Source organism: Curtobacterium sp. WHRI 8282 (assembly GCF_040223925.2).
Taxonomy (GTDB): Bacteria; Actinomycetota; Actinomycetes; order Actinomycetales; family Microbacteriaceae; genus Curtobacterium; species Curtobacterium flaccumfaciens.
On sequence record NZ_JBEHCD020000005.1, the window covers coordinates 1 to 189,729 of the forward strand.

At 71.2% G+C, this 189,729-nt stretch carries 179 protein-coding genes; 85 read left to right on the forward strand and 94 right to left on the reverse strand.

The features are described from left to right. Positions 1–18: 18 nt before the first annotated feature. The 4 genes from ABRP24_RS15890 to ABRP24_RS15905 all read right to left on the reverse strand — a co-directional run bounded on the left by ABRP24_RS15890 (position 19) and on the right by ABRP24_RS15905 (position 5,352). Positions 19–972: a carbohydrate ABC transporter permease gene (locus tag ABRP24_RS15890; protein WP_349849965.1), complete on the reverse strand. Its 954-nt coding sequence runs from the start codon at positions 970–972 to the stop codon at positions 19–21. 4 nt (positions 973–976) lie between these two features. Further along, positions 977–1,945, reverse strand: coding sequence for a carbohydrate ABC transporter permease (locus ABRP24_RS15895; RefSeq protein WP_027466165.1), 969 nt, complete (start codon positions 1,943–1,945; stop codon positions 977–979). A gap of 78 nt (positions 1,946–2,023) precedes the next feature. Further along, on the reverse strand, positions 2,024–3,340 hold the full coding sequence (locus ABRP24_RS15900) for a sugar ABC transporter substrate-binding protein (protein ID WP_258373745.1): 1,317 nt from the start codon (positions 3,338–3,340) through the stop codon (positions 2,024–2,026). Continuing rightward, on the reverse strand, positions 3,337–5,352 hold the full coding sequence (locus tag ABRP24_RS15905) for a beta-L-arabinofuranosidase domain-containing protein (RefSeq protein WP_349849962.1): 2,016 nt from the start codon (positions 5,350–5,352) through the stop codon (positions 3,337–3,339). Before ABRP24_RS15905 ends, ABRP24_RS15900 begins: the two co-directional genes overlap by 4 nt. 165 nt (positions 5,353–5,517) lie before the next feature. On the opposite strand from ABRP24_RS15905, the gene ABRP24_RS15910 reads away from it, so the two are divergent. From ABRP24_RS15910 to ABRP24_RS15955, 10 genes are all read left to right on the forward strand, one after another. Then, on the forward strand, positions 5,518–6,516 hold the full coding sequence (locus ABRP24_RS15910) for a LacI family DNA-binding transcriptional regulator (protein ID WP_027466168.1): 999 nt from the start codon (positions 5,518–5,520) through the stop codon (positions 6,514–6,516). A gap of 654 nt (positions 6,517–7,170) precedes the next feature. Continuing rightward, positions 7,171–8,874 (forward strand): FGGY-family carbohydrate kinase, encoded by a 1,704-nt coding sequence (locus tag ABRP24_RS15915; protein ID WP_349849960.1) that lies wholly within the window; start codon positions 7,171–7,173, stop codon positions 8,872–8,874. Continuing rightward, the gene (locus tag ABRP24_RS15920; protein WP_110862339.1) at positions 8,871–9,581 is read left to right on the forward strand and encodes an L-ribulose-5-phosphate 4-epimerase; all 711 of its coding nucleotides are present in this window, start codon (positions 8,871–8,873) and stop codon (positions 9,579–9,581) included. Before ABRP24_RS15915 ends, ABRP24_RS15920 begins: the two co-directional genes overlap by 4 nt. After that, entirely contained in the window at positions 9,578–11,113 is a 1,536-nt protein-coding gene (gene araA, locus ABRP24_RS15925; RefSeq protein ID WP_349849958.1) for an L-arabinose isomerase, read from the forward strand. Before ABRP24_RS15920 ends, araA begins: the two co-directional genes overlap by 4 nt. Before the next feature lie 17 nt (positions 11,114–11,130). Then, positions 11,131–12,405, forward strand: a complete 1,275-nt coding sequence (locus ABRP24_RS15930) for a D-arabinono-1,4-lactone oxidase (protein WP_349849956.1) — start codon at positions 11,131–11,133, stop codon at positions 12,403–12,405. A gap of 94 nt (positions 12,406–12,499) precedes the next feature. Then, positions 12,500–13,390 (forward strand): hypothetical protein, encoded by an 891-nt coding sequence (locus tag ABRP24_RS15935; protein ID WP_349849954.1) that lies wholly within the window; start codon positions 12,500–12,502, stop codon positions 13,388–13,390. A gap of 203 nt (positions 13,391–13,593) precedes the next feature. Continuing rightward, positions 13,594–15,261 (forward strand): ABC transporter substrate-binding protein, encoded by a 1,668-nt coding sequence (locus tag ABRP24_RS15940; protein WP_349849952.1) that lies wholly within the window; start codon positions 13,594–13,596, stop codon positions 15,259–15,261. After that, positions 15,258–17,018 carry an ABC transporter ATP-binding protein gene (locus tag ABRP24_RS15945; protein WP_349849950.1) on the forward strand — a complete coding sequence of 587 codons (1,761 nt, stop codon included), beginning with the start codon at positions 15,258–15,260 and terminating at the stop codon, positions 17,016–17,018. Before ABRP24_RS15940 ends, ABRP24_RS15945 begins: the two co-directional genes overlap by 4 nt. Continuing rightward, positions 17,015–17,950, forward strand: a complete 936-nt coding sequence (locus tag ABRP24_RS15950) for an ABC transporter permease (protein WP_301600935.1) — start codon at positions 17,015–17,017, stop codon at positions 17,948–17,950. The genes ABRP24_RS15945 and ABRP24_RS15950 overlap by 4 nt, the downstream gene beginning before the upstream one ends. Then, positions 17,947–18,951 (forward strand): ABC transporter permease, encoded by a 1,005-nt coding sequence (locus ABRP24_RS15955; protein WP_027466175.1) that lies wholly within the window; start codon positions 17,947–17,949, stop codon positions 18,949–18,951. Before ABRP24_RS15950 ends, ABRP24_RS15955 begins: the two co-directional genes overlap by 4 nt. A gap of 152 nt (positions 18,952–19,103) precedes the next feature. Here the strand turns inward: ABRP24_RS15955 and ABRP24_RS15960 are convergent, their stop codons facing one another. The 7 genes from ABRP24_RS15960 to ABRP24_RS15990 form a co-directional block, all read right to left on the reverse strand. Beyond that, positions 19,104–19,571 (reverse strand): DUF2087 domain-containing protein, encoded by a 468-nt coding sequence (locus ABRP24_RS15960; protein WP_349849947.1) that lies wholly within the window; start codon positions 19,569–19,571, stop codon positions 19,104–19,106. After that, complete coding sequence (locus tag ABRP24_RS15965) at positions 19,571–20,890, reverse strand: GNAT family N-acetyltransferase (RefSeq protein WP_349849945.1); 1,320 nt, start codon at positions 20,888–20,890, stop codon at positions 19,571–19,573. The genes ABRP24_RS15960 and ABRP24_RS15965 overlap by 1 nt, the downstream gene beginning before the upstream one ends. Before the next feature lie 136 nt (positions 20,891–21,026). Next, positions 21,027–21,458 carry a hypothetical protein gene (locus ABRP24_RS15970; protein ID WP_349849943.1) on the reverse strand — a complete coding sequence of 144 codons (432 nt, stop codon included), beginning with the start codon at positions 21,456–21,458 and terminating at the stop codon, positions 21,027–21,029. Further along, on the reverse strand, positions 21,424–22,239 hold the full coding sequence (locus ABRP24_RS15975) for a signal peptidase I (RefSeq protein ID WP_349849941.1): 816 nt from the start codon (positions 22,237–22,239) through the stop codon (positions 21,424–21,426). The genes ABRP24_RS15970 and ABRP24_RS15975 overlap by 35 nt, the downstream gene beginning before the upstream one ends. Further along, the gene (locus ABRP24_RS15980; protein WP_301565738.1) at positions 22,236–23,132 is read right to left on the reverse strand and encodes a hypothetical protein; all 897 of its coding nucleotides are present in this window, start codon (positions 23,130–23,132) and stop codon (positions 22,236–22,238) included. Before ABRP24_RS15980 ends, ABRP24_RS15975 begins: the two co-directional genes overlap by 4 nt. Further along, positions 23,129–23,707, reverse strand: coding sequence for a TasA family protein (locus ABRP24_RS15985; protein WP_071247820.1), 579 nt, complete (start codon positions 23,705–23,707; stop codon positions 23,129–23,131). Before ABRP24_RS15985 ends, ABRP24_RS15980 begins: the two co-directional genes overlap by 4 nt. Before the next feature lie 45 nt (positions 23,708–23,752). Beyond that, positions 23,753–24,307: an alternate-type signal peptide domain-containing protein gene (locus tag ABRP24_RS15990; protein WP_071404262.1), complete on the reverse strand. Its 555-nt coding sequence runs from the start codon at positions 24,305–24,307 to the stop codon at positions 23,753–23,755. A 393-nt stretch (positions 24,308–24,700) separates the two neighbouring features. On the opposite strand from ABRP24_RS15990, the gene pnuC reads away from it, so the two are divergent. Further along, entirely contained in the window at positions 24,701–25,366 is a 666-nt protein-coding gene (gene pnuC, locus ABRP24_RS15995) for a nicotinamide riboside transporter PnuC (protein WP_111022074.1), read from the forward strand. 90 nt (positions 25,367–25,456) lie between these two features. Continuing rightward, positions 25,457–26,089 (forward strand): TetR family transcriptional regulator C-terminal domain-containing protein, encoded by a 633-nt coding sequence (locus tag ABRP24_RS16000; RefSeq protein ID WP_349849937.1) that lies wholly within the window; start codon positions 25,457–25,459, stop codon positions 26,087–26,089. Between the two features lie 25 nt (positions 26,090–26,114). Here the strand turns inward: ABRP24_RS16000 and ABRP24_RS16005 are convergent, their stop codons facing one another. The 6 genes from ABRP24_RS16005 to ABRP24_RS16030 all read right to left on the reverse strand — a co-directional run bounded on the left by ABRP24_RS16005 (position 26,115) and on the right by ABRP24_RS16030 (position 33,434). Next, entirely contained in the window at positions 26,115–27,335 is a 1,221-nt protein-coding gene (locus ABRP24_RS16005; protein ID WP_111029939.1) for an ABC transporter permease, read from the reverse strand. Then, positions 27,332–28,267 (reverse strand): ATP-binding cassette domain-containing protein, encoded by a 936-nt coding sequence (locus ABRP24_RS16010; protein WP_349849935.1) that lies wholly within the window; start codon positions 28,265–28,267, stop codon positions 27,332–27,334. The genes ABRP24_RS16005 and ABRP24_RS16010 overlap by 4 nt, the downstream gene beginning before the upstream one ends. A 234-nt stretch (positions 28,268–28,501) precedes the next feature. Further along, a complete protein-coding gene (locus ABRP24_RS16015) occupies positions 28,502–30,160 on the reverse strand; it encodes a glycoside hydrolase family 13 protein (protein WP_349849933.1) in 1,659 nt (552 codons plus the stop codon). A 92-nt stretch (positions 30,161–30,252) separates the two neighbouring features. After that, complete coding sequence (locus tag ABRP24_RS16020; protein WP_027466185.1) at positions 30,253–31,167, reverse strand: carbohydrate ABC transporter permease; 915 nt, start codon at positions 31,165–31,167, stop codon at positions 30,253–30,255. Then, positions 31,167–32,123 carry a carbohydrate ABC transporter permease gene (locus ABRP24_RS16025; RefSeq protein WP_111057796.1) on the reverse strand — a complete coding sequence of 319 codons (957 nt, stop codon included), beginning with the start codon at positions 32,121–32,123 and terminating at the stop codon, positions 31,167–31,169. Before ABRP24_RS16025 ends, ABRP24_RS16020 begins: the two co-directional genes overlap by 1 nt. 12 nt (positions 32,124–32,135) lie before the next feature. Next, entirely contained in the window at positions 32,136–33,434 is a 1,299-nt protein-coding gene (locus tag ABRP24_RS16030) for an extracellular solute-binding protein (RefSeq protein WP_301625871.1), read from the reverse strand. A gap of 132 nt (positions 33,435–33,566) precedes the next feature. Here ABRP24_RS16030 and ABRP24_RS16035 point away from each other — a divergent pair, with 132 nt between their 5' ends. Further along, positions 33,567–34,796, forward strand: coding sequence for an ROK family protein (locus tag ABRP24_RS16035; protein ID WP_349849930.1), 1,230 nt, complete (start codon positions 33,567–33,569; stop codon positions 34,794–34,796). Here ABRP24_RS16035 and ABRP24_RS16040 read toward each other — a convergent pair. Continuing rightward, positions 34,708–35,400, reverse strand: a complete 693-nt coding sequence (locus tag ABRP24_RS16040; RefSeq protein WP_349849928.1) for a CoA pyrophosphatase — start codon at positions 35,398–35,400, stop codon at positions 34,708–34,710. The two genes, ABRP24_RS16035 and ABRP24_RS16040, sit on opposite strands and share 89 nt — an antisense overlap. 183 nt (positions 35,401–35,583) lie before the next feature. Between ABRP24_RS16040 and ABRP24_RS16045 the strand changes: the two genes are divergently transcribed. Genes ABRP24_RS16045 through ABRP24_RS16055 form a run of 3 tightly spaced genes read left to right on the forward strand, consistent with a single transcriptional unit; the run spans position 35,584 to position 39,991 of the window. After that, positions 35,584–36,915 (forward strand): alpha/beta hydrolase-fold protein, encoded by a 1,332-nt coding sequence (locus tag ABRP24_RS16045; RefSeq protein ID WP_349849926.1) that lies wholly within the window; start codon positions 35,584–35,586, stop codon positions 36,913–36,915. Continuing rightward, positions 36,912–39,419 carry a DUF2156 domain-containing protein gene (locus ABRP24_RS16050; protein ID WP_349849924.1) on the forward strand — a complete coding sequence of 836 codons (2,508 nt, stop codon included), beginning with the start codon at positions 36,912–36,914 and terminating at the stop codon, positions 39,417–39,419. The genes ABRP24_RS16045 and ABRP24_RS16050 overlap by 4 nt, the downstream gene beginning before the upstream one ends. 38 nt (positions 39,420–39,457) lie before the next feature. Beyond that, a complete protein-coding gene (locus ABRP24_RS16055; RefSeq protein WP_349849922.1) occupies positions 39,458–39,991 on the forward strand; it encodes a hypothetical protein in 534 nt (177 codons plus the stop codon). A gap of 117 nt (positions 39,992–40,108) precedes the next feature. On the opposite strand, the gene ABRP24_RS16060 is transcribed toward ABRP24_RS16055, so the two are convergent. Beyond that, positions 40,109–41,092 carry an aldo/keto reductase gene (locus ABRP24_RS16060; protein ID WP_349849920.1) on the reverse strand — a complete coding sequence of 328 codons (984 nt, stop codon included), beginning with the start codon at positions 41,090–41,092 and terminating at the stop codon, positions 40,109–40,111. Between the two features lie 89 nt (positions 41,093–41,181). Here ABRP24_RS16060 and ABRP24_RS16065 point away from each other — a divergent pair, with 89 nt between their 5' ends. After that, the gene (locus tag ABRP24_RS16065; protein ID WP_214560716.1) at positions 41,182–41,589 is read left to right on the forward strand and encodes a MerR family transcriptional regulator; all 408 of its coding nucleotides are present in this window, start codon (positions 41,182–41,184) and stop codon (positions 41,587–41,589) included. 171 nt (positions 41,590–41,760) lie between these two features. Beyond that, positions 41,761–42,225, forward strand: coding sequence for a hypothetical protein (locus tag ABRP24_RS16070; RefSeq protein WP_349849918.1), 465 nt, complete (start codon positions 41,761–41,763; stop codon positions 42,223–42,225). Positions 42,226–42,513: 288 nt separating this feature from the next. On the opposite strand, the gene ABRP24_RS16075 is transcribed toward ABRP24_RS16070, so the two are convergent. Further along, positions 42,514–43,641: an FAD-dependent monooxygenase gene (locus tag ABRP24_RS16075; protein ID WP_349849916.1), complete on the reverse strand. Its 1,128-nt coding sequence runs from the start codon at positions 43,639–43,641 to the stop codon at positions 42,514–42,516. Between the two features lie 104 nt (positions 43,642–43,745). Here ABRP24_RS16075 and ABRP24_RS16080 point away from each other — a divergent pair, with 104 nt between their 5' ends. From ABRP24_RS16080 to ABRP24_RS16095, 4 genes are all read left to right on the forward strand, one after another. Further along, on the forward strand, positions 43,746–44,378 hold the full coding sequence (locus tag ABRP24_RS16080; protein WP_349849914.1) for a TetR/AcrR family transcriptional regulator: 633 nt from the start codon (positions 43,746–43,748) through the stop codon (positions 44,376–44,378). Between the two features lie 142 nt (positions 44,379–44,520). Next, positions 44,521–45,627, forward strand: a complete 1,107-nt coding sequence (locus ABRP24_RS16085; RefSeq protein ID WP_349849912.1) for an SGNH/GDSL hydrolase family protein — start codon at positions 44,521–44,523, stop codon at positions 45,625–45,627. A gap of 240 nt (positions 45,628–45,867) precedes the next feature. Continuing rightward, the gene (locus tag ABRP24_RS16090; protein WP_349849910.1) at positions 45,868–46,293 is read left to right on the forward strand and encodes a hypothetical protein; all 426 of its coding nucleotides are present in this window, start codon (positions 45,868–45,870) and stop codon (positions 46,291–46,293) included. 76 nt (positions 46,294–46,369) lie between these two features. Next, positions 46,370–47,197 carry a hypothetical protein gene (locus ABRP24_RS16095; protein WP_349849908.1) on the forward strand — a complete coding sequence of 276 codons (828 nt, stop codon included), beginning with the start codon at positions 46,370–46,372 and terminating at the stop codon, positions 47,195–47,197. Positions 47,198–47,271: 74 nt separating this feature from the next. Here ABRP24_RS16095 and ABRP24_RS16100 read toward each other — a convergent pair whose 3' ends face one another. Genes ABRP24_RS16100 through ABRP24_RS16110 form a run of 3 tightly spaced genes read right to left on the reverse strand, consistent with a single transcriptional unit; the run spans position 47,272 to position 49,832 of the window. After that, entirely contained in the window at positions 47,272–47,628 is a 357-nt protein-coding gene (locus ABRP24_RS16100) for a hypothetical protein (protein WP_349849906.1), read from the reverse strand. 3 nt (positions 47,629–47,631) lie between these two features. Continuing rightward, positions 47,632–49,188: an FAD-dependent monooxygenase gene (locus ABRP24_RS16105; RefSeq protein ID WP_349849548.1), complete on the reverse strand. Its 1,557-nt coding sequence runs from the start codon at positions 49,186–49,188 to the stop codon at positions 47,632–47,634. Positions 49,189–49,226: 38 nt separating this feature from the next. Further along, the gene (locus ABRP24_RS16110) at positions 49,227–49,832 is read right to left on the reverse strand and encodes a TetR/AcrR family transcriptional regulator (RefSeq protein ID WP_349849546.1); all 606 of its coding nucleotides are present in this window, start codon (positions 49,830–49,832) and stop codon (positions 49,227–49,229) included. A gap of 96 nt (positions 49,833–49,928) precedes the next feature. On the opposite strand from ABRP24_RS16110, the gene ABRP24_RS16115 reads away from it, so the two are divergent. Both ABRP24_RS16115 and ABRP24_RS16120 read left to right on the forward strand, forming a co-directional pair. After that, positions 49,929–50,396, forward strand: coding sequence for a hypothetical protein (locus ABRP24_RS16115; protein ID WP_349849544.1), 468 nt, complete (start codon positions 49,929–49,931; stop codon positions 50,394–50,396). 168 nt (positions 50,397–50,564) lie between these two features. Beyond that, the gene (locus ABRP24_RS16120) at positions 50,565–51,194 is read left to right on the forward strand and encodes a hypothetical protein (RefSeq protein WP_232749861.1); all 630 of its coding nucleotides are present in this window, start codon (positions 50,565–50,567) and stop codon (positions 51,192–51,194) included. A 65-nt stretch (positions 51,195–51,259) separates the two neighbouring features. Here the strand turns inward: ABRP24_RS16120 and ABRP24_RS16125 are convergent, their stop codons facing one another. Both ABRP24_RS16125 and ABRP24_RS16130 read right to left on the reverse strand, forming a co-directional pair. Further along, the gene (locus ABRP24_RS16125; RefSeq protein ID WP_349849542.1) at positions 51,260–52,240 is read right to left on the reverse strand and encodes an alpha/beta hydrolase; all 981 of its coding nucleotides are present in this window, start codon (positions 52,238–52,240) and stop codon (positions 51,260–51,262) included. Beyond that, a complete protein-coding gene (locus ABRP24_RS16130) occupies positions 52,233–53,660 on the reverse strand; it encodes an MFS transporter (RefSeq protein ID WP_232750045.1) in 1,428 nt (475 codons plus the stop codon). The genes ABRP24_RS16125 and ABRP24_RS16130 overlap by 8 nt, the downstream gene beginning before the upstream one ends. A gap of 307 nt (positions 53,661–53,967) precedes the next feature. Between ABRP24_RS16130 and ABRP24_RS16135 the strand changes: the two genes are divergently transcribed. Together ABRP24_RS16135 and ABRP24_RS16140 are read left to right on the forward strand one after the other, a co-directional pair. Next, positions 53,968–54,330 carry a hypothetical protein gene (locus tag ABRP24_RS16135; RefSeq protein WP_111022117.1) on the forward strand — a complete coding sequence of 121 codons (363 nt, stop codon included), beginning with the start codon at positions 53,968–53,970 and terminating at the stop codon, positions 54,328–54,330. 114 nt (positions 54,331–54,444) lie between these two features. Next, positions 54,445–55,251 (forward strand): isocitrate lyase/phosphoenolpyruvate mutase family protein, encoded by an 807-nt coding sequence (locus ABRP24_RS16140; protein ID WP_232749863.1) that lies wholly within the window; start codon positions 54,445–54,447, stop codon positions 55,249–55,251. A gap of 102 nt (positions 55,252–55,353) precedes the next feature. Here ABRP24_RS16140 and ABRP24_RS16145 read toward each other — a convergent pair whose 3' ends face one another. The 11 genes from ABRP24_RS16145 to ABRP24_RS16195 all read right to left on the reverse strand — a co-directional run bounded on the left by ABRP24_RS16145 (position 55,354) and on the right by ABRP24_RS16195 (position 71,040). Then, complete coding sequence (locus ABRP24_RS16145) at positions 55,354–56,274, reverse strand: glycoside hydrolase family 16 protein (protein WP_349849538.1); 921 nt, start codon at positions 56,272–56,274, stop codon at positions 55,354–55,356. A gap of 291 nt (positions 56,275–56,565) precedes the next feature. Continuing rightward, positions 56,566–57,759, reverse strand: coding sequence for an alpha-hydroxy acid oxidase (locus tag ABRP24_RS16150; protein WP_110862347.1), 1,194 nt, complete (start codon positions 57,757–57,759; stop codon positions 56,566–56,568). 128 nt (positions 57,760–57,887) lie between these two features. Beyond that, a complete protein-coding gene (locus ABRP24_RS16155; protein ID WP_349849536.1) occupies positions 57,888–59,375 on the reverse strand; it encodes a rhamnulokinase family protein in 1,488 nt (495 codons plus the stop codon). Positions 59,376–59,408: 33 nt separating this feature from the next. Then, a complete protein-coding gene (locus ABRP24_RS16160; protein WP_349849557.1) occupies positions 59,409–61,457 on the reverse strand; it encodes a bifunctional aldolase/short-chain dehydrogenase in 2,049 nt (682 codons plus the stop codon). Between the two features lie 40 nt (positions 61,458–61,497). Continuing rightward, a complete protein-coding gene (gene rhaI, locus ABRP24_RS16165) occupies positions 61,498–62,670 on the reverse strand; it encodes an L-rhamnose isomerase (RefSeq protein WP_349849534.1) in 1,173 nt (390 codons plus the stop codon). A 176-nt stretch (positions 62,671–62,846) separates the two neighbouring features. Then, complete coding sequence (locus tag ABRP24_RS16170; RefSeq protein WP_349849532.1) at positions 62,847–65,165, reverse strand: family 78 glycoside hydrolase catalytic domain; 2,319 nt, start codon at positions 65,163–65,165, stop codon at positions 62,847–62,849. Between the two features lie 119 nt (positions 65,166–65,284). Continuing rightward, positions 65,285–66,160, reverse strand: a complete 876-nt coding sequence (locus ABRP24_RS16175; protein ID WP_349849555.1) for a carbohydrate ABC transporter permease — start codon at positions 66,158–66,160, stop codon at positions 65,285–65,287. Between the two features lie 5 nt (positions 66,161–66,165). Further along, the gene (locus tag ABRP24_RS16180; protein ID WP_035809020.1) at positions 66,166–67,098 is read right to left on the reverse strand and encodes a carbohydrate ABC transporter permease; all 933 of its coding nucleotides are present in this window, start codon (positions 67,096–67,098) and stop codon (positions 66,166–66,168) included. Between the two features lie 5 nt (positions 67,099–67,103). Further along, the gene (locus ABRP24_RS16185; protein ID WP_349849530.1) at positions 67,104–68,423 is read right to left on the reverse strand and encodes an ABC transporter substrate-binding protein; all 1,320 of its coding nucleotides are present in this window, start codon (positions 68,421–68,423) and stop codon (positions 67,104–67,106) included. 456 nt (positions 68,424–68,879) lie between these two features. Then, positions 68,880–69,986, reverse strand: coding sequence for a LacI family DNA-binding transcriptional regulator (locus ABRP24_RS16190; RefSeq protein ID WP_051596868.1), 1,107 nt, complete (start codon positions 69,984–69,986; stop codon positions 68,880–68,882). A 43-nt stretch (positions 69,987–70,029) separates the two neighbouring features. Then, positions 70,030–71,040, reverse strand: coding sequence for a LacI family DNA-binding transcriptional regulator (locus ABRP24_RS16195; protein WP_349849527.1), 1,011 nt, complete (start codon positions 71,038–71,040; stop codon positions 70,030–70,032). A 494-nt stretch (positions 71,041–71,534) separates the two neighbouring features. Between ABRP24_RS16195 and ABRP24_RS16200 the strand changes: the two genes are divergently transcribed. The 4 genes from ABRP24_RS16200 (at position 71,535) to ABRP24_RS16215 (ending at position 75,518) form a co-directional block, all read left to right on the forward strand. After that, the gene (locus ABRP24_RS16200; protein WP_349849525.1) at positions 71,535–72,890 is read left to right on the forward strand and encodes an MFS transporter; all 1,356 of its coding nucleotides are present in this window, start codon (positions 71,535–71,537) and stop codon (positions 72,888–72,890) included. Further along, positions 72,887–73,228 (forward strand): L-rhamnose mutarotase, encoded by a 342-nt coding sequence (locus tag ABRP24_RS16205; protein ID WP_071247715.1) that lies wholly within the window; start codon positions 72,887–72,889, stop codon positions 73,226–73,228. The genes ABRP24_RS16200 and ABRP24_RS16205 overlap by 4 nt, the downstream gene beginning before the upstream one ends. Positions 73,229–73,346: 118 nt before the next feature. Beyond that, on the forward strand, positions 73,347–74,279 hold the full coding sequence (locus tag ABRP24_RS16210; protein ID WP_349849522.1) for a metallophosphoesterase: 933 nt from the start codon (positions 73,347–73,349) through the stop codon (positions 74,277–74,279). A 177-nt stretch (positions 74,280–74,456) separates the two neighbouring features. Continuing rightward, positions 74,457–75,518 (forward strand): NADP-dependent oxidoreductase, encoded by a 1,062-nt coding sequence (locus tag ABRP24_RS16215; RefSeq protein WP_051596869.1) that lies wholly within the window; start codon positions 74,457–74,459, stop codon positions 75,516–75,518. A gap of 52 nt (positions 75,519–75,570) precedes the next feature. On the opposite strand, the gene ABRP24_RS16220 is transcribed toward ABRP24_RS16215, so the two are convergent. From ABRP24_RS16220 to ABRP24_RS16230, 3 genes are read right to left on the reverse strand one after another with little or no spacing between them, the layout of a single operon-like run. Beyond that, positions 75,571–76,431 (reverse strand): ABC transporter permease, encoded by an 861-nt coding sequence (locus ABRP24_RS16220; protein ID WP_027466217.1) that lies wholly within the window; start codon positions 76,429–76,431, stop codon positions 75,571–75,573. Continuing rightward, positions 76,418–77,395 carry an ATP-binding cassette domain-containing protein gene (locus tag ABRP24_RS16225; protein ID WP_349849552.1) on the reverse strand — a complete coding sequence of 326 codons (978 nt, stop codon included), beginning with the start codon at positions 77,393–77,395 and terminating at the stop codon, positions 76,418–76,420. The genes ABRP24_RS16220 and ABRP24_RS16225 overlap by 14 nt, the downstream gene beginning before the upstream one ends. Before the next feature lie 38 nt (positions 77,396–77,433). Further along, on the reverse strand, positions 77,434–78,510 hold the full coding sequence (locus ABRP24_RS16230) for an outer membrane lipoprotein carrier protein LolA (RefSeq protein ID WP_349849519.1): 1,077 nt from the start codon (positions 78,508–78,510) through the stop codon (positions 77,434–77,436). 125 nt (positions 78,511–78,635) lie between these two features. On the opposite strand from ABRP24_RS16230, the gene ABRP24_RS16235 reads away from it, so the two are divergent. Beyond that, positions 78,636–80,117 carry an FGGY family carbohydrate kinase gene (locus tag ABRP24_RS16235; protein WP_349849517.1) on the forward strand — a complete coding sequence of 494 codons (1,482 nt, stop codon included), beginning with the start codon at positions 78,636–78,638 and terminating at the stop codon, positions 80,115–80,117. A gap of 101 nt (positions 80,118–80,218) precedes the next feature. Here ABRP24_RS16235 and ABRP24_RS16240 read toward each other — a convergent pair whose 3' ends face one another. The 4 genes from ABRP24_RS16240 to ABRP24_RS16255 form a co-directional block, all read right to left on the reverse strand. After that, positions 80,219–80,701: a ribose-5-phosphate isomerase gene (locus ABRP24_RS16240; RefSeq protein ID WP_138803953.1), complete on the reverse strand. Its 483-nt coding sequence runs from the start codon at positions 80,699–80,701 to the stop codon at positions 80,219–80,221. After that, complete coding sequence (locus tag ABRP24_RS16245; protein ID WP_349849514.1) at positions 80,698–82,437, reverse strand: dihydroxyacetone kinase family protein; 1,740 nt, start codon at positions 82,435–82,437, stop codon at positions 80,698–80,700. The genes ABRP24_RS16240 and ABRP24_RS16245 overlap by 4 nt, the downstream gene beginning before the upstream one ends. A 72-nt stretch (positions 82,438–82,509) precedes the next feature. Then, positions 82,510–83,826, reverse strand: a complete 1,317-nt coding sequence (locus ABRP24_RS16250) for an MFS transporter (protein ID WP_232536509.1) — start codon at positions 83,824–83,826, stop codon at positions 82,510–82,512. A gap of 29 nt (positions 83,827–83,855) precedes the next feature. Continuing rightward, complete coding sequence (locus tag ABRP24_RS16255; protein WP_349849512.1) at positions 83,856–85,034, reverse strand: zinc-binding dehydrogenase; 1,179 nt, start codon at positions 85,032–85,034, stop codon at positions 83,856–83,858. A gap of 107 nt (positions 85,035–85,141) precedes the next feature. Between ABRP24_RS16255 and ABRP24_RS16260 the strand changes: the two genes are divergently transcribed. Both ABRP24_RS16260 and ABRP24_RS16265 read left to right on the forward strand, forming a co-directional pair. After that, positions 85,142–85,999, forward strand: coding sequence for a GolD/DthD family dehydrogenase (locus ABRP24_RS16260; protein ID WP_349849510.1), 858 nt, complete (start codon positions 85,142–85,144; stop codon positions 85,997–85,999). 53 nt (positions 86,000–86,052) lie between these two features. After that, positions 86,053–87,042 carry a sugar-binding domain-containing protein gene (locus ABRP24_RS16265; RefSeq protein WP_349849508.1) on the forward strand — a complete coding sequence of 330 codons (990 nt, stop codon included), beginning with the start codon at positions 86,053–86,055 and terminating at the stop codon, positions 87,040–87,042. A 196-nt stretch (positions 87,043–87,238) separates the two neighbouring features. On the opposite strand, the gene ABRP24_RS16270 is transcribed toward ABRP24_RS16265, so the two are convergent. Next, positions 87,239–87,763, reverse strand: a complete 525-nt coding sequence (locus ABRP24_RS16270; RefSeq protein ID WP_349849506.1) for a DinB family protein — start codon at positions 87,761–87,763, stop codon at positions 87,239–87,241. A gap of 191 nt (positions 87,764–87,954) precedes the next feature. On the opposite strand from ABRP24_RS16270, the gene ABRP24_RS16275 reads away from it, so the two are divergent. After that, the gene (locus tag ABRP24_RS16275) at positions 87,955–89,478 is read left to right on the forward strand and encodes an MFS transporter (RefSeq protein ID WP_349849504.1); all 1,524 of its coding nucleotides are present in this window, start codon (positions 87,955–87,957) and stop codon (positions 89,476–89,478) included. 246 nt (positions 89,479–89,724) lie between these two features. Here the strand turns inward: ABRP24_RS16275 and ABRP24_RS16280 are convergent, their stop codons facing one another. Continuing rightward, positions 89,725–90,753: a GTP-binding protein gene (locus tag ABRP24_RS16280; protein ID WP_071405048.1), complete on the reverse strand. Its 1,029-nt coding sequence runs from the start codon at positions 90,751–90,753 to the stop codon at positions 89,725–89,727. A gap of 45 nt (positions 90,754–90,798) precedes the next feature. Between ABRP24_RS16280 and ykgO the strand changes: the two genes are divergently transcribed. After that, positions 90,799–90,921 (forward strand): type B 50S ribosomal protein L36, encoded by a 123-nt coding sequence (gene ykgO, locus ABRP24_RS16285; protein ID WP_349849502.1) that lies wholly within the window; start codon positions 90,799–90,801, stop codon positions 90,919–90,921. 28 nt (positions 90,922–90,949) lie between these two features. Continuing rightward, positions 90,950–91,606, forward strand: a complete 657-nt coding sequence (locus tag ABRP24_RS16290) for a histidine phosphatase family protein (RefSeq protein WP_176709180.1) — start codon at positions 90,950–90,952, stop codon at positions 91,604–91,606. A gap of 73 nt (positions 91,607–91,679) precedes the next feature. On the opposite strand, the gene ABRP24_RS16295 is transcribed toward ABRP24_RS16290, so the two are convergent. Next, positions 91,680–93,428 (reverse strand): glycerol-3-phosphate dehydrogenase/oxidase, encoded by a 1,749-nt coding sequence (locus ABRP24_RS16295; RefSeq protein ID WP_259410013.1) that lies wholly within the window; start codon positions 93,426–93,428, stop codon positions 91,680–91,682. A 192-nt stretch (positions 93,429–93,620) separates the two neighbouring features. On the opposite strand from ABRP24_RS16295, the gene ABRP24_RS16300 reads away from it, so the two are divergent. From ABRP24_RS16300 to ald, 3 genes are all read left to right on the forward strand, one after another. Beyond that, positions 93,621–94,583: a sugar-binding transcriptional regulator gene (locus tag ABRP24_RS16300; protein WP_027466231.1), complete on the forward strand. Its 963-nt coding sequence runs from the start codon at positions 93,621–93,623 to the stop codon at positions 94,581–94,583. A 48-nt stretch (positions 94,584–94,631) separates the two neighbouring features. Then, positions 94,632–95,591, forward strand: a complete 960-nt coding sequence (locus tag ABRP24_RS16305) for an AraC family transcriptional regulator (RefSeq protein ID WP_349849499.1) — start codon at positions 94,632–94,634, stop codon at positions 95,589–95,591. 141 nt (positions 95,592–95,732) lie between these two features. Then, positions 95,733–96,833 (forward strand): alanine dehydrogenase, encoded by a 1,101-nt coding sequence (gene ald, locus ABRP24_RS16310; protein ID WP_349849497.1) that lies wholly within the window; start codon positions 95,733–95,735, stop codon positions 96,831–96,833. 93 nt (positions 96,834–96,926) lie between these two features. Here the strand turns inward: ald and ABRP24_RS16315 are convergent, their stop codons facing one another. Then, the gene (locus ABRP24_RS16315; RefSeq protein ID WP_027466234.1) at positions 96,927–97,736 is read right to left on the reverse strand and encodes a tryptophan-rich sensory protein; all 810 of its coding nucleotides are present in this window, start codon (positions 97,734–97,736) and stop codon (positions 96,927–96,929) included. Between the two features lie 153 nt (positions 97,737–97,889). On the opposite strand from ABRP24_RS16315, the gene ABRP24_RS16320 reads away from it, so the two are divergent. The 6 genes from ABRP24_RS16320 to sufU all read left to right on the forward strand — a co-directional run bounded on the left by ABRP24_RS16320 (position 97,890) and on the right by sufU (position 104,671). Continuing rightward, entirely contained in the window at positions 97,890–98,873 is a 984-nt protein-coding gene (locus ABRP24_RS16320) for a magnesium and cobalt transport protein CorA (protein ID WP_349849495.1), read from the forward strand. A 121-nt stretch (positions 98,874–98,994) separates the two neighbouring features. After that, on the forward strand, positions 98,995–101,106 hold the full coding sequence (locus ABRP24_RS16325) for an alpha-galactosidase (RefSeq protein ID WP_349849493.1): 2,112 nt from the start codon (positions 98,995–98,997) through the stop codon (positions 101,104–101,106). 100 nt (positions 101,107–101,206) lie between these two features. Further along, positions 101,207–102,490, forward strand: coding sequence for a chloride channel protein (locus tag ABRP24_RS16330; RefSeq protein ID WP_027466237.1), 1,284 nt, complete (start codon positions 101,207–101,209; stop codon positions 102,488–102,490). A 95-nt stretch (positions 102,491–102,585) separates the two neighbouring features. Beyond that, on the forward strand, positions 102,586–102,798 hold the full coding sequence (locus ABRP24_RS16335) for an Rv0909 family putative TA system antitoxin (RefSeq protein WP_349849491.1): 213 nt from the start codon (positions 102,586–102,588) through the stop codon (positions 102,796–102,798). Positions 102,799–102,932: 134 nt separating this feature from the next. Further along, on the forward strand, positions 102,933–104,225 hold the full coding sequence (locus ABRP24_RS16340; protein WP_027466239.1) for an aminotransferase class V-fold PLP-dependent enzyme: 1,293 nt from the start codon (positions 102,933–102,935) through the stop codon (positions 104,223–104,225). Then, a complete protein-coding gene (sufU, locus tag ABRP24_RS16345; protein WP_071405057.1) occupies positions 104,222–104,671 on the forward strand; it encodes a Fe-S cluster assembly sulfur transfer protein SufU in 450 nt (149 codons plus the stop codon). The genes ABRP24_RS16340 and sufU overlap by 4 nt, the downstream gene beginning before the upstream one ends. Before the next feature lie 84 nt (positions 104,672–104,755). Here sufU and ABRP24_RS16350 read toward each other — a convergent pair whose 3' ends face one another. Beyond that, positions 104,756–105,463, reverse strand: a complete 708-nt coding sequence (locus ABRP24_RS16350; protein WP_349849488.1) for a hypothetical protein — start codon at positions 105,461–105,463, stop codon at positions 104,756–104,758. A 99-nt stretch (positions 105,464–105,562) separates the two neighbouring features. Between ABRP24_RS16350 and ABRP24_RS16355 the strand changes: the two genes are divergently transcribed. Beyond that, complete coding sequence (locus ABRP24_RS16355) at positions 105,563–106,039, forward strand: GNAT family N-acetyltransferase (protein ID WP_349849486.1); 477 nt, start codon at positions 105,563–105,565, stop codon at positions 106,037–106,039. Positions 106,040–106,042: 3 nt separating this feature from the next. Here the strand turns inward: ABRP24_RS16355 and ABRP24_RS16360 are convergent, their stop codons facing one another. Together ABRP24_RS16360 and ABRP24_RS16365 are read right to left on the reverse strand one after the other, a co-directional pair. Beyond that, on the reverse strand, positions 106,043–106,855 hold the full coding sequence (locus ABRP24_RS16360) for a hypothetical protein (RefSeq protein WP_349849484.1): 813 nt from the start codon (positions 106,853–106,855) through the stop codon (positions 106,043–106,045). Between the two features lie 18 nt (positions 106,856–106,873). After that, positions 106,874–107,926, reverse strand: a complete 1,053-nt coding sequence (locus ABRP24_RS16365) for a zinc-binding alcohol dehydrogenase family protein (protein WP_349849482.1) — start codon at positions 107,924–107,926, stop codon at positions 106,874–106,876. A gap of 95 nt (positions 107,927–108,021) precedes the next feature. Between ABRP24_RS16365 and ABRP24_RS16370 the strand changes: the two genes are divergently transcribed. Further along, positions 108,022–108,597, forward strand: coding sequence for a TetR family transcriptional regulator (locus ABRP24_RS16370; protein ID WP_349849480.1), 576 nt, complete (start codon positions 108,022–108,024; stop codon positions 108,595–108,597). On the opposite strand, the gene ABRP24_RS16375 is transcribed toward ABRP24_RS16370, so the two are convergent. Then, entirely contained in the window at positions 108,551–109,006 is a 456-nt protein-coding gene (locus ABRP24_RS16375; RefSeq protein WP_349849478.1) for a GNAT family N-acetyltransferase, read from the reverse strand. The two genes, ABRP24_RS16370 and ABRP24_RS16375, sit on opposite strands and share 47 nt — an antisense overlap. A gap of 53 nt (positions 109,007–109,059) precedes the next feature. Between ABRP24_RS16375 and ABRP24_RS16380 the strand changes: the two genes are divergently transcribed. After that, positions 109,060–109,629, forward strand: a complete 570-nt coding sequence (locus ABRP24_RS16380) for a phosphoglycerate transporter (protein ID WP_349849476.1) — start codon at positions 109,060–109,062, stop codon at positions 109,627–109,629. Here the strand turns inward: ABRP24_RS16380 and ABRP24_RS16385 are convergent. Continuing rightward, the gene (locus tag ABRP24_RS16385) at positions 109,617–110,069 is read right to left on the reverse strand and encodes a MarR family transcriptional regulator (RefSeq protein ID WP_349849474.1); all 453 of its coding nucleotides are present in this window, start codon (positions 110,067–110,069) and stop codon (positions 109,617–109,619) included. The genes ABRP24_RS16380 and ABRP24_RS16385 overlap by 13 nt on opposite strands. A gap of 62 nt (positions 110,070–110,131) precedes the next feature. On the opposite strand from ABRP24_RS16385, the gene ABRP24_RS16390 reads away from it, so the two are divergent. The 3 genes from ABRP24_RS16390 to ABRP24_RS16400 all read left to right on the forward strand — a co-directional run bounded on the left by ABRP24_RS16390 (position 110,132) and on the right by ABRP24_RS16400 (position 112,536). Then, entirely contained in the window at positions 110,132–110,500 is a 369-nt protein-coding gene (locus ABRP24_RS16390; protein WP_349849472.1) for a VOC family protein, read from the forward strand. A 136-nt stretch (positions 110,501–110,636) separates the two neighbouring features. Continuing rightward, positions 110,637–112,040: an LLM class flavin-dependent oxidoreductase gene (locus ABRP24_RS16395; protein ID WP_301628121.1), complete on the forward strand. Its 1,404-nt coding sequence runs from the start codon at positions 110,637–110,639 to the stop codon at positions 112,038–112,040. A 4-nt stretch (positions 112,041–112,044) separates the two neighbouring features. Further along, entirely contained in the window at positions 112,045–112,536 is a 492-nt protein-coding gene (locus ABRP24_RS16400) for a GNAT family N-acetyltransferase (RefSeq protein ID WP_173034795.1), read from the forward strand. 53 nt (positions 112,537–112,589) lie between these two features. Here the strand turns inward: ABRP24_RS16400 and ABRP24_RS16405 are convergent, their stop codons facing one another. The 4 genes from ABRP24_RS16405 to ABRP24_RS16420 all read right to left on the reverse strand — a co-directional run bounded on the left by ABRP24_RS16405 (position 112,590) and on the right by ABRP24_RS16420 (position 116,860). Continuing rightward, the gene (locus ABRP24_RS16405) at positions 112,590–113,357 is read right to left on the reverse strand and encodes an SGNH/GDSL hydrolase family protein (RefSeq protein WP_349849469.1); all 768 of its coding nucleotides are present in this window, start codon (positions 113,355–113,357) and stop codon (positions 112,590–112,592) included. 75 nt (positions 113,358–113,432) lie between these two features. After that, positions 113,433–114,362: an acetamidase/formamidase family protein gene (locus ABRP24_RS16410; protein WP_349849467.1), complete on the reverse strand. Its 930-nt coding sequence runs from the start codon at positions 114,360–114,362 to the stop codon at positions 113,433–113,435. After that, positions 114,359–115,765 (reverse strand): APC family permease, encoded by a 1,407-nt coding sequence (locus tag ABRP24_RS16415; RefSeq protein WP_349849465.1) that lies wholly within the window; start codon positions 115,763–115,765, stop codon positions 114,359–114,361. The genes ABRP24_RS16410 and ABRP24_RS16415 overlap by 4 nt, the downstream gene beginning before the upstream one ends. Positions 115,766–115,942: 177 nt before the next feature. Continuing rightward, entirely contained in the window at positions 115,943–116,860 is a 918-nt protein-coding gene (locus ABRP24_RS16420; protein WP_214522229.1) for a proline iminopeptidase-family hydrolase, read from the reverse strand. 74 nt (positions 116,861–116,934) lie between these two features. On the opposite strand from ABRP24_RS16420, the gene ABRP24_RS16425 reads away from it, so the two are divergent. Continuing rightward, positions 116,935–117,666 (forward strand): FadR/GntR family transcriptional regulator, encoded by a 732-nt coding sequence (locus tag ABRP24_RS16425; RefSeq protein ID WP_176709163.1) that lies wholly within the window; start codon positions 116,935–116,937, stop codon positions 117,664–117,666. Between the two features lie 58 nt (positions 117,667–117,724). Here ABRP24_RS16425 and ABRP24_RS16430 read toward each other — a convergent pair whose 3' ends face one another. After that, on the reverse strand, positions 117,725–118,288 hold the full coding sequence (locus tag ABRP24_RS16430; protein ID WP_301600998.1) for a VOC family protein: 564 nt from the start codon (positions 118,286–118,288) through the stop codon (positions 117,725–117,727). A gap of 261 nt (positions 118,289–118,549) precedes the next feature. Here ABRP24_RS16430 and ABRP24_RS16435 point away from each other — a divergent pair, with 261 nt between their 5' ends. The 6 genes from ABRP24_RS16435 (at position 118,550) to ABRP24_RS16460 (ending at position 125,795) form a co-directional block, all read left to right on the forward strand. Next, complete coding sequence (locus ABRP24_RS16435; protein WP_214522230.1) at positions 118,550–120,115, forward strand: NCS1 family nucleobase:cation symporter-1; 1,566 nt, start codon at positions 118,550–118,552, stop codon at positions 120,113–120,115. A 159-nt stretch (positions 120,116–120,274) separates the two neighbouring features. Next, on the forward strand, positions 120,275–121,039 hold the full coding sequence (locus ABRP24_RS16440; RefSeq protein ID WP_214522231.1) for an aspartate/glutamate racemase family protein: 765 nt from the start codon (positions 120,275–120,277) through the stop codon (positions 121,037–121,039). After that, positions 121,036–122,412 carry an allantoinase AllB gene (gene allB / locus ABRP24_RS16445; protein ID WP_349849461.1) on the forward strand — a complete coding sequence of 459 codons (1,377 nt, stop codon included), beginning with the start codon at positions 121,036–121,038 and terminating at the stop codon, positions 122,410–122,412. Before ABRP24_RS16440 ends, allB begins: the two co-directional genes overlap by 4 nt. 43 nt (positions 122,413–122,455) lie before the next feature. Further along, a complete protein-coding gene (locus tag ABRP24_RS16450) occupies positions 122,456–123,709 on the forward strand; it encodes an alanine--glyoxylate aminotransferase family protein (RefSeq protein ID WP_301581113.1) in 1,254 nt (417 codons plus the stop codon). Further along, a complete protein-coding gene (locus ABRP24_RS16455; RefSeq protein WP_301601003.1) occupies positions 123,706–124,965 on the forward strand; it encodes an allantoate amidohydrolase in 1,260 nt (419 codons plus the stop codon). The genes ABRP24_RS16450 and ABRP24_RS16455 overlap by 4 nt, the downstream gene beginning before the upstream one ends. Continuing rightward, positions 124,962–125,795 carry a MurR/RpiR family transcriptional regulator gene (locus tag ABRP24_RS16460; RefSeq protein WP_027466258.1) on the forward strand — a complete coding sequence of 278 codons (834 nt, stop codon included), beginning with the start codon at positions 124,962–124,964 and terminating at the stop codon, positions 125,793–125,795. Before ABRP24_RS16455 ends, ABRP24_RS16460 begins: the two co-directional genes overlap by 4 nt. Here ABRP24_RS16460 and ABRP24_RS16465 read toward each other — a convergent pair. Together ABRP24_RS16465 and ABRP24_RS16470 are read right to left on the reverse strand one after the other, a co-directional pair. After that, positions 125,762–126,271 (reverse strand): SRPBCC family protein, encoded by a 510-nt coding sequence (locus ABRP24_RS16465; RefSeq protein WP_301601005.1) that lies wholly within the window; start codon positions 126,269–126,271, stop codon positions 125,762–125,764. The genes ABRP24_RS16460 and ABRP24_RS16465 overlap by 34 nt on opposite strands. Continuing rightward, positions 126,268–126,843 (reverse strand): GNAT family N-acetyltransferase, encoded by a 576-nt coding sequence (locus ABRP24_RS16470; RefSeq protein WP_301601006.1) that lies wholly within the window; start codon positions 126,841–126,843, stop codon positions 126,268–126,270. Before ABRP24_RS16470 ends, ABRP24_RS16465 begins: the two co-directional genes overlap by 4 nt. Before the next feature lie 43 nt (positions 126,844–126,886). Between ABRP24_RS16470 and ABRP24_RS16475 the strand changes: the two genes are divergently transcribed. The 3 genes from ABRP24_RS16475 (at position 126,887) to epsC (ending at position 129,626) form a co-directional block, all read left to right on the forward strand. Then, positions 126,887–127,924, forward strand: a complete 1,038-nt coding sequence (locus tag ABRP24_RS16475) for a dipeptidase (protein WP_349849457.1) — start codon at positions 126,887–126,889, stop codon at positions 127,922–127,924. Between the two features lie 182 nt (positions 127,925–128,106). Beyond that, complete coding sequence (gene cysK / locus ABRP24_RS16480) at positions 128,107–129,045, forward strand: cysteine synthase A (RefSeq protein ID WP_027466262.1); 939 nt, start codon at positions 128,107–128,109, stop codon at positions 129,043–129,045. 20 nt (positions 129,046–129,065) lie between these two features. Next, entirely contained in the window at positions 129,066–129,626 is a 561-nt protein-coding gene (epsC, locus tag ABRP24_RS16485; RefSeq protein WP_349849455.1) for a serine O-acetyltransferase EpsC, read from the forward strand. 151 nt (positions 129,627–129,777) lie between these two features. On the opposite strand, the gene ABRP24_RS16490 is transcribed toward epsC, so the two are convergent. Next, on the reverse strand, positions 129,778–130,071 hold the full coding sequence (locus tag ABRP24_RS16490; protein ID WP_371836762.1) for an excalibur calcium-binding domain-containing protein: 294 nt from the start codon (positions 130,069–130,071) through the stop codon (positions 129,778–129,780). 149 nt (positions 130,072–130,220) lie between these two features. Here ABRP24_RS16490 and ABRP24_RS16495 point away from each other — a divergent pair, with 149 nt between their 5' ends. Next, a complete protein-coding gene (locus ABRP24_RS16495; protein WP_111056255.1) occupies positions 130,221–130,604 on the forward strand; it encodes an MmcQ/YjbR family DNA-binding protein in 384 nt (127 codons plus the stop codon). 42 nt (positions 130,605–130,646) lie between these two features. Here ABRP24_RS16495 and ABRP24_RS16500 read toward each other — a convergent pair whose 3' ends face one another. After that, complete coding sequence (locus ABRP24_RS16500; RefSeq protein ID WP_349849453.1) at positions 130,647–131,276, reverse strand: MOSC domain-containing protein; 630 nt, start codon at positions 131,274–131,276, stop codon at positions 130,647–130,649. Between the two features lie 180 nt (positions 131,277–131,456). Between ABRP24_RS16500 and ABRP24_RS16505 the strand changes: the two genes are divergently transcribed. From ABRP24_RS16505 to ABRP24_RS16525, 5 genes are all read left to right on the forward strand, one after another. Then, a complete protein-coding gene (locus ABRP24_RS16505) occupies positions 131,457–132,293 on the forward strand; it encodes an alpha/beta hydrolase (RefSeq protein WP_301601010.1) in 837 nt (278 codons plus the stop codon). 124 nt (positions 132,294–132,417) lie between these two features. Continuing rightward, positions 132,418–132,567, forward strand: coding sequence for a hypothetical protein (locus ABRP24_RS16510; RefSeq protein ID WP_349849450.1), 150 nt, complete (start codon positions 132,418–132,420; stop codon positions 132,565–132,567). Between the two features lie 9 nt (positions 132,568–132,576). Then, positions 132,577–133,131: an RNA polymerase sigma factor gene (locus tag ABRP24_RS16515; protein ID WP_110892414.1), complete on the forward strand. Its 555-nt coding sequence runs from the start codon at positions 132,577–132,579 to the stop codon at positions 133,129–133,131. Then, complete coding sequence (locus tag ABRP24_RS16520; RefSeq protein WP_301601011.1) at positions 133,128–133,778, forward strand: hypothetical protein; 651 nt, start codon at positions 133,128–133,130, stop codon at positions 133,776–133,778. The genes ABRP24_RS16515 and ABRP24_RS16520 overlap by 4 nt, the downstream gene beginning before the upstream one ends. Then, entirely contained in the window at positions 133,775–134,083 is a 309-nt protein-coding gene (locus tag ABRP24_RS16525) for a hypothetical protein (RefSeq protein ID WP_138803911.1), read from the forward strand. Before ABRP24_RS16520 ends, ABRP24_RS16525 begins: the two co-directional genes overlap by 4 nt. A gap of 89 nt (positions 134,084–134,172) precedes the next feature. On the opposite strand, the gene ABRP24_RS16530 is transcribed toward ABRP24_RS16525, so the two are convergent. The 7 genes from ABRP24_RS16530 to ABRP24_RS16560 all read right to left on the reverse strand — a co-directional run bounded on the left by ABRP24_RS16530 (position 134,173) and on the right by ABRP24_RS16560 (position 139,775). Further along, entirely contained in the window at positions 134,173–135,045 is an 873-nt protein-coding gene (locus ABRP24_RS16530; protein WP_349849447.1) for a phospholipase, read from the reverse strand. 298 nt (positions 135,046–135,343) lie between these two features. Continuing rightward, positions 135,344–135,799, reverse strand: coding sequence for a MarR family winged helix-turn-helix transcriptional regulator (locus ABRP24_RS16535; RefSeq protein ID WP_301565678.1), 456 nt, complete (start codon positions 135,797–135,799; stop codon positions 135,344–135,346). Positions 135,800–135,975: 176 nt separating this feature from the next. Beyond that, the gene (locus ABRP24_RS16540; RefSeq protein WP_349849445.1) at positions 135,976–136,626 is read right to left on the reverse strand and encodes a GntR family transcriptional regulator; all 651 of its coding nucleotides are present in this window, start codon (positions 136,624–136,626) and stop codon (positions 135,976–135,978) included. Positions 136,627–136,796: 170 nt separating this feature from the next. Then, positions 136,797–137,264 (reverse strand): DUF1810 domain-containing protein, encoded by a 468-nt coding sequence (locus ABRP24_RS16545; RefSeq protein ID WP_349849443.1) that lies wholly within the window; start codon positions 137,262–137,264, stop codon positions 136,797–136,799. After that, positions 137,261–138,052 (reverse strand): YqjF family protein, encoded by a 792-nt coding sequence (locus ABRP24_RS16550; protein ID WP_051596878.1) that lies wholly within the window; start codon positions 138,050–138,052, stop codon positions 137,261–137,263. Before ABRP24_RS16550 ends, ABRP24_RS16545 begins: the two co-directional genes overlap by 4 nt. Next, positions 138,049–138,447: a hypothetical protein gene (locus tag ABRP24_RS16555; protein WP_349849441.1), complete on the reverse strand. Its 399-nt coding sequence runs from the start codon at positions 138,445–138,447 to the stop codon at positions 138,049–138,051. The genes ABRP24_RS16550 and ABRP24_RS16555 overlap by 4 nt, the downstream gene beginning before the upstream one ends. A 62-nt stretch (positions 138,448–138,509) precedes the next feature. After that, the gene (locus ABRP24_RS16560; protein WP_349849550.1) at positions 138,510–139,775 is read right to left on the reverse strand and encodes a bifunctional phosphopantothenoylcysteine decarboxylase/phosphopantothenate synthase; all 1,266 of its coding nucleotides are present in this window, start codon (positions 139,773–139,775) and stop codon (positions 138,510–138,512) included. A 64-nt stretch (positions 139,776–139,839) separates the two neighbouring features. Here ABRP24_RS16560 and ABRP24_RS16565 point away from each other — a divergent pair, with 64 nt between their 5' ends. Further along, on the forward strand, positions 139,840–140,631 hold the full coding sequence (locus tag ABRP24_RS16565) for an NRDE family protein (RefSeq protein ID WP_181438974.1): 792 nt from the start codon (positions 139,840–139,842) through the stop codon (positions 140,629–140,631). A gap of 211 nt (positions 140,632–140,842) precedes the next feature. Here ABRP24_RS16565 and ABRP24_RS16570 read toward each other — a convergent pair whose 3' ends face one another. Further along, on the reverse strand, positions 140,843–141,781 hold the full coding sequence (locus tag ABRP24_RS16570) for an SDR family oxidoreductase (protein WP_301581129.1): 939 nt from the start codon (positions 141,779–141,781) through the stop codon (positions 140,843–140,845). A gap of 145 nt (positions 141,782–141,926) precedes the next feature. Between ABRP24_RS16570 and ABRP24_RS16575 the strand changes: the two genes are divergently transcribed. From ABRP24_RS16575 to ABRP24_RS16585, 3 genes are all read left to right on the forward strand, one after another. Further along, complete coding sequence (locus ABRP24_RS16575) at positions 141,927–143,036, forward strand: LLM class flavin-dependent oxidoreductase (protein ID WP_111233255.1); 1,110 nt, start codon at positions 141,927–141,929, stop codon at positions 143,034–143,036. Positions 143,037–143,229: 193 nt separating this feature from the next. After that, on the forward strand, positions 143,230–143,892 hold the full coding sequence (locus ABRP24_RS16580; RefSeq protein WP_214522251.1) for a hypothetical protein: 663 nt from the start codon (positions 143,230–143,232) through the stop codon (positions 143,890–143,892). A gap of 300 nt (positions 143,893–144,192) precedes the next feature. After that, entirely contained in the window at positions 144,193–144,684 is a 492-nt protein-coding gene (locus tag ABRP24_RS16585) for a pyridoxamine 5'-phosphate oxidase family protein (protein WP_027466283.1), read from the forward strand. Between the two features lie 155 nt (positions 144,685–144,839). Here the strand turns inward: ABRP24_RS16585 and ABRP24_RS16590 are convergent, their stop codons facing one another. Beyond that, complete coding sequence (locus ABRP24_RS16590) at positions 144,840–146,087, reverse strand: hypothetical protein (protein ID WP_051596880.1); 1,248 nt, start codon at positions 146,085–146,087, stop codon at positions 144,840–144,842. A 204-nt stretch (positions 146,088–146,291) separates the two neighbouring features. Here ABRP24_RS16590 and ABRP24_RS16595 point away from each other — a divergent pair, with 204 nt between their 5' ends. Next, positions 146,292–147,701, forward strand: coding sequence for an MFS transporter (locus ABRP24_RS16595; RefSeq protein WP_071247565.1), 1,410 nt, complete (start codon positions 146,292–146,294; stop codon positions 147,699–147,701). 133 nt (positions 147,702–147,834) lie between these two features. Continuing rightward, the gene (locus ABRP24_RS16600; RefSeq protein WP_349849434.1) at positions 147,835–148,611 is read left to right on the forward strand and encodes an endonuclease/exonuclease/phosphatase family protein; all 777 of its coding nucleotides are present in this window, start codon (positions 147,835–147,837) and stop codon (positions 148,609–148,611) included. Positions 148,612–149,198: 587 nt separating this feature from the next. Here the strand turns inward: ABRP24_RS16600 and ABRP24_RS16605 are convergent. Together ABRP24_RS16605 and ABRP24_RS16610 are read right to left on the reverse strand one after the other, a co-directional pair. Beyond that, positions 149,199–151,850: an MMPL family transporter gene (locus tag ABRP24_RS16605; RefSeq protein WP_027466130.1), complete on the reverse strand. Its 2,652-nt coding sequence runs from the start codon at positions 151,848–151,850 to the stop codon at positions 149,199–149,201. Positions 151,851–151,937: 87 nt separating this feature from the next. Next, positions 151,938–152,576, reverse strand: a complete 639-nt coding sequence (locus tag ABRP24_RS16610) for a TetR/AcrR family transcriptional regulator (protein ID WP_027466131.1) — start codon at positions 152,574–152,576, stop codon at positions 151,938–151,940. 185 nt (positions 152,577–152,761) lie between these two features. On the opposite strand from ABRP24_RS16610, the gene ABRP24_RS16615 reads away from it, so the two are divergent. Then, entirely contained in the window at positions 152,762–154,243 is a 1,482-nt protein-coding gene (locus tag ABRP24_RS16615) for a mannitol dehydrogenase family protein (RefSeq protein ID WP_301600910.1), read from the forward strand. 77 nt (positions 154,244–154,320) lie between these two features. Here ABRP24_RS16615 and ABRP24_RS16620 read toward each other — a convergent pair whose 3' ends face one another. Further along, positions 154,321–154,878: a GNAT family N-acetyltransferase gene (locus ABRP24_RS16620; protein ID WP_301565768.1), complete on the reverse strand. Its 558-nt coding sequence runs from the start codon at positions 154,876–154,878 to the stop codon at positions 154,321–154,323. A gap of 42 nt (positions 154,879–154,920) precedes the next feature. On the opposite strand from ABRP24_RS16620, the gene bla reads away from it, so the two are divergent. Beyond that, the gene (gene bla, locus ABRP24_RS16625) at positions 154,921–155,889 is read left to right on the forward strand and encodes a class A beta-lactamase (protein WP_349849835.1); all 969 of its coding nucleotides are present in this window, start codon (positions 154,921–154,923) and stop codon (positions 155,887–155,889) included. Positions 155,890–155,935: 46 nt separating this feature from the next. On the opposite strand, the gene ABRP24_RS16630 is transcribed toward bla, so the two are convergent. Together ABRP24_RS16630 and ABRP24_RS16635 are read right to left on the reverse strand one after the other, a co-directional pair. Further along, positions 155,936–156,925, reverse strand: coding sequence for an alpha/beta hydrolase (locus tag ABRP24_RS16630; RefSeq protein WP_071246856.1), 990 nt, complete (start codon positions 156,923–156,925; stop codon positions 155,936–155,938). Between the two features lie 59 nt (positions 156,926–156,984). After that, the gene (locus ABRP24_RS16635) at positions 156,985–157,917 is read right to left on the reverse strand and encodes an NADP-dependent oxidoreductase (RefSeq protein WP_349849833.1); all 933 of its coding nucleotides are present in this window, start codon (positions 157,915–157,917) and stop codon (positions 156,985–156,987) included. A gap of 104 nt (positions 157,918–158,021) precedes the next feature. Here ABRP24_RS16635 and ABRP24_RS16640 point away from each other — a divergent pair, with 104 nt between their 5' ends. After that, the gene (locus ABRP24_RS16640) at positions 158,022–158,516 is read left to right on the forward strand and encodes a MarR family transcriptional regulator (protein ID WP_349849831.1); all 495 of its coding nucleotides are present in this window, start codon (positions 158,022–158,024) and stop codon (positions 158,514–158,516) included. Between the two features lie 104 nt (positions 158,517–158,620). Here ABRP24_RS16640 and ABRP24_RS16645 read toward each other — a convergent pair whose 3' ends face one another. From ABRP24_RS16645 to ABRP24_RS16680, 8 genes are all read right to left on the reverse strand, one after another. After that, positions 158,621–160,387, reverse strand: a complete 1,767-nt coding sequence (locus ABRP24_RS16645) for a hypothetical protein (protein ID WP_349849829.1) — start codon at positions 160,385–160,387, stop codon at positions 158,621–158,623. A 121-nt stretch (positions 160,388–160,508) separates the two neighbouring features. Then, positions 160,509–160,700 carry a hypothetical protein gene (locus ABRP24_RS16650; RefSeq protein ID WP_027466139.1) on the reverse strand — a complete coding sequence of 64 codons (192 nt, stop codon included), beginning with the start codon at positions 160,698–160,700 and terminating at the stop codon, positions 160,509–160,511. A 55-nt stretch (positions 160,701–160,755) separates the two neighbouring features. Beyond that, positions 160,756–161,325 carry a GNAT family N-acetyltransferase gene (locus ABRP24_RS16655; protein ID WP_301600916.1) on the reverse strand — a complete coding sequence of 190 codons (570 nt, stop codon included), beginning with the start codon at positions 161,323–161,325 and terminating at the stop codon, positions 160,756–160,758. Positions 161,326–161,401: 76 nt separating this feature from the next. Next, complete coding sequence (locus tag ABRP24_RS16660; protein ID WP_035808783.1) at positions 161,402–161,638, reverse strand: hypothetical protein; 237 nt, start codon at positions 161,636–161,638, stop codon at positions 161,402–161,404. A 121-nt stretch (positions 161,639–161,759) separates the two neighbouring features. Continuing rightward, on the reverse strand, positions 161,760–162,779 hold the full coding sequence (locus ABRP24_RS16665; RefSeq protein ID WP_138804110.1) for an ABC transporter substrate-binding protein: 1,020 nt from the start codon (positions 162,777–162,779) through the stop codon (positions 161,760–161,762). 11 nt (positions 162,780–162,790) lie between these two features. Then, positions 162,791–163,747 carry an ABC transporter ATP-binding protein gene (locus ABRP24_RS16670; RefSeq protein ID WP_301565761.1) on the reverse strand — a complete coding sequence of 319 codons (957 nt, stop codon included), beginning with the start codon at positions 163,745–163,747 and terminating at the stop codon, positions 162,791–162,793. Further along, positions 163,744–164,838 carry an iron chelate uptake ABC transporter family permease subunit gene (locus tag ABRP24_RS16675; RefSeq protein WP_301565760.1) on the reverse strand — a complete coding sequence of 365 codons (1,095 nt, stop codon included), beginning with the start codon at positions 164,836–164,838 and terminating at the stop codon, positions 163,744–163,746. Before ABRP24_RS16675 ends, ABRP24_RS16670 begins: the two co-directional genes overlap by 4 nt. An 11-nt stretch (positions 164,839–164,849) precedes the next feature. After that, complete coding sequence (locus tag ABRP24_RS16680; RefSeq protein ID WP_349849978.1) at positions 164,850–165,953, reverse strand: iron ABC transporter permease; 1,104 nt, start codon at positions 165,951–165,953, stop codon at positions 164,850–164,852. A gap of 28 nt (positions 165,954–165,981) precedes the next feature. On the opposite strand from ABRP24_RS16680, the gene ABRP24_RS16685 reads away from it, so the two are divergent. After that, positions 165,982–166,812 carry a siderophore-interacting protein gene (locus ABRP24_RS16685; RefSeq protein WP_349849975.1) on the forward strand — a complete coding sequence of 277 codons (831 nt, stop codon included), beginning with the start codon at positions 165,982–165,984 and terminating at the stop codon, positions 166,810–166,812. 515 nt (positions 166,813–167,327) lie between these two features. Here the strand turns inward: ABRP24_RS16685 and ABRP24_RS16690 are convergent. The 3 genes from ABRP24_RS16690 to ABRP24_RS16700 form a co-directional block, all read right to left on the reverse strand. Then, the gene (locus ABRP24_RS16690; protein ID WP_027466145.1) at positions 167,328–168,239 is read right to left on the reverse strand and encodes a carbohydrate ABC transporter permease; all 912 of its coding nucleotides are present in this window, start codon (positions 168,237–168,239) and stop codon (positions 167,328–167,330) included. Position 168,240: 1 nt separating this feature from the next. Next, on the reverse strand, positions 168,241–169,212 hold the full coding sequence (locus ABRP24_RS16695) for a carbohydrate ABC transporter permease (RefSeq protein WP_027466146.1): 972 nt from the start codon (positions 169,210–169,212) through the stop codon (positions 168,241–168,243). Positions 169,213–169,296: 84 nt separating this feature from the next. Next, positions 169,297–170,652, reverse strand: a complete 1,356-nt coding sequence (locus ABRP24_RS16700) for an extracellular solute-binding protein (RefSeq protein WP_027466147.1) — start codon at positions 170,650–170,652, stop codon at positions 169,297–169,299. 295 nt (positions 170,653–170,947) lie between these two features. Between ABRP24_RS16700 and ABRP24_RS16705 the strand changes: the two genes are divergently transcribed. Further along, positions 170,948–172,453 carry an alpha-N-arabinofuranosidase gene (locus ABRP24_RS16705; protein WP_301625826.1) on the forward strand — a complete coding sequence of 502 codons (1,506 nt, stop codon included), beginning with the start codon at positions 170,948–170,950 and terminating at the stop codon, positions 172,451–172,453. Between the two features lie 335 nt (positions 172,454–172,788). Here the strand turns inward: ABRP24_RS16705 and ABRP24_RS16710 are convergent, their stop codons facing one another. Beyond that, positions 172,789–173,814: a LacI family DNA-binding transcriptional regulator gene (locus ABRP24_RS16710; protein WP_035808788.1), complete on the reverse strand. Its 1,026-nt coding sequence runs from the start codon at positions 173,812–173,814 to the stop codon at positions 172,789–172,791. A 196-nt stretch (positions 173,815–174,010) separates the two neighbouring features. Between ABRP24_RS16710 and ABRP24_RS16715 the strand changes: the two genes are divergently transcribed. The 4 genes from ABRP24_RS16715 (at position 174,011) to ABRP24_RS16730 (ending at position 179,356) form a co-directional block, all read left to right on the forward strand. Then, on the forward strand, positions 174,011–174,955 hold the full coding sequence (locus ABRP24_RS16715) for a carbohydrate ABC transporter permease (protein ID WP_027466150.1): 945 nt from the start codon (positions 174,011–174,013) through the stop codon (positions 174,953–174,955). Next, on the forward strand, positions 174,952–175,923 hold the full coding sequence (locus tag ABRP24_RS16720) for a carbohydrate ABC transporter permease (protein ID WP_027466151.1): 972 nt from the start codon (positions 174,952–174,954) through the stop codon (positions 175,921–175,923). The genes ABRP24_RS16715 and ABRP24_RS16720 overlap by 4 nt, the downstream gene beginning before the upstream one ends. A 97-nt stretch (positions 175,924–176,020) precedes the next feature. After that, entirely contained in the window at positions 176,021–177,355 is a 1,335-nt protein-coding gene (locus ABRP24_RS16725) for a sugar ABC transporter substrate-binding protein (RefSeq protein ID WP_173034953.1), read from the forward strand. Positions 177,356–177,526: 171 nt separating this feature from the next. Further along, positions 177,527–179,356 carry a beta-galactosidase gene (locus ABRP24_RS16730; protein ID WP_301600921.1) on the forward strand — a complete coding sequence of 610 codons (1,830 nt, stop codon included), beginning with the start codon at positions 177,527–177,529 and terminating at the stop codon, positions 179,354–179,356. A gap of 99 nt (positions 179,357–179,455) precedes the next feature. On the opposite strand, the gene ABRP24_RS16735 is transcribed toward ABRP24_RS16730, so the two are convergent. Together ABRP24_RS16735 and ABRP24_RS16740 are read right to left on the reverse strand one after the other, a co-directional pair. Further along, complete coding sequence (locus ABRP24_RS16735) at positions 179,456–179,896, reverse strand: hypothetical protein (protein ID WP_301600922.1); 441 nt, start codon at positions 179,894–179,896, stop codon at positions 179,456–179,458. Positions 179,897–179,916: 20 nt separating this feature from the next. Further along, entirely contained in the window at positions 179,917–180,216 is a 300-nt protein-coding gene (locus ABRP24_RS16740) for a biopolymer transporter Tol (RefSeq protein WP_301600923.1), read from the reverse strand. Positions 180,217–180,260: 44 nt separating this feature from the next. Here ABRP24_RS16740 and ABRP24_RS16745 point away from each other — a divergent pair, with 44 nt between their 5' ends. Beyond that, the gene (locus ABRP24_RS16745; RefSeq protein ID WP_301600924.1) at positions 180,261–181,334 is read left to right on the forward strand and encodes a spore photoproduct lyase family protein; all 1,074 of its coding nucleotides are present in this window, start codon (positions 180,261–180,263) and stop codon (positions 181,332–181,334) included. A gap of 16 nt (positions 181,335–181,350) precedes the next feature. Here the strand turns inward: ABRP24_RS16745 and ABRP24_RS16750 are convergent, their stop codons facing one another. Then, positions 181,351–182,451: an SDR family oxidoreductase gene (locus tag ABRP24_RS16750; RefSeq protein WP_301565754.1), complete on the reverse strand. Its 1,101-nt coding sequence runs from the start codon at positions 182,449–182,451 to the stop codon at positions 181,351–181,353. Between the two features lie 37 nt (positions 182,452–182,488). Then, positions 182,489–182,887 carry a DUF3253 domain-containing protein gene (locus ABRP24_RS16755; protein WP_301600925.1) on the reverse strand — a complete coding sequence of 133 codons (399 nt, stop codon included), beginning with the start codon at positions 182,885–182,887 and terminating at the stop codon, positions 182,489–182,491. 138 nt (positions 182,888–183,025) lie between these two features. Here ABRP24_RS16755 and ABRP24_RS16760 point away from each other — a divergent pair, with 138 nt between their 5' ends. Beyond that, entirely contained in the window at positions 183,026–184,309 is a 1,284-nt protein-coding gene (locus ABRP24_RS16760; protein ID WP_371836763.1) for an alpha-amylase family glycosyl hydrolase, read from the forward strand. Positions 184,310–184,366: 57 nt separating this feature from the next. Here ABRP24_RS16760 and mmsB read toward each other — a convergent pair whose 3' ends face one another. From mmsB to chvE, 3 genes are all read right to left on the reverse strand, one after another. After that, positions 184,367–185,548 (reverse strand): multiple monosaccharide ABC transporter permease, encoded by a 1,182-nt coding sequence (gene mmsB, locus ABRP24_RS16765; RefSeq protein ID WP_027466160.1) that lies wholly within the window; start codon positions 185,546–185,548, stop codon positions 184,367–184,369. Next, positions 185,535–187,088 (reverse strand): multiple monosaccharide ABC transporter ATP-binding protein, encoded by a 1,554-nt coding sequence (mmsA, locus tag ABRP24_RS16770; RefSeq protein ID WP_027466161.1) that lies wholly within the window; start codon positions 187,086–187,088, stop codon positions 185,535–185,537. Before mmsA ends, mmsB begins: the two co-directional genes overlap by 14 nt. A gap of 102 nt (positions 187,089–187,190) precedes the next feature. Then, positions 187,191–188,318 (reverse strand): multiple monosaccharide ABC transporter substrate-binding protein, encoded by a 1,128-nt coding sequence (gene chvE / locus ABRP24_RS16775; protein ID WP_027466162.1) that lies wholly within the window; start codon positions 188,316–188,318, stop codon positions 187,191–187,193. A gap of 180 nt (positions 188,319–188,498) precedes the next feature. Between chvE and ABRP24_RS16780 the strand changes: the two genes are divergently transcribed. Beyond that, positions 188,499–189,548, forward strand: coding sequence for a substrate-binding domain-containing protein (locus ABRP24_RS16780; RefSeq protein WP_081827356.1), 1,050 nt, complete (start codon positions 188,499–188,501; stop codon positions 189,546–189,548). Positions 189,549–189,729 lie beyond the last annotated feature (181 nt).

Below are 189,729 nucleotides of genomic sequence, written 5' to 3' on the forward strand. Positions count from 1 at the left end.
GGCGAGCTGACCCGACCGTCAGCCCTTCAACGCCCCGGACGACAGCCCGGCGACGTAGAACCGTTGCAACCCGACGTACAGCGCGATGCACGGGATCATCGCCACCACCGACCCGGCGACGAGGTTGCCGTACGACACCTGCCCGTACGCCCCGGTCTGCAGGTTGAGCAGCGCGACCGGCAGCGTGTACAGCGAGTCCTTCGTCAGGAACGTCAGGGCTCCGAGGAACTCCGTCCACGACGCCAGGAACGCGTAGAGCGCCGCGGTCGCCGCCCCCGGCAGGAGCAGCGGGCGGAGCACCGACACGACGACCCGGAAGCGCGAGGCGCCGTCGACGAAGGCCGAGTCCTCGAGCTCGGTGGGGATCGACTCGAACGCGTTTCGCATCACGAACACCCCGAACGGCAGGTTCACGGTCGTGTAGAACAGCACGAGCCCGAGCAGCGAGTTCGTCAGCCCCATGGCGTTCATCTCGAGGTACAGCGGCGTGAGGATGGCCTGGAACGGCACCATCATCGTCAGCAGCACCAGGCCGAACACGAGCCCGGCGCCCCGGAACCGGAAGCGGGCGAACCCGTAGCCGGCCATCGTCGCGATCACCGCGGTCAGCACCGCCGTGGCGATCGACACGATGAGCGAGTTCACGACGCCGGTGAGCAGGTGCGAGGACGAGGCGAACACGGCGGCGAAGTTCTGCCACCCGAGTTGGAAGAACGTCGCCGGGTCAGGGGCCTGCGTGATGACGGCCTCGGACTGGAACGCCCGCAGGATCGACCAGATGAGCGGGACGCCGAACACGAGGGCGGAACCGATGCCGGCGATCGCGTACAGGGTGCGCTTCACGGTGGTGTCGCGGGGGTGCTGGACGCTGCCCTGCTGGTGGCGCCGATGTCGGCCGTCACCCGTGGTGGTCAGGGTCCTGGTGGACAGGTCCGGCGCCGCGAGGGCCGCACGGGAGGTCGTGGTGCTCATGGCGTCAGTCCTTCTCTCGCAGTGCCCAGAACTGGAACACCGTCACGGCGGCGATCACCACGACGAGGGCGATCGACTGGGCGGTCGCGGCCCCGAGCTGCAGGTTCACGAACCCGCGGTTGTAGATCGCGTTCACGATCGTGGTGGTCTCGGTGCCCGGCCCGCCCTGGGTCAGGATGTAGAACTGGTTGAAGGCGAGCAGCGACCCGATCACCGAGATGATGACGCTCAGGGCGACGGTCGAGCGGATCATCGGGAACGTGATGAGGCGTTCGGTCTGCCACCAGGAGGCCCCCTCGAGCTGCGCCGACTCGTAGACCTCGTCGGGGACGCCCTGCATCGCCGACATGAGCAGCACCATGGTCAGCCCGGACACCGCCCACACCACGAGCACGCAGATGAGCAGCGTCGCCAGCGGACCGTTCACGAGCCACGCGGTGCTGCCGTCGGTGATCCCGAGCCAGCGGAGCACCATGTTGACGGCCCCGGAGTTCGGCTGCGCCTCGAGCACGAGCATGAACGAGAGCGTCGTCAGCCCGACCACGTACGGCAGGAAGAACACCGTCCGCAGGATCGTGCTGCCACGGCGGCGTGCGCGGACGAGCACGGCGAGGAAGTACCCGAGCGCCAGGATCGGCAGGGTCACGATCGCCGTGTACAGCAGCGTGTAGCCGATGGCGTGCACGAACGTCGGGTCCTGGAACAGCGTCAGGTAGTTCTGCAGCCCGATGAACCGGTACGGGCCGATCAGGGGCCAGTTCGTGAACGAGATGTAGAGCGCGAACACGAGCGGGACGAGCACGAAGACGGCGACGAACAGGATCGCCGGGGCGACGAGGACGGCGCCGGTGCGCGGCGGGTGGGTGAGCGAGTTGCGGGTCCGGACGGAGCCGCCACGCCCCGGGCGGCGGCCCACGGTGGGACGGCCCGGGCCGGTCCGGCCGGCGGGGCGCCGGGTGGAGATGGTCGACATGCGTGCACCTCTCTGTGCATCAACAAGAGCGAGACGAGCGAGACGAGCGGGACGAGCGGAGAAGACAGGCAGGCAGGCTCAGGCCTGCACCTGGTCGAGGATCCGCTGGTAGTCGGACTGCGCCGTCCGCATGGCGGCAGCGCTCCCCGACCCGAACACGGCCTCGCGGAACATCGCGAAGTACGGCGACGACGGCTGGTTGTTGAGCAGGTTGTACGCCAGCGTCTGCGGTGCGTAGCCCTTGTCGATGGCGTCGAGTGGCCCGTACGCCAGCGGGAACCGCTTGCGGTACTCCGGGGTGGCGGCGTCCGACCGCGTCGGGAAGTACCCGCCGTCCGGCAGTGCCTGCTGCTGCTGGAGGCCGTTCGCGTACTGCATGAACGCCCACCCACCGGACGGGTTCGCCGCCCCGTTCGGGATGCACATGTTGTCGCCGCCGTCGAAGAACGACCGCTGGCCGTCCCACGACGGGATGAGCACCGTCTGCATCTTCGCCCGCATCGCCTTGGTGGCCGCGGGCACGGTCGCCCCGTACGAGGTCGGGAAGATCCCCACCTTGCCGGCCCGGAAGTCGGCACCCCACGTGGTGCCGGCGTCGGAGTACGTCGCCTTCGACAGCACGCCGTCCTTCCACAGCTGCCGGTAGAACTCGAGCATGCGTTCGAGGGCCTCGTTGCCGGTGATGTTCGCCCGCTGGGATCCCACCTCGCCGGTCATCATGTCGACCCCGGTCGCCCAGACGTGCGGCTGCGTGACGAAGCCGATGATGCCCGCGGCGTTGCCGGAGATCGACCAGCCGTACACGTCGTCGTCGAGCTTCCGGATGGCCTTCGCCGCGTCGAGCAGCGTGGACAGGTCCTTCGTCGACTCCTCGACGTCGAGGCCAGCACGCTCGAACAGCTCGGTGTTCACGAACAGCTGCGAGTTGTCGGCCAGGTAGGGCAGGCCGTAGTACCGGTCGCGGTACTCGAGCAGGCGCAGGTGCCCCGGTGAGATCGCGTCGAAGTAGTCCAGGCTCTTGACCACGTCGGTCAGGTCGGCGAACGCCTCGCGGAAGATGAACAGCTGCGAGTTGATGTCGTCGATGTCCACGACGTCCGGTGGCTCACCCCCGCGGATCGCGGTCGCGAGCTTGGTCACGTACTGCGCGTCCGGCACGGGCGTCAGCTGGACCTGCAGCGCCGGGTTCGCCTTGTTGAACCCGGCGACGGCCGACGTCAGGCCGGCCTGGGTCGCCGACCGGCACCACACCTGCACGGTGCCGGTCGCGTTCTTCCCGAAGCTCGCGGGCTTCGCGACGACCTTCGGCAGGGTGCCGGAGCACCCGGCCAGGGCGAGGGCGGCCCCGCCGGCGACGCCGCCGACGAGGAACGCTCGGCGGTCCACGCCGGTCACCGCGCCAGTGGGAGCCAGACGCGCATCGGCGCGGCTCCCCGGTTGGCCCACGCGTAGTACGGGACGGCGGTCGCGGTGACGTCGCGGCCGTTGTGACCAGCCTGGAGGCCCGTGGTGACGCCCTGCGGACCGGCCACGTCGTCGACGTCGGTCGCGTCTCCGGCGTGATTCGCGCCTCCCGACCGGGTCGCGCCCAGACGCTGGTACGGCCAGGCCGGCTGCACGTGCTCGGCCGGGGCGTGCCCCGGGATCCGCAGCGTGACGACGCCGTCGAGCAGGTCGTCGCGGCGCTCCTCGGTGATCGGCGCGTCCGCGTCGACCGTCAGGTCGTCGACCGTGAAGCCCTGCTGGTCCGCCTGCTCGACCGCGTACACGAGCGGGCCGCGCTCGATCGCGACCTGCCCGCGGGCGGCGTCGATGCGGGTGTCGGCGACGTAGCGGTGCGGCGTCGTGTCGAAGACGAGCTCGACCGTGTCGCCCGCCGACCACTCGCGGTCGACGACGTGCAGCGTGCCCGCTGTCGGACTCGCGGACCCGTCCGGACCCGTGATGGTCGTGGTGTCCGACCAGGCCGGGATCCGCAGGCCCAGGGCGAGCGGGCCGTCCTCGGTGACCGTGACACGGACGCGGCCGTCGTGCGGGTAGTCGGTCTCGACCCGCACCGGACCGAGGTCGGCGGTGGCGTACTGGTGGATCTGCAGCCCGCCGTCGGTCGCAGTGGCCAGGTAGCCGTCGAGGCTCGCGAAGGTGCGCATGATGTTCGGCGGGCAGCAGGCGCAGTCGAACCATCCGCGTCGCCCGTGGGCGGGGGAACGGTTTTCGTCCTGGTGGGCGTGGTCGCGCTGCTGCAGTGGGTTCACGTAGAAGTACTCCGTGCCGGCCAGGCTCACCCCGGCGAGGAACGCGTTGTAGAGCAGGCGCTCGATCGCGTCGGCGTAGACCGGCTTGCCGGTCGCGAGCAGCAGCCGCCAGGCCCACTGCACGCCGCCGATGGCCGCGCACGTCTCGGCGTAGCCGCGGTCGGTCGGCAGCTCGTACGGGTCGCCGAACGCCTCCCAGTCCCAGCGTGCCCCGAGGCCGCCGGTGATGAAGGCCTTCGTCGCCATCATGTCCGCGAACTGCGTCTCGCTCGCGGCGAGGAGCTCGGTGTCCCCGGTCTCGATCGCGACGTCCACGGCACCCGCAGCCAGGTACACGGCGCGGACGGCGTGCCCCTCGACGGTCGTGGCCTGACGGCTCGGCACCCGGTCGGAGAAGTACGTCGGCTCGCCGCCGGCGCGCTCGATGATGCCGTGCCCGCGGGCGTCGACGAACCAGTGCGCCAGGTCGAGGTAGTCACGGTTGCCGGTCTCGCGGTACAGCTCGACCAGGCCCATCTCGACGACGGGGTGGCCGTCGACGTCGCGGGTCTTCGGTGTGCCGTCGGGTGCGGTGCCGTCGCCGAACGTGCGGACCAGGTGGTCGGCGTTCTTGATCGCGACGTCGAGCAGACCGGTGTCGCCCGTCGCACGGTGCTGCGCCACGGCCGCCTGGTACAGGTGCCCGGCGCAGTACATCTCGTGGCTCCACTTGAGGTCCGTGTACCGCTCACCCTTCCCGCGCACCTGCTGCACGGAGTCCAGGTACCCGTCGTCGGCCTGTGCCCGGGCGTACAGGGCGGTGACCTCGCGCTGCAGGTCGAGCAGGTCCTCGGCGGGGGCGCGCCCGCACTCCCACGCCACGGCCTCGAGCCACTTCGTCACGTCGGAGTCCATGAAGATCGGGCCGACGGCCTCGCCCTCCTCGAGCCCGGCGGCGATGCGGAGGTTGCGGAAGTTGCCGGCCGTCTCCAGCTGCTGGTAGCCGCTGCGGACGGCGTCGCGGCCGTTGCGCTCCTGGCGGAGCGCCCAGAAGCCGCTGGTGATCCGGGCGTCGCCGGTCGGCAGCGGCCGGAGCGTGAGGTGCGCGTCGGCGGTCGGGAGGACCGGGGTCGCGGTGTGCGCGCCGCGATCGGTCGCGAGCGTGGTGGTCATGTCGCCTCCTTGCGATGTGACTCGGTGCCGTTCGGATGGGGCTGGCCATCCGGAAAACGGTTTCTGCGGTGGACGTTACGACACGGGGTGCACGCCGCGCAAGGGCGTCCCGGCGGTTTTGTGTAAGGTCATCGGCACGTCCTGAACGTCGGAAAGGTGGTTGCCGTGACGCTCGAACGCACCGGTCAGCCGATCCGGATCACCGACGTGGCGGCGCTCGCCGGGGTGTCGATCGGCACCGCGTCGAAGGCGCTGAACGGCACCGGGCAGCTGCGGGACGCCACCCGGCTGCGGGTGAAGGAAGCCGCCGAGAAGCTCGGGTTCGTCGGCGATGCCCGGGCCCGTGCGCTGTCGTCGGGGCGGACCTACACCGTCGGCATGATCACCACCGACTCGTTCGGCCGGTTCTCCATCCCGGTGCTGCTCGGCGCCGAGGACGCCCTGTCCGCCGGGCGGATGGCCGTCCTGCTCTGCGACACCCGCGACGACCACGTGCGCGAGGCCCACTACCTGCGCTCCCTGGCGGCCCGCGGCGTCGACGGCATCATCGTGACCGGCCGTTCCGCCGACGCCAGGCCCCCGATCGACGTGTCCATCCCCGTCGTCTACGCCTTCACGCCCTCGACCGATGACTCCGACGTGTCGATCACCCTCGACGACGCCGCCGGGTCGGCGCTCGTCGCCTCGCACGTGCGCTCGCTCGGGCGGCAGCGGGTCGCGATCGTGACGGGACCGGCACGACACCGGTCCGCGGCACGACGGGTTGCCGGCGCTTCGTCGGTCCTCGGGTCGCACCTGGTCACCGACCCGCTGTACGGCGAGTGGTCGGAGCGCTGGGGGCGGCAGGCGGTGGACGTGCTCGCGCGGGAGTCGCCCGACGTCGACGCGATCGTCTGCGGCAGCGACCAGATCGCCCGGGGCGTGTGCGACCGGCTGCGGGAGCTCGGGCGTTCGGTGCCCGGAGACGTCGCGGTCACCGGGTTCGACGACTGGGACGTGATGGCGCTCGCCTCGAGGCCGCCGCTGACCACGGTGGACCTGCGGCTCGAGGAGCTCGGACGCGTCGCGGGGCAGGCGCTCCTTGCCCTGATCGACGGCGGGACGGCGTCGTCCGCGGCCGTGACCCCGTCGCTCGTCATCCGCGAGAGCACCGTCGGCGCCTAGGGCGGTCACGACACCCCGGCGGCCGTGGTCGGGCGGTCACGACTCGTCGCTCGGAGCACCTCCAGCCGACAGTTCGTGACCGCGCGGTGACGACACCTCGTCCGCCGTGGTCGGGCGGTCACGACACCCCGTCCGCCGTGGCCGAGCGGTCACGACTCGTCGCTCGGTGCACCTCCAGCCGACAGTTCGTGACCGCGCGGTGGGGAGGCAGCGGGGTGTCGTGACCGTCCCCGGCGCCGCCGTTCGGGGTGTCGTGGGGTCGGCGGGCCGGTGGTCGGGGACTCGCGCGGGTGGAGGGTGGCCGGTGGGTGGGACTTGCGCGGGTGTGGGGTGGCCGGTGGGCGGTACTTGCGCGGGTGTGGGGCTGCCGTGGTCGCACGTCGTCGTCGCCCCCTCGTTCGTCGCGCGGTCACGACCCGTCGTGCGTTGGGCGTCGAGTGGTCAGGAACGGCCGTCTGCCGATGCGCTGGACGACGGGTCGTGACCGGTCGGGGGAACTGAACGGGGTGTTTCGACCGATGGGGCTGGCGGGCAGGCAGCGGGCAGGAGGGAGGGGCGGGCGGGGCGGGCGGCGCGCCGCGGCGTTGCGTGAGTGAGCGCTCACGTGCCAGGATGTGAGCGCTCACTGGGGACGACGAGGTTCTGGAGGAACGCATGGGTGACGACCGCCGACAGCGGATCGTGGACGGCCGCACCACACTGGGGATCGAGCTCGGCTCCACCCGCATCAAGGCCTGCCTGGTGGACGAGGACCTCGTGCCCATCGCCGCCGGTTCCCACGAGTGGGAGAACGAGTACGTCGACGGCCGCTGGACCTACTCGCTCGAGGCCGTCGAGACCGGACTCCGGGCCGCGTACGCCGCCCTGGTGGCCGACGTCGAGACGCAGTACGGCGTCACCCCGACCACGTACCGAGCCGTGGGCGTGAGCGCGATGATGCACGGCTACCTGGCGTTCGACGCCGCGGGCGACCTGCTCGTGCCGTTCCGCACCTGGCGCAACACCTCGACCGGCCCCGCGGCCGAACGGCTCAGCGAGGCCCTCGGGTTCAACATCCCGCTGCGGTGGTCGATCGCCCACCTGTACCAGGCGGTCCTCGACGACGAGCCGCACGTGGCCGAGATCGCCGGTGTCACGACCCTGGCGGGCTACGTGCACCGACGCCTGACCGGGCGGAACGTCCTGGGCGTCGGCGACGCGAGCGGCATGTTCCCGATCGAGGGCGGCCCCGTGGACAGCGGCCCCGGAGACCCGGGCTCGAAGGACTTCGACCACGCCATGCTCGTCACCGCGCAGGACCTGATCGGCGTGCCGGACCTGCGGTCCCTGCTGCCCGAGGTCCTCGTCGCCGGCGCGGAAGCCGGTGAGCTGACCCCCGAGGGCGCGGCCTGGCTCGACCCGACCGGCACACTCGAACCCGGCGCACCGCTCTGCCCGCCCGAGGGCGATGCCGGAACCGGCATGGTCGCGACGAACGCCGTCGCCCCGCGCACCGGCAACGTCAGCGTCGGCACGAGCATCTTCGCGATGGTCGTGCTCGAGCAGCCGTTGACCACCGCGCACGAGGAACTCGACGTCGTCACCACCCCGGCAGGCGACGCCGTGGCGATGGTGCACTGCAACAACGGCGCGAGCGAGATCGCGAGCTGGGCCCGGGTGTTCGGACGCTTCGCCGAGGCCTCGAGCGAGCGGACCGGCGCGACGCCGATCGGCATCGACGACGTCTACGCCACCCTGCTCGCCGAGGCCGTCGCGGACGACACCGACCCCGACGCCGGCGGCCTGCTCTCCTTCAACTACCTGGCCGGCGAACCCGTCACCCACGTCGAGGACGGCCGGCCCCTGCTGCTCCGCACCCCCGGCGCACGCTTCACGCTCGGCAACCTGGTGCGCTCCGAGGTGCACGGCGCGTTCGCGACCCTGGCCATCGGCATGGACGTCCTGCACGGTGAACAGGTGCAGGTCGACCGGATGACCGCGCACGGCGGGCTCTTCCGCACGCCCGGCAGCCCGCAGCGGCTCCTCGCGGCGGCGTTGCGGGTGCCGATCGCGCTCGAGGAGACCGCGGGCGAAGGCGGCGCGTGGGGGATCGCGGTGCTGGCCGCCTACCTCGAGCACACCGACCAGCAGCTCGCCGACTACCTGTCCGACACCGTGTTCGGCGGGGACGCCGTGCACGTGGCCGAACCCGAGCCGGCGGACGTCGCCGGGTTCCAGACGTACCTGGAGCGCTACCGGGCCGCACTGCCCGTGCAGGACGTCGCCGCGGCGGCGACCCGCCCCAGCGCGACCACAGGACCGACCGAGCACACCGACGGCGCCGACCCGCGCCTCCAGACAGAGGAAGTGACCCGATGACGGACGCGATCGACGAGACCACACGCCAGGCGGTGGCGACGACGCGGGAGCGCGTCGCGCGCCTGCACGGCGAACTCGTCCGCTACGGCCTCGTGATCTGGACCGGCGGCAACGTCTCCGAGCGCGTGCCCGGCACGGACCTGTTCGTCATCAAGCCGAGCGGGGTGTCGAGCGACGACCTGACGCCCGAGAACCAGGTCGTCTGCACCCTCGACGGCGTGCCGGCCGAGGGCTGGGGCAACGAGCACGGCCCGTCCAGCGACACCGCCGCGCACGCCTACGTGTACCGGAACATGCCCGAGGTCGGCGGTGTCGTGCACACCCACTCGACGTACGCGACCGCCTGGGCCGCCCGCGCCGAGGCGATCCCGTGCGTGATCACGGCGATGGCGGACGAGTTCGGCGGACCCATCCCGGTCGGCCCGTTCGCGATCATCGGCGACGACTCGATCGGTCACGGGATCGTCGACACCCTGAGCGGCCACCGCAGCCGCGCGGTCCTGATGCAGAACCACGGCGTCTTCACGATCGGCAAGGACGCGAAGGACGCCGTCAAGGCGGCCGTGATGTGCGAGGACGTGGCACGGACCGTCCACATCTCGCGGCAGCTCGGCGATGCGGTGCCGATCCCCGAAGCAGACATCGATCGACTCTTCGATCGCTACCAGAACGTCTACGGACAGAACCCCGAAGGAGCCATGCGATGACGCAGGACACCACCGTCGACCCCCAGGCCACGCTGGACAGCTACGAGGTCTGGTTCCTCACCGGCTCCCAGGGGCTCTACGGCGAGGAGACCCTGCGCCAGGTCGAGGAGCAGAGCAGGGCCGTCCACGCGGAACTCGCCGGGCACCTGCCGGTGAAGCTCGTCTGGAAGCCCGTGCTCAAGGACGCCGACGGCATCCGCCGGGCGCTCATCGAGGCGAGCGCCGACGACAAGGTCATCGGCATCACCACGTGGATGCACACGTTCAGCCCGGCCAAGATGTGGATCGGCGGCCTGCAGGCGCTGACCAAGCCGCTGCTGCACCTGCACACGCAGGCGAACGTCACGCTGCCCTGGGCGGACATCGACTTCGACTTCATGAACCTCAACCAGGCCGCGCACGGCGACCGTGAGTTCGGCTACGCACTGGCCCGCCTCGGCGTCCGGCACGCCACGGCCGTCGGTCACGTCTCGGACCCCCGCGTCCAGCAGCGGGTCGCGAACTGGACCCGTGCCGCCGCCGGAGCCGCGGCCGTCCGTGAGCTGAAGCTGACCCGCTTCGGCGACAACATGCGCTACGTCGCCGTCACCGAGGGCGACAAGACCGAGGCCGAGATCGAGCTCGGCGTGCAGGTCAACACATGGGCCGTCAACGAGCTCGCGGCAGCGGTGGACGCCGCAGCAGCGGACACGGCAGCGGTCGACGCGCTCGTGGCGACGTACGAGCGCGACTACGACGTGGACCCGTCACTCCGCAGCGCCGGCGGTGAACGGCACGCCGCGCTCCGCGACGGCGCCGCCATCGAGATCGGCCTCCGCACCCTGCTCGCGCAGAACGGCAGCGCCGCGTTCACCACGAACTTCGAGGACCTCGGCTCGCTCAAGCAGCTGCCGGGCCTGGCCGTGCAGCGCCTGATGGCCGACGGCTACGGCTTCGGTGCCGAGGGCGACTGGAAGACGGCGGTCCTGGTCCGCGCGATGAACGTCGCCGGTGCCGGCCTGCCCGGTGGTGCCTCCCTGATGGAGGACTACACCTACGACCTCACCCCGGGTGCCGAGAAGATCCTCGGGGCGCACATGCTCGAGGTCTCGCCGACGCTCACCACCACGAAGCCGACGCTCGAGATCCACCCCCTCGGCATCGGCGGCAAGGACGACCCGGTGCGCCTGGTCTTCACCGCCGACTCCGGCGAGGCCGTCGTCGTCGCGCTGTCCGACACCCGCGACGGCTTCCGCCTCACCGCCAACGTCGTCGATGTCGTGCCCCCGACCGAGGCCCTGCCGAAGCTGCCCGTGGGCCGCGCGGTCTGGGAGCCCCGGCCGTCGTTCCCCGTCGCCGCCGAGGCCTGGCTCACCGCCGGCGCCGCCCACCACACCGTGATGACGACGGCGGTCGGCCTGCAGGTCGTCGAGGACTTCGCGACCATGGTCGGCACCGAGTTCCTGGTCATCGACGAGCACACCACCGCACGCGGGTTCCGCGACGAGCTGCGTCTCCAGCAGACGTGGCACCGTCTCGACCGCGGCTTCTAGAGGAGTCAGGACCCACGATGGACGACGTGATCGCGGCCGAGCGCACCCGCACCAACTGGGCGGGCAACGTCACCTACCGCGCCTCGGCGCTGGCCCGGCCGACGTCGGTGGCCGAGCTCCAGCAGCTGGTCGCCTCGACGCCGCGCCTGACGGCGCTCGGCTCGCGACACTCGTTCAACACCATCGCCGACACCGATGCCGTCCAGGTCGCGTTGTCGGACCTGCCGCCCGTGCTCGACATCGACACGTCGCGTCGCGTCGTGCGGGTCGCGGCCGGCATGACGCACAGCCAGGTCGCGGCCGGTCTGGAGGCCCGTGGCTGGGCACTCGGGAACCTCGCGTCCCTGCCGCACATCTCCACGGCCGGGGCCGTCGCCACGGGCACGCACGGCTCCGGTGTGCGGAACCCGTCGCTCGCGCAGGCGGTGGTCGGCCTCGACGTCGTCCGCGCCTCCGGTGCGCTCGCGCACGTCGACGCCTCGTCGCCCGACGGGCTGCTCGACGCCCACCGGGTGGGGATCGGCGCGCTCGGGGTCGTCACCGCGGTGGAGCTCGCGATCGAGCCGACGTTCCAGGTCGCCACGACGGTGCACCTCGACCTGCCGTGGGACGCCGTCGCCGCGCAGTTCGACCAGGTGATGTCCGACGCGTACTCGGTGTCGATGTTCACGTCGTTCGACGACCGCGGTGCCCGGCAGGTCTGGGTCAAGCACCGCGTCGACGAGGCCGCACCGGCTGTCGACCTCGTCGCCCTGGGAGCCCGAGCTGCCTCGGGCCCGGTGCACCCGGGCGAGAACGACCCTGCCGGGGTCACCGAGCAGGGCGGCGTGCCGGGGCCGTGGTCGGAGCGGCTGCCGCACTTCCGGTCCTCGTTCACCCCGTCGACCGGGGCCGAGATCCAGGCGGAGTACCTGATCCCCGCAGCCTCGGCGGTGTCGGCGCTCGAGGCGCTCCGACCGCTGGCGTCGCTGTTCGCCCCGATCCTCATCGCCGCCGAGGTCCGCACCATCGCGGCCGACACCGCCTGGCTCGCGCCGTCGTCCGGTCGGCAGTCGGTGGGCCTGCACTTCACGTTCCGTCGTGACGCCGCCGCCGTGGCCGCGGCGGTGGCCCGGATCGAGGACGTGCTCGAGCCCTTCGACCCTCGGCCGCACTGGGGCAAGGTCTTCGCCGCGAGTGCCGAGCGGCTGCACGAGGCGTACCCGCGGCTGTCCGACTTCGCCGCACTCGCCCGGGACCTCGACCCCACGGGGCGGTTCCGGAACGCGTTCCTCGCGCGCATCCTGTCCTGAGCCGCGCCGGTTCCCAGGGGATCGGGATGCGTTGCGCGGGTGTCGCACCGGAGCAGCGCCGGGCCTTCACATGTGAGGACGCAAAGGTCGGGGCATGGCGAACCTCAACCGCATCCTCGGCATGGCCTCCAAGGCCATCGACAAGCAGCTCCAGAAGCGTGGGCAGGGGGGAACCGCGCCCGGCGCCGGATCGCAGCAGGGCGGGACCGACTGGCGCGGCATCGTGCGCAGCGCCGCGGACAAGCTGACCGGCGACGACCGGAACCAGCAGCAGCCGCCGCAGTACGGCCAGCAGCCGGCGCAGTACGGCCAGCCGCAGCAGCACGCCGGCACGCCGCAGCACGGGGCCGACGCCGACAAGGTCGCCCTGGCGAAGTACGACTACCTGCTCCGCACCTCGTCGCCGGAGCAGCTCGAACAGGTCCACCACGACGCCTTCGCGCGGCTCACCCCCGCGCAGCGCCAGCAGGTCCGCGACCGCCTGAACTCCGAGCTCCCGCCCCACGAACACCTGCGCGACGACTCGGCGGGCGGCATGGCCCGTGCGATGACCCGCGGTGAGATGTCGCGTCCGGGTCTGGTCCGACGAGTCCTCGGTGGTTCCGGCCGTAACGGCAACGGCAACGGCAACGGCCGTGGCCGCGCCGGGGCCTTCGCCGGCGGTGCAGCGGTCGGCGCCGGCGCGATGGCGTTCGGTGGCCTCGCCGCGGCGGTGGCCGGGGGAGCCGTGCTGAGTGCCGCCGCAGGGCCGGTCCTGGCAGGGGCCGCCGACCTCGGCGTGGACTTCGAGGGCATCGCCTCGGGCATGGGCGACCTCGGGCTCGGTGACCTCGGCGGTGGCGTCGAGGGGCTCTTCGGTCAGGGCGAGCAGCTCCTCGGCGGGTTCGGCGAGCAGGCCGCGGGCCTCGGGGAGCAGGCATCGGGCCTCGGCGAGCAGGCGTCCAACCTCGGCAACGACTTCCTCGGTGGGCTCTTCGACCGCTGACGCACCGCTGTGCGAACGCATCGGGAATAGCGGGACGGCGTCCGGCGCTTGCAATGTTTCGTCGTGCGTCGTCCGACGCACGCGAGATTCGGACGGGCCACCGTCGCGGTGTCAGGATGGACGCCGCCCGGCGGGTGAACCGTTCCGCCGCGCAGCGACCGCCACCGCGATCGCGACCCCCTTCCCCGAGGAGCAGCACCGTCATGAGACGCCCCAACCGCCTGACGATCACCGCGGCCGTCGCCGCAGCAGCAGCCCTGGTCCTGACCGGCTGCTCGGGTGGGGGTTCGTCCGACGACGGCGCCGAGGGCACGGCGAAGGGCGGCACGCTCAACATCCTGACGCCGCAGACCTCGTTCCACCTCGACCCCGCGACCAGCCAGAGCCTCGGCATCACGTCGATGGGGCTCGTCGCCCGACGGCTCACCACGTGGGACGTCGAGCCGGGCAAGACGGCGAAGGTCGTCCCCGACCTGGCGACCAACACCGGGGTCTCGAGCGACGACGGCAAGACCTGGACCTACACGCTGAAGGACGGCGTCGAGTTCCAGGACGGCACGCCGATCACCACGAAGGACATCAAGTGGGGCATCGAGCGCTCGTTCGCGCCGACCCTGAGCGGTGGCCTGAGCTACCACAAGTCGCTCCTGGTCGGTGGTGACTCCTACAAGGGCCCGTTCGACGGCAAGTCGCTCGACAGCATCGAGACCCCGAACGACAAGACCATCGTCTTCAAGCTGAACGACGCGTACGGCGACTGGCCGTGGCTCGCGTCGATGCCCGCGTTCACCCCGGTGCCCGAGGGCGACGGCAAGGACACCGGCGCCTACGACCTGAAGCCGGTCGCGTCCGGTCCGTACCAGGTGCAGTCGAACACGCAGGGCTCGCAGGTCACGCTCGTCCGCAACAAGAACTGGAGCGCGAAGACCGACGAGGTCCGCACCGCCGGCCCGTCGAAGATCGTCTTCAAGGAGAGCCAGGACCAGTCCACGGTGACGCAGACGCTCATCGCGGACAACGGGGACGCCAAGAACTCGTTCGGCGCCATCTACCTGGGTGCCGCCGAGCTCAACCAGGTTCGTAGCAACCCGGCCGCCCAGGACCGCCTCGCCACCTCGAAGGCCGGCCCGATCAGCTACATGGCGATCAACACGCAGCGCGGCGAGCTCAAGGACCTCAAGGTCCGCCAGGCGCTGCAGTACGCGGTCGACCGCAAGTCCTTCCGGATCGCCGCCGGCGGCGCGATCGCCGGCTCGTACGCCTCGACGCTCATCACCCCGGGCATCGCCGGGCGCCAGGACTACGACCTGTACAAGACGAAGGCCACCGGCGACGTCGACAAGGCGAAGGAGCTGCTCAAGGAGGCCGGCGTCAGCAACCTGAAGCTGACCCTGGTCACCCAGAACGACCCCACCTACCTCGCCCAGGCGCAGGCGCTGCAGTCCGGCCTGAAGCGTGCCGGCATCGCCGTGACGCTCAAGCCGCTCGACTACGACTCCTTCACCCAGGCGACCACCAACGGCACCGACTTCGACCTGTCGCTGTCGAGCTGGCAGCCGGACTTCCCGAGCGCGAACGCCAACCTGCAGCCCCTCTACGACTCGTCGCAGATCGGTGGCGGTGGTTACAACGTCTCGAAGTACAGCAACCCCGAGGTGGACGCCCTCATCGCGAAGGCGAGCTCCACGGTCGACCAGGACGACGCGCAGAACCTCTGGGCCCAGGCGGACAAGAAGATCATGGCTGACGCTCCGGTCGTGCCGCTGATCTACGCGAAGCAGTCCTTCCTCGCCGGTTCGAACGTGCAGAACTTCCAGATCGCGGACTTCCCCGCGTACCCGAACTACCTCAAGGTCTCGCTCAAGCAGTGACCGAACCGATCCTGCAGGTCGAGGGGCTCCGCGTCGCGTTCGGCGACGCGGAGCCCGTCGTCCGTGACGTCTCCTTCGACCTGACGCCCGGCCGGGTCCTCGCCCTGGTGGGGGAGTCCGGCTCGGGCAAGTCCGTCAGCGCCATGAGCGTGCTCGGGCTCCTGCCGCCGCAGGCCTCGGTGTCGGGCAGCGCCCGGTTCCGTGGCGAGGAACTCATCGGTGCCCCCGTCGAGACGGTCCGCGCCGTCCGGGGGGCTGGCATCGGCGTGGTGTTCCAGGAGCCGATGAACTCGTTCACGCCGGTCCTCTCGATCGGCACGCAGATCGCCGAGGCCGTCCGGGCCCACCCGACCGGGCTCGACCGAGCCGAGGTCCGGGCACGCGTCGACGAGCTGCTCCGTGACGCCGGGCTCACCGACCCGGAGCGCATCCGGAAGGCCTACCCGCACGAACTGTCCGGCGGCCAGCTCCAGCGCGCGATGATCGCGATGGCGCTGGCCGGCGACCCGGTCGCACTCTTCGCCGACGAGCCCACGACGGCGCTCGACGTCACCGTGCAGGCCGGCATCCTCGACCTGCTGCGGCGGCTCGGCCGCGAGCGTTCCCTCGCCGTGCTGCTCATCACCCACGACATGGGCGTGGTCGCGGACGTCGCGGACGACCTGCTGGTGTTGCGCCGCGGCGACCCGGTCGAGCACGGCACCGTCGCCGAGGTCTTCGCCCACCCGACCGCCGACTACACGCGCGAGCTCCTCGCGGCCGTCCCCAGCTTGGAGGCCCGTGGCGGCTCCGCAACGCCGGCTGCGGACCCGGACGCCCAGGTCGGCGAGCCCGGCTCACGCGCCCAGCGAGAGCTCACGGCTCCGGGCGCGCGTGAGGTGTCGCCCAGCGCGAAGACCGCTGCGGTGAGCGACGAGGCGGACGCGAGTCGCGCCTCCCGGCCGCCCGTGGCGCGCCTGCGCGACGTGGCCGTGCGGTACTCGCGCCGAGGCGGACCGACCGTGTCCGGCATCGACCTCGACCTGCACGCCGGCGAGACCGTCGGCCTGGTGGGCGAATCCGGTTCCGGCAAGTCCACGATCGGGCGCGCGCTCGCGGGCCTGGTGCCCGTCGTCGCCGGCTCGGTCGAGGTGGACGGCAGCGACCTGCGCACCGCTCGCGGACGACGACTGCGCGAGCTGCGCAGCCGGGTCGGCATCGTGTTCCAGGACCCGGCGTCGTCGCTCAACCCGCGACAGACCATCGGCTGGAGCATCGCGGAACCGCTGCTCGTGCACGGCACCGACTCCGCCGCCGAGCGAGCCGAACGGGTCCGTGAACTCCTGACCGCCGTGCAGCTCGACCCGACGTGGGCCGAGCGGTTCCCGCATCAGCTGTCGGGCGGCCAGCGGCAGCGCGTCGCCGTCGCGCGTGCGCTCGCACTGCGGCCGGCACTCGTCATCGCCGACGAACCGACCTCGGCACTCGACGTGACGGTGCAGGCCGCCGTGCTCGACCTGCTCGCCGGGCTGCAGCGGGAGTTCGGCTTCGGCATGTTGCTCATCAGCCACGACCTCGCCGTCGTCCGCCAGCTCGCCGACCAGGTGATCGTGCTGCGCGACGGCCGGGTCGTAGAGCGGGGGAGCACCGACGCCGTGCTCGACGACCCGCACCAGGACTACACGCGCATGCTCCTCGCCGCAGCGCCCGTCGCCGATCCCGTGCGACAAGCCGCTCGCCGCGAGGCGTGGCGTGCGTGGGAAGGAGTGGCCTCGTGACGGCCAACGTCGTCGACCGACCGGTCGCACCGTCCGGCCGCACGACCGGCTTCCGGGCCGTGGTGCGACGTGTCCGGCAGGACCGTTGGGCGGTGGCCTCGGCCGTCGTCATCGCGGTGTTCCTGGTGGTCGCCGTGGCGGCCCCGCTCATCGCGAAGCTGTCCGGGCAGGACCCGTACTCGTACGACATCGACGCCCTCAACTCGTTCGGTGCGCCCCGGGGTGCCGGCGGCGGCATCAGCGGCGACCACTGGTTCGGTGTCGAGCCCCTGACCGGGCGTGACCTGTTCTCGATCGTCACGTACGGTGCGCGGACCTCGCTCGGCATCGGACTCGCCGCGACCCTGGTGTCGATCGTCATCGGCGTACTCGTCGGCGTCACCACCGGGTTCTTCGGCGGCTGGTACGACCGGGTGCTCTCGCGGGTCGTCGACGTGATCTTCGGGTTCCCGTCGCTCGTGTTCATGATCGCCCTCACCGCGATCGTGCCGTCGACGTTCCCGAAGCCCGTGCTCGTCGTGCTCGTCATCGGGTTCTTCGGCTGGCCGGCCGTGGCCCGTGTCGTGCGGGGGCAGACGCTGTCGCTCGTCAGCCGCAACTACGTCGTCGCCTCCACGGCGATGGGCGCCGGGCGCTGGCACGTCATCCGCGCGCAGCTGCTGCCGAACCTCGCCGCGACGATCACCGTCTACGCCACCATCTCGATCCCGTCGATGATCGGTGCCGAGGCCGCGCTCTCGTTCCTGGCCGTCGGCGTCAACCCGCCGACGCCGTCGTGGGGTCGCAGCATCGGCGACGCCATCGGCTGGGTGCAGACCGATCCCATGTACCTCGTGTTCCCCGGAGCCGCACTGTTCCTCATCACCCTCGCCTTCAACGTGCTCGGTGACGCCCTGCGCGACGCCCTCGACCCGCGAGGGGGCACCGCGTGAACGCCGCCACCCTGCGGTTCCTCGCGATCCGCGTACTCGGGGCCGCCGTCGTGCTGCTCGTCGTCGCGGCCATCACGTACGCGCTCTTCATGCTCCTGCCGACCAACCCGGCCCGGGCGATCTGCGACAAGCCCTGCACGCCCGACCGGCTGCGAGAGGTCCAGGCGTTCCTCGGTACCGACAAGCCCTGGCTCGCACAGTTCGGGGCCTACCTGGCCGGCATCTTCACCGGCCGGACCTTCGGCAGCGGCAACAGCGTCATCGAGTGCGCGGCGCCGTGCTTCGGGTACTCGTTCCAGCTGCACGAGAGCGTCACCGAGCTGATCCTGGCGCGCCTGCCCGTCACGGCCTCGATCGCCGTGGGCGCCGCCGTGCTGTGGCTCGTCGCCGGGGTGTTCGGCGGCACCGTCTCGGCCCTGCGCCGCGGCACCTTCGTCGACCGGGCCGTGATGACGGTCGCGGTCGCGGGCGTCTCGTCCCCGGCGTACCTGGTCGGGCTGCTCGGCATCCTGCTGTTCGGGTTCGTGCTCGGGATCCTGCCGACGAGCGGGTACGTGGCCTTCGGTGACGACCCGGTCGGCTGGTTCACCCACCTGATCCTGCCGTGGTGCGTGCTGGCCTTCATCAGCGCTGCGATCTACGCCCGGTTGACCCGTGGTGAGATGCTCGAGTCGATGTCGCAGGACTTCGTGCGGACCGCTCGGGCCAAGGGGCTGCGGGAGCGCCAGGTCGTGGTGCGGCACGGGCTCCGGACGGCGATCCTGCCCGTGGTGACGCTGTTCGGGCTCGACCTCGGGTCGCTGCTCGGTGGCGCGGTCATCACCGAGAAGGTGTTCTCGATGCAGGGCCTCGGTGCGCTGCTCATCGACGCGGTGCACACGCTCGACCTGCAGGTGGTCGTCGGCTTCACGCTGTTCTCGGCGCTGCTGATCGTCACCGCGAACGTGATCGTCGACGTGGTCTACGCGTTCGTTGACCCGCGGGTGCGGCGCCGGGCGTAGGGGCGCGGCCCCGCCGCTGTTGTGGTGCGAGGTTCCGTACTCCGTGCGAGCGCGTCCGCCTGCCACGGAATCGGGAACCTCGCACCAGAGCGCTCGCCCCTCGCACCGTGCGAGGTTGTTCACCTCGCACGAGGCGGAACGGGCCAGCAGCTTCAGGCCGGGCGGTCGACCCTCAACCGGTAGACCGAACCGTCGTCGGTGCGCGTCAGGACGCCGAGGTCCACGGCATCCCGGCGCACGACGGAGACATCGGTCGCGAACATGCCGACGGCCGCGTTCAGGACGGCCTCCGGCACGGCTCGGTCCGGTCCGAGTCGCTCGAACACGAGCTCGACGATCCGGACGGACAGCGCATGTCGATCGACGTCCTTCACCGGCATCCGCTCGATCCGGTCGAACTCGAGCACCGCGGCCGGCGACTGCAGTCGCTGGAGTTCGCGTGACGTCCGGCCGAGCACCGACGCGTCGGGACCCTCGTCGGTGAGCCAGTCGAACGAGTCGATCGCAGCCTGGGTGCGGTCATCGACGGGACTCCCACCGAGCGCGGCCGCACGCAGGGCAGGTGACGCCAGGACGGAGACGACCTGACGCGCGCGCCCCACCACGCGGCCGACGTCCATCAGAAGTACGTGATGCCGTGCGGCGTCCGCGGCGGCAGCAGCATCGCGCGGAGCAGCTCCACCGACGCCGGGTCCGCGGCGCGGACGAGCCCCGCGGCGGCCAACGTGACGGGGGAGACCGAGCCGATCAGCAGCGCACCGAGCTCCGCGACGTCGAGCTGGACGTCAGACCCGGCCACGTCGACGTCGTCGGCGATGCGCGTGACGGTGCCACGGGCCTCCTGGACGTCGAGGCGGTACGTGCCGGTGGTGAAGCCGAGCGCGTCGGTGACCCCGAGTGTCAGCGACCCGTCGACGGCGAACGGCCGCGAGGCCAGCACCGCGGGCACGTCGAGCACGCGCAGCCAGACGTGGTCCTCTTCGTGGTCGACGTCGTACGCACGGTTGTCGCCGAGCGCCGCGACGATGGGGTCGTCGAGGCGGGAACGGTTGTACTTCACGACGTCGTTGAGGTCGACCGAGAGCAGGAACTCCCACAGGGCGGTGTAGGCCTGGTCGTCCGCGTACACCAGGTCGACGATCTCGAGTGCGGTGTCGGAACCGCGGTCCTCCTTGACGCGCCAGGTGACGTAGCCGTCGATCTCGTCGGAGCCCTCGGGACGGTGCACCGCCGCACGGACGTCCTTCGCCTTCTGCCCGTCGTGGCCGAGCAGGCCGAACACGATCGGCCAGGTGCCGGTGTTGCGGACCATCGAGCCGGGGGTGCGCACGTGGAACCGGTCGAAGACCGCCTTGCCCGGGCCGTCGGCGAGCCACTGCGGCGTCACGACCGACACCGTGCCGGAGGTCGGGGCGAGCAGGGGGAGCGCGCGCTCGCGGCGGACGTGCACGGCACGCTCGCGGATGGCGCAGCCGAAGCCGAAGCGGCGGTAGATGGTGCCCTCGGACGCGGTCAGCGACGCGACGGCGTAGCCCTCGGCGACCCCGCGCTCGAGCGCGTGCGTCATCATCCGGCGCAGGATGCCGCGGCGACGCTCGGTCGGGCGGACGGTGACCGCGGAGATCGCCTGGGTGTCGACGGAGGAGCCGTCGCCCCAGCTCAGCGCCTTGCGGAACCACGTGAAGGTGCCGGCCGGCCACGTCTCGTCGACGGACCCCGGGAACGGCTCGCGCACGTAGACCCCGAGGAACGTCTCTTCGTCGGCGATGAAGTGCGACGCCATGCGGGCTGCGCCCTCGGCGTCGGGGTCGGCTTCGTGGAAGCCCATCCCGACGGCCTGCATCCACGCTGCCGTCTCGGCGTTCGGTGCCCCCTTGTCGTCCGTCCCGGGCGCGAACTCGCGCAGCTCGTAGCGGTCGTCGAATGCCTCGTTGCTCACGTTCCGACACTATCGGGACCGGGTGACGTCGCGACAGGCGCGTGGTCGGTCCGGTCAGCCTGGAGGCCCGGATCGCGTCCGGCGGACGGGCTGCGGTGTGGGGTCGGCCGGTTCAGGGCCCGTGCCCGGTGCCGCGTCAGTCGGTCGCGCCCCGCGGGGGATCGACGAGCAGCCCGACGCGGTCGTCCAGGTAGTCGGCGAGGGGGACTGCGGTGCCGGCGGTCGGGGACCACCGGACCGACGGCACGTCGTCGATGACGACGAGCACGCCCTCGGCGCCGACCAGGGAGTCGTCGACGGGGATCGGGACGGCGCCGTGGTTCACCGTGTCACCGGCGCCGAAGTGCCCCTTCGCGGCGGCGGCTCGGTAGGCGCGACGGACCTCGGCGGAGACCGACTGGTACTGCGACCGACCGGGTTCGGTGACGCGGGTGATCGACCCGGTCGCCCAGACACGGCCTGCGGTCTCGGGGGACGACCCGATCAGGAGCGCTCCGACCCGCCACACCCGGCCGAGGGGCCGCATCGTCGGGTCACGACGGATCCCGAGGACGGCCTTCGGCTGCACGTACTCGCCGAGTGCTTCGTCCGGGACGCCCGCGGCGCGGAGCCGTCGGGCCGCCGCGTCGAGGAGCTCCCGCGCCCGCTGCACTCCGTCCGTCACGTCCACCGAGCCTAGACCGGGTGGTGGTCGTCGTCTCGGCCCTGTTCTCGGTGGTGGTCCGCTCGACGTGGTGCGCCGCGCTGCGTCGTCCGTGGCTGGTGCCGAGGCGGCTGGTGCGGGCGCGGCTGGTGCCGGCTCGGCGGCGACGTGCGGCGCTCACGAAGCCCGCGGTCATCATGACCGCACCGTACGTCAGGAGCACGCCGGCGACCGTGGGGATGAGCCAGCTCCGCGACCCGTTGACGACCTGGTTGACGTTGCCGATCTCCGGCACGGAGTACCAGACGACGCCGCGGATCTGCACGGCGGTGACCGGTGCCGGGTCGGCCTCGGCGTTGTTGTCGCCCTTGAGCACGAAGGTCCGCTCGCCGTTCGACGACGACGACACCGAGACCACGCGGTGGCTGACGACCGCGGGCTGGCCGGAGACGATCTGGTAGGTGACGACGTCGCCGACCCGGATGTCGTCGATCGGGGTCGGACGGACCACGAGCAGCGTCCCCGGCGGCAGGGTCGGCTCCATCGACTGCGTCAGGACGGTGAGCGGCATCGAGCCAGTGGCCTTCGGCACGACGATCAGCACGACCGCCAGGGCGGCGACGAGCAGCAGGAGCCCGGTGCTGAGACCGAGCACGACGGCGTGGACGACGGCGCGCCAGCCGGTGCGCGGGGTGGGGGTGCTCATGCGCCGCATCGGATCGCCGCCCCGTTGTCCTGCGTGAAGAGCGTGACCTTGCCGGTACCCGCGACGGTCGACGTGGGGTTGCCGGCGCTGTCGAGCACCTTGACGGTGACGGTCAGCGTGCCCGCGGTGCCGGCGCTCGCGGGGACGTCCGGCGGCGCGATCGTGATGAACGCGGAGTAGTCCTGCGCCTTCTGCCCGACCGGGGTCGAGCCGACGAAGGCCCCGTACCAGGTGTCCACCGGGCGGTTCGCGGCGTCCCACCGGATCTCGACGTACCAACCGCCGTGGTCGGTGCAGACCAGCGAGGGGGTGGTGTCGACGACCGCAGCCGGGGTGGTCAGGGTGAAGCCGCCCGCCACGACGCCCGAGGTCCAGGTGCCGCTCGTGACGGTGAGGTTGACGTTCACCTTGGCGGTCGAGCCGGCCGGGGCCGACGACTGCAGGGTGCTGCGGGTGCACCAGACGGCTGAGGCGCCGGCAGCGAGCTTCGCGCTCATGCTCGGCAGCGAGGCCCAGGTGCCGGTGACGGACCCGGTGCCCACGGCCGTGCTCGTGGTGCAGCCCGCGGTCGAGGCGACCGGCCAGGCGATGACGGTGACGGCCTTGGCGAGCGCGGTCGAGCTGCCGGACACGACGGAGACCGTGGTGGTGGCGGTACCGGCGAGGGTGCCCGAGTCGGTCAGGGTGATCGGCTTCGTCGTCGAGGTGACGCTCGACGAGAACGCCGTGGTGAGGGCGCTCGTGCCGCTGATCGACGCCGCGACCGTGCCGACCGTGGTGCTCGCCGCGGTGGTGCCCGACGCGCTCCACAGTGCCCACGCGGCGCTCGAGGTACCGCCGACGAACACGGCGGTGAGGAGCACGGCGACGAGGAGCCGGAGGCGGCGGTTCATGCGGAGACCTGCGTTCCGGTGACGGTGAGGGTGAAGTCGGTGGTGGCGCCGGCGACGGTCTGCGGGGCGTCGGCGTCGAGGGCCATCTCGAGGCACGCGGTGCCGCTGACCCCGGCCGGCAGGGTGAAGGACCCGGTACCGGTGTCGAAGGTGGCGAGCCGCCCGCTCGTGCCAGTGAGCCCGGGCACGCACTTCGCGGTCGAGGACACCATCACGAGGTGGAGCGTCAGCTCACCGGTCGCCGCCGCGACGGACGACTTCGAAGCCGTCGTCGTGACGCGCATCGACAGCGGGACCGACCCGGTGTTCCGCACCGTGAAGGTGCCGGTGGTGCTCGTGCCCGGCCCGAGGACCGCGGTGTTCATCGCCGTGGTGCTGCTGACGCTGACGGTCGCCGTGGCGGAGCGCACCGTGGTGGCCGCCGTGCTGGCGGTCCCGTTCCAGAGCGCGTACGTGCCGCCGGTGCCGAGGAGTGCTGTTCCGACCGCGACGACCAGGGCGAGCGCGACCGGCCACACCCAGCGGTGCCGTCGGGCCGCGCGGTGGCGTCCCGTCGTCCGCGGTGTGGCGGTCATGTGCCTGCTCCTGGTCGTCGTGGTCGGTGGGGTGCGATCGGTGGATCAGGAACCGATCGCGGTCTGGGTGAGCGTGAAGGCCAGCGCGCTGAGGTTGATCGAGCCGCCCTGACCGGTGGTCGCCGACGCGGGGAGCGTCACCGTGAAGACGACCTTGACGGTCGACGTGGACGAGGACGGCGAGACGACGAAGGTGTTCGTGTTCGACGAGGACTGCACCACCGAGGCGCTCGTCGAGGTGACGGCCAGCGTCTTCGTCGTGGCGGCGAGCAGCGCGGCGTCACCGGTGATGCTCTGGTTGGCGTAGGTCAGGTTCGCCTTGAGGTCCTGGCCGGTCGCGCCGATGTTCAGCGTCTGGGTGAACTGGAACGTGTTGCCCGGGACCATCAGGGCCTTCGTCGGGTCGATCGCGGTGGAACGACCGTTCGTGATGTCGGTCCAGGCGCCGTCGTTGTTGGCGCTCAGCGTCAGGGTGCCGGCGCTCACGGCGGACGCGGCGCTCGAGGCGCTGGCGTTCCAGAGCGCGAACGTGCCCGCGCCGCCGAGGAGGAGTGCGACGCCTGCTGCGCCGGCGATGGCACCGGTGACGATCTTGTGCATGGGGTGGGTCCGTTCCTGCGTGCTCTGGGCACGCTGAAGCCCACCGGGGACATTCGGGCGTCGTGTCCGGTGGGGAGGTTGTCATCGACCCAGTGGTTGGAGGGGGTCGCGGCTGACCGGTGCCGAGAGCGGTCGCCGGGCCTCGGAGCGCAGGTACTGCTGCTCGGGCGGGCTGGACTCGCTCTGGTGTCGACGTTAGCTGTCCCCCAAAGTGCGGACAAGCGAGAACGCTCGTTCACCCGGACCCCAGAACGGGGGTCATTTTTGTCCCCGCTAGGGAGGACATGATTTGTACCCCGATTTCTGGGTGTGCGCTTCGCGTCGGCAGAGCGATCACAGAAGGAATGCCGGTAGGCAGGGCGTCGTTGCACCGTCCGGAAACGAGGAGGGCCCATGGACATCGTGCGCTGGTTGTTCGACGCGCAGATCGTCATCGGTGACCAGGCAGTGCTCTGGCGCGAGGTGATCGGCAACGTCTTCGGGCTGCTCAGCGCCCTCGGGGGCATGCGCCGGAAGGTCTGGGCCTGGCCGGTCGGACTGGTCGGCAACGCCCTGCTCTTCACCGTCTTCATGGGGGCGCTCTTCGACACCCCGAACCCTGTCAACCTGCTCGGGCAGGCCGGCCGTCAGGTCATGTTCATCATCGTGAGCATCTACGGCTGGTACCGGTGGACGCACCGCCCCGAGGACGCGACGACCGTGATCGACCCCCGCTGGGCCTCCTGGCGGACCCGTCTGCTGCTCGTCGTCGGCATGGTCGGCGGCACCGCCTTGCTGACCCCCGTCTTCCGCGCGCTCGGGTCCTACGAGCCGGTGTGGAGCGACGCGTGGATCTTCGTCGGATCGCTGCTCGCCACCTACGGCATGGCGAAGGGGTGGGTCGAGTTCTGGCTCATCTGGGTGGCGGTCGACCTGGTCGGCGTGCCGCTGCTGTTCTCCGCCGGGTACTACGCCTCCGGGTTGATGTACGTCTTCTACGGCGTCTTCACCCTGACCGGGTTCTTCGTGTGGATGCGCCAGCGGGTGCGGCCTCCGGCGGCACCCGTCACCGTCGGCTGACCGCCGTGGTCGCGGCGCGCTGACGCCGCCGGGAGCACGGCCCCCGCTCTGGGACGAGACAAACGGCCCGGAATGCGCTGCAATGGTCGGATGGAACCCCTGCACGGCGAACGCGTCGAGGACGACGAGTCCCTCGCAGAGCGCACGGTGCGCGCGGCCATCCGCGCCTACCGGCTGCACCCGTTCGACGCGGTCGACGCGGTCGTCGTCGCCGAGGTGGCCGGCATCCCGCTCGAGACCGTCGAGCGGCTGTTCCCGACCTGGCACGCCCTGCTCCTGGTCACCTACGACCGGTGGGCGCAGCTGCGGGGGACCCGCCGGAAGAACCCGCCCACGTGCACGATCGAGCACGTCCGTCTGACCCTGGCCGAGGACGTCGCCGACCCCGGACTCGTCCGGGTGCTCGCGGGGCTGATCACCGTGGCCAGCTCGGAGTCGGGGTTCGCCGAACTGTTCCGCAAGCGGTTCGAGGAGTACGCCGAGCAGCTGACCGTCGGGCTGCAGCGCGACTTCGACAAGGGCTCGGAAGAGGCCGGCATCCCCGCGTACCAGGCTGCGACCCAGCTGCTCGCCGTCTACGAGGGGCTGCAGATCCAGATGCTGGTCCGCCCGCACATCGACGTCCTGGTGGAGTTCGACCGCGCGGTGAACACCCTGCGCCAGGGGTGGAAGCGGCACGCCGTCCCGTCGTGGGACCTCGACGAGGCACCTGTCCGCGTCTGACGTTGTGCGGCGCCGACCGGCGAGGTCAGCCCCGCCGGCCCCGCCGCCACGACAGCATCTGCCGCACCGTCACCTTCGACCCGTACTGCGCGACCGAGTGCCGGAACAGGTACTCCGCGAACCACAGCAGCAGCCCGGCGACGACGAACACCTCGACGATGCAGACCACCGACTCCGTCACGGTCAGGGCCCCGACGGCGTTCCGCACCATCGCGGTGATCGGCGTGAAGGTCGGGAAGTACGTGAAGAACTGCGCAACGGGCGACGTCGGCGTCGTCATCACGAAGAACGCCGCGTACAGGGGGATGATCAGCGCGAAGATCGCTGCCGACTGCAGGGCCGAGGCGTCCTTGATCGACGGCACGGCAGCCCCGACGGCGACGAACAGCCCGGACGCCAGCAGCACCCCGCCGACGAGCAGAAGCGCCCCGGTCACCATCCGCCACGGGTCGACCGTCAGCCCGCCGAGCTGCGAGGACACCAACGGCAGGGCGACGAGCAGCCCGACCAGGCCGGGCACGACGAACACGCTGACCTGCACGAAGCCGACGAGCAGCATCGCGATGACCTTGCCGCGGATCAGGTCGCCCGCGGTCACCGTGGTCAGGATCATCTCGGAGATCCGGTTCTCCTTCTCCTCGACCACGACGGTGACCATCCGGGCGGCGAGCAGGATGACGAGTCCGAAGAACGCGGCGACGAACAGGAACGGCGGCACGACGGACAACCAGCCCGGCGCGACCCGGCCGTCGGCGTAGGTGGTGACGTCGGTGGCGGGTGGACTGCGGAGCAGCTGCACGGTCTCGGGGTCGTCGACTGACGCGGCGACGCTCTGCTCGAGCACCCGCTCGGCCAGCGACGAGTACACGCCGTTGGCGAAGAGCCCCCGGTCGGCGGCGTCGACCCGGATGGCCGTCGTGGACGGCGACGACGGGAACGCGATGAAGGCGTCGAGGTCACCGGACCGGACGGCGGCACGGTCGGCGGCGGCATCGGTGGACGGCGTCCCACCCCACTTCGCCGCCACGGACTCCGACACCAGGCCGGACTCGTCGACGTAGTGGAACGGGGTCTTCGTGGCGGACGACCCGGACACCACGGAGTTCGTGCCGGCGGCCTGCCCGATGCCGACGAGCAGTGACACCACCACGATGACGACCGGCAGCGCGAGGGTGCCGATCCAGAACGCGGGCTTCTTGACCGCGCGGACGAACTCGAACCGGACGACCGTGCCGAGGTTGCTCATGCCGCCGCTCCGTCCGACGACGCAGCGGCGAGGGCGTCGTGCCCGTAGACCTGCACGAAGATCTCGTCGAGCGGGATCCGGCGCATCTCGAACGCGGTGACGTGCACCCCGGCCGCGACCAGTTCCGCCAGGACGTCCGCACCGTCCGGAGCGGCGGCCTGGGTCGGGACCAGGTAGGCGACGTGCCCCTCGTGGCGGGCGAGCCGGTACAGCGACGACTTCGGTACGGGGCCGTCGAGCCCCACGCGGGCGACAGCGCCACCGAAGGCGTCCTGCACGTCGGGCACGGATCCGTACGCGGCGGCCCTCCCGTCCTTGAGGAGCAGGATGCGGTCGCAGAGCCGCTCGACCTCGTCCATGTGGTGCGTCACGAGGACCACGGTCGCGCCGTCGGCCTTCCGTTCGTCGACCAGGTCGAGCAGGAGCCGCCGGTTCACCGGGTCGAGCCCCTTGGTCGGCTCGTCGAGGATGAGCAGCCGCGGCCGGTCCATGATCGTGATGCCGAGCTGCACCTTCTGCTGCTGCCCGCCGGACAGCTTGTCGACGCGCAGCTTCGCGCGGTCGGCGAGCCCCACCCGGGCCAGGTAGTCCATGCTCCACGCGGTCGCCTCGGCTCCGCGGAGCCCGCGCAGGCGCCCGAAGTAGGTCATCACGTCGATGACGGACTCCTTGCGGTACAGCCCGCGCTCCTCGGGCAGGTAGCCGATGCCGCCGGTGGCCGGCCGGTAGGGGTGGCCGTCGATCATCAGCGTGCCCGCCGTCGCGGTGGTGATGCCGAGCAGGGCCCGGATCGTCGTGGTCTTGCCGGAGCCGTTGCTGCCGAGCAGCCCGAACGTCTCACCGGGGGCGACGTCGAACGACAGTCCGTCGACCACGTTGCGGTCGCCGAACCGCGTCACGAAGTCCTGCACGCTGATGCTCGCCCCGCTCATGCGGTGACCCTACCGGGACTTCCTTCCCAGAACGGCCGCGATGGTATGCGAGAACGGGCGTACCCGGTCGGAACTTTCGACCCGGTACGCCCGTTTCCGGCAGGTACGCCGGTTTCCGTCGGGTAGCGCGGGTTCCGCGGGTAGACGCGGGCGACGACGGACGGGAGGCGCGCTGCCAGCTGGCACCGCGCCTCCCGTCCGTCATCCGGTCGCGCCCAGGGCGCGAGCGTCGCGTCAGGAACGCAACCAGGCCGTCCCCACGCCCGACAGGGCACCGTCGATGACGGGGGCCGAGGCGAGCAGCAGCTCGCCGGCCGGCAGCGCGAAGGGCTCGTCGCCGAAGACCGTCACGCTGGTCCAGCCGTTCGGCCGACGGAACGCGAGCACGTCGTCGCGGCCGGTCTCGATCCACTCGAGCTGTTCCTCGGACTGCAGCTGGCCACGCAGGCCGAGCGCCTTCCGGTACAGGTTGAGGGTGGAGTCGGGGCCGGCGTCCTCGGCCTCGACGCTGGAGTCCGCGAACCACGCCGGCTGCGGCAGGTGCGAACCGTCCGGACCGAAGCCGAACGACGAGCCGGTGCGCGTCCACGGGATCGGCACGCGGCAGCCGTCACGACCGACGTCGACGCCCGGGTTGCGGAAGAACGCCGGGTCCTGGCGGTCGGCGTCCGGGATGTCGCCGACCTCGTGCAGGCCGAGCTCCTCGCCCTGGTACAGGTAGGCCGAGCCGGGCAGGGCGAGCTCGAGCAGCGTGGCGGCCTGTGCGCGGCGCAGGCCGAGCGACCGGTCGAGCGCGTCCTGCGAGCCGCCGGCGAGCAGCCACGCGCTGCCCTGCTTGTCGGTGCCACCGGCGCGGGGCGGCAGGGCGTAGCGGGTGGCGTGCCGGACGACGTCGTGGTTCGAGAACACCCACGTGGTCGACGAGCCGGACTGCTCGGCGAGGCCGAGGTTGAACTCGATGATGGTGCGGAACTGGCCGGCGTCGAAGTCGGCCTCGAGCAGGTCGAAGTTGAACGCCTGACCGAGTCCCTCGGCGCTGGCGTAGCGGGCACGGCGGTGGGCGGGGACCCAGGCCTCGGCGACCGCGGTGCGGGCCGGCGTGTACTCGTTGAAGACCGTCCGCCACTCGGCGTAGATCTCGTGCACGTCGTCGCGGTCCCAGAGCGGGTGCGTGCCGTCCTTCGGCATCTCGGCGAGCTCGGCCCAGGTGGGGAGGGTCTCGCCCAGGTCCTTCGCCAGGCCGTGGGCCACGTCGATGCGGAACCCGTCGACGCCGCGGTCGGACCAGAAGCGCAGGGTGTGCAGGAAGTCGTCGCGGACCTCGCGGTTCGCCCAGTTCAGGTCGGGCTGCTCCTTCGCGAAGCTGTGCAGGTACCACTGGCCGTCGCCGACGGCGGTCCAGGCCGGGCCGCCGAAGATCGAGATCCAGTCGGCGGGGGCGTCCTCGCCGGACGGTCCGCTGCCGTCGCGGAACACGTAGCGGTCGCGGGCGGGGGAGCCCTTGGGTGCTGCGAGGGCCTCGCGGAACCACTCGTGCCGGTCGCTCGTGTGGTTCGGGACGACGTCGACGATCACCCGGATGCCGGCGGCGTGCAGCGCGTCGACCATCCGGTCGAAGTCGTCGAGGGTACCGAGGCGCGGGTCGACGTCGCGGTAGTCGTCGACGTCGTAGCCGCCGTCGGCCAGGGCGGACGGGTAGAAGGGGCTGAGCCAGACGGCCTCGATGCCGAGCGAGGCCAGGTACGGCACCCGCTCGGTGATGCCGGGCAGGTCGCCGATGCCGTCGCCGTTCGCGTCGGCGAACGAGCGGGGGTAGATCTGGTAGACGCTGGCCTGGCGCCACCAGGTCTCGTCGTGCGAGGTGGTGGCGGGCTGGGCGAGGGTGTCGGTCACGTCGGGCCTTTCGTGGGTCGAGGGGGTCGAGGGGTGTGTGTCGGTCGGGTCCGCACCGTCGATCGCGGTCAGGCCCGCACCGGCGGTGTCGGTCACTTGATGGCGCCCTGGGTCACGCCGGCCATCACCCACCGCTGGGTGACGAGGTAGACGATGATCGCGGGGGCCATCGCCATCAGGTACGAGGCGAAGGACACGTTGTAGTTGTTGCTGAACTGCGTCTGGAACATCTGCTGCAGCACCGGCAGGGTCTGCAGCGCCGGGTCGGAGGTGATCAGCGACGGCATCACGAAGTCGTTCCAGGACGCGAGGAACGCGAAGATGCCGACGGTGGCGCTCATCGGTGCCAGCAGCGGGAACACGAGTCGCCAGAACACCTGCCCCGTGCTCGCACCGTCGATGCGAGCACTCTCCTCCAGCTCCGCCGGGATCGACCGCAGGAAGGCCGTGAAGAGCAGCACGCTGAAGGAGAGCTGGAACATGACGTGCAGGATCGCGACGCCGAGCGGGTTGTCCAGGTGCGCGAGCCCGGTGAGCTTCACCTGCGACAGTGCGAGCACGGGGAACGGCAGGAACATCGCCGCGAGCAGGTAGAAGAACGACCAGCGGAACAGTCGTCGGTCCCAGTTCCGGGCGATCGCGTAGGCCGTGAACGATGCGAGCAGGATCGTGCCGACGACGGTGATCGCGGCGACGAACACCGAGACCGCGAAGGCCCGCGGGAAGTCGGTCAGCTGCCACGCCTGCACGAAGCCGTCGACACTGAACGGTGCCGGCAGCGAGAACGCGTTGCCGTCGACGGCCTGGCCGGTGGTCTTGAACGCCATCGTCAGCGTGACGTACAGCGGCACGAGCACCGACAGCGCGCAGAGCACGAGGACGACGGTGACGGGCCAGTTCGAACGACCGCGGCCGGCCTTGCCCGAGCCGGAGGACCGGTCGGCGTCGACGGAACGGATGCTGCCGGTCGCGGTGGTCCCCGGTCGCAGGGGTGCTTGCAGGGACATCAGAGCGCTGCCTTCCCGCGGGTCGCCCGCAGCTGGATCACGGCGATGACGACCGCGATGACGAAGAAGATCGTGGCGTTCGCCATCTGGTAGGCGTAGTCGCCGCCGTTGAAGCCCTTGAAGATCGACATCGCGACACTGGTGGTCGAGGTGCCGGGGCCGCCGTCGGTCAGGCCGACGATGATGTCGTACGAGTTCAGGAAGTTCTTGAACCCGATGACCAGGTTGATCAGGATGTAGCCCGCGGTCAGCGGTGCGGTGATCGAGACGAGCTGCCGCCAGGCGCTGGCACCGTCGAGGGCGGCTGCCTCGTACACCTCGCCGGGGATCGAGAGGACGCCGGCGATGTAGATGAGGAGCGTCGACGGGATCGCCTGCCAGGCGGTGACGACCACGATCGCCAGCCAGGCCAGGTCGGGGTTCGCCAGGATGCTCTGCTCGAGCGGCCCGAAGCCGATCGCGGTGGCGAAGGCCGGCAGGCTGTTCGCGAACAGGAACGAGAACACGTAGGCGATGACGATCCCCGAGATCACCATCGGCAGCACGAACACCGCACGCAGCGCGATCTTGCCGCGGATCTTCGACGTCAGCGCGATGGCCAGCAGGAACGCGATCGCGTTCACGACGATCACGGTGACGAGCGAGAACCCGAGCGTGAACAGGTACGCCTGCAGGATCGCGGGGTCGGAGAACACCGCGATGTAGTTGGTGAGCCCGGTGAAGCGGAACTCGCCGAAGCCGACGGAGTTCGTGAAGCTCAGCACGATGCCCATCACCGCCGGCAGCGTGATGGCGAGCGTGAAGAGCACCAGGGTGGGCAGCAGGAACGCCAGGAAGAGCGGGTCGACGCGGGGCTTGCGTCGTCCGTCCCGTCGTCCGGCCTGGAGGCCCGTGGCGGCTCCGCCACGGCGGCGGCGGTCCGCCGTCGTGATGGATTCGGTGGTCGTGGTTGCCATTCGGACGTCTCCTTACGCGGCCGTGCGGAGCGCGAGACGCGCCCAGTCGGCGTCGAGGGTGCGGAGCTGGCGCTGCGGGTCGCCGCCGAAGGCGATCGACTGCGCGTAGTTCGCGACCGGGATCTCGGCGGGGATGAGCTGCGAGGCGCCGAGGTAGAAGGCTGCGTCGTCGTAGTACGACTGCATGCCGCGGAGGGCGGGGTTCGACGCCGGGGGAGCGTCCTTGCGCACCCCGAAGCCGTTGTTGTCCGCGTTGTACTCGTCGTTGACCCGCTTGGACATCAGGAACGACAGGAACTCGCGGGCGGCCTCCTGCTTGCGGGACGCCTCCGGGATCCAGAGCGCCAGGTCGACGTTCACGCGGACCTTGCGGTCGGCCGGGTCGTCGGTGACGGGCAGCGGGAACGTGCCGAGGTCCATGTCCTTCGTGGTCTTGGCGATCTCGCCGAGGGCCCACGGTCCCTGCAGGTACATGCCCGCCTTGCCCTGGGCGAAGGCGAGGTTGCCGTCGCCGTACCCGCGGCTCGCGGCGCCGTCCTGGTGCCAGGAGCGGAGCTGCACCATGCGCTCCATCGGCTTCCGCAGGTCGCGCTCGAACGAGACGGCGGATCCCTTGCCGACGTTCGTGCCCTCGCGGCGGAGTGCCTCGAAGGTCGCCGGGGTGTCGATCATGCCGCCGATCGAGTAGTCGAACATGCCCTGGGCGATCGTCCAGTTGTCCTTGAACGTGCCGTAGATCGGCGCGATGCCGGCCTTGGTCAGGCGTTCGCACACGTCGGCGAACTCGCTCCACGTCGTCGGGACGTCGAGCCCCTGCTGCGCGAAGAGGGCCTTGTTGTAGATCACCGACGCCGCCGTCACCGAGTACGGCAGGGCGCTCTTCCGGCCGGGGTAGTCGGCGGTCTGCTCCATGAGCGGCCACAGGTCGGGGTTGATGGTGTCGGCCTGCGGCAGGTCGGACAGGTCGGTCAGCGCGCCGTGCTCGACGAACGGGACGACCGAGAAGTTGTAGTTCCAGCAGCCGAGGTCCGGCGGCCGGTTCCGCACGAAGTTCGCGGACATGCTCGAGGTCGAGTCGCGCACGACCCGGACCTTCGACTGGCTCTGGTGGAACTGCGCGATGACGTCGTCGAAGTAGCCGATGACCTCGGGCTTCGACACGTAGAACGTGATGGTCTCCGGCTTGGCGCTCGAGGACCCGATCGGGGCGCATCCGGCGAGCGCGAGGCCCGCTCCGATGCCGCCCGCTCCCAGCAGGAACCCGCGTCGGCTGACCGATGCTGCGCTCCTGGCGGTGGCGTGTGCTTGCACGTCGTCTCCGTCCGTCCGGACCCGGCGTCCCTGCCGTTCCGTCCCGCGAGCGGCTCCGATGCTGCCCGCGGAACTAAATGTAGCGAGAAAATCTAATTCCGCAAGGAACTCGTCGCGCGATAGGGTCACGACATGCCGCCACCCCGTGGAACGAGCGCAGAGACGCTGCTCGCGTACGCCTTCGACTCGTCGGCGTTCACCGCGACCGAGGCGATCGACGCCACCGGCCTGACCCGGTCGACCGTGCTCGGGGCGGCCGAGGAGCTCGTGCGGCTCGGCTGGCTCCGGGAGCTCGACGACGCCCGCGCCGCGGGGGAGTACCGGATGGGACGCCCCGCCCGTCGCTACGCGCTCGACACGGTCGCCGGGGTCGTCGTCGGTGTGGACGCCGGCCAGCACCGGGTCACGGCCTTCGTCGCCGACCTGCGCGGCACGGTGCTCGGTCGTGCCGAGGGGGCGCTCGGAGAATCGGGCCTCGAGGTGCCCGTGCGACTCGGGGTCCTCGCCGACACCGTGGCCGCCGCCCTCGCCGCGGCCGACGTCGACCGCACCCGGGTCCTGGTCACCGTCGTGGGCATCCCGGCGCCGGTCGACGCCGCCGGGGCCTCGCCCGACGACGGCGGCTTCTGGGTCCGGATGAACCCGGGGTTCGCCGACGCCGTGCCGGACGGCCGGGTGCTCGTCGAGAACGACGCGAACCTCGCCGCGCTCGCCGAGCGGCCGTCCTCGGGTGACGCCTCGTTCGCGGCGCTGCTGTCCGGCGAACGCTTCGGCGCAGGCCTCGTCGTCGACGGGGTCCTGCTGCGCGGTGCCCACGGCGGTGCCGGGGAGATGCGGGTGCTCGAACTCGTCGAGGGTGTCGGCTCGTCCGACGGCATCGGCGCCGTCGCCCGCACCTTCGTGGCGGACGCCGTCGCCGACGGGCAGATCCCCGCGGACGCCGCGCTCGCCGCCGACGCCGCCCTGGTGTTCGCGGCCGCGCGGAGCGGTGATCCGGTCGCGCGCACCATCGTCGACCGCCTGGGTGACCGCTTGGCCCGGGTCTGCATCCTGCTCGCGAGCCTGCTCGACATCGACCGCGTCGTGGTCGCCGGCGCGATCGCCCAGCCGGCGGTCGCGGTCATCGACCGTGCGCGCGACCTGCTCGCGAAGGGGCACTTCGACCCGGTGCCGGAACTCGTCGCGTCGTCGCTCGGGGCCGACGTCGTCGTCATCGGGGCCGTGGCCCACGCGGTCGACGCGGTGCGGGCCGACCCGCTGTCGTTCCCGCTGCTCAGTCGGGCAGCGGCACCTCGAGGCTCCGGTCCCACGGTTCCGTCCAGCCGAGTCGGTCGAACAGCGCATCCAGCAGCATCGCGGTGAAGCCCCACACCAGGTGCTCGTCCCCGTCGGCCTCGATCGTGAACGCCGGTCCGCGCCACTCCTGACCACTGCGGCGGATCACGGTCACGCCGCGGTTCTCCGGGTCGAGCAGGTCGGCCACGGGGACCCGGAACACCGCCGCCGACTCGTGCTCGTCGACGACGCGGATCGGTGAGGGGTCGCGCCACCAGCCGATGACGGGCCGCACCAGGTGGTTCGAGAACGCCAGGGGCACGGCCGGCAGTGTGCCGAGCACCTCGACGCCGGCGGGGTCGAGCCCCGTCTCCTCCTGTGCCTCGCGGAGTGCGGCGGCGACGGCGTCCGCGTCACCGGGGTCGATGCGTCCGCCGGGGAACGCGACCTCACCCGCGTGCGCGCGCAGGGTCGTGGCCCGGGCGAGGAGCAGGACGTCGAGGTCGCGCGGGACCCCGGGTGCTGCCGCCGGTCGGTCGCTCGGGGTGTGGTCGAGCGCACCGAAGAGCATCAGGACCGCGGCCCGACGTGGCGAGGCCGTGCTGCCGGGTTCGACGAGCGGCCCGCCGTCGCCCCAGCCGTCCGCTGCGACCGCCGCGAGGGCAGCCCGTACCGATCCGTCGTGCGTCACCCGTTCACCCTAGGTGTGCGCCACCGAGAGGTCCGGCGGGCCCGTCGCTCCGGACGGTTCGCTGGGGGATTCTTGAGCACTGCCTGGGAGCCGCACAGGTGGGAACTGTGCGAACCGGAAGCGCCTCGGTGCCCTGTTCGCAGCGGGCCGACGCCACGATTGCACCGTCCGCCGGGAGGCCCCATGTTCAACGATCTGCTCCGACCCCTGTTCCACGTCGCCGTCGTCGCACCGTCCGTGCTCGTCCCGGTGGACGTCGCCGCGGGGCTCCTCGCCGTCGCCGCGCTGCTGCCGGTGTTCGGTCGTCGCTCCCGGCATCCGGTCCGGGGCCTGCTCTGGCGGCTCGGCGGCGTGGCCGTCGGTGCCGTGATCGGCCTGGTCGCGGTGTGGTGGTTCGGGGACGTCCAGGACCTGTACGGGGTGTCGTTCACCCCGATCACCCGGATGTGGGTGGCCCTGGCCTTCGGCGCCGTCGGCCTGCTCGTCGCGACGGTCGTGCAGGGCGGCTGGGTCCGCCGCGTGCTCGGCGTGCTCGCGGCGGTGGCGGTGGCCCTGGCCGCCGTCCTCGGCGTCAACGTCGACTTCGGGGCGTACCGCACGATCGAGCAGGCCGTCACGACCGATCCGTACCCGTCCGGTCCGCTGGGACACGAGACGGGGGTGGGGCGCGCCTCCAGTCCGGTGGTCGACCCGGCCACCTGGCGGGCGCCCGCCGACATGCCGCGGCGCGGGAAGGTGCTCTCCGTCGCCATCCCGTCGACCGTCTCCCACTTCCACGGGCGGCCGGCGGACGTGTACCTGCCGCCCGCTGCCCTGACCGAGCGACCGCCGACCCTGCCGTTCCTGATCAGCCTGGCCGGACAACCCGGCCAGCCGAGCGACATGTTCCAGGCCGGTCGGCTCGGGGCGGTGATGGACGCGTTCGCCGAGGCCCACCACGGACTGGCCCCGATCGTCGTCGCGCCGGACCAACTCGGGGCACCGGGCCGGAACCCGATGTGCGTCGACTCGCCCCTCGGCCGTTCCGCGACGTACATCATGACCGACACCGCGAACTGGATCCGACAGCACCTGCGCGTCGGGGCAGCGCCCTCCGCCTGGGGCATCGTCGGGTTCTCGCAGGGCGCGACGTGCGCCATGCAGTTCTCCGCCGCGCACCCCGACGTGTTCGGCACGACCTTCGCGATCTCGAGCGAGCTCGCACCCCTGAGCGGCTCCGTCCAGCACAGCATCCAGGTGGGGTTCGGCGGCTCCGCCAGCCGCTACGCCGCAGCGGCACCGCGGGCGATCATGCGGGCGCACGGGCCGTACCCGGGGCACCTGACCGTCTTCGCCTACGGCAGCGAGGACGACCCCTACGTCGCCTCGACCACGGCGCTCCGCGCAGCTGCGGACGCCGCGGGGATGCAGACCCGACTGTTGGTGTCCGAGGGCTCCGCCCACGACTGGAACACCGTGCGCTACGCCCTGCGCGTGGGGATGCCCGGCGTGATCGCGCACATGGGCCTCCGGTGAGCGCGGTGGCCGCGGCCCTCGCGTGGGCGACCCCGGGGCGACTCGTGCCGGTGGCCCGTCGGTACCCGCTGACGAGTGTCGTCTCGGCCCTGACCGTCGTCGCCGGCATCGCCGCCGTGGTGCTCCGCTGCGTCGGCGCGCTCGACGGACGGACGCCCGACACCCTGGGCGGGACGATGGGTCCGCTCGGCGTGGTCGCGGTGACGTCCAGCGTCGTCGGGTTCCTCGTCACCTTCGTCGCCGTCGTGGTGTGCACCGGCGCGTCCGAACGGCTGCTCGGCTGGCGGCGCACCCTGCTCGCGATGGTCGTCACGACCGTCGTGGGGACCGGCCTCGGTGCCGTGCTCCAGCTGTTCGACGGAGCCCCGGCCAACCCCGGCTTCCTCGTGCACCTGGGACACGTCGGCCCCTGGACCTGGATCGTCGGGACCATCGTCACCGCGAGCGCGTTCGCCGGCGCCCTGTGGCGACGCCGGATCCGGGTCGTGTCGATCGCCGTCGTCGCCGCGCTGCTGCTCTACGCCGGACACGCGTCCGACCTGCACGCGGCGCTCGCCCTGGTCGTCGGCCTGGTGCTCGGCCGCGTGCTGCGACGGTCACCGGTACGGAGCGGCTGGACCCGGAGCTCCTCACGCGAGACCCGCGTGCTGCTGGTGGCCGCGGTCACCGTGTCGGCGGTCGGCCCCGTCCTCGCGCTCGTCACCGGTGCTCAACTCGGGCTGCTCGCCCCGCTCGCCGTGGTGCTCGACACCGGGCCGACCGGACGGATGCCGCACTGCTCGGTGACCGGGGTGACCGCAAGCTGCGTCCGAGCGCTCGCCGCGGTGCACCCGCACGGCCTGTTCCAGTCGCTGCTGGCCGTGATGCCGCTCGTGGTCCTGGCGGTCGGTGCGGTGGGCCTCCGGCGTGGCAGTCGGTTCGCGCTGTGGCTCGTCGTGACCGTCGACCTGGTCACCGGCCTCGCGACCGCCGTCTCGTACGGGGTGCTGCCCGACCGGCACCATGCCGTTGTGCAGCGTCTGGCGTCTGACCACCTCGAGGTCTCGCTCTCGCTCGTCGCGTCGGTGCTGGTGCCGATCGCCACCGCCGTGGTGCTCGTCCTGCGCCGCGCGGACTTCCCGGTCCGGACCGACCGGCGACGACTGCTGACCTTCGCCGTGACGGTCGCGGGCGCGGCCCTGGTGCTCGCGGTCGTCGTCGTCGGCGTCGCCGTGGCTTCGGGCGACAGCGTGCGGGAGCCCCTCCACCTGGCGCTCGCCGTGCTCGGTCCGATCGCCCCCGTGACCCTGCCCACGCACCTCGGACAAGCCGAGCCGGCGCTGCGGTTCGTCGTCGGCATCTCGGGGCCGCTCCTGTGGCTCGCGGTGGCGATCGCCGCGGTCCGGCCGACCGGTGCCGGACGCTCGGACAGTGACCTCGACGGGCAGGACGCCGCGCGGGCGGCTGCTCGGGCGCTCCTGGTCGCCGGCGGCGGCGACACCTTCGGGTGGATGACGACCTGGCCCGGCAACGAGTACTGGTTCACCGAGGACGGGCGCGCCGGCGTCGCCTACCACCGCACCGGCAGCGTCGCTGTGACGACCGGCGGTCCCTTCGGACACGAGGACGCACGGCTCGCGGCGCTCGAGGGCTTCGCACGGGCCGCGGACGACCACGGCTGGACGCCCGTCTTCTACGGCATCGACGCCACCCTCGGTGCTGCACTCGCACGACTCGGTTGGACGACGCTCCCCGTGGCCGAGGACGCCGACCTCGACCCGCGCACCTGGACCACGACGGGCAAGCGCAAGCAGGACGTCCGCACGGCCGTCAACAAGGCTGCACGGTCCGGCACCACCGCGCTCTGGTCGGACTGGGCCTCGCTGCCCGGATCGGTCACCCGCCAGGTCGAGGCGATCTCGGAGGAGTGGGTCGCCGAGCGCGAACTGCCGGAGATGGGGTTCACCCTCGGCGGCATCGACGAGATGCGCGACCCCGCCGTCCGGACGCTCGTCGCCCTGAGCGAGGACGGCACCGTCCTTGCCGTCACCAGCTGGCTCCCCGCGTACCGTGCCGGGCAGGTGGTCGGGTGGACGCTCGACGTGATGCGCCGCGCGCCGGACGCCCCGAACGGTGTGATGGAGTTCCTGGTCGCGAGTGCGGTCGACCGGATGCGGGCCGACGGTGCCGAGCGCCTCAGCCTGTCCGCGGCCCCGCTCGCGTCCTCGGCGGAACCACAGGGCGCCGGCCGGAGCGGCGTCGAGTCGGTCCTCGACGTCGTCGGCGGTGCGCTCGAACCCGTCTACGGGTTCCGCTCCCTGCTGCGCTTCAAGGCGAAGTTCGGGCCCGACCTGCACCCCCTGGTGATGGCGTACCCGGACCCGGTGGCGCTGCCCACCATCGGCGTCGCGATCGTCCGCACCTACCTGCCGGGGCTGTCGCTGCGCCAGGCGGTGGCGATCGTGCGGGAGCGGCGTCCAGCACGCGGCGTCCGGGCCGAGCCCCCGGCGGAACGAGTGGGCTGACCCGGACGGGTCCCGACCGCCGTCGGTACGTTCGGAGCATGGTAACCGAACGGGCCGACGGACCGGCCGTGGACGAGCACGATCCGTACGAACGCCGCCCTGGGTACGTCACGAGTGGCGACGGCCGGACCGACCGGATGACCACGGACATGTTCGTGGGCATCGCGGTCGGGTTCGTCCTGGTGATCGTCTTCGGCTCCTTCCACATCGTCGAGTGGCTCGCGATCGGAGCGGCCGTCGTCATCGGCGCCGCGGTGTGGTTGCTCCTGCGCAGCCGGCGACGGCGTGCAGATCGCCGCGCGGGTCGATCGCCGGACGCCGTCCCTCGTGCTCGGGACCGCGCGATCGCCGAAGCGAACGGCGGTCGCCGGTTCTTCGTCGCCCAGAACCCGGTCGTCGTCATCGTGATGGGCGCGATCTTCATCGGGGTCGCGGTCGCCCCGCTGCTGTTCGGTGGGGTCTCCATCGGCCGGATCGTGACCGGGGTCATCGTCGTCGCGAGCGGTGTCGTCTGCATCGTGCAGGGCATCGGCACCCTGCGGGTGCGTCGTCGGGAGCACAGCGGCGGCTGAACCTCGGTCGTCACGCATCTGGCGGCCCGGTCGAGGTCTGGGGCTCGACGAAGGGGGTTGGCGGACGCGATGGACGCCCCGCGGTACCTGCTGGTGTTGGGGGGCGTTCCGTTCGGCTCAGCCGCGGTCGCGTGCCATTCCTGCTTCGGTGTTGCGGGTACCGACGGCGACGCCGTGCGGGGAGGCAGCTTCGATCCGGGCGAGATCGTTCGTGGTGAGCACGACGTCGGCAGCGGCGACGTTCTCCTCGACACGGGAGGCCTTCGTGGTGCCGGGGATCGGGACGGTGCCGGCCTGCATCAGCCACGCGAGCGCGAGTTGCGCGGTCGTGACGCCCTTCTCGTCGGCGATGACCTTCAGCGCCTCGACGACGTGCAAGTTCGCGTCGATCGCCTCGTCGGAGAACCGGGGGAGGTTCCGCCGTGCGTCGCCCTCGGGGAGGTCGTCCTTGCGGGTGACAGTGCCGGAGAGGAACCCGCGGCCGAGCGGCGAGAACGGCACGAACCCGATGCCGAGCTCCGACGCGGTGTCGAGGACGCCGTTGTGTTCGGCGTCGCGCTCGAAGAGGCTGTACTCGGACTGGATCGCCGTGATGGGGAACGTCGCGTGCGCACGTCGCAGGGTCTCGGCCGAGGTCTCGGAGACCCCGATGTAGCGGGCCTTGCCGGCCGTGACGGCTTCAGCCATCGCGCCGATCGTGTCTTCGATCGGCACGTTCGGGTCTGCCCGGTGGAGGTACCAGAGGTCGATGTGGTCGGTGCCGAGGTGGCTCAGGGACCGGTCGATCGCGCGGCGTGCATGCTCCGGGGACCCGTCGAGTCCGATGGGCTGGCCGTCCTCGGTGAAGTCGGTGGCGAACTTCGAAGCGACGACGACGCGGTCCCGATCCGAACCGAGGACATGGCCGAGGAGCTTCTCGTTCTCGAACGGTCCGTACGCCTCCGCGGTGTCGAACAGGGTGATCCCGAGGTCGAGGGCGCGTCGGATGGTCTCGGCGGAGCCGGTCTCAGTGGCGCCGCCGTAGAAGGCGCTCATGCCCATGCATCCGAGTCCGAGTGCGGACGTGACGAGCCCCTGGGAGCCGAGAGGGATCTGCTGCATGCGTGTTCTCCGTTCGTCGCCGGGATCACCCGGACGATGACGACCCTCCACCCTGGTGTGCACACCATGTCAAGTGGGAGACTCGGCTCATGCTGCTTCCCGAGGTCCACGTCGACGGACCGGTCACGATCAGCGCTGCGGCGGAGCTGCTCGGCATCACGGTCGACACGATCCGCTACTACGAGAAGGAAGGGATCGCGCCGGCTCCTGATCGCGGTCCGGATGGGTGGCGGCGGTACGACACGGCGGCACTGAGCTGGCTCGCCGGGACGGTGATGCTCCGCGGGACCGGGATGAACGTGCAGGAGATGCGTGACTACGCGGCCGCGTACAGAGATGGTGCCGACGATGTCGCACGGCTCGCGCTCCTCGAGCAGCACCATGCGACCGTCCTCGCTCGGCAGGCGGAGGTGCAGCGGCACCTCACTGCGCTGGAACGGAAGATCGAGGCGTACCGGGAGACCATCGCCGCGACCGGCGCCCCATCGGCGGCATGATCTTTCTGGCCGGTCGGCAATCACCTACAGGACGCGAAAACGGCGCGGCGCGGCGCGAGAACCGCGACACCGATCGAAGCTGCTCACGGGCCTCGTGACCGTGTCAGGATCGGCCATCACACGACATCTCTCAGTGAGCGACTCCCGCTCCGATCGAGGAAGAGACCGCCGATGAACACCCGAACCCGCCTCAGCGTCACCGCGGTTGCTGCCTGCGTCATGGTCGCCGCCCTCACCGGTTGCGCAGCGAGCGCACCGACTCCGTCACCGTCCGCCACCTCGGCGACGACCGGGGACGAGACCCCGGCCCCGTCCCCGTCTGCGACCGCGACGGACGCCGTGACTCCGTCGACCCCGTCGACCCCGTCGTCCTCCCCGTCGCAGGGGCCCGCAACGTCGGCGCTCGCGCAGCACGTCTACGACGAGTGCAGCAAGGGCGCCGCGGACGCCGGGGTCACCCTGACGTTCACGGACGACCCGTCGGGGTACCCGGGCAGCGACGGGACCTACCAGCTCGTCTACCCCTTCACCTTCGACGACGGGCACACCGACCCGTACGCCATGTACAACTGCACGCTCACCGACGACACGGTGGGGTCCTCGTACGTCAGCAGCGGGATGACCGACAGTCACTGAGCACGGTCGGTGACGGTGCGGGCGTCGGTGACAGCTCCACCCGCCGGTCAGGGTGGGAGTTCGCGCGACCAGTAGTCCGCTCGGATCACGAGGAGCTCTCCCTGGACCTCCGAAGTCAGGTTGACGACGCGGGGATCCCACAGCGTCCCGGGCAGTCTCGCGCGGCGCGCAGACCGATGAACACGACGGCCGCGGCACCCACGATCAGAACGGTCGCGACGATCGCTCGTCGGGTGTTCGTCCGGTGCCTGGTCACCTCCGCAGCCGAGGCGGCGGCTCGGGCGGTGGTCAGCGGCCGAGCAGCATCCTGTTGCGCGCATCGATCTGGTCGGCGGTCGCGGGGAAGTAGCTGCTGACTCCGATGTGCTCGGCGTCGTGCTGTACCGCGTCGACGACCGGCCTGAGCGCGCGCTCGTAGCCGGCGAAGGCCTGCTCGACGTCGCCGTCCGCGTCCCGGAGGGCGTCGTGGAGTGCGGTGGCGCCGATGATGGCGAGCGAGCCGCCCATCCCGGCGGCCGGGGAGGGGCAGTAACCGGCGTCGCCGACGAGTGCGACGCGGCCGGACGTCCACGCTGACATCTTGATCTGGCTGAGCTTGTCGAAGTAGAACGTCTCGGCGCCGACGGCCTCGTCGACGTGGTCCGCGAACGGCGAACCGGCCTGGAGCATGTGCTCGCGGAGGATGCGCTTCTGTGCCGCTTCGTCGTGGTGGTCGAAGGGGATCTCCTGCTCGGAGCGGAATCCGAGGACGAGGTCGGTGGTGGTGTCGTACGAGTTGACCAGCATCGTGACGCCCGGTGCGTTGGTGATCCGGGTCGTCTGCGGTTCGATGACGAGGCCGTCGAGGGTGGCGACGGAGAAGTACGTCCGCAGGAAGTGGCTGTACAGCGCTTCCTGCCCGAAGTGCAGTCGACGCAGTGTGGAGTGGTTGCCGTCGCAGCCGAACACCATGGAGAAGTCCCGTTCGGTTCCGTCGCGGAAGGTGACGTGCACGCGCTCCTCGTCGGTCTCGTGCAGGGATGTGATCGAGTTGTTCCACAGCATCTCCACTTCGCCCTCGGTCGCGGCGACGAGGATGTCGAGCAGGTCGTCGCGGTGGACCTCGTAGCCGTCGCCCGTCGATCCGGCCGAGGGAGGCACGGGATCCATCCGCGCGATGCGGTCTCCCTCCGGCGTCGTGAACTCCGTCACCCGCGGCGCGAGCGCCTTCGCTGAGATCTGCTCGAGCAGGCCCATCCGATCCACCATCGCGATGGTGTCGTTGCGGATGTCGACCGGGGTGCCGCCTCGCTTCAACCCGGGAGCGACCTCGACGATCGAGACGTCGTACCCGAGCCGACGCATCCACAGCGCGGTCGTGAGCCCAGCGAAACTCGCTCCTGCAATGAGTACCTGTTCCTGCTTCTGCGTGGTCATCGATCGTCCTCGTTCCTCGGCATCCACCGAACTTGTAGTGACTCTAAGTTCGGCCAACGTACCAGAACTTTGGGTCACTCAACGTTTCGTGTCAGACTCGGGGGATGGTGGAGTCGAGCGAGGGTGTTCCGTCGGGGCTGCGAGAGCGCAAGAAACGGGAGACCCGCGAGCGCCTGGGTGACGTTGCTGCACGCCTGTTCGCTGAGCACGGGTACGACGAGGTGTCGATGTCAGACGTGGCCCGAGCTGCAGGCGTCTCGGATCAGACCGTCTACAACTACTTCCCGACCAAACCCGATCTGGTGTTCGACCGAGCCGACGAGGTGCTCGAGAAGATCCGAGCTGCGGTTGCTGACCGAGGTGCGCACCAGTCGCCGGCGGAAGCGATGCGCACCATCGTCCTCGAGGACGTCGATCGGTACGTCGCAGAGGATCCGGCTTTGGCGCGGGGTGAGTTCCCTGCGCAGTGCCGGCTCAGCGCGGTGCTCCGTCGACGGGCGCTGGAGTTCTACGACGAGGTCACGTCCGCGGTGGCAGAGGAACTGGCGGACACGGGTTTCGACTCGATGACCCGGCGTGCTCAGGCTGCCGCCCTCGTGGCCGTCGTGCAGCAGGTCACCGAGGCCATCGGCGACGCGGTCCTCGCGGATGCCGACCGGGAATCGACCCGCAAGCGCTTGGTGAACACGGCCGGAGCGGCGCTGGACCACCTGTCCACCTGGTGCGCGCCGACCTGATCCACGTCGAGGGACAGGGCGGGTGCGCGGAATGCATCCCATGCACCTTGTGGCCCTCTCATGGCGCGGGACGTCCCGCCGACCTACCGTCTACTTGTCAGACGATCGTCTGTCGAATGGCCCTCTGGAAGGAACCTGCTCCATGCGTCACGCTCCTCGCCTCCGCCGCACCAATGCGCTGCTGATCACCAGTGGCGTCCTGACGGCGGCAGCGCTCGCTGTCGGGGCAGCCGGGCCCGTCTCCGCGGCCAACGCCGACGGCGCGGCGCCCGCCCAACCCGTGGCCGCCGTGTCCTCGCCGTCCCGCGGTGACAGCTACGTGGCCCTCGGCGACTCGTACGCGGGCGGCTTCGGCGTCGCCCCCTACGGCTCGGGTCCGGCGGCCGGTTGCTTCCAGTCCACCACCGACTACCCGCACCAGGTCGCGGCATCCCTGGGTCTCCGGCTCGACGACCGTGCCTGCGCCGGTGCCACCACCGGCAACATCACCCGGGTCCCGCAGGCGACCGGTGTCGGCAGTGCCACCGCGCCCGTCCAGGCCGACGCGCTGTCCAAGGACACGGACGTCGTCACGGTGTCGATCGGCGGGAACGACCTGGGGTTCACCGACGTCATCTCGAACTGCGTCGCGCTGGACAAGGACGGTCCGGTGTTCTCGGAGATCCACGGCAAGACCTACGACCACTGCAAGGACTACTACGCACCAGTCGTGCACGGCGTCGAGCGGGACCGTCTCGCAGCGCGCATCCACAACACGGTCGCGCCACGGCTCGCGCAGACGTTCCGTGTGATCGCGCAGCGTGCGCCGCGGGCGAAGGTGTTCGTCGTCGGCTACCCGATGATCGCGCCGGGCTCGGCGCAGTCCCCGAAGGGGTGCTTCTCGAGCCTCCTCGGTGACTCCGGACTCGAGCCGCCGTTCCCGCAGAACGCGTTCCCCTTCACCGCGACCGACACCGCCTACTTCCACCGCACCCAGAACGCGCTCGACGCAGCGGTGAAGGCTGCGGCGCAGGCTCGTGGCTTCACCTACGTCTCGACGCTCCAGGGCTCTGCCGCGCACACGCCCTGTGCTGCGTCGGCTTCCGCCTGGATGGCGGGACTCACCCTGACCGATCGCGGCACCGCCGCGAACAGCACGCCGCTGGCCGGGACGAAGTACAGCATCCTCTTCGGCGCACTCCACCCGAACGCCGCCGGCATCGCGTACCTGCGTGACCAGACCAAGGCCGCGATCGTCCGATCGCGCTGACGCACCAGCGCCTGTTCGTCGCGTCGTCGACGCGACCAGCAGGCGGACGGGAGGCCCGGTGCCAGCTGGCACCGTCCCTCCAGGCTCGGCCGTCACCCCGCTGGCGCGGTGCGCCGGTACCGGCTGGTGGGGCCCACCTCCCGTCCGTCTCGTGTGGACCACCGGGCGTCAGGTCGCCAGCGCTCGACATGTTGTCGGACCGTGACCCGGCAGGGCGGCTCGTTGAGCCATGCTCGTCCTGTGCAGAAGCCACTGGTCCTCGCCGCCGCCGGACTCGCGCTGGTCGCGCTGCCGCTCCTGTCGGCGTGCAGCGAGCAGCCAGCTGACCCCATCGCATCCGCCCGCACACTCGCCGATGCGCCCGAGTGGGTCAGCAACCCGAGCGGTACCGACTGCGGTGACGTGGAGCTCGAGGCCGACGGTGCGCTCCCCGCCGAGAGCCTGCGGTGTCTGCGGGACGCGAGCGAAGCGGGCGAGGTGGCCTCGCTCCAGTGGGTCCGGTGGACGACCGAGGGTGATCCGACCCCGTCCTTCGTCCGGACGGCTGGTGCAGGGGCCACGGTGGCGTCGACTGCGGCGTACGACACTTATGGCCAGGGTGGGTGGAGCGAGTACCGGTGCACGGACATCGCGGCGTTGCCTGGCTGCTCGGACGTGGGGGAGTAGGGGCGGTTCCGGTTGCGGATGGTCTTCGGAGACTGCTCCTCCTGAGTGAAGGCGTTCACCGTGGGATGCTGATGCGGTGCTCCTGCTGACCGAAGCCCTGCGAGGCGATTGGCTCGTGAAGCGAGCCGGTCGAGGGGCGACCGTCGGCGGTGTCGCTGGCACGGGCTTCGAGGCGTACGCGCGGCTGCTGCACCCGGTGGATGCGCACCGTACTGACCCGAACACGGTCGACGAGTGGGGCAATCCCGTCGATGTTGAGCACACGCGTTGGCGGTGGGCTGAGGTTGCGCGCCGTAACGGCCGGGTGATGCATCCCCTGGTGCAGTGGTTCCGCATCAGCGATGACGAGCACACGAGGGACTGGTCGGATGGGTGGAGTGTCGGTCAGTCCGACGATGGGTGGTTCAACCCGGAGGACCTCGCGGTCCTGACCACGCATCTGCGGGCCGCGACGCGGAACCCGGACGACCTGGTCATCGGAGCATGGGAAGGCACCGGCAACCCGCCATGGGCCGAAGGAGGCCGGAACACGCGCGCGCGGGCTCGCATGCAGATGCCATGGCCCGGTCGGGACATGTGGTTGTTCAGCTCGAGCCTGCGCGAGCTTGCTGACCCACCGTGGGCGCAGCGCTCCGTCCCCGGATGGGGATGCAGTCGCCCCCAGCAGGAAGGGCCGTACACGTCGCTGATCTGGCCCGAGGATCACACCTGGGTCGTCGCTTCCGAGGAAGACTGGGACTCGACGATCGTCGCCGGCTCACGCGCACTCGTCGACAGCATCCTCGCGGACGATCACTTCGAGGCCTTCGAGGTGCACGAAGATGACGACCTGAGCTGGGACGGCGATCTTCTCAACCCCGCCAACAGCCGACGTCAGAGCTCTGAGACGACCAGACCCCGGTGAGGAATCGGCTACGGGACGGACGGTCACGGGCTCGCTTGCTCGCTCACTTTCGCGCGCTTGTGACTGTTCAGCGGTTAGGTGAGCAGCCCGATGGTGAGCACGACGATCCCGCCCGCCGTGAGCAGGGCCGGTCCCGCGACCCGGCCGGGAGCGGGCCGTTCCGTCGTACGTGCGAAGAAGGCGGCGACGAGCATCGACGTCGAGCCTCCGTAGACGAGCACGAAGGCTTCGGGGAAGAAGCCGATGATGTGGACCACGAGCCCGGCGAGGACCGTCAATGCCGACGTGAACAGGTGGGCTCTGGAAGCTGCTGGGAGCTCAGGCTTTGCTCGTGTTCTGAGGCCAAGGCCGATCAGACACCAGATCGAAGCTGTCGCGAAGAGCGCGCCGCTGATCGAGACGATCGCGGCTCCGATCACGTCGAAATTCACGCGTTACACCGTTCCGGTAGAGCCGTGTTCGGGTGTTCCGAACCAGGCGGCGAGTGCCTCTGTGAGGGAGGCGGGGTCGCTGTGGGACCAGGCGACGAATCCGTCGGGCCGAATCAGCATCGAGGTCTGTTCGTACGTTGCGGCAAGCGGCACGTAGTCGACGCGGTCGTTCCATGGGGCGATGGTGTCGCGGTACGTGCCGGTCGCGTCGACCAAGATGGGGTGGGCGGTGCGGAGCAGTTCCGGGATTCTGCTGATGGTCCCGTCGGCGAGTTCGACCCGTTGTGACGGTGCAAACCATCCGGTGGGGCCGTCTGGGTTCGCGGGACTCGTGTCGTAGCGGACGTCCGAGCCGGCGAGGAGATCTGCGATGCGCTGCACGGTGGTCGTGTCTGCGAGCATCTCGGCGAAGAGGTTCCGGAGGGCGGTGACATCCGAGCCGGGCGCCATGAGCGCGGTCTGCGCTTGGGTCTGCATGAAGACGCGTTGTCCGAGCGGGCGCCGCTCAGTCTCGTAGGTGTCGAGCAAGCTCGCGGGGGCCCAGCCGTGGAGGCTGGCGGCGAGTTTCCAGGCGAGGTTCGCCGCGTCCTGGAGCGCGAGGTTCAGGCCGGGTCCGCCTGCGGCAGAGTGCACGTGTGCGGCATCGCCGAGGAGGAAGATCCGCCGGTCGCGATAGCGGTCAGCGACGCGTGTGTTCCGACCGGTCAGACGGCGCAGCAACGTCGGCTCACCGTCGGCCGGCGCGTTGAGGTCGAGACGGACGCCGAGGACGCGCTCGAGGCTGTCCTCCATCTCGTGCAATGTCATGGCTGCTCCCTCACCGGGGAAGCTGCGGTCAGGCTGGTCCTCCCATTCCGCGGTGTAGACCAGCGGGTGCTCCGGGTCACGGAGGGCGATGGTGACGACGCCGGTTTCAGTGCGGTGGAAGCTCTCCGCGATCTCTCCCAGACCCGCGACGTGCACTTTCCCGGGGCCGGCGGGCGTCAGCTGCTCAGTTGGCGAGATCAGGGCTGTGCGGTCCACGATGTGGTGGTCGGTGTTGCCAGGGAAGCCGATACCGGAGAGCTTCCGAACAGTGCTTCGCGCCCCGTCACTACCCACGAGGTACTGCGCCGACACGGTGCTCTCTGCTCCGCTCGCGACGTCGACAACGTCGACGGTGACGGAGTCGTCGTGTTGGGTGAAGGAGCGCATCTCGACGCCGCGACGGATCTCGACACCGAGTTCTGCTGCGCGGTCGTTGAGCACGCGCTCGAGGTCGCGCTGGTTGATGTGGAGCAGGTACATCGGGTTGCGGTCGCCGAGCGTGTGGAGCGGCAATGGCAGCGCTCCGAAGAAGAAGCCCGGAGCCGGCTCCGGGACGGCCCTCCCAGCACACCGCTCGAACAAGCCGCGGTGGTCCAGTAGTCGGACGACCTGCCCGGTCAAGCCGTGCGCCTTGTCCCATTGGTTGATCTCGGGGAGGCGTTCGAGGACGAGGGGGTTCACACCCGCGAGCTTCAGCTCGCAGGCGACGAAGATGCCCACGGGGCCGCCTCCGACGATGACGACGTCGTACATGATGGTCTTCCTTCTGACGAAGAGTGTGGGATCAGTGGTCAGCGGAGGTGGTCGAAACCGTCGCCGAGGAGTTGGAACGCAGCTCGGAGGAACGGCTGGAGGGGTTGTGGCTCCGCGCGCGCCGCCCAGGACTCCAGCGTTGTCAACAAGGTCGAAAGCGCAGCGGCGGACACCAGACCAGGAATGGGATCCTCCGGTGCTGCGTCTGAGCGCGCCGCGACGGCGGCCGCGAACACTGCGTTCGCTGCGCGAGCACCTCGATCGACGGCTGACTGCATGCCCGGCGTCGACAGCACTGCAAGCAGCCCGCTCTGCTCCTCCCGGGACGGGGTCGTCGTCTCTTCTGCCTCGTACGGCGCGAGCAGCGCCTCCGTGATGGCAGTCCACAACGGCTCCTCGAGTGGCCGCTGGAGCAGATCGTCGGCTGCCCTGCGCACGCGTTGCACGTGGCGGTCCGCGATCGCGTCTTCCTTGCTCGAGAAGTAGTTCCCGAACGTCCGCCTCGACACTCCGACCCGACCGACGATGTCCTCGACACGGATGTTGTCGAGCCCCCGCTCCCGAGCGAGCAGCACAGTCGTCACGCTCAACGCGTCACGGATCGCTGCCTTCTTCTGGTCACGGAACGAGACCTCGTCTGTCATGACACCAAACTAGAACATATTTGCCCATTGGGCAAATTTACTCAATGGGCAACCTGGACCTCGGGGCATCGCTTCACAGACGGTTCGCGGTTCGGGGTGGTCGTGCTCGGAGTCGCGAGCGCGGTCGCCGGAGTTCTCGCCGTCATCGGATGGCCACTGCCCGTCATCTCGTCGACGCACGGCCGAGGTCAGCACGCGTGGGCGCGCACCGTCCGTGAAGTCCAAGACTGGTTCGCGCACGACGGCTGGCGGATGTCCGGCGCATCGTGGATCTACGGTGCTCTGGCGGTCGTCGCCGTGGCCGCCGCTGTCATCCTGCTGCATCCCGCCTGGAGCGGCCGCCGCGCGTTGCTGATCATCGTCGTTCCGGCCGGGGTGCTCCTCGTGTTGGGCCCCGCGCTCCAGTGGGGTCTCGGGCTGCCATGGTCGAACTACGGAAGCGGATCGGCCGGCGGGACGGCCATCGGCATCGTCGTCACGGTCGTGTGCGGCGCCGTGCTCACGGGGGTCCGTCAGGTCCTGCGGCGAAGAGCACGCCGCGACGAAGAGGCGCCCGCCCGCTGAGGAGGCCGAGGTCGGAGCCAATGGCGACTGCGCCGGCGCGAACTCCGAATCGGCCTTGCTGGTTACCGCAAGATCGGTGAGGAACCGTCGTGTGGGCCGACGGTCCGGCAGTACGGTCCGGGAACAGCCTGACCCGAGGCTGCGAGAAGCCGACCCGAAGGCGACCCGATGGACAACTGCGACGAGCGACGGCCTGGCGCCCTTGCGTTCAAGAAGCATCTCGGCGAGCAGTTCGGCGGTGATCTCCGGCGGACACGAGCAGCTCCGGTCGCGCCACGACTCCACGGCGCGGTGAAGGCGACTGCCCTGCGAGCGCACACCGCCGGCGGCTCGAACGGCGGAATCCGTCAGGTCGTTGCTGAGCCAGTCCCGTTGCGGTTCGAGATGGCGAGCACGGGGCTGTCCCTCGCCGGCCTGGGTGTCGCGATCGGATGCGGAGTCGCGCGCACGATCGGCCAGCAGATCCTGCCAGTCGCGAGGATCGTGGATCCCGAGGCGGGCGACGCGGAGCTCGACGAACGCGGCGTGTTCGAGGCACAGCTCGCCGAGGTGCTCACGGAGTCTTGGCCTCTCACCGTGGAACTCGCTGCAGAGGAGCTGGCGGCGGACACCATCATCATGCCCGTCGTCGGTGATCGCGTGCACTACAGCAGGGGTTCCGGGCACCTCATCGGGCTGCAGGGAGTCGTCGTTGAGTCCGAAGACGGGCAAGCCCTGCCGCGCGGGCTGCGGTCCGTGCAGCTCGACGGTGAGGCGTGGCCGATCGTCGTCACGGTGGTGTCCCTGGACCGGATCTAGCTGTTGCTGCGAACAGGAGCCGGTCCCGGCACGAGCGCCGCGACGCGCTCGTGCCGGGACTGCCGTCAAACCGCCGGGCTGAGGAGACGTCCGGTGAACTCGCGCAGAGCCTGCACGGCCCGCCGCGACAGCGTCGCGTCGGGCATCATGCTCGTCGATCCGTGGAACGCTCCCGGCCACACGTGCAGTTCCGCCTGGACTCCTGCAGACCACAGCGAGCTGGCGTAGGCGACGGTCTCGTCGCGGAACACCTCGGTGCTGCCGCAGTCGATGTACGCGGGCGGGAGCCCGGTGAGGTCGGTCGCGCGGCCGGGCGCAGCGTAGACGGAGACGTCCTCGCCACCCCGCCGGTCACCGAGGTAGGCGTCCCAGCCGAACCGTGTCATCTCCCGGTCGGCGACTCCGACACCGTCGAACTGCCGAGCCGACAGCGTCGCGTCGCGGTCGTCGAGCATGGGACTCACGAGCACCTGGCCGAGGACGGAGGGCCCCTGTCGGTCGCGGGCCAGGAGGGCCGTGCCGGCGGCGAGACCGGCACCGGCGCTCTGCCCGACGAGGACGATGCGCTCCGGGTCGATGCCGAGTTCGTCGGCGTGCTCGGCTGCCCAGACGAGACCGGCGTAGCAGTCCTCGACCGGGTACGGGTCCGGGTGTTCCGGCGCCAGGCGGTAGTCGGGGCTGACCAGGACGACGTCGTGCACCAGCAGCCACTCGTCGTAGGAGTCGAGGTTGCCGAGGTGGTGGCCGAACATCATGCCGCCGCCGTGGATCGCGTAGGCCAGGGCAGCCGTGCCGGTTCGGCCGGCGCGTTGGATCACGGCGAGGTCGATCGGGTCGCCGCGGTGCCCCGGGATCGTGACGCTGCTCCGCTCGAGGCCGCGAGCACGCAGTCCTTCGTCGAGCTGCGCCTCCGGCATGTCCAGTTGTCGCATCTGCGGCAGCATCCGGGTCGTGAGGTGGAAGCGGCCTCGCACGTCCATGGCCGTGAGGAAGGGCACGAACTCGGGATCGAACGGCGGGCGGGGGAGGGTGATGGTGTCAGGCACGGGAGGTCTCCTCGGTGATGGTGATCGGGTCGGTGTGTGCAGGGGTGGTGTCGGCAGGTTGGGACGGGGCCTCGTCCTCTGGTTCGACGGTGGGCCGGGCTCGGAGCATGCCGAACACGACGAGCAGCGCTGCGACCGCGGCGAGGCCGAGGCCGGCGACGGTGAGGGCGTCCTGGAAGCCCTCGAGCCGGGCGGCGGTCCAGGTGGTCGTGGTGATGCTCCCGGCGACGAAGGCGGCGACGATGGTCCCCGCCGCGGCGACGGCGGCACCGCCCGCGAGCTCGCTCGAGGTGTCGACGAGCGCAGCTCCGACGGAGGTGCGGTCCGCGGGCAGTCCCGTGAGGACCGACGCGCCGGCGACGACGCCGACGACCCGCATGCCGGCTGCGACGAGCACGAGCGCGACGAGCACCCACGGGTACCCGTGCCGGCTCAGGGCGCCGAAGACCGCGAGACCGGAGACGACCGAGACGGCGCTCATCCAGGCGGCGCGGCCCAGGCCGACCCGCTGCACGAACGGCCCGACGAAGCGGCCGCCGACGAGTAGCACGACCACCTGCGGCAACGTCCCGACGGCGGCCAGCGCCGGCGGCCAGCCCCAGGCGAACTGCAGCTGCAGGGTCACGAGGTACGACAGTCCGGCGACGGCCAGACCCGACGCGGCCTTGAACGCGAGGCCGCTCGAGACGAGTGGTCGGGCGAGCAGGTGCAGGTCGATCAGCGGGTGCCGCGCGGTCCGCTCGCGGGCGACGAACCCCACCGCGCAGGTGGCGGCGAGGGCAAGGACGGCCCACCCCCACCAGCCGGTAGCTCCGGACTCGACCAGGATCGTCGGCGCCACGAGTGCTCCGGCCGTGGTCACGGTGCCGAGCAGCGCTCCGACCACGTCGACCGGATCGCGACGGAGCCCCGCCGCCTCGTCGCGTGAGACTCCCAACCGGATGCCGACGAGCGCGAGGACCGCGATCGGCACGTCGGCCAGCAGCAGCACCTGCCACGGGGCGACGGCGAGCACGAACCCGCCGACGGTCGGACCGATTGCCAGCCCCACGAGCCCGGCCGTCGAGATGACAGTGAGCGCCCGCACCCGGAGGCCTTCGTCGTCGAAGAGGCGGAACGCCAGCGCCATCGACCCGGGCGTCGTCATCGCCGCGGCGACGCCCATCACGACCCGCACGGCGATCAGCTGCTCGGTCGACGTGACCACCGCCGTGGCGAGGCTCGCCAGGGCCAGCAGGACGAGACCGGCGAGCATGACCCGACGGCGTCCGATGCGGTCGGCGACGGCGCCGAAGAGCAGCATCAGCCCTCCGAAGGCGACCGAGTAGGCGCCCGAGACCCACTGCAGGCCCGTGGTCGACGAGCCCAGGTCGCGGCCGATCGTCGGCAGGGCGACGTTGAGCACGGAGTTGTCGAGCATCTCGAACAGGAACACCGCGGACAGCCCGGCGAGAGCGATCCAGGCGTCGCGCAGACGAGGCGACGAGTCACCGGCGGGCACGTGCCCGGTGGTGAGAGCGGGAATGGGGGACACGATGGCGCACTCCTTCGAGGGAAGAAGTGGCGACTCGTTCGATGCCGCGTGCTGGTGCGTCGCAGATCGCGGCGCCTTTTACCTCAGTGATCGAGACCATACACGGACTGCCCGCTCGAGGAAAGTCCGCGGTCGGAGCCCTCGACCGTTGACGCAGTTCGAGGTGGGAGGTGGCAGGACCTACCCTGGACGGATGCTCTCCCGCCGCGAAGCCGCCGTCCGGCTCGACATCCCCCTCGAGATGGCGACCCGCCACGGCATCCCGTCGCGCCTGAGCGAAGCGGAGCTCGACGCGATCGAGCAGGACCCGCCCGCCTGGCTCGTGCAGTCCCGCGCCAACCGCACCGGCACCAAGAAGGTCTGGACGCGCCTGGAGTGCGTGGTCTGCGGCTTCGACGAAGAGGCGCGCCCGAAGAAGTGGTGGCCCGAATGGGACTACCTGATGTGCGACTACCACGCCCCGTACCAGGCGCCCGAGCCCACCGCCGGCCTGACGCGGCGTGAGGTCGAGGGCATCGGCAGCCGCTTCATCGCGCTCGTCGACGAGAAGCTCTGAGCAGCAGCACGATGCGCCTGCTGAGCAGGTCTCCTCTCCCCGAGGGCTGAGCGGCCCCACCGCGTCGTCCGGAATCCGCCAGCTCGTCCGCGCTCGGAGCGCTGGGATCGAGGGGTGAACACGACTTCGACCAGAGCCGCCACCTTCCACGGACTCCACGACCACCCATCCCGGCCACTCGTCCTCGTCAACGTCTGGGACGCCGCGAGCGCCCGACTCGTCGAGGACGCCGGCGCGACCGCGATCGCCACGACCAGTGCGGGCGTCGCCTGGTCACTCGGGCGACCGGACGGCAACACCCTGACCCGGGCGGAAGCGATGGACGCGGTCGCGCGGATCGCGGCTTCGGTGTCGGTGCCGGTCACCGTCGACCTCGAGTCCGGGTACGCCGACGACGCGGACGGTGTGGCGCGCACGGTGGACGCGGTGCTCGAAGCGGGCGCCGTCGGGATCAACATCGAGGACGGCAGGTTGCATCCGGATGCGCTCGCCGACCGCATCGGGGCGGCCCGGCGCGCGGCGGAACGAGCCGGGGTGCGCCTGTTCGTCAACGCACGGACCGACGTCCACCTCGCCGGTCTCGTCGATCCCGAACGACGCCTGGCCGAGACGCTCGAGCGTGCTCGTCGCTACCGCGGAGCCGGCGCGGACGGCGTGTTCGTCCCCGGAGTCCGAGACGTCGAGACCATCCGCGCGCTGGTGGAGTCGATCGATGGCCCGGTGAACGTGATGGCCGGTCCGGGGTCGCCGACCGTGTCGGAACTCGCCGGGATCGGTGTGGCCCGCATCAGTCTCGGTTCCGCCGTCGCGCAGGCCGCGTACGCCGTCGCTCGGCAGGCCACGGCCGAACTCCTGACCACCGGCACCTACGACTCGCTGGCGGCCGGGGTGGACTACGCGGACCTGAACGCGCTCTTCTGAGCGGCGCGCGTGACGCCCGGAACATGACCACGCAGACGGACGGGAGGCCCGGTGCCAGCTGGCACCGGGCCTCCCGTCGGCCGTGTCGTGGACCTGCGGACGCTACTCGGTCGTCGAGACCCAGTCGATGAGCAGGTTGCCCTTCTCGCCCCAGTTGCCGACCTGGAACATGAAGCGGTGCGGGGTCGTCGGCACGTCGTGCGTGATCGTGCCGAGGACCTTGCCGTCGACGCTGTAGGTGACGGACTGACCGGGGACCCAGTCGACCTTGTAGGTGTGCCAGTCGCGCCACGAGACGCCGGTGCCGAGCTGGACGCGCTCGGCTTCCTTGCCCGGGGTCATCGAGTGGTGGAACACCGAGGGGCTGTCCTCGAAGTTGCCCTCGGGGAAGTCGATCTCGCCGTCGGCCCACACGTTCGACGTCGGCCACAGCATGAAGGCCGCGCCGTTGCCGTCGCCGCCGGTCGCCTTCGCGCGGACCGAGAACGACCCGCCGACGTGGTCCCAGGCGCCGTCGGAGGAGCCGAAGGTGCCGGCCGCTCCGGCACCGGTGCCGAGGGCGACGTCCATCACGCCGTCGTGCACCGACACGGTCTTGCTCGGCGCGTAGATGCCCGAGGTGCCGTCGGGGTAGGCCTGCCACGACTGCGGGTACAGCGACGAGACCAGGCCCGTGACGGCGTCCTTGCTGAAGTCCTCGACGAACGAGGCGTCCGGTGCGATCGCGGACAGGTCCGCGAGGGATCCCTCCGCTTCGGGCGCCGCTTCCGGCGCGGCCTCGGCGACGGGGGCGGAGTCCTCGATCGGCGCGGAGTCCTGCTCGGGCTCCGCATCCGGGGTCCACTCGTCGGTGGGGGCCGGGGTCTCCGTCTCGTCCGGGGCCGGCGTCGGGTTCACCGGGGCGTTGTGCCAGCGGCGTTCGCCGTCCCAACCCCACCAGGTGCGGGCGGAGGCGGCGGTGGGGACACCGAGGACCAGGGCGCCCGCGGTCGCGACCGCCAGGATCGCGCGGTGGCGGATCATCGGGTGCCCCCTCGGGTGGTCGGGGGTGTGGACGTGGTCCGTGTGGTCGTGCCGCGCGAGGGCGTGCACGTGCTTCGGGTCGAGATGTCGGGCTCCTCGTGGATGCTCGGGCGCAGGATGCGGGGAGGGACGGACGCATCAGCCGGCCGGATGCCGAGGGTTTCGTTGACACGTCCACGGACATCTTGCATCATTTGTGACCCGTTCGGGGGGCGTCACGGAAATCGACCGACGAACGCCCGGTGTCCGACCGTCGAACGTGCACGGTGCAACGCGCGACGAGCCGACGGGTCAGACCCGGGGGATCGGCTGCAACCGCTGCAGCTGCGTCACGTGCCCCGGCTCGAGCTCGTCGAGCGAGGCGACCCCGAGCAGCCGCATGGTCCGCTCGATCTGCTCGGACAGGATCTGGATCATCCGGTCCACCCCGGCCTCGCCGCCGGCCATCAGCCCGTACAGGTAGGCGCGGCCGACCATCGTGAACTTCGCGCCGAGGGCCACGGCAGCCACGATGTCGGCGCCGGACATGATGCCCGTGTCGAGGTGCACCTCGGTGTCCTTCCCGACCTCCTTGACCACGGAGGGCAGCAGGTGGAAGGGGACGGGGGCGCGGTCCAGCTGTCGCCCGCCGTGGTTCGACAGCGTGATGCCGTCGACGCCCAGGTCGGCCAGGCGCTTGGCGTCGGCCAGCGACTGCACGCCCTTGACGACGACCTTGCCCTGCCACTGGTCACGGATCCAGGCGAGGTCCTCGTAGGTGACGGTCGGGTCGAACATGTGGTCGAGCAGCTCGCCGACGGTGCCGGACCAGCGGTCGAGCGACGCGAACGCCAGCGGCTCGGTGGTCAGGAAGTCGAACCACCACCAGGGCCGCGGGATCGCGTTCACCACGGTCCGGGCACTCAGCTGCGGCGGGATCGAGAACCCGTTCCGCTTGTCCCGCAGCCGCGCACCCGCGACGGGGACGTCCACGGTGACGAGCAGGGTGTCGAAGCCGGCCTGCTGGGCGCGGGAGACCAGCGCCATCGACTTCTCGCGGTCCTTCCACATGTACAGCTGGAACCAGTTGCGCCCGTGCGGGTTGGCGTCGCGGACGTCCTCGATCGCGGTGGTGCCCATCGTGGAGAGCGAGAACGGGATGCCGGCACGTCCGGCTGCCCGGGCGCCAGCCCGCTCGCCCTCGGTCTGCATCATCCGCGTGAAGCCCGTCGGCGCGATGCCGAACGGGTACGACACCGGCGCGCCGAGCACCTGGCGCGAGGTGTCCACCCTCGAGACGTCGCGCAGGATCGCCGGGGTGAACTCGATGTCCTCGAACGCCTGCCGCGCGCGGGCCAGGGAGATCTCCGCCTCGGCCGCGCCCTCGGTGTAGTCGAACGCGGCCTTCGGGGTTCGGCGGGCGGCGATGTCCCGCAGGTCCCAGATCGTCAAGGCCTGTTCGAGGCGCTGACGTCGACCCGGCAGCGAGGGCTTCTTGAACTGCATGAGCGGCGCGAGGTCCCGCACCGTCGGCAGCTGCCGCTTGACCCGCGTGCGAGCGGCGGAGGCGGACCCGGTCGCGGGCGCCGGTGCGCCGGTTGCGGGGTCGATCCGGTGCTGGTCGTCGGTCGTGGTCATGCGTGGCTCCTGACGGGGGATCGATCGGGATCGACGCGCGACGACGCCGACGGGGTGTACCGCACGGGCTCGACGCTCCGTGCGACGATGCTGCGGAGTGCCTCCAGTGAAGCCCCTCCGAGGCCCGCGAGTCCGACGGCGCGCGCCTGCACCAGCACGTTGCCGAGTGCGGTGGCCTCGACCGGGCCGGCCACGACCGGCAGGCCGGTGCGGTCCGCGGTCAGCTGGCAGAGCAGCCGGTTCTGCGAGCCGCCGCCCACGACGTGCACGACCCGGATGGCCTTGCCGGTCACGTCGGCGATGGTGCGCAGGGTCTCGGCGTACGCCGTCGCGAGCGACTCGAGGATGCTCCGGACGAACTCCGCGCGCGACGCGGGGGCGCTCAGCCCGTGCGCCGCGCACCACGCGGCGATCCGCGCCGGCATGTCGCCGGGTGCCGTGAACGACTCGTCCGCGGGGTCGAAGACGGGGACCGGGGCGGTGACGGCCGCGGCGGAGGCGAGCAGGGCCTCCAGGTCGACGTGGTCGCCACCGCGCTCCCAGGTACGGACGCTCTCCGACAGCAACCACAGTCCGGACACGTTCTTCAGGAACCGGACGCGGCCGTCGACACCGCCCTCGTTCGTGCAGTTCGCGCGTCGTGCCGCGTCCGACAGGACGGGCGCGTCGAGCTCGACGCCGACGAGCGACCACGTGCCCGACGAGATGTAGGCGAAGTCCGGCTCCGTCGCGGGGACCGCGACGACGGCGCTCGCCGTGTCGTGCGAGCCGACCAGCGTCACGTCGGCCTGCCCGCCGACGAGCGCGGCGACGGACGGCAGCAGGGGGCCGAGTCGGTCGCCCGGGTCGCGCAGCGTGGGCAGCAGCCCGGCCGGGAGGCCCGCAGCAGCCCGCACCGCCGGGTCCCACCCACGGGTGGTCGCGTTCAGGGCCCCGGTCGTCGAGGCGTTCGTACGCTCGGCCGCCTCGACCCCCGTCAGCCAGTACCCGAGCAGGTCGGGCACGAGCAGCGCACGCTGCGCGAGCCGCAGCGACGGGTCGGCAGCCCACTGGAACAGGGTGTTGAACGGCAGGTGCTGCAGACCGTTCCGGGCGTACAGCTCGGCGGCGGCCATCCGGTCGTGCACGGGGACGACACCGCCCTGGTGCCGGTCGTCGCGGTAGTGCGACGGCAGCCCGAGCAGACGGCCGTCGCGGAGCAGGCCGTAGTCGACCGCCCACGAGTCGATGCCGATGCTGGCGATCGCGGGGTGCTCGGCGAACGCACGCCGCAGCCCCTCGGTCACCTGCCGGTACAGCTCGACGACGTCCCAGTGCAGGGCGTCGCGGCCGGTGTCGGCGTCGCCCTCGTGCAGGGTGACGGGGCCGTTCGGGAACCGCGCGAGGTGGTCCATCCGGACCCCGTCCGGGTCGACGTGGCCGACGATCACCCGGCCGCTGGTGGCCCCGAGGTCGACCGCGGCGACGCTGCCGCTGGTGTGCATGCTCTGCTCCTGCTCGGTGTTCGTCGGTCGTCGCTATCGCAGGAAGGCCGCGGCGACACCGGCGTCGACGGGCACGTGCAGGCCGGTGGTGTGCGAGAAGTCGTCGGTGCAGATGGCGTAGACGGCGTTCGCGACGTTCTCGGGCACGACCTCGCGCTTCAGGATCGTGCGCTGCGCGTAGAACTTGCCGAGGTCCTGCTCCTCGATGCCGTACGTCTTGGCGCGGTTGGCGCCCCAGCCGCTCGCGAAGATGCCGGAGCCGCGCACGACCCCGTCGGGGTTGATGCCGTTGACGCGGACGCCGTGCTCACCGAGCTCGGCCGCGAGCAACCGCACCTGGTGGGCCTGGTCGGCCTTCGTGGCGGAGTAGGCGATGTTGTTCGGGCCGGCGAACACCGAGTTCTTCGACGAGATGTACACGATGTCGCCGCCGAGGCCCTGCTCGATGAGGACCTTCGCCGCCGCCTTGGACACCAGGAACGAGCCCTTCGCCATGACGTCGTGCTGCAGGTCCCAGTCCTGTTCGGTGGTGTCGAGCAGGCTCTTCGACAGGCTCAGGCCGGCGTTGTTCACGACGAGGTCGAGACCGCCGAAGTGCAGCAGCGTCTGCTGGATCGCCTGCTCGATGTCCGCTGCCGAGGTCACGTTCGCCGCGACGCCGATGGCCTGGTCCAGGCCGCCGATCTCGGCTGCCGCAGCGGTGGCCTTCTCGAGGTCGAGGTCGGCGATGACGACGGCGGCGCCCTCGGCCGCCAGGCGCTTCGCGATCGCCTTGCCGATTCCGGACGCTGCCCCGGTGACCAGGGCGATGCGCGTCGCGAGCTTCCTGGGTGCGGGCATCCGTTGCAGCTTCGCCTCTTCGAGGGCCCAGTACTCGATCCGGAACTTCTCGGCCTCGTCGATGGGGGCGTAGGTGCTGACCGACTCGGCACCGCGCATCACGTTGATCGCGTTGATGTAGAACTCCCCGGCGACCCGGGCGGTCTGGGCGTCCTTGCCGTACGAGAACATCCCGACGCCGGGGACCAGCACGATGAGCGGGTCGGCGCCGCGGATCGCGGGGGAGTCCGGTGTCCGGTGCCGGTCGTAGTAGGCCTGGTAGTCCGCGCGGTACTGCTCGTGCAGTTCGTGCAGGCGGGCGGTGTGCTCGTCGACGCTCGCCGAGGCCGGCAGGTCGAGGATGAGCGGCTTCACCTTGGTGCGCAGGAAGTGGTCCGGGCAGCTGGTGCCGAGGGCCGCGAGCCCTTCGGCGCGCTCGCTCGCCAGGAACTCGAGCACGACGTCGCTGTCGGTGAAGTGCCCGACGACCGGCTTGTCGTGCCCGGCGATGCCGCGGATCGTCGGGGCGAGGGCGGCGGCGCGTGCGTGACGTTCGTCGGTCGGCAGTGCTTCGAAACCCGCTCGGACGCCGCCGAACGGGTCGGCCGTGCCGTGCTCCGCGAGGTACCGCTCGGCGGTGTCGATGATCCAGCGGGAGTTGCCTTGCGCCTCGTCGCTCGTGTCCCCCCACGCGGTGATGCCGTGGCCGCCCAGGATCGTGCCGATCGCCTGCGGGTGGTCTCGCTTGACGCCTGCGATGTCGAGCCCGAGCTGGAACCCGGGCCGGCGCCAGGGCACCCAGACGACCCGGTCGCCGAAGATCCGCTCGGTCAGGGCCGGACCGTCCGCCGCGGTGGCGATCGCGATGCCGGCGTCGGGGTGCAGGTGGTCGACGTGGGCCGCGTCGACGAGGGCGTGCATCGCGGTGTCGATCGACGGCGCGGCACCGCCCTTGCCGTGCAGCGTGTAGTCGAAGGCGGCGACCATCTCGTCCTCGCGCTCCACCCCGGGGTAGACGTCCTGGAGGGCACGGACGCGGTCGACGCGCAGGACCGCGAGGCCCGCCGGGGTGAGGGTGCCGAGGTCGCCCCCGGAGCCCTTCACCCAGAGCAGCTCGACCGGTTCGCCCGTGACGGGGTCGGTGTCGGTGCCCTTGGCGGAGGTGTTCCCGCCCGCGTAGTTCGTGATCCGCGGATCCGAGCCGAGCGCGTTCGAGCGCGCGACCAGCGCCCGGATCGTGGTGTCTGCGTCGGTGCCGTGCATTGCGGGGTCCACCCGTGCCTCCACTGTGTTCGTCATGTTCCTACGCGCCCCAGCCGGCCTGGACGCCGCCGACGCGGTCCTCGGCGATCGACTGCTGGTACCCGGACTCCAGGTAGGCGCGCATCGGGTTCGCCGGCAGCCCGCGGGACTCGCGCCACTCGGCCAGGTCCTTCCGGACGTCGGTCTGGTACGCGTCCATGAAGACCTCGTTCGCGCCGAGGACGTCGTGGGCCTCCTGCGCGGCGGTCAGTGCGACGCGGTCGAGGAGCAGCGCGCGGGCCGTCATCTCCTGCACGTTGAGCACCGAGCGGATCTGGCCGGGGATCTTGTCCTCGACGTTGTGGCACTGGTCGAGCATGAACGCCACGTCGGGGTTGTCGTAGCCGCCGCCGCGGATGACCTCGACCAGGATCCGGAACAGCTGGAACGGGTCCGCGGCGCCCACGATCAGGTCGTCGTCGGCGTAGAAGCGCGAGTTGAAGTCGAACGAACCGAGCTTGCCGAGGCGCAGGAGCTGCATCACGATGAACTCGATGTTCGTGCCGGGGGCGTGGTGCCCGGTGTCGAGGCAGACCATCGCCTTCGGCCCGAGTGCCGCCGTCTGCACGTAGCTGGTGCCCCAGTCGGGGACGTCCGTGTGGTAGAACGACGGCTCGAAGAACTTGTACTCGAGCACGAGCCGCTGGTCGGCACCGAGGCGGTCGTAGATCGTCGAGAGCGACTCGTGCAGGCGGTCCTGGCGGGAGCGCATGTCCTCTTGACCGGGGTAGTTCGAGCCCTCGGCGAGCCAGATCTTCAGGTCGCGGCTGCCGGTGGCGTCCATCACGTCGATGCAGCGCAGGTGGTGGTCGATCGCCTTCTGCCGGATCGTCTCGTCGACGTGGGTCAGGGCGCCGAACTTGAAGTCGTCGTCCTGGAACGTGTTCGAGTTGACGGTGCCGAGCGACACCCCGTGCTCCTCGGCGTGGCGCTTGAGGTCGGCGAAGTCGTCCACCAGGTCCCACGGGATGTGCAGCGCGACGCTGGGGGCCAGGCCGGTGTACTCGTGCACCTGGGCGGCGTCGGCGATCTTCTCGTACGGGTCGCGCGGGGTACCCGGCGTGCTGAACACCTTGAAGCGGGTGCCGGAGTTGCCGAAGGCCCAGCTGGGCAGCTCGATCTGCTGTCGTGCCAGCTGGTCGGCGATGCCGGCGAAGCTCGGGGTCGATGTCATCGTGTCACTTCCTCGTGTGCGATTGAATCGTTTCATACAGTACGGCGCGCGGCGGGCTGCCGCAACCGTGGTGGTGCCGTGGTGCCGTTGGTGCCGCAAAACACCGGTGTTCACGTGTTGAACACGCGCGTTCGGGGGTTCGACGCGCGAACACCGGTGTTTTGCGAGCCAGGGGCCTACCCGGCGGGGACCGCGGCGGGGGCGCGGAGGTCGTGCGTTCCGCCGCCGACCTGCTGCTCGGGCGCACCCGGCAGGCGCACCACGGCCGAGACGCCCTCGGGCACGGTCGCCCGGACGCGCAACTCCCCGTCGACGAGCTCCCACCGCACGGCGACGTGCCCGTGCACCGTGTCGAGCGAGGTCTCCGCCCACGTCAGCCCACCGCCCGGCTGCGGCGCGATCAGGACGGCCGAGTACCCCGGCGACAGCGGCGACAGGCCACCCACCACCCGGTGCATCCAGTCCGCCACGGCTCCGAGTGCGTAGTGGTTGAACGAGGTCATCTCACCCGGGTTGATCGTGCCGTCCGGCAGCATCGAGTCCCACCGCTCCCACACCGTCGTCGCGCCCATCGTCACCGGGTACAGCCACGACGGGCACTCCGTCTGCAGCAGCAGCCGGTAGGCGTCCTCCAGGTGGCCCGTCTGCGTCAGCGCGTCGGTGATGAACGGGGTCCCGGCGAAGCCCGTCGAGATCCGGTACCCGGACGCCTCGACCAGCTCGGCGAGACGCTCGCCGGCCACGGCCTGCTCCTGCTCGGACAGGATCCCGAACACGATCGCCAGCGTGTACACCGTGGTCGCGTCCGACAGGATCCGCCCGTCGTCCTGCAGGTAGTGGGTGCGGAACCCGGCCTGGAGGCGCGTGGCGAGTTCCCGGAACTCCGCTGCTTCCGCCTCGTGACCGCCCAACAGCTCCGCCGCGTCCGCCACGATCGTCGCGGACCGGTAGGCGCAGATCGTCGCGACGACGCCCTTGTCGGCCTTCGCGTCGGCCGGGGCCTCGGGAGGGGCGTCCGGGTCGAGCCAGTCGCCGAACTGGAACACGGTGTCCCACAGGTCCTCCGGGGACAGGTGGTCACGGACCCGGCGCAGGTGTGCGGCCATCGAGTCGAACTGCTCCTCGAGCACCGCGGTGTCGCCGTACGCCTGGTACAGCGTCCACGGCACCCAGACGCCGGCGTCCGACCACACGGCGGTCGCGTCGGGCGTGCCGAAGTCCTCGGCGGGGGAGTACTTCAGCACGTCCGGCACCACGAACGGGATGACCCCGTCGGCGTGCTGCTGCTCGAGCCAGACGTCGCGCAGCCAGTCGGCCAGGAACGTCCGCGTGTCGAACAGGTACGAGGCCGTCGGGGCGAACGCGGCGATGTCACCCGTCCAGCCGAGTCGCTCGTCGCGCTGCGGGCAGTCCGTCGGCACGCTCAGGAAGTTGCCCTGCATGCCCCGGACGACGTTGTCGTGGAAGGTGTTCAGCAGCTCGTGGCTCGACGCGAACGTGCCGGTGCGGGTGAGGTCCGACCCGACCTGCACGGCGGTGACCGCGGCGCGGAGTTCGTCGTGGGTGCCCGGCCAGCCGTCGACCTGCGCGTACCGGAACCCGTGGAAGGTGAACCGGGGCTCGAACGTCTCGGGCTCGTCGTCACCGCGCAGGGTGAAGTGGTCCGTCGCCTTCGCGGTGCGCAAGGGGCGGGTGCCGAGCTCGTCGTGCTCGAGCACCTCGGCGTGCTGCAGGGTGAGCACGGTGCCGGCCGGGCCGGTCGCGGTGACCCGGAGCCACCCGACCAGGTTCACGCCGAAGTCGAGCAGGGTCGCTCCCGACGGGCTCGTCCAGATCGCCACCGGGGCGATCTCGGCGAGCGGGCGCACCGGCGGCACCGTGTCGGCGACGAGTTCGCGCTCGCCGATGTCGACCGTGTGCACCGTGCTCGTCCGCCCCCGGTGCCCGTCGACGCTGGGCACGGTGACCTCGCCCGGCGTCAGGAACGAGCCGTCGCGGAGTCGGGCGTCGATGTCCTGCCCGTCGTAGAGCTGGTCCGCGGTGATCGCGCTCGACAGGGCCTGCCAGTCGGTGTCGGTCGTGACGTGCTGCTCGTGCCCGTCGGCGAACGTGATCCGGAGCTCGGCGAACCCGGCACGCTCGTCGGTGTACCAGCCGCCACCGCCGCCCCAGGCCAGTCGTCCGGCGGCCCAGCCGTTGCCGATGACGAGCGCGAGCACGGCAGGCTGGCCGGGGAGCGTGTCGGACAGGTGCTCGGTGACGTCGTGCGAGACGACGCGGATGCGCCACTCGTAGCTCGTCCACCCCGGTTCGAGCAGGTGGTCGGAGACGTGCTGCCCGCCGAGCCAGGCCTCGACGACGCCGAGGGCGCTGACGTCGAGGGTGGCGGCGGTGACGGCGCCGTGGCCGTCGTCGAGGGGGAACTCCCGACGCAGGATCGGGGCGCTGCCGAGGTCGGTGTCGGCCGCGATGAACGGTGCGGTCCAGGTGGTCATGTGGTGGTCCTTTCACGCGACCGGTCGTCGTCGACCGGTGCGGGGGTCGTGGGCCCGGCCGTCCGCCCGGCTGGGCGGTGTGGCGGAGGCGGGTCGCGCCTCCAGGCCGGGGTGGGCGGTCAGCCCTTGACGGCGCCGCTGGTCATGCCGGCGACGATCTGACGGTTGAAGAAGACGTAGAGGATCAGCGGCGGGATCGTGATGAGCAGCACGTCGGTGAACAGCAAGTTCAGCTGGCTGACCGACTGGCTCTGGAACGCGTAGAGCGTCTGCTGCACGGTCGCGTTCTCGGACCCCGGCAGGAAGTACAGCGGGTTCGTGAAGTCGTTGAACACCGTCACCGACTGCACGAGCACGACCGTGATGATCACCGGCTTGAGCAGCGGCAGCACCACCCCGAAGAACAGGCGGACCGGGCCGGCGCCGTCGAGCACGGCGGCCTCGTCGAGCTCCTTCGGGATCGTCGCGACGAACGCCCGGAACAGCAGGATGCAGAACGACAGGCCGAAGGTCGCCTCGATCAGGACCATCCCGCCCATGGTCTTGAACAGGTTGAGCCCCTGCAGCACCCAGATGGTCGGCACGATCGCCGGCGGCACGATGAGCCCCGCCAGCACGAAGAAGTTGATCAGGCCGTTCCACTTGCTCGGCCGCCGCTGCAGGACGTACCCGACCATCGCGGAGAACACGACCATGACGGTGACGCTGCCGACGGTGAGCAGTGCGCTGTTCCAGAACGCGCGCAGGATCCCGCCGTCGCCGCTCTGGAACACCGCCTGCAGGTTCTGCCACAGCTGCCAGTCGGTCGGCAGGCTGAAGCCGAGCTGGTTCGCCTCGGCGGGGTTCTTCGCGGCCTGGAGCAGGACGAAGACGAACGGCACCAGGAACACGACGAAGCTGACGACGATGGCGATCGAGCCGATGATCCACCGGCGGGCACGCCCGGGGTGGCGGTTCCGGGTCGCCGGGCCAGCCGTCCGACGGGTGCTGCCGATTGCGGTCACAGCTCTGCCTCCTTGCGGTTGAGGAGCCACGAGACGGGGACCATGATCGCCGTGACGACGACGAACAGGACCACGTTGCCGGCGGTGGACAGGCCGTAGAACCCGGCCTGGTACTGCTTGTAGATCACGCTCGCGATCACGTCGCTCGTGAAGCCCGGCCCGCCGCCGGTCATCGCCCAGATCAGGTCGAACGACCGCAGGCCGCCGATGAGCGACAGGATGATGACGGTGCCCATCGCGGGGCGGGACAGCGGCAACGTGATGTTCCGGAAGATCGACCACGCGCTCGCGCCGTCGACCCGTGCCGCCTCGAAGTACTCCTGCGGGATCGCCACGATGCCGGCGATGAAGATGAGCGTCGCGATGCCGACGCCCTTCCAGACGTCCACCGCGGCGACGCTCCACAGTGCGAGCGCCGGGTCGGTCAGCCACCCGGGGGTGGGCAGGCCGACCGAACCCAGCACGCCGTTGATGATCCCGTGGAACGGGTCCATCAGCGCCTTGAACGTGATGCCGATGCCGATGGTCGACACGAGCACCGGGAAGAACACGACCGCCCGCAGGTAGCCGCGCCCCAGCACGGGCGACGTGAGGAGCAGGGCGAGGGCGAGTCCGAGGACCACCTTCGCCGCGCTCGTCACGAAGCCGTACTGGAAGGTGTGCACGAACCCGGAGACGAGCTGCGGGTCCTGGAAGAACCGGACGAAGTTGTCGAAGCCGATGAAGGTCTGGTCGAACAGCGTCCAGCGGGTGAGCGAGAAGTAGAACCCGGCGAACGTCGGGACCGCGAAGAACACGACGTACAGCGCGATCGCGGGGATGAAGAACCACGCGGGGTAGAACGAGCGCATCCGCTTGCGCGCTGGTCCGGGGCGGCCGGCCTTGCGTGTCTGCGGCGGGGCCACCGCCGTCGTGAGGGTCGCGGTCACACCGATCACCAGCCCTTGATGCCGAGCTGCTGTGCCTGCTGGACGACGTCGTCGTCGTACTGGTCGGCGCCCTTGCTCGCGGTGGTGATGCCCGAGCCGACCTGCACGCAGATCTTCTCGAGGTTCGGGCCCTTGATCGGGGACAGGAACTCGAGCGCGGGGCTCGCCTTGCCGTCGTCCAGGTACTTCTGCAGGTCGTCGATCATCGGGGGCACGTCGTCCGGCAGCGAGCACGTCGAGATGACGTACGGGCCGGCGGGGGTGCCGGTGTCGTTCTGCACCTGGCAGCCCTCGGTGGAGTTCGCGAAGGCGATGAACTTCTTCGCCGCCGCCAGCTTGTCGCCCGTGGTCGTCTTCGGGATGTACAGGCCGTTCGGCTCCCAGATCGTCAGGTTCGTGTCCGCGGCGTCCTCGGCCGGCAGGGCGAACGCGCCGATGTCGTCGACGGCGTCGGGGGAGTCCTGCTGGATCGCGGAGATCGCGTTCGTGAGCATCGGGTACTGCGCACCGGTGCCGTCGGCCAGCATCTTCAGGCCGTTCGCCTGCGTGGCCGAGGCGTAGTCCTCGTTGTAGAGGTCCTTGTCCTTGCCCTCGGCGAGGTGCTCGAACCCGGCGAGTGCGGGTTCGTCGGCGTAGGACTCCTTGTTGGCGGTGTAGTCGTCCGCCCACTTCTCGTCCTGTGCGGTGATGTTCGCGAAGTCGCCGAGGACGAACAGCTGGCTGGTCCAGGTGTCGCCGTAGGTCTGGATGATCGGGGCGACGTCGCCGGCGTCCTTGATCTTCTCGCTGTTGCTGACGAACTCGTCCCAGGTGGTCGGGACCTTGAGGCCGAGGTCGTCGTAGACCTTCGTGTTGTAGAGCACCGCACCGCCGAAGCTCGTGCCGAACGGGGCGCCGTACATGCCCTTGTCGGTGCTGACGACCTTGGTGAACTGCGGGTCGACGTCGCCCGCCCACTTCTCGTCGGACAGGTCCACCAGGGTGTTGTCCGGGTTGAGGGCCTGCATGAGCGAGCCGGAGTTGTAGTTGAAGACGTCGGCGGCCTCGCCGGTCGACAGCCGGGTCTTGATCAGGTTGTCGCCGTCGGTGCCCTGGGGGCGGGTGTCGAACTTGACGGTGATGTCGGGGTTGGCCTTCTCGAAGGCCTCGATGAGCGGCTTCGCGGTGGCCGCGGTGGCCGGGGCGTTGTCGGCCTGGTAGGTGATCTCGACCTTGCCGCCACCTTCGTCGGCGGAGCCGCCGGACGAGCACGCGGCGAGCCCGCCGATCAGGACCGTCGCGCCGCCGATGGCGATCGCGCGCTTGGTCATGGAACGAACTGACATTCCTTACCTCCTCGTAAGGCCCGGGGCTGGGGTACCCCGGGTGAAACGGACCCGGATCCCGCGCCGTCGCGGGGTCCGGTCACTGCGTTTTAGAACGTTTCAATCAGGATGGAACCACGCGGATTGAAGCGTGTCAATCGCTGTGCCGATTTCGTTACGCGATCCCGCAGAGCGGGCTCGACCTCGCACCGAACCGACCTGCGGTGCTGCACCGTGCGGTGGTCGCGCCGCCCGCCGCCCGGGAGGCCCGTGCCGGCCCGGCCCCGCGCCTCCCGCCCGGCGTCCGGTCGCGTCCGCGGGCCGGCGTCGCCTCCTGCGCGTCGGCCCGGCCCACAGCCCGCTGCCCGCGAAAGCGACAGTGCGCCGCCGAACGTTCGCGCCGATCTGTCGCTCTGGCGGACCGGACGGCGTGGCCACCTGCGGATGTGTCGCTCTCGCGGGTTGGTCCGCCGCCGGTCAGGCCTCGGTGCGCCTCGGGTCGCTCGACGTGATCGTGCCCGCGACGGCGGCCGCGGCGGCTGCTGCGGCCGCGCCCTCGCGACCGAGCGTGCTCTCGCGCGGCACCAGCTCGCTGCCGAGCACGACGGTCCGGTGCACGTGCATCGGGTCGGTGAGTTCCTCGAGCAGCAGTTCCACCGCGGCCGCACCCATCTCCGAGCCGTGCATCGTCACCGAGGTCAGCGGCACCGCACCACCCCACGCCACGGAGTTGTGGTCGCAGCCCGACACGGGGATGTCCTCGGGGACGCGGATCCCGGCGGCTCGGAGCTCGGAGACGACGGCCATCGCGAGCAGGTCGGTCACACCCAGCACCCCGTCGGGGCGTTCGTCCTCGGGCATCCGGGCGATGCGGAGCCCGGCGTCGGTGCCACCCGGCGGGTCGATGTCCCCGGCGTCGACGTCGACGAGCTCGACCCCGGGATGCGCCGCGACGGCCCGCAGCACGCCGGCCCGTCGTCGGTCGACGGGCTGCAGGTCCGGACGGGCGCTCACGAACCCGATGCGTCGGCAGCCTCGGTCGATCAGGTGCTCGGTCGCCAGGAACCCGGCCTGCTCGTTGTCCACGACCACCGCGCACGCGTCGAGTTCGGTCGGTTCGTAGTTGACGTACACGACGGGCCGACCGTGGCGCCGCGCGACCTCGACCTGGTCGCGGGACTCCGTCATCGAGGCGAGCAGGATCCCCGACACCCGGGCGCTCTCGAGGTAGGCGAGGTGTTCGCCCTGCGCCTGCAGGTCGTCCTCGCTGCTGGCGATCAGCAGGGTGAAGCCGCGTTCCCGTGCGGCCAGCTGTGCGCCGTTGACCATGTCGCTGAACAGGGAGTTCCGCAGCGACATCACCACCAGGCCGATCGCGCGCGTGCTGCCGGACACCAGCGCCCGGGCGTTGCGGTTCGGCGTGTACCCGAGCGCGTCGATCGCGTCCCGCACGCGTGCGGCGGTCGCGTCGGCGACCCGCTCGGGATGGTTCAGGACGTTCGAGACGGTCGCGAGCGAGACCCCGGCCCGGGCTGCGACGTGGTGCACGCTCGGCGGACCGTCGCGCCGGGGGACATGCACCATGCTCCGATCGTAGGCGGCGGGGGACCCCTGTCCGGACCGCGCCCTAGGCGTCGGCGACGGAGGACTGCCGCACCACGAGCTCCGGTGTGAACTCCACGTGCTCGAGGTCGATGTCCTGCCCCTGCTCGACCTGCTTCGTCAGGAGTTTGATCGCGCGACGACCGAGGTCCTGCGCGGGCTGCCGCACCGACGTCAGCGGGACCACGGCGGACTCGGCGAACGCGATGTCGTCGTAGCCGACGATGGCGATCTGCTCGGGCACCGCGATGGTGCCGCGCATGATGAAGGCCTGTTCGAGCCCGACGGCGAGCAGGTCGTTGGCGGCGAAGACGGCGTCCGGGCGTTCGGCGGCCGGCCGTGCCTGGATCGCTTCGCCGATGCGGCGCCCCTCGAGCACGGACAGCGAGGTGGTCGGCAGGGCTTCGAGCCGGATGCCCGCGGCCTGTGCGGCGGCGAGTGCCCCGGCGTGCCGGTCGGCGACCTGGCGGATGCCGAACGGGCCACCGACGAAGGCGATGTGGGTGCGGCCGATCGCCGCGAGGTGCTCGACCGCGATGCGACCACCGGCGATGTCGTCGACCGAGACCGAGGCGAAGTGCTCGTCGTCGGCGCGGCGGTCCACCAGCACCACGGCGGTGCCCTGGTCACGCAGCCGCGCGAGGCGGGACAGGTCGTCCCCGGCGGGGGAGATCAGGAGTCCGGCGACACGGCGTTCCTCGAACAGGTCGACGTAGGTGCGTTCGCGGTCGGTCGACTCGTCGGAGTTGCCGATCAGCACCGCGAGGCCGTTGTCCATCGCGGCGTCCTCGGCACCCCGGGCGACGTCGGTGAAGAACGGGTTGCCGCCGTCGAGCACGATGAGCCCGACGGTGGAGCTGCGTCCGGCCCGGAGCTGCCGTGCGGAGTCGTTGCGGACGAACCCGAGCGTCGCGATCGCCGACTGCACGCGTTCCACCGTGCCGGGAGCGACCTTGTCAGGGCGGTTCAGCACGTTCGACACCGTGCCGAGGGACACCCCCGCGAGCGCTGCCACCTCTCGCACACTGACCGCCATGTGGCCATCCTGGCATCGGCGCGGTCCGCGCGGTCGGCCCGCGCCGTGATCTGTGGAAAACGCGGACGGGAGGCGCGGGGCGGGCTGGTGCCGGGCCTCCCGTCCGTGGGGTGATCGCGTCGACTGCCCCGCGCACGGTGCGAGGCGTGAGGCTGGTGCGAGCCGCGCGGCTGGTGCGAGGTTCCGCACTCGGTGCGGGGTGGAAAGGCTCGCACGGAGTGCGCAACCTCGCACGGGGCGAACGCCCCCTCGCACGGTGCGAGGCGGAACCTCGCACGGGGCGAACGCCCCCTCGCACGGTGCGAGGCGCGACCTCGCACGGGGCGAGCGCCCCCTCGCACGGTGCGGGCGCAACCTCGCGTGGGGTGAGCGCCCCTCGCACGGTGCGAGGAGCAGCCCGGCGAACCCCCTCTTGCCAGCGCGCACACCGGAGCGCTATCGTCCTCGTCGTCCCGTTGAAACGATTCACCGACGAACACGCGAACGGAGGACCAATGGCGGTCCGCATCGGAGCCCGGAACACCACGGGCTGGAAGGCCACCGTCTCGGTGGCCATGTCGAACTACATCGAGTCGGGGTCGATCATCGCGATCGCCACGAGCCTCAGCCTGTGGCAGGCGGAGTTCCGGATCGGCAACCTCGAGGTCGGCCTGCTCGCGAGCCTGTCCGCGAACGCCTTCGGTGCCGCCGTCGGCGCGATCGTCGGCGGACCGCTGTGCGACCGGTACGGCCGGAAGTTCATCTACACGTACGACCTGCTCCTCTACATGCTCGGCATCCTGCTCGCGGTGTTCGCCGGCAGCTACGGCATGCTCCTGGTCGGCTTCATCCTGACCGGCATCGCCGTCGGTGCGGGCGTCCCGGCGAGCTGGACCTACATCGCCGAGCAGGCCCCCGCGGACAAGCGTGCGGCCCACGTCGGCACGGCACAGCTCGCGTGGTCGATCGGGCCGATGGTCGGGTTCGCCCTGGCGATCGCCGCGGCACCGCTCGGCCTGCTCGGCAGCCGCCTCATCTTCGCCCACCTGTTCGTCGTCGCCGCGATCGTGTGGTGGCTCCGCCGCGGGCTGCCCGAGTCGGCGATCTGGAAGGACGAGCGCGCGGCCACCGGCACGGCGAACTTCTTCCACGGGATCACGCAGCTGTTCAGCCGCCGGAAGAACCTGACGGCGATGCTGTTCCTGTTCGGCGTCTACGCGCTCTGGAACACCGTCGCCGGGCAGGCCGGCATCTTCCAGCCCCGGGTGTACGCGGCGACCGGGGTCACGAGCGTCACCGAGCAGTACGGACTGCAGATCCTGGTCTGGGGCTGCACGGTGGCCGCGACGTACTTCGGCTTCATGCGGTACGCCGACCGGGTCAGCCGACGCGCGCTCTACGCCGCCGGTGCCGTGCTGGCGATCATCGCGTGGGCCGTGCTCATCTACGCGCCCGCCAACCTCGGCACCCTGCTGTTCTTCGCCGTGGCGTGGGGCATCTCGTCGGGCATCGGCGCGCAGGCGTTCTACGGCCTGTGGACGAGCGAGCTCTTCGCCACCCGGTACCGCGCCAGCGCCCAGGGCGTGCTGTTCCTGGCTGCCCGCGTCATGGTCGGACTGCTGAGCATCTGGTTCCCGCTGCTGCTGTCGGACATCGGGCTGCGGGCTCTCGGCGGCCTGATCCTCGGGCTCCTCGCGCTGTCGTTCCTGGTCGGCACGATCTGGGCGCCGCGCACCCAGGGCAAGACCCTCGAGGCGATCGAAGCCGAGCGCTACGGCACCGTCACCACGGTCACCGGGACGGTCCGCACCGCCGACGAGCGAACCGTCCACGACGCCGAGCAGCGTCGCCGCGAACAGGCCGGCCGGTGACCCGCGTCTGCTTCCGGCTGCAGGTGCAGGTCGAGCTGCTCGACGCCTACCGCGAGCGGCACGCCGCCGTGTGGCCGGCGATGCTCCGGGCGATCGCGGCGGCGGGGCGGCGGAACTACTCGCTGTTCCTCGACGACGACGGGCTGCTCATCGGGTACTACGAGACGGACTCGGTGGCCGATGCGGACGCCGCGCTCGCCGCGTCCGAGGTGGCCACGGCGTGGGAGGCGCACATGCAGGACCTCTTCGCCGGGGCCACCGGGCGCGCCGACCAGACGGCGCGGGTGCTGCCCGAGGTGTTCAACCTCGAGGACCAGCTGGCCGCAGCACCGGACTGACGGCCGGACGCGGACTTCGTGAGCAGGAATGGTCGGGTCCGCTGGCGCGACCCGACCATTCCTGCTCACCAAGTGCCCGCAGCACCGGACTGACGGGGGCCGTGGCTACCGTGGACGCATGCAGCCGCCAGCAGCCGGGACCCTCCGCATCCTCCACCTCTCCGACACCCACCTGACCGGCGACGGAGCCCTGCACCAGGGCGCGGTCGACACCACGGCCGCGCTCGAACGACTGCTCGCCCACGTCGACCAGGTGCCCGGCATCGGGCTGGTGGTCGTCTCCGGCGACGTCTCCGAGGACGGCACCCCCGAGTCCTACGCGACCGTGCGGGACCGCGTCGGCGTCTGGGCGGAGCGGCACGGTGGGGCCTTCGTCGCGGTCCCCGGCAACCACGACCTGCGCGAGGGGTTCCGGCAGGTCCTGGCGAACGGGCACGTCCTGGGTCAGGGCGGCACGGCGCTGATGCACACGATGGAGTACCTGCCGCCGACGGTGCCGGTCTCCGGGCAGTCGATCGTCGGCGGGCGCCGGATCGTGACCGTCGACACGAGCGTCCCGGGTGCCGGGTACGGCGAGCTCAGCGACACGGCGCTCGAGCACCTGCGCACAGTCCTGGCCGAAGACGCCCACAGCGGCCCGGACGACGCCCCGCACGGCACCGTCGTCGTCCTGCACCACCCGCCGCTGCCCGCTCCGACCGAGCTGCACGAGGCCCTCCGCCTGCAGAACCCCGAGGCGCTCGCCGACGTCATCCGTGGTTCCGACGTGCGGGTCGTTCTCGCCGGCCACTACCACCACCACTTCGCCGGGTCACTCGCGGGCGTCCCGGTCCTCGTCGCCCCCGGTGTCGCGAACGACACCGACGTCGTCGGGCCGTACGACGAGGAATCGGCCGTCGTCGACAGCGGCGCACTCGTCGTCGACGTCGCCGCGGACGGCTCCGTCTGGTCGACACCGGTCCGCGTGCCCCGGGGCGACGCCGACCCGCGGGCGTTCCGCCTCGACCCCGAGACGGTCCGCGCCGTCATCGCGGCCGCCGGCAAGCACTGAGCCCGGTCCCCACGCGCGGTGGACGCGCGTGACGACGGACTGGAGGCCCGTGGCGATGCCGCCACGGGCCTCCAGTCCGTCGTCTGGTCACGTCCACAGCCGCGGTACCCCACGTCTTCGGGTTGCGTGCGGGAACACCGAGTAGCACGGACGCACACCTGGAGCGAAGGAGCACCCATGCGAGTCGGCAGTGCAGTGCAGTACGACCGGTACGGCGACTTCGACGTCGTCGAGCTCGTCCCCCAGCAGAAGCCCGAGGCCGGACCGGGCGAGATCGTCGTCGAGATCGTGGCCGCGGGCCTGAACCACATCGAGCGGTTCCTGCGCGAGGGGAAGCTCCGCGACCACGTCGACCTCGAGTTCCCCGCACATCAGGGCGTCGACTTCGCCGGCATCGTGCGCGCGCGGGGCGACGGCGTGAAGGACCTCCGCATCGGCGACGAGGTGATGGGGCACGCGCCGACCGGCGGCGCCCACGCCACCTGGATCGCGGTGCCGCGCGGCGCCGTCATCAAGAAGCCGGAGCACGTCGGGTGGGAGGTCGCCGGCGGCCTGTACCTGGCGGGCTGCACCGCGGTGTCGGTCGTCCGGTCGCTCCGGCTCGGACCGCAGGACACCGTCGTGATCTCGGCCGCAGCCGGTGGCGTCGGACACATCGAGTGCCAGCTGGCGCACGACGCCGGCGCGACCGTGATCGCCCTCGGCAGCCCCCGCAACCACGACTACCTGCGACAGATCGGCACGCTGCCCGTCGCCTACGGTGAGGGCGAGGAGGACCGCATCCGCGACATCGCCGACGGTCGGCCGATCACCGCGTTCATCGACAACCACGGGGAGAGCAACGCCGAGCTGCTGGCCGAACGTCTCGGCGTCGGCCAGGAGCGGTTCGTGTCGTCGGAGGAGCGCCGGGACATCGAGGTCCGGTTCCTCCGTGCACCCGCCGAGGACGAGGAGACCCGCGAACTGCTCACCCTGCTGGCGAAGGCCGTGCAGGATCGCCGGGTGCAGGTCCTGATCTCGGGCTTCTACCCGTTCGAGTACATCGTCGAGGCGTACGAGGACCTGGCGGAGATGAAGTCCCGCGGCAAGGTCGTGATCGGGATGCAGACGGTGGAGACCGGGGCGCGGCTCGACTGGTACCGCTCCGAGAAGGCCCGTGACCTGCGCGACCGGTACGCCGATGCGCGGGGGACCGACACGGAGACGATGGCCGGCGGATCGGCGTCGCCCGCGAGCTGAGCGAGCGGAGCGTCGCAGGGGCCCGACACCTTCGTGCCGGGCCCCTGCGACGTCAGCTCAGGATGTCCTTGGAGGCGAACCGGCTGTACGCCAGCGCCCCGAACACCACGACGTACCCGAGCTGCAGCACCGCGTTCGACCCGAACGAGTCGAACGAGATCGGGTCGCGCAGCAGGTCACCGAACCCGAGCCACTGGTGCGAGAACAGGAACGGGTGCAGCCAGTCGAGCTGGGGGAGCTGGTCGAGCACCTGCGACGCCCCGGCGAGCACGACCGTCGCTGCCATGGCGCCGACCGGCACGTTCGTCAGCGTCGACGTGAACATGCCGATCGCCACGAGCCCGAGCATCGACATCGCGACGTACAGCGCGAGCAGCAGGGCACGGCCGGCGTACGACCAGCCGCCCACCTGGGTGCCGGACAGCAGCGTGACGGGGCCGATCGGGAACAGCACGGCGCCGATCGCCGCACCGACCAGCACCACCAGCAGGGTGGCGGCCAGGCAGAACGCGACGGCACCGGCGAACTTCACCAGGATGAACCGCACGCGGCCCGTCGGTGCGACGAGCAGGTAGCGGATCGTGCCGTGGCTGGCCTCGCCCGCGACGGTGTCACCGGCGACCACGCCGACGGTCAGCGGCAGGAACAGCGGGATCGACACGGTCAGCGCGGTGAACGCGACGAACAGGCCGTTGTTGGTGATGTCGCCGAGGAACGCCGGCCCGCCGTCGTCGCCGTCGGTGGTGAGCTTCACGGCGACCGCGATCAGGATCGGCACGAGCGCGAGTGCCCCGAGCATCGCCCAGGTGCGGCGACGCCGGAACACCAGCGCGAGTTCGGAACCGAGCAGTGCGAACGGGCGCTGCCGGCGGCGGACGGGCAGGTCGCGCACGGCCGCGTCAGGCTGCGACATCGAATCCCTCTCCGGTGAGTGCGACGAACAGGTCCTCGAGGGTGCCGCCGCCCACCGTCAGGCCGCGCACCCGGACGTCGGCGCGCACGAGCTCAGCGGTGATCGTCTCGGGCAGCAGCTCGTTCGGCAGGTCGGCCACCAGTACGTCGGCCCCGCCGTCGTGCCGCGGGGCGAGCCCGAGTCGGGTGAGGACGGAACCGGCCTGCCCGACGTCGGGCGTCCGCACGGTCACGGTCCGGGCCCCGGCTGCGCGGAGCTCGTCGAGGGGGCCCTGCGCGACGATCTTGCCGGTCCGCATGACGGCTGCGTGCGTGCAGACCTGTTCGATCTCGGCGAGCAGGTGGCTCGACACGAACACCGTGGTGCCGTCGTCGGCCAGGGAGCGGATGAGGTTGCGGACCTCGCGCGTGCCCTGCGGGTCGAGGCCGTTCGTTGGCTCGTCGAGCACCAGCAGGTCGCGCGGGGACAGCAGGGCGTTCGCGAGGCCGAGCCGCTGCTTCATGCCGAGGGAGTACGCGTGCGCCTTCTTGTCGGCCGCGTGGGTCAGCCCGACGCGGTCGAGGGCACCGGCCACGCGGGCCTTGCGGGTGCGCGGGTCCGAGGTGGGGTCGGCGGCGTCGAAGCGCTGCAGGTTGGCCCGGCCGGACAGGTACGGGTAGAAGGCCGGCCCCTCGACGAGCGCGCCGACGCGGGGCAGGACGTCGTGCAGCGCCTTCGGCATCGGTTCGCCGAGCAACTCGATGGTGCCGCCGCTCGCGCTCGAGAGCCCGAGCAGCATCCGGATCGTGGTGGTCTTGCCGGAACCGTTCGGCCCGAGGAACCCGAAGACCGCGCCACGTGGCACCGCCAGGTCGATCCCGTCGACCGCACGCTGCTTGCGGAACACCTTCTGGAGGCCCGTGGTGCGGATCGCCAGGTCGGACGCCGGTGCCGCCGTGCTCGCCCCGCGGTCGGCCGTGCTCACCTCGTGGTCGGCGGTGCGCACCTCGTGGTCGTCCGCGCTCACTTCGCGGCGTCGACCAGGGAGGCGACCGGCACAGCACCCGCGAGCACGCGGCCGTCGTCGGTCAGGTACACCGAGACGAGCGACGTCTGCACGGCACGGCCGCCGTCGACGGGCTTGGTCAGCTGGTCGAGCAGGCCGGAGGCCTCGCCCTCGAGCCCGGACCGGTCGACCGTGCCGGCGGGGAGCTCGGCGATGGTGCTCCAGCCCGTGCCGGTGAAGGTCGGCTCGTCACCGCTCGGGGTGCCACGGCGGTCGCCGTGCTCGCCCTTCGCGTGCGATCCGGCGTCGGACAGGTCCTTCTCGGTGACCTTTGCGTTCGACGGGGGGGTGAAGTCGAAGAGCCGCGCTGCCGGGGCGCCGTAGTCGAGGCTCGTGAACCCGACCTGCACCGCGGGGTCGTCCGCGCCTGCGGCCTGGACGCTCGCGCGGAGCGGGAGTCCGGTCTGCTGGTCGACGGCCAACCGGACGGCTCCGACGAGAGTGTCGGACGACTTCGGCGTCAGGGTGATCTGCCAGGCGTCGTGTCCGGCGACGCTGACCTCGGTCGGCTTCGACACGGTGGTGGTCGGGGTGATCGCGTCGATGGCCTGCTTCGCGATGTCGGCCGGGGTGGTCGCACCGTCCTGCGGGTCCTTCGCGGTGTCGCTCGGCAGGGTCACGTGCGTGGCCGTGCGCTCCTTCGAGTCCCAGGTCCAGACGTCGGAACCGTTGCGGACGACGTCCTGCTCGGCGAGCTGCTGCGTCAGCTGGACGCGCTGCTTGTCGGGGCCGTCGACGTAGACCCGGGCGGTGTGCGACGCGGTGAGCAGCCCGAGCACGTCGGAGGCGTCACCCTCGAGCGAGGAGCCGCCCGAACCCGTCGGCAGTTCGGGGAGGCCGAGCGCGCTCGTCTGCGAGAGCTTCCCCGAGTACCGGGCGTCCGACGACTTCGCGACGCTGGCGATGACGGCCGCCGCGCTGGGGTCCGTCCCCGCGATCGGGTCGTTCGCGGCGTTCGCGATCATCGGGGCGGCAACGGCGCCGGCGACGACGACCGGTGCGATGACGGCTGGCAGCCAGGCTGACTTCTTCATCGGGTTCCCCTCGTGGAGCGTTCGAGTCGTGGGTACCGTACGTCCGGCCCCCGACAGGCAGCTGGGCGTCGCTCGTAGACTCGTGGCGCGACCGACGGCGGTCGTGTGGCGGCGAAGGAGGCGGCATGCGAGCGGTGCTCGGTCTGGACATCGGGACGTCGAGCACGAAGGCGTTGCTGGCCCGGTTCGACGGCACCGTGCTCGCCGAGGTGAGCCGCCGACACGACGTCGACCGTCCCGAACAGGGCCTGGTCGAGATGGACTCCGCAGTCTGGTGGGAGGAGTTCACCGCCCTCACCCGCTCGCTGCTCGACCGCGTGCCCGACGTCGAGGTCCAGGCGGTCGGCGTGAGCGGCATCGGACCGTGCGCGCTGCTGACCGACGTCGACGGTGCGCCGCTCGGCCCGGCGATCCTGTACGGCATCGACACCCGCACGGCGACGCTGCTCGACGACGTCACGGCCGAGCTCGGCGGCGAGGGTGCGATCCGTGCCCGCTGCGGCTCCGCCCTGAGCACACAGGCCGCCGGCGTCAAGCTCGCCTGGCTCGCCCGGCACGGACCCGACGTCTGGGCGCGGGCTGCCCGCTTCACGATGCCGTCGTCCCGCGTGGTCGAGCGGCTGACGGGTGAGTACGTCCTCGACCACCACTCGGCCAGTCAGACGACACCCCTCTACGACGTGCACACGAACCGGTGGATCCCGGAGTGGTGCGACCGACTGGCGCCCGGTCTCGCCATGCCGCGCCTGCTGTGGTCGGGCGACCAGGCGGGCGTCGTGACACCCGACGCGGCCGCGGCCACGGGCCTCCCGGCCGGCATCCCCGTGACGGCCGGGACCATCGACGCCTGGGCCGAGGGTGTGAGCGTCGGTGAGTCCGTGCCGGGCCGGATGTTCCTGCAGTACGGAACCACGATGTTCATGATCGTTCCGACGGCCGAACCCACGGCGGTGCCGGGGATGTGGACGACCGTCGGCACGCACCCGGGCCAGCCGAGCGTGTCCGGGGGGATGGCGACCTCCGGGGCGATCACGGACTGGTTGCGACGGTTGGTCGACGGCGAGTGGTCGACCATGCTCGAGGAAGCGCGGTGCTCCGGCATCGGCGCGAACGGGCTGCTGATGCTGCCGTACTTCGCGGGGGAGCGGACGCCGATCGCCGACCCCGACGCCCGCGGGGTGCTCGCGGGACTGACGGTCCGGCACACGCGCGGGGACATCTACCGGGCGACGCTCGAGGCGACGGCGTACGCGGTACGGCACCACCTCGAGGCCCTGCGCGACGCCGGGGTCGAGGTCCGCGAACTCGTCGGGGCCGGCGGTGGGCTGCTCGGGCGGCTGTGGCCCACGATCGTGTCGGACGTCACCGGGCTGCGGCAGACGGTGCCGAGCGTGACGATCGGTGCGTGCTTCGGCTCGGCGTACCTGGCTGCCGAGCTGGTCGCGGGGCCGGGCGACACCGTGGACATCGGCGCGTGGAACCCGCCGGCGACGGTGATCGAGCCTGACCCTGCGGCGACCGCGGCGTACGAGGCCGGCTACCGGGACTACCGCGAGCTGTACGAGGCGACGAAGGCCGTCGTGCACCGCCTGGCCGCCCGCGGCTGAGCGGCGCGAGACGGCTCGCAGGACACCGGTGTCCGCGTGCCGAACACCCGAACGGGCGTGTTCAGTGCGCGAACACCGGTGCCGTGCGCAACCCGAGCGATCTACGCCTGGGCGTCGACGCCGGCGGGCGCGCTGCCGTCGTACTCGCAGATGGCGTTGACCTTCTCGGCGCTGGCACTGGAACGGTCGAACTCGTAGCCGAGCCACTCCTTCGCCAGACGGCGGGCGAGCTCGATGCCGACGACGCGCTGCCCCATGCAGAGCACCTGGGCGTCGTTCGACAGGATCGACCGCTCCACGCTGTAGGAGTCGTGCGCGGTCACGGCGCGGATGCCCGGCACCTTGTTCGCGCTGATCGCCACACCGAGGCCGGTGCCGCAGATCAGGATCGCGCGGTCGGCCTCGCCGTTCGCCACCAGGCGCGCAGCGTCCACGGCGACGTGCGGGTAGGCGGTGTGGCCGTCCGCGTCGACGCCGACGTCGGTGACACCCGACACCCGGTCGTCGGCGAGCAGGTCGGCCTTGATGATCTCCTTGTAGTCGAACCCGGCGTCGTCGGACCCGATCACGAGACGGTACGTCATGCGTGTGTTCCTTCCTTGTCAGCACGGGCGGCGAGGACCTCGCCGATCCGCGTGAGGACCATCCCCATCGAGGTGGCACCCGCGTCGGGTGTCCCCAGGCTCTTCTCGGCCAGCGGCCTTGCCCGTCCGACCTTCGGCGTGAGGTCGGCGGTGGCCTCGGCCTGCTCGACCGCGACCCGCGCCGCGGTCTCCCACGCTGCCACGAGCGGTGCGCCGGTGTCGACGGCCCCGCGCAGTTCGTCCACGAACGGCAGCAGGGCGTCGAGCAGCGTCTTGTCCCCGCGGGACGCCCCGCCCAGGTGGACGATCGAGTCGGCGAAGGCCTGCGCCGCGTCGACGACGTCGGACGCCCGGTACGAGTCACGGTCGTCGCCGAGGGAACGGCCGAACGCCTCGAGTGCGGCGCCCCACAGGACACCGGAGGTACCGCCCGCGAACGCGGCCCATGCGTCACCGGCGCGTCCGAGGACGAAGGCGACCCCGGCCTCCGGGCCGAGCCCGTCGACCGCCTTGCGCGCCGCGCCGATCCCCTTGACCATGCCGCGGCCGTGGTCGCCGTCCCCGGCGACCGCATCGATGCGGCCGAGCGTCTCCTCGTGCTCGCGCAGGAGCACGTCCATCGCCTCGACGGCGGCTCGCGCCGTCTGCGCGGCCTGCCGGGAGGCATCGGTCGCCTCCGGGACGACCGTCGCCTCGTCCTCGGCGGCGTCCACCGCGTCGGCCGGCACGAGCGCTGCGACCGGCGCCGCCACCTTGCGGTACGCGGGCGTGTAGGCGTCGGCGCGCCAGAGCCGCTCGAGTTCGTCGTCGAGCCACTGCAGCGTCAGCGAGCAGCCGCCCATGTCGAGGCTCGTGACGAGTTCGCCGACCTCGGGTTCGACGACCTGGAGCCCGGCGTCCTGCAGCAGGGGCAGCACCCGACCCCAGAGCAGGAAGAGTTCCTCGTACTTGGTGTCACCGAGCCCGTTGAGGATCGGGGCGACCCGGGAGCCGGCGGCTGCGGGGCGGTCGGTGAGCAGCCGTTCGGCGAGCAGGGACGCCAGGTCCGTCGCACGGAGCAGCGGGACGTCCTGGATGCCCGGTTCGCCGTGGATGCCGAGTCCCAGGCCGAGGTGGCCCTCGGGGACGGTGAACAGCGGTTCGGTCGCGCCGGGCATGGTGCAGCCGGAGAACGCGACGCCGATGGTGCGGGTCGCGGCGTTCGACGCACGGCCGATCCGTTCGACCTCGTCGAGATCGGCCCCCTCGGCAGCAGCGGCACCCATCGCCTTGAAGACGGAGAAGTCGCCGGCGATGCCGCGCCGCTTCGTCTCGTCGTCGGCGCTGGCGACGTCGTCGGTGACCACGACGATGCGGGTGTCGATGCCCTCGGCACGCAGCCGCTCGGCCGCGAGCCCGAAGTTCATGGTGTCGCCGGCGTAGTTGCCGAACGACAGCACGACACCGCGGCCCTGGTCGGCGGCCTTGGCGACCGAGTAGACCTGCGCGGTCGACGGCGAGGTGAAGACGTTGCCGACGACGGCGCCGGTGGCGAAGCCCGGACCGACGACGCCGCAGAACGCGGGGTAGTGGCCGGAGCCGCCCCCGACGACGACGGCGACCTGCGGTGCGGCCCCTTCGGTGGGCAGGGCGACGACGCCGCCGTGGACGCCGCGGACCCGGTCGGCGTAGAGCGCGAGCCAGCCGCTCAGCTGGTCTTCGGCGAACTCGTCCGGGTCGTCGTGGATCGTGGTCATGGTGCGGGTCCTCCGGGGATGGTGGTGGGTGGTGCACCGGGCGACGACGGGACGGCCGTCGTCGCCCGGAACTCAGTGTCCTCGGTCGCCCTGCGGGACCTTGAGGAAGTGGATCATCACGAAGGCGCAGGCGTACAGGCCGACGAACGTCCACGTGGCGGCCTGGCCGCCGCCGCCCAGGGCGAAGACCGCGGCGACGACACCGGTGCCGAGGAACGCGGCGCCGCCGGCGGCCGTGGTGTACATCGCCATCGCGGCGCCCTTGTGCTCGGGGGCGAGCGCCGGCATGATCGCGCCCATCGGCACGAACCCGGCGAGCAGGCAGCCGAACACGCAGCCGGCGACGACGGAGAGCACGTAGCCCCAGTCCGACCCGGCGGGGACGAGCTGCGGCACGTACCACCAGGCGATGAGCCCGAGGGCGGAGCCGACGATGCCGAACCACTTGACGGTGCGCTGCCAGCCGATCTTGTCGCCCACCCAGCCGAACAGGGCGTTGACCAGGATGTTCGTCGCGTAGACGCAGACGGTCATGAGCAGCCAGCGGCTCTGGCCCCAGCCGCGCTCGTTCGCGATGACCGCGGGGAGCACGACGAACATGCCGAACTCCGGCGCGGTGTTGATCAGGCGGACGAGGAAGCCCATCAGGATCTTGGGTCGCGTGACCGTCAGGCGGATGCCGCTCGTCAGCACCTGCCAGGCGCTCTCGCCGGCGGGGGCGATGCGCGTGAACCCGTTCGGCAGCCGGACGCCGAACAGCATGATGAGGAACCCGATCACGACCAGGCCGATCGAGGCGACCATCGCACCGGTCTCACCGACCGTGCCGCCGCCGAACACCGGGATGGCACCGATCGCGAACAGCGAGCCGAGGGTCGGCAGGCCACCCGTGAAGGCGACGTAGAACCAGCCGACCGCGGAGCCGTTCCGTTCGACCGGGGTGGTGATGTTCACCCAGACCAGGAACGCGAAGGCGAACAGCGGGTAGCCGAACCCCCGCAACGCGTAGGTGACGGCGGCGAACGGGACACTGCCGGCGCCGAGTGCCAGCAGGAACAGGACCTCGAACACGACCCAGACGGCGAAGCCGAGGATCATCACGCGGCGCGGCCCGACCAGGTCGGACAGGGCCCCCGAGACGTAGCTGCCGATCAGTGCGGCGAGGCTGTAGAACGTGACGATCGTCGCCACGGTGGCCTCGGGGCTGCCGAGGACCGCCACCATGTGCGGCGTGATGAAGTTCGACTCGACGCCGTTCCCGGTCATGAAGACCAGGACGGCGACGAACCCGAGGGCGAGCGGACGGGGGATGCCCATCCGGTCCAGGCGGCCCTCGGTGCGGGGCGCGGTCGTGCGGGCGCCGGTGGCGCGGGCTGTCGTCGTTGACATGCTCGTTCTCTCCCTGCTGGCGGAGTCGGTCAGGCCTGTGCGGCCTGTGCGGCCGGTGCGGCCGGTGCGGCCGTGGTGGGGGCGGTCAGGGACGGGATGATCGACACCTTGACGCTGGCACCGGCGGAGTCGCCGACCAGGTCGAGGGCCTCCTGGAACTGCTCGAGCGGGAACTGGTGCGTGCAGATCTCCGACATCGGCAGGGTCTCGGCCTCGAGCAGCTTGATCGCCGCCGGCCAGGTGTGCGGACCGAGGTGGGCGCCGCGGACGTCGAGCTCCTTGTCGTCCGAGATGATCGACCAGTCCACGGACACGTCGTCCTTGAACACCGAGTACTCGACGAAGGTCCCGAGCTTGCGGAGCAGGTTCAGTCCCTGCGGCACCGCGGACGGGTGCCCGGTGGCCTCGATGTAGACGTCGGCACCGTAGCCGTCGGTGAGCTCCTTGACCCGGGCGACCGCGTCCTCCTGGGCGATGTTGATCGTGAGGTCGGCGCCGACCTTGCGGGCCAGCTCGAGCTTCGCCTCGACCACGTCGAGCGCGATGATCCGGAGCGGGTTCTTCTGCCGTGCACCGGCGATCGCGGAGAGGCCGATCGGGCCGGCACCGGCGATCACCACGGTGTCGCCGAACTTGATGTCCCCGCGCTCGACGGCGTGGAACGCGCAGGACAACGGCTCGGAGAACGCAGCGACCTGGCCGGGCAGCGCCTTCGACACCGGGTGGGTCAGCGCCTTCGCCGGCACGAGCACGTACTCGGCCATCGCGCCGTCGTAGCCCTTGAAGCCGAACATGTCGTGCACGTTGCACATCCAGTACGCGCCCTCGAGGCAGTAGCGGCACTCCCAGCACGGCACGATCTGCTCGCAGGCGATCCGGTCACAGAGGGCGACGCCACGCTTGGTCAGGGCGGTGTCGTCACCGGCGACGATCGTGCCGACGAACTCGTGTCCGGGGATGCGGTCGCGCTCGGCCCAGGCCGCACGGTTCTCGTCGCCCCAGAACTTCGCGGCGCCGTGGTAGCACTTCAGGTCGCTCGCGCAGATGCCGACGGCGTCGGTGCGGAGCAGGAGTTCCCCGGGGCCGGGCGTCGGGACGGGACGCTCCTCGAGCCGGTAGTCACCGGGGCCGTGGACGACGACGGCGCGCATCGTCGTGGGGATCGTGGTGGGGGCGGTCGTGGCCGCGTTCTCGGTCGTCGTCGACATGAGCTGTTCCTCCGTTGGGTGGCTTCGGCGATGACTGTACACCCTGCAGAACGTTTGTCCAGAACACAATTTCTGGTAGGTTCGGCCGCGAACGCAAGGGAGCGAACATGACGACGGACTTCGCCGCGGCCCTCCGACCGGGCCCGGACACGATCGACCTGACCAACGACTTCAGCGGCCGCACGGCGGTGGTGACCGGTGGGGCGTCCGGCATCGGCAACGCCATCGCCCGGGCCCTGGCCGCGCGGGGTGCCCGCGTCGCCGTCGTCGACGTCCGTGCCGACGGCGCCACGTCGGCGGCGGCCGACCTGCCCGTGTCTGCCCGGCCCGTGACGACCGGGCCGGACGCCGCGGCCGACGGGGCGGACGCGGCCACGGGCCTCCATGCCGGCTTCGCCTGCGACGTGACCGACGCCGACTCCGTGGCCCGCACCGTCGCGGACGTCGTCCGGCGCTTCGGCGGCGTCGACGTGCTGGTGAACTGCGCTGGCATCGCCGCGCTCGCCCGGGCGGAGGACCTGGCTGCCGAGACCTGGGCGGCGACCATCGACGTCAACCTGACCGGCACGTTCCGCGTGGCGCAGGCCGTCGGCCGGCACATGCTCGACGCCCGGTACGGGCGGATCGTGAACATCGCATCGCAGGCGGCCCACGTCGGCATCGACGGCCACGCCGCCTACTGCGCCTCGAAGGCCGGCGTCATCGGCCTGACGACCGTGCTCGCACTCGAGTGGGGTGGCCGCGGCGTCACCGTGAACACCGTGTCGCCGACCGTCGTCCTCACCGACCTCGGCCGTGCTGCCTGGGCGAACGAGAACGGCATCCGGCACCAGGACGAGATCCCCACCGGCCGCTTCGCGACCCCCGACGAGATCGCCGCGGCCGTGCTGTTCCTGGCGGGGGAGTCGAGCGCCATGGTGAACGGTGCAGACCTCCGCGTGGACGGCGGGTTCACGATCCGCTGAGGCCTGCTCGGACTACGATCGCGGTGTCCGATCGAGTCGAAGGGTCCTGCTCCATGTCGTCCGAGAGCACCGCTGGCCCCGGCCCCGGCCCCGGCCCCGGCCCCGACGCGTCGCGGACCCGGTTCCCGCTGGACACCGTCTACCAGGCGGCGCGGATGTACTACCTCGAGGACGCCACGCAGGTCGAGATCGCCTCGCGCCTCGGCGTCTCGCGCCCGACCGTCTCGCGGCTCGTGGCCGAGGCCCGCAAGGCTGGACTCGTCCGCATCGAGGTCGTCGACCCGTTCCAGGACGAGACCGTGGCACTCGCCGAACGGCTGCAGGTCGTGCTCGGGCTCCGAGCCGTGCACCTCGCGGCGGTCACCCACGCCGCCACGCTCGGCGCCGACCTGGCCGCACCGCTGGCCGCCGCGGTCGAGGGCATGGGACTCGTCCCCGGCGACGCCGTCCTGATGTCGTCGGGGCGCACGGTGTACGACGTCGCACGGTCCGGCATGCCGACCATGCCCGGCGTGCAGCTCGTGCCCACCGTGGGCGGGCAGGCCGACCCGATGCCGTGGTTCCAGACGAACGAGATCACCCGGACGGCCGCGGAGCACTCCGGCGCGATCCCGGCGTTCCTGTTCGCCCAGGCGCTGCCGTCCCCGGCGATGCGGTCCACCCTCGACGAGGACCCGGCGTTCCAACACGTCGTCGGGCTGTGGAGCCGGGCGAAGGGCGCGATCCTCGGCATCGGGGCGCCGACGCACACGCGTGACGCCCTGGCCCGGGGCATCCCGGTCGAGGACGCGGCGTTCGACCGGGCCGCCGGCGACGTCTGCCTGAACTTCTACGCCGCGGATGGCTCGCCGATCGAGTTCCCGGGCAGCGACCGGATGGTGCGGACCTCGCGCGAGATCCTGTCGACCGTGCCGCACGCGGTCGGGGTCGCCGTGGGCAGCGCCAAGGTCACGAGCATCGTGGCCGCGGTGCGGGGCGGGCTGGTCAACGAGCTGGTGACCGACGCCGCGACGGCGCGCGCCGTGCTCGACGCACTCGCCTGAGCGCCCGTTCCTTCCCATCACGCGTGCGATGGAGGGTACTTTCGGGCATACCTGGTCGTTTCTTCTTGGCAGGTACGCCCGATTCCGGTAGGTGAGCCCGGTTTCGGTGGGTACGCCCGGGTGCGGGAGCGACCACCGACGGCCTGGAGGCGCGGGGCGGGGCCGCACCGCGCCTCCAGGCCGGTGGTCCCCACGTCTAGAGCGTGCGTCGCACGTCCCACAGGTGGTGCACCGGGTCGTGCGCGTAGTAGGTGGCGAGCGTCGCGACGGTGAAGGCGCTGCCGTCGGACCGGAGCCCGGTGCGCTCGAGCACCTCGTCGGGCACCGCTGCGAAGGCCCGGGCCGCGCGGTCGGCCGACTCGCGCAGCTCCTCGGCGACGATCGCGGGGTCCTGCTCGCCGTAGCGGTCCTCGACGGCGGTGGCGTCCTGGTCCCAGTTCGGGAACGTCGGGGCGTCCTCGGTGAGCATCAGCGCGAGGCGCTCCGCCATCTTCCGGTGGACGTCCCGCACGTGGGCGCCGTACTCGAGCGGTGACCAGGTCTGGTCGTCGGGGCGGTCGCGCACGTCACCGCGTCCGAGGACCGCGGGCCATCCTGCGGTGTTCTCGTCGATGATGCCCGGCACGTCGCGGACGGTCACCGCGCTGCCGTCGTAGCCGCACTCGGGACACGCGGACTCGATGACCCACGTCCAGTTCTTCGTCTCCGGTTCGATCGCCATGGGCCGATGTTACGGCCTCGTTACTCAGCTTCCGGGTTCGCCGGACTGGTGCGGATCGGCGGCGACCCTCGTTCGGGTGACACGCCGTTCCCTGAGAATCACCGGCCAATGACATTTCGGTTGCTCGGTAACGTCGCTCGCTGTTCTGGGCCGGTTCCCGACGGCCCACCGATCTTCTCGAGGAGCGATGCATGGGTTCCGACCCCAGCAGTACCCACCCCCGACCGCACCGACGGCTGCGCGAGAGCGACGTCACCGTGGTCGACAGGAGCATGATGCGGCGAGCTGTCAGCGGCATGGTCGTCGGCAACACCATGGAGTGGTACGACGTCGGTGTGTACGGCTACCTGGCCGTCACGATGGGGAAGGTCTTCCTGCCGACGGCCGAACCCGCGGTGCAGATCCTGTTCAGCCTCGGGGTGTTCGCGGCGACGTACATCGCGCGGCCGCTCGGTGGCATCGTGTTCGGACGCCTCGGTGACCGGATCGGTCGGCAGAAGGTGCTCGCGACGACGCTGATCATGATGGCGGCGTCGACGTTCCTGATCGGGGCGCTCCCCGCGTACGCGACGATCGGCGTGTTCGGCCCGATCCTGCTCGTCGTGCTGAAGCTGGCGCAGGGCTTCTCGACCGGTGGTGAGTACGCCGGAGCAACGACCTTCGTCACCGAGTACGCCCCGGACCGCCGTCGGGGGTTCTTCGCGAGCATCCTGGACTTCGGCAGCTACCTCGGCTTCGCGCTCGGTGCCACGGTCGTGTCGGTGCTGCAGCTCACCCTCGGCGACGAGGCGATGACCGCCTACGGCTGGCGGTTCCCGTTCCTGGCGGCCGGGGTGATCGGCGTCGTGGCCATCTACTTCCGCCTGCGGATCGAGGAGTCGCCGGTGTTCCAGGCGACCCAGGCCGCGCAGGAGGCCGCGACCGAGTCCCGTGCGTCCTTCGAGGGTGAGCGTCCGGCCAACGTCGTCGCGATGGTCCGCCAGCACTGGCGCCCGATCGTCATCGCGATCATGCTCGTCGCCGCGTCGAACACCGTGGGCTACGCCCTGACCTCCTACATGCCGACGTACCTGACCGACTCGCTCGGGTACTCCGCCATCGACGGCACGCTGCTGACGATCCCGGTGCTCCTGCTGCTCGCGGTGATGCTGCCGCTGACCGGCAAGCTCTCCGACCGCCTCGGCCGCCGCGTCGTGATGTGGATCGGTGCCGCCACCACCGTCGTGCTCGTCGTGCCGGCGTTCATGCTCATCGGGCACGGGGCGCAGTGGTCGACGCTCGCCGGCCTCGGACTGCTCGCGCTGATGACGGCGCTGTGGGTGTCGAACCAGGCTGCGTCGCTGCCGGCGCTGTTCCCGACCTCGACGCGGTACGGCGGCATGGGGTTCGCCTACAACATCGCGATCGCGGTCTTCGGTGGGACCACGCCCCTGATCGTGCAGGCGCTGCTCACCGCCACGGGTGACGAGCTCGCGCCGGCGTACTTCCTGATGGCGATGAGCGTCGTCGGAGCGATCGGGGTCTTCTGCATGAAGGAGTCCTCGCAGCGCCCGCTGCCCGGGTCGATGCCGGCGGTGGAGACCGAGGACGAGGCGAAGGAGCTCGTGCTCACGCAGGACACGAACCCGCACCTGGACCTCGGTGACCTGCCGTTCGCGGCGCAGGACGCGGCGGCTGCTGCTGCGCGCGAGGCTGAGGGGGTGCCAGCGCGCTGACGCGAGTGGGGGATCGGTCGGCGGGGTGTGTCCGACCGACGTGGAACGACGGGGTCGTTGTCGTACGACAGCGACTCCGTCGTTCGTTGCGTGCGCGGGCTGTTGCACCGTTCGGGGAGCGACGATGTCGCCGTCGTACGACATCGACAGTGTCGTTCGGCGTCCGCACCGGCCGCGCTCGCACCCACCCGCACCAGCCCGCCCCAGTGCGCCCCGCCGCACGCGCCCCCGCCCGCCCGCGCCCCCTCACTCGTGCCGGTGCTCCGACGCCGGGTCGACCGCGGGCCACACCGGGAACGGGTCCGGCCAGCCGCGCCACACGTCCGGCCCGGCGAGCAGCTCCGACGGCGTGAGCAGCGCCCCGTCGAGCGCCCGCTCGATCGCCCGGACGTCGAGCTGCTCGCCGACGAACCACAGCGCCTGCCCGATCGGGGCGTCGGCGTCCCAGGACGGGTTCGCGGTGGGGTCGAGCGCGAGCATCGACCCGAAGCTCGACCACGAGCCGACGTGGTCCGGCCGGGACGCCAGGCGGAAGAACCCCCGCGACCGCAGCACGCGGCCGTTCACCCCGGCGGACAGGTCGTCGGCGATGACGGACGACAGTCGTCCGGGGTGGAACGGCAGCGGCTCCCGGTAGCGCATCGAGACCAGGGCGTCGCGGGCCTCGCGCCCGGTGTCCGCACCGCTCGACAGCGCCCGCATCCAGCCGGCACCGGTGGCGAGCACCCGCGCGGCTCCACCGTTCGACGCCGGCAGGTCGGCGGCGCTGCGGATCGCGGGCAGGGCGACGATCACGGCCTGGGGTGCCATCCGGTGCAGCAGTGACACGAGCGCCCGACGCCGACGGCCCGACAGCGGTTCGATGCGGTCGAGGGCGATCACCGTCGCGTACTCGACGAGTGCGGCCATCCGGTCCGCGGCCACGAAGGCGTCGTCGACGTCCGACCACAGCAGGTGCGCGACGTCGTCGGCCCGCAGCACCCCGACGACGTGCCGCAGCACCCGGTCGTCGCCGGTCTCCGACCGTGCCGCGTTGGCGAGCAGCATGCCGACCGCTCGGGCATCGGCCCCCGGGTGCAGGGTGACGACGAGCCCGTGGCCCGCGTCGGGTCCGCAGACCCGGTCGAGCTGGTCGGCACGGTCGGCCACGGCGCGGGCGGTGGCGAAGGCACTCCCGGCGACGTGCATCCGGTGCCCGTCCGAGATCCGGGCGGCGACGCGGTCGGCGTCGACCTGGTGCAGGGCGGTGACGAGGGTGATGGCAGCAGCACGCATGTCCGCTACTGTAACTGAAAACCGTTATCAACAAGGAGGCTCGTCGTGAAGGTCCGCAACTCCCTCAAGGCCCTGAAGCAGGTCCCCGGCTCGCAGGTGGTCCGACGCCGGGGCCGCGTCTACGTCATCAACAAGAAGAACCCCCGTTGGAACACCCGGCAGGGCTGACGTCAGGGGCGGTCCGTAGGGTGGCGGCATGCGACTGCTGCTCATCCGCCACGGCCAGACCCCCGCGAACGTGCACGGCATCCTCGATGCCGTGGTGCCCGGACCGGGGCTGACGGAGCTCGGGCAGCAGCAGGCCGACGCGCTGCCGGCAGCACTCGCCGACCGGGGGATCGAGCGACTGTTCGTGTCGTCGATGATCCGTACGCAGATCACCGCGGCGCCCCTCGCGACCTCGCTCGGCCTCGAGCCCGTGGTGCTCCCGGGCCTGCGTGAGATCGAGGCGGGCGACACCCAGGGCAAGAGCGACAAGGTGTCCGTGCAGACCTACATCTCCACCGTGCACGGCTGGTCCGGCGGCGACCGGACGACCCGGATGCCCGGTGCCGAGAGCGGCACCGAGTTCTTCGAGCGCTACGACGACGCCGTCCGGCAGATCGAGGCCACCGGGGTCGCCGTCGCCGCCGCCGTCAGCCACGGTGCCGCGATCCGCACGTGGGCGAGCGCGGCTGCGCAGAACACCCCGGACCACTTCGGCACGAAGCGCCACCTGGAGAACACCGGCATCGTCGAGCTCGAGGGCTCGTTCGCCGACGGCTGGCGCCTGGTCGACTGGGAAGGCGAGCCGGTCGGCGGCGACCAGCTCATCGACCGCACGGCGCTCGACCCCACCGGCGAGCGTTTCTGACGCGACCACGAACGGACGGGAGGCCCGGTACCAGCTGGTACCGGGCCTCCCGTCCGTCTTGTCCTTGCGTCGACTACGCGAGCTGCGACGCCGACGCGGACGTCAGCGGCACGATCACGCCGTGCGACTCACGCAGCACGTCGAGCGTGCGCTGGACCTCGTCCGCGCGCTCCTCGGTCGTCCAGTCGAGCGCCTCGGCGAGCACGTCGGCCAGCTCGTCGAGCAGGTCGATCGTGACCCCGCCGACGAACGCCAGGTTCGTGCGGCGCAGGACGACGTCGACCAGGTGGACGGCCTGCTCGTGGCGGGCGAAGTACGCGACCTCGGCGCGGGTGAGCGACGGGTCGGACTCGAGCGGCTCGACCGGGCCGTCGGTCAGGACGTCCACGACCTCGGCGGCACGGGTGCCGTAGCGCTCGAGCAGCCCCTCGACCAGCGACTCGTCCAGGCCGTCGCGGTGCGACTTGATCCACAGGGCGCGCTGCGCGTCCGTGGTCGGGAACTCCTTGCCACCGCCGATCGGCATGCCCGTGGTGTCGACCTTGCGGCTCATGCCGAGCTTGGTCGTCGCCTCGGTGGACAGGTGTGCAGCGAGGGCACGGAAGGTCGTCCACTTGCCACCGACGAGCGACAGCACGGTCGACTTCGGCAGCCCGGCGATCTGGGTGTCCACGATCCGGTAGTCACGGGACACGAAGCCGGGGGCGGTGTCCTCGTGGCGGGGGAGCGGACGGATGCCGGAGTAGCTGTAGACGATGTGGTCGCGGGTGACGTCGATCTGCGGGAACACGTGCTTGACGAGCCCGAAGAAGTAGTCGATCTCCTCGTCGGTCGTCGTGACCGGCTTCGCGGGGTCGGCGTCGATGTCGGTCGTGCCGATGAGGACCCGGCCCTTGAGCGGGTAGATGAGGACGATGCGGCCGTCGTCGTTCTCGAAGAACAGCTCGCGGCCCTTGGTGGCCTCGAGCAGCTCGTCGTTGTGGACGACGATGTGCGAGCCCTTCGTGCCGCCCATGAACTTCGTCTCGCCGCCGAACGCCTCGTTCGTCAGGTCGGTCCAGGGGCCGGAGGCGTTGATCACGACGTCGGCGGTGAAGACGAACTCGTCGCCGGTCTCGCGGTCGCGCAGCAGGACGCCGCCGTCGCGGGTGCCGGCTGCCTCGACGTAGTTCGTGGCGCGGGCGGTCGCGGCGGAGCCGCTCCCGGCTCCCGCGGCCAGGCCGTCCTTCAGGACGTCGAGGGCCAGGCGCTCGGGCTCGTGCACGCTCGCGTCGTAGTAGGTACCCGTGTACTTCAGGTCCTTGTTGAGGGCGGGCATGTCCTCGAGCGCGGCCTTCTTGGTGCGGAAGACGTGCTTCGGGACGGAGCCGCCGTCACGCGAGAAGGAGTCGTAGATCGTCATGCCGATCTTGATGAGCATCGCGCCGCGCTCCTTGGTGGAGCGCTGCTTGTGCGTCAGCATGCGCAGCGGGGCGTTCATGATGCCGGAGAACGTCGAGAAGATCGGCATGGTCGTCTGCAGCGGCTTGACGTAGTGCGGGGCGATGCGGATCAGGCCGTTGCGCTCCTGCACGCTCTCGCGCACCAGGCGGAACTCGCCGTTCTCCAGGTAGCGGATGCCGCCGTGGATCATGTGGCTCGAGGCCGCGGAGGCGCCGGAGGCGTAGTCGCCACGCTCGACCAGGGCGACGTCGACGCCCTGGAGCGCCAGGTCGCGGAACGTCGCGATGCCGTTGATGCCGCCGCCGACGACGAGGACCTGCGCGTTCGGGCGCTCGGTGAGGGCGGTCACCGTGTTCCGGGGCTGTGTCTTCTTCGACATGGTTCGTCGCTTCCTTCGTCTGTTCGTGGGGTCAGGATCGATCGTGCGCTCGTTCGACAGGGCGGGCAACTCGCGTGCACGAACGTGCAGCACACGTGTCGTCCAGACCCGACACGGCGGTCGGGAGGCGCGGCAGGGGTTGCAGAGGCCCTGCACGTCCGTGCATGGTTGCGTTCGACAGATCGGAGCACCATGAGCGATGCGGCTCAGCCCATGCGCACGCAGCAGGCGCTGCGCGCCGCCCACCTGTACTACCTGCAGGACCTGACGATGGACGCGATCGCCGACGAACTCGGCACCTCGCGCTCATCGGTGTCGCGGCTGCTGAAGTACGCCAGGGACACCGGGCTCGTCGACATCCAGATCCGTTCGCCGCTGGACCAGGCCGCTGCGCTGAGCCGGAGCATCCGCTCGCGCTTCGGGGTGCACGCGCACGTCGTCCCGGTGCCGGACCACACGAGCGACGTCGACCGGCTCGAGCGGGTCGCGCTGTCCGCCGCCCGGATCCTGACGCAGTACGTCGAGTCGAACATGGTGATCGGGATCTCGTGGGGCTCGACGGTCAGCGCGGTCAGCCGCTACCTGGTGCCGAAGACCACCCACGGCTCGACGATCGTGCAGATCAACGGCGCCGCGAACACCCGCACCACCGGCATCGTCTACGCGTCCGAGATCCTGCGCCGGTTCGGCGAGGCCTACGGGGCCTTCGTGCAGCAGTTCCCGGTGCCGGCGTTCTTCGACGACCCCGCGACGAAGGAGGCCCTGTTCCGGGAGCGCTCGATCCGCCGTGTGCTCGACCTGCACGAGCGGATGGACCTCGTCGTGTTCGGTGTCGGTGCCCCGCAGGCCCCGGTGCCCTCGCACGTGTACTCCGGCGGGTACCTCGACCCCGAGGACCGCGACGAGCTCACGCAGGCGGGGGTCGTCGGGGACGTCTCGACGGTGTTCTACCGGGCCGACGGCTCGTGGAAGGACATCGGGGTGAACGCCCGCGCCGGCGCTCCGGACCTCGACACGATCAAGCGTGCGCCGCGGCGGGTCTGCGTCGTCGCCGGGCGGTCGAAGGCGGCTTCGCTGCGGGGCGCGCTGGCCGCCGGGCTCATCACGGACCTGATCCTGGACGAGAGCGTGGGGCAGGCGATCCTGCAGCCCTGAGTCAGGACCTGACGCAGTTTGTCGGTGGTCCGTCGTAGGTTCTCGACCATGGTGCTTTCTCTCGAACAGCCCGGTCAGCGGTACTTCCGGCGGATGGTCGGCAGCGACGTCGACCAGGCGCTCGCGTTCTTCACGGGCGACTACGACTTCCGTGCACCACTGGTCCGTCGCACCCACGAGAACGCCCACTGGGACTTCGCCGGCGTCGGTGACGAGCGGATGTCCCTGCGCTCGTCACGGTTCATGGTCGACCTGCGGAGCGAGAGCCAGGTCGACGACGAGTTCCTCGTCGCCTGGATGCGGAGTGGCTCGAGCCGGATCACCACGGGCGGCGAGACGTTCGAGCTCGAGGCCGGGGTGCCGGTCGTGCTGCCCTTCGCCGAGCCGTACGCGCTGCACCACCACGACATCGCCCTGAACCTGGTGCAGCTCGACCGCGACTTCGTCCGTGCCGTGGCTGGTGACGACGACTTCGCCTTCGAACCGATGCGCCGCCCGACGGTCGACGGCATCGCGCTGTGGCGGTCGGTGGTGCGGAAGTACTCGGCCGTCTGGCTCGACGTCGAACAGGCCATGAGCCCGATGGTCCAGCACGACATCGCCGAGGCGTTCGCGATCGCGGCGATCCGGGCGTTCCCGCAGCGCAACAAGTGGCGTGCGTCGGTGTCCGGCAGCGGCCCGGAGCACGACCGCCTGCGCCGGGCGCTCGAGTTCGTGCACGAGCACGCGCGCGAAGCGATCGGCACCCCGGACATCGCGGCGGCGGCGGGGCTCAGCCCGCGCGGCCTGCAGCAGTCCCTCCGTCGGCACCTCGACCAGACGCCGGGGGAACTCCTGCGCGGCGTGCGACTCGACGGTGCCCGCACCGACCTGGTCGGCAGCGGCCTGGACGAGACGACCGTGGCCGAGATCGCGCGCACGTGGGGCTTCGGGCACCTCGGGCGCTTCTCGGCGACCTACCGCAGCCGCTTCGGGGAGCTGCCGAGCGAGTCGCTGCGCGGGCACTGACCGACTGCCGCTGCGGACCGTGTCGCCGAATCTCGTGACACGGATCGCGGCGCCGTTGTCCGGATGTTCGGCTCAGCGGTGCTGTGGGCGAATCCGGTGCTCAATGGACGGGACGAACGCACCGCCCACGAAGGAGTCAGCATGCGCATCGGCGTCCCCACCGAGATCAAGAACAACGAGTACCGCGTCGCCGCCACTCCGGCCGGCGTCGCCGAGCTCGGGTCGCACGGCCACCAGGTGCTGGTGCAGGCCGGTGCCGGGTCCGGTTCGGCCTTCACCGACGACGAGTACCGCACCGCCGGGGCCACGATCGTCGACACCGCGGCCGAGGTGTGGGAGCGTGCCGAGCTGATCCTCAAGGTGAAGGAGCCGGTCGCGTCGGAGTACCCGATGATCCGGCCGGGCCAGGTGCTCTTCACCTACCTGCACCTCGCCGCCGACCGCCCGCTGACCGACGCGCTCATCGACTCGGGCGCGACGGCGATCGCCTACGAGACCGTGCAGCTGCCGGACCGCTCGCTGCCCCTGCTGTCGCCGATGTCCGAGGTCGCCGGGCGACTGTCCGCCCAGGTCGGCGCGTTCCACCTGATGCGCACGAACGGTGGGCGCGGGCTGCTGCTCGGCGGGGTCCCCGGCACGCCGAAGGGCCGCGTGGTCGTCATCGGCGGCGGCGTCGCGGGGGAGCACGCCGCGACGATGGCGCTCGGCATGGGCGCCGACGTCACGGTGTTCGACATCAGCCTGCCGCGGCTCCGGGCCCTGGACGCCCGGTTCGACGGCCGCGTCACGACCCTGCGCTCGTCGGCGCACGCCATCGCCGAGGCGCTGCGCGACGCCGACCTGGTGATCGGCTCCGTGCTCATCCCCGGGGCGTCGGCGCCGAAGCTCGTCACCGACGCGATGGTCGCCGACATGCGGCCGGGCTCGGTGCTGGTCGACATCGCGATCGACCAGGGCGGCTGCTTCGAGGGCTCCCACCCGACCACCCACGACGACCCCACGTTCGCCGTGCACGACACCGTGTACTACTGCGTGGCGAACATGCCCGGGGCCGTCCCGCGCACGAGCACGATCTCGCTGACGAACGCCACGCTGCCCTACGCCGTCGCGATCGCTGACCGTGGCTGGGAGGCCGCGCTCGAGGCCGACCCCGCACTCGCCGCCGGCCTGAACGTGCACGCCGGCCGGGTCACGAACGCCGCGGTCGCCGCCGCCCACGGCCTGGTGGCGTCCGCGGGCTGATCGCGCGCGAGTCTTCGCGCTGAGCGACACCTCACGGGCCAGCGGCCGCGTGAGGTGTCGCTCAGCGCGAAACGACGCGCAACGCCACGCGCGTCAGGCCGCCACCGGTGCCGCCGCCCGACCCGCACGCCCGCCGACCCAGCCGGCGCGGGCACGCACCACCACGGTCACGACGACCACGGCCGCCGCAGCCACCACGGCCGCCACCGCCGTCGGCACGGAGACGAGCGGCCCCTCGAACCGGGCCACGGCGACCCACGCCAGACCCCACGCGACCGAGGCCATCGGCGCCAGGCGTCCCCGGCCCCACAGCGCGATGAGGACCCCGACGAGCCCGGCCACCGCGGCGACGACCACACCCCACGGGTCCTGCCCGAGTCCGAAGCCCCGGAAGCCCGCCGCCGTCAGCACCGCAGCGGTGTTGGCGGCCGTCGCGACGCAGACCCACCCGAGGTACAGCCCGAACGTGCCGTCGGTCAGGATCGCCTCGACGACCCCGCGGGACGGGGTCCGGCGCAGGATCGTGAACGTCCAGATCAGCACGACGAGCAGTGCGACGATGATCGGCTCGCTCGCCCACAGGAACCCGAACTGCACGGACAGGATCCACGCGGCGTTGAGCAGCAGGGAGAGCACCGCCGGCACCACCAGCCGCTCGTGCCGCTCGTCGTTCGCGGTACGGAAGAGCTGCAGCACCGCGTAGCCGATGAGCCCGGCGTAGACGACACTCCAGATCGAGAAGGCCGGGCCGTCCGGGGCGATCGCGGTGGAGGACGCCGACAGTGCGCCACCGGCGGCGTCCTGGATGGGCGTCCCACCGGCGGCGCCCGACCCGACGTACGCGCCGATGACGGCGACGACCGCGCTCACGGCCACCGCGATGCGCTTCCAGATCCTCTTCATGACAGTCCCTTTCGTCAGCATGCTGATGACCTGCACCGTAGGCGGCCGATGCCGCCGGTCGTGCAGCGCGCGTTCAGGCAGGACGCGGGGCGCACGGCGGGCGTGCCACGGGCCTCCAGGCCGGAGACCGGCCACCCTGCGTACGGTGGGCGCGTGAGCGTCGAACTGAACACCGTCTACATCGACCGGATCGCCCCGATCGCGAGTCTGTCCCTCGACGACACCTTCCGGATGCTCGACGAGCAGGGCGCCAGCGCGTGCGTCGTCCTGCACCAGCCCGACGCCGAGGAACTCGGCGACGTCGCGGTCGCTCTCGGCCTGCACGAACTCGCGGTCGAGGACTCCGCCGAGGGGCACCAGCGACCGAAGCTCGAGCGCTACGGCTCGACGCTGTTCGTGGTGCTCAAGCCAGCGCTGTACAACGACCAGCAGGAAGAGGTGGCGTTCGGCGAGGTGCACGCCTTCGTCGGTGAGACCTTCTTCCTCGCCGTCGTGAAGGCCGACCCCCGCGGCAAGCAGACCGTTCCCCGGGCGCTGCAGCGGTTGAGCGGCAAGCCCGGACTGGTGACCGTCGGCCCGCAGGCGCAGCTCTGGGCGCTGATGGACTCCATCGTCGACGGCTACGTGCCGGTGATCGACGGCCTCGAAGAGGACATCAACCAGATCGAGGACCAGCTGTTCTCGGGCGAGGCCGGGGTGTCCCGGCGCGTGTACGAGCTGTTCGGCGAGGTCGTCGACTTCCAGCGTGCGGCGCGTCCACTCGTCTACATGATCGAGAACCTGCACCGTGGCGCCGAGAAGTACCACCTGCCGATCGAGATGCAGCGGCGGTTCCGCGACGTCCTCGACCACGCGATCCGGGTGGTGGAGCGCCTCGACACGTTCCGGCAGCTGCTGCAGAACGCCCTGACCGTCGACTCGACCCTGGCGGCGCAGAAGCAGAACGACGACACGAAGAAGATCTCCGGCTGGGCGGCGATCCTGTTCGCGCCGACGCTCATCGCCGCGATCTACGGGATGAACTTCACCCACATGCCCGAACTCGGCTGGACGTGGGGGTACCCGCTGTCGATCGTCGCGATGGTCCTGTTCGCCGCGATCCTCTACGTGGTGTTCAAGGTCAAGCGCTGGTTCTGAGCCGCGCCGCGACCTGAGCCGCAACCTGAGCCGCAACCGGAGCCGCGCCGCAGCCGGATTTGCAGCGGACGGCTCCGGACCGGAAAGCTCTGACGTGCAACGACGCCGACTGGAGCCCCGCATGCCGCACGAACTCGTCCACCTGACCGCCGGTGGCGTCTCGCTCGTCCTGGACTGCCGCGACGCCGCGCTCCCCGCCGTCGTGCACTGGGGAGCGGCACTCGGACCGCTCGACACCGAGGCGCTGACGGCCCTCGCCGACGCCGACGTCGCGCCCGTCGCACCGAACGAGATGGACGACCCGGTCCGCCTGTCGGTGCTGCCCGAGCCGCACCGGGGCTGGAGCGGTCGTCCGGGGCTCGCCGGGCACCGGGACGGCGCCGACTGGTCGCCGGCGTTCACGGTGACGTCGCTCGCGGTCACCGACTCCGCGGTCACCGCCGACGCCGAGGACACCGTCGCCGGGCTCACCGTCCGGGTGACCATCGAGATGCTCGGCTCCGGGCTCGTGCGGGCCCGCGCGGGCGTGACGAACACCGCCGACGGCGTCTACACCGTCGACGACCTGACGCTCGCGATGCCGATCCCGTCGGGGGCCCGCGAGATCCTGGACTTCGCCGGCCGCTGGGGCAAGGAGCGGACCCCGCAGCGCCGCGAACTCGTCGTGGGGACCCACCAGCGCGAGGGCCGCAAGGGCCGCACCGGCACCGACGCCGCGACGTTGCTGACGGTGGGGGAGCCGGGCTTCGGCTTCGCGCACGGTCAGGTCTGGGGCGTCCACACCGCCTGGAGCGGCAACCACCGGCACCACGCCGAACGGCTCGCCACCGGCCGCCAGGTCATCCGCGGCGGCGAACTCCTGCTGCCCGGCGAGGTCCGGCTCGACACCGGTGCCACCTACGAGGGGCCGTGGGTGTACTTCGCCCACGGCGACGGCCTCGACGACCAGGCCCGACGGTTCCACCGCTGGCTCCGCAGCCGCCCGCAGCACCCGACGACGCCCCGCCCGATGACGATCAACGTGTGGGAGGCCGTGTACTTCGACCACGACCTGGCCCGCCTCGTCGACCTCGCCGAGCGTGCCGCAGCCCTCGGCGTCGAACGCTACGTGCTCGACGACGGCTGGTTCCGCGGCCGCCGCGACGACCACGCCGGCCTCGGTGACTGGTACGTCGACGAGGAGGTCTGGCCGGACGGACTCGGCCCCCTGGTCGACCGCGTCCGTGCGCTCGGCATGGAGTTCGGCCTGTGGTTCGAACCCGAGATGGTGAACGAGGACAGCGACCTCGCCCGCGCCCACCCGGAGTGGATCCTGCAGGCCGACGGTCGGCTGCCCGCGCGTTCCCGCGACCAGCAGGTGCTCAACCTGGCGATCCCCGAGGCCTTCGACCACGTGCTCGAACGGATGACGGCGATCATCGGCGAGTACGCGGTCGACGCCGTGAAGTGGGACCACAACCGCGACCTCGTCGAGGCGGGGTTCCCGGGCGGCGGCGCAGCGGTCCACGAGCAGACCCTCGCCGCGTACCGGTTGATGGCGACGCTCGGCGAGCGGTTCCCGTCCCTGGAGATCGAGTCGTGCTCGTCGGGTGGCGGTCGGGTCGACCTCGGCGTCATCGAGCACACCGCGCGGGTGTGGGTGTCCGACGACATCGACCCACTCGAGCGCCAGCAGATGCACCGGTGGACGCAGCAGCTCCTGCCGCCGGAGCTGCTCGGGTCGCACATCGCGAGCGGCCGGAACCACACGACCGGTCGCGTCCACGACCTCGCCTTCCGTGCCGGCACGGCGCTGGTCGGGCACCTCGGCATCGAGTGGGACCTGGCCGGCGCGACCGCCGACGAGTCCGTGGCGCTCACCGAGTGGATCGCGCTGTACCGCGAGCTCCGCCCGCTCCTGCACGGCGGTGACCTGGTGCGGTCCGACGAGGTCGACGACGCGCGGCTCGTGTACGGCACGGTCGCGCCGGACCGGCAGCAGGCCGTCTTCTTCCTCGCCGGCATCGGCCGCTCCGAGGTCTCCGGCACCGGCCGGGTCACCTTCCGCGACCTCGACCCCGACAGGTCGTACCGCGTCGACCCCGTCATCATCGGCGACGGCCACGACCTGGTGCGACCGGACTGGTGGTCCGGCCCGCGGGTGTTCAGCGGCCGGGTGCTCGGCACCGTCGGCCTGCAGCCACCGCTCATGCCGGCCGACTGCGTGGTGCCGTTCCGGGTGACGGCCGTCTGACGGCGGGTGGTCGGGGCGCCCGCCCTGGAGGCCCGTCCCGCGTCCGGCGGGCCCGTCGCGGTCCGTCATCGGGTGCGTCCAGCCCGTTAGGCTTCCGGTCATGCCGCACTCCGGACACGCGACCCCGGTCTGGGCCCTCAAGCTCGCCGTCGTCACCGCCCTGGTGGGCGTCTCCGGCGGCATCGCCGGCATCGCGGTCTGGCTCGCGCTCCAGCTCATCCAGTTCGTCGCCTTCGGGTACGGGTTCGGCGGGCACCTCGAGGCCGCCGACGCACCGTCCGGCCTGAACCGGTTCCTCGCGCTCACCGCTGCCGGCGTCCTGACCGGGTTCGCCTGGTGGGCGCTCCGTCGGTGGGGGCGCTCGATCGTCTCGGTCACCGCGGCCGTCGACGGCAAGCGGATGCCGGCCCTGGCGACGCTCGCGAACGCCGGCATCCAGATCCTGGCCGTGGGGCTCGGCGCGTCCATCGGCAAAGAGGTGGCGCCGCGCGAGGTCGGGGCCTGGCTCGCCCAGCTCGTCACCCGTCGTGCGGGGCTGACCGCACGCGAGACGAAGATCCTCGTCGCCTGCGGTGCCGCGGCCGGCCTCGCCGCCGTGTACGACGTGCCCCTCGGTGGCGCGCTGTTCGCGGTCGAGGTCCTGCTCGGGGAGATCAGCTTCGCGACCGCCCTGCCCGCCTTCGCCACGAGTGCCGTCGCCGCCATCACCGCCCGGCTCGTGATCCCGGACGAGGTGCTGTACCACGTGCCCGCGATGCACCTCTCGCCGTCGCTGCTCGTCTGGGCGGTCGTCGTGGGACCCGTGCTGGGCCTCGCCGGGGTCGGGTTCGTCAAGCTGACCAACCGGCTGCAGGGCATCGCCCCGAAGGGCTGGCACCTGCTCGTCGTGCTGCCGGTGGTCTTCGCGATGGTCGGGCTCATCGCGATCCCGTTCCCGGAGATCCTCGGCAACGGTCGGGCGCTCGGCCTCGTCGCGATGAACACCACGCTCGACGACGCCTCGTTCGCCGGCCTCTCGCCGATCGTGCTCCTGCTGCTGCTCGGTGTCCTGCGGACCGTGACCACCTCGGCCACCATCGGGGCCGGTGCGGTCGGTGGCACGCTGACCCCGTCGATCGCGATCGGTTCGGCGATCGGCGGTGGCCTGGGCGGTGCGTGGCTGCTGCTGTGGCCGGCCGACGGTCCGAGCCTGGCGGCCTTCGCCTTCGTCGGTGCGGCGGCCTTCCTCGCCACCACCATGCGGGCGCCGTTCACCGCCCTCGTGCTCGTCGTCGAGTTCACCCAGCAGGGCACCGACATCCTCGTGCCCTCGTTGCTCGCGGTGTCCGGCGCGGTCGCCGTCGGGTACGTGCTCGCCCGCCGCCGCAGCGCCCAGATGGTGTGAAGACCCCGAGCGTTCCGGTACGGACGGGTGCCCGGCGGCCTACTGTCGGCGCCAGGACGGAGCGACGGGCTCCGCACCGAGACGAGGAGCAGCCGATGGTGGGGTTCGACGACATCACGAAGAAGGCCCAGGAGTTCCTGAAGGACGGCAAGGTCCAGGACGCCCTGCAGAGCGAGAAGGCCGAGGGCGTCAGCGACAAGGTGCTCGGCGGCGTGGCCGACGCGGTCAAGAAGGCCACGGGCGGCAAGTACGACGACAAGATCGACGGTGCCCGCGACGCTGCGGACAAGAAGATCGGCAACGAGTAGCGAGCAACGTGCACGGCCCAGGACCCGGCGTGGTCCTGGGCCGTCGCCGTGCCGACTGGACGTGGTCGGGAACAACGGACACCATGGACGGGTTGCTCCGGACAGCAGCACCAGGAGGACGAGACGTGACAGTCGTGGCGCCGAACCAGCCGCTCACCGAGACCGAGGTCGAGGCGATCAAGCGGGACTTCCCGATCCTCGCGCAGGACGTGAACGGGCAGCCGTTGGCGTACCTGGACTCCGGGGCGACGGCTGAACGCCCGCGCCAGGTCCTCGATGCCGAGCGCCGGTTCCTCGAACACGACAACGCCGCCGTCCACCGCGGGGCCCACACGCTCGCGGCGCTCAGCACCGACGCCTACGAGGACGCCCGCGCCACCGTCGCCGGCTTCATCGGCGCCGCCGCCCCGACCGAGGTGGTGTGGACCGCGAACGCCACCGACGCGCTCAACCTCGTCGCCTACGGCATGGCCAACGCCAGCCGTGGCCGCGGCGGTGCCGACGCCGAGCGCTTCCGCCTGGGCGCCGGTGACGAGATCCTCGTGACCGAGGCCGAACACCACGCCAACCTCGTGCCGTGGCAGGAGCTCGCCGCGCTGACCGGTGCCACCCTGCGCTGGATCCCGGTCGCCGACGACGGCACCTGGACCGCCGACGACGCCGCGGCCCTGATCACCGACCGCACGAAGGTCGTCGCGTTCTCGCACGTCTCGAACGTCACCGGGATGATCGCCCCCGTCGAGCAGGTCGTCGGTCTCGCCCACGCCCGCGGCGCTCTCGTGGTGCTCGACGCCTGCCAGTCCGCACCGCACCGTCCCCTCGACGTGCAGCAGCTCGGGGTCGACTTCGCCGCATTCTCCGGGCACAAGATGCTCGGCCCGAACGGCATCGGCGTGCTCTGGGGCCGTGCCGAGCTGCTCGACGCCCTGCCGCCGTTCCGCACCGGTGGCTCGATGATCACCACCGTGACGATGGAGGGCTCCGAGTTCATGCCGGCGCCCGAGCGGTTCGAGGCCGGCACACAGCCCGTCTCCCAGGCGGTCGCCCTCGCCGAGGCCGTCCGCTACCTGCAGGGCATCGGCATGGAACGTGTCCGTGCCCACGAGGAGCACCTGGCCCGCCGGATGCTCGACGGTCTGGCAGCAGTGCCCGGCATCCGCGTGGTCGGCCCACCCGCCGGCGTCCCACGCTCCGGCCTGGTCGCGTTCGACGTCGACGGCGTGCACGCCCACGACGTCTCGCAGTACCTCGACGCACAGGGCATCGCCGTGCGTTCCGGCCACCACTGCGCCCAGCCGCTGCACCGCCGCCTCGGACTCGTCGCGACGAGCCGGGCGAGCACCTACGTCTACACGACCGAGCACGACGTCGACCGGTTCCTCGCAGCCGTCGCCGAGGTCCGCGACTACTTCGGAGCGACCGCGTGAACGCCCTCGACAGCCTGTACCAGCAGGTCATCCTCGACCACGCGAAGGCGCGTCACGGCGACGGTGCGATGCCCGACGCGGATGCCTCGCACTTCGAGCGGAACCCCACGTGCGGCGACGAGATCACGGTCAGCCTGCGGCTCGAACCCGGCACCGACCGCATCGCCGGGCTCGCCTGGCAGGGCGACGGCTGCTCGATCTCGATGGCGTCGGCGTCCGTCCTCACCGACATGGCGGTCGGCCGCACCGTGCCCGAGTTCCTCGCACTGACCGAGGAGTTCCGCACCATGATGCGCTCGCGCGGCGTCGGTGAGCCCGACGAGGACGTCCTCGAGGACCTCGTCGCCTTCCACGGCGTCTCCAAGTTCGTCATGCGGGTCAAGTGCGGCATGCTCGCCTGGGTCGCGGCGGAAGCCGCTGCGCGCGAGGCGACCGCGTCCCGCTGACCCGGGTGCGGCTCGCGATCGCGACCACCGGACAGTCTGGAGGCGCGTTGCGGGCCCGCCCCGCGCCTCCCGTCCGCCGCACGGTCAGCGGCAGACGTCCTGCGATGCCGCCTTCGTGTCGTTGATGACGATCGTCGTCACGATGTCCTCAGCGCCGGAAGCGCCACCCGTGGTGTCGAAGTGCAGCCAGTGGCCATCCGTGGTCGGTGCCACGTACTCGCGGTAACCGCCGATCGGTGGCTCCCACGTGTCGATCGTCTTCTCGAGCCCCGGGTACGCCGCGCGCACGTCGTCGGCGGTGGAACCGAGCGCGATGCCCGTGGACGTCAGCACGGGCGACGAGAACGCGCCGGGGTCGGTTGCCTGTCCCGCAACGCGGACGTAGCGCACACCGGGCCCGGAGTCGTCGGACGTGACCAGGATCCGGTACCCGGACCCGCTGGGGGTGGACAGGTCGGCGGACTGCCACTCCCAGAACGTCGGGCAGCCGCTCGACGGCTGACGCGAGAACCCGGCAGCCGGCAGCACCGTGCCGACGTCCGTGGCACCGAGCTGGACGGGGCCGAAGGACGCGTCGCCGAAGACCCAGCTCGCGGGGCCGGTCGGGCTGGACGACGGCCGGACGCTCGTCGGCGTCGGGGTCGATTTCGGGGTCGTCGTCGGCGTGACGGCCGTCGCACTCGTCTGCGTGGGGCTCGGCGCGCTCGGCGCGGACGCTGTCGCGCAGCCAGCCGCCCCGATGAGGAGCGTGGCGATGCCGACGGTGAGGATGGTGGTGCGGAGCGTGGTCATGATTCTCCCTTCACCTTGCAGTGTCGTCGTCCGGGCGATCCTGACGGCCGTCGGCGCGGACCGATGGCGGTCACGAGTACGAGCACGAGGATGGACCACGTGATCGTCGAGACAGCGCATCCCGGCTCGGCCGGATCCGACGCGATCGTGCGGGCCTACCTGACGGAGGTCGCGTCGCGGTGGTACGGGCGCGTGGCGGCGTCGGCCGAGGTCGACCGGGCGCTCGACGAGGAGCCGTACGACGACCTGCAGGGGGACTCCGGGGTGTTCCTCGTCGCCGCCGACGGGGGAGCCGTGGTCGGTTGCGCCGGTGTGCGCTTCGTGGGTGCCGTCGGCGAGCTGACGAAGGTCTTCACGCTGCCCGAGCACCGCGGCCGAGGCGTCGGTTCGACGCTCCTGCGCCACGTCGAGGACGTCTGCCGGGGACGCGGGATCACGTCGTTGCGGCTGGACACCCGCGCCGAGCTCGCCGAGGCATGTGCGCTCTACGAACGGCTCGGCTTCGTCCGGGTCCCGCCGTTCAACGACGACCCGTACTCGGACCGCTGGTACACGAAGTCGCTCGCTCCGGAGTAGCGGTCAGGCGATGACGCCGATCTCGCGGAGCGCGTCGCCGACGGTGATGCGCTCGCCGCGTTCCTGCGCCCGTGCCCAGCGGGACTTCGCGAGCGCGACGGCGTCGTCGTCGAGACCGAGGAGTTCGTAGAGGCCGTCCAGCTCTCGGGGAACGAGGTCGGCGAGCGGCACGGGGAACTTCCGTTCGGGGCTCGCGTAGCCCTGCTGGGCGAGCTGTTCGAGCATCTCCGGGTCGGTCTCTCGCTGTTCCATGAGCAGGACGACGGTTCGTGACCTCGTCCCCATGAGGAAGGCGGACCGCACGTTCTCGTCCGGATCGGTCGCCAGCGTGATCTCGACGGCGAGGGGGAGGTCCTCTTCGCACGCGAGCTCCCAGCGCTGCGACGCGTCCCCGTGGATCGCCGTGAGCATGTCCGGGTGGACGCCGAGGCCGCGCTGGCCGCGCTCCGGTCGCAGCGAGGTCGGGCGGGAGCCGTCCCCGACGCGGGCCGTGGGGAAGCCGACACCCGTGTACGCGGTGTGGGCGATCGGCAGGAACTGGAGCGCCTGGTGCAGCGCGGTCGCGGCGTCCTGCACCGCCGGAGCGGTCACGTCACCGTCGGCGGCCGCGATGGCGGTGGCGTAGTCGGACAGTGCGGTGTGCTGCTGGTCGATCGCCAGTGCGAACATCTCCTTGCCCCTGGCGGCGTCGCCGAGGAGCCGCGGGTCCAGGTGCAGCGTCACGGCGCTCGGGTCCTGCAGGTGCCCCCGCGGCGTGCCACCGCCCGACATCGTGATCTCGAACGTCTCGTCGTCTTGCTCGTGGGCATCGGTCACGTCGCTGACGCTACCGGCTCAGGGGAGCGTGACGACGAGCTTCTTGGCAGAGACACCCGCGCGGAGCTCGGCGAGGGCGTCCGGGATCGCGGCGAGTCCCGATCCGACGACGGATGCGGTCGGGGTGGCGCGGTACCGACCGGTGCGGAGCGCCTCGGGCAGGAAGTCGCGGTAGATCGCGGGGCCGACCTCGGACTCCGTCGGGCGGCCGCCCCAGATCGCGGTGACGTGGACCCCGTGTCGGCGCTCGAGCCGCGCGCGGATCGTCGTCACCGGCGTCGGGTACGCCGACGCGAGCCGGCCGGAGCCGGTGGCTGCCCGGACGATCGGGAGCGTGCGGGTCAGCGAGCCCTGGCCGAACGCGAGGGTGCCGGCGAGCTCCCGGTCGGCGAGTGCCTGGAGTATGCGGCGTGCGGCACCGTCGTCGCGGTAGTCGAACACGGCTTCGGCCCCGAGGTCCTGCACGAACGCGTGGTTCTTCGGGGATGCGGTGCCGATCACGGCGTGCCCGGCGGCGCGGGCGAGCTGGACGGCGTTGGCGCCGACGCTCGTGGACGCACCCCACACCAGGACGACCCCGTCGCGGTCAGCCGCATCGGCCGTCGGGAGCGACAGCGCGAGCTGGTCCGGTTCGAAGAGCCCGGCCGCGGCGGTCGAGACGGCGAGCGGCAGGACCGCTGCCTGCTCGGCGGGCAGGGCGTCCGGAACCGGGGCCGTCACACGCTCGAGCAGCAGGACCAGGTGCTGGAAGGCCCCTTCGGCAGCGCTGTTCCGGTGCTGCTCCTGTCCCGCGGCGTGCCCGACGACCCGGTCGCCGACACGGAACCGCTCGACGCCGGGACCGATCGCGACCACGGTGCCGGCGACGTCCGAACCGAGGACCGCGGGGAACCGCAGCTTCGGGTACACCAGGTGCCGGAAGAGCCCGCCGACGGCGTCGACCGGGTTGACGGCGACGGCCTCGGCGCGGACGACGAGTTCGCCGGGGCCGGGGTGGGGGACCGTGGCGGGCCCGACGGCGAACCGCCCGGTCGACGTGGTCCAGAGTGCTGCGTTGCCCGATGACGACATGGTGTCCCGATCTCTTGCTCGTAGTGGGTCATGACACGACGTGTCATCACCGAGTCAATCATGACACGACGTGTCATCACCAGTACTCTTGCCCCATGCGCTGGTCACCGGATGCCCGAGGGCGACTCGAGCGAGCGGCGTTCGAGCTCTTCGCCGAGCAGGGCTACCAGGCGACGACCGTGCCGCAGATCACCGCACGGGCCGGCCTGACGACCCGCACCTTCTTCCGGTACTTCGCCGACAAGCGCGAGGTCATCTTCGCCGGCGACGAGATCCCCGATCTCGCCCGGGCCGCCATCGGGGGCGCGCCGGCCGGGATCGACCCGCTCGACATCGTGGTGCGCGGCCTCCGTACCGTCGCCGACGAGCGGTTCGAGGGGCGGCACGGTGAGGTCGGGTCGGTGCGGCGGCTGGTGCTGTCCGAGTCCTCACTGCGGGAGCGCGACGCCCGGAAGCGTGCCGACCTGACGGACGCGGTGCGCGGGGCCTTCGTCGACCGCGGGCTCGATCCGTCCGAGGCAGCGGTGATCGCCGAGACGACCGTGATGCTGTTCCACCTGGCCCTCGAGTCGTGGCTCACCGGACCGGCCGAGCGCCGGATGGCCGACGTCGTCGACGAGCAGCTCAGTGCACTCCGTGGGGTGCTCGATCGGCGGCCCGCAGCGTCATGAACACGTCGACGCCGTCGTCGGTGTCGAGCACGAAGCCGTGGCGTTCGTAGAGTCGGCGGGCAGGGCTGCCCACCAGCACGTTGAGCCGCGTCGGGCCGTCGTGGGGCTCGTCGAGGACGGCGCGCAGCACCGTCGACCCGACTCCACGGCCCTGGACGTCGGGTGCGAGGTAGAAGTGCTCGACCCAGCGGACGTCGTCCTCGACCCGCACGGTGACCGACCCGATGTCGCGGCCGTCGACCACGACGACGCGGGTCAGCTCCGGCTGGAACGCGTCGCGGAGGCGCTGTCGGACGCGCGTCTCGTCGAACACCCCGAGCCGCGTCAGGTCGTCGCGCAGCACCACGGCCCGGAGCTCGACGAGCCACTCGAGGTCCTCGGTGGTGCTGTCCCGCAGTGCGACGTCCATCCACTCAGCCTACGAACCCCGGCGCACCGTCATCGACCTCGTACGCTTGCCCGATGGACCGCGACGGCGTCATCGACCTGGTCGCGTCCCGTCGTGCCTCGGCGCCCGCACCGATCGTCGTCGGTGTCTCCGGCTACTGCGGATCCGGCAAGTCGACGCTGACGCGCACGCTCGTCGAGGGAATCCCCGGCGCGGTCCGCATCCGCGGCGACGACTTCCTCGACCCCCTCCGGTCCCACCGGCGCTCCGTCGACTGGGACGGCGTCGATCGTCCCCGTCTGGTGTCGTCGGTGCTCGAACCGCACCGGGCCGGTCGGGCGAGCACGTTCCAGCGGTTCGACTGGTCGGTGCGAGCCCTCGGTCCGGCTGAGCCGCTGCCGCAGACGGACGTCCTGATCGTCGACCTGATCGGACTCTTCCACCCCGACGCACTCCCACACCTCGACGTCAGCATCTGGTGTGACGTCGACCTCGACACGGCAGCACGTCGGGGCATGGCTCGCGATCGCGCGCTCGGGCGCCGGCACGAAGCCCTCTGGCGGGACGTGTGGGTCCCCAACGAACGCGACTTCGAGGAGCGCTACGCGCCGAAGGATGCCGCCTCGGTGCGCTACCTGGCCTGACTGCGGAGCGAGGCGACCATGCTCCGCAGGATCCGACGAGCCTCGGTCTGCTGGTTGTCGGTCAGATCGGCGAGCATCCGCTGCTCGACGCCGCGGATCGCCGCGCTCGCCTGCGCCAGGCTCCGACGCCCGCTGTCGGTGAGCTGCGTGGGGAGCGCCTTGCCGACCGGCGGTTCCGTGGCACGGGTGACGAAGCCGTCCCGCTCCAGGGCCTGCAGCAACACGTTCATCGACTGCCGGGTGACGAAGGTGCCCCGCGCGAGTTCGGAGTTCGACAGGCCGGGGCGCTGTGCGAGCAGTTCGAGGCAGGAGTAGTGCGTCACCGTCATGCCGAGTGGGCGCAGTACGGCCTCCATCGACGCGCGGAGAGCGCTCGCGGTCTCCTTGAGCAGGTAGCCGATCGACGTCTCGAGGTCGATGCCGGTGTCGTCTTGACTCATGTCAGTAGTCTGACATAGCTTGTCCTGTGTCAGAAGACTGACACGAACCCGAGGAGCACCACATGCCCGTCACCGGCCCCGACTTCATCTCCCTGCAGACCCGCGACCTCGATGCCTCGCAGGCGTTCTACGAGCGGTACCTCGGCCTCGTCCGCTCCCAGGCCGGCCCGCCGCACGCCGTCGTGTTCGAGACCACGCCGATCGCCTTCGCCCTGCGCGACCTGGTGCCCGGCACGGACCTCGACGCGGTGGCGCAGCCCGGCATCGGCGCCGCGATCTGGCTGCACGCGACGGACGTGCAGGCGATCCACGACGCGCTCGTCACCGACGGGCACCGGATCGTCTCGGCGCCGATCGACGGCCCCTTCGGTCGGACGTTCACGTTCGCCGACCCGGACGGCTACCACGTCACGCTCCACGACCGCGCCTGAGCTCTGGAGCCGGCCCCGCGTCCGTCGTGGGCGGCGGGGCGGCGCGGGTCGTGCCTCCAGGCCGTTGCCGGAGCCGACCGTCACGCTTCGTCACGATCCGTGACGGTCCGAGGTGTCCGACGTAGCGTCTCGACCCGTGACCACCAGCAGCGAGCACCGGCAGATCCGCTTCAACGCGTTCGACATGAACTGCGTCGCGCACCAGTCCTCCGGACTGTGGCGGCACCCCCGCGACCGGTCGCGGGACTACCGCGACCTGACCTACTGGACCGACCTGGCGAAGACGCTCGAGCGCGGGGCCTTCGACGGCATCTTCATCGCCGACGTCCTGGGCACCTACGACGTGTACGGCGGCTCGAACGAGGCCGCGCTCCGCACCGGGTCGCAGGTGCCGGTGAACGACCCGATCCTGCTCGTGTCGGCGATGGCGTCGGTGACCGAGCACCTCGGCTTCGGCATCACGGCCGGCACCGCGTACGAGCACCCGTACCCGTTCGCCCGACGCATGTCGACGCTCGACCACCTGACCAAGGGCCGGGTCGGCTGGAACGTCGTCACCGGGTACCTGCCGAGTGCCGCACGGAACATGGGCCAGACCGACCAGCTGTCGCACGACGACCGGTACGACGTGGCGGACGAGTACCTCGAGGTCCTCTACAAGCTGTGGGAGGGCTCGTGGGAGGACGACGCCGTCGTCGCCGACCGCGAAGCCGGCGTCTTCACGGACCCGGCGAAGGTGCACCCGATCGAGCACCACGGCACGCACTTCGACGTGCCCGGCATCCACCTGTCGGAGCCGTCCGTGCAGCGCACGCCCGTCATCTACCAGGCGGGCGCGTCACCGCGCGGCATCCGCTTCGCCGCGGAGAACGCGGAAGCGGTCTTCGTGGGCGCACCGACGCTCGAGCAGCTCGCGTCGACCGTCGCGAAGGTCCGGGACGCCCTGGAGGCAGCTGGTCGCGACCGGTACGCCGCCCGCGTCTACACGCTGCTCACCGTGATCACGGACGCCACCGACGAGCTGGCCCAGGCGAAGTACGAGGACTACCTGTCGTACGCGTCGGAGCTCGGTGCGCTGGTGCTCAACTCCGGCTGGATGGGCGTCGACCTGTCGCAGTGGGACCCGGACCAGCCCCTCGGTGACGTCGAGTCGAACGCGATCCAGTCGGCGGCGGCGAACATCGCGGCGGCGACGGGGGAGGACGGATCGAAGTGGACGATCCGCGACCTGGCGCGGCAGACGGCGATCGGTGGACTCGGCCCGGTGGCGGTCGGCGGGGGAGCGACCATCGCCGACCGGCTGCAGGAGATCCAGGAGCTCACCGACGTCGACGGCTTCAACCTGGCGTACGCGGTGACCCCGGGCACGTGGGAGGACGTCATCGAGTTCGTGATCCCGGAGCTCCGTGCCCGTGGGGCTTACCCGCAGGAGTACGGGTCGGGGTCGCTCCGCCAGAAGCTGCACGGCCGCGGGGACCGGCTGCCCGACGAGCACCGAGGGGCGTCGTTCAGGATCGGGAGCCGGGCGGTCGTAGGCTGATCGGATGATCGAGTCGTCCGTGGTCGTGCGTCCTGCGACCCCGGACGAGACCGACACCTGCATCGACCTGTGGGCCGCGGCCGTGGCTGCCCGCGACGGTGCCGCCGAGGACCCGGCGGTGCGGGAGCGCGCGCGGCAGAAGTTCGCGGCGCAGCACGTCGCCTGGCTGGTGGCCCCCGGCCCGGACGGTGCGGTCGACGGCTTCGTGCTCGTGACGGCACCCGGGACCGGGCGGTCGACGGACCCGGCGGACGCCGCCTACCTGTCGTTGCTCGCGGTGCGCCCCGGGGTGCAGGCCCGCGGGGTCGGACGGTCGCTGCTGTCCGAGGCGGTGCACGACGCCCGGGCTGCCGGACACCCCCGCGTGGTGCTGCACGTGCTCGGCGACAACGACCGGGCGGTGCGGCTGTACGAGGCGGGCGGCTTCGTGGCGACGGGCGACGAGTTCGCGCACGCGCTGAGCGGGGTCACCACCCGCGTGTACGTCGCGGGCTGACCCGGCCGACGCTGGCTCCCCGGGCCGACGCTGGCTTCGCGGGCTGACGCGGGCTACGCGTCCCGACCGCGCACCGGCGTCCACGTCGGGTAGGTCGCCGAGCGCCCGTCGCCCGACGACGTGCGGGTGATCCGGCGCTGTACCCACGGCAGGACGTACTCGCGGTAGTAGCGGAGTTCCTCGCCCAGGCGGGCCCGGGCGGCACCGGCGTCCGCGGGCTCGACCGGCGCGGGGCCGTCGAGGACCGCGTGCAGCGCCAGGTCCGCGACGCGCTGGTGCCCGGTGGCGTTCATGTGGAGCCGGTCGTCCGACCAGAACTCCGCGCGGCCGAGGTGCGGGTCGCGCGAGACGTCGACGAACGGCAGACCACGACGTCGGGCGAGCGTGCCGAGCGCTTCGGCCCAGGCATCACCGCGGCGGTTGATCAGAGAGCCGAGGGGCAGGCGGGCGCTCGGGTCGGCCGGGCTGAGGAGCGCCAGGCGGGCCCCGCTGGCCTCGACGCGGTCGGCTGCGGCCTCCACGAGCCCGATCAGCGCGTCCACGTCGAAGCGCGGGCGCAGCAGGTCGTTCCCGCCGGCGCAGAAGGTGATCAGGGTTGGCGCCGGGTCGAGCGCGAGTGCGGCCCCGAGCTGGCCGTCGAGGACCCCGGCGAGCAGTCGGCCGCGGACGGCGAGGTTCGCGTACGAGACGTGGGCGTCCGAGGCTCCCGCCATCGCGCTCGCGAGTCGTCCGGTCCAGCCGGGGAACGGAGCGGGTCCGGCGTCGCCGATGCCCTCCGAGAAGCTGTCGCCGATCGCGACGTAGCGGATGGTGTCGTGCATGCGCCCATCATCGTGCACATGCCTGTGCAGGTTCTCGGCACGCCTGCCGTACCGGGAACCCGCGTCAGCGAACCCTCACAGCACCGACTTCGGCACCCGGTGCAGGGTGACCGCGCCGACGGCGGCGAAGGGGTGCAACGGGTCCGGGGTGGTGGAGCCGGTCGGCCCACCGAGCTTCGAGTCGCCGACCGCGCTGAGCACCGCGTAGGCGTCCTCGGCGGTCCAGCCGTGCTCGTCGACGAGGAACGCGAAGGCGTCCTCGTACCCGCGCCGGACGCTCTCCTGCACGGGGTCGCCGAGGCCGACGAACAGCCAGTCGTCGGCGGTCTCGATGCGGGGCGCGCGGAGCACCGGACCGCCCTTCACCAGGTCGACGGAGACGATCGCGGTGCCCTGGGCCTCGATGGCGACGAACGACGACTCGCCCTCGGCCATGAGTGCGTGGATGTCGCCGATCGACAGCAGCGCACCGGGGACCCGGACGGGCAGGGACACCGTCGAGCCGGGGCGGGCCTCGGTGACGTCCATGTTGCCGCCCTCCGGGTAGGCCGGCATGATCGTCGAGTTCTCGCCCTCGGCCGGGGCCGTCCCGATGCACCCGATCATCGGCCGGACGGGGAACCGGTGCCGGTCGGTCACCTGCACCGAGCCGTCCGAGATCGGGCAGCGGCGGGCGAAGACCCGGTCGCCCATCACGTGCTGCAGGGCCCCGGAGCCGGGCAGCGACACCGACCAGCCGTGCGTGGTCAGCTCGATGGCGTGGATGGTCACCACGAGGGTGTCGCCGGGTTCCGCCCCCTCGACGAACACCGGGCCGGTCACCGGGTTGATCGGTGCCTGCAGCTGCGCCATGTCGTGGTGCTGGTCGAGTTCGGCGTAGACGGCGTCGGTGGTCTCGAAGCCGATGGTCTCGCCGGTGCCGGGGCGGACCCGCAGCACGGGCTCCCGGTCTGCCGAGAACCCGGGGCGGCCGAGGGTGTTCGGCAGGAAGTGGTCCGCGGTCATCGTGCGTCCTCCGTCGTCGGTTCTGCTTCGGAGCCGACCTCGGTGGAACGGCCGGTGCGTCGGTAGTACAGGAACACGGCCGCGCCGACGATCAGCCAGATGATCCCGCCGACCTTAGCCTCGACCGCGGCGTTGAGCAGGACGTACCCGATGATCAGGAACCCGATCAGCGGCACGACCAGGTGCAGCAGCCAGTTGCGCGACTTCCCCCTGACGACGTGGTGCACGAAGACGGACACGTGCAGGAGCATGAAGCCGAACAGCGCGCCGAAGTTCACGAGCGACGAGATCGTGTCGATCTGCCCGACGAAGAACAGCACCAGGATCGCGGAGAGCACCGAGACGACGAAGATCGCGTTCTGCGGCACCTGGCGCCCGTTGAGCTTGTGCAGGAACGCGGGCAGCTGACGGTCGCGGCTCATCGAGAAGAGCAGGCGGCTCGTCGCGGCCTGTGCGGCCATGGCGTTCGCGATGCCGACGGCGAGCACGTTGACGGCGAAGAATGCGGTCGCCCAGCCGCTCGAGGAGGCCTGCTCGACGATGGTGAAGAAGGCGTTGCCGGCCTCGCTGTCCGAGAACGAGTCCCGCCCCGCGGCCAGGGCGGACGCGAGCCAGGTCTGCAGGATGAACAGGAACGCCACGATGACGAGCGCCAGGATCATCGCTGTGCCCGCTCCGCCACGACGGCCGGTGGACTCCTCCGACAGCGTCGAGATGCCGTCGAAGCCCAGGAAGCTCAGCACCGCGATCGACAGGGCCGAGGCGATGAGCGGCGCCGACACCTTGGCGGGGTCCCAGATCTGCTCGGTACCGAACGACGCGTCGGGGATCGTGCCACCGGTCAGCGCGACGATCGCGATGACGACGAAGATCGCGACGAAGACGAGCTCGATGAGCAGGAAGATGCGGTTCGCGAGCTTGAGCGAGGACACCCCGGCCAGGTTGATGACGGTGTTGATCGCGACGAACACGAGCGCCCACAGCCAGCGGGGCGTGCCCGGGAAGATGCCGACCATGCTCTCGGCGGCGAACACGTAGAGCAGCGTCGGGACGAGCAGGTAGTCGAGCAGGATCGCCCAGCCGGCGAAGAACCCGGCGGTGGGGTGGATGCCGCGGCCGACGTACGAGAACACGCTGCCGGCGAGGGGGATCGACTTCGCCATCTGCGCGTAGGCCAGGGCGGTGAAGATCATCGCGACGAGGCCGACGAGGTACACCAGCGGCACCATGCCGCTGGAGGCGTTGTAGACGGTCCCGAAGATCGCCCACGGGGCGATCGGGACCATGAAGACCAGGCCGTAGATGAGCAGGTCGGTGGTGGAGACGGAGCGCTTGAGCTCCTGCTTGTAGCCGTAGGCCTCGAGCTGCTGCTGTGCGGAGAGCTCACTGTGCTGCTGCGACATGTCGGGTTCCGTTTCGGGTGGAGGGACGGGTGCAGGGGGGGGGGGGGGGGCGGTGCTGGGGAAGGGGAGCGGGTGGTGTCGTCGGGAAGGCGGGTGCGGCCGTTGTGGGTGGGGACTTCCTTCTCGGGAGGCGCGGGGCGGGCCCGTCCCGCGCCTCCCGAGAAGGTGGTGGCCTGGTCAGGCGTCGTCGTGCGCGGTCAGGAAGGTCGCGACGACCCGGCGGAACTCCGCCGGCTGCTCCAGGTGCGAGCAGTGGCTCGCGCCGGGGAAGACGTGCTGCCGGACGTCGGCGATCCGCTCGACGAACGGGGCCCACGTGGCGGGGGTGGCCTCGTCGTGCTCGCCGGCGACGACGAGCGTCGGCACGGCGATGCGGTCGAGCCGGTCGACGATGGTCCAGTCGCGCATCGTGCCGATGACGTGGAACTCGTTCGGGCCGTTCATCGTGTGGTAGACCGTCGGCTCGCGCTCCATCTGTTCCTCGGAGTCGACGAAGTCCGGATGGCTCGGGACCACGCGGCAGACGTGTCGCTCGTAGAAGACCTGCGTCGCCGCGAGGTACTCGGGGTCGTCGACGGTGCCGGCCGTCTCGTGCCGGGTCAGGGCGTCCTGCACGTCGGCGGGCAGCTGCGCGCGGAGCTCGGCGGCGCCGTCGACCCAGAGCTGCATCGACGCGGGGGAGTTGCAGATCGCCAGCGACCGGAGCCCCGCGGGCTGCCGCACGGCGATCTCGGCGCCGAGCATGCCGCCCCACGACTGCCCGAGCACGTGGTGGTCGCCGAGCCCGAGGTGCTCGATGAGGGTGGCGTACTCGTCGACGAACAGCTGCGGCTGCCAGGTGTCGACCGGTGCGTCCGGGCGGTGGCTGCTCCGGCCGCAGCCGAACTGGTCGTGGTGGACGACGGTCCGGCCGGTCTCGTCGGCCAGGGCCGCGAGGTTCCGGAGGTAGTCGTGGGCCATGCCGGGCCCGCCGTGCAGGACGACGAGGGGCAGCGCGCCGGCGACCGGGGTGTCGGGCGTGGTGACCCGGTACCAGGTCTCGCCGTCGCGGAACGGCATCGTGGATTCGGTGATGCTGGACATGGGGGTCAGCATGGAGCGGAAAAAGGTCCCACGCAATACCTTTTCTGCTGCCTTAACGTGGTCGTAACACCGCGAAGGGGGTCCGTGTGTCCGATCGTGCGACCGAGACGCGCGTCGACGAGGTCGAGGACCGCCTCGTGACCGCCGTCGCCGTGGGCGAGTACCTGCCCGGCGCGAACCTGCCGCCGGAACGCGAACTCGCCGGCCTGCTCGGCGTCGCCCGGGTCACCGTGCGGGGCGCGATCGCCCGGCTCGTCGAACGGGGGCTGCTCGAGACCCGTCGAGGCCGGGGCGGTGGCACGTTCGTCCGCACCGAGTGGCCGGACAGCTCATCGGACGCCGTCGGGCGGGTGCTGCTCGCCAGGTGGGAGGCGATCCAGGACACCGCCGACGCCATCGCGCTGCTGCACGGGGCGCTCGCGACGGCCGCCGCGGAACGGGTGACCCCGGAGGACGCCGCTCTGATCCGTGCACGGCTCGAGGTGTTCCGCGACGCCACCTCGGGTCTCGAGAAGCAGCAGGCCGACGCCGTGCTGCACCGGACGATCATCGACGCCGCGCGGAACGACGCCCTGCGGACGGCGCTCGCCGGGTTGGAGTCGCAGATCTCCATCGCCGCTCCGGCGCACCTGTGGGGCACGGCCGAGGGCATGGCGGAGATGGAGACCCGCGCGCTCCACGAGCACGAGTCGCTGGTGGACGCGGTGTGTTCGGGGCGGGCGCCCGAGGCTGGCGTGATCGCCCGGCAGCACGTCGGGATCGACGTCGAACTGCTCGAACGGGCCGTGCGGCGGACGGGGCAGGTGCCCCGGCACTGAGGCGCGGTCCGTCGGTCGGTGTGGTGGTCGGTTGGCTGGTTCTTCGGTCGGTCGGTCGTCAGTGCACGGCGGGTGCCGGCACCGGGTAGACGTCGTCCGGCATCGGCCACGGGGCCCACTTCGGCCGCGGCGCGTACACCAGGTACGGCTGCGGCGTCGGGTAACTGACGAGCTCGAGCGTCGACCCCCACGGCGTGCGGGTGTACACGAACCGGTTGCCGGCCCCCGCCTCGTCACCACGCAGGTCGCGCGGGTCGGAGTTCCGGGTACCGCCGGCCGCCTCGACCCGGGCGAGCGTCTCGTCCAGGTCGTCGGCGTACATCGCCAGGTGCTGCCACCCCAGGTCGGACGGGTGTGCGGCGTTCCGCTGCTCGGGCCCCAGGTACTCGAACAGCTCGAGCCCCGGCCCCTCCGGCAGCGCGAGCATCCGCATGGGCCCCTGCGCCATGGTGCTCGGGATGCCGAGGTAGCCGTGCGCCTCGGAACTGCTGTTCGGCGTCTCGTCACGACGTCGCATGTCGTACAGGACGACGGCGTCGAACGCCGCCTCGAAGAACTGCGTGGCTGCGTCGATGTCCGGCACCGTGACGCCCACGTGGTCGATCCTGATTCCCCTGCTCATGGTCGATTCGTACCACCGGCGGTCACCGCCCCTCGGGTCGGGGCGGCGTCCGTGCGGGGTCGGTGCCCATCGATGCGGCAAGCCGCAGCGCGGCTCCGGGCGCGGTCGGCGCCGGTCTCGGCGGCCGTTCCGGAACGGTCGTTCCAGGACGGGGTGCGGGACACACGACCGTTACACGAGGGAAACGGCGGGGGCGAAGTCGCTCCGTAGCTTCGTGCTCAAGCACGCACCGCCCCGCTTCCCACTCCCTCGGAGGACGCCATGGCTACCGACATCGCGACACCAGTCGCCGCGCCCCACGCCCCCACCACGACCGCCGCTCCCGCCCCAGCGGGTGCCGGTGTCGTCAAGCCCGGGTACGACCCGGCGCTCACGAACGAGGACCTCGCCCCGCTGCGCGAGCAGCGCTGGACGAGCTACAACTTCTTCGCGTTCTGGATGTCCGACGTGCACTCGGTCGGCGGCTACGTCACCGCCGGGTCGCTCTTCGCCCTCGGCATCGCGAGCTGGCAGGTGCTCATCGCCCTGGTGGTCGGCATCCTCATCGTGCAGGTCTTCGCCAACCTGGTCGCCAAGCCGTCGCAGCGCACCGGTGTCCCGTACCCGGTGATCAACCGCGCGGTGTTCGGGGTGCTCGGCGCGAACGTCCCCGCCATCATCCGCGGCCTCATCGCGATGGCCTGGTACGGCGTGCAGACCTTCCTCGCCGCCCAGTCGCTGAACATCATCTTCCTCAAGTTCATCCCGGCGTCCGCGGGGCTGCTCGACCACTCGTTCCTCGGGCTGTCGGCCCTGGGGTGGATCTCGTACGCGATCCTCTGGGTGGCGCAGGGCGCGCTGTTCTGGATGGGCATGGAGGCCATCAAGCGGTTCATCGACTGGGCCGGACCGGCGGTCTACGTGGTGATGATCGCGCTCGCGGTCTACCTGGTCAGCCAGGCGGGCATCGGCAACATCTCGTTCACCCTGTCGGTCGGCGAGCCGCTGTCCTTCGGGGCGTCGGTCCCGGTGATGCTGTCTGCGGTCGCCCTGGTGGTCAGCTACTTCTCGGGCCCGATGCTGAACTTCGGGGACTTCTCGCGCTACGGCCGGTCGTTCCGTGCGGTCAAGCGCGGCAACTTCTGGGGGCTGCCGATCAACTTCCTGTTCTTCTCGGTCCTGACGGTGCTCTGCGCGAGTGCGACGGTGCCGGTGTTCGGCAAGCTCATCACCGACCCGATCGAGACCGTGCAGGCCATCGGTGCCCCGTTCGCGATCCTGCTCGGCGGCCTGACGTTCGTCACCGCGACCGTCGGCATCAACATCGTGGCGAACTTCATCAGCCCCGCGTTCGACTTCTCGAACGTGGCACCCCGGAAGATCTCGTGGCGGGCCGGTGGCATGATCGCCGCGGTCGGCTCGGTGCTCCTCACCCCGTGGAACTGGTACGGCAACGACCAGGCGATCCTGTACACGCTCGGGGTGCTCGGTGCGCTGATCGGCCCGCTGTTCGGCATCCTCATCGCGGGCTACTACATCGTCGGCAAGCAGCGCATCGCGATCGACGACATGTACTCCACGAGCCGCACCGCCCGGTACTGGTACCGCGGCGGGTTCAACCCGAACGCCATCTGGACCCTCGTGGTCACCGGCGCGGTCTCGGTCGCGAGCGCGGTCCTGCCCCCGGCGCTCGGCGTGCTGCCGTGGCTGGCGAGCTACAGCTGGTTCATCGGGTGCGGCCTGGGCCTGGTCGTCTTCTGGGCGCTCGAGCGTGCCCGGCCGAGCATGCCCGTGCTCGACGCGGACGACCCGACGGTCGACGACGGCGCGGCAGTCGGTCGCGCCTGACCGCCGGCGACGCGGCCCGTCCTCCACAGGGCGGGTCGCGGCGCTCGGTCGTCCACGGATCCGAGACACGGCCGGGAGGCCCGCCTCGCCCCCGCCACGATGGTCACCACCCGGAGTCACCCGTTCCACGGCTCCACTCGCTCCACCGGAAGGACCCCGATGCGCATCCGCGTCGTCAACCCCAACACCACCGCGTCGATGACGCGGGCGATCGGCGTCGCCGCCCGTGCGGTCGCCGCTCCCGGCACGCTGATCGAACCGGTCGAGCCCACGATGGGGCCGGCCTCGATCGAGAGCCACTACGAAGAGGCCCTGGCCGTGCCCGGGTTGCTCGAGCAGATCGCCCGCGGCGAGCAGGACGGGGTGGACGCCTTCGTCGTGGCCTGCTTCGGGGACCCGGGGCTCGACGCCGCGCGGGAGCTCGCGACGGTGCCGGTGATCGGGATCGCCGAGGCCGGGTTCCACGCCGCCGCGATGCTCGGCCGCCGGTTCGGTGTCGTCACCACCCTGGCGCGGACGACCGGACGCGCCCACGAGCTCGCCCAGCGCTACGGCTTCGCCCCGCTCGTCACGGAGATCCGGGCGTGCGAGGTCCCGGTGCTCGAGCTCGACGACCCCGAGTCCGGTGCCCGTGCGCTCGTGATCGAGGAGTGCCGAGCGGTCATCGACGGTGGAGCCGACGCCGTCGTGCTCGGGTGCGCGGGCATGGCCGACTTCTGCGCCGAGGTCTCGCTGGCGATCGGGGCACCGGTCGTCGACGGTGTCGCGGCGGCCACGGTCCTGGCGGAGTCGCTCGTCCGGCTCGGGTTGTCCACGGGCAAGCGCGGCGAGTACGCCCTGCCGCCGGTGAAGGCGATGTCGGGGCTGCTGGCGGGCTTCGAACGCTACCCGGCACAGGTCGCGACGGCCGGGGCGGGCGCATGACGGGCCTTGCGGCGGGCGACACGGCGGACCTGGTCGTCCGCGCGCAGCGAGCCTGGGCCGACGGCGCCTTCCGCCCGGCCGCGGTCGTCGTCCACGACGGCCGCATCACCGGCGTCCTCCCCGTCGACGCGGTCGTCGACGCCGTGCAGGACCACACCGTGCCGGACGGGCAGGTGCTGCTCCCCGGACTCGTCGACACCCACGTGCATGTCAACGAGCCCGGCCGCACCGAGTGGGAGGGCTTCGCGTCCGCGACCCGGGCCGCCGCGATGGGTGGGGTCACCACGATCGTGGACATGCCGCTCAACTCGATCCCCGCGACGACCACGGTCGAGGCGCTCGCCGTCAAGCGTGCGAGTGCCGAGGGCCGGGTGGCGGTCGACGTCGGGTTCTGGGGCGGCGCGGTCCCCGCGAGTCTCGGCTCGCTCGACGCCCTGCACGACGCCGGCGTCTTCGGGTTCAAGTGCTTCACGGCACCGAGCGGTGTCGACGAGTTCCCGCACCTCGACCCCGGGCAGCTCCGAGCCGCGATCGCCGAGGTCGCCCGGATCGACGCCCTGCTGATCGTGCACGCCGAAGACCCGGAGCACCTCGTGCCGCACCGGGCGCTCGGTGGCCGGTACGCCGACTTCCTGGCCACCCGGCCCGTCGCCGCCGAACGGTCCGCGATCGCGCAGGTCATCGACGGCGCGCGGGCGACCGGTGCGCGGGTGCACGTGCTGCACCTGTCCGACGCGGGTGCGCTGCCGATGCTCCGTGCCGCGAAGGACGACGGCGTCCGGATCACGGTCGAGACCTGTCCGCACTACCTGTCGTTCGAGGCGGGCACGATCCCGGACGGCGCGACCGCCTACAAGTGCTGCCCACCGATCCGCGACGACGCCAACCGCGACGCGCTGTGGGCGGGCGTGCTCGACGGCACGATCGACCTCGTCGTGTCGGACCACTCGCCCTCCACCGCCGACCTGAAGACCGACGACTGGGGCTTGGCCTGGGGCGGGGTCGCCGGCCTGCAGGTCGGGTTCCGGGCGGTGTGGACCGAGGCCCAGCGTCGCGGGATCCCGCTCGAGGCGCTGCTGCCGCTGTTCACGACCGGTCCGGCCGCCCTGGTCGGGCTGCGCGACCGCGGGGTGATCGCTCCCGGTGCCCTGGCGCACTTCGCCGTGTTCGACCCGTCCGCCGAGTCCGTCGTCGACGTCGCCGGGCTCGAGCACCGCAACCCGGTGTCCGCGTTCGACGGGCTCCGCGTGCGCGGCAGCGTCACCGAGACCTGGCTCCGTGGCCGTCGCATCGCCACGGCGGACGGCGGTGTGGTCGGCGTCGAGGGGCAGCTGGCCGGACGGCCCGTGGTCGCGGCGGAAACACCCCTGTAACGATCGTTCCGGTATCGTCGGATCAGGAACGGAAGGAACCAGCATGCTCCCAGTGAACCCACCCGCCCGTCTCCTCATGGGGCCCGGTCCGATCGACGCCGACCCGCGCGTGCTCCGTGCGCTGTCGACGCCGCTCGTCGGCCAGTACGACCCGTGGATGACCTCGACGATGAACGAGACGCAGGCGCTCTACCGCCGCGTGTTCGGCACCCGCAACGACGCGACGCTGCTCGTGGACGGCACCTCGCGCGCGGGGATCGAAGCGGTGCTGGTGTCGCTGCTCGCCCCGGGTGACCGCGTGCTCGTGCCGGTGTTCGGCCGGTTCGGGCACCTGCTCGCCGAGATCGCCGGCCGTGCGGGTGCCGAGGTCCACACCATCGAGACCGACTGGGGCCAGGTCTTCACGCCGTCCGCCATCGAGTCGGCGATCGCCCGCGTCCGTCCGAAGGTGCTGGCGGTCGTGCAGGGCGACACCTCGACCACGATGAACCAGCCGCTCGACGAACTCGGTGCGATCTGCGAGCGGTACGGCGTCCTGCTCTACACCGACGCCACCGCGACGGTCGGCGGCAACCCGCTCGAGGTCGACGCCTGGGGGATCGACGCCGTCAGCGCCGGGCTGCAGAAGTGCCTCGGCGGCCCGTCCGGCAGCGCACCCGTCACGCTGTCGCCGGGGGCCGTGGCCGTGCTCGACGAGCGACGGAGCGTCGAGGCCGGCATCCGCGAACCCGGTGACGACGTCGCCGACGAACCGATCCGGTCGAACTACCTCGACCTCGCAATGATCCTCGACTACTGGGGCCCCCGCCGCCTGAACCACCACACCGAGGCCGCTTCGATGCTCTACGCCGCCCACGAGTGCGCCCGCATCCTGCTCGAGGAAGGCCGCGACGCCGTCGTCGCCCGCCACGAGACCGCCGGGCGGGCGATGCTCGCCGGGGTGCAGGCCCTCGGACTCCGGGTCTTCGGTGACGTCGCCCACAAGATGCACAACGTCGTCGCCGTCGAGATCCCCTCCGACGTCGTCGGCGACCAGGTGCGCGGCGCGATGCTCGACGACCACGGGATCGAGATCGGCACCTCGTTCGGGCCGCTGCACGGTCGGGTCTGGCGCATCGGCACGATGGGCTACAACGCCCGGAAGGACACCGTGGTCACGACCCTGGCCGCGCTCGAGCACACCCTGCGTCGGGCCGGGCACGCGGTCCCGCACGGCGGCGGTGTCGATGCCGCACTCGACGTCTTCCGTGACGACCCCGCAGCGGTCGCTCCCGCCGGGGCCGAGGTGCTCGCGTGAGCGCCGTGCCCGTCCTGAACGCCACCGCCGTGGGCACCGCCGACGCCGAACTCGTCGCCCGCTGGTGCGACGAGCTCGCCGCCCTCAGCGCCGAACCGGGCCGCATCACCCGCGTCTACCTGTCACCGGAGCACGCCCGGGCGAACGCCCTCGTTGCGGGCTGGATGCAGGACGCCGGACTGTCCACCTGGCAGGACGCCGCCGGCAACCTGCACGGCCGGGCCGCGGGCGCGACGCCCGACGCGCCCGTGCTGCTGCTCGGCTCGCACCTGGACACCGTGGTGGACGCCGGCCGGTACGACGGCGTCGTCGGGGTGCTCATGGCCATCCGCACCGCCGCCCGGCTCACCGCCGACGGTCCGCTGCCCGTCGCGCTCGAGGTCATCGCGTTCTCCGACGAAGAGGGCACGCGCTTCGGCAAGGCCCTGCTCGGTTCGTCCGCGGTGGCCGGCGTCTGGGACGACGCCTGGTGGGACCTGGCCGACGGTGACGGTGTCACGCTCCGGCAGGCCTTCACCGACTTCGGCCTCGACCCGGAGCGCGTCGGCGACGCCGCGGTCGACCCGGCCTCGGTGGTCGGCTACCTCGAGGCGCACATCGAGCAGGGGCCGCACCTCGAACAGGCCGGGCAGGCCCTCGGGGTCGTCACGAGCATCGCGAGTGCCCGCCGGTTCTCGGTCGAGGCCGTGGGAGAGGCCCGGCACGCCGGTGGCACCCCCTACGAGCGCCGGCACGACGCCCTGCTCGCCGCCGCCGAGGCTGCGCTCGCGGTGGAACGCATCTGCCGGGCCTCGCACCAGGTCGGCACCGTCGGCACGATGACCGTCGAACCCGGAGCCGTCAACGTCGTCCCCGGGCTCGCACGGTTCTCGGTCGACCTGCGCGGCGAGTTCGACGACGAGCGCGACGAGGTCTGGGACGAACTCACCAAGGCCTTCACGCTCATCGGAGAACGACGCGGGGTGAGCGTCACCCCGACCGAGGTGCACCGTGCGCCCGCGGTGTTCTGCTCGCCCCGGCTGATGGACGCCGTCCGCGCCGGGATCACGTCGACGGGCGAGACCGCGCCCATGGAGCTGTTCTCACGAGCCGGCCACGACGCGATGTCGCTCGGGCTCGTGACCGACGTGGCGATGCTGTTCCTCCGGAACCCCGACGGCATCAGCCACCACCCGGACGAGTTCGTGTCGACGCCGGACATCGCCCTCGGCCTCGACGCCCTGGCCGTCGCCGTCGACCGGGTGGCCCGCGCATGAGCACCGCCGGCCCCGACGTCCGCGCCCGGATCGACTCCGTCTGGGAACAGCTCTCGCCCGCCGAACGACGCGTCGCCGCCATGGTCCGCCACGACCCCGAACTCCTGCTCGTCGGCACCTCCGCCGAACTCGCGGCCGAGTCAGGCACCTCGAAGGCCACCGTCTCGCGACTCGTCCGGTCGCTGGGGTTCCAGGACGCCGCCGAGGTCCGGCAGAACCTGATGTCCGCACGGGGCTCGGGCCTGCCGTGGGTCGCCGAGGACGCCGCCCACGTCGACCAGCGCGCGGTCGAGGCGCGCAACCTCGACGCGGCCTTCGCGTCGCTCGGCCGAGCGGACCGCCCGCGGCTGGCCCGTCGGATCGTCCGCGCCCGCCGCGTGCTCGTCCTCGGTGAGCGCGGCGCCTACCCGATCGCGCTGCAACTGCGGTCCCAGCTGGCGCAGGTGCGGTCCGACGTCCGGGTCGGTCCGTCGCCCGGGCAGCGGCTCGGGGAAGAGGTCGCCGACCTCGATCGGCACGACCTCGTGGTCCTGGTGACCGTGCGTCGGCACACCGCCGGGGTCGAGCGGATCGTCCGGCACTGCGTCGACTCCGGGGCCGACGTCATCGTCCTCGGCGACCCGACGGCCGCGGTCATCGCCGCCCCCGCGGCCACCGCGATCCTGTGCCCGGTCGATTCGCCGTCGGCGTTCGACTCGATGGCCGCGCTGTTCGCCGTCGTCGCCGCGATCACGAACGACGTCTACGACGCCTCCGGCCCCGGTGGCCGGGTGCGGGTCGACGCCGTCGCCGCCGCCTACGACGCGCTGGGGGAGCTCGCTGCGCCCTGATCGCCGTCGGATCCGGCGCGCTGCTCGGCACGCAGTTCGGCGGCGAGCGAGGCGTTGCGGTCGGCGATGAGCCGCGGCATGTACCGGGCCAGGGCGAGCACCTCGGCCAGGCGGCCCAGCGGGCCGAGCGGCGCGCGGAACGTGATGGTGTCGACCATGCGCGTGCCGCCGGCCGACGGCTCGAAGCGGTGCTCGTGGTGGAACCGGGCGAACGGCCCACGCACCTGTTCGTCGACGAACCGGTGCGGCGCCTCCAGGGCGGTGATCCCGCTCGTCATCCGCCAGACGATCCCGAAGTGCCGCGCGCGCCAGGTGACGGTCTCGCCCAGGCCGATCGTGCCCGTCGTCGTGCCGGCGACGGCGCGTTCGTCGGTCGCGGCCATCGAGCGCTCGTGCGCGCCGATGTCGAGCGACAGCGCGAAGGCGCGCTCCGGCGGAACCGGCAGGTCCGTCACGACCCGGAACGAGACGGTCACGACGCCGGCCAGACCGTCGGGGCGGACCGATCGTCGTCGTGCAGCGCGGCGGCGAGCAGCTGGTCGTGCCGGCTGCCGTGGTGCAGAACACTCGACCGGGTACGTCCTTCGAACCGCAGACCGAGCCGTTGGGCGACCGCGGCCGACGCGGTGTTCGTGGCGATCGCGCGCCACTGGACCCGGAGGAGACCGAGTCCCTCGGGCGCTCCGGCGAAGGCCCAGTGCAGCACGCGCTCGGCGGCCTCGGTCAGGATGCCGGAGCCGCGACCATCCGGGTGCATGGCGTAGCCAATCTCGGCGGCCCCGTCGGCGAAGGCGAACAGGCCGACCGTGCCGAGCAGCCGGAGGTCGTCCGCGCGCCGGATCCCGAACTCGTACCGGCTGTCCGCCGCCCAGCCGGCCGCGACGACGTCCGTGATCCAGTACCGTGCCTCAGCATGTCCGTACGGCACCGGCACCGGGGTGTACGCGATCACGTCCGGGTCGTTGGCGTAGGCCACCACATCGTCGGCGTCGCCGAGCTCGGGGGCCGTGAGCACGAGTCGCTCGGTGCGGAGGGTGACCGGTTGCACGGTTCGAGCCTAGCCACGACGGCGCGGGCGGTAGCGTCGGGGGATGACGTTCGACGCGCTCCCGTTCCCGGTCATCGACGGCCACAACGACCTACCGTGGGAGCGCCGTGACAGTCACGACTCCGGCGTCGAGGGCATCGACACCGAGACCGACTCGCTGCACACCGACATCCCGAAGCTCCGTGCCGGCGGCGTCGTCGGGCAGTTCTGGTCGGTGTTCGTGCCCGCAGACGACCCGGACCCCGTGACGACGACACTGCAGCAGGTCGACCTCGCACACCGGATCATCGAGCGCTACCCCGACGACCTCGCGCTCGCCCGCACCGCCGCCGAGGTCCGTGCCGCCGTCGGCTCCGGCCGGATCGCGTCGCTGCTCGGCGCCGAGGGCGGGCACTCGATCGGTGACGACCTCGCGGTCCTCCGGACCCTCGCGCGGCTCGGCGTCCGCTACATGACGCTCACCCACAACGACGACACCCCCTGGGCCGACTCCGCGACCGGGGCGCGTGCGCACGGCGGCCTGACCGACCGCGGGCGGCAGATCGTCGCCGAGATGGAGCGGATCGGCATGCTCGTCGACCTGTCCCACACCGCACCGGCCACCATGCGGGACACCCTCGACGTTGCGACCCGGCCCGTCGTGTTCAGCCACTCGTCGACCGTCGCGATCGACGACCACCCGCGGAACGTGCCCGACGACGTCCTCGCACGGATGGCCGACAACGGCGGCATCGTGATGATCACCTTCGTGCCGAAGTTCGTGTCGCGGGCGTGGGCGGACTGGGAGGAGTCGGGCATGTCCGGCGAGCCACCCCTGGTCACGGTGTCGGACGTCGCCGACCACGTCGAGCACGCGCGTGACGTCGCCGGTGTCGCGCACCTGGGCCTCGGCGGTGACTACGACGGCACCCCGGTGCTGCCGCCGGACCTGCGGGACGTGTCGCGGTACCCGGTGCTCGCGGCGGAGCTCGTCCGGCGCGGCTGGGGCGAGTCGGACCTGCGTGCGCTGGCCGGCGGCAACGTGCTGCGGGTGCTCGAGGCGACCGACGAGCGGTTCGCCCGGACGGCGTTCGTGCGCTGACGCGGTGGGGCGCGGAGGCGTGGCCCGAGGAAGCGGCAATTGGTCCACAGCGTGTGGACCGATTGCTGGGCGCGCACGCGCCGTCACGGACAGGACCGCCTGGGGTCCGGTCGCTAGGATCGGGCGCACACCGCGCCTCCAGGAAGAGCGATGCGCGACCTGAGCTGCGAAGGACGGACCGGATGAGCGGCACCATCTACGAGAACATCTCCCAGGCGTTCGGCAACACCCCGCTCGTCAAGCTGAACCGGCTGCCGAAGGCGGGCGGGGCCGAGGTGCTCGCGAAGCTCGAGTTCTACAACCCGGGCGCCAGCGTCAAGGACCGTCTGGGCGTCGCGATCATCGACGCGGCCGAGGCCTCCGGTGCGCTGCAGGCCGGCGGCACCATCGTCGAGGGCTCGTCCGGCAACACCGGCATCGCCCTGGCACTGGTCGGCGCTGCTCGCGGGTACCGGGTCGTCATCACGATGCCCGAGACCATGAGCGTCGAGCGCCGTGCGGTGATCCGTGCGTACGGGGCCGAGATCGTCCTGACCCCCGGGCCCGAGGGCATGAAGGGTGCGGTCGCCAAGGCCGAGTCGATCGTCGCGGAGACCCCCGGCGCGATCCTCGCCCACCAGTTCGAGACGGCTGCGAACGCCGAGATCCACCGGAAGACCACGGCGGAGGAGATCCTCCGCGACACCGAGGAGCACGTCGACGTGTTCGTCGCGGGTGTCGGCACCGGCGGCACGATCACCGGTGTCGGGCAGGTGCTCAAGGAGCGCGTGCCCGGCGTGCAGATCGTCGCCGTGGAGCCGAAGGACTCGCCCCTGCTCACCGAGGGCAAGGCTGGTCCGCACAAGATCCAGGGCATCGGCGCGAACTTCGTGCCCGAGGTCCTCGACCAGAGCGTCATCGACGAGGTGTTCGACGTCGAGCTCGACGACGCGCTCCGGGTGGCCCGTGCCCTGGCGACGCAGGAGGGCATCCTGTCGGGCATCTCGTCCGGCGCGATCATCCACGCGGCGCTCGAGATCGCCGCACGCCCCGAGAACGCCGGCAAGCGGATCGTCGCCATCGTGTGCGACACCGGAGAGCGCTACCTGTCGACGGTGCTCTTCGAGGGGCTCACTGCGTGAGTCGTCCTCTTCGACGAGGCGTGCTGCGGACCGTCCGGGAGGACCTGTCCGCAGCACGCCGCGGTGACCCCGCAGCCCGGGGCGACCTGGAGAACGCGATCGTCTACTCCGGGTTGCACGCCATCTGGACGTACCGGGTGACCCACCGTCTCTGGAACGCACAGGGGCTGCCCGGGTCCCGGTTCGCGGCCCGGCTGCTCGGGCAGGTCGCACGGTCGGTCACCGGCATCGAGATCCACCCCGGCGCGCGCATCGGCCGCCGGTTCTTCATCGACCACGGCATGGGTGTCGTCATCGGCGAGACCGCGGTCATCGGCGACGACGTGCTCGTGTTCCACGGTGTCACCCTGGGCGGACGCGGGGGCGACCACGGCCCGGGGGCCCGTCGGCACCCGGTGGTGGGGGACCGCGTGGTGCTCGGCGCCGGGTCGTCGCTGATCGGGGCGATCACGATCGGTCCGGACTCCGTCGTCGGCGCCAACACCGTGGTGACGAAGGACGTCCCGGCGGGGTCCGTCGTCACCGGTGTCGCCGGGACTCCGCGTCCCCGGTCCGGGCACGAGGGCGTCCCGACGCTCTGACCGCGCCGGGCACACGCCGGCCGCGTCGCGCCACGGCCCGGGCGCACGCCGGGCACGCAAAACACCGGTGTTCGCGCATCGCACCGCGGTGTGCGGGTGTTCAGCACGCGAACACCGGTGTCGTGCCGGTGTCACCGAGCGCGAGCGAGCGTCAGCTCTTCTCGCAGGCGATGCCGTCCTTGTCGCGGTCGAGCTTGGCGTTCGCCTTGTACAGGGCGTCGTCCTTCTTCACCGTGCCCTTGAGCGCACGGGTGGTGGTCTTACCGCCCGAGACGACCTTGTTGCTCGTGACGGACTTCTTGGCGATGCCACCGGAGTACACCTTCTGCACCGCGGTGCAGTTGGCGTAGGACTTCGGTGCCGCCTGCGCGGTCGAGGTCCCGCCGACGACGACGGTGGTCGCGAGGACGGCGGTGGCGGCGGCGATGCCGAGGGTACGGATGATGCGCACGGGTTCCCCCTGGAACTGGTGGTGATCGCGCGAGCGACCGCCGCGTCGGGTACGCGGCGTGGTGATCCTACGACGTGATCGAGGCTCACGACCCGCCCCCGAACGGGGTGCGCTGTGTCGGCGGCCTGCGGCATCCTGGTCAGATGGACGGCGAGCAGCTGCACGAGATCGCGAGCCGCACGGCCCTGGGGCTGCCGGCGGCACTCGAGACCCAGCCGTTCGGCGAGGGCTCGGTGGTCTACAAGGTCGTCGGCAAGATGTTCGTGATGGTGACCGAGGTCCGTGGGACCCCGATCGTGAACCTCAAGTGCGCGCCGCCGCACGGGGCGGCGCTGGTGCGCGACCACGACGAGATCACGCCGGGGTGGCACATGAACAAGCGGCACTGGATCACGTTGGCACCGGGCGACGGCATCGACGAGACCCTGGTCGAGGACCTCGTGGCGAACGCCTACGACCTGGTGGTCGCCGGGCTGCCCGTGGCGAAGCGTCCGATCGACCCCTCGCGCGGCGTGCTACCGGCCTGATCGGGCTCGAAGGGCTCGACGGGCTCGACGGGCTCGTCGGGATCAGACTCGCGCGGCGACTTTCGACAGGTCCTGGACGACCTTCGGCGCCAGGCGCTCGCCCGATTCGAGCACGGCCCGCGCACGATCGGGTGCCAGGTCGCCGAAGATCTCGCCGATGGTCACCCCGTGTTCCGGCCGGTACGTCACCTCGACGGGGTCACCTGCGGCGACCGAACCCGACTTGACCACGCGGAAGTACGCCCCCGGCCGCCCCTCGTCGGCGAACCGCTTCACCCACTGGTCGATCCCCATGCGCCGCGCGAAGGTGCCGCAGGGCGTGCGGGGGACCGTCACCTCGAGCACGAGGGTGTCGCCGATCCGCCAGCGTTCCCCGGTCACGGCCCCGGTCACGTCGATGCCGCTGGTGCGGATGTTCTCGCCGAACAGGCCGGGCGGGACCTCGCGCTCGAGCAGGTCGGCGAAGTACGCGGCGTCCTCGTCGGCGTAGGCGTACACGGCCTGGTCCACACCGCCGTGGTACTTGCGGTTCGCCTGCACGTCGGCGCGCAGGCCGAGCGGCCGGACCCGGACGCTCCCGGTGACCGGGCGCTTGTCGATGGCGGTGACGCCGATGATGCCGGAGTCCGGCAGCAGGCGGTCGACGCGGCAGACGGCGGTGACGAGCGACATGGAGCCAACTCTGGCGCACGCATGCCCGTGCACCAAGCCGCGCCCGAGCGAGAGCGACACATTGGTGCTGGCGGATGAGTCTCCCTCGGAACTACGGTGAACGAGTTCCGGCCTCCCGCCGACGTGGAGGCAGCGGCCAGCCCGCGTCACGAGTGGAACAGACAACCAGGGAGGCACGAGATGGCGTTCGTCACCACGAGCGATGGGGCAGAGATCTTCTACAAGGACTGGGGGCCGCGCGACGCGCAGCCGATCGTCTTCCACCACGGATGGCCCCTGTCGTCCGACGACTGGGACGCCCAGATGCTGTTCTTCCTGGGCAAGGGGTACCGGGTGATCGCGCACGACCGCCGTGGTCACGGGCGTTCGTCGCAGATCGGCACCGGTCACGACATGGACCACTACGCGAGCGACACGGATGCGCTCGTGCAGCACCTCGACCTGCGGGACGCGGTCCACATCGGGCACTCCACCGGTGGTGGACAGGTCGCACGGTACGTCGCGCAGTACGGCGAGCCGCAGGGACGGGTCGCCAAGGCCGTCCTGGTGTCCGCGGTGCCGCCGATCATGGTGCAGAGCGACTCGAACCCGGAAGGCACTCCCATCTCGGTGTTCGACGGGTTCCGGAGCGCACTCGCCGCGAACCGCGCCGAGTTCTTCCAGGCCGTCGCCGAGGGGCCCTTCTACGGGTTCAACCGTCCCGGCGTCGAGGTCTCGGCCCCGGTGGTCGCGAACTGGTGGCGGCAGGGGATGACGGGCAGCGCCCTGGCCCACTACGAGGGCATCAAGGCGTTCTCCGAGACGGACCAGACCGAGGACCTCAAGGCGATCTCCGTCCCGGTCCTCGTCACGCAGGGCGATGACGACCAGGTCGTGCCGTACAAGGCGGCCTCGCTCAAGCAGGCCGAGCTGCTCAGCAACGCCACGCTCAAGATCTACGAGGGGTACCCGCACGGGATGCTGACGACCCACGCGGACGTCATCAACCCCGACCTGCTCGCCTTCATCCAGCAGTAGGACGAGCCGACAAGCACGACGTCAGGGGCGCACACCGGAACCGTCCGGGTGCGCCCCTGACGTCGTGTGTGACGAAACGGGTGCGACGCACGTCCCATCGGTGACCACACCACGAGGAGCCGACGTGACCCGCACCGCTGCAGTCCCCAGGAACGCCCCCGCACACGTGCTCGCCCTGGCGCGTGTCCGCGCGCTCGCCGCCCGGCCGGCCGGACCCTTCAGGGTCGTGCCGGCACGCCGGCGCACCCAGCCGTTCACCATCCACCACCAGTAGAAGGAACGCGTGCACCACCAGTCCCTCGCCGAGCTCGACGACGCGGTCCTCGCCGGCCGGTCGTCCGACGGCGACGTCCGGGCCTTCGAGGTCCTGATCCGTCGCCACACCCCGCTGCTCCGCGCCTACGCCCGTCGGACCCTCGGTTCCACCGACGAACTCGACGACGTCGTGCAGGAGACCTTCATCACCGCGTGGGACCGCCTCGACTCCCTCGAGGACCTCGCGCGCGTGAAGTCGTGGTTGATGCGCATCCTCAGTAGGAAGTGCCTCGACCGGATCCGCGCACGGCGCATCCACGACGACGTCACCGAGCTCGAGGTCGCCGCGCCGGCCGACGACGCTCCCGACCGGGTCGCCGAAGCGCGCTCCCGCGAGGACGCGGTGGAACGCGCGCTGGCCGAACTGCCCGAAGCCCAACGACGGTGCTGGATCATGAAGGAGGTGCTCGAGTACCGGTACGAGGAGATCGCCGCCGAACTCGACCTGCCACCATCGACGGTCCGGGGACTGCTGTCCCGAGCGAGGAAGAACATGATCCGACTCATGGAGGGATGGCGATGACCGACCACGACGGCATCCGGCCGGACCTGCCCGACAGCCCGGAAGCACTCGACGCCCTCGAACCCGGTGACCTCGACGGCCACTCGATCGACGAGCTCACCGACTACCTCGACGCCGGGATGCAGCCGGCGGACCCGAGCATCGACGACTCGCCCGCCTGCCAGAACGCCCTGGCCGCGATCATCCGCGTCCGCCACGCGTCGCTCCGCTCGCTCGAGGCGGCCGCCCGCGACGAGGCCCCGGCCGACGAGTCCTGGATCAGCGGCGTCCTGGCGAACATCTCGATCGAGTCCCGCTCCGGTCGCGACGTCCCGCTCCGCCCCCTGTCCGAGACCGAGCGCCCCGTGATGACCGAGGGGGCCATCCGGTCCCTGATCCGCCGCACCGGTGACGAGGTCCCCGGCGTCCTGGTGGCCCGCTGCCACCTCGACGGCGACGTCACCGAACTCGCGTCCCCGATCCGGGTGGTCGTCGAGATCGCGATCGCGTCCGGTCCCTCGATCCCCGCGACCGCCGAGCTGGTCCGCACCGCCGTGGCCGGCGCCCTGGCCGAGCAGACCGACCTGCTCGTCGAGGCGGTCGACGTCGTCGTCCGCGACCTGCTGCCGGACCCCGAGCCCGGTACCGACCCCGAGGAGGCCCGATGAGCACCACCGACGAGACCCTCGCCGCGATCGAGGCCGCCGTCCTCGAGGTCCCCGGCGTCACCGACCTGTACCGCTCCCGCCCGACGGTCGCGAGCGCCGTGCAGGCGGTCCGCAGCATCGCCACGAGCACCGGACCGCTCCGGGTCGTCGTCGACGACGGCGCCCTGCGTGTCGTCATCGGCACCGACGGCTTCCGCCCGGCTCCCGAGGTCGCACGCGCCGTCCACGACGTCGCCCTGGCGACCGCGGCGGCGCACGGCCTGGCGCTCAGTCGCGTCGACGTGCGCGTCGCGCGGGTGGGCTGACCGCGACCAGAAAACGCAACGGGAGGCCCGTGGCGGATCCGCCACGGGCCTCCCGTCCGTCTGCTGGTCGCCTTCGCGACCCGCGCCGATCAGTAGAAGTTGTTCGCCTGCGAGTGCCCCCACGCCGCGCACGGGGTGCCGTACGCCGAGCTGATGTACTGCAGGCCCCAGGTGATCTGGGTGGTGGCGTTGGTGCGCCAGTCCGCGGCGATCGTGGCCATCTTCGAGCCGGGGAGCGCCTGCGGGATGCCGGTCGCGCCGCCGTTCGCGTTGACGGCCTGGTAGTTCCAGCCGGACTCCTTGGTCCACAGGTTGTCCAGGCACTGGAACTGGTCGGCACCCCAGCCGTACTCCGACGACGCGAGCGAGGTCGCCGTGGCCTTCGCGCCGGCGACGGTGTTGCCGGCGGCGAGCTTCCGGGCGGCCTCCGCTGCCTCGGCGGCGGCCTTCCGCTCGGCTGCGGCCTTCGCTGCGGCCGCGGCCTTCGCGTCGACGTCCCGCTTGTCCTGCGTGGCGCTCGCCTGCGCGACGTCGGTGGCTGACGCGACCGTCGTCGAGATCCGGTTCGTCAGCGCAGCGCCGGACAGGTCCGGGTAGTCGCTCAGGGCGTCGACACGCTGTTCGAGCGCCGAGGTGTCGACCTTGTCGTTCGCGGTCTGCATGACGGTCTTCGCCGTGGTGATCGTGGCGGCGGCCTGGGCGCGGTCGAGCGCGGTACCACGCAGGGCGGGCTCCGCGGTCGCCGAGGCGCTCGCGGTGCCGGTCGGCATGCCGAGGGCCTCACCGATGGCGGGCTGCGTGCCGACGGTCAGGGCGCCACCGGCGACGGCGAGGACCGCCGCGCCGCCGACGATCAGCGTCGCGCGGTGCCGCAGGGCCCGGCGCATCCGGCGGGTGGGGGTGTTCAGGGCCTCACGTCGGGTCGAGGCGGTGGTGGTGGGGAGCTCAGGGGTGTGTCGCATCGGTTCCGCAGGTCGGCGGCTCGGTGGGGGAGGGACTCCTGCTCGCGCGACCGAGGTCGTACGGGCACGCCGGAGGCTGGCGGTGTCGGTGACACCGTCGGCGACGACGAGGAGTCCTCGAGCCGGTGAGGACCGGACGGTGGTGTGGGGCCCGTCCGTCCGCCGGGCGCAGCCGTGGGGTGGCCGCGGTCAGGCGGAGCCGACACCATGACCGGTCAGACTGGGCAGCGCGTCCAGGAACGCTGGCAGAACGGTCCGTCCACCGCTTGGTAACGGTTCGGTAACGGTCGTGCGGAGCCTAGAAAGTGTGAGGTTCCTGGGCGTGCTCGCCCTGGGCGACACGCTCGAGCGCGGCCAGGGCGCCGGCGATCGCCTGGACGTCCGACTCGTCGAGCTCGGCGATGAGCTCGGCGACGATCCCGGTGCGGTTCGCGCGGGCCCGCTCGACCGCTTCGATGCCCTCCGGCGTGGCCGTCACCATGAACGCCCGGCCGTCGCGCGGGTCGGCCTCGCGCTGGATGAAGCCGCGCTGCTCGAGCTCGGTCAGGATGCGGGTCATCGTGGGCTTCGTGACCACCTCGATCCGCGACAGGTCGCCCGGGCGCAGGGGTCCGTGCCGTTGGATCGACGCGAGCGCCGACACGATGCCGTACCCGAGCGAGGCCGAGTCGGTACGGGCCCGGCGGTTGATCCGACCGACCGCGGCGGCCAGGCGTGCGGCAACCTCGGTACGGTCCGTCGGGCGGGGGTTCATGTGCTGCTCCGGGTGCCGGGTTCAGGTGGTCGCCAGCGATGCTATCGGTCCGCGCGGCCTCTGGACTGGGAGCGTCACGCGCGTGCCCGGGCCACCGACCGGGAGGCCCGTGGAACGTCGACCGCCCGCCTCGCGTCGGCGAGACGGGCGGTTCCTGTACGCGGGTACAGGTGGACTCAGTGCTTCTCGCCCGGCAGCTGGTGGATCGCCTCGGTCGCGAGCTCGGCCGCGACGTTGTCGCCGGACTCGGTCGCTGCCCGGAGGCGCCGGAAGTCCTCGGTCATCCGGTCCCAGTCGACCAGCACGTCGAGGTTCGGCAGCCGCAGCCGGAAAGCGAGGCCGTCCATCGTGTCGCGGCAGACGCGCTGCAGGTTCTCGTTGCCGCACTCGACGACGTACAGGGCGAAGACGTCGAGCGCGTCGTGGTTGACGGCGGCGACCTCGTGGGCCTCGAGCTCGGTGATCGTCTTGTCGAGCTGCGCGAGGATCTTCTTCCGGGCAGCCGACCCCAGGCGCGGGACCGCGAGTCGGACGACGCCGCCGAACAGCACGCCGAGGGTCTGCATCGCCTGGACGACCTCGGTCGGGTCCGGCGTGGTGACACGGGTGTACCGGTTCGGGGCCATCTCGATCAGGCCGGCGCGGGACAGCTGGCTGAGGGCCTCGCGGATCGGCGTGCGGGAGACACCGAGCCAGGAGATGAGCTCGTCGTCGTTCAGGCGTTCGCCGGGCAGGAGCGTGCCGTCCATGATCGCGTCGTGGATCTTGTGGCGGACGGTGTCACGGAGCAGCTGGTGCTCGGTCGGGGCGCTGCGGGGGACCGGCATGCGTTCTCCTTCGGGGGCGGTGGCGTCGGGGCGCCGGGCGAACGGGCACGGTCGGCATCGCACGTGCTCGCATCACCGTACCTGATATGACAACGGCGTTCCGATCGGCTCAGGGCGTGTCAGTGTGGACGTTCAGATGCCGGTGACCCGCGCCGCGTACGGCGTGTGCGTCACCCGTGTTCCGAGCGCTCTCCGAGCAAGCGGAGCGTGGCCGGGTCCTCGGCGCCGTCGTACCAGCGCTCGAGCACGGCGACGAACGGCTGCGGGTCGGCCGCGGTCCGGGCGAAGAGCGTCATCGACGACCGGAGCTTCACCGCGTCGATGCCCCCGAGCAGGGCATCTGCGGAGTGGGCGGGGGCGTGGCGTGCGACGTCGGTCGCCGCGAGCAGACGGGGCCCGAGCACCGGGTGTGCCAGGTAGGCGCGGGCTTCGTCCGTCCCGGTGATCGCGTAGCGCACGGCCGTGGCGCTCCGCCCCAGGCCGGCCAGCTGCGGGAACACGAACCACATCCAGTGCGACGACTTCCGGCCCCGACGCAGTTCGTTGAGCGCGACGTCGTGGACACCCTGCTGGGCCCGGACGAAGCGGTCGAGGTCGAACGGGTCGTCGGCCTGTGCGTCGGAGCGTGCGTCGGTCACCGGACGACCCCGCCCCAGCCGTACCGGACGGTCGTGCCGTCGACCACGAGCAGGGAGTCCGGGGCCCGGTCGAACAACCCCGGCATGCCGACGGCGTCGGGCAGGTCACCCTCGAGCCGGTCGAGCGTGGCCGAACGGGTGGTGAGCACCGGGTGCTGCCGCTGCCAGAACAGGGTCTGCGCCAGGTACCGCGCGTGGATGCCGGCGCGGGTGGTGAGCTCGGCGGCCAGCGGGGTGTCGACGACCTCGCCGGCGGTCACCCGCACCGAGGCCGCGTGCTTCGGCCGTGCCGCACCGGTCGGGCGTTCCTGCCGGAGCGACCGCGCCCACCGCACCGGGTGCAGCGCGCGGGTCGGGTGCCGGACGGATCGGTGCGCCACCGCGTCACCGCGGCGACGGGACCGTGCGTGCGCGAACGTGTACGGCACGCCGAGCAGTGCGTGCGCGGCCACGATGGCGGGCACGTTCGCGGTGTCGACCGTGCGGTAGGTCACTCCGCGCCGCCCCTGGTCGTCCACCGTGAGCACCTCGATCGTGACCTCGGTCATGGTGCCGAGCCGCCCGGCAGAGGGGAACGGCGGCACCCGGGTCTCCCGGAACACGTACGCCGACAGCCCCACCCAGGCGCTGCCGTCGACCACGTCCGGACGGGTCCCGCGGGGGACGAGCCGCTGCAGCGACGCCGGGTCGTGCCGCCAGTGCGCGAACACGATGTCCTCCCACGCGTGCTGGGTGACCGGGCGGTGCAGCAACGGCACCGCCGCGCGCGTCCACGACGGCTGGGTCACGGCTTCGGTGCGTGCCGACCGACGCGCACGCCCCACAGCACCAACGGCGCCTGCAGCGGGAGCCGCAGCACCGAGACCAGACGCATCGCCCGGCTCGAGCGGGGGTGGTCGAGCAGGTCGTTCGCCATCTTCACGTTGGCCGGGAACACCGCCGCGAACAGCGCCGCGGCGGCCCACCCCGAGGCGCGGCGGGTCGCGGGGAACGCGAGCCCGGCGGCGATGCCGAGCTCGGCCACGCCGGAGGCCAGCGTGGTCAGCCGCGGGGGCAGCGCGTCCGGCACGATCCGGTCGAAGTGGGTCGGGCGCAGGAAGTGCACGGTGCCCGCTGCACCGAGGGCCACCGCCAGGATGGTGGCCGTGCGGTTGGCACGTCGGATCCGCTCACGTCGTCGCATGCGCCCCATCGTGCTCGCCGGTCCTCGGAACCACGTCAGTGCCCCTTCACGTCAGTGCCCGTTCACGTCAGTGCGGTCGCGACGAGGTCGAGGACCACCGTCGCCACCTCGGCCTTCGTGCCGGAGGTCTCGCGGACCACCTCGCCACCGGGCACCAGGACCTCGATCGCGTTCTCCTCGCGCTCGAACCCGGCCGACCAGCCGACGTGGTTCACGACGAGCAGGTCCGCGGGCTTCCGGCTGATCTTGGCGCGCCCGAGCTCGATCCGCGCGTCGCGGTCGGGTTCGGTCTCGGCGGCGAACCCGACGATGATCTGCCCCGTCCGCCGTGCCGCCACGAGGTCGGCGAGCACGTCCGGGTTCCGCACCAGCTCGAGCGTCATGCGCTCGCCCTGGGCGTCCTTCTTGAGCTTCTCGGTGAGCACCTCGGCCGGACGGTAGTCGGCGACGGCGGCGGTCATCACGACGACGTCGGCTTCGGCGGCGGCGGTGTGCACGGCCTCGGCGAGTTCGAGCGCGGACCCGACGGGCACCACGGTCGCGTCCAGCCCCGCGGTCAGCGAGCCCTCGACGTTCGCGGCGACGAGGGTCACGGATGCACCACGACGGACGGCATCGGCGGCGATCGCGATGCCCTGGCGGCCGCTCGAGCGGTTGCCGACGAACCGCACCGGGTCGAAGGGCTCGCGGGTGCCGCCCGCGCTGACGACGACGCGGACGCCGGCCAGGTCGCCCCGTTCGCCCCGGGCTCCGGTGCCGGGCCCCGAGCGGTCCGCGTCGCGACGGCCGGCCGGTGTGGGGTGCTGGTCGAGCACGGCGAGCACGGCGGCGACGATGTCCTCGGGCTCCGCCATCCGACCGATGCCCGCATCATCGCCGGTGAGTGCGCCGACGACCGGGCCGACCAGGTGGACGCCGCGGTCACGCAGGGTGGCGACGTTCGCCCGGGTTGCGGGGTGCTCCCACATCTGCGGGTGCATCGCGGGGGCGACCACGACGGGAGCCTCGGTCGCGAGCAGCGTCGTGCCGAGCAGGTCGCTCGCCAGGCCGTGCGCCATCCGGGCGAGCGAGTCCGCGGTGGCCGGGGCGATGACGACCAGGTCCGCCCGGCGACCGAGCGCGACGTGGCGCACCTCGGCGACGTCGTCCCACACGCTCGTGGTGACGGGGTTGCGGCTGAGGGCCTCGAGCGTCGGCAGTCCGACGAAGCGCAGGGCGCCCTCGGTCGGGACGACGTGCACGTCGTGGCCGCGCTTGACCAGGTCGCGGACGACCCCGACGGCCTTGTAGGCGGCGATGCCCCCGGTGATCCCCACGATGACGGTCAGGGCGCGCTCTGCTGCTGCGTTCACCTGGCTCACGCTACCGGGGCCACGTGCGAGGATCGACGGCATGTGCACCGTCGTCGTCCGCGTCGACCCCGGGTCCGCGTGGCCCGTCACCGTGCTCGCCCTGCGGGACGAGTCGCCCGAGCGTCCGTGGGACCCGCCCGCTGCCTGGTGGCCGGACCGCGACCCGGACCTCCGTGGTGTCCGTGACCGCTCCGCCGGTGGTGCGTGGCTCGCCGCGTCCGACCGAGCCGGCCTGGCCGTGGTGCTCAACCGCGCCGAACCCGTGACGAGCGTCGACGGCACCTGGACGACCCGCGGCGTGGTGCCGGTGGACGCCGTCGCCGACGACCTGCTGCCCGGTCACGACGGCACGTTGCCGACCACGCGGGCCTTCAACCTGGTGCGCGCCACGGCCGAGGGCGCCTCGGTGCTGACCTGGGACGGCGAACAGGTCCGCACCACCGACCTCGGCCCCGGCGTCCACATGGTCACGCACGGTGCGGCCGACGACCCCGCGGCGCCGCGCATCGGTCGGTGGCTCGAGGCCTTCCGTGCCGTCGACGCCCCGTCCGGCCCGCCGGTGCTCGGCCCGTTCGACGAACTCCGCACCGTGGACTCCGGTGGCGACGCCGGGGACGGCTGGGGCGGCTGGTTCGGCGTGCTGGCGGAGTCCGCAGCGCTGCCGAGCGACCACCCCGACGCGATCCTCCGCGACGTGCACGAGGCCGAGGGCCACATGACGACCCTGTCCATCGTCGCCGCGGCGATCGCGCCGGGCCGCACCGTCCTGCAGCACGCCCGCCTGACCGAACCCGGTCGGCTGGACGGGTCGGTGGAGCTGCACCGCGCCTGACGCCGGCGGTGTGCCGGACCCGCCCCGGGCCTCCCGGCCGCGCCCCGCGTCCGCGTCCCGGCGCGCACGACGTCCGAGTGGTGCGAGGTTGCGTCCTCGGTGCGACCCGCACCCCCTCGCACCACGTCCGGAACCTCGCACGGGTCGCGGCGCCCCTCGCACCGTGCGAGGGGCGCGACCAGCGCGGCCAGCGCGACCCCCGCGACCGCGGCTAGAGCGGTGGGCGCGTCCCGGTGAGGTCCTCGGCGACGGCCCAGAGCGAGCGGGCGAGGTCGGCGCTCCGCGCGGATCCGGGGATCGACACGGTGGTGGTCGGGCCGGTCATGCCGAACGGACCCGAGGGGCCGTAGTACGCGCCGCCCACGGCGTTCGGCCCGACCGCCGCGTAGAGCAGCGGCTCGGTGCCCTGCTCGACGGCCTGGGTGAACGGCATGGCGCGGTTGCTCGACCGCACCGGCTTCGACCGACCGAGCGAGCGTCCCGCGGCCTGCAGGTTCGTCCGGGTGTAGCCGGGGTGGGCGGCGGTGCTGACCAGGGGCACGTCGGCCTCGACGGTCAGGCGGTGCAGGTGCAGCGCGAGGAGCAGGTCGGCGAGCTTCGACTGCGCGTAGGCGCGCCAGCCGTTGTAGCCGCGCTCCCACTGCAGGTCGGCGAAGCGGATCCGGCCGGGGATCGCGGCGAGGCTCGACATCGTGACGACCCGGGGTGCCTCGGCCAGGGGGCCGTCGGCGAGGGGCGTGCGCGCACGCAGCAGCGACGGCAGCAGCAGGTTCGTCAGGGCGAACGGGCCGAGGAAGTTCGTGCCGAACTGCAGCTCGAAGCCGTCGACGGTCTCGAAGCGCTCCGGCGGCGCCATCACGCCGGCGTTGTTGACCAGGACGTCGATCGGACGTTCCTCGTCGACGATGCCGCTGGCGAAGCGGCGGACGCTCGCCAGGTCGGCGAGGTCGAGTTCGCGGACCTCCACGTCGGCTGCGGGGTGGGCGGCGCGGATGCCGGCGGCGGCGGTCTCGCCCTTCTCGGTGCTGCGGACGGCGAGCACGACGCTGGCGCCGGCTCCGGCGAGGCGCAGGGCGGCCTCCTGTCCGGTGCCGCTGTTGGACCCGGTGACGACGATGCGGCGTCCGGTCTGGTCGGGGAGGTTCGGCATGCGGGTGACCGTACTCGTCCGGGCTGGCCGAGCCCGGCCGCGCGCCGCCCGGGCCCAGTCCCGGTCCGGCCGCTGACCCCGTGCGCGCACGCCGCCGCCGTGCTATGTTGATGCAAACGCATGGAAGTGCGACCAGGAGGACACCATGAGCAACGCATTCGGCACCGACCGTCCCTCGGACGTCCCGCCGCCCGCACCCGACCGGATCGGACCGCTGCAGCTCGGCCTCGACACCTTCGGCGACGTCACCGAGCGCGCCGACGGCAGCCTGCAGTCCGACGCGCAGAGCATCCGCGACGTCGTCGACCAGGCCGTCCTCGCCGACCAGGTCGGCGTCGACTTCATCGGCGTCGGGGAGCACCACCGAGCCGACTTCGTCGTGAGCGCCCCCGAGGTCGTCCTCGCCGCGATCGCCGCCAGCACCGAGCGCATCCGGATGGGTTCCGCGGTCACGGTGCTGTCCTCCGACGACCCCGTCCGCGTGTACGAGCGCTTCGCCACCGTCGACGCCCTGTCGAACGGCCGCGCCGAGGTCATCCTGGGCCGTGGATCCTTCACCGAGTCGTTCCCCCTGTTCGGCTACGAGCTGAGCGACTACGAGGTCCTGTTCGAGGAGAAGCTCCAGCTCTGGGCGGCCCTGCGCGGCGGCGACGCCGTCACCTGGTCCGGCACGAAGCGCGCGGGTCTGGTCGACCAGGACGTCTTCCCGAAGCTCGAGCACGGTGCCATCCCGACGTGGATCGGTGTCGGCGGCTCCCCGCAGTCGGTCATCCGTGCCGCGTCGTACGGCCTGCCGCTGTTCCTCGCCATCATCGGCGGGCAGCCGGCCCAGTTCGCCCCGTTCTCCCGCCTGTACCGCCAGGCCCTCGCGCAGCTCGACCTGCCGCAGCAGCCCATCGCGATGCACTCGCCGGGCTTCGTGGCCGCCACCGACGAAGAAGCCGCCGAGCGCTACTGGCCGTACCACAAGGCCGTCACCGACCAGCTCGGCCGGGAGCGCGGCTGGCCGCCCCTCGACGTCGCCGGGTACCGCGCGAGCCTGTCGGCCGGCGGTTCGCTCTACGTCGGCTCCCCGGAGACAGTCGCCCGGAAGGTCGCGCGCAACATGCGGATCCTCGGCGCTTCGCGCTTCGACATGCGGTACGCCACGGGTCGTCTGCCGCACGCCGACATGATGCGCTCGATCGAGCTCTACGGCACCGAGGTCGCACCCCGCGTGCGCGAGCTGCTGGCGCAGCCCGTCCCCGTCGCCTGACGGACGCGGGGTCCGGTCCGGTCCGCAAAACACCGGTGTTCGCGCTCCACACCACCCTTCGCGGGTGTTCGGAGCGTGGACACCGGTGTCTTGCGTTCAGGTTCCGGCGGGCAGCGGGCGCGCGGGCAACGGCCGGGAGGCCCGGGGCAGCCGCCGAGATCGGCTCACGGGGGCCGCGGGTACGGTCCAGGGCATGTCGTCACGCCCCGACCACGCCTCCGGTCCCGCTGCTGGCCACGCCTCCGACTCCGTCGTCGAACGCCGGTTCCGCGGCCGGATCATGGGCGTCGGCACCACCTCGGGCGTCCGGATCGTCGTCGGGATGTGGGACCGCTCGCCGTTCGGCCCGTTCACGGACGTGTTCCTCGAACTCCCCGACGGCACCAGCGTGCTGCTCGCACCCGACGAGATCGTCGCCGCGTACGTCTCCGGCACCTACCGCTTCGACACCGTCTCGGTCGTCGACGTCCGCGCCCGCCGCACCGCTGGCGGCCTCGAGCTGTCCGCCGGGGCGCTGCAGGCCTCGATCGACGTCGGCGGCATCTCGCCGCTCGGCCGGATCCTGCGCATCGTCCCGAAGCCGATCGCCCGCGACCCGCGCTGGCTCGCCGCGATCGACCCCGTGGCACGGCTGCTCGCGCCTGGGTCCGGCACGGCGGGATCGGCGGGCAACGGTCGGCGCGAGTACTACGGCGTGACCGGCGCGCACGACGTCACCGGCGTGCGGGGGACCTGGGCGGGGGAGCCGCTCGGGGACCTGGCCCCGCTCGACCCGCCCGTGGCGTTCGGCTTCGCCTCGATGCCGAAGATCCCGCAGGTCGTCGACGTCGAGACCACCATCCGCGAACCCGCCTGACCCCGGCCTCCCTGCCGCGCGCCCGGCCCCTGTCCCACTTCGTGAGCAGGAACGGTCGGTTCGCCGGTGTGGAGGCGACATCGTGTGCTCACGATCCCGACGTCGTGGACAGCACGCGTGCCGGGCGGGGGCGGCGTGGCGGACGTGTGCCGGGCCTCCAGGCCGACCTGGACCGGACCACCTCGACGCGCGGGGCTGACGCGTCCAGCGCCGGAGGGGCACACTGGTCGGAACGGTACGGCCCCGTGCACCGACGGTCGCACGTCGAGCGGAGCGGGGCGCATGACGCAAAGGAGCACCATGACCGACACACAGACGGACCAGCGCGCCGCCATCTCGGACATCGTCCACGGCGCCCACACGGCACTGCTCACCACGGTGAGTGAGGACGGGAACCTGCACGCCAGGCCCCTCGCGGTGCAGGACAAGACGTTCCACGGGACCCTGCGGTTCCTGGTGCAGGACGGCAGCGAGAAGGTCGAGGACATCGCGCGGAACCCGCACGTCAACGTCTCGATCGAGTCGCAGGGCGGGTACCTGTCCATCGCCGGGACCGCGACCGTGACCCGGGACGACTCGGTCGTCGACGAGCTGTGGTCCCCGTTCGCCGAGGCCTGGTTCCCGGAGGGCCGCCAGGACCCGTCGATCCGGCTGCTGACGGTCGAGGGGGTCTCGGTCGAGTACTGGACCCAGGACACCGGTCCGGTCGGCAGCCTGGTGCAGATGTTCAAGGCGGCGCTCGGCAAGCAGAGTCAGCCGGACACCGGCGACCACGGCACGATCGAGCTCTGAGGCGCGACGCCTGAGACGCGACGCATGACGCACGACGCGCGACGCCGCCGTCCTGTCGGGACGGCGGCGTCGTGTCATGTCATGTCGGGGCGCGGGGCGCGGGGCGCGGGGCGCGGTGTCGTGCCCGGTGCATGCTCGGGCTGCGCGTCAGCCGCTCACGGAGGGCCGAGCAGCCACAGCACCGCGACCAGCACCGGCTGCCCGGCCAACGCGCCCGTCACGAGGGTCCACCGCATCCAGGGCTTCGCGACCAGCTCGGGTGACCCGAACAGCGGCGCGAGCGGCATGAGCAGCCGCGGGGTCGAGGCCATCGGCAGCGACACCGCGAAGATGTACAGCGCGTACGCGGCCGAGTACAGCACCGTCGTGGGCCCGAGCCGCAGCGTCGACCGGCGCAGCAACCAGATCGGGTAGGTGACGAGCAGGAACACCACGATCAGGATCCCGCCCACGCCGAGCCAGCGGCCCGCGATCAGGAACCACGGCGTCAGCGGCACGAAGTCCACCCGGCCGATGAAGTTCACCCACCAGGACATCTCGGTCTCCAGGTAGGCGTTCGGTGTCCCGGTGGCGTGCGAGGCGATCACCGGCCAGGCGAGCCCGGCGAGGACCATGGTCAGCCCCGCGGCGACGACCCGGACCTGCTCGCGGAGCGGGAAGCCCTCGAACACCCGGCCGGTCTCGCGCCGTGCACGGACCCACCGCACGAGTGCGACGACACCGAGCACGAGCGGGATCGCCAGGGCGCCCGGGCGGGTGAAGGCCGCGGCGACGCCGAGTGCCGTCAGGAGCCCGTAGCGCCGACGTTCCAGCGCGAGCAGCGCCCCGAACGACAGTGCGAGGAACATGCTCTCCGCGTACCCGACCTGCAGCAGGAACGAGAGCGGACCGCAGCTGAAGAAGAAGACCGCCCACATCGCCGCGGCGTGCCCGGCACGGTCCCGCACCAGGCGGTGCAGCAGGTAGGTGGCGAGCAGTCCGGCGACGATCGCGACGAGCGGGGCGCCGAGTTCGAACGGCACCCCGGTCGAGGCGGTCAGCGCCCGGATCGTGAAGGGGAACGCCGGCAGGAAGGCCCAGGCGTTCTGCGCGACGTTGCCGGCGGCATCGAGCGGCAGCGCGTCGGGGTACCCGTGCAGCGAGATCTGCTCGTAGTACTGCCCGTCCCACGCCACCAGGAAGGCGCCGAACCCGTGCTCGTTGCCCCAGATCGCGTTGCCCGGGAGCGCACGATCGATGAGCGGGTAGGCGAGCGCGAGCCACAGGGTCGACAGGACCCGGCCGCCCGTCCAGACGAGCAGGACCGCCGCCCACGCCGGCAGGGAGGCCACGGTGTCCAGGACACGTCGTCGGCCGCTGGCCACGCCCGCGGCGACCACGCCGGCGCTGTCGGTGCGGCTCACGCGCGAGGTCCTCGGCGTTCGGGTGGTCGGGTCGGCACCCGGCCAGGGTAGTCGGCCCGAGCATGAGGATCGCCCGGAACCGCGCCTGGAGGCCCGTCCCGCGTCGTGCGCGCCGCGTCGCGCCCGGTGGGCGGCCGGTGCGGCGTCCGGCGGGCGGCCCGTCCGTGACGGCGCGGACGTCCGCGGGCATAGTCTCGGTGGGCGATGACGACGACGGCGACGACACCCAGACGACGGACGGGCAGCACGGCGGTCGCCGTGCTGGTGGCCGGGACCTTCTTCATGGAACTCCTGGACGGCACGATCCTGGCGACCGCCGCCCCGGCCATGGGGCGTGACCTCGGGGTCGACTCCGCCGCGGTGGGCGTCGCGATCACCGCGTACCTCGTGACCCTCGCGGTGTTCATCCCGGTGTCCGGCTGGCTGACCGACCGGATCGGGTCCCGGACGGTCTTCGCCGGTGCCATCGCGCTGTTCACGATCGCGTCCGCCCTGTGCGCGCTGTCCACCGGGCTGGTCGAGCTGACACTGTGGCGCATCCTGCAGGGCCTCGGTGGGGCGCTCATGGTGCCCGTCGGCCGGCTCGTCGTGCTCCGGAGCGCCGGGCGCGAACAACTCGTCACCGCCATCGCCATCCTGACCTGGCCGGCCCTCGCCGCACCGATCATCGCGCCGTTCATCGGCGGGGTCCTCGTCGAGACGCTGACCTGGCACTGGATCTTCCTCATCAACATCCCGCTCGGCGTCATCGCCTTCGTCGCCGCCCTGGTGCTCGTGCCGCAGGAGCGTGCGGCGCAGCGCGTGCCGTTCGATTGGTTCGGGTCGCTGCTCGCCTGCGTCGGGCTCGGCTCGCTCGTGGTGATGGCCTCGCTGCTCGCGCTGGAGGTCGTGCCGGTCACCGCGGTCGTCGTCTCCGGGGTCCTCGGCGCGGTGTGCTGCTGGCTCGCGATCCGGCACTTCCGCCGGGCTCCGCACCCGATCATGGGGCTCGACGCGTTCCGACTCGAGACCTTCCGGGTGTCGCACGCCGGCGGCAGCCTGTTCCGCCTGGCGGTGTCCGCGGTGCCGTTCGTGCTCCCGCTGCTGTTCCAGGACGCCTGGGGCTGGAGCGCCGTGCTGGCCGGGTCCGCGGTGCTGTGGGTGTTCGTCGGCAACCTCGGCATCAAGCCGATGACGACCCCGTTCCTCCGCTGGTTCGGCTACCGCCCGGTGATCATCGTGTCGTCGGCCGTCGCCGCGCTGACCGTGGTCGCGATGGCGTTCATGACCGAGGACACCCCGTTCTGGCTGCTCGCCGTGCTGCTCGTCGTCAGCGGCGCAGCCCGCTCCGTGGGCTTCACGGCGTACAACACCATCGCCTTCGCCGACGTCGAGCAGGCCGACATGACCCCCGCGAACACGCTGTCGTCGACGCTGCAGCAGACCGCCGCGGGCTTCGGTGTCGCCGTCGCCGCCGTGGTCATCCGTGCGGCCTCCGGCCTGGGCGGTGACGGACCGTACACGGCCGCGTTCTGGGTCATCGCCGCCCTGCTCGTCGTCGCCTGCGTCGAGGGCATCCTGATGAGTCGCACAGCGGGCGACACCGTCCGCCCGGTCCGCCGTGTCCGCGCCTGATCCCGCCGCTGTCCGTTTCCGTCACGGTCACACGGACGAAACCCGGCAGGCGTTACAGTCTCAGCAACCGTCCGCGGTACCCGAGTACGGTGACCGCGGCAGGGTGACCGGAACACCCGGACAGGAAGGCAGCATGGCCGCGCCAGAGCAGCAGAGCACGATCGCATCAGAGCAGACCGTGCAGCCCACGCAGCTCCGTGTCGTCAGTTACAACCTCCGCGAGCACACCGCGAACAGCGAGCTCGCCGCACTGGCCGAGGCCTCCGAAGCCGACGTCCTGTGCGTGCAGGAGTGCGACAGCAACGACCTCGCACCGTCGATCGGCGGCCTCTCGCTCGCCGCGTCGACCCGCACCAACCGACTCGGGCTCGCGATCTACAAGCGTGACGACCGCTTCGAGGTGCAGGACTTCAGCATCCACTCCCTGCAGAAGTCGCTGCACGACCGGGTCCTCGCACCCGCGCACGAGCGGCTCATCGCGATGCACCTGCGTGACACCGAGGCCGACGCCGAGGTCGTCGTCGCCTCGTTCCACGCCTCACCGCTCACCGCGACGAACTCCCTGCGCCGCAAGCAGATCGAGGCGGCGCACCAGTTCCTGCGCGAGCTGGCGAAGGACGTCCCCGCGGTCATGGTCGGTGACTTCAACTACCCGTGGTTCCAGACGAACCTGCGCCGCAAGATCGAGCAGCACGGCTTCGCCCTGTCGCTGTCCGACCAGCCGACGTACCTGCGCTACCGCAAGTTCACCGGCCACTTCGACTTCGCGACGAGCGTCGGCCTGCACATCGCCGGCGTCGAGACCCTGCCGGCCGGCATCTCCGACCACCGCCCGATCCTGGTGCGTGCCCACTACGAGCACCCGGGCGAGACCGGCGCTGTCACCACCGTCGCGGCTCCCGCCGCCTGACCTGGCGCTGCTGCTGTCGCTCGCCGCTCGTGCCGAGGTCGCTCGACGTGCCGCGGGTGTGGCGCCGAGTGGTCGGCAACTGTCGGTTGCGGGGGCGGCGGGCGACGGTTCGTGCACCTTCGGCGGAGGTGAGCGGGGAGTCGTGACCGTTCGGCGGTCGATGCCGAGCGCGTCGGCGGTTCCTCGGTGGCGTGTGCCGAGGTCGCTCGACGTGCCGCGGGTGTGGCGTTGAGTGGTCGGGAACTGTCGGTTGCGGGGGTGTCGGGCGACGGTTCGTGCACCTTCGGCGGAGGTGAGCGGGGAGTCGTGACCGCTCGGCAGTCGATGCCGAGCGCGTCGGCGGTTCCTCGGTGGCGTGTGCCGAGGTCGCTCGACGTGCCGCGGGTGTGGCGCCGAGTGGTCGGGAACTGTCGGTTGCCGGGGCGTCGGACGACGGTTCGTGCGCCTTCGGCGGAGGTGAGCGGGGAGTCGTGACCGTTCGGCGCACGACGTTTGGCGCGTCCGTCGGAGCGGCGACGCATCGGAGGCCCGGTGCCGGTCTCGTGGACCGGCACCGGGCCTCCAGGGTGGTGGCGCTGGTGCGTCGACTACGCGCGGTGCGCGGGCGGGTGCCCCGAGTCGTGCGCGTTCGCGTCCGGCTCCACGGGGAGCGCGTGGGTGCCGGTGTGCGTGTCCTCGTGGCCGGCGACCGGGTGGGTGCGCTCGAGCTTCGCGCCCTCCACGTCGACGTCCGGCACGATGCGGTCGAGCCACTTCGGGAACCACCAGGCGCTCTTGCCGAGCAGGTGCATCGCCGACGGGATGAGCAGCATGCGGACGACGAAGGCGTCGATCAGCACACCGAACGCCAGCCCGAAGCCGATCGGCTTGATGGTGGACGAGTCCGAGAAGATGAAGCCCGCGAACACGGAGATCATGATGATCGCCGCCGCCGTGACCACCGCGCGACCCGCGTGCAGGCCGCGCTGGACGGCCACCTTCGCGCTCGCACCGTGGGCGTAGGCCTCACGCATGCCGGACACCAGGAACAGCTGGTAGTCCATCGCCAGACCGAACAGGATGCCGATCTCGATGATGGGCAGGAAGCTCAGGATCGGTGCCGGGTCGTGCACACCGAAGACCGAGCCGAGCCAGCCGAACTGGTAGATCGCGGTCAGCCCGCCGAACGACGCCAGCACGGACAGGATGAACCCGGCGGTGGCGGTGATCGGCACGAGGAACGACCGGAACACGATGATCAGGATGATCAGGGACAGCCCGACGACCACCACGAGGTAGAGCGGCAGCACGTTCGAGAGCTTCTCGGACACGTCGATGTTCGCCGACGCGTTGCCGGCGACACCGAGGGTGACCTTGCCGTCGTCGGTGGAGACGGTCTGCTCGCGCAGGTCCTTCACGACGTTCTCGGTGGAGACGCTGTCCGGGCCGCCGGCGGGCTTCACCTGGAACGCGATGATGTCGCGGTCCTTCGAGGCGCCGATGGGCAGCACGGCCTTCACGTCGTCGTTCTTCGCGATCGCCTGGCCGATGGTGACCTCGGTCGCGGTGACGTCGCTCTTGCTGATCGACTCCGGCAGGGTCGCCACGACGAGCAGCGGGCCGTTCTGACCGGCGCCGAACTCCTTCTCGAGCGTCTTGTAGGCCTTGTACTGGCTCGACTCGACGGCCTCGGACGAACCGCTCGGCAGGCCGAGGCGCATCTGGGTCGCGGGCAGGGCGATGGTGCCGAGCACCGCGACGCCGAGGACGAGCGTGATGACCGCGCGCCAGCTCGACATCGGCTTGTTCGGGATCCGCGTGGAGTCGGTGTTGCCGATCTTCGCGCGCTCCTTCTTCCGCAGGATCCGCATGCCGATGAGCGACAGCAGGGCCGGGGTGAACGAGGTCGCGATGAGGATCGCGAAGAGCACCGCGACCGCACCGACCGTGCCCATCAGGCCGAGGAACGGGATGCCGGTGATGTTCAGCGCGAGCAGCGCGACGATGACCGTCGCACCGGCGAACACCACGGCGTTGCCCGAGGTGCCGTTCGCGAGCCCGATTGACTCGTGCACCTGCATGCCCTGCTTCAGCTGGGTCCGGTGCCGGTTCAGGATGAACAGCGAGTAGTCGATGCCGACCGCCAGGCCCAGCATCACCCCCAGCACCGGCGTGACCGAGATGAACTCGACGACGCTCGAGAACGACAGGGCGGTGAGCGAAGCGACTCCGACGCCGAGGACGGCGCTGACGAGCGGGACCGCGGCGCCGATGACCGTGCGGAGCATCAGGAGCAGCACGATCGCGGCGATGATGACACCGCCGATCTCACCCGGGCCGAGGATCGACGGCACGCCCTGTGCGATGTCGTTCGAGACGTACACGTTGACGCCCTGGATGTCGGCCGACTCGGCGTCGTCCGCGATGGCGGTCTTCGTGTCCGCGGGGACCTCGTAGGTCGACTTCGTGAACTGCACGGTGCCGATCGCTGCGCTGCCGTTGTCCGACACGAAGCGGATGTCCTTCGACAGGTCGAGCAGGTCCGAGCCCTGTTCGAGCTGCTGCTCGTTGTCGTCGAGCTTCTGCTTGTTCGTGTCGATCGTCTTCTGGGCGGTCGCGATCTGCTGCTCACCGGCGTCGATCTGGGCCTGCTGGGCGTCGATCTGTGCCTGCGCCTGCTGGAGCTGGGCGGCCGCGGCCTGCGCCTGTGCGGCGGGGACGGCTGCGCCGCCGGCGGCCTGCGCCTGGGCCTTCTGCGCGTCGAGCTGCGCCTGGGCGGTCGCGATCTTCTGCTTGCCGGACTCGAGCTGCGCCTTCTGGGCGTCGAGCTGCTGCTGGCCGGTCTCGATCTTCGCGCGACCGGACTCGATCTGGTCACGCCCGTCGACGATCTTCTGCCGCTGGTCGTCGAGCTGCTGCTGCGTGGCGAAGCCGCTCGTCGTGCCCTTGACGCCGTCGAGCTTCTCGAGGCTGGTCAGGAAGTCGTCGATTTCGGACTGCTGCGACGACGAGATCGCCTTGCCGTCCTTCGTCTCGAAGACGATCGTGCCGTTGCCGCCGTTCGCCGACGGGAACTTGTCGGCGAGCTGGTCCTGCACCTGACTGGTCTTGGTGTTCGGGATCGTGATCGACGACGAGATGGTGCCGGCGAAGAGCGTGTACGTGACGCCCGCGACGGCCATGATCGCGACCCAGGTGATGATCACGAGCCAGTGGCGTCGTGCGGAGAACCGTCCGAGACGGTAGAGGAGACCGGCCATGCGGGTGCCTGCGGTCCTTTCGATGTCAGGTGCTGGTGGTGCGGGGTGCGCCGGTGGACCCCTGGGGGATGAGGAGGTGGGGCGGTGTCAGTCGTCGGCCATGTAGCCGCTGCGGACGCTGTGCACGAGTCGGGCGAGCAGGTCGTCCCACGCGTCGAGCGCCGGCTGGTCGAGCTCGGGGCCGGACGTCGCCAGCCAGTGCTCCGCGATGACGACGATGCCGCTCATGAGCGACTCGACGAGCAGCGCGGCGTCGAGGGGGTCCGCGGCCGGGTAGCGCCGGGCGACCTCGTGCCGGAGCCGTTCGGTCACACGCGAGAACGCCGTCTGGGTCAGGACCGCGGCCTTCGGGTCGTCCTTGCCGGGGTCGCCGAGGATCCGGTACATGCTGGCGATCGCCGGAGCCAGGTCGGCGCCGCGGGCCGCGGACTCGAGCTCGTCGAACATCGACGCCCGGCTGCCGTCGCCGACCGGGGTCCGGGCCATGTCGGCGAGGAACCGGTCGATGATGACGGACAGCTCCTGTTCGCACACGGCCAGCAGGACCTCGTCGAGCGAGGCGAAGTGGTTGAACACGGTGCGGCGGGCGATGTCCGCCCGGGCGGCGAGGTCGTCCACGCTGAAGTCGCGGCCGCCGCGCTCGTCGATCAGGTCGCGAGCGGCCTGCAGGATCGCCGCACGGTGCTTCGCCTTGAGGGCAGCACGGCGGTCGGTCGCGATGGTCACGAGATGGAACACTAGGTGCATCGATGCACTCGGTGCAACGAGGTTGAGTGCATCCCCAGGTTCGTCCCCCGGTGCAGAACGCCTGTGCTGCACCACTGTTCTGCCGGAGGTGTCGGGTGCCAGACTGGACGGACGAACCGCCGCGTCACCGCTCGCGGATCCGCCGCCGTACGAAGGAGTACCCGATGCCCGTCCGCCTGTCCCCGGAGACCCTCGACGAGATCGCCGCGAGCGGTGTCGCCGTGCCCACCTACGACCGCGACGGCATCACCGCCGGCATCGTCCACTTCGGCGTCGGCGGGTTCCACCGCGCGCACCAAGCGATGGTGATCGACCGGCTCATGCAGCAGGGCGACGCCCGCGAGTACGGCATCTGCGGCGTCGGCGTGCTCGAGCAGGACCGTCGGATGGCGACCGCGATGGCCGAACAGGGCGGCCTGTACACGCTCGTCCTCAAGCACCCGGACGGTACCCGCGAGTCCCGTGTCGTCGGCAGCATCGTCGAGTACCTGCTCGCCGTCGACGACCCCGACGCCGTCGTCGAGAAGATGGCGCACCCGGACACCAGGATCGTCAGCCTGACCATCACCGAGGGCGGCTACAACTTCGATCACGTCACCGGCGAGTTCGTCGCCGACGAACCCGGCGTCGCGGCCGACCTGCGCGGCGACGGCCCACCCCGCACGGTGTTCGGCCTGGTGGTCGAGGCACTGCGCCGCCGTCGGGACCGCGGCCTCGCCCCGTTCACCGTGATGTCCTGCGACAACATCCAGGGCAACGGGCACGTCGCCCGGTCGATGTTCACCGCCTACGCCCGGCTGCAGGACCCGGCCTTCGCGGACTGGATGGACGAGCACGTGGCGTTCCCGAACTCGATGGTCGACCGCATCACCCCGGTCACCGCCGACGAGGACCGCGCCTGGGTCCGCGACGAGCTCGGCATCGACGACGCCTGGCCCGTCGTCGCCGAACCGTTCTTCCAGTGGGTGCTCGAGGACGACCACCCCGCTGGCCGCCCGCCATACGAGGACGCCGACGTCCAGCTCGTCGACGACGTCGAGCCGTACGAACTCATGAAGCTCCGGCTCCTCAACGCCAGCCACCAGGGGCTCTGCTACTTCGGGTACCTGTCCGGGTACCGCTACGCGCACGAGGCCACGCAGGACCCGGCGATCGCGACCTTCCTGCGCCGCTACATGGACGAAGAGGGCACGCCGACGCTGCACCCCGTGCCCGGCATCGACCTGGAGGACTACAAGTCGACCCTGATCGAGCGCTTCCAGAACCCCGAGGTGCGCGACACCCTCGCCCGGCTCTGCGCCGAGTCGAGCGACCGGATCCCGAAGTGGCTGCTCCCCGTCGTGCGCGAGAACGTGGCGGCCGGTCGCCCCGTCACGCTGTCTGCCGGCATCGTCGCGTCGTGGGCCCGCTACGACGAGGGCACCGACGAGTCCGGTGAACCCATCGAGATCGTCGACCGGCTCGCCGAACCCCTGCACCGCATCGCCCTGACCCAGCGCGAGGACCGTCTCGCCTTCATCGCGAACCGCCAGGTCTTCGGCGACCTGGTCGACGACGAGCGGTTCGTCGCCGCGTACCGCGACGCCCTGGACGGGCTCATCGCGGACGGCGCGCACGCCACCCTGGCGCGCCTGTCGCGGTCCTGAGACGCGACCGACCGACGGACGGGAGGCCCGTGGCGGCGCCGCCACGGGCCTCCCGTCCGCCTGCTGCCGTCAGCCGCTCACCGCGGGACGTCGTCCCACGGCACCGGAGTGGTCTCGCCCGTCTCCCAGTCGCGGCGCAGCACGCCGTAGCCGACCGACCCGACGGCCGGGCCCCCGTCGACGGGCCACGCCTCGCGGTAGTGGGCCTCCTGCACCCACCCGGCGCGGACGAAGACCCGGCGCATGGCGGTGTTGTCCTCGCGGGTCTGGCCCTCGAAGCGGGTGATCGCCGGCATCGTCGTGAACACGTGGTCGGTCACCGCACGCAGGGCGGGGACCCCGAGGCCACGACCCCGGAACCGACCGGCCAGGCGCAGGTCGAACAGGGGGACGGGGTCGGCCAGGTCCTCGAGGCGGACCAGACCGATCCGCCCGTGGTCGTCGTGGTCGAGCCAGGAGGTGTCGTGCTCGTCGTCGCGGTAGGCACCGGAGTCGACGGCGCTCGCCGCGTCGGCCGCGCTGATGCGGCGTCGGACGTGGAACGGGAACTCCTCGGACGTCAGGAACGCGAGCAACTCCTGGCGGTCGGCGCCGGTGGGGTCCAGGCGGGTCAGGCGGACGGCGGGAGCTGGCATGCCGCTCAGGGTAGTTGCACGGTGATCGGGCAGGCTCGGGATGTGCGAGGTGGGACGAGGACGACGACCGCGGCCCTGACGGCCCTGGTGCTGGTCGGGTTGGTGGGGTGCTCCGGCGACCCGGGTGGGGCGTCGACCGGGCCGACGTCGTCGGCGTCGGCGTCGGCTTCTGCAACGGCTTCTGGTTCTGGGTCGGCTTCCGAGTCCGCGGCGCCGTCGACCGATCCGGCCACTGCCCGGGCCTTCGCGGCGCTGGAGCGGCGGTACGACGCACGGCTCGGGGTCGTCGCCGTCGACACCGGGGACGATCGGACGATCGCGCACCGTGCGGGGGAGCGGTTCGCGTTCGCGTCGACGAACAAGGTGTTCATCGCGGCTGCGGTCCTCGACGCCTCGTTCGACGCCGACCTGGCGACCGTCGTGCACTACGACCGCGGCGACCTGCTCGAGTACGCGCCCGTGACGAGCGAGCACGTCGACACCGGGATGACGGTGCGCGAGCTCATCGACGCCGCGCTCCGCTCCAGCGACAACACCGCGGCGAACCTGCTGGTGGAGCGGCTCGGCGGGCCGGACGCCGTCGAGCGGTGGCTGCGCGGCATCGGGGACCGGACGACGCGTGTCGACCGGGTCGAACCCGACCTGAACGAGGCGACCCCGGGCGACCGACGGGACACGACGACACCGGAGCGGTTCGCGGCGGACCTCCGGACCGTGCTGCTCGGGGACGCCCTCGACGCCGCCGACCGGCGGGTGCTCCGCGAGGCGATGCTCGGCAACACGACCGGCGACGCGACGATCCGTGCCGGGGTGGACCCGTCGTGGCGGGTCGCCGACAAGACCGGCACGGCGTCCTACGGGGTGCGGAACGACATCGCGGTCGTGACGCCGCCGGGGCGGGCGCCCATCGTGCTCGTCGTGATGACGAGCCGGGCCGATACCGGTGCGGAGCCGTCGGACGCGCTCGTCGCCGCGGCGACCCGTGCCGCGGTGGCCGGGTTGGCCGACTGAGTCGCACGCGTCGCGGGATCAGCGTCGCGGGACTGTCGTCGCGGGACTAGCGGAGGGTGGTCGCCCAGCGCCCGATGGCGTCGTAGGCCCGTTCCCGCACCTCCGGCGCGGACAGCACCACGTCGTGCAGGGCACCTTCGAGTCGACGGACCGTGACCTCCTCGCCCAGGGAGAGCGAGCGGTGCGCCACGGTGTCGACGTTCAGGGCGACGTCGGCGCGCGCCATCCCGGGGTCCCACCGCGGCTGGAGCATGCTCTTGTCGCTCAGCATCACCAGGGTCGGCACCCCGATGCCGAGGCCCTTCTCGACCTGTGCCTGGCCGTCGAAGACCGCGGCGAGCCACCCGGGGTGCAGGGGGAAGCCGCGCTCCGGCCGCCACTTCTGTTCGTAGGTCCACGACCCCTCGCCCTCGGCCGAGACGGTTCGGGTGTAGAAGCCGGGGTCGACGGCGGGCATCGGAGCGAGGGGGTTCCGCCGGGCACCGAGCTTGATGACCGGTGCGACGATGGCCCGGCCGACCGCGGTGGCCTGGAACTCGAGCCACGGGCTGTTCAGCACGAGGCCGTGCACGAGCTCCGGGTGCCGGGCTGCCCAGAGCGACAGGGTCAGGCCGCCGGTGGAGTGGCCCATCGGGACGAGCCGGCGGCGGTCCGAGCCGGGGTGCTCGGCCGAGATCGCGTCGAGCGCCGCGGCGATGTCCTCGTCGTACACCGCCAGGTCGTCGACCATGCCCGGGGTCTGGTACGGGCGCAGGCTCCGACCGTACTTCCGCAGGTCCAGCGCGTGGAACCGGGCACCGAGCCGCTCGAGGCGTTCGGCGAGCTCGACCTGGAAGAAGTAGTCCGACCAGCCGTGCACGTAGAGCAGGTCGACCCCGTGCAGGGGCCCACGGCCGTGCAGCAGCAGGTCCGTCGGGGTGTGCCGGCGGCGGACCAGGGTGGCGACGACGGGTCCCTCGGAGTCGGTGCCGAGCGGCAGTTCGAGCCGTTCGTACGGTGCTCCGAGCACGTCCTCGTGCCACCCCTGGTCCGTCATGCGCCGAGCGTATCCGGCGCTGCTGCGGGTGGTGCGGGTGCGGCGGGGTCGCGCCGCCGTCACCCGGCCAGGACCACGACCTTGCCGCTGATCCGTCCCGCGGCCGCCTCGGCGTGCAGCGACGGCAGTTCCGCCAGTGGGATGCGCCGGGTGACCTCGACCGTGAGCGCCCCGGCGTCGACCAGGGACACCAGCTCCGCCAGGCGTTCGCGGTTGCGCAGGACGAACACCGTCGCCGCCCGGACCCCGCGGGAGTCGTCGCCCGGCGTGGCCATGAACGCCGTGGTGCTCACGACCGCGCCGCCGTCGCGCACGACGTCGACCAGTGCCGCGAAGTCCTGCGGGTCGATCGGGGCGAGGTTGAGCAGCACGTCGACCGGCTCCGTCACGGCGGCGCGGACGTCGGTCGTGCTGTGGTCGATCACCTCGTGGGCGCCGGCTGCCCGGACGGCCTCGATGCTGCGCGGACTCGCCGTCGCGATGACGTGGACCCCGGCGCGCACGGCGAGCTGGATCGCGTACTTCCCGACGACACCGCCGGCGCCCGTGATCAGGACGCGCTGACCCGCCTCGAGCCGCCCGTCGTCGAACAGTGCCTGCCACGCGGTGAGTGCCACCGAGGGCAGGGCCGCCGCGTCGGGCAGCGGGACGCTCGTCGGTGCGGCGACGACCGCGTCCGCCGGGGCGACGACGTACTCGGCCGCCCCGCCGTCGCGTTCCATCGGCAGGAACGCGATGACGGCGTCCCCGACCGCGATCCCCTCGACGCCGTCGCCGAGCGCGTCGACGGTGCCGGACACGTCGTAGCCGGGGACGTGCGGCAGCTGGACCGGGATCGGCAGGAACCCGCCCCGCATCCCGTTGTCCGCCGCGTTGAACGCCGAGGCGGCGACGCGGAGTCGCACCTGCCCGGCGCCCGGGTTGGGCTGCTCGACGTCCTCGGTGCGGAGCACCTCGGGACCGCCGACCTCGTGGAACCGTACTGCCTGCATGATCGTGCCCTTCGTCGGTGCTGCTCGTTGTGCTTCGAGTTCGAAGCAACTGACGGAGACGCTAGCACTGCTTCGAACTCGAAGCAACGGCTAGGATGGGTTCCGTGACCGATACGCCGAACTCCCTGACCCCGACGCAGCTCGGGGCGTACTTCGCCTTCACCGAGGTGAGCAGCCTGCTGCGCCACGCGGTCGAGCGGCAGCTGCGCGACGTGGGCGGCCTGAGCTACGTGCAGTTCCAGCTGCTCGCCCGGCTCGGTGACGCACCGGGCGGGCAGCAGCGCATGACCGACCTCGCCGACGGGGTCGTCTACAGCCGCAGCGGGTTGACGTACCAGGCGCAACTGCTCGAGCAGCGTGGGCTGGTCACCCGCGGGCCCTCGCCCGACGACGAACGCAGCACGGTCGTGACGATCACCCGGGGCGGTCGTGACGTCCTCGCCGCCGTCTTCCCCGGGCACATCGAGGCGCTGCACACCCTGCTGTTCGCGTCGATGTCGGACGCGGACGTCGACGACCTCGCGCGGATCCTCGGGGGAGCGGCCGAGCACCTGCGTGCGGACCCGCCTCGATCGGCGGCGTCCCGGAAGCGCAGCTGATCGCAGGACGACGGCCGACTGCTCGTGGAGCAGCCGGCCGTCGTCCGTCAGGAGCGGACGCTCCCGTGCGCACCGTCAGGAGCATCCGCTCCCACGGGTGCCGATCAGTTGTACGACGCGAGTCGGTTCGGAGCGGTGTTGCCCGCAGGGGTGGGAACCGCGCCGCCGACGCCGTTGATGATGCTCGAGATGGTGCCCGTGTCGCCGAGCGAGACCGTGACGAGCCCGTGGGCGCGGACGCCGGCGGTCTGCGGGACCTCGAACGCCCGGTCGGCGTGCACGGACGGGTTCGTGTTGAAGAAGGCGTAGACGCCGCCGCCCCAGATCTCGTGCTTCGTGACCGAGGACGCCACCTTGTAGGCCGCGTAGCCCGCGCCGGTCGGACTCTGCCAGGATGCGTTGTCCGGGACGTCGTACGGCATCTCGTTCTGGAAGAAGATCGTCCTGCCGTTCTCACCGTTCCAGAGCACTTCGTACTTCTGGTAGTGCTCGACGAAGAGCCCGGTGGCGAGCACGTCGTTGCCGTTCACCTCGACCCCGGTCGCGCCGGTGTTGACGTTCCAGCCCGTCGGCGCGCCGCCGTGGTCGGCCCGCCAGGCCCAGATGTGGTCGATGAGTGTGTCGTCGGCGTTCACCTGCAGGGTGGTCGTCGCCCTGCCCTGCACGCTCGAACCGACGCGGAAGAAGACGTCCTGGATGCTCTGCGGATCTCCCGCGTGGTCGACGTGCGATCCGGCGCTGCCGAGGCGGACGAGCTGTGCGCTGTTCTGCGCGCCGGCGTCCACGACGAGGTTCGACACGTTCACCCCGGCGACGTCCGTCGACGTCAGCACGGCGTTGCCCCTGGTGGGGACGAGGGTCGGGAAGCCGATGCCCGTCACGACGGTGTCCGCCCTGGTGACGGCGATCGGCGAGTCGAGCTGGTACGTGCCCGGCGTGAAGAAGAGGTTGAGGCCCTGCGCCAGAGCGGCGTTGATCGTGGCGGCCGAGTCGCCCGGGTGAGCGACGTAGAAGTTCCGCATCGGGAGGTCGGTGCCAGCGGTGTTCGGCCACGTGACACCGCTCGCGTTCTGCTTGAGCGAGGGGACGAACACGTGGTACTTGTTCGACGAATCCACGTACAGGTACGGCTTCTCCCGTGTGGTCGGCGTGGTGGCGAGCGTCGTGTAGCTCTTCGAGAAGTCGTTCGCCGGGGCGCCCTCGACCCCGGAGAAGGTCATGTTCCAGTTGCCGCCCTGCCACGCCCCGATGGTCGAGTTCCGCGTGTACCACTGCTGTTGGGACCCGGAGGTCACCGTGCCGTCGACCCTGGTGTCGGCGATGTAGCCGCCGGACGAGTACCCCTGCCCACCGTCCTGGTTCGACGGGCCCATCGTCAGGTTGCCCTTCACGTGGACGCGGCGCATCGGAGCGGCCTGGGACACCGCCCACCGGTCGGTTCCGCTCTCGGGCGCGATCGCCACGTTCTCGACCGACCGCCAGAAGTTCTGTGTCGCGTTCTTCTCGTCGCCGGCATTCCACCCGGAGTCGACGTTCACCGCACCGTTGATCGTGACGTCGTCGGGGTTCTTGCCGAGCCCGGCGACCGACGTGTAGAAGCCGAGGTTCGCCCAGACCCGGCCGTAGCTGCCGGGCTTGAACAGGAAGGCGTGCCGCTGCGTGCCGAACTGCGCCGTCGTGCTGCGGAGCTGGCTGGTGAACGCCGCGTCGACGTCGGCCTGGATGGTCGACGCCGGCACCGTGGGGTCGTAGATCTTCACGTTGCTGCCGAAGTCCGGGGTGTCGCTCGTGGCGACTGCCTGGGCCGAGATCGCCGGAGCCAGTGCCCCCACGACACCGACGCTCAGGGCGAGCGCGAGGATTCGCTTCATCCGTCGTTGCATGATGCTCGATTCGTCATCGTGCGGCGTCGTTGCCGCACGGGACAGACCGTAGACCCGTTGCCGCGCTCGGACAGTCGGGAGAAAAGGGGACAAGTGCCCCGGTGGGGCACTAGCTGCGGGGAGCCCGCACGAAGAACAACGTGATGGCGCCGAGCACGACAGCGGCGACGATGAGCGCCCAGGCGAGCACGATGACCGGCCCGTCCCAGGGGGTGAAGAGCAGTCCGACCCCGATCACCAGGGCCACGGCGGCGCCGATGAGGGCGAGGCGGTGCGGTCGTACCGGAGCGGTGCGTGTCACGGTGCCCACGGTACGCGCGCCGGCCTGGCAGTGCGGCGTCGAGCGGGCACGCCGGTCACACCGTCGTGCGCATCACCCACCGCCACTTGGCGATGCGGCGGTCGCGCACGAACCCGAACTGCGTGAACAGTTCTTCCGGTCCGGTGTGCAGGTAGGCCCCGCGCTGCGGCTTCCGCTCGACCGTCTGCTCCGGGTAGGCCTCGACGGTCCCGCCGCCCGCCCGCCGGATCTCCTCGAGCGCGGTCGTGACCGCGGCGCGTGCGACCCCCTGACCGCGGTGCCGGGACTCGACGAACACGCAGCCGATCCGCCAGTCCGGCGGCGCCTGGGCATCCCGGGCGTAGGCGCCGGGGTTCAGGATCGTCGGCAGCTCGACCGGCCGCCCGAACTGGCACCAGCCGACCGCCGTGCCGTCGGCGTAGACGAGCACCTGGTGGTTCGTGCCGTTCCGCACGTGCCGGTGCTTCGCCTCCTGGTGGGACACCGTCGGGTCGGGCGTCCCGCGTGGACCGTCCGGGTGGAAACCGATGCACCAGCACCCGCCCCACACGCCGTTGCTGCGGGTCACGAGCGCGGCGAAGTCGGGCCACGTCTCCTCGGTGAGCATCGCCGTCGAGTACTCCATGGGCCGATGATCCTCCGGTCCCGGCGATCCCGCCACCACCGCGACCGTGATGTCCGGAACGGCGCGCGACCGGTGGTCAGGCTGCGCCGCGCCGGGCGGCGACGAGGCCGGAGACGAGCGCCGTGACGCCGAGCCCGATGCCGACCGCGCCAGCGAGTGCACCGAAGGACATCAGGGCACCGGCACCGATGTTCGCGCCGCCCTCGCCGGAGTCGTTCGCGTTCGCGTACCCACCGATGAACGAGGCCAGGAACGCCACGACGAGGAACGCCGTGCAGAGGATGTGCAGCACACGTGGCGCGAGCGGGGTCATGCCCGGATCGTAGCGCGGCGGTCCGGACGCGGTCGGCTGACGGCCCGGAACGAGACCACGAACGGCCTGGAGGCGCGGTGCCAGCTGGCACCGCGCCTCCAGGCCGCCCTGGGCGTGGGTCCTAGGACAGCTTCTTGCTGTCCTCGAGCCAACCCGCGAGCTTGGTCATGTAGTCGGCCTGCGACGCGTAGTCGAGGGCCGGGAACGTCCAGCTGTGGACCTGCCCCGCCTCGAGCGCGGCGTTGTCGGCGAAGGTCGGCTGCTTCTCCAGATCGGCGACCTGGTAGCCCTGCTGCGACAGCAGCAGCACGTCACCGGTGATCTGGCCGGCGTTCTCCCACGAGTAGATGCCCCAGTAGAAGCCCTCGGGCTTCGGGTTGACGAAGTCGACCCCGTACGACGCGTACATCTGCAGCGACGGCTCGTCGGTCGGGCGGGTGACGTAGGCGCCGTCACCGTCGGCGTACATCGAGACGACCGACAGGTCCTTCTCCTTCGAGACCTTCTCGAGCTCGTCGGCCGCGGTGTCGAAGCGCTTCTCGGCGGCGTCGACCGTCGACTCCTTCGCGCCGAGGGACTCGGACAGTTCAGCGATCTTCTCGATGACGTCCTCGCCCTTGCCGCCCCACTTCACCTGGACGACCGGCGCGATGGCCTCGATCTGCTTCTCCTGCGCCGTGTCCTTGAAGCCGTAGCCGGGCTGCTTCGTGTCGAGCGTGCCCTTGGCGTCGGTCGGGTAGACCGACGTGACGACGAGGTCGGGCTTGAGCGCGGCGAGCTGCTCGAGGTCGATGTCGCCGTAGGCGGTGCCGAGCTGCGTGATGCCGTCGGTGTCCAGGCCCTCGAAGCGGGCGTCCTTCGCCATCGTCAGCTGCCCGAAGGTGCCGACGGGCTTCAGGCCGTACTCGATGAACGACAGGGCGATGTCGTTCAGCACGACGACGCGCTTCGGCGTGTGGTCGACCTTCACGGTGGCGCCCGTGGCGTCCTCGTACGACCACGCCTTCGACGCGGCGGTGCCGCCGTCGGAGTCGGAGTCGTTCGAGTTGCCGGTGCTCGAGCAGCCGGTCAGGAGGAGTGCCGAGACGGTCACGGAGGTCAGGAGGGCGGCGCGCAGGTGGCCACGTCGGGAGGTCTTCACGTTAGGAGAGGCTAACCTAAGTTCGCGGCACTCGCCAGCACGTCTTCGGTTTTCGTCGGGACCGTGTGCTCGGTCGGGACGCTCGGGGTCGTGTGCTCCGTCGGGGCACTCGGCACGGGGTCGTGCTCGTCCGCCTCGGGCACGATCATCGGCGCACCGGTCACCGGGTCGGCGAACACCCGGGCGTGCAGACCGAACGCCTGCTCGAGCAGTGCCGGGGTGAGGACGTCGTGGGGTGTGCCGTCGGCCACGACCCCGCCGTCGTGCAGCACCACGAGCCGGTCGGAGTACCGCGCCGCGAGCGACAGGTCGTGCAGCACCATCACGATCGTCGAACCCTGCTCGCGGTTCAGCCGCCGGACGAGCCGCAGGACCTCGAGCTGGTGCGCGAGGTCCAGGTAGGTCGTCGGTTCGTCGAGCAGGAGTGTCTGGGCCTGCTGTGCGACGACCATGGCGATCCAGGCACGCTGGCGCTGCCCACCGGACAGGCTCGTGACGTCGCGGTGCGCGACCTCGGTCAGACCGGTGGCGGCGATGGCCTCCTCGGCGACGGCCGCGTCCTCGGCGGTCCACGGCTTCGCCCACGACTGGTGCGGGTTCCGGCCGCGCATCACCAGGTCGAGGACGCTGGTTCCCGCGGGGGCGACGGGGGACTGCGGCAGGATCGCGAGCTTGCGGGCGACCTGGCGGTTCGGTTCCCTGCGGATCGGGGTGCCGTCGAGCAGGACCTCGCCGGCCTGCGGCTTGAGCACGCGGCCGAACGCCTTGAGCAGCGTCGACTTGCCGCAGCCGTTCGCGCCGAGGAACGTCGTGACGGTGCCGCGTTCGATGCGCAGGTCCAGGTCGCGCAGCACCGGCTGGCGGTCGTAGCCGACGGACAGGGCCGTGGCTTCGAGGACGGGGGTGTGGTGCTGGTGCTGGTGCTGGTGCTGCTGCTGCTGGTGCTCGTGCTGGTGCGGTGTTGTCATCGGGACATCTCCTTGCGGTGACGGACGAGGAGCCAGATCAGGTACGGCGCCCCGATCACGGTGGTGATGATGCCGACCGGCACCTGCCACGGGAACGCGGAACGGGACAGCAGGTCGGCGGCGAGCACGAGCACGGCGCCGAGGGCACCGGCGAGCAGCAGCGGCGGCCGGTTCGTGCCGGCGAGCCGGAGCCCGACCTGCGGCACGACGAACGCGACGAAGCCGACCGGCCCCGCGGCGGCCACGGCGGCGGCGGTCAGCACGACCGCGAGCGCGATGACGAGCAGCCGGTGCCGCTGGACGCCGAGACCGACGCCGGTCGCGACCTCGTCGCCGAGCTGCCCGATGCCGAGCGCCGCACTCGTCGCCAGTGCGATCGGCACCGCGACGACGGCCACCACGAGCAGCGGCCAGACGCTCTCCCACGAGGTGCTCGACAGGCTGCCGACGAGCCACTGCGACGCCGCGGTGGCGACGGTGATCTTCGCGCGGACGAGCAGGTAGCTCGTCACGGCGTCGAGCGTCGCGCTCACGCCGATGCCGACCAGCACGAGCCGGTAGCTCTGCACACCGCCGCGCCAGCCCAGGCCGTACACCAGGACCGCAGCGGCCAGGGCGCCGATCGTGGCAGCCACCGGGATCCCGCCACCGAGCAGCAGGGACGAGACCGAGTACGTCCCGCCGCCGAGCACGATGGCCGCGACCGCACCGACGCTCGCGCCCGCGGTGACACCGATGATGTCCGGGGTCCCGAGGGGGTTTCGGGTGAAGGTCTGGGTGAGCGCCCCGGCGACCCCGAGCGTCAGGCCGACGAGTGCGCCGGTGAGCACGCGGGGCAGGCGCAGGGTGGTGATGATGAAGGCGTCCGGACCGGACTCCAGGCCGAGCAGGGATCTGATGACGACCCCGGGAGCGATCCACGTCGAGCCGACCGCAGTCCCGATCACGATGAGCACCAGGACGGTGGCGAGCGATCCGACGGTGTACCAGAACACCCGCGGGCGCCAGGCGAGGCCGACGGGGCCGATGCGGATGCCGGCGCGGCCGGGGGTGTGGGGGGCGGGGGCGGGCGTGCTGCCGGTGCTGCGCACCGCTGCCCCGCTCACAGTGACACCAGCGATCGGCGACGGGCCACGGCGACGAACACGGGGCCGCCGATGACGGCGAGCACGATGCCGACCTCGACCTCGGAGAACCCGCCGATCAGGCGACCGATGACGTCGGCGAGCAGCACGAGGGCGGCGCCGACCAGACCGGAGACCGGCAGGGTCCAGCGGTGTCCGGTGCCGACGAGCGCGCGGGCGACGTGCGGCACGGTCAGGCCGACGAAGCCGATCGGGCCGGCAGCAGCGGTGGCGCCGGCGGCGAGCAGCGTGATCCCGCCCAGGCCGACGAGCCGGGCGACGAGCACGTTCTCGCCGAGCCCCTTCGCCAGCTCGGACCCGAGCCCGAGGGCGTCGAGGGCGCGGGCGTTCAGCACCGCGAGCACGAGCCCGGCGGCCAGGAACGGCCACACCGCCCCGAGGATGTCGAGCTGTCGTGCGGCGAGCGATCCGACGACCCAGAGCCGGTACGCGTCGAGCGAGGCCTGGTCGGTGAGCACGACGAAGGAGGTCAGGGCGGCGAGCAGTGCCGACACCGCGGCCCCGGCGAGGGCGAGCGGAACCGGACTGGCCGTGCCGCTGCCGGCGATGGTCACCGAGAAGACGACGACGCTGGCGACCAGGGCCCCGACCAGGGCGAACCAGACGGTCGCGCTCGTGCTCGTCACCCCGAACACGTAGACGCCGAGCACCACCGCGAGCCCCGCTCCTGACGAGACGCCGAACAGGCCGGGGTCGGCGAGCGGGTTGCGGGTGTGTCCCTGCATGAGGAGTCCGGCGATGCCGAGGGCCGCACCGACCGCAGCACCGATCAGCGTGCGCGGGATGCGGGAGCCCCACACGATCGCCTCGTCGGTGCTCGACCCGGAGCGTGTGAGCCCCGCCCACACGTCGGCGACACCGATGCGGTTGCTGCCCAGCAGCATGCTCGCCACGGCGACGAGCACCAGGGCGACGACGAGTCCGACGATCACCGCGGTCCGCCGCCGCATCGCGGTCCGGTGGACGCCGAGGGCGCGGGACGCATCGCCGGCTCGGGCTCGGGACGCGTCGGGTTCGGGGGCCTCCGGACCGGAAGCCAGAACGGGATTGGGGGCTGGCACGGAAGTCATCTTAGGTTAGCCTTGCCTCATGGCGAAGACCCCGCGGCTCCTGCCGACGAACCCCCGGCTCTTCCGCGCCCGTGTCCTCCGGACCCAGCGGGTGACCCCCTCGATGCAGCGCGTCACCGTCACCGGGGACGACCTGCACGAGTTCGGCTACCTCGGTTTCGACCACTGGTTCCGCCTGTTCGTCCGACGCCCCGACCAGGACGCCTTCCGGATGCCCGACCTGGACGGCAAGAAGTGGTGGCCGACGTTCCTCGGCATCCCCGAGGACATCCGCCCCCACTGCGCGAACTACACCGTCGCCGCGTACCGCCTCCTCGCCGACGGCACCGCCGAGCTCGACATCGACTTCGTCGTGCACCTGGACCACCGCGGCGAGCTCGAGGGCCGCGCCGCGATCTGGGCCTGCGCCGCACGTCCCGGCGAGGAGCTCGCGATGCTCGACCAGGGCTGCATCTTCGATGTCCCCGCCGGTACCAGCGAGGTCGTCGTCGCCGCCGAGGAGACCGGCCTGCCCGGCGTCGTCGGCATCGCCGCCTCGTTGCCGCGCGACACCGTCGGCCGCATCATCCAAGAGGTCCCGACCGCCGCCGACATCCGCGACCTCGACGCCCCCACGGGCGTGCAGGTGACCTGGATCGTCCGGCAGCCGGGCACCATCCCAGGCAGTGGTGCACTTGCCGAACTGCAGCGGCACGTGCCGTCCGACGACCAGGGCTACGCGTTCGTCGTGGGGGAGTCGCGCCTCGCAACGGAGGGCCGCCGCCACCTGCACCGTGCGGGCCTGCCGAAGTCGCGCATCACGTTCTCCGGGTTCTGGAAGCACGAGACGAAGGTCTCCGTCACCGCCTGACCCGCGCGGCACCTGGTGCTTCCGGGCGTACTGCCACAGAACTTCTGCCCAGGTACGCCCGTTCTGCCCAGGTATGCCCGGTTCCGCCAGGTACGCCCGGTCCCGCCAGTCATGCCCGGTTCTGCCAGGTCTGCCCGGTTCTGCCAGGTACGCCCGGTCCTTCCCCTTGCGCGCGCCTTGCCTGGTGCTTTCGGGCATACCGCCACGGAACTTCTGCCCGGGTACGACCGTTCTGACCAGGTACGCCCGGTCGCGCCAGGTGCGCCCGGTTCTGCCCGGTGCGCCCGGTTCCACCCGGTACGCCCGGTTCCGCCCGCTACGCCCGGTCCTTCCCCTGGCGGGCGCGGTGCCTGGTGCTTTCGGGCGTACTGCCACAGAACTTCCGCCCAGGTACGCCCGGTTCCGCCAGGTACGCCCGCTCTCGCCAGCCGCGCCGCGCATGCGACGCGACCAACGGACGGACGGGAGGCCCGGTGCCCGCTGGCACCGGGCCTCCCGTCCGTGGTGGGGTGGCGTCAGCCCTTGAGGCCCGAGCCCGTCACGCCCTCCACGATCTGCCGCTGGAAGATCAGGTAGAGGATGATCAGCGGCAGCGCCGCGAGGATCGCACCGGCCTGGATGTCGGCGTAGCGCTGCCCGAAGCTGCCCTGGACCGTGGCGAGCCCGACCGGGATGGTCATGAGGTCCGGGTTGGACAGCACGAACAGCGGCAGCAGCAGGTTGTTCCACACCCCGACGAAGGTCAGGATCGTCACGGCCGCGATCACCGGACGAGACAGCGGCAGGATGACCGACCAGTAGACCTTCCAGATGCCGGCGCCGTCGATGCGCGCCGCCTCTTCGAGCTCCTTCGGGATGCCGTCGAAGAACTGCTTGAAGATGAACACCGCGATCACGGCGGGCACCTGCGGGAAGATCACCGACCAGTAGGTGTTGAGCAGGCCGACCGCGTTGAGCTCCTGGAAGATCGGGATGATCAGCACCTGCGTCGGGATCATGATCCCGAGGATGATGAGCAGGAACGCGATGTTGCGGCCACGGAACACCAGCCGCGACAGGGCGAACGCCGCCATCGACGCGAACAGCACGGTGAGTGCCGCGGTGACGACGCTCGTGATGGCGCTGGCGAGGTACCAGTTCCAGATGTCGCCGGCCTGGAACAGCGACGAGTACGAGTGCAGCGTCGGGTTCCAGTTCGACAGGATCGCGTTCGCGCCGAGGGCGGCGACGCCGTTGTCGGACAGCGACGTCTTCAGGGCGAACACGCTCGGGATGAGCCAGATGATCGCGAAGATCGTCAGGACGATCCCCGACGCGATCGTGAAGCCACGACCGCTGACGCCGATCTTCGCGGCGCTGGTGGGAGCGGCGGACGAGACGCCGGTGCGGAGCTTGCGACCGGTGGTGATGCTCTCGGTGGCGGTCATGTCAGGCCCCGATCTCTCGCTTGGCGGCAGCGCGCTCGACGAGCTGCCGGATGACCGCGATCGCCACGATCACGATGAACAGGAGGACCGACGCGGCCGATGCGGCACCGAGCCGGTTGTCGGTGAAGCCGACGCCGGTGATGAGCTGCAGCGAGACCTGGGTCGAGATGCCCGGCCCGCCGTTCGTCATCAGGTAGACCTGGTCGAAGATCTTCAGGCTCGCGATGATCTGCAGCAGGACGACCAGCGTCGTCGTGCGGCCGAGCAGGGGGAGCGTGATCGACTTGATCTGCTGCCAGTTCGACGCGCCGTCGACGGCGGCTGCTTCGTACAGTTCGCGCGGGATCTCCTGCAGACCGGCCAGGTAGAGCACGAAGTTGAAGCCGAGGGTCCACCACACGGTGGCGATCGCGACACCGATCATGGCCGTGTTCGGGCTCGACAGCATGCCGGAGCCGGGCGTCATGCCGATCGCCGACTGCAGGCTCGCCCACAGACCGGTGCTCGGCGTGAAGATGAACACCCAGATCAGCGAGATCGTCGCCGACGGCAGGATGAACGGCAGGAAGAACGCCAGACGGAAGAACCACTGCCCGCGGTTCATCCGGTTCGTCAGCACGGCGAACACGAACGCCAGGATGACGAGCGGCGGGGTCGTGTACAGCGTGAACTGCAGCGTGTGCCAGAGCGACGACCAGAAGTCGCTGCGCCCGAGCATCTCGGCGTAGTTCGCGAACCCGGCGAAGCTGCCGAGCCCGGTGCGGACGGTCGAGGTGTTGAAGAAGCTCGTGACGATCATCCACACCGTCGGGCCGAGCAGGAAGGCCACGTAGAACAGGCCGAACGGGGCGAGGAACAGCCAGCCGCTGCGGCCCTGGCCGCGGTTCACGCTGGAGCCGTAGGAGCGGTTCCGGCGGAGACGCGGCGCGGTGGCCGCGTCGGTCGGCCGGTCGAGGACAGGTGCTGTGGTCACGTCATCGTGCCTTTCGCGCGGTGTTCACGGCGATCGCGGGGGTCGTCTGCCCGGGGTGGTCCCGACGGGCGGTTGCGTGCCGGGTCACAGGGGGCTCGGGGTGTTGAGGTACGTCGCGAGCTGCGACTTGATGGCGCTGAGGGCCTGCGCGGGGGACGAGCTGCCCTGCTGCACGAGGGCGAGCTGGGCGCCGACCGTGCCCTCGAACGTCGAACCCGAACCGCCGTACCAGGCGGCGTCGTCGAACACGGCGGTCTCGGCTGCGGCCGCGTAGTTCGACTGCGGCGTGAGCTTCTTGTACGCGGCGCTGTCGAACGTCGGGATGTAGGCCGGCACGTGCCCGCCCTCGGCCCACGTCAGGCTCTGCTCGAGCATCTGCTTGATGAAGAGCATGTGCTGCTTGCGCTGCTCCGGCGTGCGGGCCTTCTTCGGCAGGACGAACGTGTGCGAGTCCGCCTGGGTCGCCGGCTTGTCGTAGAGCTGGGGAATCGGCGCCATGCCGAAGTTCAGGCCCTTGATCGACTGCGCGGTGCTGATCTCCCACTCGCCCTGCATGAAGAAGCCGGCCTTGCCGTCGAACATGAGCGACTGCGCGGTGGCGTAGTCGAGGGCCTTGTTCAGCCAGCCCTCCTTCACCCACTTCTGGGTCCGGCTCGTGACCTCGTTGTAGGCGTCCTCGTTGACCGTGAGCTTCGATCCGCCGTCGCTGATGAACGGGGTGGCGTCCTTCAGCTGGTTGTACATGGTCCAGAAGAAGCGCCACGGGGTGGCCGTCTCCGGCACCACGTTCGCGACGTTGAGCGCCGTGCCGCCGGTGACCTTGGCGACCGCGGCGAGGGCCTTCTCGAAGTTGTCCATGCCGTTGAGGTCGACGAGGTTGCCGTCGCCGTCGATCAGGCCGGCCTTCTTGCAGACGTCGACGTTGTAGAAGAGGACGAAGGGGTGGGTGTCGAGCGGGACCGCGATGTTGTTGCCGTCGGTCTTCTGCGCCGCCCAGGCCTTCTGGTTGAAGTCGGCGGCGCTCAGGCCGACGCTCGCCAGATCGTCGGACGTGATCGGGTCGAGCAGGTCGCCGTCCCAGAGCGGCTTCGCGCGGGTCAGGTGCGCGACCGCGACGTCCGGCGGCTTGTTCCCGACGGTCGCCAGTGTCAGCTTCGAGTAGTACGGGTTGCCCCACGCGAACGTGGTGCCCTGCAGCGCGCTCGAGCCGCCGTGCTGCTTCGCGTAGCCGTCCTCCATGGCCTGCATGCGGACGCCGTCGCCGCCGCCGAACAGGTTCCAGAAGACGAGGGTCTCGGGGTTGAGTGCGCTTCCGGCGAGGCCGGCGGCGAGGGGGCTCGAGCAGGCGGCGAGCGGCAGGACCGTCGCGGCCGCTGCCCCGGCGGCGAGGAAGCCCCGGCGCGAGAGGCGCGACGCGGGTGTTGCGGGTGGGATCGGCATGGCATCACTCCATCGGGATGGGCCGGGCTCGGGAACAGGGTCGGTGCTCCCGCCGGAGCATCGCTGCTCCGGACCCGGAGCACTGCTGCTCCGGACACGGAACGACCTTCCGGTGCTCCGTGAGCGCTCACATTAGCGCTCGCTCCCGGCATCCGCCACCCCTTTCGCGACGGCGTGGAACCCGGTAGCGTTTCTGTCAGGTGAGCGCTCACTTTCGTGACGGCCCGCTTCGGTTCCCGTCCGTGGCCCCACCCGCTCCCCGCACGAACCGCACTGCCACGATCGAAGGAGATCCATGCCCCGCACACACCTCGTCCTCGACGCCGCGTTCACCGTGGGGCCGGTGCGACGTCGCCTGTTCGGCGGGTTCGTCGAGCACCTCGGCCGCCACGTCTACGACGGCATCCACGAGCCCACCCACGAGACCGCCGACGAGCACGGCTTCCGCAAGGACGTCGTCGAACTCGTCAAGGAACTCGGCGTCTCCGCCATCCGCTACCCCGGTGGCAACTTCGTCTCCGGCTACAAGTGGGAGGACGGCGTCGGCCCCGTCGAGCAGCGCCCCCGCCGCCTCGACTTGGCCTGGCACTCGACGGAGACGAACGAAGTCGGCCTGCACGAGTTCCAGCACTGGCTCGACCAGGTCGGCTCGGAGCTCATGCTCGCCGTGAACCTCGGCACCCGCGGCACGCAGGAGGCGATCGAGCTCCTCGAGTACGCGAACATCGACGCCGGGACCGCACTGTCCGAATACCGTCGTTCGAACGGTCGCCAGGAACCCTTCGCCATCAAGATGTGGTGCCTCGGCAACGAGATGGACGGCCCGTGGCAGCTCGGCCACAAGAACGCCGACGACTACGGCAAGCTCGCCGCGATGACCGCCAAGGCCATGCGGCAGATCCAGCCCGACCTCGAGCTCGTCGCCTGCGGTTCCTCGGGGGCGTCGATGCCGACGTTCGGCGAGTGGGAGCGCACCGTCCTCGAGCACACCTACGACGACGTCGACTACATCTCCGCGCACGCCTACTACGAGGAGGACGACGACCTGCCGTCGTTCCTCGCCTCGGGCGCCAACATGGACCACTTCATCAAGACGGTCACCACGGCCGCCGACCACGTCCAGGCGCAGAAGAAGTCCGACAAGCGCATCGACATCTCGTTCGACGAGTGGAACGTCTGGTCGATCAAGAAGTGGGAGGCGAAGGCCAAGACCTTCACGCTCGACGAGTGGCCCGTCGCCCCGCGTCTGCTCGAGGACGTCTACACCGTCGCCGACGCCGTCGTCGTGGGTGGCCTGCTCATCTCGCTGCTCCGCCACGCCGACCGCGTCGCCTCGGCCTCGCTCGCCCAGCTTGTCAACGTGATCGGCCCGATCATGACCGAGCCCGGCGGCCCGGCCTGGCGCCAGACGACCTTCTTCCCGTTCTCGGTCACCTCGCGCCTGGCGCAGGGCACCTCGCTGCAGGTCAAGGCCTCGGGCGACACGGTCGACGGTGGCAAGCACGGTGAGGTCCCGGTCGTGGACTCCGCCGCCACCGTGTCCGAGGACGGCAAGGCAGCGGTCTTCCTGATCAACCGCCACCCGTCCGAGCCGACCACGGTGACGATCGACCTGGCCGGCATCGGTGCGACGGGCGACGTCCACGCCGAGGGTGTCTGGGACGACGACCTGCACGCCGTGAACGACCTGGAGGACACCTCACGCGTGGGGCTCCGCACGAACGAGTCGGTCCGTCGCGAGGGCGACACCGTCACGATCGAGCTCCCGCCGGTCTCCTGGACCGCCGTCTCGATCGGCTGACAAGACGCCTCGGCGCACGCCACGGCGGGCGTCGAGTGAGCACAGAGGACGTCGGGCGCTCGCGCCCGACGTCCTCTGCGCGTTGCGGCGCGCGGCGCGCGCGGCGCGCGCGGCGGGCGCGCCGGGGGCGAGTTCACGGGGTGGGCGACACCTCACGGGCTGATGGGCGCGTGGACTGTCGCTGGGCCCGTGACGTGGCCCGCGCGGCGGCCGGGAGGCCCGTGGCGGCCTGGCCCCGGGCCTCCCGACCGGCGCGTGGTGACTCCACGGCCTGGGCGACACCTCGCGGGGACGCGCGCGCGTGGAGTGTCGCGGAGCGCGAAACGCGCGCCGCGTCAGCGCGCCGGCGGCGCGGCCGTGCTCGCCCGCTCGACGAGCCGCACCGGCACCAGGTCGGCCGCGACGCTGACGCGCTCGCCGTCGATCTGGGCGAGCAGGTTCGCGACCGCTCGGCGGCCGACCTCGTCGAAGGACTGGTGCACGGTGGTCAGCGGCGGCCAGAACGAGTCGGACTCGGGGGAGTCGTCGAACCCCACCACGCTCAGCGACGACGGCACCGGGCGACCGGACTCGTGTGCGGCGCGCAGGACCCCGAGGGCGGTCTGGTCGTTCGCGGCGAACACCGCGGTGATCTCCGGTCGTGCGGCGATCTCGAGCCCGGCCTCGTAGCCGTGCTCGGTCGTCCAGCCGCCGCGGAACACCGGGGGGACCGGCCGACCTGCGCGCGTCAGGGTGTCCTGCCACGCGGCGAGACGACGGGCTGCCGAGTACGACGACTCCGGCCCGGCGACGTGCCAGACGGTCTCGTGCCCCAGGTCGAGCAGGTGCTGCGTGGCCTGCCGGGCGCCGTCGGCCTGGTCGGTGTCGATCGCGGGGTGGTCGGTGCTGCCTGTGGAGTCGATGATGACCATGGGCACGCCGTCGGGCAGCACGACCTCGGCGGTGTCGATGATGTGCGACTCGATGATGATCACGACGCCGTCGACGGCCTGTTCGTGCAGGCGCGAGAACGCGGAGCGGACGCCGGCCTCGGTGCGCGAGGCCATGGGCAGCAGGGTGATCGTGAAGTCGGCGACCCCGGCGGCGTCGGCGATCGCCTCGAGCGTGCGCATGTTGCCGAAGGAAGCGAGCGTGAACATGATCACGCCGATGGTGCGGAAGCGGCCGGAGCGCAGGGCGCGGGCGGCACGGTTGGGCCGGTAGCCGAGGGACTCCATCGCGCGCTGGACGCGGTCGCGGGTCTCCGGGCTGACGTTGTCGAAGCCACGGGCGACGCGTGAGACCGTCTGCATCGACACCCCGGCGGCGTCGGCCACGGCGGCCATCGAGGGGGCGCGGCGGGTGCCGGCGGGGGACTCCATCGTCACGCTGGCGCTCCTTCCGGATCGAGGGGCCGAGCGGTCGGCCTCCCCGGACGCTAGCGCATGTTGACGTTGCCATGCTATCGTCGCGTCGTTCGATGTTGACGTCAACATCGGTGACCGCCCGGACACCCTGATCCGGCGCGGGCCGAGCCGCCGACATCGACCACCCGAACGCAGCAGACGAAGGAGTCACATGAGCACGCTCGCAGCGCGCCCCGGTGAGGCAGCACCGCGCCCCACCGCCGAGCGCCCCGCCGGCCGCCGCCCCAAGCCGCGGGGACGGTTCACCGGATGGCTGTTCGTCGGCCCGTTCGTCGTCGTCCTGGTCCTGATGCTCATCGTGCCGATCGGCTACGCGCTCTGGCTCAGCCTGTTCCGCGACCAGCTCATCGGCGGCAACCAGTTCGTCTGGTTCGCCAACTACGTGCAGCTCTTCCAGGACGCCAAGTTCTGGTCCGGGTTCGGTCGGGTCGCGATCTTCCTGGTCGTCCAGGTGCCGATCATGCTCGGCCTCGCGCTCGTCGCCGCCCTGGCCCTGGACAGCGCCCGACTGTGGGGGACGAGCTTCTTCCGCATCGCGGTGTTCCTGCCCTACGCCGTCCCCGGGGTCGTCGCGGCCCTGATCTGGGGCTTCATCTACGGCAACCAGTTCGGTCTGACGGGCGCCGCGAACGACGCGCTCGGCATCGACCTGCTGCAGCCGTTCAGCCCGAGCTGGGTCCTGACGTCGATCGGCAACGTGGTCACGTGGGAGTTCCTCGGCTACAACATGCTGATCTTCTACGCCGCACTCCGCACCGTCCCCGGTGAGCTGTACGAGGCGGCCGAGCTCGACGGTGCCGGCCCGATGCGCACGGTCTTCTCGATCAAGCTCCCGGCGCTCCGCGGCCCGATGGTCATCGCCACGATCTTCTCGATCATCGGCAGCTTCCAGCTCTTCAACGAGCCGAACCTGCTCAAGACGCTCGCCCCGAACGTCATCGGCAGCGCCTTCACCCCGAACATGTACGCCTACTCGCTGTCCTTCAGCGGTCAGCAGTTCAACTACTCCGCCACGGTCGCGATCGTGATGGGCGTGATCACCGCGGTGATCGCCTACGTCGTCCAGGTCCGCGGCACCCGCGAGGAGAACCGATGAGCACCATCCAGCACCCCGCCGGGCCCGCAGCGGCCACGGTGACCGAGGCGACCACGACGCAACGTGCGCCGCGCACCCGCTCGATCCGCGCCTCCAGGCAGCTCCGCACCGCGGAAGGCGGACGCAAGCCGAAGCGTTCCGGCCTGCTCACCGCGGTCATGGTCGTCTTCGTCGTGTACTCGTTCGCACCGCTGTTCTACCTCCTCGTGAACAGCACGAAGACGCAGGCGTCGCTGCTCTCCACGTTCGGTCTGTGGTTCGGCGGGGACTTCAACCTCTGGCAGAACATCGTCGACACGCTGACGTACAACGACGGCATCTTCCTGCAGTGGTTCGGCAACACGCTGCTCTACGTCGTCGTCGGTGCCGGCGGGGCCACCCTGCTCGCCACCGTCGCGGGCTACGGCATGGCGAAGTTCCAGTTCCCCGGTCGCCGCGCGGTCTTCGCCGTCGTCCTCGGTGCCATCGCGGTCCCCGGCACGGCCCTGGCGGTCCCGACCTTCCTGCTGTTCTCGCAGGTCGGCCTGACCAACACCCCGTGGGCGATCATCCTGCCCTCGCTGATCAGCCCGTTCGGCATGTACCTGATCTGGACCTACGCGGTCGACGCGATCCCGGCCGAACTGCTCGAGGCCGCCCGCATGGACGGCGCCGGTGAGTTCCGGATCTTCTTCACGATCGCGCTCCGCCTGCTCGCGCCCGGTGTCGTCACCGTCCTGCTGTTCGCGGTCGTCGCCACCTGGAACAACTACTTCCTGCCGCTCATCATGCTGAGCGACCCGAAGTGGTACCCGCTGACGGTCGGCCTGAACCAGTGGAACGCGCAGGCCACCGGGTCCGGCGCGCAGCCGATCTACAACCTCGTCGTCACGGGATCGCTCCTCACGATCATCCCGATCGTGGTCGCGTTCCTCTTCCTCCAGCGCTTCTGGCAGTCCGGCCTCGCGGCCGGGTCGGTCAAGGCCTGACCCCTCGGACACCAGGCGCACGGCGACCCCGCCACGCGCCGCCCGGTCCGGCACACAGCAGCACCACCCCCTCCACGAAGAAGTGAAAGGCACTCCCATGAACAAGCGTCTCCGGCGCGGGCTCAGCGCCCTCGCCATCGGCGTCACCGCCGCGATCGCCCTCGCCGCGTGCGCCTCCGGCGGCTCCGGCTCCGGCGGATCGGCCGACGACATCGACAAGGCCCTGCAGGACGGTGGCACCCTGACCTACTGGTCGTGGACCCCGTCGGCGAAGGCCCAGGTCGCCGCGTTCGAGAAGCAGTACCCCAAGGTGAAGGTCAAGCTCGTCAACGCCGGCACCGGTGCCGACCAGTACACGAAGCTGCAGAACACGATCAAGGCCGGCTCGGGCGCCCCCGACGTCGCCCAGGTCGAGTACTACGCCCTGCCGCAGTTCGCGCTGTCCGAGTCGCTGCTCGACCTGTCGAGCTACGGCTTCGACTCGCTCGAGAAGGACTTCGCGAAGAGCACCTGGAGCTCGGTGTCGATCGACGGCAAGGTCTACGGCCTGCCGCAGGACTCCGGCCCCATGGCGCTGTTCTACAACAAGAAGGTCTTCGACAAGCACGGCATCGCCGTGCCGAAGACGTGGGACGAGTACGTCACCGCGGCCAAGAAGCTGCACGAGGCAGACCCGAAGGCCTACATCGCGGCGGACTCCGGCGACGCCGGCTTCACCACGAGCATGATCGCCCAGGCCGGTGGCACCCCCTTCACCACCGACGGTGACAAGGTGACCATCAACCTGCAGGACGAGGGCACCAAGAAGTGGACGAGCACCTGGAACGAGCTCGTCGAGCAGGGCCTGCTGTCGAAGACGGTCGGCTGGACCGACGACTGGTACAAGCAGCTCGGCAACGGCGAGATCGCCACGATGATCACCGGCGCCTGGATGCCCGGCAACCTGGAGTCCGGCGTCGCCCAGGCCTCGGGTGACTGGCGCGTCGCCCCGATGCCGACCTACGACGGTGGCACCGCCCAGACCGCGAACAACGGCGGCAGCGCCCAGGTCGTCATGAAGCAGTCGAAGAACCCGGCACTCGCCGCGGGCTTCCTCAAGTGGCTGAACTCCTCGAAGGAGTCCACGAAGGTCTTCATGGAGTCCGGCGGCTTCCCGTCGACCACCGCTGACCTCGACTCGTCGGCGTTCCTCGACGAGAAGCCGGAGTACTTCGGCGGCCAGCAGATCAACAAGGTGCTCGTCGACGCGTCGAAGTCCTCGGACAACGACTTCACCTACCTGCCCTACCAGGTGTACGCGAACAGCGTCTACGCCGACACCGTCGGTCAGGCGTACGAGAACGGCACCTCGCTCGACGCCGGCCTCGAGGCCTGGCAGAAGGCCCTCGCCAAGTACGGCAAGGACCAGGGCTTCACGGTCTCGTCGAAGTAGTTCGACAGCATCCCCGCGGGGCCGTGCGGACACGTCCGCACGGCCCCGCTCCACGCCCGGCTCGGCTCCACGCCCGGCTCGGCTCCACGCCCGGCCGGCTCCAGGCCCGGCCCGGCTCGACGCCCGGCTCGGCTCCACGCCCGGCCCGGCCGGCAACGAAAGAACCACACCATGCGCTTCGCCATCGGCGACACCGACTTCCTGCTCGACGGCGAGCCGCGCCGGGTCCTCTCCGGCGCGATCCACTACTTCCGCGTGCACCCCGACCTGTGGGCCGACCGGATCCGCAAGGCGAAGCTGATGGGCCTCAACACCATCGAGACCTACGTCGCCTGGAACGCGCACGCGCCGTCGCCCGGGGTGTTCGACCTGTCGGGTGGCCTGGACCTCGGCCGCTTCCTCGACCTCGTCGCCGCCGAGGGCATGCACGCCATCGTCCGCCCCGGCCCCTACATCTGTGCCGAGTGGACGAACGGCGGGCTGCCGTACTGGTTGTTCGCGGACGGCTCCGTGGGCGTCCGGCGCAACGAGCCCGGGTTCCTCGCAGCGGTCCGGACGTACCTGCAGCACCTGGCCCCCGTGCTGGTCCCGCGGCAGATCGACCAGGGCGGGCCCATCGTCCTGGTGCAGGTCGAGAACGAGTACGGTGCCTACGGCTCCGACCCCGAGTACCTGCGCGCACTCGAGCAGATGCACCGAGACATCGGGTTGACCGTCCCCTTCACGAGCGTCGACCAGCCGATGGGCACGATGCTCGAGGACGGTTCCCTGCCTTCACTGCACAAGACCGGTTCGTTCGGATCACGCTCCGCCGCCCGGCTCGAGCGCCTGCGGCAGGCCCAGCCCACCGGACCCCTGATGTGCTCGGAGTTCTGGGACGGCTGGTTCGACAGCTGGGGCGAGCACCACCACACCACGCCGGCGTCCGCCAGCGCCGAGGACCTGGACGTCCTGCTCGCGGCCGGCGGCTCGGTGAACATCTACATGTTCCACGGCGGAACGAACTTCGGCTTCACGAACGGCGCGAACGACAAGGGCGTCTACCGCCCGATCGCGACGTCGTACGACTACGACGCCCCGCTCGACGAGGCCGGTCGGCCGACGTCGAAGTTCCACGCGTTCCGCTCGGTGATCGCGCGCTACGCGCCCGTCCCGCCGCTGCCGGCATCGATGGAGCCGGGTGGATCGGGTCGCCTCGGTCCCGTGGCCGCGTCCGGCGACGGCCTGGAGGCCCGGATCACCCCCGCCACGGACCTCGCCGTCCGTCTGGACCGCGTCGCGTCGCTCCGTTCCCTGCTGCCCACGCTCACGACGTGGTCCGCGCACGACGAGCCGCCGACCTTCGACGCCCTCGGGGCCGCGAGCGGCTTCGTCGCCTACCGCGCCGAGGTCGACCTGCCCGCCGGAGGGGTGCTGACCGTCGGCACCGAGGTGCGCGACCGAGCGATCGTGTCGGCCGACGGTGTCGTCGTCGGGGTCCTGGAGCGTGAGCACCACGACCGCGCCATCGCTCTGCCGCCGGTGACCGGCACGCTCGAGCTCCTCGTCGAGGACCAGGGCCGCGTCGACTACGGCATCCGCATCGGCGAGCCGAAGGGCCTGATCGGCGGCGTCTCGATCGACGGCGTCCCGGTCGCCCGGTGGACGGCATCGCCGCTCGCCCTCGACCCCATCGCACCTGCCGCCGTGACCGCGCTGTCCGAGGTCGCTCCGACCGGTGGCGAGGTGCTCGCCGGACCGACGTTCGCAGCTGGCTCGTTCGACCTCGACACCGTGGACGACCGGTACCTGTCGCTCGACGGGTTCCGGAAGGGTGTCGCCTGGGTCAACGGGTTCTGCCTCGGTCGGTACTGGTCGCGAGGCCCACAGCGGACCCTGGCGATCCCGGGGCCGGTGCTCCGCCACGGTCGCAACGAGCTCGTCGTGCTCGAACTGCACGCCGCCGCTTCCCGTACCGCGTGCCTGCTCGTCGAGCCCGACCTGGGGCACACCGAGGCCTAGCCGCGCCGCCTGGTCGAATAGGGCGTACCTGGTCGAATCGGGCGTACCTGGTCGGAAGTTTCGATCAGGTACGCCCGATTCTGCTCTCCATCGCGGGCGTTATGGGACGTTTCGGACCTCGCGAGCCGCCGCCCACGCTCGAACTTTGAGGAGTGCCTCGCGTCGCCACCGCCAGAGCGGAGCGAACGTCGTGCCGTCGTCCTCCCATGCTCGGGTCAGCATCCAGATCTGCCGTCGGTGTTCGGCCCCGTGATCGTCGCGCCACTCGACGAACGCGTCGTCGAGCACCGTCGTGATTTGGGCACGTGGTGCCGTCCACGACACGAAGAAGCCCGAGTACCGGAGGGTGTCGTCGCACAGGTGCACGGCGACGTACCGGGTCCTGGCCGTCGCCCAGATCCCACCGGCGATGAAGGCGGCACCGAGGACGAAGACGAACACCCGCGCCGATGCTCCGGGTACGAAGGCCACGCCCGCGAGTGCGACTCCCGTCCCGATCATCACCGGGCCGAACACGATGAGGTCCAGGATGCGATCCAAGCGCGGTGGACGGATCGTCGTCACGGCAGAGCGTCCAGGTCGGCGAGGGCCTGCTCGGCATCGGCGATCCGGTCGGCCTCGGGGCGGGACCACCACTCGGGGCCGCGTTCGCCCAGTCCGTGCTTGGCCACGCCGTTCCGGTGCCGCGCCGCCGCCAGGGCCTCGTCGTCGCCCGCGCGCTTCGCGGTCTTCACGGCGTTGCGCCCGCGCCCCAGGTGGGAGCGGAGTGCGGCGGCGAGCTCCTCGGGCAGGGCGGGGTCGGTGCGGCGCCAGCGTCGGCCGTCCACGACAAAGAAGTGGTCGTCGGGTTCGGCGGTCATGGTCCGAGTCTGCACCGTCGGTGGTGCCGGGTAGACAGGAGCCGATGAGCCACGAACGCGTCCGCCCGATGGTCGACGTCCGACGCATCTACGCCGAGCCGGCCGCGCTCGAACTGCAGCGTGGGCAGGAGATCGTCGGGCGCTGGCCGGACGCCGAGATCGTCCCGGTCGAGTCGCACTGGAACATCCCCGAGGTGCACGGCGACGAACGGAACGTCCAGCGCTGGGTGCGGATCAAGACCGAGGCGCTCGTGCTCGGCGTGAAGAAGTCACTGGTGACCCGGCCGAACGGTCGCTCCGCCGACTTCATCGCACCGTCCACCGCGAACGGCTGCGCGATGGCGTGCGCCTACTGCTACGTGCCACGGCGCAAGGGTTACAGCAACCCCGTGACGGTGTTCGCGAACATCGACCAGATCACCAAGCACGTGGCTCGGAACATCGCCAAGCAGGGGCCGAAGACCGAACCGAACCAGTGCGACACGGAAGCCTGGGTCTACGACATCGGCGAGAACAGCGACTGCTCGGTCGACGCGATGATCAGCGACAACGTCCGCGACCTCTGCGACCTGTTCCGGATGACCCCGACGGCCAAGGCCTCGTTCGCCACGAAGTACGTCAACCGCGACCTGCTCGACTGGGACCCGATTGGCCGGACCCGGATCCGCTTCTCACTGATGCCGCACGAGACCGCGAAGGTCACCGACATCCGCACGAGCCCGATCGCCGAGCGCATCGCCGCGGTGAACGACTTCGTCGACGCCGGGTACGAGGTCCACCTGAACTTCTCGCCGGTCATCCTCACGCCGACGTGGGAGTCGGACTGGGCCGAGCTGCTCCGGCAGGTCGACGACGTGCTGTCCCCGGCCGCCAAGGCGCAGCTCGCTGCCGAGGTGATCTTCCTGACCCACAACCAGCCCCTGCACGAGGTCAACCTCGGGTGGCATCCCAAGGCCGAAGACCTGCTGTGGCGTCCGGACCTGCAGGAGCAGAAGGTGTCCCAGAACGGTGCTGTGAACGTGCGCTACCGGTCCGGCATGAAGGGGCAGCTCGTCGAGCGCTTCCGCGAGCTCGTGGCCGAGCACCTGCCGTCGTGCCGGATCCGGTACGCCTTCTGATCGGCGCCCTCCCCGATCAGGGGATGAGCCGGTCCGCCCGGTACCGCGCGAACAGGTCCGCGAAGGCCTGCTCGGTCCGGCGGAACGCCGTGAACCCGGCGTCGCGGCTCTTCCCCATGTCGGTGACGACCTCCATCGCTCGACCGAGGTCGGCGTCGGTGTGCCACCACGAGGCGAGCCGGGTGATGTCAGCCTCGGCGAGACCGTGGCGCTCGGCGATGCCGGCCCACTCGGACTCGTACGGCGCCATCTGCTCCTCGAGCGGTCGCGGAGCGTCCTCGTAGCCCACCACGCGCGCGGGGTCGACACCGAGGTGCGCGGCCAGGCGCGGCCACATCCAGCGCCACCGGAAGACGTCACCGTTGACGATGTTGAACGGCTCGTCCGCACCCTCGGGTGACGTCGAGGCCCACACCATGTGCTCGGCGAGGATGCCGGCGTCGGTCATGTCGGTCAGGCCGTTCCACTGCGCCTCACTGCCGGGGAACACGAAGTCCAGGTCGAGTTCCTTCGCCAGCGTGGCCTGCACGGCGAGTGTGAGGCCCATGTTCATGGCGTTGCCCACGGCGTGCCCGATCACCGTGTGGGAGCGGTGCACCGACCAGGTGAACCCCTGGCGCTCGGCGGCCGCGAAGAGTTCGTCCTCTTGCGCGTAGTAGAAGTTCGGGGTGTCGAGGCGCGGCTCCTCCTCGTGGAAGGGGGTGTCGGGCATCTCGCCGGCGGCGTACGCCTCGAACGGGCCGAGGTAGTGCTTCAGGCCGGTGACGAGGGCGACGTGCTCGAGCGGAGCGTGCGACAGTGCCACGAGCAGGTCGCGGACCATGCCGCCGTTCACGCGGATGTTCTCGGCCTCGGTGTCCTGCCGCTGCCAGGCGGTGAAGAAGACGTGGGTCGGGTGCTCGTCGGCGAGTGCGGCCGTCAGGCTCTCCGGGTCGCGCAAGTCGGCCGCGACGGTCCGGACGCCCTGTTCGGCGAGCGGTCGGCGGGAGAGCGCCGTCACGTCCCAGCCGAGGTCGAGCAGGTGGCGCACCAGGGCGGAACCGGTGATGCCACTGGCTCCGACGACCAGGGCTTCGCGGCGGGCAGGGGTCGGTTCGGTCGATCCGGTTGCAGTCATCCTTCGATGCAACCGACGTTGGGCGACACGTGTTCCCTCACCGCGGACGGCGGATGCGGATCGGACCCTTGGCGGTCGACGGGTCGACGACGGACCCGCCCTGGGTGATCTCGACCTCGCCGCGCGCGACCATGCGGCGGGCGGCTCGACGCGCGGGCTCCATCAGCGGTCGCCAGTCGTCCGGGTCGAGCGAGCGTGCCACCTCGGACGGGCAGATGCTCGAGGTCCGCGCCCGTGCCGCGAGCAGTTCGTCGATGCGCTGCTCCAGAGCCCGGTCGGTGTCGTCGAGACCGTGTCGACGGCAGGCTCCGGAACACCACTTCGCCTCCGTCGCCGCCGACGACGGCATCCGTCGCCCGCACGAGGCGCAGGTGCGCTCGGCGTGTGCCGACTCCGACGCCGACGCATCGGCTTCCGTCCTGATCGCCCGTCCCATGGCTCCATCCTCGTCCTGCCCGGCAGGGCGTTGCACAGCGACCACGCACGCGGTCCAGGTGCGCCTGGCAGCATCGGAGCGGTGAACCCCGACACCGTCCCCGCCCGTCCGTCCGAGCCGGCCTGGGTCCAGCACGTGATGTGGTGGCACGTCTACCCGCTCGGCTTCGTCGGCGCCGAGGTCCGTCCGACGGCACCGGTGGGGGAGCGTCCGCTCGAACACCGCCTCGACCGCCTGACCGCGTGGCTCGACCACGTCGTCGACCTCGGCCTGAACGGGCTGTTGCTCGGCCCGGTGTTCGCGAGCTCGACCCACGGCTACGACACGGTCGACCACTTCCGCATCGACCCGCGCCTGGGCGACGACGCCGACTTCGACGCCCTGGTCGCCGCGGCGCACGAGCGGGGCGTGCGTGTGCTGCTGGACGGGGTGTTCAACCACGTCGGCCGTGAGCACCCGGCCTTCCGCGCGTTGTCCGACCACGGCCCGGAGGCGCCGACCGCCGACCTGTTCGCCATCGACTGGTCCGGGTGGCAGCCGGGGGAGTCCGTGCCCGTCGGGCTGTTCGAGGGCCACGACATCCTCGTCGCGCTCGACCACGACAGCCGCGCCACCGAGGACCTCGTGGTGCAGGTCATGACCCATTGGCTGGACCGCGGGGTGGACGGCTGGCGGCTCGACGCGGCGTACGCGGTGCCACCGGCCTTCTGGGCGCGGGTGCTGCCGCGGGTGCGGGAGCGGTTCCCGGACGCCTGGTTCAGCGGCGAGGTGATCCACGGCGACGCGGCGGCGATCGCGCGCGACTCGACGATGGACTCGCTGACCCAGTACGAGCTGTGGCAGGGGATCTGGCACGGCATCGCGGACCGCAACGGCCACGAGCTCGCGCACGCGATCGAGCGGCACGACGCGCTGCTGGCCACCTTCGCCCCGACCACGTTCGTCGGCAACCACGACGTCACCCGGATCGCGAGCGCGGTGGGGGAGCGGTTCGCCGCGCACGCCGCCGCGGTGCTGTTCACGGTGGCGGGGACCCCGGTGGTCTACGCGGGCGACGAGTACGGCTGGACCGGGGTGAAGGAGGAACGCGAGGGCGGTGACGACGCGGTCCGCCCGGAGTTCCCGGCCGAGGTGCCGGAGCCGACGGACCTGACCCACGCGTACGAGGCGCTCATCGCCCTGCGTCGCCGGAACCCGTGGCTGCACCGCGCGCACACCGACCTCGTGCACCTGACCAACACCGCCGTGGTGCTGCGGACCGCGACGGCGGACGCCGCCGTGGTGACCGCCCTGAACCTGTCGGACGATCCCGTCGAGGTGCCCGTGGCCGACGCGACGCAGGTCGAGGCGGGCGGGGCCGATCTCGGGGACGGGACCCTGCGCCTCCCGGCCGGGGGTTGGGCCGTCCTGTCGCGATCGTGAGCAGAAACGGTCGGGTCCCCATCGAGGACCCGACCGTTTCTGCTCACCAAGCGAACGCTACTTGCGCGCGGACGCCGCCCGGCGCTTGTTGAACACGTCGAACGCGACGGCGGCGAGCAGCACCAGACCCTTGATCAGGGACTGGAACTCGGTGCCGACACCGAGGATCGACATGCCGTTGTTCAGCAGGCCGATGATCAGACCACCGACGATGGCACCCGGCACGGTGCCGATGCCGCCGGTGACGGCCGCGCCACCGATGAAGACGGCGGCGATGGCGTCGAGCTCGAAGCCGTTTCCAGCGCCCGGTGCCGCCAGGTTGAGCTGGCCGGTGAAGACCACGCCCGCCAGGGCCGAGATGACACCCATGTTGACGAAGAGCAGGAACGTGACGCGCTTCGTCTTCACACCCGACAGCTGCGCGGCCAGGGCGTTGCCGCCGATCGCGTAGATGTGGCGGCCGAACACCGCGCTCCGCATGACGACCGAGTAGATCACCACGAGGGCACCGAGCACGACGAGCACGATCGGGGTGCCGTTGTAGCTGGCGAGCAGGAGCGCCACGTAGATCACGAGCACGGCGCCGAACGCCGTCTTCACGATGAACCAGGCGAACGGCTCGCTCTCGAGCTGGTACTTGCGACGCGTGATGCGACCGCGGAACGCGGCGATCACCATGACGGCCGCGGCGGCGAAGCCGAGGATCATCGTGAGCGGCTCGTACCCGGTGGTACCGAAGGACGGCAGGAAGCCGGAGCCGAGCGAGCGGAAGCCGGCGGGGAACGGCGAGATCTGCTGGTTCTGCAGGACGATCTGCGCCGCGCCGCGGAACGCGAGCATGCCCGCCAGCGTCACGATGAACGCCGGGATCCCGAAGTACGCGATCCAGAAGCCCTGCCAGGCGCCGACGAGCGCACCGACCACCAGGCAGAGCACGACCGCGATCGGCCACGGGATGTTCCACTGCGTGATCATCACGCCGGCCATGGCACCGGTGAAGGCGACCACCGACCCGACCGACAGGTCGATGTGTCCGGCGATGATGACCATGACCATGCCGATGGCCAGGATGAGGATGTAGCTGTTCTGGACGATCAGGTTCGAGACGTTGATCGGGGCCAGCGTGATGCCGTTCGTGGTCACCTGGAAGAAGATGACGATGACGATCAGCGCGATGAACAGGCCGATCTGTCGGAGCTGCCCGGTGAGGTAGCCGACGGCGGACTTAAGCGCGTTCATTGACAGGGGTCTCCCGTTCCTGGGTCATGTACTGCATGAGGACCTCGGGCGTCGCCTCGGCGCGCGGGACGTCGGCCGTGATGGTGCCCTCGGAGAGGGTGTAGATGCGGTCGCAGATGCCGAGCAGTTCGGGGAGCTCGGACGAGATCACGATGACCGCCTTCCCCTGGTCGGCGAGCTGGTTGATGATCGTGTAGATCTCGTACTTCGCGCCGACGTCGATGCCGCGGGTCGGCTCGTCGAGGATGAGCACGTCGGGGTCGGCGTACATCCACTTCGACAGGACGACCTTCTGCTGGTTCCCGCCGGAGAGCTTCCCCGTCACGACGTCGACGTTCGGCGCCTTGATGTTGAGGCTCTTGAGGAACTGGGTCGCGACCGTGGTCTCCTCCGAGGAGTTCACGAAGCCCCAGTTGGCGAGCTTGCCGAGTGCCGACCCGGAGATGTTCCGCTTGATGTCGTCGATCAGGTTCAGGCCGTACCGCTTGCGGTCCTCGGTGACGTAGGCGATGCCGTTGTCGATCGCCTGCGAGACGGTGTGCGTCTTGATCGGGGTGCCGCGCTTGTAGACGGTGCCACTGATGCCGGTGCCGTAGGACTGGCCGAAGACGCTCATCGCGAGTTCCGTGCGGCCGGCGCCCATGAGCCCGGCGATGCCGACGACCTCGCCGGCGCGGACGTTGAGGTTGGCCTGGTGGATGATCTCGCGCGACGAGTCGAGCTGGTGGTGGACGGTCCAGTCCTCGATCCGCAGCAGTTCCTCGCCGATGACGGGGTTCTCGCGCTCGGGGTACCGGTTCGACAGGTCACGGCCGACCATCCCGCGGATGATCCGGTCCTCGGACACGTCGTCGGCCCGCATGTCGAGCGTCTCGATGGTCTTGCCGTCGCGGATGATCGTGACCTTGTCCGCGATCGCCTTGATCTCGTTGAGCTTGTGGCTGATGATGATCGCCGTCATGCCCTCGGCCTGCAGCGAGCGGATGAGCTCGAGCAGGTGCGCGGAGTCGTCGTCGTTCAGCGCGGCGGTGGGCTCGTCGAGGATGAGGAGCTTCACCTCCTTCGAGAGCGCCTTCGCGATCTCGACGAGCTGCTGCTTGCCGACACCGAGGTCGACGACCTTGGTGACGGGGTTGTCCTTCAGCCCGACGCGCTTGAGCAGCTCGGCGGCCGTCAGGTTCGTCTTGTTCCAGTCGATGAAGCCGCCCTTGGACTGCTCGTTGCCGAGGAAGATGTTCTCGGCGATCGACAGGAAGGGGCTGAGCGCCAGCTCCTGGTGGATGATGACGACGCCCGCAGCCTCGGAGTCGTTGATGTTCGCGAACCGCACGGGTTCGCCGTCGAGCAGGATCTCGCCGTCGAAGGAGCCGGCCGGGTAGACACCCGACAGCACCTTCATGAGCGTGGACTTGCCCGCGCCGTTCTCGCCGCAGATCGCGTGGACCTGGCCGCGCTCGACCTCGATCGAGACGCCCTGCAGGGCCTTGACGCCGGGGAACGTCTTGGTGATGTCCCGCATCTCGAGGATGGTGTCCGCCATGTGGACGCCTTTCCGTCGTGCGCGCGTGGGCGCGCTGGTGGAGACGGACTGGAGGCGCGGCGCGGGCTGGCACCGCGCCTCCGGTCCGTGAGATGGGCCTGACTACTTCAGGTCGGCTTCGGTGTAGTACCCCGAGTCCACGAGGACTTCCTTGTAGTTGTCCTTCGTGACGACCGTCGGCTGGAACAGGAAGGTCGGGACGACCTTGACCTTGTTGTCGTAGCTCTTCGTGTCGTTGACCTCGGGCTTCTTGCCGGTGAGCAGGTCCTCGGCCATGGTGACCGACTGCTTGGCGAGCTTGCGCGTGTCCTTGTAGATCGTCGAGTACTGCTGGCCGGCGATGATCGACTTGACCGAGGCGGCCTCGGCGTCCTGGCCCGTGACGGTCGGGAGCGGACGGTCGCTCGTGCCGTACCCGGCGCCCTGGAGCGCCGAGATGATGCCGATCGAGATGCCGTCGTACGGCGAGAGCACGCCGTCGAGCGTGGTGCCGCCCGAGTAGGACTTGGCGATCAGGTTCTGCATGCGGGCCTTGGCCGTGGCCGGGTCCCACTGCTGCGTCGCGGCCTGGGACAGCTGGTCCTGGCCGGACTGGATCTTCAGCGTGCCGTCCTCGAGGTACGGCTTGAGCGTCTTCATGGCGCCGTTGAAGAAGAACCCGGCGTTGTTGTCGTCGAGCGAGCCGGCGAAGACCTCGATGTTGAAGGGGCCCTTCTCGCCGGTCTTCTTGCCGTCCGCGTCGAGCACACCCAGGCCGGTGAGCAGGCTGTTCGCCTGGTCGACGCCGACCTTCTCGTTGTCGAAGGACACGTAGTAGTCGACGTTCTTGTTGCCCGTGAGCAGGCGGTCGTACGAGATCACCTTGATGCCGGCCTTGGCGGCGGCGTCGAGCTGGTCGGAGAGCGCGCCACCGTCGATCGACGCGATGATCAGGACCTTCGCGCCCTTCGTGATCATGTTGCTGACCTGCTGGGCCTGCTGCTGGACCTTGTTGTCGCCGTACTCGAGGTCGACCTTGTAGCCGGCCTTCTCGAGGTCGCTCTTGACGGCGTTGCCGTCCTTGATCCACCGCTCGGAGACCTTGGTGGGCATGGCGACGCCGACGAGGGCGCCCTTGTTGTCGCCGCTGCCGCCACCATCGGTGGACGCACGGCCGCCGGCCGAGCAAGCGGCCAGCGAGATCGCGATGCCGACGGCTGCGACGCCCGCGATGATCCTGCGCTTCATCATCGAAGTACCTCTGTTCCTTCGCGTCGTCCTCGACGCGGTCGGGTGCCGGGGCTGCTGTGCCCCGTGGGATGCGCTCGTGTGAGCGCTCACATCATGTGGGTTCCGTGACGGGGTGTCAACTCAACACCGCCGTTTCGTGATCTTGCCGCGGCGGCCGGACCGAGCGGTACGGTTGGCCACGTGAGCACCACGACCGCCCCCGAGGGCAGGGGCGGCAAGCGCCGGAAGGCCCCGACGATCTTCGACGTCGCCGAACGCGCCGGCGTGTCCCACCAGACCGTCTCCCGCGTGATCAACGGCGACCCGACCGTCCGAGAGCAGTACCGGACGCAGGTCACCGACGCCGTCACCGAGCTCGGGTACCGGCCCCGCGCCGCCGCCCGGGCGCTCGCCGGTGGGCGGAGCAAGGCGCTCGGCATCATCACCGCCGGCGACGCGCTGTACGGGCCGTCGAGCACCTCGATCGGCTTCGAACGGGCCGCGCGGTCCGCGGGGTACCACGTGCTGCTGTCGACCCTGCCCGAGGAGCCGCGGCCGTCCGACCTGTCCGGGGCGCTCACCACGCTGCTCGCGCAGGACGTCGCCGCGATCGTGCTGGTCGCCGCCGACAACCGGGTGCTCGACGCCCTCGCGTCGCTCACCGTGCCGGTCACGGTGCCCGTCGTGGTGTCGAACGCCGTGCAGCGCGACGCCGTCCGCACCCCGGTCGCACCGAGCGTCGCCGCCGTCGCCATCGACCAGGCGGCCGGCACCTCGCTCGTCATGCAGCACCTGTTCGACCGCGGACACCGCCGGATCGTGCACATCGCCGGGCCGCACGTGTCGCAGGAGTCCGAGGTGCGTCGTGCCACCTACGTGCGGATCATGCAGGACGCCGGGCTCGAACCGGTCGTGCTCGAGGGCGACTGGACCCCGGCGAGCGGCTTCGCGGCCGCCCGGCATATCGACGTGGGGACGGTCGACGCCGTCTTCGCGGGCAACGACCAGATGGCCCTCGGGGTGCTGCACGCCTTCGCCGACGAGGGGCTGCGGGTTCCCGACGACATCGCGGTGGTGGGGTTCGACGACGTCCCCGAGGCCGCGCACTTCACGCCGCCGCTGACCACCGTGCGGCAGGACTTCCGGGCGATGGGGGAGCGGGTGCTCGACACCGTGCGGGCCCTGGTCGAGGGGGAGCCCCGCGACGAGACACTGCTCGCGCCCGAGCTGGTGGTGCGGCGCAGCACGTAGCGCCCCCTCGCACCGTGCGAGGTCCGGTGCCGCGCGCTCCCTCGCACCGTGCGAGGTCTGGCACCGCGCGCTTGGCGTGGTGCGAGGTTCCGTACTCGGTGCGAGCCCGTGCGCCCCGCACGGAGTACGCAACCTCGCACCACACCGGCGGCGCCCCTCGCACGGTGCGAGGGGCGCCGCC

Bases quoted from the DNA above. Each gene is read 5' to 3' on its own strand.
- ABRP24_RS16520 (WP_301601011.1), top strand. From the start codon at position 133,128: ATGACCGACCACGACGGCATCCGGCCGGACCTGCCCGACAGCCCGGAA.
- pnuC (WP_111022074.1), top strand. From the start codon at position 24,701: ATGGACATCGTGCGCTGGTTGTTCGACGCGCAGATCGTCATCGGTGAC.
- ABRP24_RS16220 (WP_027466217.1), bottom strand. From the start codon at position 76,431: ATGTCGCAGCCTGACGCGGCCGTGCGCGACCTGCCCGTCCGCCGCCGG.
- ABRP24_RS16160 (WP_349849557.1), bottom strand. From the start codon at position 61,457: ATGCACGGCACCGACGCAGACACCACGATCCGGGCGCTGGTCGCGCGC.
- ABRP24_RS16375 (WP_349849478.1), bottom strand. From the start codon at position 109,006: ATGGACGTCGCACTGCGGGACAGCACCACCGAGGACCTCGAGTGGCTC.
- ABRP24_RS16235 (WP_349849517.1), top strand. From the start codon at position 78,636: ATGCGAGCGGTGCTCGGTCTGGACATCGGGACGTCGAGCACGAAGGCG.
- ABRP24_RS16535 (WP_301565678.1), bottom strand. From the start codon at position 135,799: ATGAACCCCCGCCCGACGGACCGTACCGAGGTTGCCGCACGCCTGGCC.
- ABRP24_RS16230 (WP_349849519.1), bottom strand. From the start codon at position 78,510: ATGAAGAAGTCAGCCTGGCTGCCAGCCGTCATCGCACCGGTCGTCGTC.
- ABRP24_RS16045 (WP_349849926.1), top strand. From the start codon at position 35,584: ATGTTCAACGATCTGCTCCGACCCCTGTTCCACGTCGCCGTCGTCGCA.
- ABRP24_RS16025 (WP_111057796.1), bottom strand. From the start codon at position 32,123: ATGGCAACCACGACCACCGAATCCATCACGACGGCGGACCGCCGCCGC.
- ABRP24_RS16400 (WP_173034795.1), top strand. From the start codon at position 112,045: ATGATCGAGTCGTCCGTGGTCGTGCGTCCTGCGACCCCGGACGAGACC.
- ABRP24_RS16105 (WP_349849548.1), bottom strand. From the start codon at position 49,188: ATGTACGACGTCGTCATCGTCGGAGGCGGCCCCGTGGGCATCTTCGTC.
- ABRP24_RS16410 (WP_349849467.1), bottom strand. From the start codon at position 114,362: ATGACCGCGGACCACTTCCTGCCGAACACCCTCGGCCGCCCCGGGTTC.
- ABRP24_RS16430 (WP_301600998.1), bottom strand. From the start codon at position 118,288: ATGAGCAGGGGAATCAGGATCGACCACGTGGGCGTCACGGTGCCGGAC.
- ald (WP_349849497.1), top strand. From the start codon at position 95,733: ATGCGCATCGGCGTCCCCACCGAGATCAAGAACAACGAGTACCGCGTC.
- ABRP24_RS16595 (WP_071247565.1), top strand. From the start codon at position 146,292: ATGACGACGACGGCGACGACACCCAGACGACGGACGGGCAGCACGGCG.
- ABRP24_RS16185 (WP_349849530.1), bottom strand. From the start codon at position 68,423: ATGTCAGTTCGTTCCATGACCAAGCGCGCGATCGCCATCGGCGGCGCG.
- mmsB (WP_027466160.1), bottom strand. From the start codon at position 185,548: ATGAACGCGCTTAAGTCCGCCGTCGGCTACCTCACCGGGCAGCTCCGA.
- ABRP24_RS16630 (WP_071246856.1), bottom strand. From the start codon at position 156,925: ATGACGGACCAGGGGTGGCACGAGGACGTGCTCGGAGCACCGTACGAA.
- ABRP24_RS16295 (WP_259410013.1), bottom strand. From the start codon at position 93,428: ATGTCGAAGAAGACACAGCCCCGGAACACGGTGACCGCCCTCACCGAG.
- ABRP24_RS16540 (WP_349849445.1), bottom strand. From the start codon at position 136,626: ATGCCGGTCCCCCGCAGCGCCCCGACCGAGCACCAGCTGCTCCGTGAC.
- ABRP24_RS16190 (WP_051596868.1), bottom strand. From the start codon at position 69,986: ATGGTGCATGTCCCCCGGCGCGACGGTCCGCCGAGCGTGCACCACGTC.
- ABRP24_RS16250 (WP_232536509.1), bottom strand. From the start codon at position 83,826: ATGTCAACGACGACAGCCCGCGCCACCGGCGCCCGCACGACCGCGCCC.
- ABRP24_RS15915 (WP_349849960.1), top strand. From the start codon at position 7,171: ATGGGTGACGACCGCCGACAGCGGATCGTGGACGGCCGCACCACACTG.
- ABRP24_RS16215 (WP_051596869.1), top strand. From the start codon at position 74,457: ATGCGAGTCGGCAGTGCAGTGCAGTACGACCGGTACGGCGACTTCGAC.
- ABRP24_RS16385 (WP_349849474.1), bottom strand. From the start codon at position 110,069: ATGAGTCAAGACGACACCGGCATCGACCTCGAGACGTCGATCGGCTAC.
- ABRP24_RS16305 (WP_349849499.1), top strand. From the start codon at position 94,632: ATGGTGCTTTCTCTCGAACAGCCCGGTCAGCGGTACTTCCGGCGGATG.
- ABRP24_RS16260 (WP_349849510.1), top strand. From the start codon at position 85,142: ATGACGACGGACTTCGCCGCGGCCCTCCGACCGGGCCCGGACACGATC.
- ABRP24_RS16585 (WP_027466283.1), top strand. From the start codon at position 144,193: ATGACCGACACACAGACGGACCAGCGCGCCGCCATCTCGGACATCGTC.
- ABRP24_RS16575 (WP_111233255.1), top strand. From the start codon at position 141,927: ATGAGCAACGCATTCGGCACCGACCGTCCCTCGGACGTCCCGCCGCCC.
- ABRP24_RS16745 (WP_301600924.1), top strand. From the start codon at position 180,261: ATGAGCCACGAACGCGTCCGCCCGATGGTCGACGTCCGACGCATCTAC.
- ABRP24_RS16195 (WP_349849527.1), bottom strand. From the start codon at position 71,040: ATGGCGGTCAGTGTGCGAGAGGTGGCAGCGCTCGCGGGGGTGTCCCTC.
- ABRP24_RS16440 (WP_214522231.1), top strand. From the start codon at position 120,275: ATGCGCATCCGCGTCGTCAACCCCAACACCACCGCGTCGATGACGCGG.
- ABRP24_RS16080 (WP_349849914.1), top strand. From the start codon at position 43,746: ATGGTGGAGTCGAGCGAGGGTGTTCCGTCGGGGCTGCGAGAGCGCAAG.
- ABRP24_RS16265 (WP_349849508.1), top strand. From the start codon at position 86,053: ATGTCGTCCGAGAGCACCGCTGGCCCCGGCCCCGGCCCCGGCCCCGGC.
- ABRP24_RS16135 (WP_111022117.1), top strand. From the start codon at position 53,968: ATGCTCTCCCGCCGCGAAGCCGCCGTCCGGCTCGACATCCCCCTCGAG.
- ABRP24_RS16325 (WP_349849493.1), top strand. From the start codon at position 98,995: ATGCCGCACGAACTCGTCCACCTGACCGCCGGTGGCGTCTCGCTCGTC.
- ABRP24_RS16415 (WP_349849465.1), bottom strand. From the start codon at position 115,765: ATGTCGCAGCAGCACAGTGAGCTCTCCGCACAGCAGCAGCTCGAGGCC.
- ABRP24_RS16435 (WP_214522230.1), top strand. From the start codon at position 118,550: ATGGCTACCGACATCGCGACACCAGTCGCCGCGCCCCACGCCCCCACC.
- ABRP24_RS16655 (WP_301600916.1), bottom strand. From the start codon at position 161,325: ATGGAGTACTCGACGGCGATGCTCACCGAGGAGACGTGGCCCGACTTC.
- chvE (WP_027466162.1), bottom strand. From the start codon at position 188,318: ATGATGAAGCGCAGGATCATCGCGGGCGTCGCAGCCGTCGGCATCGCG.
- ABRP24_RS16335 (WP_349849491.1), top strand. From the start codon at position 102,586: ATGGTGGGGTTCGACGACATCACGAAGAAGGCCCAGGAGTTCCTGAAG.
- ABRP24_RS16290 (WP_176709180.1), top strand. From the start codon at position 90,950: ATGCGACTGCTGCTCATCCGCCACGGCCAGACCCCCGCGAACGTGCAC.
- ABRP24_RS16365 (WP_349849482.1), bottom strand. From the start codon at position 107,926: ATGTCGTCATCGGGCAACGCAGCACTCTGGACCACGTCGACCGGGCGG.
- ABRP24_RS16000 (WP_349849937.1), top strand. From the start codon at position 25,457: ATGGAACCCCTGCACGGCGAACGCGTCGAGGACGACGAGTCCCTCGCA.
- ABRP24_RS16600 (WP_349849434.1), top strand. From the start codon at position 147,835: ATGGCCGCGCCAGAGCAGCAGAGCACGATCGCATCAGAGCAGACCGTG.
- ABRP24_RS15985 (WP_071247820.1), bottom strand. From the start codon at position 23,707: ATGACCGCCACACCGCGGACGACGGGACGCCACCGCGCGGCCCGACGG.
- ABRP24_RS16020 (WP_027466185.1), bottom strand. From the start codon at position 31,167: ATGTCCCTGCAAGCACCCCTGCGACCGGGGACCACCGCGACCGGCAGC.
- ABRP24_RS16505 (WP_301601010.1), top strand. From the start codon at position 131,457: ATGGCGTTCGTCACCACGAGCGATGGGGCAGAGATCTTCTACAAGGAC.
- ABRP24_RS16315 (WP_027466234.1), bottom strand. From the start codon at position 97,736: ATGAAGAGGATCTGGAAGCGCATCGCGGTGGCCGTGAGCGCGGTCGTC.
- ABRP24_RS16210 (WP_349849522.1), top strand. From the start codon at position 73,347: ATGCAGCCGCCAGCAGCCGGGACCCTCCGCATCCTCCACCTCTCCGAC.
- ABRP24_RS16710 (WP_035808788.1), bottom strand. From the start codon at position 173,814: ATGGAGTCCCCCGCCGGCACCCGCCGCGCCCCCTCGATGGCCGCCGTG.
- ABRP24_RS16245 (WP_349849514.1), bottom strand. From the start codon at position 82,437: ATGACCACGATCCACGACGACCCGGACGAGTTCGCCGAAGACCAGCTG.
- ABRP24_RS15920 (WP_110862339.1), top strand. From the start codon at position 8,871: ATGACGGACGCGATCGACGAGACCACACGCCAGGCGGTGGCGACGACG.
- ABRP24_RS15960 (WP_349849947.1), bottom strand. From the start codon at position 19,571: ATGGACGTCGGCCGCGTGGTGGGGCGCGCGCGTCAGGTCGTCTCCGTC.
- ABRP24_RS16705 (WP_301625826.1), top strand. From the start codon at position 170,948: ATGCCCCGCACACACCTCGTCCTCGACGCCGCGTTCACCGTGGGGCCG.
- ABRP24_RS16450 (WP_301581113.1), top strand. From the start codon at position 122,456: ATGCTCCCAGTGAACCCACCCGCCCGTCTCCTCATGGGGCCCGGTCCG.
- ABRP24_RS16500 (WP_349849453.1), bottom strand. From the start codon at position 131,276: ATGTCGCTCGTCACCGCCGTCTGCCGCGTCGACCGCCTGCTGCCGGAC.
- ABRP24_RS16570 (WP_301581129.1), bottom strand. From the start codon at position 141,781: ATGCCGAACCTCCCCGACCAGACCGGACGCCGCATCGTCGTCACCGGG.
- ABRP24_RS16730 (WP_301600921.1), top strand. From the start codon at position 177,527: ATGCGCTTCGCCATCGGCGACACCGACTTCCTGCTCGACGGCGAGCCG.
- ABRP24_RS16565 (WP_181438974.1), top strand. From the start codon at position 139,840: ATGTGCACCGTCGTCGTCCGCGTCGACCCCGGGTCCGCGTGGCCCGTC.
- ABRP24_RS15930 (WP_349849956.1), top strand. From the start codon at position 11,131: ATGGACGACGTGATCGCGGCCGAGCGCACCCGCACCAACTGGGCGGGC.
- ABRP24_RS16055 (WP_349849922.1), top strand. From the start codon at position 39,458: ATGGTAACCGAACGGGCCGACGGACCGGCCGTGGACGAGCACGATCCG.
- ABRP24_RS16370 (WP_349849480.1), top strand. From the start codon at position 108,022: ATGCGCTGGTCACCGGATGCCCGAGGGCGACTCGAGCGAGCGGCGTTC.
- ABRP24_RS16010 (WP_349849935.1), bottom strand. From the start codon at position 28,267: ATGAGCGGGGCGAGCATCAGCGTGCAGGACTTCGTGACGCGGTTCGGC.
- ABRP24_RS15980 (WP_301565738.1), bottom strand. From the start codon at position 23,132: ATGAACCGCCGCCTCCGGCTCCTCGTCGCCGTGCTCCTCACCGCCGTG.
- allB (WP_349849461.1), top strand. From the start codon at position 121,036: ATGACGGGCCTTGCGGCGGGCGACACGGCGGACCTGGTCGTCCGCGCG.
- ABRP24_RS16580 (WP_214522251.1), top strand. From the start codon at position 143,230: ATGTCGTCACGCCCCGACCACGCCTCCGGTCCCGCTGCTGGCCACGCC.
- ABRP24_RS16120 (WP_232749861.1), top strand. From the start codon at position 50,565: ATGGACAACTGCGACGAGCGACGGCCTGGCGCCCTTGCGTTCAAGAAG.
- ABRP24_RS16725 (WP_173034953.1), top strand. From the start codon at position 176,021: ATGAACAAGCGTCTCCGGCGCGGGCTCAGCGCCCTCGCCATCGGCGTC.
- ABRP24_RS15905 (WP_349849962.1), bottom strand. From the start codon at position 5,352: ATGACCACCACGCTCGCGACCGATCGCGGCGCGCACACCGCGACCCCG.
- araA (WP_349849958.1), top strand. From the start codon at position 9,578: ATGACGCAGGACACCACCGTCGACCCCCAGGCCACGCTGGACAGCTAC.
- ABRP24_RS16330 (WP_027466237.1), top strand. From the start codon at position 101,207: ATGCCGCACTCCGGACACGCGACCCCGGTCTGGGCCCTCAAGCTCGCC.
- mmsA (WP_027466161.1), bottom strand. From the start codon at position 187,088: ATGGCGGACACCATCCTCGAGATGCGGGACATCACCAAGACGTTCCCC.
- ABRP24_RS16170 (WP_349849532.1), bottom strand. From the start codon at position 65,165: ATGACCACCTGGACCGCACCGTTCATCGCGGCCGACACCGACCTCGGC.
- ABRP24_RS16060 (WP_349849920.1), bottom strand. From the start codon at position 41,092: ATGCAGCAGATCCCTCTCGGCTCCCAGGGGCTCGTCACGTCCGCACTC.
- ABRP24_RS16075 (WP_349849916.1), bottom strand. From the start codon at position 43,641: ATGACCACGCAGAAGCAGGAACAGGTACTCATTGCAGGAGCGAGTTTC.
- ABRP24_RS16405 (WP_349849469.1), bottom strand. From the start codon at position 113,357: ATGCACGACACCATCCGCTACGTCGCGATCGGCGACAGCTTCTCGGAG.
- ABRP24_RS16685 (WP_349849975.1), top strand. From the start codon at position 165,982: ATGGCGAAGACCCCGCGGCTCCTGCCGACGAACCCCCGGCTCTTCCGC.
- ABRP24_RS16240 (WP_138803953.1), bottom strand. From the start codon at position 80,701: ATGACGTACCGTCTCGTGATCGGGTCCGACGACGCCGGGTTCGACTAC.
- ABRP24_RS15935 (WP_349849954.1), top strand. From the start codon at position 12,500: ATGGCGAACCTCAACCGCATCCTCGGCATGGCCTCCAAGGCCATCGAC.
- ABRP24_RS16760 (WP_371836763.1), top strand. From the start codon at position 183,026: ATGTGGTGGCACGTCTACCCGCTCGGCTTCGTCGGCGCCGAGGTCCGT.
- ABRP24_RS16700 (WP_027466147.1), bottom strand. From the start codon at position 170,652: ATGCCGATCCCACCCGCAACACCCGCGTCGCGCCTCTCGCGCCGGGGC.
- ABRP24_RS16660 (WP_035808783.1), bottom strand. From the start codon at position 161,638: ATGACCCCGCTCGCGCCACGTGTGCTGCACATCCTCTGCACGGCGTTC.
- ABRP24_RS16635 (WP_349849833.1), bottom strand. From the start codon at position 157,917: ATGCAGGCAGTACGGTTCCACGAGGTCGGCGGTCCCGAGGTGCTCCGC.
- ABRP24_RS16715 (WP_027466150.1), top strand. From the start codon at position 174,011: ATGAGCACGCTCGCAGCGCGCCCCGGTGAGGCAGCACCGCGCCCCACC.
- ABRP24_RS16750 (WP_301565754.1), bottom strand. From the start codon at position 182,451: ATGACTGCAACCGGATCGACCGAACCGACCCCTGCCCGCCGCGAAGCC.
- ABRP24_RS16300 (WP_027466231.1), top strand. From the start codon at position 93,621: ATGAGCGATGCGGCTCAGCCCATGCGCACGCAGCAGGCGCTGCGCGCC.
- ABRP24_RS15975 (WP_349849941.1), bottom strand. From the start codon at position 22,239: ATGAGCACCCCCACCCCGCGCACCGGCTGGCGCGCCGTCGTCCACGCC.
- ABRP24_RS16275 (WP_349849504.1), top strand. From the start codon at position 87,955: ATGGGTTCCGACCCCAGCAGTACCCACCCCCGACCGCACCGACGGCTG.
- ABRP24_RS15890 (WP_349849965.1), bottom strand. From the start codon at position 972: ATGAGCACCACGACCTCCCGTGCGGCCCTCGCGGCGCCGGACCTGTCC.
- ABRP24_RS16005 (WP_111029939.1), bottom strand. From the start codon at position 27,335: ATGAGCAACCTCGGCACGGTCGTCCGGTTCGAGTTCGTCCGCGCGGTC.
- ABRP24_RS16110 (WP_349849546.1), bottom strand. From the start codon at position 49,832: ATGACAGACGAGGTCTCGTTCCGTGACCAGAAGAAGGCAGCGATCCGT.
- ABRP24_RS16070 (WP_349849918.1), top strand. From the start codon at position 41,761: ATGAACACCCGAACCCGCCTCAGCGTCACCGCGGTTGCTGCCTGCGTC.
- ABRP24_RS16085 (WP_349849912.1), top strand. From the start codon at position 44,521: ATGCGTCACGCTCCTCGCCTCCGCCGCACCAATGCGCTGCTGATCACC.
- ABRP24_RS15990 (WP_071404262.1), bottom strand. From the start codon at position 24,307: ATGCACAAGATCGTCACCGGTGCCATCGCCGGCGCAGCAGGCGTCGCA.
- rhaI (WP_349849534.1), bottom strand. From the start codon at position 62,670: ATGACATCGACCCCGAGCTTCGCCGGCATCGCCGACCAGCTGGCACGA.
- ABRP24_RS16350 (WP_349849488.1), bottom strand. From the start codon at position 105,463: ATGACCACGCTCCGCACCACCATCCTCACCGTCGGCATCGCCACGCTC.
- cysK (WP_027466262.1), top strand. From the start codon at position 128,107: ATGAGCGGCACCATCTACGAGAACATCTCCCAGGCGTTCGGCAACACC.
- ABRP24_RS16530 (WP_349849447.1), bottom strand. From the start codon at position 135,045: ATGCGACACACCCCTGAGCTCCCCACCACCACCGCCTCGACCCGACGT.
- ABRP24_RS16555 (WP_349849441.1), bottom strand. From the start codon at position 138,447: ATGCGACGACGTGAGCGGATCCGACGTGCCAACCGCACGGCCACCATC.
- ABRP24_RS16145 (WP_349849538.1), bottom strand. From the start codon at position 56,274: ATGATCCGCCACCGCGCGATCCTGGCGGTCGCGACCGCGGGCGCCCTG.
- ABRP24_RS16740 (WP_301600923.1), bottom strand. From the start codon at position 180,216: ATGACCGCCGAACCCGACGACCACTTCTTTGTCGTGGACGGCCGACGC.
- ABRP24_RS16720 (WP_027466151.1), top strand. From the start codon at position 174,952: ATGAGCACCATCCAGCACCCCGCCGGGCCCGCAGCGGCCACGGTGACC.
- ABRP24_RS16690 (WP_027466145.1), bottom strand. From the start codon at position 168,239: ATGACCGCCACCGAGAGCATCACCACCGGTCGCAAGCTCCGCACCGGC.
- ABRP24_RS16155 (WP_349849536.1), bottom strand. From the start codon at position 59,375: ATGCACACCAGCGGCAGCGTCGCCGCGGTCGACCTCGGGGCCACCAGC.
- ABRP24_RS16615 (WP_301600910.1), top strand. From the start codon at position 152,762: ATGCCCGTCCGCCTGTCCCCGGAGACCCTCGACGAGATCGCCGCGAGC.
- ABRP24_RS15895 (WP_027466165.1), bottom strand. From the start codon at position 1,945: ATGTCGACCATCTCCACCCGGCGCCCCGCCGGCCGGACCGGCCCGGGC.
- ABRP24_RS16390 (WP_349849472.1), top strand. From the start codon at position 110,132: ATGCCCGTCACCGGCCCCGACTTCATCTCCCTGCAGACCCGCGACCTC.
- ABRP24_RS16525 (WP_138803911.1), top strand. From the start codon at position 133,775: ATGAGCACCACCGACGAGACCCTCGCCGCGATCGAGGCCGCCGTCCTC.
- ABRP24_RS16605 (WP_027466130.1), bottom strand. From the start codon at position 151,850: ATGGCCGGTCTCCTCTACCGTCTCGGACGGTTCTCCGCACGACGCCAC.
- ABRP24_RS16065 (WP_214560716.1), top strand. From the start codon at position 41,182: ATGCTGCTTCCCGAGGTCCACGTCGACGGACCGGTCACGATCAGCGCT.
- ABRP24_RS16380 (WP_349849476.1), top strand. From the start codon at position 109,060: ATGGACCGCGACGGCGTCATCGACCTGGTCGCGTCCCGTCGTGCCTCG.
- ABRP24_RS16280 (WP_071405048.1), bottom strand. From the start codon at position 90,753: ATGCGTGCTGCTGCCATCACCCTCGTCACCGCCCTGCACCAGGTCGAC.
- ABRP24_RS16755 (WP_301600925.1), bottom strand. From the start codon at position 182,887: ATGGGACGGGCGATCAGGACGGAAGCCGATGCGTCGGCGTCGGAGTCG.
- ABRP24_RS16645 (WP_349849829.1), bottom strand. From the start codon at position 160,387: ATGAAGCGAATCCTCGCGCTCGCCCTGAGCGTCGGTGTCGTGGGGGCA.
- ABRP24_RS16150 (WP_110862347.1), bottom strand. From the start codon at position 57,759: ATGCAGTTCAAGAAGCCCTCGCTGCCGGGTCGACGTCAGCGCCTCGAA.
- ABRP24_RS16460 (WP_027466258.1), top strand. From the start codon at position 124,962: ATGAGCACCGCCGGCCCCGACGTCCGCGCCCGGATCGACTCCGTCTGG.
- ABRP24_RS16035 (WP_349849930.1), top strand. From the start codon at position 33,567: ATGCCGCCACCCCGTGGAACGAGCGCAGAGACGCTGCTCGCGTACGCC.
- ABRP24_RS16270 (WP_349849506.1), bottom strand. From the start codon at position 87,763: ATGGCGATCGAACCGGAGACGAAGAACTGGACGTGGGTCATCGAGTCC.
- ABRP24_RS16200 (WP_349849525.1), top strand. From the start codon at position 71,535: ATGGCGGTCCGCATCGGAGCCCGGAACACCACGGGCTGGAAGGCCACC.
- ABRP24_RS16495 (WP_111056255.1), top strand. From the start codon at position 130,221: ATGGACGGCGAGCAGCTGCACGAGATCGCGAGCCGCACGGCCCTGGGG.
- ABRP24_RS16130 (WP_232750045.1), bottom strand. From the start codon at position 53,660: ATGCTCGACAACTCCGTGCTCAACGTCGCCCTGCCGACGATCGGCCGC.
- ABRP24_RS15940 (WP_349849952.1), top strand. From the start codon at position 13,594: ATGAGACGCCCCAACCGCCTGACGATCACCGCGGCCGTCGCCGCAGCA.
- ABRP24_RS16255 (WP_349849512.1), bottom strand. From the start codon at position 85,034: ATGTCGACGACGACCGAGAACGCGGCCACGACCGCCCCCACCACGATC.
- ABRP24_RS16420 (WP_214522229.1), bottom strand. From the start codon at position 116,860: ATGCTGACCCCCATGTCCAGCATCACCGAATCCACGATGCCGTTCCGC.
- ABRP24_RS16670 (WP_301565761.1), bottom strand. From the start codon at position 163,747: ATGACAACACCGCACCAGCACGAGCACCAGCAGCAGCAGCACCAGCAC.
- ABRP24_RS16475 (WP_349849457.1), top strand. From the start codon at position 126,887: ATGACGTTCGACGCGCTCCCGTTCCCGGTCATCGACGGCCACAACGAC.
- ABRP24_RS16620 (WP_301565768.1), bottom strand. From the start codon at position 154,878: ATGCCAGCTCCCGCCGTCCGCCTGACCCGCCTGGACCCCACCGGCGCC.